We start from the raw sequence: 190,312 nt of genomic DNA, 5'->3' as shown, positions 1-190,312 counted from the left end.
CCGCTCCCGGTCCGCCGTGGCTGTGCACAGGGTCTCGCCCTCGCACGGAGTGACCGTGGCCAGGCGGTACGCGCCCTCGGCGCTGCCCCCGCCGGCGGCGCACCGCAGATGCCGCTCGGCGTCCCGCTCGTCGCCGTCCCGCAGCCGGGCGATCCCGGCCTGGAGCGCGGCCTCGGTGTGACCGCCCGCCGCGGCCCGCTCGTACCACTGGAGGGCGGCGACCTCGTCGTCCCGGCCGGCGTACAGGATGCCGAGGTTGAAGGCTGCGTCCACGCTGCCCGCCTCGGCGGCCTTGGAGAACCACGGCTCGGCGCCCGCCGCGTCGCCGCCCTGGAGGAGCAGCACGGCCAGCGCGTTCGCCGCCTCGCGGTGGCCCGCGTACGCGGCACGCCGGTACCACTGGTCGGCCTGCACGGTGCGGCCCTGCTCGGCGCAGAGCAGGCCGAGGTTGTACGCGCCGTTGATGTCGCCCGCGTCCATGGCCGCGCGGTACCAGCGCTCGGCGGTCTGGGTCTCGCCACGCTGGGCGTGCAGGGCGCCGAGCGCGTTGGCAGCGTTGCCATCGCCCTCCTGGGCGGCGCGCAGCCACCAGACCCCTGCACTCTCCTCGTCACCGGCGTCGCGCAGCAGGAAGCCGAGCGCGCAGGCGGCCCGGGGCTCGCCGTCCTTCGCGGAGTTCAGGTACCAGCGGCCGGCCTCCTTGAGCTCGCCGCGCTTCTCCAGGATCGCGCCGAGGTGCAGGGCGGCCCGGCGGTGTCCGCGCGCGGCGGCCTGCCGGTACCACTGCTCGGCCTCCGCGGCCGCGGGCAGCTTCCTGCGGGCGCCGGTCGCGGTCGCGCCGCCCGGGGCGCCGCTCTCGTCGTCGGCGGGCGTGGGCGCACCACGGAGCGCTCCCTCGGGGCGCTCGTGCGCGGCGCGCCGGTCGAGGGTGCGGGCCAGCCGGTAGGCGGCCTCGCGGTGGCCGTGCTCGGCGGCGGCGCGCATCCAGCGCTCGGCGCCGACGTCGCTGCGGTGTTCGAGGAGGTCGGCGAGCGCGTACGCGCCGAGGGCGTGGCCCTGTTCGGCGGACTGCCGCAGCCAGTACTCGGCGGCGGGCTCGTCGCCGCGCTCGCGGTGGTGGCGGCCGAGGGCGTGCGCGGCGGGGGCGGATCCGGCGACGGCGGCGATGCGCCACCAGCCGGCGGCCTCGTCCGCGTATCCGCGCTGGTGCAGCAGGACACCGAGGTTGTTGGCGGCGGCGCGGTCGCCCGCGGCGGTGGCAGCGCGCAGCTGGGGCTCGGCTCCGTCGAGGTCACCGCGGCGCAGCAGCATGGCTCCGAGGACACTCATCGCCTCGACGTCGCCGGACTCGGCGGCCGGCCGATGACGTGCTTCCTCGGCGGCCGCCCCGGGTTCCTCCCGGTCGGCCGGCTGCACAAACCGCCCTGTCTCCAACAGAGTTGCCTTGTCCCCCATAACGTCCATCGTCGCACCACCTGCAACCTGGGTACACCTGGTATACCGCAGCCAGTGAGGTCACTTCAGCGTTTTGTCGACATGCCCACAGAGAGATAAGTGAAACACGAAAACCTCAACTACCCCCGGGAGAGGCACGCTTCGCACGGACGGACGGTTCCCGCGCACACGACGAAGGCCCGGATCCTGAAAGATCAGGATCCGGGCCTTCGTCTTCAGTAGCGGGGACAGGATTTGAACCTGCGACCTCTGGGTTATGAGCCCAGCGAGCTACCGAGCTGCTCCACCCCGCGCCGTTGTGTTCAAACCGTACCACGGCGCGAGGGGGGTCTTCGCTCAGCTGCTCGAGCCCCCACTGTTCTTGCTGGTGTCCTTGTCGGCGCTCTGATCAGCGCTCTTGTCGCTGGACTTGTCGGCGCCCTTGCCGTCGCCGGCCGCCTTGTCGGCCGCGGACTGCGCCTTGTCGGCGCGCTTGAGGGCATCCTCCAGCTTGTCCTGCGCGTCGGCGTAGGCGTGCAGGTCGCCCTTCTTCATTGCGGCCTGGCCCTCCTCGAAGGCCTTCTCCGCGTCCGCGAGGGCTTCCTTGACCGTGGAGTTCTCCGGTGGCTTCGTCGTGTCGCCACCGGGCTTCTCCGGCTCGGCCGGCTGCGCGCCGTCCACGCCGAACGCCTGGTTCAGCGCGTCCCCGAGATTGTCGGCGAATCCGGTTCTGTCGCCGTAGGAGACCGCGACCTTGCGCAGCAGCGGGTACTCCGCGTTGCGGCCCTGTGCGTAGATCGGTTCGACGTAGAGGAAGCCCTTGTCGAGTGGCACCGTCAGCAGATTGCCGTACAGGACCGTCGAGTCGGCGCCCTTCATGTCGCGGACGAAGTTCGCCACGGACGACAGGGAGTTGAGCTTGTTCTGCACCTGTTCCGGGCCGTACACCTTGTCCTCGGTGACCCGCAGCAGTCTTATCGTGCCGTAGTCCTTGCTGGTGGCATCGGCGTCGACCGCCATGAACGCACGCAGGTTGGGGCGCCCGCTCGGGGTGAACGTCGTCGTCAGCGAGAACTGCTGGTCGTTCTGGCCCGGCATCTTCATGGACAGGTAGTACGGCGGGACCGCGCTGTTGTCCTTCTTCGTCGGGTCGTTCGGGACCTGCCACGCGTCGGACGCGTTGTAGAACTGGTCGGAGTCCGTGACGTGGTACAGGGACAGCAGCTCGCGCTGCACCTTGAACATGTCCTGCGGATACCGCAGATGGTCCTTGAGCTCCTGCGGGATCGCGCTCTTGGGCTCGACCGTGCCGGGGAACGCCTTCTTCCAGGTCTTGAGGACCGGGTCCTTGTCGTCCCACGTGTACAGCTTCACCGTGCCGTCATAGGCGTCGACGGTGGCCTTCACCGAGTTGCGGATGTAGTTGACCTGGTTCTGCTGGGCCACCACCGCGCGCTGGTTGTCGCCCTCGTTGAGAGAGTCGGCCGTCGTGTCACCGAGCGTCGTACGGGACGCGTACGGGTATCCGTTCGACGTCGTGTACGCGTCGACGACCCACTGGATCTTGCCCTTGACGACCGCCGGGTACGCGTCGCCGTCGATGGTCAGCCAGGGGGCGACCGCCTCGACGCGCTCCTTGGGCGTGCGGTTGTACAGGATCTTCGAGCCGTCGCCAATGGCTCCCGAGTACAAGATCTGCGGCTCACTGAAGGAAACCGCGTACGCGGCGCGGTTGATCGGGTTGGAGAGGCTGACGCCGCCCTCGCCGCTGTAGCTCGTGGTCTTCTGGGTGCCGTCGTCCTGCTCGTAGTCGAGCTCCTTCTGGGGCCCGCCGACGATCGAGTACTGGCGGGTCTTCTCGCCGTAGTAGATCCGCTGCTGGTACGAACCCAGGGTCCCGCCGGCGGGCAGGCCCGACTCGGTGAACAGGGGTGCGCCCGGGGAGTCCGGGTCGGTCTGCGTACCCTTGGCCGCGACCGCTCCGAAGCCGTGCGTGTAGGTGAAGTGGTCGTTGATCCAGTTCCGCTTCTCGACGCCCGCGAGGTTGAGCTCGCGCAGGCCGATGACGGTGTCCTGGCCCTTGTAGCGGTCGACATCGAGGGTCTTCGGGAACTGGTAGTACTTCCGCTCCTGCTCCAGCTGCTGGAACGTCGGCGAGACCACGTTCGGATCGTTGACCCGGTAGCTGGCCGCCGAGTCGGCGTCCGTGCGCTGCTGCTTGGAGTCCTTGACCGTGCCCTTGCCGGTGTAGTCCACCGGGGACACCCCGGCGATCCCGTACGCCTTGCGGGTCGCCTCGATGTTCTTCTCGATGTACGGGGCTTCCTTGGACTGTTCGTTCGGCTGGACCTGGAACTTCTGGACGATGGCCGGGTACAGGCCGCCGATCAGGATCGCGGAGAGCACCATCAGGCCGAAGCCGATGACGGGCAGCTGCCAGGTACGCCGCCACAGCGTCGCGAAGAACAGCACGGCACAGATCGCGGCGATGCAGAACAGGATGGTCTTGGCCGGCAGATACGCGTTCGCGTCGACGTACCGCAGGCCCGTCCAGTTGTCCGTCGCCTTGAAGTCGCTGGACTTCACCGCGAGCCCGTACCGGTCGAGCCAGTACGCGACCGCCTTGAGGGTCACGAACACGCCGAGCAGCACGGAGAGATGACCGGTGGCCGCGGCGGTGGCGCGCGCGCCCGGGCTGGTGATCCGCAGCCCGCCGTACAGATAGTGGGTCAGCGCGGCCGCGATCAGGGAGAGGATCGTCGCCGCGAAGCCGAAGCCGAGCAGGAACCGGTACCACGGCAGGTCGAACGCGTAGAAGGCCACGTCGAGGTGGAACTGGGGGTCCTTCTGGTGGAAGGGCACGCCGTTCACCCACATCAGCCACGTGCGCCACTGAGTGGCGGCTGAGGCACCCGCGATGAGGCCGACCAGGGCCGTGATGCCGAGCAGCAGCCACTTCTTGTAGGGCGCGATGCTCATGCGGTACCGGTCGAGGCTCTGCTGCTCCATCGACATGGCGCTCAGCGGGGGCCGCAGCCGGTGCGCGAGCCAGACGTTCAGTCCGACGGCGATCGCCATCAGCAGTCCGAAGACGAAGAACAGCCCGATCTTCGTCCACAGGGTGGTCGTGAAAACGGACGAGTAGTTGACCGATCGGTACCAGAGCCAGTCGGTCCAGAACCCTGCGAACATGACGAACGCCATGCCCAGTGCGGCAAGGACGCCGAGCGTCATGAGCAGGGAACGGACGCGCCGGGACGGTCGGCCCACTCTCATCCGTGGCCCCGTCGGGCCTCCGCCGCGGTCCGGCATCTGGAAAGCCAAGGTGCGCACCTCGAAAAGTTCGAAATCGATCGGTCAGGCCCAGGTGATCGAGGACCCATCACCTATGCAACTTACTCACGCTTTACTCAGTTCCCGGTTCCGGGTACTAACGAGGCAGGATTGTGACCATGTCCAACACTCCCATGGCAGCCAGCCCCCTCACCCGGGCCGTACTCGAGATCGACGAGTACGCCTCCGGCCTCGGCTGGGACCAGCCCGCCCGCCTCTTCGCCCTCGTCGACACCGCCCGCCTGCGGGCCCAGGAACCCGGCCTCGCGGCCCAGCTCGGCCTGGACGGCGAGGAGGAGGCCGCGGCCTTCACCCCGATCGAGCAGGACGAGGTGCCCGCCGACAAGGCGCTCGACGAGTTCCTCGGCACCATCGCCTGGCCCGACGCGGTCGTCGGCTGCGCCCTGACGGTGGAGCGGCTGATGCTGCCGCCGTCCGCGGAGGCCTCCGTTCCGGAGGGGCTCGGTGAGGCGCAGCTCGCCGACTGGGTGGCGAAGCACCCGGGCCGTCAGGAGGTCCGGATGACGGTCGCCGTACTGCGTGACGGTGCGCGCGAGTCGGCGCTGCGCCTGCGCGAGAAGGACTCCCCCAACGAGGTCCTCACCGGCTCGGACCTGGTCCCGGGCCTGGCCGAGGCACTCGCGGCGACGTTCGCCGAGTAGCACCCGCACCGCAACGAGAGGGGGCGCCGCACAGTGTGCGGCGCCCCCTTCATGAACCTCGTGTCACCCCTTGACCGTGCACTTCGGCAGGTCGGTGGTGTTGCCCGAGCGGATGTCCTTGAGGGCGTTCATCGCGTCGTCGATGGTGTTGACCTTGACGAGGGTGAGTCCGCCCGGAACGTCCTTGGCCGCCTCGGCGCAGTTGTCCTTGGGGGTGAGGAAGTAGCGCGCGCCCTTACCGCGGGCGCCGACGGTCTTCATCTGGATGCCGCCGATCGGGCCGACCTTGCCGTCGTCGTCGATGGTGCCCGTGCCGGCCACGAACCTGCCGCCGGTGAGGTCCTCGGGCGTCAGCTTGTCGACGATGCCGAGCGCGAACATCAGTCCGGCGCTGGGGCCGCCGACGTCGGCGAGCTTGATGTCGATGGCGAACGGGAACGTGTGATCGGTTCCGGCCTGGATGCCGACGATCGCGCGGCCGTCCTTGGCCTTCTCCGTGGTGACCGTGACGTTCTGCGTGCGGGTGGGCTGCTTGCCCTCCTTCTCGGCGGCGGCCGCGTCCTTGACGGGCACGATCGTGAAGGAGACGTCCTCGCCCGGCTTGTGCTTGGTGACCAGCTTCGCGACGTCGGCCGGCTTCGCGACCTTGGTGCCGTCGACGGCCTTGATCACGTCACCGGCGTGCAGCCGCCCCTCGGAGGGGCTGCCCTTGATGACCGACTGGACGATCACCCAGGACTTCACGGGGATCTTCAGCTCGTCCAGGGCGGCGACCTTGGCGCTCTCCTGGGACTGGCTGAACTCCTCGGCGTTCTCCTGCGAGGACTGCTGCTCGGTCTTGCCGTCGGGGTAGAGCGTGGCGTGCGGCACGACGATGCTGTCGTGCGCGAGCCAGCCGTAGACCGCCGAGACGAGGTTCATGTTGTAGTCGGCGCTCGTGACCCGGACCGTCGTCATGTTGAGGTGCCCGGTCGTCGGGTACGTCTTCCGGCCGGAGATCTGGAGCACCGGCTCGCCGTCGTGGTCCCCGAGTGTGTTGACCGTCGGTCCCGGTGTCATCTCCGCGTACGGAACTTTGATGAGCACTCCCGCGCAGAGCAGCGCGATCAGCATCAGGGTCGAGGCGAGCATCGTCGCGGTGCGGCGTGGCATGGAACGACAGTACGGGACCGGTCTGTCAGTGCACCGCTGGGGCGTCCGTCCGGGACTCGACCGGGGGCAGCGCGTCCGCCTCGGGGTCGAGGGGGTCCGCCTCCGTGCCGGTGTGCGACCGCTCCATGGCCTCGCGGAAGCGGACGTACCCGTTGAGCTCCGACACGTCACCGGTCCTGCGGTTCCGTGCGGCCCAGCTGCCCCACAAACCGGCGCCGACCGCTGCGAAAAGCGGAATGAGCAGCCACAAGAGCGCCGCCATGCCGGACCTCCGACCCCGTGAGCCACTACAACTGACTGATCAGCAGATTAACCATCCGCTGGGTCAACGCTCGCCGCAGGGGTGCGGTTACGCAACCGGAACCGCCCGTGTGGCCGAAGGCGACGATCGTGGCCTGGCTCCGGGAGGGTCAGCAGGCGCCGACCCACTCCTCGGTGCCGTCCGAGAACTTCTGGTGCTTCCAGATGGGCACCTCGTGCTTGAGGTCGTCGATCAGCTTGCGGCAGGCCTCGAAGGCCTCTCCGCGGTGCGGGCAGGACACGGCGACGACGACCGCGATGTCGCCGACCGCCAGATCGCCCACTCGGTGGACGGCCGCGAGGGCGCGCACCGGGAACTGGGCGACTACCTTCTCGGCGACGGTCCGCATCTCGACCTCGGCGGAGGGGTGGCACGAGTACCCGAGCGCGTCGACGTCGGCGCCACCGTCGTGATTGCGCACCGTCCCCACGAACAGCGCGGTGCCGCCCGCCGCGTCCTCTCCGACGGCCCGGAACACCTCGTCCACGGACAAGGGCGTGTCTCGGATCGCGATGAGCCGGATGGGGGCGTGCGCCGGCTGCTCTCCGGGGTGGTCGTTCGTGGTGCGTGCCATGAGGTCATCGTGCCGTACGCGGCCACCGGCACGGAATAGCGCTTTCCACCGGCACGCGCGCGTAGTGGGTTGGAGCCTCCTACAGGGCGAGCCGGTCCGGGCGCCGCTGGGGCGGGCTGTCAGATCCTGCGCCTGGCCTTGCGGGCCCGGCGCACGACGGCGGCCGCGCCGAGCAGGGCGACGGTGGCTCCGGCCGCTCCGGCCGCGGTCGCGTCCTTGCGTCCGAGGCGGCGGCCCGCGACGGTGTGCCGTCCCGAGACCTCCTCGAGGAGTTCGGCGAGGACCTCCTCATTGGTCCACTGCGGGCGCCATCCGGCGTCGTGCAGCCGGCTCACGCTGACCACCCACGGGTACATCGTGTACGCGAGGTCGCCGGCGGGGGACGGCGTGAGCCCGATCCGGTGAAGCCGGGCCGCGGCGCCCAGGGCGACCGCGGAGGGCAGCTCCATGCGGCGGATCCCGCTGAGCTCCTCGACCTCCTCCTGCTCCAGCCAGCCGTCGCAGCCGACGGCGAGTTCCCCTTCGACCTTCTCCAGGACGGCGTATTCCAGGGCGCTGCACAGGTCCTCGACGTGGCAGAACTGCCAGGCGGGCCGGGATCCCGCCACGACGAGGAGCCGCGGCGACTCGAAGTACCTGGTCAGGGCGGTGTCGGTGCCGCCGACGAGGGTGGCGGGGCGGACCACGGTCACGTTGAGTCCGGGGTGGGCGCGCGGCGCGCGGCGGGCGAGCCGCTCGACCTCCAGGAGGTCGCCGACGCCGGTGGCCTCCGCGGTCGCGCGCAGTTCGGCGTCCTCGGACAGGGGCAGCTCGTTGTCCTCCAGCGCTCCGTAGACCATCGCCGAGGTGCACAGGACGACACGGTGGACTCCGGCGGCGGCCGCGGCGGTGAGCACCGTCTGGGTGCCGCGCACGTTGTACGCCGTACGGGCGGCGGGGTCGGTCTCCAGGTCGAGGTCGAGCGCGAGGTGCACGACGACGTCCGCACCGCGCAGCTTCTCGGCGATCGCCGGGTCGCGCACGTCCAGGATGTGCCAGGTCGCGGACGCGCACTCACCGCGCCGCTCGTCGATGGCCAGGACCTGCTTGATCTCGTCGGATGCGGCGAGTCGCTCGGTAAGGAGCGCGCCGACGCCTGAGGCGGCACCGGTGACCGCGACGACGGGGCCGCGCGCTCCGGAACTGGTCGAAGGGTTTCGCGCTGCGCGAACCTGTGGATCTGGGGAACTCACCGGGCGTCTCCAGCGGTTGTATTCAGTACGTACGTGTAAGACGCGTACGTACCAGGAGGCATCCATCCTGCCGCAGGCCGTGAGTCGGCGGAGCACCGAGGCCCGATCGCGTCACGGTGTCTACGCTGGGTGTGTAGTCGGGCAAACGCCGCCGGGACAGAACCGGTGGCCTTACCAGCCGAGGAACCCCGTGAGTGACACCCCATTCGGATTCGGCCTTCCGCCGGAGGAGCCGGACGACGGCGACGAGGGCAAGAAGAAGGATCAGCAGGGCGGTGGCGGTCAGGGACCTGCCAACCCCTTCGGTTTCGGAGGAATGCCCGGCATGGGCGGCGGGGACAACCCCTTCGCCGCGATGTTCGGTTCCCTGAACCCCAATGACCTGGGGGCCGCCTTCCAGCAGCTCGGCCAGATGCTCTCGTACGAGGGCGGCCCGGTGAACTGGGAGATGGCCAAGGACATCGCCCGTCAGACGGTCTCCCAGGGCACCGCCGACGGCACCAAGGACGCGAGTGTCGGCCCCGCCGAGCGCTCGCAGGTCGAGGAGGCCGTGCGCCTGGCCGACCTGTGGCTCGACGACGCGACGTCGCTGCCGTCGGGTGCCGGGTCCGCGGTGGCGTGGAGCCGCGCCGAGTGGGTCGAGGCGACCCTCCCGGTGTGGAAGGAACTCGTCGACCCGGTCGCCGAGCGTGTCGGCCTGGCCATGGGCGATGTCCTTCCCGAGGAGATGCAGGCCATGGCGGGCCCGCTCATCGGGATGATGCGCTCCATGGGCGGCGCCATGTTCGGCTCGCAGATCGGGCAGGCCGTGGGCGTCCTCGCGGGCGAGGTCGTCGGCTCGACCGACATCGGTCTGCCGCTCGGCCCCGCCGGCAAGGCGGCGCTCCTGCCGGTGAACATCGAGGCGTTCGGCAAGGACCTCGGCATCCCCAAGGAGGAGGTGCGGCTCTACCTGGCGCTGCGCGAGGCCGCCCACCAGCGGCTCTTCTCGCATGTGCCGTGGCTGCGCTCGCACCTGTTCGGCGCGGTCGAGGGATACGCGCGCGGCATCAAGGTCGACACGGCGAAGCTGGAGGACGCGGTCGGCCAGCTCGATCCGCAGAACCCGGAGCAGCTGCAGGAGGCGCTTCAGCAGGGCATGTTCCAGCCGGAGGACACTCCGGAGCAGAAGGCCGCCCTGGCCCGCCTGGAGACCGCTCTCGCGCTCGTCGAGGGCTGGGTCGACGCCGTGGTCCACGCGGCCGCGAAGCCGCGCCTGTCGTCGGCCGACGCGCTCCGTGAGACGCTGCGCCGCCGCCGGGCGACCGGTGGCCCCGCCGAGCAGACGTTCGCCACGCTGATCGGTCTGGAGCTGCGCCCGCGCCGCCTGCGGGACGCCTCGCGACTGTGGGCCTCGCTGACGGACGCGCGCGGTGTGGACGGGCGCGACGGCCTGTGGGCGCACCCGGACATGCTGCCGACGGCGTCGGACCTGGACGACCCGGACGGCTTCGTGCACCGCGAGCAGCTGGACTTCTCCGAGATCGACAAGATGCTCGGCGAGGCGGCGAGCGGCGGCCTGGACAAGCCGAACCTCTCCAAGGAGGGCGACTCCAAGGGCGACGGTCCCGCGGACAGCTCCAAGAACGACTCCGACGGCTCCAAGGACGACGAGGGCAAGTGACGCTGCACGACGACGCGGTCCTCGTACTGAAGGCCTACGAGGGCCAGGCCGAGCTGCGCCAGGCGTACCTGGATCACCTGTCCGCCCATCCCGAGGACGGCATGTGGAAGGCCTGCACGGACGGTCATCTGACGGCGAGCGCGCTGGTCATCGACCCGTCCCACGGGCGGGTGCTGCTCACGCTGCACAAGAAGCTCCAGATGTGGCTGCAGATGGGCGGCCACTGCGAGCCGGGTGACCTGACGCTCGCGGAAGCCGCGCTGCGGGAGGCGACCGAGGAGTCCGGCATCCCCGGCTTGACGCTCCTGCCGGGCGGCCCCGTGCGGCTCGACCGGCATCCGATCCCGGGACCGTGCACGCGGCATCTCGACACGCAGTACGCGGCTGTCGCTCCCGCCGACGCGGTGGCCGCCATCAGCGACGAGTCGCTCGACCTGCGCTGGTTCCCGTACGACGAGGTCGCGGGCGTGGCGGACGACTCCGTCGTGCGCCTGGTGGAGGCGACGCGCGCCCGACTGTGAGCGGGCATGTGTAAGGGGCGGCCACCGTGGTGGCCGCCCCTTACACATGCCACGTGGCACATGGTCACTCAGGACACATGATCGCCCTTCGGGTCAGCTCCAGACGTTGCCCTGGTTCTGGCCACGGGCGCCCTGCTGGCCCATGCCGTACTGGGCGCCGAGGCCCTGGCCGATCACCGCGTTCTGCGGGGGCAGCAGCTCGCTGGGCTGCACGAGGGCGTAGCCCTGGCCCATGAAGCTGAGCTCCCAGCCCTCCCCCGTGTTGCCGCGGCGCCGCCACACTCCGGAGGAGTGCGTCTGGGCCTGCATCTGCACGCGCAGGCCGTTGGACCAGGCGACGATCGCGTCCGCGTCGGCGTTGACGTACCGGTCCGGGGTGACCTGGAGCATCAGCGGCTGCCCCGACGTCATCAGGGCGACCTTGCCGCGCCCGGTGATGTTGAGCTGGTACTTGCCGGAGCCGGAGATGCCGTACTGGCTGTCGACGGCGACGACCTGGTAGCTGAGCGAGGAGTCGAGCGCGAGGACATAGCTGCTGTCCACGGTCAGACCGTCCTGCTCGACCTCCACCACGTGGATGAACTGGGCGAGGTTGGCGAGGTAGACGGTGCCCTGCCCGTGGCAGCGCATCAGGTCGAGGCCCTCACCGGTGTTGGCGCGGGCGCGCCTCTGACCGGAGGTCTGGATCTCGCCGTCGAACTCGACAAGGCCCTGGTAGGCGACCATGGCGCCCTTGCGGGCGAGGATGTCGTCGTGGCCTTCCAGCGTGACCCGCAGCAGCTGCGGGTTCTGGACGGTGTAGCGCTCCTGGGTCTGCTGCTCGGAGTGCGCGAAAAGCGGGCTCTGCATGGTGTTCCGTTCCCCCTCAGCCCCGGACTCGGAGGCGGTCGGTGCTGTCCTCACTGGGCTGTACGACGACAATGCCTTCCCCGGAGAAGCCCATCTGGTAGGCCTCACCGCTGCCGCGCCCGATGAGCGAGCCGGCCTTGAAGCTGCGCTTGCCCTTCACCTTGAGGTTCGGGGACCAGGCGATCAACGCGTCCGGGTCGACGTACGTCTCGTCCTCGCCGCGGCCGCAGTCGACGACGATGGGGGTGCCCCGGGACGTGAGGGCGACATAGCCCTGCCCGGAGATCTTGATGTTCCACAGGCCCTGTCCGGCGAACTTGGCGAGGCCCTTGACGCGCTCGACGCCCCACTGGAGGTGCGCGTCGAAGGCGAGCAGGTTCGTGCCGTTCACCGAGATCGAGTCGCCACCGAGGTTGATGACGACAATCTCGGCGCCGTAGTCGGCGAGGTAGAGGATGCCGTCTCCGGTGGCCTTCATCAGGGGCGCGCCCTCGCCGGTCATCCAGTCGCGGGCGATCTGGCGGACGGCGGGCGGGTTGGGCTCGTACTGGACGAACCCTTCGTAGGCGACCATCGAGCCCACGCGCGCGAGGAGGTCGTTGCCGGTCTGCATGGCGACCTTGAGCATGTTGGCGCCGTGGTTCTCCATGCGGGCGGCTACCGGGGTCGGGGCGTAACCCGCGAGCGGCTGGTTCATGACGGGCTCCCTCAGACCTCGAACGGCTGGACGACGATGAAGTTCCCTGGCGCACCCCGGAACTGGAGGTTCACGCTCTCCCCGCTGTGTCCCGGGTAGGCGTTGTAGCGCATGCGCACCTGGCTGGACACGATCGCCTGCGCGGCGGCCGACCAGGCGACGACCGCGTTGCAGTCGGCGAACGTCGTCGGCGTCACGGGCAGCACGACGGGCGTGCCGTGCGTCTTGACGACGACCGTGCCCGTGCCCTGGAACTGCATGACGAACAGGGCGCCGCCGGGAATGCCGTGCCCCTCGATCCTGCGCACCTCGTGCTGGAGGCTCTCGTCGAACGCCAGAACGTTCTCCGCGGATACGCAGATCGCGTCGCCCTGGAGCTCGATGGGGTGCAGATGCGTGGCCTCCTCCGCGAGGAAGACCTGGCCGCGGCCGGTGCAGCGCATCAGCTGCATCTCCTGGCCGGTCGCGTTGCCCACGATCCGGCCGGCGAAGCCCGCGCCCTTGTAGCCGAACTCCACCTTGCCCTGGTAGAGCACCATGCTGCCCTGCCGGGCGAGCACCGGCTGGTCGCCGCCGGCGCCGAGATCGACGCGGATCAGCTTCTTGTTCTGCAGGGTCCACCGCTGACCGGTGGGCGCCTCGCGGAACGCCGAAAGCGCGGCGGACACACCGGCGGCGCCTCCGCCCTGCGGCACACCCTGAGGTGCCCCGTACGGCGACGGGGCACCCTGCTGACCGGGGAACTGACCGGGCGGCTGCTGCCCGTAACCGGGAGGCGGAGTCGGCTGTCCGTACCCCGGGGGCGGGGTCGGCGCCTGGGGCTGCTGCCCGTAGCCGGGAGGCGCGGTCGGCTGCCCGTAGCCCGGGGGCGGGGGCGCGGTCTGACCGGGCACATGTCCGATGGGCGGCGCGTGCGGGGTGGGCGCGGCCGGCGGCTGCATGGCGCCGGGCGGCGTGGCCAGCGGTGCGACGATCGTCGGCGCCGCGTGCACCGACGGCGGGGCCGGGGCGGGCGGCGGCGTGGCTGCCTGCGGCGGCGCGTAGCCCTGCTGGGCGGGCTGCGGGGCCGGGGCGGGCGCGGGCGTTGCGGGTGCGGGCGCGCCGAACGCGGGTGGCGCCGTGGCCTGCCCGGGCGGCGCGAACGACGGTGCACCGGTCTGCTGCTGGGGCGGCGCGGCGGCGGGCTCCTCGTCGGCGACCTCACCGCCGAAGTTCTTCAGCAGCGCGTCGAGTCCGCCGTCGAACCCCTGCCCGACGGCCGCGAACCGCCAGACGTCCTTCAGGTAGAAGTCGCCCAGCATCACGGCACGTTCGGTCGAGAACTCCGTGCCGTTGAACGAATAGCGGGCGACCTCCTCGCCGCCCGCGACGATCCGTACGTATCCGGGGGCGATCTGCGACATCTGCCCGGCGCCGTCGATCGTCGCGGTGAACGACAACTTCTGGATGTTCGCCGGGATCCGGTCGAGGGTGACGCGGAAGGACTCGCTGTCGCCGGCCTGCGCACCGAGAAGCTGAATCGACTCCTCGGGCGATTTCGGCTGATTGAAGAAGACGAAATACCGGTCGTCCGAGAGCCGTTCGTCGGCGTCAAGACCGAAGCAGCTGATGTCGAAGGTCAGCCCGGGACCCGTGATCTGCACGCCTACGTACAGATCGGTGCCCGCGGTGAGGTCACTGATCTTGGCCTTGTGGCCGCGTTGGAATTCCCTGGCCATGCGTAACGACCGTCCCCCATCCCGAAGGTGAATACGTCGCGTCAGGCTAACCGCAATCACTGACAGCGGCGGCAGCCGGTACAGCCCTGGTACACAACGGGCACGCGGCGGGCGGAATCGGCGAAGGGTCGACGGACAGTCAGACCTGGGCGCCGAAAGGTCATAGGGGGTGACTCCTCGGTCAGTCACTCCAAGGCGGTCGCTCAGGGGAGGCCACTCGTGGGCGGTCACTCCCGGGTGCTCACTCCTCGCGAGCGGCCGGCAGATGCGGCAGCCGGTCGGCCGCGACAACACCCTCGAGATAGCCCCGCGCCCGCTCCGTGCGCGGATACGCCTCAAGGAGACGCCAGAACCGCGGCCCGTGCCCCGGCACCAGCAGATGCGCCAACTCGTGTACGAGTACGTAGTCGACCACGTACTCCGGCATCCCCTGCAGCCGGTGCGACAGCCGGATGCTGCCCTCGGACGGCGTGCACGACCCCCAGCGCGTGTTCTGATTCGTCACCCAGCGCACGGACGTGGGGCGGGCCCGGCCATCGAAGCACTGCTCGGACAGCCGCTCCGCCCGCTCGGCGAGCTCCGCGTCCCCCAGGACCCGTTTGCTCTCCTGCGCGGCCAGCTTGTCGAGCATGACGTTGACCCAGCGCTTCTCCTCGGCCTCCGACATACGGGCCGGAATGAGGACGACGGTCCGGTCACCTTCGCGATACGCGGAGACCGTTCGGCGCCGCCGGGCGCTTCTGCGGACCTCTACCGCGCTCGCCCTCGGGCCGCTCGGCGGCGGGCTGGTCGTGCTGCGCTGCGTGTTCGTGGCGCGGTGCAGTGGGTCGGCGGGCACGCCCCGACGTTACCCGCTGCACATGGGGGAAGTCCCGCCTCCGGGACTCTTCGGTGCGGCCCCGCACCCCTCCCGCGCGATTTATACGACTAATACCCACCCCCTGTGGATAACTTTTCACACGGATTCCCCCCGCCGTGCATCCTGGCAATCGACCGACGAGCCACCCGAATTCCGGCCCGCGGTCACGTCACCGACGCCACCGACTTCGCCAACGTCATCAACTTGATCGCCAACTTGCCAGCTTGATCACCAGAGCGAGAGCACAAGCATCACGGGGGAACAGATGGGCACTTCACCGCCGACAGACATGCATCCGATCCTGAAACCTGCGCTGCGACGCGGCTGGCGCGACCTCAATACCGTCCAGTTCGGCGTGGCAGCCGCCCACGCCGTCGTACTCGGCCCGGTCGACACCGCGACCGGCACCTTCCTCACCCTCCTCGACGGAACCCGCGGCGTGGCCCTGCTGCGCGACGAAGGCCGCCGGATGGGACTGCCCGACGGCCATGTCGACGCCCTGCTCCACCGGCTGACGAGGGCCGGACTCCTCGACGACGCCACCGGCGGAGGCCCGGCCTTCGACGCGCTCCGCAAGCGCCAAGCAGTCCTCGACCGACTCCGCCCCGACCTGGCAGCCCTCACGATCCTCTCCCCTGAACCAGCCGCAGGGGCAAGGAAATTGGCGGCCCGCCGCAGCATGCGCGTCCAGGTCCGGGGAACCGGCCGCGTCGGCACGGTCATCGCGTCCGTCCTGTCCGCCGCAGGCGTCGGCCACGTCGATGTGCGCGACGGAGGCATTGTCGAACCGTGGGACGTGGCCCCGGGCGGACTCCCCGTCGAATCCGTCGGAGAACGCCGAGACACGGCCGCGTATCGAGCCGCACGCAAGGCCGCACCCGATCGCCCACCCCGCCCCGACCGCCGCTCCGGCCCACCTCAATCCCAAGCCCAGCCCCAAGCCCCGTCAGAGGTCCAAGCCCCGCCCTCAGCCGAGGAACCTGCCCTCTCCCTCGTGATCATCGCCCCACGCGACGGCCTGTCCCCCCACACCCCCGACCCTCTGGCCGCCGAAGAACTCATCGCCTCGGGCACGCCCCACCTCTACGCCGGAGTGGTCGAGGCCACCGGAGTCGTCGGCCCCCTGGTGCTGCCCGGCGGCACCGCCTGCGCCGGCTGCCTGTCGCTGGACCGCACCGACCGCGACCCCACCTGGCCCCGACTGCTCGCTCAATGGCGTTCCGGACGTCAACTCCAGGTACCCGCATGCGACCTGGCTCTCGCCACGGCCGTCGCCGGACTCACGGCAGCACACGCGCTGGCCTTCCTCGACGGCGAACTGCCGTCCAGCACCGGCGCCCGCTGGGAGGCATCGGCTCCGGGACTCGACTGGCACGCCCGCCCGGTATGGGCACATCCGGACTGCTCATGCGGAGCAGGTCAGAGAAGTAAGGGGGAGCAGACCTCCGAGGGCGGAGAGCAGCACGACACAATGGCCAGGTAACCGCCACTGGCGGCACGGCAGGCTGGGACTTGGAGGGGCGCATGTCTGATCTTCCCCGGAAGGCGGTAACCCGTACTGCCAAACTGGCCGCGCTGCCACTCGGCTTCGCCGGGCGCGCGACCTGGGGCCTCGGCAAACGCATCGGCGGGAAGTCGGCCGAGATCGTCGGGCGGGAACTGCAACAGCGCACGGCGGACCAGCTCTTCAAGGTTCTCGGTGAGCTCAAAGGCGGAGCCATGAAGTTCGGGCAGGCCATGTCCGTCTTCGAATCCGCCCTCCCCGAGGAGGTCGCAGGCCCGTACCGCGCCGCTCTGACCAAACTCCAGGAAGCGGCGCCCCCAATGCCCACCAGGACGGTCCACGCCGTCCTCGCGGAACGGCTCGGCGACGAATGGCGGGAAAACTTCCTGGAGTTCGAGGACAAGCCCGCGGCAGCAGCATCGATAGGGCAGGTCCACCGCGCCATCTGGCACGACGGCCGCGAGGTCGCCGTCAAGGTGCAGTACCCGGGAGCCGGCGAGGCCCTGCTTTCCGACCTGAACCAACTCGGCCGCTTCGCCCGCCTCCTCGGCCCCCTGATCCCCGGCATGGACATCAAGCCGCTCATCACGGAACTGCGCGACCGGGTGTCCGAGGAACTCGACTACGGGCTGGAGGCACAGGCCCAGCGGGCTTGCGCCGAAGAGTTCGCCGACGATCCCGATGTGCACGTACCCGACGTGGTGCACCAGTGCGACCAGGTCCTCATCACCGAATGGATAGACGGAACACCGCTCTCCGAGGTGATCATCGACGGCACCGACGAACAACGGAACCGGGCAGGACAGCTTCTCGCCCGCTTCCTGTTCTCCGGCCCGTCCCGCACCAGCCTGCTCCACGCCGATCCGCACCCTGGAAACTTCAGGCTGCTGCCCGACGAAAAGAACGACTGGCGACTCGGAGTCCTCGACTTCGGCACCGTGGACCGGCTCCCCGGCGGCCTCCCCGAAACCATCGGCACCTCACTGCGCATGACCCTGGCGGGCAACGCGGAAGCTGTCTACGAACTGCTACGCACAGAGGGTTTCGTCAAGGAGACGATCGACCTCGAACCCGACGCGGTGCTCGAGTACCTGTTGCCGATCATCGAGCCGGCCCTGGTCGACGAGTTCACCTTCACGCGCGGCTGGATGCGCAGCCAGGCCGCACGCATCGCCGATCTGCGCTCCCCCGCCCACCAGCTCGGCAAGCAACTGAACCTGCCGCCCTCCTACCTCCTGATACATCGCGTGACCCTCAGCACCATCGGAGTCCTGTGCCAACTCGGCGCGACGGTACGGCTACGGGACGAACTCGAGAGGTGGCTACCGGGATTCCTGGCGGAGGACGAGGAACCGGTTGACGACGCGGCAGGCGGAGCGGTCGTGGGCCCGGCCGTCGGCGCGGTCGAGGGCTCGGCCGTCGGCGCGGTCGAGGGCTCGGCCGTCGGCGCGGTCGAGGACATAAGTGCCGAAGCAGCGGCGAGCGCGGGGACAAGCGAGGGCGTCTCGGCTGCTGAGGCGTGATCAAAAACTGGGGGCGGGGGGGAGGGGGCGGGGGGAGGGAAGCCCCCAAGGAATGTTCCGCCGAAGCTCACCACCACTCCGAGTCCAGCCGCCCCTCAATAGCCCTCAGGTTCTCCCGGGCGCAACGGTCGCAGTAATGCCGGCCGGTCCCGTTCTCCACTGAGTAGGTCCAGGTCGGCGGGGCGCCCTGGGCGGTGGTGCCGCAGAGGGCGCACACGATGGTGCCGGGTTCGGGCTCGGGTCGCTGCGCTGAGTCGCCGTCGGGAAGAGACGTCACGTGGTGACGATAGCTCCGTCTTCCGAGGCTGTGGGGCAACGCACCGCGGGGGCCGGTCCGTTGTGGATCGGCCCCCGCGGGGTGGGTCACTGCATGACCGCCATGGCGAGCGCGCGGCGGGCGCGCAGTGATGCGCGCTCGGCGCGGCGCTGCATCCGGCGGGCCGTTGCCAGGCGCAGTGCGCGGCGTTCGGCCTCGGTGGAGCGCAGCCGCTCGTGCATATGCGCACGAGCCAGCGCTTCTGGGATGAGTTGCATCTCTCGGGTCCTGTTCTGGCGCGAGTCGTTCGCGTCGGTGGTGGTGAAGTCTGGGGTCGCAGAGCCGGTGGGCTCGCTGGTGGACGGCTTCATCGGGGCCTGCTTCTGGGGGTCGTGCGTCAGGGGGCGGTCGATCGTTCCTCGTGCGTTCATGCCGCGACCGGGTTCTTGCGCGGGCGGCCACGCGGCCGCTTCCGGGCTACGACGACGCCCTGGACGAACAGCTCGCCGCCCCAGACGCCCCAGGGCTCGCGCCGCTCCTTGGCGCCGGCGAGGCAGGCCTCGACGAGCGGGCAGGTGCGGCAGAGGGACTTGGCGTACTCGACGTCCGCCGGCGACTCCGCGAAGAAGACCTCGGGGTCGTAGGCACGGCAGGGGACGGGTACGCCGAGGCTCTCGATGGCGTCGTCGAGCGCGGTGAGCGCAGTCAGGGGGTTCAAGGTGGGGTCCTCCGTGAGACCGGGCGGGGGGAGAGTGTCTGAAGGCGGTACTGACGGGGCGTGCGCTTCGAGTTGCACGGTGTTGTCTTCCTCGTCTGGTCGTTCCGGCCTGTGGGCCGGGTGGCGGTGGTACCGGGTCTTTTCTTGTTCCCGAGGCCCCTTCGTTCTGTTGTCCCGTGCGGGCAAAACAGAAGGGCCGCGGATCCCGGGTGGGGTTCCGCGGCCCTGAAGGCGCCGGCCTGATCGAGGATCAGGCTGGATCACTCCAGGGTTCGAGCCCACGGAAGGCCCACATCGTGTGGTGGTGCGTCGTCTGCTTCCGGGATCCGGCACCGGCCGCCGCAAAGGCATAGGCCTGGGCCTGTGCCGTTGCTACTGCTTCCGGTGCCTTGGTCGGTCGCTCATTGCTCTCGCGGACGGGAAGGTCGGCGAGAGACAGGAAGGACTCCGGACGGGCGGCGGGAATGCCGGACGCACCGGTGCCCAGGTTCGAGAAACCGAGCAGGCAGGAAGCGACGACCGAGCGATCGGTCATTTTGGCGGTGCTGATGAAGCTGGCGTTGATGCTGATCACTGGAATTCGCCTCCTCTCGGCGTCTCTGGGACCGGGGTGAACCGGTCCGACGGCTTTAGTACAGCACGGAACCAGGGCCTCGGAGAAGAGGCGCTGTTCCCGTGCTTAAGAACCTATGGGGATTGCTGGGGCATGCGCAAACTATTTTTTCGACGAGTTTGCATCAGTCGTCCTCGTCGACTCCTCCAACGCCCTCATCCGGGGCCCCACCTGCGCAGATGGTGAGCACGTCGGTGCCGAACCGGTTGAGCTTGCGCATGCCGACGCCGGGGATGCGGGCGAGTTGGGCCGCGTCTTCGGGCATGGCTTCGGCGATGGCGATGAGGGTCTTGTCGGTGAAGACGCAGAAGGCGGGCTGTCCGAGCTGTTGTGCCTGGTCGGCGCGCCAGTCGCGGAGTCGCTCGTGGAGGCCCTCGTCCATGTCGGAGGGGCAGTCCTCGCAGCGCATGAGTTTCATCTCGCCGGCGTCGGTGAGGGTGCGTCCGCAGACGTGGCAGCGGGCGACGGTTCGGGCGGTGCGGCGTCGGACGGGTCCGGTGGTGGTGCGGGGCGTCGATGGTGTGCCGTGTTCGATGCCGCCTTGTCCGGTGCTGGTGTTGCGGGCCGCGGCTCCTGAGGTGCCTGGCCGGATGCCGTCGAGGAAGCGGCTGGGGCGGCGGTTGGGGCGGCCGCCGGGTGAGCGGGAAAGGGCCCAGGACAGGCTGAGGTGGTGGCGGGCCCGGGTGACGCCGACGTAGAGGAGGCGTCGTTCTTCCTCGATTTGTTCGTCGGTCTTGGCGTAGGTGATCGGCATCATGCCTTCGGCGAGGCCGACGAGGAAGACGGCGTCCCATTCGAGGCCCTTGGCGGCGTGCAGGGAGGCGAGGGTGATGCCTTCGACGGTGGGTGCGTGTTGGGCCGCGGCGCGTTCGTCGAGTTCGGTGACGAGGTCGGTGAGGGTGGCGGTGGGTTTGGCGCGGGCGAAGTCTTCGGCGAGGCGTACGAGGGCGGCGAGGGATTCCCAGCGTTCGCGGACGGCTCCGGAGCCGTCGGGGGGTTGGCTGGTCCAGCCTTCGCCGGAGAGGACGGCTCGGACCTGGGAGGGCAGGTCGACGGCGTCGTCGAGGAGGGAGTCGTTGTTTCCGAAGCGGGCGGCGCTGCGGAGGGCGTGGCCTGCTTTGCGTACTTCCGCGCGCTCGAAGAAGCGTTCTGCGCCGCGTAGCTGGTAGGGGATGCCTGCGTCGGCGAGGGCTTGCTCGTAGATCTCGGACTGTCCGTTGGTGCGGAAGAGGATGGCGATTTCGCCGGCGGAGACGCCGTTGTCGATGAGGGTGCGGATGCGGCGGGCGGTGCCTTCGGCTTCGGTGGGTTCGTCGGCGTAGTCGGTGTAGGCGGGTTCTGGTCCTCGGTCCCGTTGGGAGATGAGGTCGAGGCGGTGTTCGGCGGCTCGGCCTTTGGCGTGGGAGAGGAGGGTGTTGGCGAGGTGGACGACCTGGGGGGTGGAGCGGTAGTCGCGCACGAGTTTGACGACGGTGGCGCTGGGGTGGCGGGTGCGGAAGTTGAGCAGGTGGTCGGGGGTGGCGCCGGTGAAGGAGTAGATGGTCTGGCTGGCGTCGCCGACGACGCAGAGGTTGTCGCGGTCGCCGAGCCAGAGGTCGAGGAGTCGCTGCTGGAGGGGGCTGACGTCCTGGTATTCGTCGACTACGAAGTGCTGGTACTGGGAGCGGACCTGTTCTGCGATGTCGTGGCGGTCCTGGAGGATGCCGACGGTGAGCAGGAGGACGTCCTCGAAGTCGATGAGGGTGCGGTCGCGCTTGAGCGTTTCGTAGGTGGCGTAGATCTGGGCGGTCTCTGCGTTGTTGCGGGGGGTGAGGCGTCCGGTTTTGGCGGCTGCTGCGGCGTAGTCGGCGGGGACGGTCTGGGTGACTTTCGACCATTCGATTTCGGCCGTGACGTCGCGGAGCTCGCCGCGCTCGAGGCGGATGCGGCAGGCGGCGGCCGCGTCGGCGACGAGCTGGATCTTGCGGTCGACGATGCGGGGGAGTTCGCCACCGACTGCTTTGGGCCAGAAGAACTGGAGCTGGCGCAGGGCGGCGGCGTGGAAGGTGCGGGCCTGGACTCCGCCGGCGCCGAGGTGGCGGAGTCGGCCGCGCATTTCGCCTGCTGCGCGGTTGGTGAAGGTGACGGCGAGGATGCTGTTGGGCTGGAGGATGCCCGAGCGGACTCCGTAGGCGATGCGGTGGGTGATGGCGCGGGTCTTGCCTGTGCCCGCGCCGGCGAGGACGCACACCGGTCCGTGCAGGGCGGTGGCGACGGCGCGCTGTTCGGGGTCGAGCCCGTCGAGCACCGCGTCGGCCGTGTCCGGAACCTGCGGGAAGAGGGTGGAGTGCGTTGCTGCTGTCACCCCGCCATGCTGCCAGGTCGGTGGGGGCGGGTGCGTCGCGTTGTCCACAGGGGGCGGGTGCAGTCGTATTAATGCGGCGCGTGTCACGTCTGCGGGTGTGGTGGACGTCATGCGTGGGCGGTGGTGGGTGCTCGGGCGGGGGCGGGAATGGTGGCCGGGTCACGTACGTTCGACTCATTGCGAACAAGCATTCCGAGCCGTGAAGGAGCATGAGGAACATGCCGGGGACTGTGACGATGTACAGCACGACGTGGTGCGGCTACTGCCGTCGGCTGAAGGGCCAGATGGACCGCGAGGGCATCGAGTACAACGAGGTCAACATCGAGCAGGACCCGGATTCTGCGGCGTTCGTCGAGAAGGCGAACGGCGGAAACCAGACGGTTCCGACCGTTCAGGTCGTTCCCGCGAATGGTGGGGTCGAGGTCATCATGACGAACCCGAGCCTTGCCCAGGTCAAGCAGGCGCTGGGCGGCGCCGCCTGATCGCTCCGTCCGTACAGACTGGCCCCTGCTTCGGCGGGGGCCTTCTGCATTTCGTGGTCACTTTCCCTTTGGCCTGTCCCGGTCGGAGTCCGCGTCCAGGGGGTAGCCGATCTTGGTCGCCTCTTTGGCGACGGTGGTCATGGATGCCTCGGGATTCAAGCGGAGGGTCAAGGCCCGGTTCAAGGGTCGGTGGGCGTACACGTGGCGTACTACGTCGATGTCGACCGCGGTCTCGTAGTAGTCCTCGGCGAATGCTTGGAATGCGGCCGGGGTCGCGTCGGTGAGCAGGCGGAACATCCATCCGGAGCCGTCGGGGTCCGGGTGGTTGTCGGGGTATTCGATGTCGCCCGTGCGCCACTGTTCATCGTCGGTCTCGCGCCATAGGCATGCCGTCACCCTGGGCATGTCTTCGTCGGTGAACGCCGGTTCGTCGACGTAGGCGCGGAACGGGGCGGGGACCGGGTCCACCACGCCTGGCCAGGGCAGATCGTCGGCGTAGGGGCTCATTGGCGATTCGTGGTCGAAGGCCAGGATGTACGCGCCCGCGGGGGCGAAGACGATGTCGAGTTCGTCTCCGGAGCCGTTTCTCATCGAAGCGATCTGGTCTGTGTCCGACCAGGTGCGGCTGTACGAGTAGTACCGCTCGCCGTCCGGGTTCAGTACCGCTTCCAGCATCGCCATCGAGCGGCACAGGTCCCGCAGGGTTGGGATGTCGGGAAGGCCGCGAGCTACGTCGTGAACGGTCATGCGGCCCATCCAAGCGGATGCCCTGTCGGGTGCGGCCTGATCCGACCTGACCGGTTGGGTCCCGGGTCAGGTCGGATCAGATCAGATCCAGGCTGGGCTTATACGGCGTCGCCGGGCTTGGGGAGGGGCTTGCCGTACCAGAGTTCGATGAGGCGGGCCGCGATCGAGATCCCGTAGGGGGGCATGACCTCTCCGGACTCGAACGCGGCGCGCAGGTCTTCGCGGGAGAACCAGCGGGCCTCGTGGATCTCTTCGCCGTCGACGTTGATCTCGGACGAGGTGGCGCGGGCCATGAAGCCGAGCATGAGGCTGGAGGGGAACGGCCAGGGCTGGCTGGCGACGTACTCGACGTCGGGTCCGACGACGACTCCGGCTTCCTCGAAGACCTCGCGGCGTACGGACTGCTCGATGGACTCTCCGGGCTCGACGAAGCCGGCGAGGGTGGAGAAGCGGCCTTCGGGCCAGTGGACCTGGCGGCCGAGGAGTGCGCGGTCCTCGTCGTCCGTGACGAGCATGATCACTGCGGGGTCGGTGCGGGGGTAGTGCTCGGCCCCGCAGGCCTGGCAGCGGCGGATGTGGCCCGCGGCGGCGATGACGGTGCGTTCGCCGCAGCGGGAGCAGAAGCGGTGCAGTCGCTGCCAGTTCTCGAGGGCGACGGCGTGCACCATGAGGCCGGCGTCCCGGGGGGACAGGAGGAGTCCGGCTTCGCGCAGGCCGGCGGCGCGCGCGGACTGGTCGATGCGGCCGGGGAGGGTGTCCTTCTGGAGGGCGAAGTAGCTGACGCCGTCGTCGTCGGTGCCCAGGAAGTAGCGGTGGGCTTCGGTGAGGGGTGCTTCGAAGGACGGGGTCATGACCAGTTCGGTGGCGCCGTCCGGCGTCTCGTCGATCAGCACCTGTCCACCGGAGACCACGAAGACGCGGGTGGTGGGGTGGCTCCAGGCTGCGGCGAGCCAGGCCTCGTCGAGGCGGTGGTGGGCGGCGCGGTCGATGCCGCTGGGCGCGGAGAGTGAGAGCGGACGGTCGGCTGTGCGGTCGGTCCAGGTGGTCACGGGTGCTTCCAACTCCCCCGATGGAATGGGTGTTTCGGCGGGACGGTTCGGCTGGGCGGGTGCGGGGTGCGGCGGGCGGGGTGGCTCAGTGTGCATCGCGCCAGTTCTCCGCGAGGTCGCCCCAGAGGTGGGCGGCTGTTTCGACGCCCTTTTTGAGGAGGTCGAGTTCGACTTTCTCGTTGGGTGCGTGCCAGCCGTCGGAGGGGACGGAGATGCCGAGGAAGAGGACGGGTGCGTCGAGGACGTCCTGGAGGTCGGCGGCGGGGCCGGAGCCTCCTTCGCGCGTGAAGCGGATCTTCTGGTCGAAGGCGAGGTTCATGGCGCGGACGACGGACTGGAGCGCGGGGTGGTCGAGGGGGGTGAGGCAGGGGCGGGTGGCGGCGCCGAAGGTGACGGTGTGGCGGATTCCGGCGGGGAGCTGTTGGGCGACCCAGTCGGTGATGGCCTTTTCGACGTGGTCGGGGTCCTGTCCGGCGACGAGGCGGAAGGACAGCTTCAGCGTGGCTGAGGAGGGGACGATGGTTTTGCCGCCGGGGCCTTGGTAGCCGCCGCCGATGCCGTTGACCTCGGCGGTGGGGCGGGCCCAGATCCGTTCGAGGGTGGTGTGGCCGGCCTCGCCGTGGGTGGCGTGCGACTTGGCGGTGCGCAGCCATTGGGCTTCGTCGAAGGGGAGCTCGGCGAAGAGTTCCCGTTCGCGGTCGGTGAGGGGGGTGATGCCGTCGTAGAAGCCGGGGACGGCCACGCGCGCGTGGTCGTCGTGGAGGGCCGCGACGAGGCGGGCGGCGGCGGTGGCGGGGTTGGGTACGGCGCCGCCGAAGGATCCGGAGTGGATGTCCTGGTCGGGGCCGTGGAGTTCGATCTCGCAGTCGGCGAGGCCGCGCATTCCGGTGCAGACGGTGGGGGTGTCCTCGGACCACATGCCGGTGTCGGAGACGATCACGGCGTCTGCGGTGAGGCGGTCCCTGTGCTGCTCGACGAGGGCGCGGAAGTGGGGGGACCCGGATTCCTCTTCGCCCTCCACGAGGAGCTTGAGGTGGACGGCGGGGGTGGTGCGGCCGGTGGCGGCGAGGTGGGCGCGGACGCCGAGTGTGTGGAAGAACACCTGTCCCTTGTCGTCGGCTGCTCCGCGCGCGTGGAGGCGGTTTCCGATGACGACGGGTTCGAAGGGGTCTGTGTTCCAGCCGTCCTCGCGGGCCGCGGGCTGGACGTCGTGGTGCCCGTAGACGAGGACGGTGGGGGCGTGCGGGTCGTCGCAGGGCCAGTCGGCGAAGACGGCGGGCGCGCCGGGTGTCTCCCAGACCTCGGTGGTCGGGAATCCGGTCTCCCGGAGTTTCACGGCGAGCCAGTCGGCGCTGCGGCGTACGTCGGGTGCGTGGTCGGGCTGGGCCGACACGGACGGGATACGGAGCCACTCGGCGAGGTCCTGGAGGAACGCGTCGTGGTGGGTATCGATGTACGCACGGACGGCGCTGACGGCGTTGTCAACGGGCTTGCTCATGGTCCCGAGCCTATCCGTCCGCCGGGGTGTGCTCGTGCGGTGGTTCGGGTGCTGTCCGGTCGCGGGGGCCGGGGGTGGGGTCTTCGAGGAGGAGGCGTTCCATTTCGGCGCGTCCGGGGAGGTCGCGGGGGGTGACGGTCTCGCCGTCGCGTACGTAGACGAAGGTCGCCTTGACGGCCTCGGGCGGGAGGCCGTGCTGCTCGGCCCAGGCGAGCCGGTAGACGGCGAGCTGGAGGGGGTCGGCGGTGCGGCCGCGAGTGGTCTTCCAGTCGACGATCTCGTACGTGGTGTCGTCGCCGTCGCCTTCTTTGTAGACGGCGTCGATGCGGCCGCGGATGACGCGGCCGGCGATGGCGAGCTGGAAGGGCGTCTCGACGCGGTGGGGGGTGCGGTGGGCGTAGGGCGTGCGGTCGAAGGCTTCCTTGAGGGTGTCGAGGTCGTGTTCGTCGGCGATGTCGGCCTCGCTGCCGGGGAGCTCTTCGGGGTCGAGCATGGGCAGGCGGAGCTCTTCGAAGCGGGATTCGACCCAGGCGTGGAAGCGGGTGCCGCGGCGGGCGGCGGGCTGGGGCGGGCGGGGCATGGGGCGGGCCAGATCCTGGGCGAAGCCGTCGGGATCGGCGGCCAGGCGCAGGAGCTGGGAGGCGGTGAGGGTGGTGGGGAGGGGGACGTCGCGGACGGCCTGGCGGGAGCGCAGGAGTTCGCCGGTGAGGGCGTCGAGGTCGCGGTCCCAGGAGGCGAGTGTGCGGGTCTCCTCCGCAGTGAGCGGGGGGCGCTCCGGGGGCGCGGTCTTTGTGGGCGCCGGGTCGGGGTGGGGGCGGGGGTCGGCGTCCTGGGGCGGGGTGGGGTGCGGGATGGCACCCAGGGGGTGCGCGTCGTCGGGCGCGTGCGGGGCGCCGTACACGGGCGCGGGCGTGGGGCGGGCGTCGTCCGGGCGAGGGTGCGCGTCGTTGTGCGGGGCGTCGGCCGCGGGCTGCTCGTGCGCGGGGGTGCCGGTCGGGTGCGGAAGCGTGGGGCGCTCGTGCGGCAACGCGTCCCAGTCGTCCCACTCGTCCCAGTCGGGTCCGGGACCGTCCTCCGGCGAGCTGAAGAAATCGCCCTCTTCATTAAGAGGCGCGTCTTCGTAGAAGGGCTCGTCTTCGTGGAGCGCCTCTTCGTCCGGCGGGGCCGGCCAGTCCGGGTCGGTGTACGTGGCCGGGTGGGCCATCTCGTGGGAGTGGTCGTCGGCCGGGGTTTCGAGGTGGGCAAGGACCGTGGCCGCGGCCGCGCGGCGGCGCGCCATGGCCTCGTCGTCGAGCGGGAGCGGCCAGGCGTGTTCGGCGGCTGCCTCCTGGAGCGCGGGGTTCTCCTCGTCCTCTGCCGGTTCGTCGGCCCAGGCCTCGATCTCCCCGTGTCCGGCGGCGCAGTGGTCGTACAGCGCCTGGAGGAAGTCGGAGGGGCCGCGGGGGCGCTTCTGGGCGGGGCCCCACCAGTGGCCGGAGCCGAGGAGGAGGGTGCGGGGGCGGGTGTAGGTGACGTAGCCGAGGCGGAGTTCCTCGGTGCGCTGGTGTTCCTTCATCTCTTCGTGGAAGGCCTTCATGCCCTTGGAGTCCCACGCTTCGATGTCGGGCAGTGTGGCGGCGTCGCCGCGCAGTTCGTGCGGAAGGACCTTGCTCTGGGCGGTCCATTTCTCGCGGCCCTGGGCACTGGGGAACGTCCCGGTGACGAGGCCGGGGACGGCGACGACGTCCCATTCCAGGCCCTTGGACTTGTGGGCGGTGAGCACCTTCACGGTGTTCTCGCCGCCGGGCAGCGCGTTGTCGAGGCCCTTTTCGTACTGGGCGGCGGTGCGCAGGAAGCCGAGGAAGGCGAGGAGGGTCGCGGAGCTGTCGTTCGCGGCGAACGAGGCGGCGATGTCGAGGAAGTTGGACAGGGTCTCGCGGCGGCGGGCAGCCAGGGCGTGTGGTGAGGCGGCGAGTTCGACTTCGAGGCCGGTGACGGCGAGGACTCGGTGGAGTACGTCCATCAGCGGGTCGGCGAGTGAGCGGCGCAGGTCGCGCAGCTCGGTGGCGAGGCGCGCGAAGCGTACGCGGGCCTGCGGTGAGAAGGGCAGCTTGTCGTCGCCCGGTTCGTCGAGGGGCGTCTCGAGGAATGTGTCGAGGGCGTCGGCGAGCGATATCACTTCGGAGGGGTCGACCCCCTCGACGGCTTCGGCGAGACGGCGGTCGGGGTCGTCGTCGGGGCCCCCGCGCGCGTGGGCGACGAGGAGGCGGGCGCGGCGGCCGAGGAGGGCGAGGTCTCGGGGGCCGATGCGCCAGCGGGGGCCGGTCAGGAGGCGGACCAGCGAGGCGTTGGCGCCGGGGTCCTGGAGGACTTCGCAGACGGCGACGAGGTCGGCGACCTCGGGGAGGTGGAGGAGGCCGGAGAGGCCGACGACCTCCACGGGGATGTCGCGTGCGACGAGGGCGCCCTGGATGGCGGCGAAGTCGGTCGCGGTGCGGCACAGGACGGCGATCTCGCCGGGGGCGGTGCCGGTGCGTACGAGGTGGGCGAGGGAGTCGCCGAGCCAGTCGATCTCCTCGGCATGGGTGCGCAGGAGGGCGCAGCGGACGATGCCGTCGCGCTCGGCGCCGGGGGCCGGGCGCAGGGCTTCCACGCCCGCGTGGAGTGCGCGCAGGGGCTGGGCGAGACCGTTGGCGAGGTCGAGGAGGCGGCCGCCGCTGCGGCGGTTCTCGCTGAGGGAGAGGCGGGTGGCGGGGCGGCCGTCGGCGTGGGCGAAGTGTTCGGGGAAGTCGTCGAGGTTGGCGACGGAGGCGCCGCGCCAGCCGTAGATCGCCTGGCAGGGGTCGCCGACGGCGGTCACGGGGTGGCCGGTGCCCGCCCCGAAGAGGCCGGCCAGGAGGATCCGCTGGGCGACGGAGGTGTCCTGGTACTCGTCGAGGAGGACGACGCGGAACTCGTCGCGGAGGATGGCGCCGACCTCGGGGCGGGTGCGGGCGAGGGTGGCGGAGAGGGCGATCTGGTCGCCGAAGTCGAGGAGGTCGCGGGCGCGCTTGGCTTCGCGGTACCGGGTGACGAGGCCGGTGAGGTCGAGGCGGGCGGCGGCGGCCTCGGGGACCTTGCGCAGGTCGGCGTTGGTGAGTTTGCGGCCTTCGAGTGCGTGCAGCAGGCGGGTGTCGTAGGCGCGGAGTTCGTCGGGGTGGACGAGGTGTTCGGCGAGCTCGCCGTCGAGGGTGAGGAGGTCGCTGACGAGGTCGGCGAAGGAGCGGGTGAGGGCCGGGTAGGGGCCGGGGGCCTCGCGCAGGACGCGGGCGGCGAGCTGGAAGCGGGTGGCGTCGGCGAGGAGGCGCGCGGTGGGTTCGAGGCCGATGCGCAGGCCGTGGTCGGTGAGGAGGCGGCCGGCGAAGGCGTGGTACGTGGAGATCACGGGCTCGCCCGGGGGGTTGTCCGGGTCGATGGCGTCGGGGTCGGTGACGCCTGCCTTGATCAGTGCCTTGCGGACGCGCTCAGCGAGTTCGCCGGCGGCCTTGTTGGTGAAGGTGAGGCCGAGGACCTGCTCCGGGGCGACCTGTCCGGTGCCGACGAGCCATACGACGCGGGCGGCCATGACCGTCGTCTTGCCGGATCCGGCTCCGGCCACGATCACCTGCGGGGCGGGCGGCGCGGTGATGCAGGCCGTCTGCTCCGGGGTGAACGGGATCCCGAGGAGCTCCTTGAGCTGCTCGGGATCGGTGAGGCGTGTGGTCACCTCATCGAGGCTAACCGGGCCCACTGACAGCGCCGGACCGTTCCGGCGGAGGCGCACGTCACTCGACGACGTGTTTGCCCTCGGGGCGGGCGCTGCACGAGGCGCGGAACGCGCAGTGGGTGCAGTGCTGTCCGGTGGTGGGGGTGAAGCGTTCGTCGAGGACCTTGCCGGCGGCGGTCGCGAGGAGGTCGCCGACCCACTCCCCCTCGCCTCCGTCCGCGGCGTCCCCCAAGGGGTGCTGCGACTGCACCTTGGGGAGGGCGTCACCGCCGTCCTTCTTGGCGGCGCCCTGGCGCAGCTGGACGAGTTCGGCGCCGCCGGGTTCGGGGCGTTCGCCGTCGAAGGGTTCGTCGACGGCGCCCTCGCGGACGGCGAGCTGGTAGACGGCGAGCTGGGGGTGGCGGGCGACGTCGGCGGCTGAGGGCGCCTGCTTGCCGGTCTTGAAGTCGACTACGTAGGCGCGGCCTTCGGTGTCGCGTTCGACGCGGTCCATGGAACCGCGGATGCGTACTTCGTAGGAGCCCGCTTCGAGGGTGACGTCGAAGGCGTGTTCGCTGGCGACGGGGGTGCGCACGGTGCTGGAGTCGACGTGCCAGCGGAGGAAGCGTTCGAGCGCCACGCGCGCGTGCTCCTTCTCCTGGACGGACTTCCAGGGGGCGTCGAAGGCGAGGGCGTCCCAGACGGAGTCGAGGCGTTCCATGAGGACGGCGAGGTCGGCGGGGGTGCGTCCGGAGGCGACCTCGTCGGCGAGGACGTGGACGACGTTGCCGAAGCCCTGGGCGGCGGTGGCGGGGGCGTCGGCCTTGACCTCTCGGCCGAGGAACCACTGCAGGGAGCAGGTGTTCGCGAGCTGGTCGAGGGCGCTTCCGGAGAGCACGACGGGCTGGTCGCGGTCGCGCAGGGGGATCCTGCTCTCGGTGGGGTCGTCCATGCCCCACCAGCGGTAGGGGTGCGCGGAGGGTACGAGGGGGCGGCCGTCGTCGTCGGTGAGGGCGGCGAGGCGGGCGAGGCGGCGGGCGGCGGCGTCGCGCAGCGTGGCGGAGACGCGGGGATCGACGGTGGTGGCGCGCAGCTCGGCGACGAGCGCGGCGACGGACAGGGGGCGGCGGGGGCGGCCGGTGACGTCCTGGGGGTCGACGCCGAGTTCGGTGAGGAAGCGGGACGGCTGGTCGCCGTCGTCGGCGGGTGCCTTGACCGCGGTGACGACGAGGCGTTCACGCGCGCGCGTGGTGGCTACGTAGAACAGGCGGCGTTCTTCGGAGAGGAGCGCTCCGGGGGTGAGGGGTTCGGCGAGGCCGTCGCGTCCGATGCGGTCGGCTTCGAGGAGGGAGCCGCGGCGGCGCAGGTCGGGCCACAGGCCTTCCTGTACGCCGGCGACGACGACGAGGCGCCATTCGAGGCCCTTGGAGCGGTGGGCGGTCATGAGGCGTACGGCGTCGGGGCGTACGGCGCGTCCGGCGAGGGTGTCGGCGGCGATGTCCTGGGCCTCGACCTCTTCGAGGAAGTTGAGGGCGCCGCGGCCTCCGGTGCGCTCCTCGGCACGGGACGCGGTCGCGAAGAGGGCGCATACGGCGTCGAGGTCGCGGTCCGCGTTGCGCCCTGCGGCGCCGCCGCGGCGGGCCGCGCGTTCCAGGCGCTGGGGCCATGAGGTGCCGTTCCACAGCTGCCAGAGGGCTTCTTCGGCGGTGCCTCCGGAGGTGAGGGTGTCGCGGGCCGCGCGCAGCAGGGCACCCAGGCGCTGGGCGCCGCGGGCGTGGGCGGGGTCGTGGGCGGCGAGGCGTTCGGGCTGGGCGAGGGCGCGGGCGAGGAGTTCGTCGGAGGGGGGCGGTACGTGGTTGCCGGCGGCGCGTTCCTCCTCGCGCAGGGCGCGGCCGAGGCGGCGCAGGTCGGCGGCGTCCATGCCGGCGAGGGGTGAGGCGAGGAGGGTGAGGGCGGTCTCGGTGTCGAGCCAGACGGGCGGTTCCTGGTCCTGGTCCCCGTCGGGTTCGGGGATGTCCTGCGCGACGCCGAGGGCGACGGCCCTGAGCGCGGTCAGCAGGGGCGTGACGGCCGGTTCGTGGCGCAGCGGCAGGTCGTCGCCGTCGATGTCGAGGGGGACGCCCGCTGCGGTGAGGGTGCGGCGGATCGCAGGGATGGAGCGGGTGCCGGCGCGGACGAGGACGGCCATGTCGCCCCAGGGGATGCCGTCTTCGAGGTGGCCGCGGCGCAGGATGTCCGCGATGTTGTCGAGTTCGGTGCCGGAGGTCGGGTACGTGCAGACCTCGACGCGGCCGCCGTCCCGCGCGGGGGTCAGCTCTCGGTGGGCGCGGACCTTGTCGGCGGGCAGGCGGGTCAGGGGCATGCGCCGGGTGATGCGGCGGGTGGCGTCCAGGAGGTGTGCTCCGGAGCGGCGGGACGTCGTGAGGACCTCTACGGGGGCGGGGCTTTTGTCGGCGCGGGGGAACTGGTCGGGGAATTCGAGGATGCCGTTCACGTCGGCGCCGCGGAACGTGTAGATCGACTGGTCGGGGTCTCCGAAGGCGAGCAGGGTGCGGCCGTGGCCGGCGAGGGCGTGCAGCAGCCGGACCTGGGCCGGGTCGGTGTCCTGGTACTCGTCGACGAACACGGCGTCGTAGCGGGTGGCGAGTTCGTCGGCGACGGGGGTGCGGTGGGCGAGGAGGACCGCGCGGTGGACGAGTTCGGCGTAGTCGAGGACGCCGTGCAGGTCGAGGACGTCGAGGTATTCGGCGAGGAAGGTGGCGGCGGCTTTCCAGTCGGGGCGGCCGATGCGGCGGGCGAAGGCGTCGAGTGCGGCCGGTCCGAGGCCCAGTTCGCGGCTGCGGGCGAGGACGGCGCGGACCTCGTCGGCGAAGCCGCGGGTGGTCAGGCAGGCCCGCAGTTCGTCGGGCCAGCGGACGTGGGCGAGGCCGGCCTGCTCCAGGTCGATCTGGCCGGCGAGCAGTTCGCGTACGGCGACGTCCTGTTCGGGTCCGGACAGCAGGCGCAGGGGTTCCTCGAACAGGCCGGCGTCCTGGTGGGCGCGGACGAGGGCGTAGCAGAACGAGTGGAACGTGGTGGCCTGTGGTGCGTGGGCGGCGCCTATGCGCAGGGCCATGCGGTCGCGCAGTTCGACGGCTGCCTTGCGGCTGAAGGTGAGGACCAGGATGCGCTCGGGGTCGGTGCCTTTGGCGATGCGTGCGGCGACGGCCTCGACGAGCGTGGTCGTCTTGCCCGTGCCCGGTCCCGCGAGGACGAGCAGCGGGCCGTGCGGGTGGTCAACCACCGCGCGCTGGCGTGCGTCCAGACGAGGGGGGTCCACCTGGGCCGGCGGGGTACGCACCAGTCGGTACGCGCCGGGGATCCCCTGTCGTACCTGGCGGTGCGACAGGTTCCGGGTGGAGGAAGAGGAGCTCACGTGGATCGCTGGTCCTGGTGGGTGTGCTGGGGGAACTGGGAGGCAGCCGGCCGTCCGAGCGGGGCGGTGGCTGCGGGGTGAGGGAGGTGCGCGCCGTCGACGCTACGCCGTCGAGTGTGGCGGAAGCCGGGCTTCCGCCGGGTCCCCCGGGTCCCGTGCGGCACGGATGTGCCGCGATTCACGAACGTACGCGGTGGTGGCGAAGTGCCCCTCTCGCCCCGTTTCCCTCGTACGGGCCGCAGACCGTTCGAACGGGGGCGCGATGGCGGAAGCTGTCAGGTGTGAGATTCCGCGCGTTCTTCGCCGTCCCATCGCGCGCGCCTCATGTCGAGGCGCGGGACGTGCCCCTCGGACGTACGGGAGGCTTCGCGCAGGGGGGTGCTCTCCCCGCGGTAGTGCGCCATGGCGTCCAGTTCGTGGCCGGGCAGCAGCACGCCGTCGGAGCGCACCACGCGCCACCACGGAACGGCTCCTCCGTAGAGGGCCATCACGCGGCCGACCTGGCGGGGGCCGCCCTCACCGAGCCATTCGGCGACATCCCCGTAGGTCATGACCCGCCCGGGCGGGATCAGCTCCGCGACCTCGAGCACCCGCTCCGCGTACTCCGGCAGCTCTCCCGCCGCACCGCTCTCCTCGCTCATCCGACCCATCCTGCCGCACCCCACCGACACTGTGACGGCCCGGTCACGGGGCGTGGAGAGGCGTATGAAGAAGCACGAATCCACGGTTGCGGGATACTTTGCTCCCCCGCATTGCACCCTGATGCCCTCCTGTGTCAGTGGGACGTGCCACCATCGTGCGGGCGGTGACCGGTGATACGAGATCAAGAAGAAACGACGGAGCAGCAGGGCGTGCATCCCGATAAGGCGGAGGGCACCTCTGGGGCTTCGGCGCGCCCGGACGGCGAAGAGGCCGACCACTCCCCCCTGACCGAGCGCCGTGGCCACCGGGCCGCGGCGCCACGGGCGGACGTGCCCGCGAAGACCGCGGAGGCCGGGCCCGGGCGGACCGAGGCCCCTCTGGTCGACCCGGAGTGCATCGACGCCGACGCGCACGCCGAGCGGGTCGACGGCGACGAACCCCTCCTCCCCGCGCGCGTGCACCGCCCCTCCGACCTGATGCGGCTCCTGGTGGGCGTGCTCGCGATCGCCGTGCTGCTGTCGATCGCCGCGTTCGCCCACGGCACGACGTCAGGTCTTCAGCAGGACATCAGCAAGGGCACGGGCGCCGCTCCCGACCTCATGATCAAGTTCGCGGGGCTCGCGTCGAGCATCGCGATCCTTCTCGTACCGGTCGCCTTCGCGATCGAGCGGCTGATCAAACGCGACGGGCTGCGGATCGCCGACGGTGTACTCGCGGCCGTCCTCGCCCACGGGGTGACGCTGGCGACGGACCTGTGGGTCGCCCAGGGCGCCCCGTCGTCGATCCAGGACGCGCTCACCCGCCCGTCGCCGGGCGACATCCACGCGCTGACAGATCCGGTGCACGGCTATCTCGCGCCCGTCATCGCCTATATGACGGCTGTGGGGATGTCCCGCAGACCACGCTGGCGCGTGGTGCTGTGGGTGGTGCTGCTGCTCGACGCGTTCGCGATGCTGGTCACCGGCTACACGACACCGTTCTCGATCATCCTGACGGTCCTGATCGGCTGGACGGTCGCCTACGGCACGCTCTACGCGGTCGGTTCGCCGAATGTGCGTCCCACCGGTCAGACGCTCCTCGCGGGCCTGCGGCACGTCGGCTTCCACCCTGTCAGCGCGGCCCGCGAAGAGGCCCACGAGAGCACCACGGAGAACGGCGACAGAGGGCGGCGCTACTTCGTCACCCTGGAGGACGGCCCTCCGCTCGACGTCACCATCGTCGACCGTGAGCAGCAGGCCCAGGGCTTCTTCTACCGCGTGTGGCGCCAGCTGACGCTGCGGGGCATCACCACGGGGCGCAGTCTCCAGTCCCTGCGCCAGGCGCTGGAGCAGGAGGCACTTCTCGCGTACGCGGCGATCGCGGCCGGGGCCAACGCCCCGAAGCTGATCGCGACGTCCGAGCTCGGCCCCGACGCGGTGATGCTCGTGTACGAGCACACGGGCGGCCGTTCGCTGGACTCGGTGCCGGACGAGGAAATCACCGACGCGCTGCTGCGCGACACCTGGCACCAGGTGCAGGCGCTCCAGTCGCGGCGTATCGCCCATCGGCGGCTCACCGGCGACGCGATTCTGGTGGATCGTTCCGGCACGGTGATCCTCACGGATCTGCGCGGCGGCGAGATCGCGTCCGGCGACCTGATCCTGCGCATGGACATCGCACAGCTCCTGGCCACGCTCGGCCTGCGCGTGGGCGCCGAGCGGGCCGTGGCGTCCGCCGTGGGAGTGCTCGGCCCCGACGCGATCGCCGACTGTCTGCCGCTGCTCCAGCCCATCGCCCTGAGCCGCAATACGCGCTCGACGCTGCGCAGGCTCGGCAGGGAGCGTTCCGAACGCGAGCGCGAGGCCGTGCTCGAGGCTTCGCGCAGGGCGAAGCAGGCCCGCCTGGACGAGGCCACCCAGGCTGCGGCCTCCCTTGCCGGGGCCTCTCCGGCCGAGAAATCAACGCCTACGGAGACGATCGCCGAGCAGGCGGCACCCCCGACGGCCAAGACCTCCGCGAAGGCAGAACGGCAGACAGAGAAAGCCGAGCGGCAGGCCGAGAAGAAGGCCATCGACGAGGCCCTGGACGAGGCGCGCGAGGAGGATCTGCTCACCCAGATCCGCCACCAGGTGCTCCGCATCCGGCCGCAGGCACCCGTCGAACCGGCCCGCCTGGAGCGCGTCAAACCGCGCACCCTCGTGAGCTTCATCGCGGGCGCCATCGGCGCGTACTTCCTCCTGTCGCAGCTGACGCACATCGAGTTCGGCACGCTGTTCCGAGAGGCCCAGTGGGGCTGGGTCGCCGCCGCCGTCCTGTTCTCGGCGCTGAGCTACTTCGCCGCCGCGATGAGCCTGCTCGGGTTCGTCCCGGAGCGCGTCCCCTTCATGCGGACCGTCGCGGCGCAGGTCGCCGGCTCGTTCGTGAAGATCGTGGCACCGGCCGCCGTCGGCGGTGTCGCGCTCAACACCCGCTTCCTGCAACGCTCGGGCGTGCGCCCCGGGCTCGCGGTGGCCAGCGTCGGCGCCTCCCAGCTCTTCGGTCTGGGCGCCCACATCATGATGCTGCTGACCTTCGGCTATCTGACCGGCACGGAGAAGACCCCGTCCCTGTCGCCGTCCCGGACGGTCATCGCGGGTCTGCTGACCGTCGCGGTCCTCGTGCTCGTGGTGACGTCGATCCCCTTCCTGCGGAAGTTCGTCGTCACGCGCGTACGGTCCCTGTTCGCCGGCGTCGTACCGCGCATGCTGGACGTGCTCCAGCGGCCGCAGAAGCTGCTCACCGGCATCGGCGGCATGCTCCTCCTGACGGCCTGCTTCGTGATGTGCCTGGACGCGTCGATCCGTGCCTTCGGGGACGAGACGACGACGCTCAGCCTGGCCAGTGTCGCGGTCGTGTTCCTCGCCGGCAACGCGCTCGGCTCCGCCGCGCCGACACCGGGCGGTGTGGGCGCCGTCGAGGCGACCCTGACGGTCGGACTCATCGCGGTCGGCCTGCCCAAGGAGGTCGCGGCCCCGGCCGTGCTGCTCTACCGGCTCATGACGCTGTGGCTGCCGGTCCTGCCGGGCTGGCTCTTCTTCAACCACCTCTCCCGGAAGGGCTCCCTGTAGGGACGCGTTTGCGGGGAGGGGCCCCGTAGGGGCGTTACCCGAGCGGGCTCCCCGTAGAGGCACGTCCCGCCCCGTCGCCGTCGTCGTCGCTCACCCGCACGGCCCCCGCCCCGAGCGCCCCGTGGGCCGTCGCCGCAGGATGGGTTCATGCCCAATCCGTTCCGGCCGCGTGCCGCTGCCATGGCCGCCACCGCCGTCCTCCTGGCCTCCGCCCTCGCGGCGTGCGGCAGCGACACGAATGACGTGGACCTGAGGTCCCAGTCCCTCAGCTGGAAGGACTGCCCCGCGCCCTCGGAGTCGGAGGGTGGCGGCCCCGCGCCCTCCCCGCTGCCCGGCGGCGCCACCTGGCAGTGCGCCACCATGAAGACGCCCCTCGACTGGGACAAGCCCGAGGGCGACACCATCGGCCTCGCGCTCATCCGCGCCAAGTCCTCCGGCGCCAAGGACAAGCGCATCGGATCACTCATCTTCAACTTCGGCGGCCCCGGCGGCTCCGGGGTCACCACGCTGCCCGCGTTCGGCAGCGAGTACACGAAGCTGCGCACCCGCTACGACCTGGTGAGCTTCGACCCGCGCGGCGTCGGCCGCAGCGACGGTGTGAAGTGCGAGAACGACGAGCAGCTCGACAAGTACTTCCAGCAGGACGCCATCCCCGACAACACCGCCCAGACGAAGAAGCTCGTCAGCAACGTCACCCAGTTCAACGACGCCTGCGAGAGGAACTCCGGGCAGGTCATCCCGCACGTCGCCACGACCGGCGCCGCCCGCGACATGGACCTGATGCGACAGGTGCTCGGCGACGACAAGCTGCACTACTTCGGGATCTCCTACGGCACCGAACTGGGCGGCGTGTACGCCCACTTGTTCCCGGAGAACGTGGGCCGTGCCGTCTTCGACGGTGTCGTCGACCCCACCCAGAACTCCGAGGAGAGCTCGCTCGGCCAGGCCAAGGGCTTCCAGCTCGCCCTCGACAACTACGCGAAGGACTGCACCTCCAAGGTCGAGGACTGCCCGGTCGGCGACACCCCCGCGGAGGTCAAGGCCAAGATCGCGAAGCTGCTCAAGGACCTGGACTCCAAGCCGATCCCGGGGGTCTTCCCGCGCGAGCTGACGCAGACCGCCGCGACGAACGGCATCGCGCAGTCGCTGTACTCCAAGGACTTCTGGGAGTACCTCACCGAGGGCCTCGCCCAGGCCTACGAAGGTGACGGCAAGATCCTCATGCTGCTTTCGGACTCCATGAACGGCCGCAACGAGGACGGCAAGTACAGCAACCTCCAGGCCGCCAACGTCGCCGTCAACTGCGCCGACGACAAGCCCCGTTACACACCGGCTTACGTCCGGTCGAAGCTCCCCGAGTTCCGGGCCGCCTCGCCCCTGTTCGGCGACTTTCTCGCGTGGGGCATGCTCAGCTGCACGGACTGGGCGGTCGCCGGCGCCGCGGACCACCCCGACGTGAGCGCGGCCGGCTCGGCGCCGATCGTCGTCGTCGGCAACACGGGCGACCCCGCCACCCCGTACGAAGGTGCGAAGAAGATGGTCGGCGCGCTCGGCGATGGTGTCGGGGTGCAGGTCACATACGAAGGCCAGGGGCACGGCGCGTACGACAGCGGGAACAAGTGTGTGCGGGGTGCCGTGGACAGTTATCTGCTGAACGGGACGGTGCCGAAGGCGGGCACGGTCTGCAAGTAGCCGTGGGGGTACGGGTGTTCGGCTTGCGCGCTCGGTTGCCGGAGGCGCTCTGCCGCCGGTGATTGTCAGTGGCGCTGCCTAGGATGGTCTGACTGTCTTCGGACCGAGGGCAGGCGAGGGGGATCGCCAGGGGGAGGTGCCTGTGTCGCGTCATGTTCGTTCGTTCGCGCTGCTGGCCGCGGGGCTGCTGGTGGCGGGGGCCGCCGCGGGCTGCGGCGGGCCGGGAGACAAGGCCGGGCACGGCGAGGGGAAGGGGCAAACACAGCCACCGCGTTCGTCGCCGCCCTCACCGTCGTCACCGCCACGCTCGGGCAAGGCCGTCCCGGGCACGCTGCCCCGGCTGCCCGCCGCGCTCACCTCGCAGCGGCTCGACTGGGGCCGCTGCAAGGCCACCGACGACGGCCCCGCACCCGGCTCCGACTGGCAGTGCGCGACGCTGAAGGCGCCGCTCGACTACGCGAAGCCGGACGGGGAGACCATCGGCGTCGCCCTCATCCGCGCCAGGTCCACGAGCGGGAGCGGGCGTTCCGGTTCGCTCCTGTTCAACTTCGGCGGGCCGGGCGGCTCGGGGGTCTCGATGCTGCCCGCCTTCGCACCCGACTATGCGAAGCTGCGCGAGCGCTACGACCTGGTGAGCTTCGACCCGCGCGGTGTCGGCGCGAGTGAGGGGGTGCGTTGCCGCGACGACAAGGCGATCCGGACCGCCGAGTCCGTCGACCTCACGCCGGACTCCCCCGCCGAGGAGCGGGCGTACTTCCACGACGCCGCCGACTTCGGCGCGGGCTGCGCGCGACAGGCCGGCAAGCTGCTCGGGCACGTGTCGACGGACGAGACGGCCCGCGACATGGACCTGGCGCGCCAGGCGCTCGGCGACGACAAGCTGCACTACATGGGCGTCTCGTACGGGACCCAACTGGGCGGTGTGTACGCGCACTTGTTCCCCGGCAAGGTGGGCCGGCTCGTCCTGGACGCCGTGGTCGACCCGGCCGCGGACACCGTGGGCCACGCCGAGAACCAGACGAGGGGCTTCCAGCGGGCCCTCGACAACTACCTCAAGTCCACCGGCCAGGACCCCGATCAGGGCTCCCGGAAGATCGCCGCGCTGCTGAAGCGGGTCGACGCGAAGCCGCTGCCGGCCTCGGGAAGCCGCGTGCTCAACCAGTCGCTCGCCACGATCGGCATCACCGTCACCCTGTACAGCAAGAACAGTTGGCCCGCGCTGACGCGCGGCCTGGAGGCGGCCGAGCAGGGGGACGGGACGGCGCTGCTCGCGCTGGCCGACGCGTACAACGAGCGGAGTCCCTCCGGGCATTACAGCTCGCAGAGCCATTCGCAGCGGGCGATCTCCTGCCTCGACGACAAGGAACGGCCGACGCCGAAGGAGGCGCGCAAGCGCCTCGCGTCGTTCCGCGGGATCTCGCCCGTCTTCGGGGAGTTCATGGCCTGGGACACGGCGGGCTGGTGCCACGACTGGCCGGTGCCGGGCCAGTACGAGACGCCCGAGGTGAGCGCGCCGGGCGCCGCCCCGATCCTCGTCGTGGGGAACACGGGCGACCCGGCGACCCCGTACGAGGGCGCCCGCAGGATGGCGGACGAGCTCGGCAAGGGCGTCGGCGTCGAGCTCACCTGGAAGGGCGAGGGGCACGGCGCGTACGGCAGCGGGTCGGGCTGTGTCGACTCGACGGTGAACGGCTATCTCCTGGAGGGCCGAATACCGCGCGACGGGAAGGTCTGCTCCTGAGGCGGACGACGCGGACGTCCACGCGTCGCCCTATGACGAACGGGCCCCGCACGCGAGGTGCGGGACCCGTTCGGAAAAGCTGCCCCCTGACCGGCGGCGTCGGCCGCGCAGGCCGGCGGGCGGTCTAGTAGACCGGCTTCTCGGGCTCGATCTGGTTGACCCAGCCGATCACGCCGCCGCCGACGTGCACGGCGTCCGCGAAGCCCGCGGACTTCAGAACGGCGAGGACTTCCGCACTGCGGACACCCGTCTTGCAATGCAAGACGATCTTCTTGTCCTGCGGGAGGCTCTCCAGGGCGGTGCCCATGAGGAACTCGTTCTTCGGGATCAGCCGGGCGCCGGGGATCGAGACGATCTCGTACTCGTTCGGCTCGCGGACGTCGATGATCTCGATGTTCTCGCCGTCGTCGATCCACTCCTTGAGCTGCTTGGGAGTGATCGTCGAGCCGGCCGCCGCCTCCTGGGCCTCCTCGGACACGACGCCGCAGAAGGCCTCGTAGTCGATGAGCTCGGTGACGGTGGCGTTCGGGCCGCAGACCGCGCAGTCGGGGTCCTTGCGGACCTTGACCTGGCGGTACTGCATCTCCAGGGCGTCGTAGATCATCAGGCGGCCGACGAGCGGCTCGCCGACACCCGCGAGGACCTTGATCGCCTCGGTGACCTGGATGGAGCCGATGGACGCGCACAGCACACCCAGGACGCCGCCCTCGGCGCAGGAGGGGACCATGCCGGGGGGCGGGGGCTCCGGGTAGAGGCAGCGGTAGCACGGGCCGTGCTCGGACCAGAAGACCGAGGCCTGGCCGTCGAAGCGGTAGATCGAGCCCCACACGTACGGCTTGTTGAGCAGCACGCACGCGTCGTTGACCAGGTAGCGGGTCGCGAAGTTGTCCGTGCCGTCGACGATCAGGTCGTACTGGCTGAAGATGTCCATCACGTTCTCGGCCTCGAGCCGCTCTTCGTGGAGGATCACGTTCACGTACGGGTTGATGCCGAGGACGGAGTCCTTGGCGGACTCGGCCTTGGAGCGGCCGATGTCGGCCTGGCTGTGGATGATCTGGCGCTGCAGGTTCGACTCGTCGACCTCGTCGAACTCCACGATGCCGAGCGTGCCCACACCGGCCGCGGCCAGGTACATGAGCGCCGGCGAACCGAGGCCGCCGGCGCCCACGGCGAGCACCTTGGCGTTCTTCAGCCGCTTCTGCCCGTCCATCCCGACATCGGGGATGATCAGGTGGCGGGAGTACCTGCGGACCTCGTCTACGGTGAGCTCAGCAGCTGGCTCTACCAGGGGTGGCAGCGACACGGGGGCTCCGTTGATCGTCATTTCCGAACAGTGGTGATTCCGTCAACACTGCCACGCCCCTCTTCATTCCGAGACACCCGTTCCGACCCGCGAGACGATGTCGTCCCAGTACCCGGGCATGGCCTCCCAGGGGTCGGCGGTGCCGCCGCGGTCCGTGCGGTCGGTGAAGTAGATCGTCCCGGCGCCCTGCCAGCGGGCGATGCGCAGCGCCTCGTCGAGGTGCCCGCGGGGCACGCCGTGCACGAAGTGACAGAAGCGCTCGGGCGGGTAGTCGGCCGTCCACTCGGCGACCTGGGACCAGCGGTAGTCGCTCCACGGCCCGGAGAAGGTCACCAACTGATCAGCGGTCTCGGCGTAGCCCGGATACGGGTGCGTGCCGTGCCCGAGGACGATGTGGGCGTCCTCACACAGGGCGCGCAGCGTGGTGACGATGCGGCGGACCTCGGGGACGGCGGCCCGCTCGGTCGGGCAGCGGTCGAGGGAGAACCCGTCGACGCGGTACCAGTCGAGATAGCGGTGGGCGTCGGAGACGACCTCGCCGAACGAGCGGGCGCCGTAGGTGAGATCGAGGTGCCCGAGGACCCTTACGTCGCGGTTGCGCAGCCTGCCCGCGGCTTCGAGGCAGTGCGGGTCGGGGCGGGCCCCGGGGCCGTCCGCGACGTTCAGGACGACCCAGTGCAAGGGAGCGCCGGGACGGGTGAGTTCGGCCCATTCGACGGGCGCCATGAGGGGGTGTGCGTAGCCGGGGATGCCGAAGCCGAGCCGTATGTCGGTGCTCGCGGTCCCGGGGGCGGTAGGGGTCAGATACGGCATGCCGCTTCCATCCAGATGTCGGCGAGTGATTCCTCGAGGTTGATGCGGGGGCGCCAGCCGAGCCGGTCGCGTGCGGTGCGCACGTCGGCCTGCTGCCAACTGCCGCACCCGTCCGGGTACGGGTGCGCGGCGGGTGCCACGTGGTCGGGGTCGGAGCGGGGGTGGCCGAGCGTCGGGCGGACGGGGCCGCCGGGTGAGTCGAGCTCGTGGAGCGCGCCGCCGAAGCCGGCGACGCGGGCGAGTACGGACGCCGCGTCCCGCAGCCGGACGGCGCGGCCCGAGCCGATGTTGATGACGCCCTGCGCGGCGGAGAGCGAGGCCGCGTGGACGGCGCGGGCCACGTCGCGTACGTCGATGAAGTCGCGCTGCGCGCCGAGTCCGCCGAGCTTGAGTTCGCCGTCGCCGGACTGCATGGCGCGGCGCATGGCCTCGGCGAGACGGCCGAGGGGCGAGCCGGCGGGGGTGCCGGGCCCGGCCGGGGAGAACACGCGCAGGACGACGGCGTCAAGACCGGAGCCGAGGACGAGTTCCGTCGCGGCGAGCTTGCTCACGCCGTACGGTCCGCCGGGCCGCGGCACGGCGTCCTCGGCGGTGGAGGAGCCGGGCTGCGAGGGCCCGTACTCGGCGCCGCAGCCGATCTGGACGAGGCGGGCGCCGCAGCCGCTGCGCCGCAGGGCCTCGCAGACGGTGGCGACGGCGACGGTGTTGTGGCGGGTGAGGTCGCGGGCGCCGCCGCGGGTGGCTCCCGCGCAGTTGATGACGACTCCGGGGTGGACCGCGTCGAGGAAGCGGGTCAGTGCGCCCGGGCTTCCGGTGGCGAGGTCGAACCGTACGTCCGCGTCGTCCCCCCGGCCGAGCGCGGTGAGCTGCACGGCGGGGTCGGCGAGCAGGCGGTCGGCGACGAAGCGGCCGAGGTATCCGTTGGCTCCGAGCAGCAGCACCCTCATCGGGCGGCTCCCCGGGTGAGCTCTCCGAGTTCTCCGGGAAGTCCTGGACGCCCGGGATATCCGGATGGTTCGGGGCCTCCGGGGGGAGGGGTGGTCATCTCGCGTTCTCCTTAGGGGTGTTGCCGTGGGTCTTCGGAAGGCCCGCGGTGTCGGCCCCGCGGGAGGGGAGCGGCCGGCCGGCCGCTTCGTGTGGTCGTACGGCGTCGGGCGCGGTCACGGGGTGGCGTCCGTGGGCGCGTGGGCGGAGGCCCGGGTGAGGGTGCGGGCCGCGTGGACGAGGAGGGTGAGCGCGGCTGCGCCACAGGCCAGGGCGGGTACGGTGGCGGGCCCCCAGGCGTCGACGGCCGTCTCTACGGGCACGGCGAGGAAGCCGCAGCCGGGAAGGCGTCCTGCGAACACGGTGGAGACGGCGAGCGCCTCGGCCGCGGCGGCCGTGCCGAGGACGACGGCGGGGGCGTGGGTGCGGCCGTGCGCCGTGAGCAGGCGGGCGAGCAGCAGGAGCGCGCCGAGCGTTCCGGCGCCGGCGTATGCGGCGTCCTGGCCGAGTACGGCGGCGGTCACCCCGATGAGGGCGCACAGCGCGCACAGGAAGAGCGCAAAGACGGCGAGGAGAAGGGGGCGCACGGAGGCGGCGAACTCGTCGAGGCCCCGACTGGAGGCGAGCCTGCGCCGGGCGACCGCGCCGAAGAGCTGGGCGCACCAGGCGCCGGGCGCGACGGCGAAGGCCAGGGCGAGGAGGGGGGCGGTGGCGGGGGCCCAGGCCTCGTCGGGGCCGCCCGCGACAGCAGCGGTCAGGAGTCCGTCGCCGAGGAGGGCATAGGCGAGGAGCCAACAGGTCCAGGCGCGGGTGGCGGGCACGGTGTGGGCGGTGGCGCGCAGCGGGCCCCGGCTCAGGGCGGCGCGGAGTGCGGCGGAGACGGCGAGCACGCCGCCGGCCCCGACCGCGAGCCGCATCCGTCCGTCGGTGAAGTCGAGTCCTACGAGAGTGAGGGCGCTCAGCGCGCCGGGCAGCAGCGCGAGGGCGGCCCAGACGGGGCGCCGGCCGCGAGGTGTGTCGGATGCGGCGTGCTGGGTCTCCGGTTCGATGTCGCTGTCGCGGGGCATGCGCGCGTACATCTCTTCGGCGAGCGCGAAGACGTCGCGGTGCCGGAAGCGGGCAGCGGTCCGGTCGGTGACGCCGTGGGCTTCCAGACCGGCCGCGATCTCCAGTGGGTCGACGGCACGTTCGCAGAGCTCGCGGTGCCGGTGCATCAGGGCTTTCACGGGGTCCACGCCGGTACGGCGTCGGCTGCCGCCGGTGGCCTCGTCGGCCTTGAGAAGGCTGCCGGGGTGCGCGGCGCCGGCCGTGGCCTCATCGACCTCGGGAAGGCCGCCGGAATGGGCAGTGCCAGCCGTCGCCTCATCGACCTCGGGAAGGCCGCCGGAATGGGCAGTGCCAGCCGTGGCCTCATCGGCCTCGGGAAGGCTGCCAGGGTGGGCGGTGCAGGCAGGAGGGGAGGCCGGCGCCGGGGGTGTATCGGGGAGCGGGCTGCCCGTTGGCGCGGATGCGGATGCGGCGTCGGCACGCCAGGCCGCGGGTTCGTTCAGTAAGGCTTCGTCGGCAGCCGCGGAGTCGAGCCCCCGGGCCAGAAACCCCGGCCCAGCCTCCGGCTCCGGCCCCGCACGCCGCTCCGATTCCGGCTCACCATCCGGCCCCGCAACCGGCTCAGCACCCGACCCCGACCCAACACCCAACCCCGCCTCAGGCCCCCGAGCCAGCCCCGACTCAGCGCCGACCCCAGGCCCAGCCTCCCCCAACGCCTCCTGCGACCCCGTCCCCCACGCGTCCGCGCCACCCGGCACCTGCGGCGCGTCCAAGCCCGCGCCCACGACCGTCTCGCCCAACTCCCGCCTGCTCACGCGTCCCCCTCCCCACCGGGAAACGCCCCGGCCAACTGCCCGTGCTCGCCGGCCGGCCGCTCCCCGCCACCGCCCGAACCAACAGCTCCGCCCGAGCAGGTGCCCTCACCCGGACCAACGCCGCCGCCCAGACCGCCAGCCCCGCCCGAGCCGACGGCCTCCCCCTCCGCCCAGCTAGGCGCACCCCCAGAGGCGGCCCTCCCCGCCAGCCACGTCCCGAAGCCCCCGCCCGACTCGCTCGTCGGTGCGGTCCAGCGGCCCGGTACATGGGCCTCCGGAGGGTTGGCGAAGGGCAGGGGTTCGCCCGCGTCGTTCACGGCTTCGCGGCGCACGGGGCAGTGGGAAACGATCTCCAGGTAAATGCCGTGAAATGCCGTGATGTTCTGCTCGACGGTGAAGAGTTCGAGCGCTCGTGCCCGCGCGGCCGCCCCGAGGCGCTCGCGGCGCCCCGGGTCCCGCAGCAGCGATACACACGCCTCGGCGAGCGCCCGCGGGTTGCGCGGCGGGACCACCAGGCCGGTGCCGCCGATGACCTCGACTACGGCGCCCGCGTCGGTCGAGACCGTGGCGCGTCCGCAGAACATCGCCTCGACGAGGCTGATCGGGAACCCCTCGACGATGCTCGACAGGACGACGACGCTCCCGGCGGCGTACGCGTCCGCGAGGTCGGGTGTCTCGGGCCCGCCGATCTCCTCGAAGGAGACGGGGTTGTCGCCCATCGCGTGGGCGCCCTCCGCCTCGTCGGGGAAGAGCTGGGCGGCGAGGGCCTTGCAGTGGGCGAGGTAGGCGGCGGCCTCGGGCCCTTCGGCGGGCGCTCCGACGAGGCGCAGGCGGGCCTTGGGCTCGTCCTTGCGGATCTCCGCGAAGGCGTGGAGGAGGGAGATCAGGTCCTTGGAGGGTTCGATGCGGCCGACCCAGACGAGCGTGCCGGGCTCCCCCGGCTCCTCGCGCTCGCCGATCTCGGCGAAGCGGGAGGCCTCCATGCCGGGGTGGACGGTGCGCAGTTTCGCGCGGTCGGCGCCGCACCGCTCCTGCCAGCGCCGGGCGTGCGTGTTGCCGGGGGTGATGATCGCGGCCTGCCGGTAGGTCTCGGCGGCGAGGCGACCGTGGAAGGCGGCGAGCATCGCCCGTACGGGGGCGCTCAGTTCGGCGTCGCCGGCCGCGATGTAGTGGGCCCGCAGCTGTACGCCGTACTCCGTGACGAGGAGGGGGACGCCGGAGAAGTGGTGGGCGACGAGTCCGGGCAGGGCGGCGGGGCCGCCGGAGGTGGCGTGGCACAGGTCGACCGAGGCGAGGCCGTCGTCGCCGTACCAGTCGAGGGAGAGCGGGCGCAGGGCGCGTTCGATGTGTCCGGCGACGGCGAGGAGGTCGGGGACGCGGGTGGCGCGGACCGCGCGCAGGGCGCCCGGTGCGCGGCAGGCGCGCTCCAGCGTGCGCACGGCGGTTTCGGAGCGCAGGGCGCCGACGAGTCCGCCTTCGTCGCGGGCGAGTTCGGCGAGCTTGTACAGCGCGTTGCCGAAACGGTCCGCCTCGGCGCTGGAGGAGTCGGCGGGCACGCCCGCGAGGCCGGCGGTCTCGGGGGAAGCGCCCGCGCAGACGGCCGCCGCCAGCTCCGCGTACGCGTCGGCGAAGCGCCGCCTGGTGCGGCGCCCGTAGCCGATGCCGTCGTCGTCGGCGGCCCACACCGGAGCGGTGCGCACCCGGCTGACCTGCGGCGGCAGTTCGATCCAGCCGCGGTCCTCCTGGTCCTGGCTACGGCTGAGCGCGTAGAGGTCGAACTCGTGCTGCTCGAGCCCGCGCACGAGGCGGTCGCACCAGAGTCTGGCGTCACCGCTCACATACGGATAGCCACCCTCCGTAAGCAGTCCGATGCGCACGAGTACACCCCCGATCTCCCGTCTGGGGAGCCGCCGTTGGTCCGGTGGCTCAGCGGGAAGAACGTATGCGGACATGCCGGTGGCGTGATGGACGGTTGTCCATCACGCCACCAAAAGGGGTGAACGGCCGTAACTTTCCCGTGCGGGTAGCGTTCTGTCGCGCTACACGCTCATTCGGTCACGGAGTGTCATGCTGCGGCCAGCTCCCTGCGAGCGGTGCGCCGCCGCGCGGCGGCGGCCGGATCGAGCGCCGGCACGGCGGCGAGCAGCTGCCGGGTGTACGGGTCCTGCGGTGCGCCGTAGACCTCGTCCACGGCGCCGTACTCGACGACGCGTCCCTTGCGCATGACCGCGACCCGGTCGCTGACCTGGCGGACGACGGCGAGGTCGTGGGCGATGAAGACGAGGGCGAGTCCCAGCTCGTCCTGGAGTTCCCGCAGCAGGCCGGTGACCTGGGCCTGGGTCGTGACGTCGAGGGCGGAGACGGCTTCGTCGCACACGATGATGCGCGGTTCGGCGGCGAGCGCGCGGGCGATCCCGACGCGCTGGCGCTGGCCGCCACTGAACTCGTGCGGATAGCGCCCGTAGTGCGCCGGGTCGAGCCCGACGCGTTCCAGGAGCTCCTCGACCCGGTCACGCACCTCCTTGTCGCCGCGCGCCCGCAGCGGGTCGGCGACGGACTCCCCCACACTGCGGCGGGGGTTGAGGGAGGAGACGGGGTCCTGGAACACCATCTGCACGCCGGTGTCGGAGCGCGCCCCTGAAAGGAGCACCTGCCCGGACGTCGGTTCGAGGAGTCCGACGAGCATTCGCCCGAGCGTGGTCTTGCCACTGCCGCTCTCGCCCACGATTCCGACGGTCTCGCCCCGGCGCACGGTCAGGGAGACCCCGTCGACGGCGGCGAAGGCGCGCTTGCCGCGCCCGAACTCCCGTCGCAGGTCGACCGCTTCGAGCAGGACGTCGCCCGTCGTGTCCGGGCGCTGCGGGCGTGCCGCGTCGACGCGGGGCACAGCCCCGAGCAGTTCCTTCGTGTACGCGGCGGAGGGCGCGCCGAGTACGTCGGCGACGGCTCCGCGTTCGACCGCGCGGCCGTGCCGCATCACCAGGACGTCGTCGACGCTCTCGGCGGCGACGCCCACGTCGTGGGTGACGAGGATGAGGCCCATGCCGGTCTCCTGGCGCAGTCCGTGCAGCAGGTCGAGGATCTGCGCCTGGACGGTGACGTCGAGGGCGGTCGTCGGTTCGTCGGCGACGAGGAGGGCGGGTTCGCAGGCCAGGGCCATGGCGATCAGGGCGCGCTGGCGCATGCCGCCGCTGAACTCGTGGGGGCGTGAGCGCGCGCGGCGGGCGGCGTCGGGGATGCCGACCCGGTCGAGCACTTCCACGGCACGCGCGCGTGCGGCGCGCCGGGACGCCTTGGAGTGCACGCGGTACACCTCGGCGATCTGGTCGCCGACGGCGTAGTACGGGTCGAGGGAGGACAGCGGGTCCTGGAAGACCATCGCGGCCGTCCCGCCCCGCAGCCGCCGCAGCGTCTCGTCGTCGGCTTCCTGTACGTCGGTGCCGGCGACGCGCACGGACCCGGTGACGCGCGCGCCGGTCCCCCGGTGGAGGCCGAGGAGCGCGGAGGCGACGGTGCTCTTGCCGGATCCGGACTCGCCGACGACGCCGAGCGCCGCGCCCTCCTCCAGGCGGAAGGAGAGCGCGTCGACGGCCCGCAGGTCCCCGAACTCGACGGTGAGGGCGTCCACTTCGACGAGGCTCATGACAGGACCACCCGTCGGTCGGCCACCGCGTACAGGACGTCCGCGACGGCATTGGCGAGTACGACGAAGAAGCCGGTGACGAGGACCATGCCGACGACGACCGGCAGGTCGACGACGTTGACGGCGTGCACGAGTTCGCGGCCGAGTCCGGGGATGCCGAACAGGGTCTCGCTGAGCACGGCGCCGCCGAACATCGAGCCGAAGTCGTTGGCGTTCAGGGCGATGACAGGGGCGACGGCACCGCGCAGGGCGTGCCGTCCGATGATGGAGCGTTCGCCGACCCCGTAGGCGCGGAAGGTGCGCACGTGGTCCTCGGCGAGGGTCTCCAGCATGGAGGCGCGGGTGAGGCGCGCGTATTTGGCGGCCTCGATGAGGGCGAGCGACAGCCAGGGCAGGAGCAGGTTCCACGCCCACTGCTCGGGGTTGTCGGTGAAGGGCACGTACTGCGGGAAGGGCAGCCACTGGAGCTGTCCGCAGACGACGATCATCAGCAGCAGGCCGATGACGAAGACGGGCGTGGCCGTGCCGGCGAGGGTGATGCCGGTGAGGATCCGCTCCGTGGGGCGCCCGCGCCGCCAGGCGGACAGCACGCCGGTGCCGACGCCGAGGATCAGCCACAGCACCATGGCACCGAGCGCGAGCGAGGCGGTGGCGGGCAGCTTGGTGAGGATCAGCTGCGTGACCTGCTGGTCGGTCTGGTACGAGAAGCCGAGGCAGGGGGCGTCGCAGTGCTGGACGGCGGTGCCGGTGGAGAAGTCCTGTCCTACGAAGATGCCCTGGAGGAAGTGCCAGTAGCGCAGGTACAGAGGGTCGTCGAGCCTCAACTGGTCGGCGACCTGCTGCACTTGGGCGGGCGAGCAGCGGGGGCCGCAGCTGATCTGGGCGACGTTGCCGGGGGCCGCGTAGAAGACGACGTAGATGATCACGGAGATGGCGAGCAGGGTGACGGCGGCGCCGATCACCCTGCGCAGCAGGAAGCCGGTCATGCGCCGGCCTCCCGCTTGCGGCCCGTGCCGATGCGCAGGCGGGACGCGGCGCGCGGGTCGAGCGCGGTGCGCACGCCGTCGCCGAGGACGGTGAGCGCGAGCACGGTGACGAAGAGCGCGCCGGCGGGCAGCAGCAGGTACTGCGGTGCGGCTTGGTACCAGACGTCGGCGGCGGTGAGCATCTGTCCCCAGGAGGGTGTGGGCGGTTTGACGCCGACGCCGAGGAACGAGAGGGCCGCCTCGACGGTGACGTTCGTCGGGACGAGCAGGGACGCGTATGTGATGACGGGGGCGGCGAGCGACGGGAGGAGTTCGCGACGGGCGATCTGCCATGTCGGCCAGCCGCTGAGCCGGGCCGCGGCCACGAAGTCGCGTTCCTTGAGGGTGATGGTCTGGGCGCGCACGATTTTGGCGGTGCCGCCCCAGGCCACGAGCCCGATCACCAGGGCGACGAGGACGGGCCGGGGGAAGCCGCTCGGCACGATCGCCATGAGGGCGAGCGCGAGGATCATCAGGGGCAGCGCGACGATGACGTCGGTGGCGCGGCTGAGGATCTGGTCGACCCAGCGGTTGCCGAGTCCGGCCGCGATGCCGACGGTGACGCCGATGAACACCTGCACGACGGTGGCGGCGAGCGCGACGCCGAGGGAGACCCGGGCCCCGTAGACGAGGCGTGTGAACAGGTCGCGTCCGGTCTGCGGTTCGACGCCGAGCCAGTGCTCGCCGCCGGCCCCGCCGAACGCGCCGACGGGCACGCCGCCGCGCGCGGAGTCGATGAGGTGGGGGTGGTACGTGTTCGGGTCCTGGCCCTCGATCAGCGCGAGGAGCGGGGCCCCGAGCGCGATCAGGACGAGCAGGGCGACGACGGCCGCCGCGACGAGGGCGGCGCGCTGCGTGCGCAGACGCCGCCAGAACTGACGGGCTCCGGAGACGGGGGCGGACGCCGTCAAGACGCCCGCCCCTGCGGTCTCCGAGGCCACAAGTGCCTCGGTCATCGCGTCACTTCACCGAGACCTGCGAGATGTCGAGCACGCCGGTCCAGTCGCTGATGACGATGTTCTTGACGTCCGGTCCGTACAGGCGCTTGTACACGGGGTGGAACAGCGGCACGGTCAGTGCCTGCTCCCCGATCTTCTTGTCCAGCGCACCCCAGCGCTTGGCGGCAGCGTCAAGATCGGTCAACTTGTTGATCGAGTCGATCTCGTCATTGACCGACTTGTCATTGAGGAAGCCGGTGTTGAAGTTCGCGCCGTCCTTGACGATCTGCCGGCCGTCGAAGATCGGGGCGAGGAAGGGGCCGCCGGAGGGCCAGTCGGCACCCCAGTGCGCGAGGAAGAAGCCGGGCTCCTTCTTGGCGCTGTGGATCGTGTCGGAGTAGTCGTTCGCCTCCAGGCCCTGGAGCTTGACGGTGATGCCGGCCTTCTTCAGGGCGTCCTGGAGGGCGGTGGCGATCTCCGGGCTGGTCTCGAAGTCCTTGTCGTTGGAGTGCGTGAGGGTGACGGTCAGGCCGTTCTTGTAACCGGCGTCCTTGAGCAGCTCCTTGGCCTTCTGCGCGTTGCCCGAGGCGCCGGCCGGGAAGTGGTCGTACGCCGTGTAACCGAAGGACTTCTGGTTCGGCAGGTACGTCGTCGCGGGCTCGGCGAGCGAGGAGCCGCCGGCCGCGTTGATCACCGAGGAGCGGTCGACGGCGGTGGCGATGGCCTGGCGCACCTTCGGGTTGTCGAACGGCTTCACCTTGGGGTTGAAGGCGATGTAGTTCGTGTAGCCGAAGTGGCCGGTGCCGACGCGGGCGGCGAGCTTCTTGTCGCCGCTGACCTTGGCGAGTTCGGCGGGGCCGAGGTTGGTGTCGGTGGTGACGGCGGCGGCGTCGGCGCCCTGACCTGCGGAGAGTCGCTGGTTGATGACGGACGTGTCGAGGCCGGAGCGGACGTCGATCCGGTCCGGGTAGGCCTTGCGCTCCTCGTCGGTTGTCGCGGACCAGTGCGTGTTGCGCTCCAGGACGATCCGCTCGCCGTCGTTCTCGTTCTTGACGACCTTGTACGGGCCGGACGAGACGGGGTGCTCCTCATACTTCGTGCCGGTGTCCTTGGCCTGGGGCACGGGCGTGAACTGCGTCTGCGTGGCCAGGTAGGGGAACTCGCCCTCGGGCTTGTTCAGGTGGAAGACGATGGTCCGCGCGTCCGGGGTCTCGATCGAGTCGAGGCCCTTCTTGTCCTTGTAGGGGCCCTGGTAGCCGGCGCCGCCGATCAGCCAGTCCCTCAAGTACGGTGCCCCGCCGGAGAGTTCGGCGGCGAACGACCGCTCGATGCCGTACTTGATGTCGGCGGACGTGATGGGCGAGCCGTCCTCGTAGGCGACGCCCTTCTTCAGGGTGTACGTCCACACGGTCGCGTTCTTGCTGGGCTTGCCCAGGTCGGTGGCGAGGTCGGGTACGACCTTCGCGCCCGCTGCGCCGTCCTCGCGGTTGCGGGTGGTCAGCGTGCGGAAGACGAGCGAGGGGACGTTGCCGCCGCCGGAGGTGTAGAGCCGCGCCGGGTCGAAGTCGGACTGCGGGTTGGAGTTGAGGACGGTGAGGGTGCCGCCCTTCTGCGGCTTGGCGTCGGGACTCCCCCCTGCGTCGCTGTCCTTGGGCCCCGCGCAGGCGGCGGCGCCCGCGGCGAGGACCACGCTGACGGATGCGGCGGCCACGCGGCGCGCTATGACGGACGGTTGACGCATCGGAAATCGACCCCTTGGGGAATGTGCGCTGCACCGGGCAGCAGAGAGCAGGCAGGGAAATGCGCAGAACTCGCCCGAGGCACGTCGACAGCCGGAAACCGCGAAACCGGAAACCCTGAGAAGAAATAGGGGTGGATACCGGAAAGGGGATATTAAATGCGACGCAGCACGCCAGGGGCGGGCGTCAGCAACAGTGCACGTCGGCGACGCACAGCCCGGTCACGCCGATGAGCGTGAGCTCAATGGCGGTGCGCGAGGGTGCGTGGCGGTGCGACATGCGGAGAAATATGAACGAACTTTCGCCTGATGTCAACGCGACCCCGCCCCTGCGGCTCAACTCTTGGGAAAGGCCCAGGGGTTGGGCTTGCAGGTGATTCCGTCGAAGGTCAGGAACTTGGTCTGCTGCTGCATGACGGGCGCGAGCGCGCCGTTCTTCGTGCAGGTCACGTGGTTGAACCCGAGCCGGTGCCCGACCTCGTGGTTGATGAGCATCTGCCGGTACAGATGGATCTTGTTCCCGTATGTCGTCGATCCCTGCGCCCATCGATAGGCGTTGATCATGACGCGGTCGGTGGCGGCGGAATCGCAGGACACATTGTCCTCGGTCGTGTCGAGCCCGGATTTCTCGCACCAGACGCCGGTGGTCCCCGGGCTGGCGAGCGTGATCACGAAGTCGGGCTTTCCGGAGGAGATCCGCTCGAAGGTCCTGCCGCCGTCATGGGCCCAACTGCGGTCGTCGTTCAGGGTCTTCTGCACGGCCTGCGCGAAAAGCCCGCCGTCGAGCCCGAGCCCGTTCTCGACGTCGATCCGGTACCGGAACTTCTGCCCCTTGCCCGGCGCCTTGTCGAATCCGGGCACCGCCGTGAACTTCCCGGAACCCTTGAGCTTGGCGGACAGGGGATACGTCTTGCCCATCTTCTGGTCGTACGTCAGCGGGATGACGGGCCGCGCCTTGCCCCCAGGGGTGGCCCGGTCGTCCGAACGCGACGCCGACCCCTTCGTCGACCGCTTGTCGGGCCCGCCCGCGGGCTGCGCCTGGGCGTGGGCCTTGTCGTCGCGCCCCTGGGCGACATGTCCGGCGACGACGACGGCGAGCACCGTGGTCACGGCGGCGGCCGCGATGCCGGTGTACGTACGGCCCTTGCGCCGTTTGTCACCCGGCTCCTCGTCCTCGGCAGACCCGGCGGCGGCCTCGTCGGGTTCGCCGCCCTTCGCGTCCCAGTCGGTGACGTCGGCGTACGGGTCGGAGGGGTGCCGGGGCTGCGGGGTCCGCGGCGGCTGGGCGAACGCGTCTACGTAGTCCTGCCGCGGCCTGCTGCGCGGCGCCGGCACGACCGGCGCGGCCGCGTACCCGACGCCCATCCGGGTCTCGCCCCGGGCACCTCCCTCGAACTGCTCAGGATGCCCACCCCGCACATGCGGAACGCCGTGCGCGGGCGTGCCCTGCGGAAATCCATGGGACGGCGTCACACGGGGCGACCCTTGAGCCGGAGTCCCCTGCGCCGGGAAACCGTGCGGCGGGGTCGCCTGCGGAAAGCCATGTGCGGGGGTCGCCTCTGAGAATCCACGCGACGTGGGCCCCTGCGGTGGAGCCGCCTGCTGGAAGCCGCGCGGCGGGGTCGCCTGCGGGAAACCGTGCGGCGGAGTCGCCTGGGGAAAACCGTGCGCGGGCGTCGCCTCGGAGAACCCGCGCGGCGGTCCGGCGTTCGGCGGTGCGCCGCGGTACGGGGCCGGCCCCGGCTGGGCCTGCCCGCGCGGGGCGCCCTGCTGCGCCTGGGGTCCCGGCGTGGTGGGGCGTGGGACATCGGGGGCGCCGCGTCGGCGACGGCCGCGGCCTGCCGCGACCGCCTCCGCGTCGTCCAAGGGTGCGGGCGCCGGTGCCGGTGCCGGCCCCCGGCGGCTATGCCGTCCCACTCGCCGCCTCAGCTCCCCGCCCGCTCGTCCTGTCGCCTTCGGTCAGTTCCCCCGCATCCGCGAGGAGTTCACGCATCGCCGTGGCGACCGTCTCCGGATACTCCATCATCGCCACGTGCCCCGCGTCCGGCAGAGTCAGGAGCCGCGAGGAACGGAACGTCCGCGCGGCCCGCGCCGCCATCCGGTAGGACACGAGCTGGTCGCGTCCACCGTAGACGAGGAGCGTGGGCGCGAGGACACGTTCGGCCTGACGCCAGAGCCCATGCTGCCCGCCCAAGGTGTACGCGTTCACAACGCCACGCGCCGAACGGGCCATCGCGTCCCAGAAATAAGGCAGTTGAAGCCGTCGCTCCATCTCCTCGACGGCGGCCCGGTACCCCTCGGGATTGACCCGGCCGGGATCCCCGTAACAGAGCGCCGTGACGCCGCTCACCCGCTGTTCGGCGGTCCAGTCCCTGGTGAGCCGGGTGAAGAGCGAGGCCACGCCCGGTACGGCGAGCAGTGCGGTCGGTACCGCCGTGCGCTGCACGCGGATCTCGGGCAGTGCGGGCGAAACGAGCGTGAGGGTGCGCACCAGGTCGGGCCGTACGGCCGCGACCCGGGTCGTGATCGCCCCGCCGAGGGAGTTGCCGACGAGGTGGACGGGTCCGCGGCCCGCCGCGTCGAGGTGGCGGATGACGGCGCGGGCGTGCCCGGTCACCGAGTAGTCGCCGTCGTCCGGCGGCGGTGAGTCGCCGAAGCCGGGCAGGTCGAGCGCCTCGCCGTCGACGACGTCCTCCAGGAGCGGCATGAGGGCCGACCAGTTCTGGGAGGAACCGCCGAGGCCGTGCACGTACAGCGCGGGCGGCAGCCCTGCGCGGGTGCCGGGGCGGGAGCGGATGGTGAGCGTGAGCCCCGGAAGGCCGACCGAGCCGAGCCGCTCGCCCTCCGCGACCCTGACGGTGGCCGGCTTGGGCCCCACGGCCGCGACAGCGGCGGGCACGCGCGGCGACTCGGTCGAAGACATGCGGGATATGTTACGAGACGATCACGCACTGGATCGTGTGTTCGCCGTCACAGATCGCATCGCGCCCCGTTCTGGTGTCTCCTACGCTCGGATCTGGGCACCCGCCCACATGAGGACGCACAAGGACACATGAGGGAAGGGAGCCGCCATGACGGTCGACCCATCCGATCCCGACACATTCGAGGCTCAGGAGGATGACGCGGAGTTCGGCGTCGAGGCCCCCGAGGCGGACGCGGCCGAGCAGCTCACGGAGCTCGCTCCGCACCGGGACGACCCTCCGGCGGACGCGGACCCGGACGCCGCGAACGAGGCGGACCGTGCCGAACAGGCCCGCGTGGTGGAGCTGGACGAGGACGACTATCGGTGACCTGCCCGTATTTGCCCGCATGCGGACGGTTTTCATAGCTGTCCGGTCCGTGAAATTGTGCGTCCGCACCGCGCACACCACGGTTACCGAAAAGTACGATGGCGAAGCGGCGCACACCGCACACGGACAATCTTGGGAGGCGGCGTGACAGCCATCGAGCAGACAGAGGCAGCGCGCCCTCGGGGCACGCGCCTGCCGCGCCGTGCCCGACGCAACCAGCTCCTGGGCGCGGCCCAGGAGGTATTCGTCGCACAGGGCTACCACGCCGCGGCCATGGACGACATCGCGGAGCGCGCGGGCGTCAGCAAGCCGGTGCTCTACCAGCACTTCCCCGGCAAGCTCGATCTCTACCTGGCCCTGCTCGACCAGCACTGCGAGGCGCTCCTGCTGGCCGTGCGCACGGCACTGGCCTCCACGTCCGACAACAAGCAGCGGGTCGCGGCCACGATGGACGCGTACTTCGCCTACGTGGAGGACGAGGGCGGCGCGTTCCGACTGGTCTTCGAGTCGGACCTGACGAACGAGCCCGCGGTGCGCGAGCGCGTGGACCGCGTCAGCCTGCAGTGCGCGGAGGCGATCTCCGACGTCATCGCCGAGGACACCGGCCTGTCCAAGGACGAGTCGATGCTGCTCGCCGTCGGCCTGGGCGGCGTATCGCAGGTCGTGGCGCGCTACTGGCTCTCCAGCAAGTCGACGATGCCGCGCGACAAGGCCGTGCAGCTCCTGACGTCCCTGGCCTGGCGGGGCATCGCCGGCTTCCCGCTGCACGGCACCGACCACCACTGACGAGGCGCGGCGGACGGCGCACGGCGTTGACGGTCTTGTTCGCTCCTGGCGTGCAGCGTGGACGTCGGGTACGTCCCCTCACCGGGCTAATGTGTGGTGGGTACGGCGCGGTCGTCCGCGCACATCACGGATCGTCGGAGGGACAAGGCCGTGGAGGTCAAGATCGGCGTGCAGCACACGCCCCGCGAGATCGTTCTGGAGAGCGGCCAGACCGCCGAGGAAGTCGAGAGCGCGGTGTCCGAGGCACTGTCCGGCAAGGCGCAGCTGCTGACTCTGGTGGATGAGCACGGCCGCAAGGTCCTGGTGCCGGCCGAGCGCCTGGCGTACGTGGAGATCGGTGAGCCGGCGGTGCGCAAGGTGGGCTTCGGCCCGGTGTAACCACACGTACGGCGGCACGAAAGACATACGGGAAGGGCCCGGTGACAACAGCCACCGGGCCCTTCCCGTGCCTGTCCGCGACGTCCCGGCCTTCACAGCGCGAGCACAGCGGACCCATACGGGGAGGATTGCATTCCGCGGCCTGGGGGTACACCGGTCAAGACCGATTTGCACCACGGCCAACGCGGGAGGGACCCCACACAATGCTTCTGGAAGCGCTCGGCTCCGCCCTGCTCGGCTTCGGCCTCGGCTGGGCCGCGACTGTCCGCCTGCCCCGCCGGCTCCCGCCCCGGGCGCTCGTACTGCCGACGGGAATCGCGGGCGCGCTCTTCGGGGCATTTCTGACCCACACGGCGCTCGGCTCCGGTCACGCCCTCGCCACCCTCGTCGGAGCGGTCGTCGTGGGCGTGGCGCTCCTGTCGCTGCTGCTCCGCCCCTCTGCCCCAGTCCGCCGGTCGGCGCCGGCCTAGGCCGTGACCGACCGGCGGTGAGGCGGCCTCAGGCCGCGAGCCCCAGCGCGGCCATCCGCTTGGTGTGCGCCTCCGTGATCCGCGAGAACATCCGGCCGACCTCCGCGAGGTCGAAACCGTCGGCCACGCCGCCGACGAGCATCGTCGACAGGGCGTCCCGGTCGGCGACGACCCGCTGCGACTGCGAGAGCGCCTCACCCATCAGGCGTCGCGCCCACAGCGCGAGCCGCCCGCCCACGCGCGGCTCGGCCTCGATCGCGGCCCGTACCTTCTCCACGGCGAAGCTGGCGTGCCCCGTGTCGTCGAGAACGGCGAGGACGAGGGAGCGGGTGTCCGAGTCGAGGCGCGCGGCGACCTCGCGGTAGAAGTCACTGGCGATCGAGTCGCCGACGTACGCCTTGACCAGGCCTTCCAGCCAGTCCGACGGCGCGGTCTGCTTGTGGAAGCCGTCGAGCGCGGCGACGAAGGGCTCCATTGCCTCGGTCGGCGCGACGCCGATCGCCGAGAGCCGGTCGTGAAGCTGCTCGAAGTGGTGGAATTCGGCGGACGCCATTTTCGCGAGTTCGGCCTTGTCGCCGAGCGTCGGCGCCAGCTTCGCGTCCTCGGCGAGCCGCTCGAAGGCGGCCAGCTCTCCGTACGCGAGTGCGCCGAGCAGATCCACGACCGCTGCGCGGTAATGGGGGTCGACGGATGCCTTCGCCCAGTCCTGGGCGGCGATTCCGGTGGGTTCGTCGGCTGCGGCGGCAGTGTCGGGCGTCTCCATGAAGCGCACAATAGCCCGCCGGCCGCCGCACGGAAGTCCCTGGTCAATGACTGTGACGACGACTACGTGACCAATTCGGCCATCGCACATGCGCGATTCCGGGGTATGGTGGTAAAGAGCCCGCCGGGTACGAGCAACACTTTTAGGTGTCTGTTTTTACGCGTTTCGACGGGCTTCATGAATGAGGATGCCCGGTCGGTGGCCCGATCGGCTCCGACCCGACAGCCCTCCGGGCGGTACGTCACACGACGTACGGCATGAGGAGGGACCCTCAGCGGCACGAGCGCTCGAGCGTCGGCAGTGGTCCCGCGTCACCCGGCCCGCCCGCCTCTCGCTGGCGACCGGCGATCAATCGGCACGGTCACGACCCCCGCGTTCGCCTCGCACCGCGTCTCACAGAAGAGGCAACACCCTGACTACGCAGCAGCTTTCCACGTTCCGAGAGCTCGGGATCCTTCCCGAGACCGCCGAAGCCCTCGAGGCCGTCGGCATCATCAACCCCTTCCCCATCCAGGAGATGACGCTCCCCGTAGCGCTCTCCGGCACCGACGTCATCGGCCAGGCCAAGACCGGCACCGGCAAGACGCTCGGCTTCGGGCTTCCGCTCCTCGAGCGCGTCACCGTGCCCGCGGACGTCGAGGCGGGCCGGGCGCAGCCCGAGCAGCTGACCGACGCCCCGCAGGCACTCGTCGTCGTCCCCACCCGTGAGCTGTGCCAGCAGGTCACGAACGACCTGCTGACCGCCGGCAAGGTGCGCAATGTGCGCGTCCTCGCCATATACGGCGGCCGCGCCTACGAGCCGCAGGTCGAGGCCCTCAAGAAGGGCATCGACGTCGTCGTCGGCACCCCGGGCCGTCTCCTGGACCTCGCGGGCCAGAAGAAGCTCAACCTGAAGCACATCAAGTCCCTCGTCCTCGACGAGGCCGACGAGATGCTCGACCTGGGCTTCCTGCCCGACGTCGAGAAGATCATCAACATGCTTCCGGCGAAGCGCCAGACCATGCTGTTCTCCGCGACGATGCCCGGCGCCGTCATCGGCCTGGCCCGTCGCTACATGTCGCAGCCGACGCACATCCGCGCCACGTCGCCCGACGGCGAGGGCGCGACGGTCGCGAACACCTCGCAGCACGTCTACCGCGCGCACAACATGGACAAGCCGGAGATGGTCGCGCGCATCCTGCAGGCCGACGGCCGCGGGCTCGCGATGATCTTCTGCCGTACGAAGCGGACCGCCGCGGACATCGCCGACCAGCTGCAGAAGCGCGGCTTCGCGTCCGGCGCCGTCCACGGTGACCTCGGCCAGGGCGCGCGTGAGCAGGCCCTGCGGGCGTTCCGCAACGGCAAGGTGGACGTGCTCGTCTGCACCGACGTCGCCGCTCGCGGCATCGACGTCGAGGGTGTGACGCACGTCATCAACTACCAGTCCCCCGAGGACGAGAAGACGTACCTGCACCGCATCGGCCGTACGGGCCGCGCGGGCGCCAAGGGCATCGCGATCACGCTGGTCGACTGGGACGACATCCCGCGCTGGCAGCTGATCAACAAGGCGCTGGACCTGAAGTTCCCCGACCCGGTCGAGACGTACTCGTCGTCTCCGCACCTGTACGAGGAGCTGAACATCCCGGCCGGCACGAAGGGCGTGCTGCCGCGCGCCGAGCGCACCCGGGCCGGCCTTGCCGCCGAAGAGGTCGAGGACCTCGGCGAGACCGGTGGCCGTGGCGGGCGCGGCGGCCGTGGTGGCCGCACGGCCGCTCCGGCTCCCGTCGAGGAGCGCGAGCGCGAGCCGCGTCCGGCGCGTACGACGCCGCGTCGCCGTCGCCGTATCCGCAACGGCGAGCCGGTGGCCGCCCCGACGGCGAACGAGCCGAAGACGGCTCCGGCCGAGGCTGTCGCGGCCTCCGAGGCCGTGGACGCCACGGTGGTGGAGCCGCGTACGCCGCGTCGTCGCCGTCGCACCCGTACGGGCGCCGCGCCGGAGGCCGTCGTCGAGACCGCCGCCGTCGTGACGGCCGAGGCTGTCGCCGACACGGTCGAGGCGCCCGAGGCCGTGGAGACCAAGCCGAAGCGCACCCGCAAGGCCGCCGTCCCCAAGGCGGCCGCCTCCGAGGAGGCCGCCGAGACCGTCGAGGCGACGGTCCCGAGGCCGCGCCGCCGCACCCGCAAGGCCGCGGAGGCCGTCGTCGACACGGTCGAGGCCGTCGAGTCGGTCGAGGCTCCTGCGGAGACCAAGCCCAAGCGCACCCGCAAGGCGGCGCCCAAGGCCGAGGCCGTGGCGGACACCGTCGAGGCGACGGAGGTCGCCGAGGCCAAGCCGAAGCGCACCCGCAAGACCGCCGCCCCGAAGGCCACCGCCGACGCGGTCGTCGCCGAGGAGGCCGAGACCAAGCCGCGCCGCCGCACCCGCAAGACCGCGGAGGCTGTCGCCGACACGGTCGAGGCGGTCGAGGCTCCTGCGGAGACCAAGCCCAAGCGCACCCGTAAGGCCGCCGCCCCCAAGGCGACCGTCGACGCGGCTGCCGAGGTCACGGAGACGAAGCCGAAGCGCACGCGCAAGGCCGCGGCCCCCAAGGCCACCGCCGACGCGTCCGCCGAGGAGGCGCCCGCCAAGCCCCGCCGCCGCACCCGCAAGACCGCGGAGCCGACGGAGAGCTGAGCAGGACCACGTAGCAAGCCGATGGCCCGGCACCCGCGAAAGCGGGGCCGGGCCATCGGCGTTCACGGTCACGGAGGTCGCGGAGAGCCCCGCCCCGTCCCCGAATGACCCGCGGCGGCGCTGCGGTTAGCCTCGTCGCATGAGTCGGCCTCCCGTTTTCGTCCCGCCGCCCGGCGCCGTCGCCCACGTTCTTCGGACCGAGCGCGGCGACTTCGCCGCCATCAGTGCCGGTCCGCAGGACGCCGGGCACACCGGCACCGCCCTCCTGCTGCCCGGGTTCACCGGCAGCAAGGAGGACTTCATCGCCCTGCACGTGCCACTCGCCGCCGCCGGGTACCGCACGGTCGCCGTGGACGGGCGCGGGCAGTACGAGTCGACGGGTCCCCTCGACGACGAATCCCCTTACGCGCAGCGGGAGTTGGCCCGCGACGTGCTCGCGCAGGCGGCCGTCGTGGACGACGGGACGCCGCTGCATCTGGTGGGGCACTCGCTCGGCGGGCAGATCGCCCGGGCCGCCGTGCTGATCGACGCGACGCCGTTCGCCTCGCTCACCCTCATGTCCTCGGGCCCGGCCCAGATCTCGCCGTCGCAGCAGGAGCGGGTCAAGCTGCTGCGGGACGCACTCGCGGTGCTCGACATGGCGCAGGTCTGGGACGCGATACAGGCGCTCGACGCACCGGAGGAGACGGATGCCCCCGGAGCGGGCGCGGACGACGCCGCCGCCCTGCGGCACCGCTGGCTGCTCAACAGTCCGGCGCAGCTCATCGCGACCGGCCGCCAGCTGTGCACGGAACCCGACCTGGTCGACGAGCTGGCGGCCGTCCGGCTGCCCAGGCACGTGCTGTCGGGCGAGCGCGACGACACCTGGCCGGTGCAGCTCCTCGACTCGATGGCCGTACGCCTCTCGGCCCGCAGGACCGTCATCGCGGGCGCGGAGCACTCCCCGAACACGGACCGCCCCCAGGAGACCGCGACGGCCCTGGCGGAGTTCTGGGATCTGCACCCGCCCGTGGTCTAGCCGGAGGGCGCCGTACTAGTACTGCGCCTGGAGATGGCTCCAGAAGCCGTCCCGCAGGGCGCGCCGCAGATCGGACTGCCCCCGCAGCGAGTACTGCAGCAGCGCCTCCGCCTCGACCAGCAACTCCTGGTCGACGGGCCCGGGCAGATACGGGTGCCCCGGCAGCAGCTCCACCAGTGACTCCCTGCCGCGCGCGGCGAGCCACTTCGCGGCGATCTGCGCGCCGACGAAGCGCACGTCCTCCCGCGAGGGGCGGGGCGTGCCCGCGTTCTCGTACGTCGCCGTGGCGGTGCGCCGGGACACGTACGGCTTGAAGAACGCCAGGTCGAACGTGCGCTGACTGTCGACCTCCCACCGGAGCGGGTCCGCCTGGTTGGCGCCCTCGGGCGCCTCGATGCCCCACAGGTGGACGCGTGCGCCGTAGCCCTGTGCGGCCTCGACCGCAGAGACGAGGTCCTCGTCCCCGCCGATCAGCGCGGCGTCGCTGATGGCGCGGTGCCGGGCGAGCGACTCGAGGTCCGTGCGGATCAGGGAGTCGACGCCCTTCTGCTGGTTGTGGGCGTTGAGGTTGCCGAGCCTGACCTTGACGTCGGGCAGCTCGGCGATCGACTGCTGTTCGTTCGTGTGGATACGTCGCCGGGCGCCGTCGTACCAGTAGACGCGCAGCAGCCGGCTGTCCGCGAAGATCGTGCGGGCCTTGTCGATGAGGGCGTCGACGATGCCTTCGGCGTCGAGGTCGAAGGCTCTGCGGTCCTCGGTCCCGGTGACGAGGCGGCCGGCGGCGGCGTAGAGGTATCCGGCGTCCACGAAGATCGCGTGGGTGGACGGGGTCTTGGCCACTTCGGCGAGCATGCGCTTGAGCAGCTCGTTCGTACGGTCGAGCTCCACGCGGATGGCCGTCAGGTCGTCGTTCATATGCGGCCCATTGTCCCGGCCGTCACACTGCGAACACAACCGGTCCCACTACCCGTGGGTAATTAGCCTCGCGAAAAATTTCCTTAGCGTAGGGAATGTTTGCTGGGGGCAACTCGTTGATCTCTTCAGAAGGCGCGGCACTGAAGCCGCGCAATCCACTCTTAACGGTCAGGCAACCGCCTGGCCGTTCGACGGGGCAAGACTGTTGCTCCGTACCAGTAGTTCTCCTCCAGGAGGATGACCAGACGAAGGGAGAAGCGGGTATGCGCTTCGAAATCATGCGACTCGACGATGTCGACGGAACCGCCGTGGACAGCACCGTCGTGGACGCCGCCTCCGTCAACCGGATCGTTCAGCAGGCGGCCGCCATAGGGCAGCGCCTCTACATCCGCCCGGCCGAGTCGCCGGCCTCGTAACGCGACGACGACTCCTGATACACCGTACGTAATCGAATAACACGCTTCAGAGCCCCCGTACGAGATCCGTACGGGGGCTTTTTTGCGTGCGCGGGGCGGGGGCTCGGCGCCAGGGGGCTCGGTGTCAGGAGCCCTGGATCACCTGGGTCACGCCGTTGATGATCTGCTGCACGGCGATCGCGGAGAGCATCATGCCCGCGAGGCGCGTCACCAGGACCACGCCGCCGTCCTTGATGACGCGGATGATCAGCAGCGAGTAGCGCATCACGAACCACAGCACGACATGGATGGCGACGATCGCGGCCCACACCGACACCTGCGTCGCGGCGCTGTCCGCCTTCTGCACGGCGAGGATGACGGACACGATCGCGCCGGGGCCCGCGAGCAGCGGCATGCCGAGCGGCACGAGCGCGACGTTCACGTCCTTGGTCTGCTTCGGTTCGTCAGTCTTGCCGGTGAGCAGGTCGAGCGCGATGAGGAGCAGCAGCAGGCCGCCCGCGATCATGAGCGCGGGGACGGAGACATGCAGGTAGTCGAGGATCTGGTGGCCCAGGAGCCCGAACACCGCGATGACGCCGAAGGCGACACAGACGGCCTGGAAGGCCATCCGCTTCTGCACCTTGGCGGGCCGGCCCGCGGTGAGCGCGAGGAAGATCGGGGTGATCCCAGGGGGGTCCATAATCACGAATAGCGTGAGAAAAAGGGATCCGAAAACAGCGACATCGAACACGGTGTGGCCTTGCGAGTGGGGTCCGCGGGATCAGCCGGGACGCGTTGTGCGTGGGGGTGCGGTGCGTGAGCCCGCACCGGGACATGAGAGGAGCGGCCCGCCGGATCGCGGCAGGTCGCGGGTTACGCGGTGGTTCCGCCCGCCCCCGGCACGGGAAACGCCCCGGTCGCCCGGCGCGTGATCTCCCCGTACACCTCGGGGTCGGTGGTGAACTCGCCGAGTACGCACGTCTTCCGGCTGCCGTGGTAGTCGGAGGAGCCCGTGGCCAGGAGGCCGAGGTCGGCGGCGAGGCCGCGCAGGCGGGCCCGCGTGGCCGGTTCGTGGTCCATGTGGTCGGTCTCGATGCCGTCGAGTCCGGCCGCGGCCAGGTCCGCCATCGCCGACTCGGGCACGACCTGCCCGCGCTTGACGGCCGCCGGGTGTGCGAACACGGTGACCCCGCCCGCCGCCTTGACCAGGCGGATCGCGTCGAAGGGGTCGAGTTCGTGCTTGCCGACGTATGCGCGGCCGCCGTCGGCGAGCCAGTCGGGCGTGAAGGCGTCGGAGACGGATCCGACGACGCCGAGTTCGACGAGGGCCTCCGCGACGTGCGGGCGGCCGACGGACCCTTCGCCGGCGATGCGGGCGACCTGTTCCCAGCTCACGGGCACGCCGAGGTCCTGGAGCTTGGTGACCATGCCCTGCGCGCGCGGCACCCGGTCGTCCCGTACGAGCTCGCGCTCGCGCAGCAGCTCGGGCTCGTCGGGGTCGAAGAGGTAGGCCAGCATGTGCAGGCCCACGCCGTCGAGGCGGCAGGAGAGTTCGGCGCCGGTGACGAGCGTGAGTCCGGCCGGCAGCGCGGCGACGGCCTCCGCGTAACCGCGGCTCGTGTCGTGGTCGGTGAGCGCGACGACGTCCAGACCGGCGGCCCCCGCGTTGCGGACCAGCTCGGCCGGGGTGTCCGTGCCGTCGGAGGCGGTGGAGTGGGTGTGCAGATCGATGCGCACGCGCGTACTCCAGGCTCTGAACGGACGGAAGGGGACGCTCAAGGATAACGGGGATCCGGAGCACTCCCGTCACCGTCGCCTCCCGGTATGACCCCTTACGTGAGGATGCGTGGCGACAGCGCGCCGCAGGGCACCAGGTCGACCTCGGCGCCCACGTCGCGCAGGTCGGTCAGGACCAGCTCGTCGTACATCAGGAGCCCGGTCTGCTCGGGCCACACGATCGCCCACACCCACAGCCCGCACGCCTCGCCCGCGAAGACCGCACGGTCGTCGGGCGCGCCCGAGACGTGCCACATCGGGGTCGGGCGTCCGGCGGCGAGGACCTTGGCCTCGGGCGGCTTCTCGACCGTCATGTACGGGCCGGGGTCGGGGCCGTCGACGCCCGCGTACCGGGCGCCGAGGCCGACGCCGAGTTCCTCCGCGACGAGCAGCATCTCCCCCACGCCGCCGAGCGGTCCGGGGCCCGAGCACGCCACCGCGGTCGCCCTGCCGCCCGTGCGGTCGTCGCCCGCGCTGACCACCCCGGTGAAGAGCCACCCGACGGGCAGCGGCCACGGCATCCACACCGGCACCTGGGCGCGGTGCGCCACGACGGTGAGCGCCTCGACGCTGGGCGGGATCACGGGCTGCAGCGGATGCACCGCCCCGTGCACGTCGCACTGCCAGGAGTCGGAGAAGAGGCCGGGAGCCCTGACCCGGCCACCACACTTCGGGCAACTGGGTTCGCCCCTCATAAGGCCCAACGGTCCTCCCCGACTCCCACTCCGTCAAGGACGATCACCCTTCCGGGGGCGGGACCTCACAGCACTTCCCCGGAAAAATTGGATGCAGTCTGCAGTAGTCAGCTGGGCCAATTCATTGCGTGTGTACGCCCACGCTCTCCGTGCGAACTTCCCGCGCCGGTCACTGGTCGAGCGGCACGGACTTGCGCAGCGGATCCCGCAGGTCCGTTCCGCTGTTCAGCCACTTCTCCTCGAGGGCGGCAGCGCCGTGCACCCGCTTCCACGCCGCCTCGTTCTGCGTCATCGGCAGCAGCGGCAGGAACCGTACGGGATCCAGCGGATCGTCCAGTTCCAGGTCCTCCACGAGGCCCCCGGACCCCGCGACGAGCACCGACGTGAACGGGGCGCCGGGCCACAGGGGTTCACCCACGTCGAGCGAGGCGCCCGCGGCCACGACGACACCCTCGACCTGCGGCGACGCGGCGAGTACGGCGAGCGGGCGCAGCACCTTGTCGGTGTCGGCGCGGCCGGTGCGCACCGACAGCACGAGCTCCGCGCGCGGGCCCTTGAGCGGGTCGGCGAGCGCGGACGTCGGGTCGGCCATGGGGGCGGCCGACATACCGAGCGTGGCGTAGCGCACGAGGCCGGTGTCCGCCGCGTCCGTGAAGCGCAGCACCTCGATGCGGTCGGTGCCGAGGAACGTGACCGCGGCGCGCGCGTCCGGTTCACCGAGAGCCGTACGGAGTCGGGCCTCGACCAGAGCAAGAACATCTCCCATGTCGCGAGCATAGAACTCGTATCCAATGGGTAGAGGCTGGGCTCGCTTCTTCAGTCGGCTGATAGTCTTGGCCGCTGGTAGGGGCAGCACGCCAAGCGTTGCTTTCAAGCCCCTGACCTATATGCGTCCCCTGCGAGGGATGAGACGTCGTCCCTCACGGGGGACCGGCTGGAGGAGGTGGGGCTGCAATGGACCGAAGTCGACCGTGCAGTACCACCCGCTCTTCCGGCCACTGAGCCGCATTTTCCCGGCTTTCCGCGCACGCTCCAGTCTGTCTGCGCACCACGGAAGAGCACTTCGTTTCCGCCTGATCTGAATCAGTAGCGAAGCCGCCACCGCGCCGGTCGCGGTGCTCCCCGCTTTGTGGACGTGCACACAGGATCCGTAGTCAGGACGTCCTCATTCCGGTTAGCGCCGACCCGTATGGCCACCGGCGGCTCCCGCCCGCGAAGGAGCCTGCCCATGTCGATGATCCGTGATCTGCGTGCCGCTGTCCGCCCCGCGCCGCGCGAGACCGGCAGCACGTCAGCCCCGTACGACACCACCCGCGACCCGTCGACGTCCACGGCCGTCGTCGACTGCGCCGTCTACCGCGACGGCGCCCGCGTCCACGACAACGACTGCCTGACGCCCGCCGGCGCGATCCGCAAGGCGCGCCGCGAGGGCGGCTTCGCCTGGATCGGGCTGCACGAGCCGACCGAGTCCGAATTCGCCGGTATCGCGGCCGAGTTCGGGCTCCACCCGCTCGCCGTCGAGGACGCCGTCCACGCCCACCAGCGCCCCAAGCTGGAGCGCTACGACGACACCCTGTTCACCGTCTTCAAGACCATCCACTACGTCGAGCACGCCGAACTCACCGCGACCAGCGAGGTCGTGGAGACCGGCGAGGTGATGTGCTTCACCGGGCGGGACTTCTTCATCACCGTCCGGCACGGCGGCCAGGGCTCGCTGCGGGCGCTGCGGCACCGTCTCCAGGACGACCCCGAGCTGCTCGCCAAGGGGCCGTCCGCCGTCCTGCACGCCATCGCGGACCACGTCGTCGACGGCTATCTCGCCGTCGCCGACGCGATGCAGGACGACATCGACGAGGTCGAGACGGACGTCTTCTCGCAGACGGGCAAGGGCGCTCCGCGCGGCACCGACGCGGGGCGGATCTACCAGCTCAAGCGCGAAGTCCTGGAGTTCAAGCGGGCGGTGGCGCCGCTCCAGCGGCCCATGCAGCTGCTGAGTGAGCGGCCGATGCGGCTCGTCGACCCGGACATCCAGAAGTACTTCCGTGACGTCGCCGACCACCTCGCGCGCGTGCAGGAGCAGGTCGTCGGCTTCGACGAACTGCTCAACTCCATCCTCCAGGCCAACCTCGCGCAGGCGTCCGTCGCGCAGAACGAGGACATGCGCAAGATCACGTCCTGGGCGGCGATCATCGCCGTACCGACGATGGTCTGTGGCGTCTACGGGATGAACTTCGAGCACATGCCGGAGCTCCACTGGCGGTTCGGCTACCCGCTCGTCCTCGGTGTCACGGTCGGCGCCTGTTTCGCAATCCACCGCATCCTGAAGCGGAACGGGTGGCTCTGAATCGCACGGATAGGCTGACGCCCATGACGGATCAGGCCAGCCCCTCTCCCGACCACCACCCCTCGACGGGCCGCTCCGCGGCGGCCCTGTCGATGGACCGGGCCCTCGTCGAGGAAGCCACCAAGAAGTCCGGCCTCGTCTGGGTACGAGGCACCTCCGGCCCCGAGCGCGCCCTGTGGCACGTATGGCACGAGGGCGCGGCGAACCTGGTCGGCGACGGGCCCGGCGAGCAGCCCCTGCCCGGCCTCAGCGACGGCGGGGCGGCGACCGTCACCGTGCGCAGCAAGGACAAGGGCGGGCGCCTCGTGAGCTGGACGGCCGGCGTCGTCGAGCTCGCCCCGCACTCCGAGGGCTGGGAGGCGGCTGTCGCCGAGCTGAAGGGCAAGCGCCTGAACGCGCCGGACGGCGAGGCGATGCCGGAGCGCTGGGCACGCGAGTGCCGGGTGCTCCGCCTGGAGCCGACGGGGTCCACGGTCCCGCCGTCGTCCGACGCGCTGGCCGCCGCACCGCTCGCCACCACGGCAACCACCCGCCACGAGGCCCCCGCGGCACTCCCCCACCTCCTGCTCCGCCGCAAGCGGCGCGGGAAGTAGGGGCCTTTTCGCGAGGGCCTCAGGACGTCGGGAGCTGGGCCCCGTAGTCCACCATCTCGCCCTTGCCCGGCTCGCGGAGCGTGAAGTCCTTGCCCCAGTCGGTGAGTTGGAGCGTGCCGGCGCCGCCCGCCCGCTCCAGGCGCAGCGGGTACGGGGTGCCCTCAAGGGAGACGTCGAGCGTGCCGCCTGCGCCCTTGTCGCCGGTGAGTTCGACCGTGCGTACGCCGCCCGCCGAACCCCGGTCGCCCTTCTCCACCTTGCCGTGCAGGGTGAGCAGTCCGTCCAGGAGCGCGCCCTTGACGGTGAAGCCGCTCAGGCGTTTGTAGGCCGGGTCGCCCTGCGGGACCTTGACGTACTTGCCGTCGAGCTTGTCCGCGGCGGCCGTGTCCCCCTGCGCCGTGCCGCCCGAACCCTTGCTGCCCTGGTGCGTCCAGAAGTCCGCGTCGGCCTTGAGGAACAGGTGCTCCTTGACCCGCAGCAGCTGGAAGGTCCGGCCGGCCGTCGTGACGGATCCCGTGCCACCCTCGTCCTTGAGCCGCATGTCGATCTTGTACGAGTGTCCGCTGCTGACGACCGTGCCGGACAGGTGCACGGCCCCGGCACCCTGCGCGGCCTTGACGGTGCGGCTCTGGATCTTCGGGGCGGTCAGTTTGGCGACGCCGTTCGTGCCCGCGTCCGGATCCTCGCTGCTGCACGCCGCGAGCCCGAGGCACATCACTCCCACCAGAAAAATCCCATGGGAACGGCGGGCCAGGGGAAGTACGGTCACGGCTCGCGCTACCTCTCGTACGACGTCTTGCTCGGCGGCAGAACGGCAGCGTACCCGTGTCACCTGCGGTGAACGGAGCCAGTCCGTCCGGACGCAGCGCAAAGGCGCACGGGACCGGGACGGGCTAGCCTGAAACACACCTTCAGGACAAATGCGGATGCAAAGGAGGCGCGGCGCATGGCGGCAGGCGCGCCCCGGATCTTCGTCTCGCATCTCTCCGGCATCGCCGTCTTCGACCCCAACGGCGACATGGTGGGGCGCGTCCGCGATCTCGTCGCCATGCTGCGTGTCGGCCGCCGCCCGCCCCGGCTGCTCGGGCTCGTCGTGGAGCTCTCCACGCGGCGCCGCATCTTCCTGCCGATGACCCGCGTGACCGGCATCGAGTCCGGCCAGGTCATCACCACCGGCGTACTGAACGTGCGGCGCTTCGAGCAGCGGCCCACCGAGCGGCTCGTCCTCGGCGAGATGCTCGACCGGCGGGTGCGGCTCGTCGAGTCCGGTGAGGAGGTGACGGTCCTTGACGTCTCCATCCAGCAGTTGCCGGCGCGCAGGGACTGGGAGATCGACCGGGTCTTCGTACGGAAGGGCAAGAGCGGCGGCGCGTTCCGCCGCGCCAAGGGCGAGACGCTCACCGTCGAGTGGTCGGCCGTCGACGGGTTCTCGCTGGAGGAACACGGGCAGGGCGCCGAGAACCTCCTTGCCACGTTCGAGCAGCTTCGCCCGGCCGACCTCGCCAACGTCCTGCACCACCTCTCACCCAAGCGCCGTGCCGAGGTCGCGTCGGCCCTCACGAACGAGCGCCTCGCGGACGTCCTCGAGGAGCTGCCCGAGGACGACCAGATCGAGATCCTCGGCAAGCTCAAGGAGGAGCGCGCCGCCGACGTCCTGGAGGAGATGGACCCGGACGACGCGGCCGACCTGCTCCGCGAGCTGCCCGAGGACGACAAGGAGCGGCTGCTCGCGCTGATGCAGCCCTCTGACGCGGCCGACGTGCGGCGCCTGATGGCGTACGAGGAAAGGACGGCGGGCGGTCTGATGACGACCGAGCCGATCGTGCTGCGGCCCGACGCGACCGTCGCCGACGCGCTGGCCCGGGTCCGCAACCCCGACCTCTCCCCCGCGCTCGCCGCGCAGGTGTACGTCTGCCGGCCGCCGGACGAGACGCCCACCGGCAAGTACCTCGGCACGGTGCACTTCCAGCGGCTGCTGCGCGATCCCCCGTACACGCTGGTCTCGTCGATGCTCGACGAGGCCCTCCAGGCCCTCGCGCCGTCCGCCGCGCTCCCGGTCGTCGCCGGGTTCTTCGCGACCTACGACATGGTGGCGGCGCCCGTCGTCGACGAGAGCGGTTCGCTGCTCGGCGCGGTCACTGTGGACGACGTCCTCGACCACATGCTGCCGGAGGACTGGCGTGAGCAGGAGTTCCACCTGGCCGACGGGGAGGTGAGCCATGGCGCCGGCTGAGCGCGAGCGGGACGGCCGTCCCGAAGCCGCGCGGGCGCCGCGCTTCCGGCTCGACCTGCCGCGCCCCCCGCGCCGCAAGTTGCTGCCCGACTACGACCCGGAGGCCTTCGGACGCCTCTCGGAGCGGATCGCGCGCTTCCTGGGGACGGGCCGGTTCATCGTCTGGATGACGGTGATCATCATCGCGTGGGTCGTGTGGAACGTCTCGGCGCCGGGCAATCTGCGCTTCGACCAGTACCCGTTCATCTTCCTGACCCTGATGCTCTCGCTCCAGGCCTCGTACGCCGCTCCGCTCATCCTGCTCGCGCAGAACCGGCAGGACGACCGTGACAAGGTCAACCTCGAACAGGACCGCAAGCAGAACGAGCGGTCCATCGCCGACACCGAGTACCTCAGCCGCGAGGTCGCCGCCCTGCGCATGGGCCTCGGCGAAGTCGCCACCCGCGACTGGATCCGCTCCGAACTCCAGGACCTGCTCAAGGAGCTGGAGGACCAGCGCGTCACCTTCCCGGCGGGCTCTTCTTCCGACGCGAGTCACCGACGTGACGTAGACGACCGCTGACAGGGCTTTCCGGACAAGGGTTACCGCGCCGTACTATCGGCGTATGGCTACGGAAGACGCGGTGCGTGAAGCACTGGCGACGGTGAACGACCCCGAGATCCAGCGACCCATCACCGAGCTGGGGATGGTCAAATCTGTGGAGATCGACGCGGATGGCGCGGTCGCGGTCACCGTGTACCTCACTGTCTCCGGCTGTCCCATGCGCGAGACCATCACGAAGAACGTGACCGACGCGGTCGCGGCCGTCGAGGGCGTCACGCGCGTCGACGTCACGCTGGACGTGATGGGCGACGAGCAGCGAAAGGAGCTCGCCACCGCGCTGCGCGGCGGCACGGCCGAGCGTGAGGTGCCCTTCGCCAAGCCCGGCTCGCTGACCCGTGTGTACGCGGTGGCGTCCGGCAAGGGCGGCGTCGGCAAGTCCTCGGTGACGGTGAACCTCGCGGCCGCGATGGCCGCCGACGGCCTGAAGGTCGGCGTCGTGGACGCCGACATCTACGGCCACAGCGTGCCGCGCATGCTGGGCGCCGAGGGCCGTCCCACCCAGGTCGAGAACATGATCATGCCGCCGTCGGCGAACGGCGTGAAGGTCATCTCGATCGGCATGTTCACGCCGGGCAACGCGCCGGTCGTGTGGCGCGGCCCGATGCTGCACCGCGCACTCCAGCAGTTCCTCGCCGACGTCTTCTGGGGCGACCTGGACGTCCTGCTCCTCGACCTGCCGCCGGGCACGGGCGACATCGCGATCTCCGTCGCGCAGCTCGTCCCGAACGCGGAGATCCTCGTCGTCACGACGCCCCAGCAGGCGGCGGCCGAGGTCGCCGAGCGCGCCGGCTCCATCGCGGTCCAGACCCACCAGAAGATCGTCGGCGTCGTCGAGAACATGGCGGGGCTGCCGTGCCCGCACTGCGGCGAGATGGTCGACGTGTTCGGCACGGGCGGCGGCGAGCGCGTCGCCGAGGGCCTCACGCGGACGACCGGGGCGAACGTCCCGGTGCTCGGCTCCATCCCGATCGACGTCCGGCTGCGCGAGGGCGGCGACGAGGGCAAGCCGGTGGTCCTCACCGACCCCGACTCCCCCGCGGGCTCGGCCCTGCGTGCCATCGCCGGCAAGCTGGGCGGCCGCGCGCGCGGCCTGTCGGGCATGTCGCTGGGAATCACCCCGCGCAACAAGTTCTGACCCGCTGGGCTCAAGCCGATGGGGCACGGTCATCGCGACCGTGCCCCATCGGCGTACTCGGAGCCCCTACGCCTCGTAGGCGCCGATGTCCTTGATCATCGAGAATCCGAGGCCGTACGCGCTCATGCCGCGCCCGTACGCCCCCAGGTGCACGCCCTCCTGCGTCGACCCGGCGAGGACCCAGCCGAACTCCGACTCCCGGTAGTGGAACGGCATCGGGACGCCGTCCACCGGCAGGGACAGCGTCGTCCAGTCCGCGCTCTCGAGGTCGTCCGCGAGGGTCCACGCCGTCTCGGTCTGCTGGTCCAGCCAGTCGTCGCGCAGGGTGTGGTCCATCTGCCCCGGCCACGTGACGTTGAGCAGGCCGACTCCCGCGAGCCAGGCCGCCGAGGAGACCGAGGTCGCCTCAAGGACACCCGTACCGTCGGCGCTGCGCCGCACGGGGCTGGCCGCCACGGTCACCACGACCGCGAACCGCTCCTTGGCGTCTCTTCCTGCCGGTCCTTCGCTCCGCACGGTGGGCTCGTCGCCGTGCCCGATGGCACCGTGCTCAACGGCGCCCTCCGCCGAGGTGCCGACCTGCATCAGCCACCGCGATCCCGTGAACGCCTCGTCGAGGCCGTACCACGGGAAGGGCGCCAGCAGGTAGCCGTCGACCGTGCGCCGGGCCGTCAGGACCTCGGGGGCCCCTTCCGCCGCGGGCGCCTGCGCGCCTACCCGACTCGTCGTCTCCATGTACCCGGCCGCCTCCTCGCTCAGTCGGACCGCGGCGGCCCACCCCCCTCGGGCGTCCTCGCCACCGATCCGCGCAACAACAAGGCAGGATGCCACACCCGGGCAGGGCACCCCGGGTTCCGACAGGTACGCGGGGCGGGTCGCCGGGGCGTCCGGGCGGGCCGCCGGGGCGCTGGGCGGCGAGTCGCGACGCCGTCAGATTACGCAGGCGTCAGGTCGCGTCGGCGTCGTACGGCGGGTGGTCGTCCGCCGCCGGCTTCTCCGGCTTCTTCTGCATGTCGATCTTGGCGGGAGCCGAACCGGACGACGCGGCAGCGGCCCCGGAGCCGGACGAGGACTCGTCCGCGCTCTGCACGGCCTCCGTGACCTCGGCCATCTCCTTCTTCAGGTCGAAGCCGTTACGGATCTCTTTCAGCCCGAGCTCGTCGTTGTCCAGCTGCTTGCGGAGGAACGTCTTCGGGTTGAGGTCCTCGAACTCGAAGTCCTTGAACTCCGGGCCCAGTTCCTCACGGATGTCCCGCTTGGCGCTGTCCGAGAACTCGCGGATCTTACGGATCGTGCGCGTCACGTCCTGAATGACCTTCGGCAGCTTGTCCGGGCCGAAGACGAGCACAGCAAGAACGACGAGCGTCAGCAGCTCGAGTGGGCCTATGTCGTTGAACACCTTGCGCTCCTAGCGTGTCCTCAGGCCCGCAGCAGGTCTCCGTGGCAGGTCTTCCGGGTTCCGGACCGGGTCCACGGTACCCGGCGTTGCTGTCCGTCCGGTAGCCACTGGGCTACGTCTGGGCTCAGCCGTCGCACAAGCGCTTGCGGCCGGCGCTCCGGCAGGGAGGCGACATGGCCCCGACGAGGCCCCGGGATCGGCCTCGACCTGGCCCCGGCTCGGCCCCGCCGGAGGTCGGGGCGGGGCCATGGCGGAGCGCCTGCCGAGCGCCGCCAGTCGCCCGTCAGCTGCCGTCCGCGGAGCCGAGGACGAGGGTCACCTCGCGCTCCTTGCCGTCCCGTTCCACGGTCAGGGCCAGGCGGTCCTCGGGACGGTGAGAACGGATCTTGACGATGAGTTCCTGGGCGGAGTGGACAGGCGCCCCGTCCACCGCGGTGACGACGTCGCCGCCCTTGATCCCGGCCTTGGCGCCGGGGCCGCCCGGATTCACCGGCGAGCCGCCGTTGTTGCCCTTCGTGGCGACACGGGCTCCGTCACCCGAGTAGTCCATGTCGAGCGTGACGCCGATCACAGGGTGGGTCGCACGGCCCGTGTTGATCAGCTCCTCGGCGACGCGCTTGCCCTGGTTGATGGGGATGGCGAAGCCGAGGCCGATCGAGCCGGACTGACCGCCCTCCAGGTCCGAGCCGCTGTCGGCGGAGCGGATGGCGCTGTTGATGCCGATGACGCGGCCCTGCGAATCGACCAGCGGGCCACCCGAGTTGCCCGGGTTTATGGGTGCGTCGGTCTGCAGCGCGTCGACGTAGCTGATGTCGCTGCCGTCGCCCTTCTCGCCGCCGGCCGTGATGGGCCGCTCCTTGGCGCTGATGATCCCGGAGGTCACCGTGTTGGCCAGGTCGAAGGGGGCGCCTATGGCCACGACGGGGTCGCCGACCTGGACGTTCTCCGAGTTGCCGAGGGCGAGGGGCTTGAGCCCGCGCACGCCGGTGACCTTGACGACGGCGAGGTCGTAGCCGGAGTCGTGGCCGATCACCTCGGCCTTGGCGGTCTCGCCTCCGCTGAAGGTGACCGATATGTCACCGCTGCTGCCGGCCGGTTCGACGACGTGGTTGTTGGTGAGGATGTGGCCCTGGGCGTCGAGGACGAAACCGGTGCCGGTGCCCTGGGTGTCGGCACCGCTGACGTGGATCGTGACGACGCCCGGCAGGGCGCGGGCCGCGATTCCGGCGATGCTGTCGGGGTCGCGCTTCGCGGACTCGGCGTCGGTCTGCGGCAGTTCCACGTCGGCGGACGAGCCGTCGCGCTCCAGATACGTGCCGACGAGGCCACCGATCCCGCCCGCGACGAGCGCGACCACGGCGGTCCAGACGACCAGCAGCCGCCGCCCCCGCTTGGTCCCCCGCCGCCGCCCGTCCACGGGCGCGGGCGTTTTCCAGGGGTCATACCGCTGCCAGGGCCCTCCGGGCGGGGGCGGGTTGATCCCGGGTCCGCCGGGGACCGTACCGGGCCCCTCCGGGCCTCCTGCGAGCGGCGGTGCCCCGTGGTGCGCCTGCTGTTCGACAGGTACCGGTGCGTGATCCGCCGGGTGCGGGCCGGGCTGAGCGGCTGCGGCAGGGTGCGGGGCGTACGGGGCGGCGTGGGGTATCGGTCCGCCCGCGTACGGCGGCGGTGTGCCGTGCTCCGGCGGCGCGGGCGTGCCGTGGGCAGGGGACGGCATGGCCGTGCCCTGCGCGGGCGTGGCGGCGGCCGGGTGCTGCACCGGCGGCGCAGGCGCCCAGGGCCCGGGCTCACCGTAAGGCGGTGTGCCGTAGGGATCCGGCGCGTGCAGAGGACGTGGCCGCGCCTGCGGCACGGCACTCTGATCAACCGTCACGAGTTCACCGGGCACCCCAGCAGGTCCCTCGGCCACAACCGCATCAGCGACCGGAATGGGATCACTGGGATCTTCAGCAGCCGGGACCTCGGCAACGGCACCGCGGTGACCGGAACCCTCATCAGTACCGGCACGAGTGCCCGCAACCGACGCCCTGTCACCCGAAGCTTCACCGCTCCCGCCGAGCGCATCTGCGGTACCGGCTCCCGACGGGGACTCGGCCTCGGCCCCGGCATCCCCCGAGCCCACCGCAGGCATCGCCGCCGGCTGGGCCAGCTCGAAGTCCCCGTCATCGCGCGGAGCGCCCCCGTTGGGCCGGGGGCGGCTCCACCACTTCGCCTTTGTGGGCTTCCCCTCGTCCATCTTCCGCCGCTCTCCCCACACCTGGCCCGCGGCAACGACCCACGGGCAGCCACACGGCGATCGCCCCAGTCGGACCGCCTGTCGGCGCCGCGCTCCGGGATCGCCCGGCGGGCGCGGCCGCTCACCATGGATTCAACCAGGTTCGCGGACCGGCGCGCAGAGGGCAGGTTCAGCAGAGAGCAGGGTCAGCGGGCGGAGGCTGTGGGCGTGCCGGAGGGCGACGCCGCGGGGGCCGCCGCGAGGCTGGACCCGGGGCCGGTCTCCGGGCTCGACCCGGGGCTTTCGAATGCGGGGACGGATGTGGAGGGACGTATCAGGGGAGACAGCGTCGTGGTCCCGCTGAGGAGCGGGGCCGCGAGCGGGTAGACGGCGCTCTGCGCGCCCGGCTGCGTGGCCATGCCGGACAGCAGGGGTGCGCCCGACTCCGTGGCGGCGACCGGTGCGTTCAGCGCGCCGCCCGCCCGCTGTCCGAGCATCGGCGACATGCTCCGGCGGCGCTGTGATTCGGCCGCCGTGGCGACGCCGGCGCTCTGGGAGCGCAGTGGCGTCGCGTTGCTGCCCGAACCGCCGCCACGGACGTCACCGCCCGTGTCGGCGGGAACGCCGGTGGAGACGCCGCCGAGCGCGATCGCGGCGAGCGACACGGCACCGGCAGCGGCGAACGCGAAGCGGCGCCCGCGGGTGGCCGCGCGGTCGGCGTCACCGCGGCCGACCTCATGGATGCGGAAGCCGCGCTCCGCGGCGGGGGCGCTGGCGAGCAGTGCGTTGTGGCGGCCGGTCGGGGCGTAGCCGAAGGGGTCGGGGTCTACTCCGAAGACTCCGTTCCCGAAGCCTCTGCCGCCGAGTCCTTCCCCGCCGAACGGGGTGCCGCCGCCGTGTGAGTCGTCACCTCCCCCGGGGAGCCCCTGGAGGCGGGCCAGGAAACTCTCTGTGGGGGGCGGCGGTGCCGCCTCGGCGAAGACACTCTTCAGTCGCCGCTGTGCGTCGGCCTCGGCCTTGCACTTCGGACAGGTGGCCAGATGGGCGAGTCCCCGCTCGCGGGCGTCATGGCCCAGCTCGCCATCGACAAGGGCGGCGAGCCGGTCTCCGAGATGCTGCTCGGAGAGCTGCCGCTCGGCGGGGTCCGGACGTGATCCACTCACGCGGTCGTGCCCCCTCCTCCAAGCGCGGGAACGCCCGTGGCCGCGAGCGAGCGACGCTCGGCGCGTGCCTCGGGCGACCGGTGCTGCAGGGCCTTGCGCAGCTGCGAGCGGCCGCGGTGGATCCGGCTGCGGACCGTGCCGAGCTTGACGCCCAGGGTCGCGGCGATCTCCTCGTACGAGAGGCCTTCGATGTCGCACAGGACGACGGCCGCACGGAATTCGGGCGCGAGGGTGTCCAGCGCCTGCTGGACGTCCGCGTCGAAGTGCGTGTCGTGGAAGACCTGCTGCGGCGACGGCTCGCGGCTCGGCAGGCGCTCGGCCGCGTCGTCCCCGAGGGCGTCGAAGCGGATGCGCTGCTTGCGGCGCACCATGTCGAGGAAGAGGTTCGTGGTGATGCGGTGCAGCCAGCCCTCGAAGGTGCCGGGCGTGTACGTCGACAGCGAGCGGAAGACGCGGACGAAGACTTCCTGTGTGAGGTCCTCGGCGTCGTGCTGGTTACCCGTCAGACGGTAGGCGAGGCGGTAGACCCGGCCGCTGTGCGTGCTGACGATCTCCTCCCAGGTCGGGGGAGTCCACGCCTGCGATTCCGCATCAGCTGCGAAGGTCGCGGTCTGCGCGGGACGGGCGGCGTTGGAACGGTCAGCGGTGTTGGTCACGGATTTCGGCTCACCCGCCGACCTGAGAAAGCGCCGCAGCACTCCTCCCCGATCCACAGGCGCAGCCGCACCTCCCCTGTCAGCTCTGGTGGTGTCCAGTGGAGCCCCTACCATAGCCACCTCGCCCGTTAGCTCCGGATAAGCGTTTTTACTGAGATTTGCCTGAGGACGCCGGGCGCTTCGCCTGCGCTGTTTGGTCTGTCGGTCCACCGGCCACCCCGCGCTCTTTCCCACGCCGTTCTCTCCTGTCCTCTTAAACGCCCGGTCCCATCTGCGAGTTCCCGCCACCAACGGATACAGTCACGCGCAGGCAACCACGGGGACAGGAGAGGGCCATTACCGGCAACCGGCAGACGAGCTGGGCGTTCGCCGACGCCTTTGTCGCCGAGGACGACGCGCTGCGCTGGGCCCGGGACCGGGCCCGTGAGGCCGGCACCCGCCCGGTGTCCCCCGGCGCGGGCGCCGCGCTGCGGATGCTCGCTGCCACCGTGGGCGCCAAGGCGGTGGCCGAGATCGGCACGGGGACCGGGGTGTCCGGAATCCATCTGCTGCACGGCATGCGGCCCGACGGCGTCCTGACCACGGTGGATCCGGAGCCGGAGCGGCAGCAGTTTGCCCGGGAGGCGTTCCGCGCCGCCGGATTCGCGAGCAATCGGGCGCGTTTCATCCCCGGACGGGCCCTCGACGTGCTGCCGCGGCTCGCTGACAGCGGCTACGACCTCGTCTTCTGCGACGGCGACCGCACCGAGTGCCTCGACTACCTCGCTGAATCGTTGCGCCTGCTGCGTCCCGGCGGGCTCGTCTGTTTCGAAGGCGTCTTCGCCGACGGCCGGACGGTCGATTCCGGTCCCCAGCCGGTGGAGGTCCTGCGGATGCGGGAGCTGCTGCGGGCGGTGCGTGAGGCGCAGGATCTGGTGCCTTCGCTACTCCCGGTCGGCGACGGGCTGCTCTGCGCCGTCAAGCGCTGACGCCGCGTCCCCAGCCCCGTAAATGATCTTCCATACATGCTCTGACCTGTGGATACACGACTGCCCCGGCACCGCTTGCGGTACCGGGGCAGTCGACAGGTATGGTCGCTTCCGCGTTAGCCGACGACCTTCTTGAGGGCATCGCCGAGTGCATCGGCCTCGTCCGGAGTCAGCTCGACGACAAGCCGACCGCCGCCTTCGAGCGGAACGCGCATGACGATGCCCCGCCCCTCCTTGGTCACCTCGAGCGGGCCGTCGCCCGTCCGCGGCTTCATGGCCGCCATGCTCGTTCCCCTTCCTGAAACCAGCTCATCGCAGCCGACAACCCAGGTGTCACCGGCATCGAACACATTGCTTCTTGGCCATTATCCCGCATCGCGGGACCCGATGACCAACTTCGGTCTGCATCGCTTGCACAACGCGCTTGAGCAAAACCACTCAATTCGGCGCTGTGACTGCGATACTGCGCGTCCTTCACGACTCCGCCGAGACTTTTTTCTTTGACGCAGGTCACATGCGCGGGCTCCGCCGCACACCGTGATCTCCGTCATGCTGAGCACTGACGACGACCGAGCGGCACCAGTTGGAGGGTTCCATGGCCGACAGCGTTCTCTACGAGGTGAGCGACGGGCTCGCGACCATCACGCTCAACCGCCCCGAGGCGATGAACGCGATGAACACCGAGTCCAAGGTCGCCTTCCGGGACGCGGCGCAGGCAGCCGCGGCGGACGGTGCGGTACGGGCCGTGCTGCTCACCGCCGCGGGCGACCGCGCGTTCTGTGTGGGCCAGGACCTCAAAGAGCACGTGGGCTCCCTGATGGCCGACCGCGAGGCGGGCACGGGCCGCACGATGAACACCGTGCGCGAGCACTACAACCCGATCCTGCGGGCCCTGACGCAGATGCCGAAGCCCGTAGTGGCCGCGGTCAACGGTGTTGCCGCGGGGGCCGGTTTCGGCTTCGCGCTCGCCGCCGACTACCGGATCGTCTCGGACACGGCTGCCTTCAACACGTCCTTCGCGGGCGTCGCCCTGACCGCGGACTCGGGGGTGTCCTGGACGCTGCCGCGCGTCGTGGGCCCCGGGCGCGCCGCCGACCTGCTGCTGTTCCCGCGCTCGGTGAAGGCGCAGGAGGCGTACGAGCTCGGGATCGCGAACCGGGTCGTGCCCGCGGGCGAACTGGCCGAGGAGGCGCGGAAGCTGGCGCGTTCGCTGGCAGAGGGGCCGACGCTGGCGTACGCGGCGCTGAAGGAGTCCCTCGCCTTCGCGGCGGGTCACACCCTGGACGAGTCCCTCGACAAGGAGGACGAACTCCAGTCGAGGGCGGGCGCGTCGGAGGACCACGCCATCGCGGTCCAGGCGTTCATCGCCAAGGAGAAGCCCAAGTACCTGGGCCGGTAGGACGCATGCGTGGCCCGTGGCGTGTGTGAGGTCCGTCCTCAGCGCTTGCGGGCCATGCAGTCCACCAAGTGGTCGTCGACCAGGCCGCAGGCCTGCATGAGCGCGTACGCCGTCGTCGGGCCGACGAAGCGCAGGCCGCGCTTCTTGAGCGCCTTGGACAGGGCCGTCGACTCGTCCGTGATCGCGGGTACGTCTCCGATGACGCGCGGCGCCGGGCGGGCGGCCGGGTCCGGGGCGTGCGACCAGATGAGGGTGTCGAGCTCGCCCTCGGGCCAGTCTGCGAGCACGCGCGCGTTGGCCAGCGTCGCGTCGATCTTGGCGCGGTTGCGGATGATGCCCTCGTCGGCGAGGAGCCGCTCGCGGTCGGTGTCCGTGAACGCGGCCACGTCGGAGATCTTGAACCCGGCGAACGCGGCGCGGAAACCCTCGCGGCGGCGCAGGATCGTGATCCAGGACAGGCCGGACTGGAACGCCTCCAGGGAGACCCGCTCGAACAGCGCGTCGTCGCCGTGGACGGGGCGGCCCCACTCCTCGTCGTGATACTTCACGTAGTCCTCGGTGGACAGGCCCCACGGGCAGCGCAGCGCCCCGTCCGGGCCCGGTACGGCGCCGCCGGCGCTCTCGTCGCTCACTGGTGGCCCTCTCCGGGGTGCCGGCCGAAACCGGGTCCCTGGGGTCGCATCTGGGCCCGCGCGCCCGACAGCGCGATCTCGAGGTCGGAGATCCGCTGGTCCCGCTCGGCGAGCTCGGCGCCGAGCCGCCCGAGGGCGTCGTCCACCTCTGCCATGCGGTACCCGCGCAGCGCGACGGGCAGGCGCAGGGCCTCCACGTCGGCACGGCCGACGGGCCGGTCGTGGGGCAGCGGGTCGGTGAACTGCTCGGGCGGCGCCTCCGGGAGCGCCCCGCTCTCGCCGCCGCCGAGCACGGCGAGCGTCACCGCGCCGACGACCACGACGAGCGCGACGACCAGAAACAAGAACATGACCATCTTCGCTGTCCCCTGGCTCGAAGCCTGGATCCGGTCCCGATCCCGGTCCGGAAACTGTCAGGGTCCGATCGTGCCATGAGGGTGTGACAGTTAAGGTCGCAGGCGACCGGTCGACAGGTTTCACAGCAGCCACAAGGAGAGTCACAGGGGATGCTCAGGCTTGGCCCGCGCGAGTTCGGCGCACACGAGCCGGTGATCATGGCGATCGTGAACCGGACCCCTGACTCGTTCTACGACCAGGGTTCGACGTTCCACGACGAGCCCGCTCTCACCCGGGTCGAACAGGCCGTGGCGGAGGGCGCCGCGATCATCGACATCGGCGGGGTCAAGGCGGGCCCCGGCGACGAGGTGAGCGCGCAGGAGGAGGCCCGCCGCACGGTCGGCTTCGTGGCCGAGGTGCGCCGCCGCTTCCCGGACGTCGTCATCAGCGTCGACACCTGGCGGCACGACGTGGGCGAGGCGGTCTGCGAGGCCGGCGCCGATGTCCTGAACGACGCGTGGGGCGGCGTCGACCCCAAGCTGGCGGAGGTCGCGGCGCGTTACGGGAAGGGCCTGGTCTGCACGCACGCGGGCGGCGCCGAACCGCGTACGCGCCCGCACCGTGTCGCGTACGACGACGTGATGGCGGACATCCTTGACGTGACCGTGGGGCTCGCCGAGCGGGCCGTCGCGCTGGGGGTGCCGCGCGAGTCTGTGCTCATCGACCCGGGGCACGACTTCGGCAAGAACACCCGGCACAGCCTGGAGGCGACGCGCAGGCTGGGCGAGATGGTGGAGACGGGCTGGCCGGTCCTGGTGTCGCTGTCGAACAAGGACTTCGTCGGCGAGACGCTCGACCGGCCGGTCAAGGAGCGGGTGATCGGGACGCTGGCCACGACGGCGGTGTCGGCGTGGCTGGGCGCGCAGGTGTACCGGGTCCACGAGGTGGCCGAGACCAGGCAGGTGCTCGACATGGTCGCCACCATCGCCGGCCACCGGCCCCCGGCGGTCGCCCGCCGAGGGCTCGCCTAGGCGCCCGCTCTCAGGCGCCTACTTGCCGACTTCCTTGGTCACGAGGGCGATCGCCTCGTCCACGTCGTCCGTGACGTGGAACAGCAGCAGGTCGGCCTCGGAGGCCTTGCCCTGGGCGATGACGGTGTTCTTCAGCCAGTCGACGAGGCCGCTCCAGTACTGCGTCCCGAACAGGACGATCGGGAAGCGCGTGACCTTCGTGGTCTGGACGAGGGTGAGCGCCTCGAACAGCTCGTCCAGGGTGCCGAGGCCGCCCGGCAGGACCACGAAGCCCTGCGCGTACTTCACGAACATCGTCTTGCGGACGAAGAAGTAGCGGAAGTTCAGGCCGAGGTCGACGTACTGGTTGAGGCCCTGTTCGAAGGGCAGCTCGATGCCGAGGCCCACGGAGATGCCCTTGGCCTCGACGGCGCCCTGGTTCGCGGCCTGCATCGCGCCGGGCCCGCCGCCCGTGATGACCGCGAACCCTGCCTCGACGAGCGCTCTGCCGATGGCGACTCCGGCCGCGTACTCCGGCGAGTCCTGCTGCGTGCGGGCCGAGCCGAACACGCTGATGGCGGGCGGGAGTTCGGCGAGCGTGCCGAAGCCTTCGATGAACTCCGACTGGATGCGCAGGACCCGCCAGGGATCGGTGTGCACCCACTCGGAGGGTCCTTCGGAGTCGAGGAGGCGCTGATCGGTGGTGCTCGACTGGACCTGGTCGTGGCGACGGATCACCGGGCCGAGCCGCTGCTCCTTGGGACGCTTCCTGCCCTCGGGGTTGCTCATTCGCTGCTCCCTCCACTGCGTACGTGCAGCAAGGGTAGGTCTACGCGGGTTACGTGCGGGGGACCCCGGAGTGTCAGGCCGTGAGCCAGGAGCGCAGGCGCTCCTCGGCGGCGAGGATCTTGCGGGTGTCCACGCGCTCGTCCCTCTTGTGGGCGAAGATCGGATCGCCGGGGCCGTAGTTCACGGCGGGGACGCCGAGCGCGCTGAACCGGGAGACGTCCGTCCAGCCGAACTTGGGGCGGGCCTTGCCGCCGACGGCCGCCATGAACGCGGCGGCGGCCGGGTGGTCGAGGCCGGGGCGCGCGCCGCCGGTGTGGTCGTCGACCACGTAGTCGTCGATGTCGCAGCCGGCGAAGAAGTCCCGGACGAAGGCCTCGGCCTCCTCGGCGCTGCGGTCGGGCGCGTAACGGAAGTTGACGGTGACCGAGCAGGCGTCGGGGATGACGTTCGTGGCGACGCCGCCCTCGATGCGCACGGCGTTGAGGCCCTCGTGGAACTGGAGGCCGTCGACCACGGGCTTGCGGGGCTCGTACGCGGCGAGGCGTTCGAGGATGGGGGCGGCCTTGTGGACGGCGTTGGACCCCATCCAAGCGCGCGCGGAGTGCGCCCGCTCCCCCTTGGTCGTCAGGATGACGCGCAGGGTGCCCTGGCAGCCGCCCTCGACCTCGCCGTCGGTGCCCTCCAGGAGGATCGCGAAGTCACCCTCCAGCCAGTCGGGGTGGGCCTCGGCCACATGCCCCAGACCGTTGAGGTGTGCGGCGACCTCTTCGTTGTCGTAGAAGACGAACGTGAGGTCGCGGTTGGGCTCGGTGACGGTCTGCGCGATGCGCAGCTGGACCGCGACGCCCGACTTCATGTCGCTGGTGCCGCAGCCCCACAGGATGCCGTCCTCGTCGAGGCGCGAGGGGACGTTGTCCGCGATCGGGACCGTGTCGATGTGCCCGGCGAGGATGACCCGCTCGCCGCGCCCCAGGTTCGTCCGCGCGACGATGTTGTTGCCGTACCGGTCGACCGTGAGGTGCGGCAGGGCGCGCAGGGCCGTCTCGATGGCGTCGGCGAGGGGCTTCTCCTGCCCGCTCGGCGACGCGAAGTCGACCAGCTGGGCGGTGAGCAGCGCGGCGTCCCGCGTGAGGTCAAGGGCGGTGAGGTCCATGGTGTCGACCCTAATGCCCGGCGGCCGAGGGCCCTGTCGGTGGCCTCCAGTACCTTTGACGCGTGCCTGAGCCCCCCACCCTCGTCCGGCGCGGCCGTCTCCTCCGTATCGGGGCGGCCGTCGTGGTGCTGCTCGCTGTCGCCGCGTATCTGATCGTCCAGTACGTCTCGGGTGGCAGACCGGCCCCGCGCTGCACGGTCGTCTCGGGGAACGGCGACGGCGCGTCCTACGAGTTCACCTCCGAGCAGGCGGTGAACGCGGCGACGATCTCGGCCGTCGGCACCTCGCGCGGTATGCCCGAGCGCGCCGTCACGATCGCGCTCGCGACCGCGCTCCAGGAGTCGGGCCTGCGGAACATCCACCACGGCGACCGCGATTCGCTGGGCCTGTTCCAGCAGCGCCCGTCGGAGGGCTGGGGCACGCAGGCGCAGATCATGGACCCGGTGTACGCGGCGGGGCGGTTCTACGAGCACCTGGACAAGATCCCGGGCTATTCGCGGCTGCCGCTGACGGTCGCGGCGCAGCGGGTGCAGCGCAGCGGCTATCCGCAGGCGTACGCGAAGCACGAGCCGGACGCCACGCTGCTCGCCGCGGCGCTGACGGGCCGGGCGGGTGCGTCGCTGACCTGCGAGGGGCGGCCGAGCGGCACGGAGGTCAGGAAGCCGGGCGAGCCGGCGAAGGTGCGGGCGGCACTGATGCGTGACTTCGGGCGCGAGGTGTCGCCGGCGGCCGGCGCGAGCGGACACGACGTGACCGTCCCGGTGCCCGCCACGGTGGACTCGGCCGAGGGCGGGGAGCGGCAGCGCGGCTGGGAACTGGCGCACTGGGCGGTGGCCAACTCCTCGGCGCTGCGCATCGAGCGGGTGTCCTACGCGGGCCGCGACTGGATCGCGGGCGACGCCGGCGGCAAGTGGAGCGGGGCGGCGGCGCAGGCCGCGGCGGGGGCCGGGAAGGGCCTCGGAGAGGTCCGGATCGTCACCGCGCAGTAGTGCGGTTGATAGCTCGATCGGGCGATGTACGTCAGCTGCGGACGACACCCCTCGCGGTTCTTCGCAGGACCCGTGGGCATATGCGGAAATCCCTTGCGGACAAAGGGGCGTAGGCGTTTTACGCCCTCGCGGCACGCGTGGCGTTTGCCCGTTTTTCGCCGCAGATGATAATGCGACACATTGCCAACTCTTTACGTTGCGCGAGCGAAACCTTCGCGACCTTCGAGCGGTAGTCACTGCGTCCGAGCGCCGGGCACCCGACGCCGGACACCACCGTTCTCTCCCGTCTAAGGAGCATCAATGTCCCTCCCCCTGACCCGCCGGATCGCCCGTGCCGCGCTGCTGATCGCAGCGGGAGCGGCTCCCGTGGTCGGAGCGGCCGGATCCGCGAGCGCCGTAGACCTCCCGGCCACCCCGAACGTGGGCAGCCTCACCGCGCTCGACGGCGCGAACGTCGGCAACACCGTCGACGGCGCCGCCCAGAACGTCAGCGGCCTCGCGGGCGACACGGCCGGCAAGGCCGTGAAGAAGGCCGTGCCGACCGCCGGCAAGGCCGTGGGCCGGAGCGCCAAGACGGCCACCCCCGCCGCCCAGAAGGCGGCCGGTGACGTCGCGGGCAGCGCCGGTGACGTGGTCGGCCAGACCGCGGGCACGGCCACCGACGGCGGCCTCCCGACCGACGCGCTCGGCAGCGGCCTGCCCACCGGCGCGCTCCCCGCCACGGGCAAGCTGCCGACGCAGGGCCTGCCGCTCGGCTGAGCATCCGGCACCCAGTGAAAGGGGGCGGGGAGCCTGTGACGACAGGCTCCCCGCCCCCTCCGCTGTGCCGTGAGCTCCGGCTCAAGCGCCCTGGCTCAGGCGCCCTGGCTCAGGCGCTGGACCGCCGCGGTCACGCGCTCGTCGCTCGCCGTCAGCGCCACGCGGACGAAGCGGTCGCCCGCGGGCCCGTAGAAGTCGCCGGGCGCGACCAGGATCCCGAGCTCCGCCAGGTGCGCCACGGTGTCCCAGCAGGACTCGTCGCGCGTCGCCCACAGGTAGAGGCTCGCCTCGCTGTGCTCGATGCGGAAGCCGTGCTTGACCAGAGCCTCGCGCAGGGCCGTGCGGCGGGCGGCGTAGCGCCCGCGCTGTTCCTGCACGTGCTCGTCGTCGCCGAGGGCCGCGACGACGGCCGCCTGCGTCGGGGCGGACGTCATCATGCCGCCGTGCTTGCGGATCTCGAGCAGGTCGCCGAGAACGGCGGCGTCACCGGCCAGGAAGGCGGCCCGGTAGCCCGCGAGGTTCGACCGCTTCGAGAGCGAGTGGACCGACACGATCCCCTCGTACGAGCCGCCGCAGACGTCCGGGTGCAGGACCGAGACCGGGTCCGCCTCCCAGCCGAGCTCGATGTAGCACTCGTCGGAGAAGACGAGGATGCCGTGCTCGCGCGCCCAGGCGACGATCCGGGTCAGCTCGTCCTTGGACAGGACGCGGCCGGTCGGGTTCGAGGGCGAGTTCAGCCACAGGAGCTTGATCCCCGTCGGGTCGAGCTCTGTCGGGTCGTCGTACGAGACGTGGTCCGCGCGGGCCAGGCGGGCGCCGACCTCGTACGTCGGGTAGGCCAGGCGCGGGTAGGCGACCTTGTCTCCGGGGCCGAGGCCCAGCTGCGTCGGGAGCCAGGCCACGAGCTCCTTGGAGCCGACGATCGGCAGGACGTTGCGGTGGGTGAACCCACGCGCGCCGAGGCGCCGCTCGCTCCAGCCCACGAGCGCGTCCCGCAGCTGGGGCGTGCCCCACACCGTGGGATAGCCGGGCGAGTCCGCGGCCGCGATCAGCGCTTTCCGGATCAGCTCGGGCACCGGGTCGACCGGCGTGCCGACGGAGAGGTCGACGATCCCGCCCTCATGGGCGGCGGCCGTCTTCTTGTACGGCTCGAGCTTGTCCCAGGGGAACGTGGGAAGGCGGTCGGAGACTGCGGACACCTGACTCACTTCTTTCGTACGTGTCTCTCGTACGTGCATGCGTACTTGGGTAAACGCCTCGGTCCCGTACGGCGGGTGTGCCGTACGGGACCGGGGCGGTGCGATATGCGGCCGCTTACTGGTTCTGCGGCGGAAGCGCGGCGATGAAGGCGTGGTCGCGCTCGATCAAGCCGAGCTTGCTGGCGCCGCCGGGCGAACCGAGCTCGTCGAAGAACTCGACGTTCGCCTTGTAGTAGTCCTTCCACTCTTCGGGAGTGTCGTCCTCGTAGAAGATCGCCTCGACCGGGCAGACCGGCTCACAGGCTCCACAGTCGACGCATTCGTCCGGGTGGATGTACAAGGACCGGGAGCCCTCGTAGATGCAGTCGACCGGGCACTCCTCGATGCACGCCTTGTCCTTCACGTCGACACAAGGCTGCGCGATGACGTAGGTCACGCTGTCGTTCCTCCTCGGTAGGGCGCGGCGGGCCGATCTGCGGCTCGTCCGCGTGGCGCGCGGGAGCGCGGCGTCGTCGATGCCCGCACCTAGTATCTCCGTTCCTGGGCATGATCCGAACAGGAGGGGTGGAACGAGCTGTGGAATTCACTGCGGGCGGACGGCTCGAGCTTCGCTTGACGGCCTCTGACGTGGGAAAACGTGTCTCTGTGCGACGGCTGACCGAGGTCGGCTCGCCGGGTGCGAAGTTCACCGACACGGTCGGAGTTCTCACATCGTGGAACGACGGTGTGCTGCTCATCACAAAACGGGGCGGAGAGCAGGTCCACATTCCGGAATCGTCCCTGGTCGCGGGCAAGGTCGTGCCGTCCGCGCCCGCCCGGCGCCGCGGGCCCGCCGCGTCGTACGAGGAGCTGGCGCGGGCTGCCGCGCGCGCGTGGCAGCCGGTGGAGAGCGAGCGGCTCGGCGGCTGGGAGCTGCGGGCCGCCGGCGGGTTCACGCGGCGGGCCAACTCGGTGCTGCCGCTGGGCGATCCGGGGCTCCCCCTCGACGAGGCGCTCACACGCGTCCGCGCCTGGTACGAGCGGCGCGGGCTGCCCGCGTACATCCAGACCGCGACCGGCGCCGAGGGCACGCAGGAGCTGCTGTGCGCGGAGCTGGAGGCGCGGGGGTGGGTGCGTGAGGTGAGCGCGGAGATGTGGGTCGGCGGGCTCGCGCCGGTGGCGGACGGCGTGGACCTCGGCGACCGGGTCGGGCTGACGCGGGAGCCGGGCGAGGCATGGCTCGGCCGGTATCAGCGCAAGGGCGCGAGCGAGGTGGCCCTGAAAGTACTGACCACCGGGCCTTCGGTGTGGTTCGCGACCGTTCCGGGAGGCGGCGGGGAGCCCGACGCGATCGGGCGGTGCGTCGTGGACGGGCGGTGGGCCGGTTTCGCGGCGGTCGAGGTGGCTCCGTCGCGGCGGCGCGAGGGCCTGGCGTCGGCCGTGATGACGGCGCTCGCGCGCCGCGCGCTGGAGGAGGGCGCGTCGGCGGCCTGGCTCCAGGTGGAGGCGGACAATGAGGGGGCCCGGGCGCTGTACGGGCGGCTCGGCTTCGCCGCGCACCACGCGTACCACCACTACCGTGCCCCGGAACCGGACCGGGACCCGGATTCGGCCGGACACTGAGCGAGGCACGTATGTCCCCCCACATCTCCCCCCGCTCCGAGGAGCTGCGTCGGCGGTTCGCCGAGGAGGCGCGGGCGGAGCGGCCCGATCTGTCTCAGCTGTGCCTGCTGGTGGCCGCCGAGGCGGACGGCTCGCTCGACGAGGCCGGGATGGACGCCGTCCAGATGGACCTCGACCGCCTCGCCGGGCAGGTGCCGTTCCGTCCCGGCGGACCGCGGGCGTGGGCGACGGCGCTGGCCGAGCTGCTGGGGTCCCGCTGCGGTTTCCGTGGCACGCCGGGCGACTACGAGCGGCTGGAGTCCTCGCTCCTGCACGAGGTGGTGCGGCGCAGGCGGGGGCTGCCGATCCTGTTGTCGGTGGTGTGGATGGAAGTCGCGCGGCGGGCCGGGGCGCCGGTGTACGGGGTGGCGCTGCCGGGGCACTTCGTGGTCGGGTTCGGACCCGCGCAGGATCAGGTGCTCGCCGATCCGTTCGACGGCGGCCAGGTGCTGACCGGGGCGGACGCGGAGCTGCTCGTGGCCGGCGCGACGGGGGCGCCGCTGAACGCGTCGATGCTGCAACCGGCCGATCCGCTGGACGTCGTGCTGCGGATCCTGAACAACATCCGCGCGTGGGCGGCGACGCGGCCGGAGCGTTCCGACGTGGCGATGTGGGCGGTCGAGCTGTCGCTGCTGCTGCCCACGCACCCCGCCCGGCTGCGCTACGAGCGGGCCCAACTCCTCGTCCGCAGCGGGGACTTCCTCGCGGGGGCGGCGGAGCTGGACGCGTACGCGGAGGTGGTGGGCGCCGTGGACGCCCCGGCCGCCGAGACCGTACGCGCGCAGGCGCGGGCGGCCCGGGCGATGCTGAACTGACCGGCTACAGCCACCCCTTCTCGCGGGCGATCCGTACCGCCTCCGCCCTGTTGCGCACGGCGAGCTTCTGGATGGCCGTCGAGAGGTAGTTGCGGACCGTGCCCTGGGACAGGTGCAGGGCCGCCGCCAGCTCGGCGTTGGTCGAGCCGTCGGCCGCCGCGCGCAGGATCTCGCGTTCGCGGTCGGTCAGCGGGTTGGCGCCCTCGGCGAGCGCGGCGGCCGCGAGGGTGGGGTCGATGACGCGCTCACCGGCGAGCACTTTGCGTACGGCGTCGGCGAGTTGGGCCGCGGGGGCGTCCTTGACGAGGAACGCGTGGGCGCCGGACTCCATCGCCGTACGGAGATAGCCGGGGCGGCCGAACGTGGTGAGGACGACCACCTTGAGGGCGGGCAGGTGCTCGCTGAGCTGGGCGGCGGCCTCGATGCCGGTCATGCCGGGCATCTCGATGTCCAGGAGCGCCACGTCCGGGCCGTGGGCGCGGGCCGCCTCGAGGACCTCGTCGCCGCGCGCCACCTGGGCGACGACCTCGATGTCGGGTTCGAGGCCGAGGAGCGCCGCGAGGGCCTCCCGCACCATCGACTGGTCCTCCGCGAGCAGGACCTTGATCTGAGCGCTCATGCGCCGGATCCTACGGAGCCCACCGGCACCCGGGCCACCAGCAGGAACCCGCGGTCCCGCCCGGGCCCGGCATCCAGGGTGCCGCCGACGCCCTCGACGCGTTCGCGCAGGCCCGTCAGGCCGTTGCCCGGAACAAGGCTGCCGCCCGCCGCGGCGCCGGCCCCGTCGTCCTCCACGGTCAGCTCCATGACGGGGCCGCCGAGGGTCTGGCGGAGGGCGATGCCGACCGTGCAGCGGTGGGCGCCGCTGTGCCGTACGGCGTTGGTGACGGCCTCGCGCAGGGTCCAGGCGAGGGCGGCCTCCTGTTCGGCGGGCAGGTCGTCGGGGGCGTCCGCAGGGACGTCGGCCTCGATGCCTGCGGCGGCCAACGCGGCGCGTGCGCCGGCCAGTTCGGTGCTTAGGCGGGGGCGGCGGTAGCCGGTGACGGCCTCCCGGACGTCGACGAGTGCCTGGCGGCTGACCTGCTCGATGTCGGCGACCTCCTTGCCCGCCTTCTCGGGGTGGTCGGGGAGCATGCGGCCGGCGAGCTCGCTCTTGAGCGTGATCAGGGAGAGCGAGTGGCCGAGAAGGTCGTGCAGGTCGCGGGCGAGGCGCAGCCGCTCCTCGTTGGCCGCGAGCTGGGCGACGGTGGCGCGCGCCCGGCGCAGTTCGACGGTCGTGCGCACGAGTTGCCGTACGCCCGTCATCGCGAAGCCGCCGAGGAGGGCGGGCACGACGAGGCCGAGGTCCCAGCCTCGGCCGAGCGGGATCCCGAGGAGGACCATCGCGGCCGTGACCGCGACGATCGACCAGCGGGCGTACCGCATGGGCAGCACCGCCCCGCACGACACGGAGACGTACACGAACAGGACGAGCCAGGGGGCGCCGAGCGTGAGGGACATGACGACGGCGACCGCGGCGAGCGCCCCGAGGATCGCGGCCAGCCGCCCCCGGCCCATGGCGCGGGCGGTGTGGCGGAAGACGAGGGCCAGGTAGACGCCGACGAAGGCGACCAGGCCGAGCCAGCCGAGCGCGGTGGCCCAGGCCGTGTGGCCGCCGTCGACGAGGTCGTCGATCGGATCCGCCATGAAGACCAGCCAGATGCCGATCCACAGCAGCTTGCGCAGGGCCTCACGGCGGTTGCGGGGCGACTGCCCCATGCCGGTGAGCCTGATCTCGTCCGGCGTCTTGGCGTTCACGCCTTCAGGGTGTCCTTCCGGTACAGCCAGGCCGCGCCGCCTGCGAAGACCAGGAAGTACGCGACGATCAGCGTGACGTCCTTGGCGTGCGGGGCGTTGCCCAGCTCGATGGCCTGGCCGAGGGCAGCGTACGCGTGTGTGGGCAGCCACGACGCGATGTCGCTGAGCCACTGCGGGAAGCCGGTCGAGGGGAACCAGAGGCCGCCCAGGATCGACAGGCCGAAGTACACGATCATCGTGATGGGGCGGACGGCGTCGCCGGTCGCGAGGTAGCCGATGGCGACGCCGAGCGCGGCGAAGCAGAGGCTGCCGGCCCAGATCGCGACGACGAGGGCGAGCCACTGCCAGGCGTCGAGGCGTACGCCCTTGGTGACCGCGGCGACGACGAAGACGACGACGATGGACGGCAGGCTGACCACGGCCGCGCTGGCGGTCTTGGCGAGGACGTAGCCGCGCCCGGGGAGCGTCGTCAGGCGCAGCTGGCGCACCCAGCCGCTCTCGCGCTCCTTGGCGATGCGCTCGCTGTTGCCCATGAGGACGGCGGTCAGGGCACCGAAGGACGCCATCGACACCATCATGAACGCGGCGAGGTTCAGGCCGGTGCCGTCGACCATGGTCGAGCTGTCGGAGCTGCCCGCGATGAGCAGGAACAGGACCGACGGGTAGACGACGGAGAAGAACAGGAACTTCTTGTTGCGCAGCGCCCGGGTGATCTCGAGCTTGATCAGGCTGTTCATGACGTCCTGGCCTCCTCGGCCGTGGTGATGGCTACGAAGGCCTGCTCCAGGCCGAGGCCCGCGACCTCCAGGTTGCGCGGGTAGACGCCGAGTCCGTACAGGGCGTGCACGGTGGCGTCGGCGTCGCTCGACTGGAGGCGGACGGTGCGGCCCGACACGTCGAAGGTGGTGAGGAACGGCAGGGCGCGCAGGGCCGGTTCGTCGATGTCGCCCTCCAGGTCGAAGGCGACCTTGCGGGCGCCCGCCTTGGCCTTGATCTCGGCGGCGGTGCCGTCGGCGAGGAGGCGGCCGCGGTGCAGGACGAGGACGCGGTCGGCGATCGCGTCGGCCTCCTCCAGGTAGTGCGTGGCGAAGAGGACCGTGCGGCCCTGGTCGGCCTGTTCGCGCATCGTGGCCCAGAACGCCTGGCGGGCCGAGACGTCCATGCCGGTGGTCGGCTCGTCGAGCACGATGAGGTCGTTGGCGCCCGCGGTGGCGAGGGCGAAGCGGACGCGCTGCTCCTGACCTCCGGAGAGCTTGTTGACCTTGCGGTCGGCGATCTGCGTGATACCCGCCCGGGACAGCACCTCACCCGGCTTGAACGGCTTGGGGTGCAGGGCGCAGGCGAGCTTCACGAGCTCGGCCACGGTGACCTCGTCCATGAGGCCGCCGCTCTGCAGCATGGCGCCGACGCGGCCCTGGACTATCGCGTCCCGGGGGCTGGTGCCGAAGACGCGGACGGTACCGGTGTCCGCCGGGCGCAGCCCGAGGAGGAGGTCGAGGGTGGTGGACTTGCCCGCGCCGTTCGGGCCGAGAAGGGCGACGGTCTCGCCCGGGTGCAGTTCGAGGGTGAGCCCGTCCACGGCCCTGACGTCCCCGTAGCTCTTGCTCACCTGCTCGAAGCCGACCACCTCGGTGGCCTGTGCTGTCGTTGTCATGGCATCCATGCTGACGGGTGGCGGCGGGTGCCCGGCAGTGTCGGCAGGCCGGTGTCCGGGATGACAGATGTCATGTCCGCGGGCGGCAGCACAGCGGGCGGGCCCCCATGAAGGGGACCCGCCCGGTATGTGACGTACGTGCCGGCTAGCCCGGGTTGGTCTCGATGGTCCCGGTGCGCTCGGCGGGCGTCTTGCCCTTGAGCGCCTGCCGCATTGCGGCAGCCACGTCGTTCGGGTTCACCGGCGTCTTCTTGCCGGTGCCGCGCGTGATGAGGATGCCGTCGAACGTGTTGCCGTACAGCTTCTTCAGGGCCGGCAGGTCGTAGACGTCGACGAGCTTGCCGTTGACCGCCTTGACGCCGAGGATCTGCGGCAGCGACTTGGCGGGGCCGAACGGGATCTGCGCGTTGCCCGCCTTGATGACGACGTTCGCGGACATGGCGGGCTGCGCGAACTCCTTCATCATCCGGTCGACCTCGGCGTTCGAGACGGTGGGCCTGCGGGTCGTCGTCGCCATCGGCACGGCCCGCGCGGCGCCCGTCTCCACGTGCGCGCGGTACGCCTCCTCGACGGACGAGGAGGAACGGGCGACGTCGATGCCCTTGCCCGTCTTTCCGTACACGGCGATGGCCTTGCCCGGGACGAACCTGATCGTGCCGTCGCCCGTGGAGGCGTCGCCTGCGGCCCGTTCGAGGGCGGCCCGGAGCTTCTCCTCGTCCACGGGCATGACCGGCTCGACGACGCGTTCGTTGCCGAACAGCGAGCCGATCACGGAGACCGGGTTGTAGTCGCTGCCCGCGGCCGCCGCCACCGTCGCCGTGCTGTCCAGGCTCAGGCCCGCCTGGTCCGGCCTGAGCGGCACGGACCTGCCGTCGACCGACAGCTGGAGCGGGTCGGTGGTGCGCTTGCCGAAGGCGGTGTCGAGCTTGGCCGCGGCCTCGTCACGCGTGCCGCCGCCGATGTCGACGCCGAGCACGGTGGTGCCCTTGGGCACGTCCGAGTGACTCATCAGCAGTCCGGCGCCGTACGCGACACCGACCAGGCCCACGACACCCGCGCCCACGAGGACGAGCTTGTTGCGGCCCTTCTTCTTGCGGGGCGCGGCCGGGGCGCTCTGGCCGACGGGGTCGGGGAGCTTCGGCGGGGTGTGCGGCAGCGGGCCTTCGGGGCGCGGGCCGGGCGCGAACGGCGCGTTCGGTCCGCCGAGGCCCGGCCGGACGACCGGGATGCCGCTGGTCAGCGTCTCACCGGAGACATGGCCGCCCGGGCCCGGCTCGGGCGCGGGCTTCTGCGGCGTCAGGATCGCGGTGTCGTCGCTCATCTGCGGCGGCCGCTGACCGCCGGGAGGGCCGCCGGCGGGTCCGCCGAGGGGGCCGCCCACAGGGCCGCCCATAGGACCTCCGGGAGGGCCGCCGACAGGTCCGCCGGGGCGTGCCATCGGGTTGTCGCCGCCGGGGCGCGCCATGGGGCTGTTGCCGCCGACGGGTCCCGTGGTCGGTCCCGCGGGGCCGCGCGGGGGGACGCCGGGGCCGGTGCCGTCGGCGTTCCCGGCGAAGTAGGGCAGGTCTCCGCGGTGCGGGTCGCCGGAGCTCCCGGGCTGCGGCGGACGGCCGTGCGGCGCGGCGGCGCCGCCCGACTGGCCGGGCACCGTACCGGAGTTGCCCGGAGCGGGAGCGTCGGCGGAGCCGCCCCGCTGAGGCGGGCCCGACTTGCGCGGCGCGAACCAGTCGCTCGTCTTCTCCTCCGCGGCCGGTGCGCCCTGGCCGTCACCCGAAGGAGCCGTCCGGGGAGCAGGAGGGGCCGGGGTCTCGGGTGCCGGGACCGGCGCGGCGGCCGGGTCCGGGGTGGCGGGTCCCGCGTCCACGTCGCTCATGGGCGTGCGCATCACTACGGGGGGGATGGGGCGCGATCCGGGGATGTTGATCCGGATCCGCGTCGTCAGCGTGGTCTCCGTCTTGCGTTCCTCGGGGACCGGCCGGCCCTCGGCGGGCTGCCCGGCATCGCCGGGCGCACCGTCGCCGGACCCGGCGCCCTGGGCGGGGGTGCCGTACGGAGGCGTCCCCGAGGGGTACGCGGCACCGCCGCGCCCCTGGGGCCCGGAGGACGAACTGTCAGTTTCACGGCTCAAAGCAGGTTCTCCCGGTTGGCTCCGCCGCCCGTCTCGACCTCACGCGGGCTGCTCGGCGGCGCGCACCACCATACTGGCCGCGGCCGGAACGCATCCGGTGACCGCCGACGAAATCCGTACGGGGCACGGGCCGAAGTGGTACGTCACTTCCCAAGTCGGGCGGCGGGTCGGGGTGGTTGCCGCGGCAGACCAAGGGTGGCGCACATCACAGCGACGGCCATCCCGCCGAGAAGGAACAGATAGGAGGCGGTTCCCGCGCCGAAGAGGAAGTCGCCCTCGGGCCTGGTCGACGTGAGCAGGATGACCGTGACGGCCCAGCCCACGGCGGGCGCGACGGCCCCGCCCCGGGTGCCCGTCGCCCGCGCCCCGCCGAGGAACGCGCCGGCCGCGCCGAGCAGCGCGAGGAGCAACCCGCCCGGAAACAGGCCGCCTTGGACCAGGGAACCCGCCACCCCGACAAGTGCGCCGAGCACGAGGAGCCCCGCCAGCACGGCGATGCGCCCGGCGTCGGGGCCGGTCCCCACCGGCTGGACCGCCGGGCCGGCCGGGGGCTTCGCGGCGCCGCTCGACGCCGCCGCCCGCCCGGACTTGGCCGGGTTGCCCGACTTTCCTGCGCCACTCATCACGCCACCACTCCCGCGAACAGGTCCGTCTCGTGAGGCGCCGCCGCCTCGCCCCGCGCCAGCTCGTAATACTCCACGTCGAAGACCGGCTGGGCGAGCCCGTTCGACAGGGCGAAGACCGGCTCGCCGCCGGGTGCGATCTCGACCTGGGTGGCGTGGGCGCGCATCGCGGCGGTCTTGGCCGCGGCGAAGGCCCTGCCGTCGATCTCGGCGGTGACCCGCTCGTCGTCGACGACGCCCGGTACGTCGCCGATCTCGGCCGCGGTCCCGTACGGGGTCGAGCCGAGGACACCGGCCAGCCAGCGGAAGCGCTCCTCGACCACGGAGCGGGGCACGCGGTTCCAGTAGATCTTCGAGACGGCGTGGGTGTCGCCGAGGTCCCGGCGGAACGCGGGCTCGGCCGCGAGCTCGGCGGCGCGCATGGCGACGCGATGGGCCTTGATGTGGTCGGGATGGCCGTAGCCGCCGTCCGGGTCGTAGGTGACCAGGACCTGGGGGCGGACCTCGCGGATCACCTCGACGAGATGGGCTGCGGCCTCGTCCAGGTCTGCGGCCCAGAAGGCGCCGGGCCGGTCGTTCTGCTCGGCGCCCGTCATCCCGGAGTCGCGGAAGCGTCCGGGGCCGCCGAGGAAGCGGTGATCGGTGACCCCGAGCTCCTTCATGGCGGCGGTGAGCTCGCCGATGCGGTGCGGGCCGAGGATGTCCTCGCGGTCCGGGGCGAGGTGCGCGAGAACGTCCGGGATGACCTCGCCCTCCTCGCCGAGAGTGCAGGTCACCAGGGTGACGTGGGCACCGTCGGCCGCGTACTTGGCCATGGTGGCGCCATTGTTGATCGACTCGTCGTCGGGGTGCGCGTGCACGAGGAGCAGACGCCGGTCGGGCAGTTCCGTCATGCGCCCCAGCCTAGGACGTCATGACTGGCCCTAGAACTTGATCCCGCCGATCATGCCCGCGACGTTCGTCGTGAGCTCGCTGATGGTGGGGGCGATGGAGGAGCTGGCGAGGTAGAACCCGAGCAGGACGCAGACGATCGCGTGTCCGGCCTTCAGACCCGACTTCCTGATCAGAATGAAGACGATGATCGCGAACAGCACCACTGCCGAAATCGAGAGTGCCACAGCGGTCCACCTCCCTTGACCCGAGTCCAACTGCCGTACGCCACGCGGGAACCGAGCGGTTCCTTACCCACGCAGCGCTATGGATCATAACTATCCGTCCCGCCGCATGAGTCGGTGCATGGCAGCAAGGGGGGCGCACGGCGGCACGGCCCCATAGGGTCGGGGGATGACCACCGAGCCTCTCTCCTTTCCGCGCCAGCACGCCCGCACCCAGCGCTTCACGCTCGGCGCACCACGGGCGTTCACGGTGGCGCCCGACGGCGAGCGCGTCGCCTTCCTGCGGTCCGGATCCGGTACCGATCGGGCGAACGCCCTGTGGGTCCTCGATGTGACGTCCGGCGAGGAGCGGATCGCCGCCGATCCCCGGGCCCTTCTGGGCGGTGCCGCGGAGGATCTGTCGGACGAGGAGCGCGCACGGCGCGAGCGCAGCCGCGAGGGCGCCGCGGGCATCGTCGCCTATGCGACGGACGCGGCCGTGGAGCTGGCCGCGTTCGCGCTGTCCGGCCGGCTGTTCACGGCGGAGCTGCGTGCGGGCACGACCCGCGAACTCCGCGTCCCCGGACCGCTGATCGACCCCCGCCCGTCTCCGGACGGCCGCCATGTCGCGTACGTGTCCGGGGGCGCCCTGCGCGTCGTCGGCGCCGACGGCGAGGGCGACCGGGCCCTCGCCGCTCCGGGCGAGGACGAGGCGTCGACCGTCACGTACGGGCTCGCGGAGTTCATCGCGGCCGAGGAGATGGGGCGCTCGCGGGGCTTTTGGTGGTCGCCCGAATCGGACCGGCTGCTGGTGGCCCGGGCGGACGACGCGGCGGTGCGGCGCTGGTGGATCGCGGATCCGGCGCACCCGGACCGCAAGCCTGCCCGCAACGCGTACCCGGCGGCGGGCACGCCCAACGCGGAGGTGCGGCTCTTCGTCATCGGTCTGGACGGGGAGCGCACGGAGGTGTCGTGGGACCGGGCGAGGTACCCGTATCTGGCGCGGGTGCACTGGTCGGCCGACGGGGCGCCGCTGATCCTCGTACAGGCCCGTGACCAGCTCAGTGAGCTGTATCTCGCGGTGAACGTCGGCGACGGTTCGACGCGGATGGTGCACGCGGACGAGGACGGGCAGTGGCTGGAGCTGTTCCCCGGTGTGCCGTCGTGGTCGCCGAGCGGGCAGCTCGTGCGGATCGCGGACGAGGGCGGGGCGCGGGTCCTCGCGGTCGGTGAACGGCCGCTGACCGGGCCGCAGTTGCATGTGCGGGCGGTCCTGGACGTGGGCGAGAGCGACGTGCTGATCTCGGCGTCCGCCGGCTCGGCGGCGGCGGTCCGGGAGACGGGCGAGGTGCATGTGTACCGGGTCAACGAGCTGGGCGTGGAGCGCGTCTCGGACGAGCCGGGCGTGCACTCCGCGGTGCGCGCGGGCGGCGTGACCGTCCTGGCGTCGGCGCACACCGACGAGCCGGGCACGCGGGTGCGGGTGATGCGGGACGGCAAGCAGATCGCGACGGTCGCCTCGCACGCCGAGCGCCCCTCACTGAGCCCCCGCCTGACGCTCACAGAGGCGGCCGGCATCCCGTGCGCCGTCCTGCTCCCGTCCTCGTACGAGCAGGGCGACGGGCCGCTGCCGGTGCTGCTCGACCCGTACGGCGGCCCGCACGGGCAGCGGGTGCTCGCCGCGCACAATCCGCATCTGACGTCGCAGTGGTTCGCCGACCAGGGCTTCGCGGTGGTCGTCGCGGACGGCCGCGGCACCCCCGGCCACTCCCCCGCCCGGGAGAAGGCGGTCCGCGACGACCTCACGATCACGCTCGACGACCAGATCACGGCGCTGCACGCGCTGGCCGACGCCTTCCCGCTCGACCTGAACCGGGTGGCGATCCGCGGCTGGTCGTACGGCGGCTATCTGGCGGGGCTCGCGGTCCTGCGCCGCCCCGACGTCTTCCACGCGGGCATCGCGGGCGCCCCGGTCACGGACTGGCGGCTCTACGACACCCACTACACGGAGCGCTACCTGGGCGACCCGAAGGCCGCGCCGCAGGTGTACGAGAAGAACTCGCTGGTCACCGACGGCGGTCTGGCCGAGGCGGCGGAGCAGCACCGGCCGCTGATGATCGTGCACGGCCTGGCCGACGACAACGTCGTGGTGGCGCACAGTCTGCGCCTTTCGTCGGCACTCCTCGCCGCGGGCCGGCCGCACGAGGTGCTGCCGCTGTCGGGCGTGACGCACATGACGCCGCAGGAGCAGGTCGCGGAGAATCTGCTGCTGCTCCAGGTGGACTTCCTGAAGCGCTCGCTGGGACTGGCCTAGAAAGGCGACCGGCCGGAGCGACATGGCGCGCTCCGGCCGGTCCACGGCACCCGCACGGCCGTACGCTGTTCAGCCTGACGCGTTCGTATATCGGTGCCGCGACGGTCAAGTTGCCTGCGTGTTAACGAAGTTGATGTGCATTTGTCATGACACGTACGCCTACTCGCTGGGGACGACGCGCTTCTCCTCGGCGAAGTGGCAGGCCGAGTCGTGCTTCGCCGGTGACTCCCCGATGCGGAACACGGCGGGCACCGCGAGCGCCGGAACCTCCAGTTCGCACCGCTCCTGCGCCTTCCAGCAGCGGGTGCGGAAGCGGCAGCCCGAGGGCACGTTGGCCGGGGACGGCACGTCACCGGTGAGGATGATCCGCTCGCGGTGCTCGCGCGCCTCCGGGTCGGGGACGGGCACGGCGGACAGGAGCGCCTGGGTGTAGGGGTGCGTGGGGTGTTCGTAGATCTGCTCGTCGGTGCCGGTCTCGACGATCCGCCCGAGGTACATGACGCCGACCCGGTCGGAGATGTGGCGGACGATCGACAGGTCGTGGGCGATGAAGACGTAGGAGAGGTCGAACTCGTTCTGGAGGCTGTCGAGCAGGTTGATGACCTGCGCCTGCACGGAGACATCGAGTGCGGAGACCGGCTCGTCGGCGACGATGATCTCGGGACGCAGGGCGAGGCCGCGCGCGATGCCGATGCGCTGGCGCTGGCCGCCGGAGAACTGGTGCGGGTACCGGTTGATGTACTCCGGGTTGAGCCCGACCACGTCCAGGAGGTCCTGCACCTTGCGGCGCCGGTCGCCCTTGGGAGCGACCTCGGGGTGGATCTCGTACGGCTCCCCGATGATGTCGCCGACCGTCATGCGCGGGTTGAGGGACGTGTACGGGTCCTGGAACACCATCTGGATGTTGCGGCGTACGGCCTTCAGGGCGCGCCCGGACAGCTTGGTGATGTCCTCGCCCCTGTACTTGATCTGCCCGGCGGTCGGCCGCTCCAGGTTGACCAGCATCCTGGCGACGGTCGACTTGCCGCAGCCGGACTCGCCGACGATGCCGAGGGTCTCGCCCTCGCCGAGCACGAAGTCGACGCCGTCGACGGCCTTGACCGCGCCGACCTGCTTCTTGAACAGGATCCCCTGGGTGAGCGGATAGTGCTTGACCAGGCCGCTGACCTCCAGGATCGGCTCACGGGCCGGCACGGGGGCGGCGGCGTGCGCCTCTTTCGCCAGGTCAGCCATCGAGCGTCTCCTTCCAGAAGTAGCAGGCGCTCCGGCGCGTCGGGCTCACCTCGAAGAGCGGGGGAACGTCCGCGCGGCACACGTCCTGGGCCATCGGGCAGCGCGGGTTGAAGGCGCAGCCGGGCGGGATGTGCATCAGGTTGGGCGGCAGGCCCTTGATCGCGTACAGCTCCTGGCCCTTCTGGTCCAGGCGCGGGATCGATTCGAGCAGGCCCTTGGTGTACGGGTGGGCGGGCGCCTTGTAGATCTCGTGCACGGGCGCCGTCTCGACGATGCGGCCCGCGTACATGACGGCGATCTTGTCGGCTACGTCGGCGACCACGCCCAGGTCGTGGGTGATGAGGATGAGCCCCATGCTGAGTTCGCGCTGGAGCTCGGCGAGCAGCTCCATGACCTGGGCCTGCACGGTGACGTCGAGGGCGGTGGTGGGCTCGTCGGCGATGATCAGGTCCGGTTCCAGCGCGAGCGCCATCGCGATCATGATGCGCTGGCGCATGCCGCCGCTGAACTGGTGCGGGTACTGGCCGACCCGCTCCTTGGCCGCCGGGATCCTGACCCGGTCCATCAGCTCGACGGCCTTGATCTTGGCGTCCTTGCGGGACATGCCCTTGTGGACGGTGAACAGCTCGCCGATCTGCGCGCCCACGGACAGGACGGGGTTGAGGGAGCTGAGCGCGTCCTGGAAGATCATCGCCATCTTCGCGCCGCGGACCTTGCGCCGCTCGTCCTCCTTGAGCTTGAGGAGGTCGGAGCCCTGGAAGAGGATCTCACCGCCGGTGATCTTCCCGGGCGGCATGTCGAGGATGCCCATGATCGCCTGCGCGGTCACGGACTTGCCGGACCCGGATTCGCCGAGCACGGCGAGGGTCTCACCGGCCTCGACGGTGTAGTTGACCCCGTTGACGGCCTTGGCGACGCCTTCGCGCGTACGGAACTCCACCTGCAGATCGCGCACTTCGAGCAGCATGGGCGCCTACCTCAGCTTGGGGTCGAGGGCGTCGCGCACCGCGTCGCCGAGCATGATGAACGCGAGCACGGTGATCGCGAGCGCGCCGGCGGGCCAGAGCAGCATGTGCGGGGCGTTGCGGATGTACTGCGACGCCGACGAGATGTCGATGCCCCAGCTCACGGTGGGCGGCTTCAGACCGACGCCGAGGTACGAGAGCGTGGCCTCGAGGGAGATGTACGTGCCGAGCGCGATGGTCGCGACGACGATGACCGGCGCGATCGCGTTGGGCAGGATGTGCCGCAGCATCATCCGGGAGTTGGAGGCGCCGAGCGCCCGCGCCGCCTGCACGTAGTCGTTCTGCTTCGCCGTGATGACGGAGCCGCGGGCGATGCGGGAGAGCTGCGGCCAGCCGAGCAGCACCATGAACCCGATGACCGGCCAGACGGTGGAGCTGGTGACCACGGACAGGAGCACCAGGCCGCCGAGGACGACCGGGATCGCGAAGAAGACGTCGGTGATGCGGGACAGGATCGCGTCCCACCCCCCGCCGAAGAACCCGGCGAGCCCGCCGAGAACGCTGCCCAGCAGGGCGACGCCGACGGTGGCGCAGACGCCGACGGTGACCGAGGTGCGGGCGCCGTACACGGTGCGCGTGTAGACGTCGCAGCCCTGGCCGTTGAAGCCGAAGGGGTGGCCGGGCTGGGAGCCCTCCTGCGCCTTGGCGAGGTCGCAGGAGAGCGGGTTGCCGGAGGCGATCAGCGAGGGCCAGATCGAAATGATCACGAGGAAGACGATGATCAGGCCCGAGATGATGAAGATCGGGTTGCGGCGCAGATCGCGCCAGGCGTCCGACCAGAGGCTTCTCGGCTTGCCTTCGGGGCCGCCCGGAGCCCGTCCGCCGGAGGCGGCTGACGGTTGCTGCTCCAAGGTCGTCCCCTCGCTCGTGGCGAGGTCCATGGCGCCGCCCGCGCCCGTGGCGGCGATGGCCCCTCCGTCCTCCGGGACGCGGCCCCCGCCGGACAAGTAGGGCTCCGGCGGCTCGGGTTCAGGCATAGCGGATCCTCGGGTCGAGTACGGCGTACAGAAGGTCGACGATCAGGTTGGCCGCCAGGAAGACGAGGACGAGTACGGTCACGAAGCCGACGACGGTCTGGGTGTTCTGCCGGAGGATGCCCTGGTAGAGCTGGTAGCCGACGCCGTGGATGTTGAAGATCCGCTCCGTGACGATGGCGCCGCCCATCAGGGCGCCGATGTCGGTGCCGATGAAGGTGACGACCGGGATCAGCGAGTTGCGCAGCAGGTGCCGGACGATGACGCGGCGGCGCGGGAGGCCCTTGGCGATGGCCGTACGGACGTAGTCGGCGCGGCGGTTCTCGGCGATCGAGGTCCTGGTGAGCCGGGTGACGTAGGCGAGGGAGACCGAGGCGAGCACGAGGCCGGGGACGATGAGTTCGGAGAACGTCGCCTCGGTGGACACCGCGGGTTTGATGATCCCCCACTCGACGCCGAGCAGAAGCTGGAGGAGCAGGCCGGTGACGAAGGTCGGGACGGAGATGACGACCAGGGTGAGCAGCAGCACGGTGGTGTCGACGGGACGGCCGCGGCGCAGCCCTGTGACGACGCCGAGCGTGATGCCGATGACGATCTCGAAGAGGATCGCCACGACGGTCAGGCGGATCGTCACGGGGAAGGCGGCCGCCATCAGTTCGGTGACCTTCTGGCCGTTGAACGCGGTGCCGAAGTCGCCGGTGAAGACGTTCCCCATGTACGTCAGGTATTGCTGCCAGACGGGCTTGTCGAGGCCGAACTCCTTCTCGAGCTGAGCGGCCGTGGCGGGATCGCACTGCTTGTCGCCGCAGAGTCCCGCGATGGGGTCGCCCATCACGTTGACCATCAGGAAGATGAGCAGCGTCGCGCCGAAGAAGACCGGGATCATCTGCAGCAGACGCCTGATCACATAACGTCCCATACGGGGCTCCGGAATCGGGGGGAGCGGCCGCCCGTCAGTCCCCGGGCCGCCGCTCCCCGGGCGTCATTTGACCTTGATCTCGTTGTAGACCGGAACGCTGAACGGGTTGAGGGCGACGTTGGAGACCTTGTCGGAGTAGCCGGCACTGCCGTTCTGGTACCAGAGTGGGATGGCCGCCATGTTGTCCCTGACGACGCCTTCGGCCTGCTGGAAGATCTTGACGGCCTTGGCGCGGTCGGACTCGGCGTTGGCCTGGTCGACGAGCTTGTCGAACTCCTTGTTGGACCATTTGCCGTCGTTGGACGAGGCGTTGGTGTAGTACAGCGGCTGCAGGAAGTTCTGGATGAGCGGGTAGTCCATCTGCCAGCCGGCGCGGAACGGGCCCGTCATCTTCTTCTGCGTGATCTTGTTGCGGAAGTCGGCGAAGGTGCCGGTGGGCAGGCCGACGCAGGCATTGTCGTTCCCCAGGGCGTTGTTGATGCTGTTGCAGACGGCGTCGACCCACTCCTTGTGGCTGCCGGTGTCGGCGTTGTAGCCGATCTTCACCTGGCCGCCGGGGATGCCGCCGCCCTCCTGGACCAGCTTCTTGGCCTCGGTGGGGTTGTAGTCGCACCCGTCGCCGCACAGCCCGTCCTGGAAGCCGCCGTCCTTGCCGAGGACCGGCGAGGTCCAGTCCGTGGCCGGGGTTCGGGTCTTCTGGAAGATCGTCTCGGTGATCTGCTTGCGGTTGATCGCCATCGACAGGCCCTTGCGGACCTTGTCGCTGTCCGCCTTGTTCCACGCGGGATCGTAGAACGGGAAGGCGAGCGTCTGGATGATGCCGGCGGGGGAGTTGATGTACCGGCCGCCGAGGTCGGCCTCGACGTTCTTGAGCTGCGAGGCCGGGACGTCGTCGACGAGGTCGAGGTTGCCGGCCGTCAGGTCGGTGTACGCCGTGTTGTTGTCGGTGTAGACCTTCAGGTCCACGCCACCGTTCTGCGCCTTGTCGGTGCCCGGGTAGGCGTCCCACTTGCGCAGGGACATCTGGGAGCCCTTGGTGTAGCTGTCGATCGTGTACGGGCCGTTGCCGACCGGCTTGCTCACCCACGCGTCGTGGTCGTCGAAGAAGGCCTTGGGGAGCGGGGCGAAGGCCGCGTAGCCGAGGGTGTCGGGCCACAGCGAGAACTTCTGGCTGAGCTTGACCGAGAAGGTGAGGGGACCGGTGACCTTGAGCCCGGACAGACTGGTGGCGCTGGGGGTGCCGGAGTCGGGGTGGACCTTGTCGTAGCCGTCGATCTGGCCGAAGAAGTAGGCGTTCTTCTGGTTGTTCTTCAGGTCCGCGCCGTAGTTCCAGGCGTCCACGAAGGACTTCGCGGTGACCTTCTCGCCGTTGGAGAACGTCCAGCCGTCCTTGACCGTGATCTTGAAGTTGACCGAGTCCGTCGTCTCGATCTTGTCTGCGAGCATGTCCTCGGCAGCGCCGGTCTTCGGGTTGTACCGCTTCAGGCCACGGAAGACCATGTCCAGGACCTTGCCGCCCTGTACCTCGTTCGTGTTCGCGGGTTCCAGCGGGTTCTGCGGGTCACCCCAGGACGAACGGACGATCCCTGAGCCGTCGCCACCACTGCCGCCGCTGTCGCTCCCACCACCACAGGCCGTCGCCGCGAGAGCGACGGCCACCGCGCATACGGCCCACTTGGCGTGCGTGGCTCCACGCATGGAGTGCCTCCTCGGAGTGCTTCTGGGTCCGCGCCTGACGGCACTTAGGCCCAAATATCACCCCCGAAGAGACATAACGCACTTTCAGTCCGCCCGTACGAGCCCCAGTTCGCACGGGTGGGTCAGCAGGTTGCCGATCAGCCCCTCCCGGTCGCCCTCCTTGTAAACACGGGCCACCCCGGTCAGCCGCCCCTCGTCCAGCCGCAGTTCCAGACCGAGCACCGGACCGCTGACCCTCGCGTCGGCGGTGGGGAGTTGTACGGGGAAGGAGCCGCGCAGGGCGAGGGTGGCCGTGGCGTCGACGGAGGCGGTGGCGCTCTCGTCGCCGGTGGCGAGTTCGGCCCGGGCGCCCGGCAGGATCCGCAGCCGCAGCGGGACCTCGCCCTCCGGCGTCGAGGCGTGGCCCGCCCACTCCCCCTCCTGCAGGGTCAGCGGGCGCGCGGGCACGGAGAACACCGGTGAGATCAGTTCGGGCCTGAACCCGGGCACCAGCTCGCCCAGGACGTGGGCGACGACCGCGTCACGGGCCGCCTTCGCCGTCGTGTTCGTCAGGACCGCCACCGACAGGCCCGGTTCCGGCGCCGACACCGCCATCACGGCCACGCCGCCCATGCCTCCGCCGTGGCTCACCAGGAGCGGCCCCTCGCCGCGCGAGACGCACCAGCCGAGGCCGTACCCGAGGTGCTCGCCGATCGGGACGGCGTCGAGGACCGCGGCGGCCGTCTCCGGCTTCAGGAGCCGCGGCCAGGACTGGGCGAAGAGGGCGAGCTGAGATGCCGTCGCCCAGCCGAGCGTGGCGCCGGGATGGCTGGTGCGCAGGCCCTGGGGATAGGGGCGCCCGTCGGGGGTGTAGCGGGTCGCGGCGCCCGGGCAGTGCGTGGCGATGCGGAAGCCGTCGAGCCCGAGCGGCCCGAGGACCCGCTCCCGGGCGTACGTGGCGAGGTCCTGTCCGGTGGCGTCCTCCAGGTGCCGGCCGAGGAGCCGGTAACCGAGGTTCGCGTACTCGAAGCCGGAGCCGGGCGCGCGCTGGAGCCGTGTGTACGGCTCCGCGTCGATGGCCGGCTCGCCCTCCTCGCCGTAGTGGAAGTCGTAGTGCGCGCCGAGCCCGCCCCGGTGCCGCAGGAGCTGACGCGGGGTCGCGCCGAGGGGTCCCGGCGCGTCCAGGTCGAGCACCCCCTCGTCGGCCGCGACGCAGACCGCCGCGGCCGTGACCGGCTTGGTGACGGAGGCGAGGGCGTACGGGGTGCGGACGGTGGCGGGGATCCGCGCGCCGGTGTCGGCGAGCCCGTACGCCTCGGCGCGGATCACCTCGCCCCGCACGGCGACCGCGACCGAGACGGACGGGCATCCGTACCCCGCCATCGCCTCCGCGCACCGCACCTCAAGGTCGTCCAGCATGTGTGGCCCCTCTCGCTCGCCCGCTCGTTCCTGGATCATCGCCCACACCAGGACCGTCATGACCACCCGCCCGGATACGCCGACGGCCCGTCACCGGCGTGTCACCGGTGGCGGGCCGTGGTCGGCCGGAGCGCGGACGGTCAGGCGTCCTGGCCGGACGCGTCCTCGAGGGCCGCAAGTGCCGGGTCAAGAACGATGTCCTCGCCGCGGTCCTCGGTGGTCGGCTCCTCCGGGAAGTGGCAGGCCGTCAGGTGACCCTCGCGGTTGCCGGAGATCTGGACGAGCGGGGGCTCCTCCGTGGCGCACTTGTCCTGCGCCTTCCAGCAGCGGGTGCGGAAGCGGCAGCCCGACGGCGGGAAGATCGGCGAGGGGACGTCGCCCTGCAGACGGATGCGCTCGCGGTCCTCGGCACCCTCGAGCTCCACCTCCGGCACGGCCGAGAGCAGCGCGTGCGTATAGGGGTGGCGCGGCCCGTTGTAGATCGAGTCGCGGTCGCCGATCTCGACGATCTTGCCGAGGTACATGACCGCGACGCGCTGCGAGAAGTGCCGCACGATCGCCAGGTCATGGGCGATGAACAGGAACGCGATCCCGAGCTCGTCCTGGACCTTCTTGAGCAGGTTGACGACCTGCGCCTGGATCGACACGTCGAGCGCGGAGACCGGCTCGTCCGCGATGATCAGCTTCGGGTTCAGGGCGAGGGCGCGGGCGACGCCGATGCGCTGGCGCTGACCGCCGGAGAACTCGTGCGGGAAGCGGTTGTAGTGCTCCGGGTTGAGGCCCACGGTCTCCAGGAGTTCACGGGCGCGCTTCTCACGGCCGCCGGGCGGCTCGATCCCGTTGACCTCCATCGGCGACTTGATGATCGTGCCGACCGTCTGCCGCGGGTTCAGCGACGAGTACGGGTCCTGGAAGATCATCTGGATCTCGGAGCGCACCGGCGCGAGCTGCTTACGGCTCGCCTTGGTGATGTCCTGACCCTGGTACGTGATCCTGCCGCCGGTGGGCTCCATCAGCCGCGTGATCAGCCGGCCGGTGGTCGACTTGCCACAGCCGGACTCGCCCACGAGGCCGACGCTCTCGCCCGCGTGCACGCTGAGGTCCACGCCGTCGACGGCCTGGACGGCGCCGACCCTGCGCTTGATGGGAAAGCCGCCGTAGATCGGGAAGTGCTTGGTCAGGCCCTCGACGTGGAGCAGCGCCTCGCCGGTCCCTGCGGGCTCTTCGCCAGGTCCCTGCTGCTTGGGAAGGGTGACGTTGTCAGTCATGTCGTGTACTTCCTAGCCGAGCCGGGGCTTGATCCGGTCGATGAAGATGGTCTGCCGCTGCTCCGAGGTGAGGTGGCAGGCGGCGGCACGGCCGTCCGCGAGCAGCGGACGCTCGGTGGTGCAACGGCCGCCGGACACCTGGTCGGGGAAGCCGCACCGCGGATGGAAACGGCAGCCCGTCGGCGGGTTGAGCAGGGAGGGCGGGGCGCCCGGGATCGGTGTGAGCGCCTCGTTGATGTCGCCGCCGAGGCGGGGCATCGACGAGAGCAGACCCCAGGTGTACGGGTGCTGCGGCGTGCGCAGCACTTCGCTCACCGAACCGCGCTCCACGGCCCGGCCCGCGTACATCACGAGCAGGTCGTCGGCCATCTTGGAGATGACGCCGAGGTCGTGCGTGATGAAGACGATGGCGGAGCCGAACTCCTGCTGGAGGTCCTTGAGCAGGTCCAGGATCTGCGCCTGCACCGTCACGTCGAGCGCGGTGGTCGGCTCGTCGGCGATCAGCAGGTCGGGGTCGCAGACCAGGGCCATGGCGATCATCGCGCGCTGGCGCATGCCGCCGGAGAACTGGTGCGGGTAGTCGTCGACGCGCTGCTTCGGCTGCGGGATGCCGACCTTCTCGAGCATGTCGATGGCGCGGATCCTGGCGTCCTTCTTGGAAGCACCGGTGTGCTTCATGAAGGGCTCCATGATCTGGCGGCCCACCGTGTAGTACGGCGACATCGCGGTGAGCGGGTCCTGGAAGATCATCGCGGCCTTGTTGCCGCGGACCTTCTCCAGTTCCCTCTCGGTCGCGGTGACGAGCTCCTGGCCGTCCAGGATGATCTCGCCCTCCACGGTGGTGGACTTCTTGTTGTGCAGCCCGAGGACCGTCAGGTTGGTGACGGACTTGCCCGAGCCGGACTCGCCGACGATGCCGAGCGTCTTGCCCCGCTCCAGGTCGAAGGAGAGCCCGTCGACCGCCTTGACGATGCCGTCCTCGGTGGAGAACTGCACCCTGAGGTCACGGACCGAGAGGAAAGCCTCCGAACCGGTCGGGGCCGGGCTGTCCTCGGTCTTGGTCACAGTGGTCACGGTCGTTCTCCTAGGCGAGGCGCACGCGCGGGTCGATGTATGCGTATGCGATGTCCACGATGATGTTCAGGATCAGGATGAAGAAGGCCCCTACCAGCATCGCGCCCATGGTCAGCGGGAGGTCCTTGTCGGTGGACGACTCCACCGCAAGCCGGCCGAGGCCGGGAAGGTCGAAGGTGTACTCGGTGACCACCGCGCCGGCGAGCAGGCCGGAGAGGTCGATGCCGAGGATGGTGACGATGGGGATGAGCGATCCGCGCCAGGCGTAGCGGAAGAAGACGTACTTGCCGCCCATGCCCTTGGCCTTGGCCGTGCGGACGTGCTCTTCCTGGAGCTGCTCGATCATCGTGGAGCGCGCCATACGCGTGTACTGCGCGGTGAAGATCGTCGCCATCACGACCCAGGGGATGAGCAGACCCAGGAACCACTTGGTGGGACTGTCGAAGAACGGGACGTACTTCGGGTTGTCCATCCAGCCGGTGCTGTACACGAACAGGCCGAGGACGATCGGGCCCAGCAGATAGATCTGGAAGGAGCTGAGCACGATCGAGGCGCCGGAGACGAGCCGGTCGAGCACGGTGCCGCGCTTCCACGCGGCCAGCAGACCGGTGCCGAGGCCCACCACGAGGAAGACGACCAGACCGCCAATGGTCAGCGAGAGGGTCAGCGGGAAGCGGTCGACGATCGAGTCCCACACGAAGTCATTGGACTTGAAGGACATGCCCAGGCACGGAGCCGGGCAGTGGCCGACCGGGAAGTCGCGCCCCATCACGATGCCCCGCATGAACTCCCAGAACTGCGCGGCGATGGACTTGTCGAGGCCCAGGTTCTCGCGGATGACCGCGATGTTCTGCGGCGAGCAGTTCTTGCCGCAGGCGAGCTCGGCGAAGTCCTGAGGAACCGTATAGAACAGGAAGAACGTGAACGCCGCGATCAGAATCATGATCACGACCGCACCGGTCAACCGGCGGAAAAGAAACTGAAGCATGGCGGTCGGCTGCTCTCTTCGGAGGCGGTGGCAATGAGGGAGTCTGCAGGCCGTGGGGGTGCGCTCCGCCTGGCGCGCACCCCCACGGGTCAGCCGTGGTCGGCTACTACTTCACGAACAGGTCGTTGATGTCGACGTAGCTCGACTCGGTGCTGTACTTCGCACCGCCGATGCCGGAACCGAAGAGCTGGATCGACTTGGAGTAGTACACCGGAGCAGCCGGGTCGATCTCCTCGACGATGCGCTTGTGCAGCTCGGCCCACTTGGCCTTGGCCGCTGCCGGGTCCAGCTTCAGGGCCTCCTTGATGCCGGCGTCGACCTGCGGGTCCGCGATGTGGGAGTAGTTCGACCCACCGTCCTGGACCGTGGAACCGTCGTAGACCGGGGTGACGACCGTGCCCTCGGACGGCCAGTCCTGGCCCCAGCCGGTCATGTAGAGGTCGTACGGGTTCTTCAGCTTGCCGACCTGCTCGTAGAAGCTGGCCCGGTCGATCTCCTTGGCCTGAACGTCGAAGCCGAGCTTGGTCAGGGTGTCCTTGATGATGACCATCTGGGCCTGGCCGCGCGGGGTGTTCGAGTAGGCGTAGGTGAGCTTGGTGCCCTTCTTGACACCGGCTTCCTTGATCAGCTTCTGGGCCATCGGCAGGTCGCCGTTGGGCTTCTTGAGCTTGCCGAACGGGTCGAACTTCGGGTCGAAGTTCGGCAGGGTCGGGGCGAACAGGCCGCCCGCGATCTCGCCGCCGTACTTGCCGCCGTCCGCCTGGACCATCCGCTGGCTCGGGATGGCGTAGGTGATGGCGTCGCGGACCTTCTTGTCCTTCATCCGGTCCAGGTTGTAGGTCATCTGCCACACGTAGGGCTGGTAGCCCTTGATCGTGCGCTTGTTGACCTTCGGGTCGGTGACGACGTCCTGGAGCTGGGCCGGGTCGACGATGTCGGTGAACTGGATCGCCGTCTTGGCCTCGCCCTGGTCGGCGATCAGACGCTTGGTCTGGCTGTCCTGGGCGACCGTCAGCTCGAAGTTGTAGCCGTCGACGTACTGGTGGCGCACCGAGTCCGTCTTCGGGTCCCAGTTGGTGTTCTTCACCAGCGTGAGGGACTTGCCCGCCTTGTAGTCGGCGAGCTTGTACGGGCCGAGCGAGGCGGGGGCCTTGTCGTACTTCTCCTTGGTGTCCCGCTTCTCGGGGACGATGCCGTAACCGGCCATGGCGAGCGCCTGCGGCAGGTCGGGGCGGGCCGTGTCGAAGTGGAAGACCACGGTCTTGTCGTCCGGGGTCGACAGGACGGAGTCCGGCAGGTGCTTGCCCTTGAACGGACCGTCCGGCAGCTTCTTGCGGTAGTCCTGGCCGGAGAGCCAGGTCTGGACGTACGTCGGGCCGTCGAAGATGAACTTCGCGTACTGGCGCTCGATGGTGTGACGGACGTCCTTGGACGTGATGACGTTGCCCTGGTCGTCCTTGATGCCGTCCTTGAGCGTGTACGTCCAGGTCTTACCACCGTCGGACGACTTACCGGAGTCGGTGGCGACGTCACCGACGACGGTCAGGTTGCCCTTGGCGTCCTCCTGGAAGTTCGTCAGACCACGGGTGATCAGGTTGCCGAACTGACCGGCGTCCGAGACGTAGGTCTGCCCCGGGTCCATGTGGGTCAGGTCGGACTGCGCGTAAACGGTGATCTTGCCACCGTTCTTCGCGCCGGGGATGGCCTCCGCCGGGCCGTTGGAGGCGGCGGCGTCACCGTACGCGACGGGCTTGGACTGACTCGACGCGTCCTTCTGGTTCTTCGAGTCGTCCTTGGCCTTGCCTTTGCTGTCGCTGGAGCATCCCGTCAGGGCGAGGGAGCCAGCCGCGATGGCGATGACTATGGCGCGTGTGGTGCGCGCGTTGAGAGACTTCATGATGCTCTATGCACCTACCTGTCTTGTTATCCACGTGTGCTGCCGGAAGGCTCCGGTTGCCCGGATCTGGGGTAGCAGCCACCCCCCACCAATGGACGTCAGCGTCCGGACTTGGGGTCGAAAGCGTCCCGGACGGAGTCACCGAGAAGGTTGAACGCCAGGACGAAAATCACGAGCGCAGCACCCGGGAACAGGAGGTAGTACGGGTCCTGTTCATAAATGGCGGAGCCCGTCCTGAACATGCGGCCCCAGTCAGGAGTGGGCTCGACGAAGCCGACGCCCACGAAGGACAGGAACGCGATGTTCAGGATGTTGCTGGGCAGCATGTACGTGGTCTGCACCAGGATCGGGGTGACGATGTTCGGCAGGACTTCCTTGCGGATGATCCGTGCCGGAGAGGCGCCGGAGACCTTGGCCGCCTCGACGAACTCCCGCTCGCGCAGGGAGAGTACGGAGCTTCGGACCAGTCGGGCCAGACCCATCCAGCCGAGGAACCAGGTCACGAGAATGATCGCGGTAACACGCAGGTAGGTCGGCGTCTCATCGCGCGGCGACACGAACAGGGCCGTGACGACCGGCATGAAGGCGATGAAGAACAGCTGCGACGGGAACCCGAGGAAGAAGTCGGTGACCCGGCCGAGCCAGTAGTCGACCTTGCCGCCGAAGTAGCCGCCGATCATGCCGATGATCACGCCGGTCACGACGCTCAGGATGGTGATGGCCACCGCCACGTACAGCGAGGTCCGCATGCCGTACAGGAGCTGAGTGAAGACATCCCGGCCGAGCTTGGGCTCGACACCGAACCAGAAGTCCCCCGACATGCCTCCGAACGGAGCGGAGGGCATCCCGAAGTCGTCGAGGATGTACGGGAAGTCCGGCTCGGCCGGGTACAGCGTGTACGGGTCCTTGCCGTAGATCTTCGAGATCACTGGCGCGAGTGCCGCGACCAGGAAGAAGAAGATCACTACGGCTGCGGAGACCATGCCCGTGCGGTCGCGCTTGAAGCGCATCCACATGAGCTGACCGGGCGAGCGCCCCTCGAGCTTCTTGGGCTCCTCCGCGCCGTTCGGTTTCGTCGCGCCGGGATCGTCGTCCAAGACGACGGCGACCTTGGCGTCGCCGGCCTCAACTGGACTCGTCATGATTCGTCCGTTTCACAGGTTTCAGCAGCCAGTCGGCAACGCCGGCCGGCAGGTGTCGGATCAGTGTCTGGATCTGGCTCGGAGAGGGAGTACCGCCGCACATCCCTGGCAGAGTTAACGCACCGCCCGGGCCTGTCCGAATGCACCAACACACCACGCCTGAGGCGGAGTTGGGGCGACGGTAAGCACCGGCGGCACGCCGGAGTGCAGCGGGACCTAACGGCCCGTGCGGCTCCCTGCGGGGTCAACCGCGCACAGGGAACTGGATCCGACCACGCTCACCCTCGGGGACTTCGTGACCCAATAGGCGCTTGTGGCACCAAACATGGGCTACCTCCTCTTGAGACCGCTCGTTAATTACGAGGAGAGATGCCCTTCACCAGGTCGACACCCCTGACGACACGCGAACGACATCTCACACTGCTCGAAGAGTCCGCACTCCCCACAGTGCGTGACCCATTGACCCGAGCTCTACGCGCTCAACTATCTGGCATGAGAATCGGGCCGACCACAGTGTTTTGGTCTCGGTTCGATCACACCTGAAGCGTACTTAGCCCAAAATCCGGACAAACTGATCCTAGATAGATCCCTGCGAAACGGACTCGTTACACATCTATCGGTCAATGGAGTCCGGATTCCGGACAGTCGCCTCTGGAAAACGAGTTGCACATCACGAGCCGTTGCGCAGGGCTGTGGGAAGACTCTCGGCGGGCGAATCAACGCGCGTGGATCGCGCGGGATGGCGTCCAGGATGCCACGAGGGTAGTGAAGTACCACCTGGTGCGGGCGATGATCCTGTAAAAACTCCTGCACGGACCTCGCGGCGCAGGAGAGACGACAAAGGCCCGGGCCCCCCGAAGGGGACCCGGGCCCGACTGTCTCGGGATCAGGCGTTCTTGGCCTTCGAGGCCGCGCGGCCGCGCAGCTTCTGGTCCAGGACGACCTTGCGGATACGGACCGTCTCCGGGGTCACCTCGATGCACTCGTCGTCGCGGCAGAACTCCAGGGACTGCTCGAGCGAGAGCTTGCGGGCGGGCACCACGTTCTCCGTGGTGTCCGCGGAAGCCGCACGCATGTTGGTGAGCTTCTTCTCCTTGGTGATGTTCACGTCCATGTCGTCGGCGCGCGAGTTCTCGCCGATGATCATGCCCTCGTAGACCTCGGTGCCGGCCTCGGTGAAGATGACACCGCGCTCCTGGAGGTTGACCATCGCGAACGGCGTCACCGTGCCGGAACGGTCCGCGACGAGCGAGCCGTTGTGACGGGTGCGCAGGTCGCCGAACCACGGCTCGTGACCCTCGAAGATCGAGTGCGCGATACCGGTGCCGCGGGTCTGCGTCAGGAACTCCGTACGGAAGCCGATGAGGCCACGCGACGGGACGATCCACTCCATGCGGACCCAGCCCGAACCGTGGTTCGTCATGGTCTCCATGCGGCCCTTGCGGGTCGCCATGAGCTGCGTGATGGCGCCGAGGTGCTCCTCGGGCGAGTCGATCGTCATGCGCTCGATCGGCTCGTGCGTCTTGCCGTTGACCTGCTTGGTGACGACCTCGGGCTTGCCGACGGTCAGCTCGAAGCCCTCGCGGCGCATCTGCTCGACCAGGATGGCGAGCGCGAGCTCACCACGGCCCTGGACCTCCCAGGCGTCGGGGCGCTCGGTGTCCAGGACACGGAGCGAGACGTTACCGACCAGCTCGCGGTCGAGTCGGTCCTTGATCTGGCGGGCCGTGACCTTGTGGCCCTTGCCGCCCTTGCCGACCAGCGGCGAGGTGTTCGCGCCGATGGTCATCGAGATGGCCGGCTCGTCGACCGTGATGAGCGGCAGCGCGATCGGGTTCTCGGTGTCGGCCAGGGTCTCGCCGATCATGATGTCCGGGATACCGGCGATGGCGCAGATGTCGCCCGGGCCCGCCATCTCGGCCGGCTTGCGGGTGAGCGCCTCGGTCATGAGGAGCTCGGTGATGCGGACGTTGGACATCGTGCCGTCGCGCTTGATCCACGTGACGGTCTGGCCCTTGCGCAGCTCGCCCTGCTCTACGCGGCAGAGCGCGATACGGCCGAGGAAGTTGTCGGCGTCGAGGTTCGTGACGTGCGCCTGCAGGGGGGCGGCCTCGTCGAACTCGGGGGCCGGGACGTGCGCCAGGATCGTGTTGAAGAACGGCTCGAGGTTCTCGCTGTCCTGCGGGACGGTGCCGTCCTCGGGCTTGGTCAGCGAGGCGACGCCGTCACGGGCGCAGGCGTAGACGATCGGGAACTCGATCTGGTCCTCGTCCGCGTCCAGGTCCAGGAACAGGTCGTACGTCTCGTCGACGACCTCGGCGATCCGGGAGTCGGGGCGGTCCGTCTTGTTGATGCACAGGATGACCGGCATCTTGGCCGAGAGCGCCTTGCGCAGCACGAAGCGGGTCTGCGGCAGCGGGCCCTCGGAGGCGTCGACGAGCAGCACGACCGCGTCGACCATCGACAGGCCGCGCTCGACCTCACCACCGAAGTCGGCGTGGCCGGGGGTGTCGATGATGTTGATCGTGATGGCGTCGCCGCCGTCCTTCGGGTGGTACTTGACCGCCGTGTTCTTGGCCAGGATCGTGATGCCCTTCTCACGCTCCAGGTCGTTCGAGTCCATCATGCGGTCGTCGAGCGACTCGGCGGCGTGCGCCGCGAAGGCGCCTGCCTGCTTGAGCATGGCGTCGACCAGCGTGGTCTTGCCGTGGTCGACGTGGGCGACGATGGCGACGTTACGGATGTCGTGGCGCGTGGCCATATTGCGGCGTACTCCCGGAGTGAGTGGACGGCTGCGCGTACGTCTCTTCGTACGCGCGCCCTGCCGGGCTGGACACGCCACGGCCTCACCCCATCGTACGTGGCTTCGGCCGGGTAGGCCTTCTGGGGCTCTGGGGTCAGGGATGCACAGTGAGTGAACGTCGCGGAGAGGCGTGGGGGACGCCCCGGAGAAAGCGCAGGTCAGCGGTGATACGAACCTTGCCCGCCGGAGGGACCGGCGGGCAAGGGACTTGAGCGAGATCTGAGCTGAGCGATCTTCGGGACTCTCCCCCAGGGGCGCTTCGGCGCACTCAGGGTGCGATGTGCGTCACTTCTTCTCGGACGGACTCGCGGACGGCTTCTCGGACGACTCCTCGGAAGATTTCCCGGCCGGGTTCGCTGCCGGGCTCGCCGAGCCGGAGACGTTCGGCCGGGCACCCGGCCGCGCGCCCGGCTTCAGGAAGCCGATGTCCTCGTAGTTCGGCTCCTGGAAGCCGAAGGCCCCCGCGTTGACGACAGTGCGACGGGCGGCCACCAGCTCCGGACGCTGATAGAGAGGAATCGATCCTGCAGCGGCCCAGATACGGGCGTCGGCCTGCTTGACCAGGGAGCGCTCCTCCCCCTCGTCGAGCTCACCGATCGCCTGGTCGAAGAGCTGGTCGATGTGGTCCGTGCCGACCCGGGTGTAGTTCTGCTCGACGGTCAGCGAGCCGTCCGCGGCGGGCACCGGCTTGGCGTAGATCGGGCGGGCGTCGGTGGCCGGGAAGGCCGAGGCGGGCCACGAGTAGAGCGCCAGGTCGTACTGCCCGGACGCGATGTGGTCCTTGAAGTAGCTGGCGTCGGCGACCTTCGACGTCTCGGTGCGGATGCCGATCTTCTGCAGCATCTGCGAGATCCGGTCGGCGACCGCGCGCAGCGAGTCCGAGCCGGGGCCCGACGGGAGCACGAAGCGCAGGATCAGCGGCTTGCCGTCCTTGGCGAGCGGTCCGGCGGGGGCACCGGCGGGTGCGGCCGTCCCCTTCGGGGCGTACGCGCCCGGGGCGCCGCCCTGGGCGGCCTCCTTCGCGTACTGATCGGCGTGCTTCTTCTCCTTGTCGGCCTCGCGCAGCTTCTGCGCGTCGGCCTGGTGCAGGAGCGCGGCGTGCTGGTAGGCGGCGGTGCGCTCGGGGGCGAAGAAGGGGGTCTGCCGGTCGCCCGGCTTCTGGTCGCTCTCGCCGCCGATGTACGTGCCGTCGTCGGAGTCCTCGGAGGCGGCCCCCTTCTTGTCCTCCGTGCCCTTCTTGTCCTTGGCGCCCTCCTTGTCGCTGTCGGACTCACTGCCCGCCGTCTTCGGCTTGGTCTTCCCGGCCTCGTCCTTCAGGGGGCCGCCCGGCACCCAGCCCGCGTCCGTGAGCAGCGCCCTGGCCTCGTTGGTGTCCTGGCTGCCGAGGGCACCACTGCTGTCGGCGTACGCCTGCTGCCCGGCGAGGGCGAGATGGCTGCCGACCGTGTGCACGGGCAGGCCGAGCGGCTTGAGGACGACCTCGGCGAGCTTCTTGCGGTCGATGGCGCGGGCCACGGCGCGGCGCACGCGCTCGTCGGCCAGCGGACCCTCGGCGCCGTTCAGCGCGAGCTGAGTGAAGGCGGGTTCGAGGGACTTGCGCACGACGTAACCGTCCAGGCGCGACTGCTCCCTCTCGTACTTCGCGACGGCCGCACGGGTCTTCTCGCGGGCGTCGAGTTCCTTGTCGGCCGCCTTCTCGTCGCCGCCGTGCGCGACGGCCCAGGACCGCATCGACTCGCCGGGCGTGAGCGCGGCGCCGGGGCCGTGGGCGAGCGGGCCCGAGCTGCCCTTGTCACGGCCGGCGAGGGAGATGCGGGACGCGTCCTCCGGGTCGACGGCGGCGAGGTCGACCTTCCCCGCGACGAGTGCGTCGGCGCGCTCCGCGCGCGGCACGGTCCGCAGGACCATCTGGTCGAGCTTGGCCTGGCGGCCCCACCAGTGCGGGTTGCGCACCAGCGTGACGTCCTTGGCGTCGCGGTCGACCTCCTTGAGCGCGAAGGGGCCCGCGGTGACCTTGAGCTCGCGCCGGGATCCCTCGTTGAAGGCGTCCGGGGTCCCCATGACGTCCTTGGGGTACAGCGGCGAGAACAGTGAGCGCCAGTCCGCGTACGGCTTCGCGAAGGTGACCCGCACCTCCAGGTTGTTCTTGCCGCGCTCGATCTTCTCGATGCGGTCGTAGCCCGCGTTGTGGGCCGTCCAGTACGCGGAGTCCTTGCCGGACAGGGCGCGCCACTGGGCGGCGAAGTCGGCGGCTCCGATCTCGCGGCCGTCGCTCCACACCGCCTGCTGGTTGATCTTGTACAGGACGACCTGCTTGGGCTCGCGCTCGATGACCTCGGCCTTCTCCAGGAAGTCCGGGTCTCGCACCGCCCTGCCCTGGTTGTCGAGCCGGAACATGGAGGGCAGCACGGCGCCGACGACACGGGTCGTCCCCGCGTCGGCGTCCGCCTGGTAGGAGTTGAGGGTCCCCGGCAGAGCATCGACCGCCCAGCGCAGGGTGCCGCCGTCGGCGACGTCGCCGCGGGACGCGGGCGCGATGTCCTGGGCGGCGGCCTGACTGCTGGTCTCTTCTTCGTCATCGCCCGAGCTGCAGCCGGCCAGGGCCGACACCGCGAGCGCCCCCGACACGAGGAACGCGGCCGAGCGCAGGACGGGACGCCGCGCGGGACGCCTGGCGAGGCGCGATGTGGCGCCGTCATGGGACATCACGGGAACCTCCGGGGCTAGCCCGGCCGCCCGCTTACCAGGACCGGGCCGGGTTTGATCACGTTTGGCCGTATATGGAGCTGATCACATCTATGGCCCCACTGAAGAGGACGGGTCGAGCAGGCAGGAGGCGACACGACCATGTGGGCCCGGAACCCCACTCGTGCGGCCCAATTTGGCGCCTGGGGTGCGCTGAGGCTGCCTTGCGGGCGGTGCAGGTGGCCGTCGGCCGGTCGCGCAGTTCCCCGCGCCCCTCAGAGAGCGCAGCTGCCGACATACCAGGACCCCGCCACCCCAGAGAGCGCAAAACAGGGGCGCACGCCCATGCGCGCTTCAGGAATCCGCGCAGATCCCTTCACAAGGCGTGATGTGACGCGCGACACTCGCAGGCGCATGAGCATCTCCGCCGCACCAGCGGAATCGAGGGCAAGTCATGTCCCTGAACGACGACTTGGCGGCAGCCGAGCGCTGCCTCGACGAGCTGTGCCGGACCGTGGGGCGCCTGGAGCGGCAGCTCGACGGCGGCCTCGACGTACGGCGCGTACGCACCGACGCCGACCATCTGCGCGAGAGCGTCGCCCTGCTGCGGGCGACCGCGGCATCCCCGCCGCCACCGCGCCGGCCCGAACTCGTGCCCGTCCCCGACACCCCGTACGACAGCTCGCTCTGGACCGACTCGGACGACGAAGGACTCGGCGCCCGGGACCGGCACGCCCCCTGACCCTCTGAGCGGAGGCTTCGTTGGCCACCGGCACGGAACCCCATCCCCGACCGGACGCGCACGGCGTCCGGGACAGGACGCGCGCCGCGATCGCGTCCGGGCACCTGCGCACCGACCGCTGGTGGCTGGCGCCCGCCAGTACCGCCGCGGGGCTGCTCGCCTTCATCGTCTACTCGACGTGGCGGGCCTTCGCGAACACGGACTACTACCACGCGCCGTACGTCTCGCCGTTCTACTCCCCCTGCATCGCGGAGAACTGCAAGCCGATGCACGCGGGCCCCAACTGGGAGATTTTCGGCGGCTGGTGGGGCCTGTCCCCCGCGCTGCTCATCCTGATCTTCCCGCTCGGCTTCCGGCTGACCTGCTACTACTACCGGAAGGCCTACTACCGCGGGTTCTGGGCGTCACCTCCCGCCTGCGCGGTCGCCGAGCCGCACAAGAAGTACACGGGCGAGACCCGCTTCCCGCTGATCCTGCAGAACATCCACCGCTACTTCTTCTACGCGGCGATCCTCGTGGCGGGAATCCTGACGTACGACACCGTGCTCTCGTTCCGCAACGAGAAGTACGAGTGGGGCCACATGGGTCTCGGCACGCTCGTCTTCCTGCTGAACATCACGCTGATCTGGGCGTACACCCTGTCCTGCCACTCGTGCCGGCACATCGTCGGCGGCAAGCTCAAGCACTTCTCCAAGCACCCGGTGCGCTACCGGATGTGGCAGTGGGTCGGGAAGCTGAATGACCGTCACATGCTGCTCGCCTGGGCATCGTTGATCAGCGTCGCGCTCGCCGACTTCTACGTGTTCCTGCTGTCGTCCGGCGCCTTCGACGATCCGCGCTTCTTCTAGATGGGGTGGCACTTCTGATGTCTCAAGTGGAGCGGCAGCAGTGGGACGTTGTCGTGGTGGGGGCGGGCGGTGCGGGCCTGCGCGCGGCAATCGAGGCGCGCGAGCGCGGCGCGCGTACGGCCGTGATCTGCAAGTCCCTCTTCGGCAAGGCGCACACCGTGATGGCCGAGGGCGGCATCGCCGCGGCCATGGGAAATGTGAACTCCGGCGACAACTGGCAGGTCCACTTCCGGGACACGCTGCGCGGCGGCAAGTTCCTCAACCAGTGGCGGATGGCCGAGCTGCACGCGCGCGAAGCACCCGACCGGGTCTGGGAGTTGGAGACCTGGGGCGCCCTGTTCGACCGGACGGCGGACGGCCGGATCTCGCAGCGCAACTTCGGCGGGCACGAGTACCCGCGCCTCGCGCACGTCGGTGACCGCACGGGCCTGGAGCTGATCCGCACGCTCCAGCAGAAGATCGTGGCGCTGCAGCAGGAGGACTTCAAGGAGTTCGGCGACTACGAGGCGCGCCTCAAGGTCTTCCAGGAGTGCACGGTCACCCGCGTACTCAAGGATGTGTCCGACAGCGGCTCCGCCGCGGGCGAGCGCGTTTCCGGCGCGTTCTGCTACGAGCGCGAGAGCGGCCGCTTCTTCGTCCTGGAGGCGCCGAGCGTGGTGCTGGCGACGGGCGGCATCGGCAAGTCCTTCAAGGTGACGTCGAACTCGTGGGAGTACACGGGCGACGGCCACGCACTCGCGCTGCTCGCCGGGGCGCCGCTGCTGAACATGGAGTTCGTGCAGTTCCATCCGACGGGCATGGTCTGGCCGCCGTCGGTGAAGGGCATCCTCGTCACGGAGTCGGTGCGCGGCGACGGCGGCGTCCTGCGCAACTCCGAGGGCAAGCGGTTCATGTTCGACTACGTCCCCGACGTCTTCAAGGAGAAGTACGCCGAGTCGGAGGACGAGGGCGACCGCTGGTACGACGACCCGGATCACAACCGGCGCCCGCCCGAGCTGCTCCCCCGCGACGAGGTGGCGCGCGCCATCAACTCCGAGGTGAAGGCGGGCCGGGGCTCCCCGCACGGCGGCGTCTTCCTCGACGTCTCCACGCGCATGCCGGCCGAGCGCATCCGGCGCCGGCTGCCGTCGATGTACCACCAGTTCAAGGAGCTGGCGGACGTCGACATCACAGCCGAGCCGATGGAGGTCGGCCCGACCTGCCACTACGTGATGGGCGGCATCGCCGTCGACTCGGACACGGCAGCGGCCCGGGGCGTGCCCGGCCTGTTCGCGGCCGGCGAGGTGGCCGGCGGCATGCACGGCTCGAACCGCCTGGGCGGCAACTCGCTCTCCGACCTCCTCGTCTTCGGCCGCCGCGCCGGACTGCACGCGGCCGAGTACGCGGCCGGGCTCGACGAGCGGCCCGCCATCGACGCGGTTCAGGTCGACACGGCGGCGGCGGAGGCGCTGCGCCCGTTCTCCGCGGAGGGTCCCGCGGACGGGGGCGTCGCCGAGAACCCGTACACGCTCCACCAGGAGCTCCAGAAGGCGATGAACGATCTGGTCGGCATCATCCGCCGCGAGGAGGAGATGGCCGAGGCGCTCGACCGGCTCGCCGGGCTGCGGCTGCGGGCGCGACGGGCCGGGGTGGAGGGGCACCGTCAGTTCAACCCCGGCTGGCACCTCGCGCTCGACCTGCGCAACATGCTGCTCGTCAGCGAGTGCATCGCGCGCGCCGCCCTGGAGCGCACGGAGTCGCGCGGCGGCCACACCCGTGAGGACCACCCGACGATGGACCGCGACTGGCGGCGCACCAACCTGCTGTGCCGGCTCGTCGATCCGACCGGCGGCCTCGCGGCCACGGATCCGGTCCGCGGTCAGATCGACCTCGTGCGCGACACCACCGAGCCCATCCGCCCGGACCTGCTCGCCCTCTTCGAGAAGGAAGAGCTGGTCAAGTACCTCGCCGAAGAGGAGCTGTACGAGTGAGTTCGTACGATGCGCGTTTCAGGGTCTGGCGCGGGGACGCCGAGGGCGGTGGCCTGACGGACTTCTCCGTCGAGGTGAACGACGGCGAGGTCGTCCTCGACATCATCCACAGGATCCAGGCGACCCAGGCGTCCGACCTCGCGGTCCGCTGGAACTGCAAGGCGGGCAAGTGTGGTTCGTGCTCGGCGGAGATCAACGGCCGGCCCCGCCTGATGTGCATGACCCGCATGTCGGTCTTCGACCGCGAGGACGTCATCACGGTGACGCCCCTGCGCGCCTTCCCTGTGGTCCGCGACCTCGTCACGGATGTCGGCTTCAACTACGCGAAGGCCCGTGAGATCCCGGCCTTCGTCCCGCCGGCCGGGGTCGGCCCGGGCGAGTACCGCATGCAGCAGGCGGACGTGGACCGCTCGCAGGAGTTCCGTAAGTGCATCGAGTGCTTCCTGTGCCAGGACACGTGCCACGCGGTGCGCGACCACGAGGAGAACAAGGCGGCGTTCGCGGGCCCGCGCTTCCTGATGCGGGTCGCGGAGCTGGACATGCACCCTCTCGACGCGGCGTCGGACTCCGGCCTCGACCGCAAGCGCACGGCCCAGGAGGACCACGGCCTCGGCTACTGCAACATCACGAAGTGCTGCACGGAGGTCTGCCCGGAGGGCATCCACATCACGGACAACGCCCTGATCCCCTTGAAGGAGCGTGCGGTCGACCGTAAATACGACCCGGTGGTCTGGCTGGGGAACAAGATCCGACGGAGGTCGTCCTGAGGCTGCGCCAGGGCGAGCCGACCCGGCGCATCAGCGCGGCGGCGTCCCCCGCCACGAGCGGCCGCAGCCGCTCCGGCGTGACGCGTCCTGCGGACGGTCCGGCGCTCACGCTCAGGGTGAACTCCGCGTCGCCGTCCAGGACGTGGACCGTCGCCGTCCGGCCATGGACGACCGTGTACGCCCGGTCGCCCAGGCCCTTCGCCGTACGCACCTCGGCGCGGCCCGGGATCCGCTCGGCGGCCGTCGTGCGCGCCGCGTCGAACTCCGCGCCGGGGTCGGTCCGCTTGTGCAGGACCACGGACGCCGAGAGCGTGGCGGCTCGCGCCGTGCCCTCCTTCCGCTCGAGGTCCCCCGAGCAGTCCGCCGTGTCCACCGCCTCGCTGCTGCTCCGCGTGGACTCCCAGCGGGATCCTCGGTCGAAGACCGTGGCGAGGTGGGGCATCGCGAGAAGGGAGCAGAGGCGGTCACTCACTCGGTAGCCCCTGAGGTCGGGGCCCTGCGCGCCGAACGCGTACAGGCCGGCGCCCCAGACGGCGGACGCGGCGAGCGCGCCGACGAGCAGCGCGCCGAGAGGGCGCTGTCCCCTGCGCCGCTGGGGACGGTCGAGGGGATCGGGCCGGACCGGGGAGCCGGCGGGTCCGGACACCACAAGCTCCGGCTCGCTGATCGCGCCGCCCGCTGCCCAGGGTCCGTTCTCCATGCCGGAAACCTACGTTGAGCAGCGGTTTTGCCGGAAGGGCCGGCGATAACAATGCGGATTCGCCACAACCGGAGCGGGCCGATCCCGGTCGCGGTACCCCAGATCCGGTCATACGCTCCCAACTGTGACGCCGCCTCCGAGTCGCCCCCGTCCGGTACGGATAGCCGCGCGGTCGGCCGTGGCCGCCGTGCTCGCGCTCTGCTGGGCGCTGCTGCCCGCCACGGCCTCCCGCGCCGACGACCCCATCACCCTGTCGAGAGCCGGCCAGATCACCGACAAGGTGGACGCCCTCCGAGACCGTGAGCCCGATGTCGCCTCGGCCCTCGACTCGCTCGACAGCAAGCGCAACACCCAGCTCTTCGTGGTCTACGTACGCGACTTCTCCGGCCGCTCCGCCCAGGACTGGGCCGACGACACGGCCTCCAAGAACGGCCTCGGCCTCAACGACGTACTGCTCGCCGTGGCCACGCACGACCGGCAGTACGCCTACTCCGTCGACCAGGACTCCCAGCTCACCGACGCGCAGCTCAAGGACGTCGCGCAGACCGCGATCGAACCGGCGCTGCGCAGGAACGACTGGGCCGGCGCCGCGATCGGCGCGGCGGGCGGCATCTCCGCCACCCTCGGGGGCAGCCCCGTCCCCACCCCGGCGATCACCCCGGGACCGGCCGACCCCGGCGGCTCGGACACGGATCCCAGCGCGGCCGATCTCGCCCTGCCCCTCATCGTGGTCGGCGGCGCGGGCGCCGTCGCGGCGTTCGCGTACACCCGACGCAAGAGGCGTACGAGTACCCGCACCACCCCCGGCGGCGGCTGGGGCGGCAGGGGCACGGGACCGCAGGTCACGCCGCTGCCCGAGCTGGACAAGCAGGCCAGGCGGATGCTGGTGGAGAGCGACGACTCGATCCGCACCAGTACGGAGGAACTCGGCTTCGCCACCGCACAGTTCGGCGAGGAGGCCGTCAAGCCGTTCACCGAGGCGGTGGCGTACGCGCAGTCGGAGCTGACGGCGGCCTTCCGGCTGCGCCAGCAGCTCGACGACGCGTACCCCGAGGACGACGCGACGAAGCGGCAGATGCTGGACGAGATCGTCAACCGCTGCACCGAGGCGGGGCGCAGGCTCGACGCCGAGGCCGCGGACTTCGACCGGCTGCGGGCCCTGGAGCGCACCGCCCCCGAGGCCCTCGCGCACGCGGAGCTCGCCTCCCGCGACCTGGCCACCCGCACCACGACGGCCGAGGAGACGCTGACGGCGCTCGGCGCCCGCTACGCGCCGTCAGCGCTGCTTCCCGTAGCGGGCCACATCGAGCAGGCCAAGGACCGGCTGCTGTTCGCCACGACGAACCTCGAACAGGCGCGCAGTGGCGTCGACGCGGGCGACAACGGCAGGGCCGCGGTGTTCCTGCGGGCCGCCGAGTCGGCCGTCGACCAGGCGGGCACCTTTGTGGACGCGATCGACCGGCTCGGCCATGAGCTGGCCGAGGCCGCCGAGAAACTGCCGGCCGCGCTCACCGAGTCCGACTCCGACCTGGCGGACGCCCACGGACTGCTCGAAGGGACGACCGAGGGCGCGTCCACGGCCGATCTGCGCGGGCGCATCGCGCGCGTGCAGACCGTCACCGCGGGCGTGCGCAAGGAGATGGCCGCCGGCCCCTACGACCCGATCGACGCGTTGCGCCGCGTGGAGGAGGCCGACTCGGCGCTCGACGCGTCCCTCGACGAGGCGCGCGAACGCGAGTCGGGCACGGCCCGCGCGCGCTCCCTGCTCGACCAGGCGGAACTCACGGCCCGCAGCAGCGTCGGCGCCGCGTCGGACTTCATCACCACGCACCGCGGGGCGGTCGGCAGCGAGGCCCGTACGCGCCTGGCGGAGGCGCAGCGGCACCTGGAGTACGTACGGACGACGGCGGAGGCGGATCCCACGGCCGCCCTGGCCGGTGCCCAGCGGGCCGACGCGCTCGCCCGGCAGGCGCAGCAGCTCGCCGAGCACGATGTGCGGTCCTTCGGGAATCCGTACGGGGGCGGCGGGGGCGGCGGGCGCAGTGGCGGGGGCATGGGAGGCGCGGTGCTCGGCGGGATCATCCTCGGCGAGCTCCTGGGCGGCGGGCGCGGCGGCGGGTTCGGCGGGGGCGGCGGCTTCGGGGGCGGGTTCGGTGGCGGCGGTCCGGGGAGTTTCGGCGGGGGCGGGACCCGTGGCCGGAGGGGCGGCGGCGGACGGTTCTGACCCGGCGGCATTCACCCAGTTCCCACGTAACTCCCTTGTACAAGGAGCACTCTCATGACCAAGCAGACCGTTCTCGGCCGCGTCACCCAGCTCGCGAAGGCGAACATCAACGCCCTTCTGGACGGCGCCGAGGACCCGGAGAAGATGCTCGACCAGCTGATCCGCGACTACTCGAACAACATCGCCGAGGCCGAGCAGGCCGTGGCGGCGACCATCGGCAATCTGCGGATGATGGAGCAGGATCACAAGGAGGACGTCGAGGCGGCCGACGAGTGGGGCGGCAAGGCGCTCGCCGCGAGCAGGAAGGCCGACGAGCTGCGGACCGCGGGCAGCGCGGCGGAGGCCGACAAGTTCGACAGCCTCGCCAAGGTGGCGCTCGGGCGGCAGCTGAGCTCCGAGAAGGAGGCGAAGGACTCCGAGCCGACGATCGCCGCACAGAGCGAGGTCGTCGGAAAGCTGAAGTCCGGCCTCGACCAGATGAAGACGAAGCTGGCCGAACTCCAGTCGAAGCGCGATCAGTTGGTGGCGCGCTCGAAGACTGCGCAGGCCCAGAACCAGATGATGGACGCCGCCAAGAACATCAACGTCCTCGACCCGACGAGCGAGCTGAGCCGCTTCGAGGAGAAGGTGCGCCGCGAGGAGGCCAAGGCGCTGGGCAAGCAGGAGCTCGCCGACTCGTCGCTCGACGCGCAGTTCGAGCAGCTGGACGGCCTGGGCGACACGGCCGAGATCGAGGCGCGCCTGGCGGCGCTCAAGACGTCCGCGTAGAGGCGGGAGGCGGCGCCCCGGTCAGTACAGGCTGAGCAGCGCCTCCGTCGGGTCCACGGCCGCCGAGTCGCCGTCCGGCAGCGGGAGTTCGAACCAGACGGTCTTGCCGCGCGGCGTCCTGCGCGAGCCCCAGGACGCGCTGAGCAGGCCGACGAGCTGAAGCCCGCGGCCGCCCTCGTCCGTGTCGCGTGCGCGGCGGCGGCGCGGCTGGACGAGGCCCGCGTCCCACACTTCGCACACGAGGGTGCGGTCGAGCAGGAGGCGCAGCCTGATGTCGCCCTCGCCGTACCGCAGAGCATTGGTGACCAGCTCGCTGACCAGGAGTTCCGTCGTGTCGACGAGCGGCTCCAGGTCCCATTCGGTGAGCTTGGCGCGGGTGAACTCGCGGGCGCGGCCCACCGAGCGCGGCTCGCGCGGCAGCGTCCAGTCGCCGACGGCGTCGGCCGGCAGGCCCTGCACGCGGGCCATGAGCAGCGCGATGTCGTCCTCGCCGTGGTGCGTGTCGAGCGTGGCCAGCACGTGGTCGCAGACGTCTTCGAGCGCGGGCGAGGGATCGTCCAGGGCGCTGCGGAACGCGGAGAGGCCCTCGTCGAGGGGATGGTCGCGGGACTCCACGAGGCCGTCGGTGTAGAGGGCGAGGAGTGAGCCCTCGGGCAGCTCGACCTCGACCTCCTCGAAGGGTTCCCCGCCGACGCCGAGCGGCATCCCCGGGGGTACGTCGAGCATGAGCGCGCCATCGCCTGGCTCGACCAGGACGGGCGGCAGATGGCCCGCGTTGGCGAAGGTGCAGCGCCGCGTCACGGCGTCGTAGACCGCGTACACGCAGGTGGCGAGGTAGACCTCGGAGAGGTCGGCGTCGCCGGTCCTGCGGGCGGCGCGGGTGGCCTGCTGGACGCCGCCGCGGGGGCCGAGGGCCGGCGACGACGGGCTGCCGGGCGCGCCGAGGCCACGGGCGATCTCGTCGAGCGCGGAGAGCACCTCGGCGGGTTCGAGGTCGAGGAGGGCCAGGGTCCGTACGGCGGTGCGCAGTTCGCCCATGGCGACGGCGGCGCGCAGGCCGCGGCCCATGACGTCGCCGACGACGAGCGCGGTTCTGTGCCCCGGCAGCTCGATGACGTCGAACCAGTCGCCGCCGACCTCGGTGGCCGCGTTGCCCGGCAGGTAGCGGCAGGCGATGTCGAGGCCGGACGCCTCGGGGTCGTCCGGCGGGAGCAGCGACCGCTGGAGTATCAGGGCGCGCTCGTGCTCACGCCGGTAGAGGCGGGCGTTGTCGATGCAGACGGCGGCGCGGGCGGCGAGTTCGACGGCGAGGGCGCGGTCGCGGTCGTTGAAGGGCTCGCTGCCCTTCGTACGGGCGAAGCGCGCGAGGCCGACGACGGTGTCATGGGCAACCATCGGCACGGCCAGCGTGGACTGGACGAGGCCGCCGGACGCGGCGGGGACGAACTGGGGGCGGGCGGTGCGCAGGGCGTCCGCGCAGGGCGAGTTGAAGGAGTAGCGGTGGACGGCCCCGACCTCGACGACCCCGTCACCGCCGGACGCTTCGAGGTACGGCACGTCGGCGACGGCGCTCGCGGCGGCGACCCTGCGCAGCTCGGCGCTGCCGTCGGCGAGGCTGCGACTGTTGAGCGCCGACTCGTCGCCCGCGAGGAGGCCCTGGTAGAGGTCGACGGACGCGAGGTCGCAGAAGCCGGGGACGACGACGTCGAGGAGCTCGCGGGCGGTGGTCTCCAGGTCGAGCGAGTTGCCTATACGGGCGCCCGCCTCGTTGAGGAGGGCAAGGTTGCGGCGGGCGTGGGCCGCCTCGCGGGCGGCGGCGTGACGCCGGGTGACGTCGGTGGCGAGCCCGGCGACGCCGATGGGCCGGCCGCTGCCGCTGTGCACGCGGTAGAGGTTGATCGACCAGTGGCGACGCTCGGCGGAGTCGGGCGCGGGCCCGACGAGCTGCATGTCGGTGACGGAATCGCCGGTCTCCAGGACGCGGCGCAGCGCGGCCTGCACGCGGTCGGCCTCGCCGCGGGGCAGATAGTCGTGGACGGTGCGGCCGCGGTGGTCGTCGGCCCGGCCGCCGAAGACGGCGGCGAAGGGCCGGTTGGTCCGCTGCACCTTCAGGTCGGTACCGAACAGCAGGAAGCCGAAGGGAGATTGGCCGAAAATGGCCTGCGACGCGGCGAGGTCCGTCTCGATACGGCGCAGGGCTCGGACATCGACGACGATGCAGACGGCGGCGCGCTCGCCGGACTCCGTCTCGGTCGGCATCACATAGACCTCGGCGATCCCCTCCGTATACGGCTCGGGGGGCCGACCGGGGCTGTGCTGATCAGGGACGTGCGGATCGCGCTCGTCGGACTCGGTGCCGCCCGGGTCCGACGCCCGGCCCCTCGGCATCCGGAAGGGGACGACGCCGGTCCACTCGCGGCCGTCGAGGATCTCCACCATCTTGCGGTGGCCGCGCTCGCGCAGTTCCGTGGAGACGAAGGCCTCGATGGGGTCCTTGCCCACGGCTTCCTGTGCACAGACACCGAAGAGCTGTGCCGCGCGCCGGCTCCACTGGTCGATCAGGCCGTCGGGGCCGATGGAGAAGGAGGCCACCTTGATGTAGTCGTACATGGAGCCGGGCGGACTGGTCTGCCATGTCTCGGCCCGGGGCGGGCCTGCCGCATCGCGCGCGGCCGTCCCGCCCGAGGTGTCCTCGGACGACGTGGCCTTCGCTGGTATCTCGCTCACGCGAACCGTCCCCTCCAGCTCACCGCGTCCGGCACCGGTCACCGGGGCGGCTGCCCGCAGTATCCAGCACTACGGAGCCGCGCAACACGGTGTTCACGATCACACCACGGTCCCGACGCTTTTTGGCCCGTCCCCGCATAACAGGACGACAACCAGATCCGCGACTGTTCCGTGCCTTTTCCTGGCCGGCCTCTTCGCCGGTCGGCATGCTCCCTGTCTCCTAACCAGGGAGGGTTCCTCTTAACCGGCGCGACGCCATCGGTTCCGGCCGCAGGGTCCAGCCGCTGTTTCCGGCCGCCCGTCAGTGCCGGCCGGGCAGCGACAGTTCGAACCACACCGTCTTGCCCGTGTCACCGGGCCGCGTCCCCCACCGCCGCGCGGACCCCGCGACCAGCTGGAGCCCCCGTCCGCTCTCCTCGTCCGGTCCCGCGACCCGCTCCAGCGGCGGATCCGGAAGACGATCGGAGACCTCCACCCGCAGGGTGTGGGCCGGCTCCGCCGACCGCAGGAGACGTACGCCGATGGGGCCGGAAGCGTGCCGGAGAGCGTTGGTCACCAGCTCACTGACGAGCAGTTCGGTGACATCGCCGAGCGAATCGAGATCCCAGACGCCGAGCTGGCCGCGGACCGCGGCACGAGCGGAACGGACTGCGCCCGGCTCCTCGGGGAAGACCCACTCGGCGCACTCCCCGTCGGTGTCGATCACGCCGATCACTTCCCAGGCAGCAGTAGAACCCCGTCCACCCCTTCGGATCACATCCGATTTCATAGGGTTAATCGGCATATACCCGGGCGGGCGTAGGAGCTACCGTCTCACGCGAACACTCCGCGAACGGAGCACGCGGGGCGCCCGACCAGCGGCACGACGGGTGACACGACCCGCAGCACGGCGGGCCCCGCGGACAGGTCCCCCGGCGTACGGATCACGGCTGCCGCGCCGCGAGCACCGCCTTCACCGCCGGCACGTCCTGGTCGAGCCAGTCCACGGACCAGATCTCGTCGGGCCCGAGCCAGCGCAGTTCGTCGTGGTCCTCCAGGGGGCGCGGCCGGCCGGACAGCGGGCGCGCGGTCCATACCCGCAGCACGTATCCGGGCTTCAGGGGCCACTCCCCCGGGACGCGTGCCACGAGCTCGGCACCGATCCCGAGCTCCTCGCGCAGTTCCCGTACGAGCGCCTGCTTCGGGTCCTCGCCGGGTTCGACCTTGCCGCCGGGGAGTTCCCAGCGGCCCGCCAGTTCGGGGGGCGCACTGCGTCGTGCGGCGAGCAGGCGGCCGCTGTCGTGGAGGGCCGCCGCGACGACGACGGTCGGTTCAGTCATGTGCCGGAGCCTACGGCCGCGGACGGGAACGTCAGCGCGCGGTGCCGTTCTGCGCCTGGCCGAGGCGCTCGACCCAGTAGAGCTGCTTGTGGCCGCGGTCATCGAGACTGTCGGCGATCTGCTGGGCTTCCGCCCTGGTCGCGTACCTGCCGACGCGATAGCGGTTGCCGTTGTCGTCCTGGCGTATGACGAGCCACACAAGCGTGGTCGTGCCCTCGTTCATCTCGCCCCTCCACTCCCCGACCCCGGCTCGCACAGCGCCCCGCTTTCTGAGGAAACCCCACTCCGCATATGCCCGAGCGTACGCCTGACCTTCACGCAGCGGATACGCATTGGCACAAAGAGATACGCAACCAGCCAATCCGCAGGGGGCGCACTCCGAAGAGTGCGCCCCCTGGACGTTCCGTGGCTTCCCCGCTCCGGGCGTCAGCCCGTACGCACCGTCGGCATCGGCATGAGCACCGGCCCCGCTTGCGGCTCCTTGCGGCAGACGTCGCCGCACTCCGCGTCGAGCGAGCAGCACAGCGAGCAGATCGGGCCCGACCGGACGGGGCAGTCCGCGATGTCGGGGAGTTCGTACGCCGTCTCGCAGACACTGCACGTGTGGGTCGCAGTGATGTCGGCGATCTCGACATCGGGGCCGTTCACGGGGTTGGGCCTGGCCAGGTAGTACTTGCCCTTGGTGGCCCAGGCGATCAACGGGCAGAGCGTCAGGGCGAGTCCGGCCGCGATGAACGTCGAGAAGGCCTCCGCGTACGCACCGAACACCCCGAAGAACGCGACGATCGAGACCGTCGACGCGATCACCATGGCGCCGAAGCCGGCCGGGTTCACGGCGTACAGATAAGCCCGCTTGAACTCGATGTACTTGGGGCTCCAGCCGACCCGCTTGTTGATGACGAGGTCGGCGGCGACGGCCGCGATCCAGGCGATACCCACGTTCGAGTAGAAGCCGAGCAGCTTGTTCAGGGCCGCGAACATGTTCATCTCCATCAGCGTCAGCGCGATGGCGAGGTTGAGGAAGATGTACCAGACGCGGCCCGGGTGCCGGTGGGTGATGCGGGAGAAGAAGTTCGACCAGGACAGCGAGCCGCTGTAGGCGTTGGTCACGTTGATCTTGATCTGGGAGACGACCACGAAGAGCGCGGCGGCGGGCAGGGCGACCGAGCCGAGCCACGGCTTGAGGGCCTCGACCTGCGGCGCGATGGGTTCCAGCGCGTGGGTCTTGCCGACTGCCTCGAGGGCTACGAAGGCGAGGAGCGCGCCGCCGAGTTGCTTCGCGGCACCGATGATCACCCAGCCGGGTCCGGCCGCGAGAACGGCCAGATTCCATCGCTTCCGGTTCTGCTCGGTCTTCGCCGGCATGAATCGCAGATAGTCGGCCTGCTCGCCGATCTGCGCGATGAGGGAGAGCGCGACGCCGGTGCCGAGGCCGAAGCCGAGCCAGGAGAACCCGCTGCCCGCGCCCTCCGTGCCGCCGAAGTGGGTGAAGTCGCCGAAGGAGCCCGGCGAGTGGAAGGCCAGGATCACGAAGGGCAGGACGAGGCCGATGAGCCAGACCGGCTGCGTCCACGCCTGCACCTTGGCGAGCGCGCCCATGCCGCGGAAGACGATCGGGATGACGATGAGCGTGGTCAGCAAGTAGCCGACGGGCAGCGGCAGTCCGACGACCTCGTGCATGGCCTGCGCCATGATCGAGCCTTCGAGCGCGAAGAAGATGAAGGTGAACGAGGCGTAGATGAGGGACGTGAGCGTCGAGCCGAAGTAGCCGAAGCCCGCGCCCCGGGTGATGAGGTCCATGTCCAGGCCGTACTTGGCGCAGGCACGGGCGATGGGGATGCCGGTCAGGAAGATGATCGTCGCCGCGCACAGGATCGAGGCGAGCCCGCTCGTGAAGCCGTACGTGAAGACGATGGAGGCGCCGATCGCGAAGTCGGCGAGATAGGCGATGCCGCCGAGCGCGGTGGACGCGACCATGGTCGGTGACCAGCGCCGGTAGGAGTGGGGCGCGTAGCGCAGCGAGAAGTCCTCGCGGCTCTCGTCCGCGGCGAGCTTGGCGTAGCTGCGCCGCGGCGCGGCTGCCTCCGTGTCACGGGTGACCGTGTCCGTCATGAGGGTTCCTGTCGTCCGGCCGATTGCGGGTACGGACGGAAGTTAGGAGCCGTGCATGACAGTGCGGGGCGGCCGGTGATTGCCCCGGCGTTACGGGAGGCGGCCGCGCGTTAAGTCGTGGTCACACCCTGCGGACAGGGCGTTCGCGTATCGGTCACTTCACGGGCAGGTGGTATGCGATCCGGTACCGGTCGGCGGGGACGACGACGTCCGCCGTCTCGACCGGTCTGCCCGATGCGAAGTACGTGCGCTGGATGACGAGGACGACATGGCCGGGCACTCCGCCGAGCGCCATGAGCTCCTCGGCGAGGCCGGGGCGGGCGCCGACCTCCTCCGTCACGTTGTCCACGATCACGTCGATGGCGGACATGCGCTCGACGACGCCGCAGCCGCCGAGGGGGCCTTCCTCGGGGAGCATCACGGGGGTGCGCCCGGTGACCGCCAGGGGCTCCCAGGAGGTGGAGAGCATCATGACCTCTCCCGCGTCCCGGTAGACGTACTTCGTGCACATCACCCGGTCTCCGGCGCGGACGCCGAGGCGCTCGGCGATGGCGCTGCTCGCCTCGGCCTGCTCGCTGCGGGACTCCCAGGTGCCGCGCGCCGTCTCGTCGGCCTGCTCCTGCTTGAAGGGGGTGGAGCCGCTGATCGGCCGGTATCCGGAGCGGGCGACGCGGCGCGGGACCGGCGTCTCGCGCACATACGTGCCCGAGCCCGAACGTCCCTCGACGAGCCCTTCGGCCATCAGCACCTTGCGGGCTTCGAGGGCGACGGTGTCCGAGACGCCGTACTCCTCGCGGATCCTGGCCTGTGAGGGGAGGCGGGTGTGCGGTGGCAGCGATCCATTGACGATCTTCTTGCGAAGATCACCCGCGACGCGCAGATACGCCGGCTGCTCACCGAATGTCACTGGCTGCACTCCCTAAGACCCGTGGCGACCCATCGGATTGACAGACAGCAACAGCGTCGCAACCCTGGGTTGTACGCCGCAAGCGAAGGCCAAAGAATCACTCGAAGTGATGACATGCTCGGCCGCAGGCCTTTACGCAGGCAGTTTCTCCGGGTAAGGGAACCCTTACGCCCTGCGTCGAGCAACCGTCGACCGGCCGTCGACCTTCCGTCGAGGCAAAACGCGGCATGCGACACCCCCGCCATCCGTGGGACCTCCATCGCGGGTTGCCCGACTCCCGTCCGCAACCGCCCGCATCGTCGGATGCGTGACCCGATCCCGCCGATCCCCCGCCCGCCTCACCGTCCTCCTCGCGCTCGCGGTGCTCGGCGCCTCACCGGGCGCGGCCCTGGCGACGCCCGGCCCCGGCCCGGCACCCGCCGCACCCCCCATGCCTACGGGCTCCCCCTCCGAGGCCTCCGAAGCCTGCACCGGCGACCCCGCCTGGGCCCCGGCCACCACCCGCATCGACCCCGCGAACACCTATCACGCGTACACCGGCAACGGATATCTCGGCGTGCGTGTCCCGCCGTCCGGCGCGGGCTACGCCGAGCCCGGCGACAAGACCGGCTGGCCGCTCTACACGCCGCGCTACGACGGGGCGTTCACCACCGGGCTCTACGCGCGCGGGCCCGAGAACACGGCGCACCGCGAGGCCGTCGCCGCCCTGCCGAACTGGACCGCGCTCGACCTGACGGTGGGCGACGAGACGTACGGCCCGACGAGCCGGATCTCGCACTACCGGCAGGCCCTCAGCCTGCGCTGCGGATTCGTCCGTACGTCGCTGACCTGGACGCACAAGGACGGCCGGCGTACCGATCTGACGTACGACGTGCTGACCGACCGCTCCCACGCGCACACCGGAGCGGTGCGGCTGCGCGTCACGCCGCACTGGAGCGGTGAGGCGACCGTCACCGACCGGATCGACGGGCGGGGCGCGCGCCGGATCGCGCCCACCGGCGGCGGCCCCGCGGGCAAGCGCACGATGGCGGTGGGCTTCCGCACGGACGGCACCCGCCAGGACGGCGTCGTCGCCTCCACCCTGCGCGCCCCCGGCCGCACCCACACGGCGGGCCACACCGACACGTTGACGAACCAGCAGTCCGCCACGTTCTCCGTCGACACCGGCCGCACCTACACCGTCACCAAGTACGTCGGCGTGGACACGGCGCTCACCTCTCGCACCCCGCACGGCGCGGCCGTCGGCGCCTCCCAACAGGCGGCCGCAGCCGGATGGGACGAGCTGTTCCGCGAACACATCGCGGCCTGGGGGAAGTTGTGGACGTCGGACATCGAGGTGCCGGACCGGCCCGAGATCCAGCAGCAGGTGCGGGCCGCGCGGTACGGACTCCTCACGGCGGTGCGCGCCGGCGGCCGCGACAGCATCGCGCCCTCCGGGCTCACCAGCGACGCCTACGCGGGCATGATCTTCTGGGACGCCGAGACGTGGATGTTCCCCGCGCTGCTCTCGGACCGGCCCGACCTGGCGCGCCCCGTCCTCGAATACCGCTACCGCACGCGCGAGGCGGCCGCCGACAACGCCCGCAAGACGTCGGTCAAGGGCCTCATGTACCCGTGGACCAGCGCGAGCCGCGGCGCCCTGTGGACGGAGTGCCAGAGCTGGTACCCGCCGCACTGCGTCACCCAGAACCACCTCCAGGGCGACATCGCGCTCGCCGCCTGGCAGTACTACCTGGCGACGGGCGACCGCGCCTGGCTGCGCTCGCACGGCTGGCCGCTCCTCAAGGGCCTTGCGGAGTACTGGACTTCACGCGTCACGAAGAACGCCGACGGCTCGTACTCCATCAAGGACGTCGCGGGCCCGGACGAGTACAGCAACGGCGTCGACGACGGGGTCTACACGAACGCCGTCGCGGCCACGGCCCTGCGCTCCGCCGCCCGCGCCGCCCGGCTCGTGGGCGCCGCGCCCTCGGCCGCGTGGGCGACCATCGCCGGCGGGCTCCGCATCCCGTACGACCCGAAGCGCAAGATCTTCCTCCAGTACGAGGGCTACAACGGCTCGACGATCAAGCAGGCCGACGCGGTCCTGCTGCTGTACCCGCTGGACTGGAAGCCGATGCCGAAGGGCGCGGCGGCGGCGACCCTCGACCACTACGTCGCGCACACCGACCCGGACGGGCCCGCGATGACGGACTCCGTGCACGCGGTGGCCGCCGCGTCGATCGGGGAGCCGGGCTGTGCCACGTACACGTTCCTGCGGCGCGCCTCGAAGCCGTTCTTCCGTGAGCCGTTCGGGCTGTTCTCGGAGGCGCGCGGCACGAAGGCGGGGTCCAGTGACCCCCTCGCGGGCACGCCCGCGCAGGACTTCCTGACCGGGAAGGGCGGCTTCCTCCAGGTGTTCACGCACGGCCTGACCGGCCTGCGCCTCGAGGAGGACGCCCTGCGCCTGGACCCGTCGCTGCCGCCGCAGCTCGGCCGGGGCGTGACGCTGCGCGGGCTGGCCTGGCGCGGACGGACGTACGACATCGCGATCGGGCCGGAGCGTACGACGGTCAGGCTGACCGCGGGCGAGCCGTTCCCCGTCGTCACGCCCACCGGACGCGCCACGGTCGATCGCGGCGGGCTCGTCCTGCGCACCCGGCGCCCCGACCTCGAACCCACCTCCGACCTGGCCCGCTGCCGCACCGCGACGGCGACGTCCGAGGAGCCGGGCCTGTACGCGGAGGCGGCGGTGGACGGCAACCCGGTCACCGCCTGGCAGCCGGCGACCGCGCACGCCGCCCTCACGGTCGACCTCGGCCGGACGGGGAAGGTCTCCGGCGTCGACGTGACGGGCACGCGCGCGTACGCGGTGACGACGTCGGTCGACGGAGCGGCGTGGCGGGCCTTCACGCCGGGGCGGACGGCGCGGTTCGTACGGGTCACCGAGGATGGCGAAAAGCCCGAACCCGTGAAGGAGTTGAGGGTGAGGTAGGGCCCTGCCGCCGACCGGCAGGGCCCCAGGCCGCCGGGCGCCGTGTGCGGCCCCACACCGCGCAACGGCACCCGGCGGCCGGTCAGTTGACCTCGGCCGGCACAGCGGCCAGGGAGCGGGACCGCACCACGAGTTGGGCGACCGCCGTCACCACCAGGTTCGGGGCGAGCGCGATGAGCCCGGTGTCGACCGTGCCGACGTCCACGCCCCCGAAGGTGAGCCAGATCAGGACGCCGACGCCGGTCAGGATGCCGAGCAGTGCGGGCACGGCATCCAGACGCACCTTCTTCGCCAGCCCCATGACGATCGCCGGGGCGAGCTGGGTGAGGCCTCCGTAGGTGAGCAGCAGCAGGTCGGACAGGAGTCCGGGCCTGGTCAGGCCGAGCACCAGGGCGAGCGCGGCGGCCGCGACCACGCAGAGGTGGTTGGTGCGCAGCTGCGTACGTTCGTTGCGCGCGCTCAGCAGATTGCGGGACAGCAGGCTGGAGATGCCCACGACGATGGCCGCCGAGGGCACCATGGCGGCCGAGGCCGCGGCGACCGCGACGACGCCGACGAGCCAGCCGGGCAGGGTCTGGCCGGCGAGGGTGAGCGCGACTGAGTTCGCGGGCGATCCCGGCTTCACGAGCAGGATTCCGGCGAAGCCGACGATCACCGGGATACCGAGGGCTATCTGGTAGAGCGGCAGCCAGACCGCGTTCTTGCGCAGGGCACGCCCGCTGCCGGCGGCGAGGACCGGCGGCCACAGATGGGCCATGGTGCCGAGTCCGCCGCCGATGCCGGAGATGATGACGGCCGTGACGAAGAAGGTGGCGTCATAGCCTTCCTGATTGAGCGTCAAGAGCTGCGGGTGGCTGTCCCGTACGGTCTCGAAGAGGCCGCCGATGCCCCCCTTCACGGAGACCGTGACGCCGATGAACAGCACCACGAGCCCGACGATCATCAGGGCGTCCTTGAGGTAGGCGACGCGGGCGATGCCGCGGATGCCGGACCACAGGACGAAGCCGACGGTGAGGACGGTCGCCAGAACCATGCTGAGGTTGCCGCCCGTGCGGCTGCCGGTGGCAAGCTGGACGATCATGCCGAGCCCGGTGATCTGGAGCTGGAGGTACGGCAGCAGGAAGACCGCTCCGACGACGGCGACGACCTTGCCGAGCAGAGGGCTGCGGTAGCGGTCGGTGAAGAAGTCCGCCTGCGTCAAGTAGCCGCCCCTGCGCCCGAGTTCACGCATGCGGGGCGCGGTGAAGTACTGGAGGACGAAGTTGATCGCGAGGTAGCACAGGGCGAAGGCCGCGGCGACACCCCCGCCGAAGGCGATGCCCGCGAGGCCGAGGAAGCTGAAGGTGGTGAAGGCCTCGCCCGCCTGGAGGAACCAGGTGGTGAAGGTGGAGAACTTGCGTTTCCCCACGGTCCATTCGCCTAGTTCCCCGCTGCGCGGTCTGCGCCCGCTCACGCCGACGACGGCGATGGAGACCATGCCGATGAGAGTGATGGCCATGGTGGTGTTCATGCGGCGGCCTCCTCGGCCTCATCGCGGTCGGCGCGTTCGTCGTCGGTGTGCGCGAAGTGCTCGACGAGGGCGAGCGAGGCCGTCGTACCGGCCGTCCACAGCAGACACCAGGCGAGGACGGACGGAATGCCGAACCAGAGGTACGGGCCATTGACGAAGGGCAGGAACGGCGTGCCGAGGAAAGCCAGTACGGGCACGAAGGCCCAGATCACGTGCGGTTTTCTCATCAGGGCTCCATACGGCTGCGGAAGGTACGGCTACGGGAGGGAGGGCCGGCGGCGTCCGTGTCCGGTGGCGGCCTCGTAGGCGGCGCCGACCTCGAGGACGGTCCGCTCGGCGCGGGGCGGGCCGACGATCTGAACGCCGACGGGGAGCCCGGCAGCCGAGAAGCCGGCCGGTACGGAGAGGGCGGGTGCGCCCAGGACCGAGATGAAGTACGCCGAGCGCATCCAGTCGAGATAGGTGTGCTGCGACTGCCCGTCGATGACGGTCGGGTACTCCGCCTCGACGTCGAAGGGGGTGACCTGGCTGACGGGCGCGACCAGGACGTCGTAGCGCTCGAAGAAGCCGACGACCGCGAGGTGGATGCGGGCGTGCTCGGCGGTGGCGCGGGCGAGGTCGGCGCCGGTCAGGCGCCGCCCCTCCTCGATGTTCCAGACGAGGCTGTCCTTGAGGGAGGCGCGGTCGCTGTCGAGGAGCGCGCCGAGGCCCTGGTTGAACTCCTGGGCCCGCAGCGTGCGGAAGACGTCCTCGGCGCCGTCCAGGTCGGGGCAGTCCTCGACGACGACGCAGCCGAGGTCCTCGAAGACCTTGGCCTGCCGCTCGAAGACGTCGCGCACGTCGCGGTCGACGGCGACCCGCCCGCCGAGGTCGGGCGCGAACGCCACGCGCAGCCCGGCCGCGTCCCGCCCGAGCGGCGCGCGGAAGGCGGCGCCCGGCCCCTCCAGGGAGATCGGGACGCGCGGGTCGGGCCCCGCCATGACGGACAGCAGCAGCGCGGTGTCGGCGACGGTGCGCCCCATGGGCCCGGCGACGGCGAGGGTCTCCCACAGGTTGCCGGCCGGGTGCGAGGGGACGCGGCCGGGGGTGGGGCGCAGGCCGACGACGTTGCAGAACGACGCCGGGTTGCGCAGGGAGCCGCCCATGTCGCTGCCGTCGGCCAGCGCCTGGAACCCGGCGGCCAGCGCGGCCGCGGCCCCGCCACTGCTGCCGCCCGCCGACCTCTTCGTGTCGTACGGGTTCCTGGTCGCGCCGAACACGGGGTTGAACGTGTGCGAACCGGCCGCGAACTCAGGGACGTTGGTCTTCCCGATGCGGATGGCGCCCGCGTCCTGGATGCGCCGCACGAGCAGCTCGTCCTCGTCGGGAACGTGGTCGGCGAAGAGGGGCGAGCCGTGCGTGGTGCGCATGCCGCGGGTGAGGTGGGTGTCCTTGAACGCGATGGGCAGGCCGTGCAGCGGCCCGAGCTCCTCGCCGCGCGCCTGACGCTCGTCGGCGGCGGCGGCCGCGGCGAGAGCGCCCTCGGGGTCGAGGGTGACGATCGCGTTGACGGCGGGGTTGAGGCGTTCGATGCGGTCGAGGTGGGCCCGGACGACCTCACGGGCCGACAGCTCACCACGACGGACACGCGCCGCGAGGTCGACGGCGTCGAGGGCGCAGAGTTCGTCCGGGACGGGAGCGGAGTCGGCAGGGCCGGTGGAAGCGGGCATGGCAGTCCTAGGGCAGCGGGCGCGGGGGACGTCGCCGTGCTGGGCCGGACAGGTCCGGGGCAGCGGCGCGCGTGGTGCACCACACTGAAGCCACTGACCGTTTCAGTCAATACCTAAGACTCAATGCACTTTTAAGACGCCACTCCTTCATCCGTGAATATTTTGGTCGCGTTATGGACGTCAACTGGACGTCGGGAACTCCACGCCACTGCGCTTGAACGCGTCGACCACCAGATGCGACTGCACGGCCTCCACATGCCGCACCCAGGGCGAGGCGGTCAGGAACTCGTACAGCGCGGCCTTCGACGGCTGCGTCACGTCGACCAGGAGCTGATGCTCACCCATGACCACGGCCGCGTACCGCACGAGCGGCGACTCCACGAGCAGCCGCCCCACCTTCTCGACCTCGTCGGGGCGGGTCCTGATCCACAGGAGCGCCTCGACCGGGAGGCCGAGCAGCGCGGGCTCGACGGCGGCCCGGATGCTCACGTGCCCGTCGCGGGTGAGCGTCTCGACGCGGCGGCGGGCGGTCGCCACGGAGACCCCGGCGACGGCGGCCAGGTCCTCGTGCGTACGCCGCCCGTCCTCGGCGAGCGCCCCCAGGATCGCGTGCTCCTCGGGCCCGACCTCGACCTCCGGGAGCCCGATCTCGTCGACGATGCCCGACGGCCCGCCGAGCGCCTCGATCTCCCCGGCGCCGAGAATCCCCGGCGACCACTCGTGCACGGTCCTGAAGTACCGCAGCACCGGCGACACGCTCTGCGAGACGAGACCCGGCAGCGCGGGCACCTCGTCGAGCATCAGCGGCCCCAACTGCCCCTGAGGGAACTGAAGTTCGGCCACGCAGTCGACGGGTCCGGCGAGTGCGTACGAGAAGATGCAGTCAGCGCGCCGGGCCGCCGCCACGGCCGCGTCGCGTACCGACCCCGGCCGGCATGTCATCCGCAGAATCACGGTCTCGCCCCGCACGACGAGCCCTCGCACGGCCACGTCCCCGCTCTCCAGCAACCGCAGCCCCCGCCGCGCCACCTTCCGCTCGGGTTCCCCGATCGCGGCCGCGATCCGCCGCCACGACGCCCGCCCATCGATCTGAAGCGCGGCAACGATGCGCCGGTCGAGGGGGTCCAGGGGGGCGGGGGCGTTCGCGGCTGCGGTCGGGGTGGCCGGTACTGGGTGCGTCACAGGACTGACCATAACGAGCGGGGGTGGTGGGGTGGGCCGGGGCCGTGTGGCGAACCGGAACCGGGCCTCGCCCTTACGCCCCCATGGCGAGCCGAGCCTGCTCGTCCTCCACGATCCGGCGGGCCAGCGACGTATCGGAGACGTCCACGGCGTCGGGGGTCGCCTCGGCCATCGCGCTGCGGCGCGCGTAGGCGTCGAAGAGCCGGGACTTGTTCTCAAGGAGCTTCACCATGCGCTCGTCCACGCCCCCCGTGGTGAGCAGCCGGTGGACCTGGACCGAGCGCACCTGCCCCATGCGATGGGCGCGCGCCACGGCCTGGTGCTCGACGGTCGGCTTGACCTGGGGCTCGCAGATGATCACGACGGTCGCGGCCTGCATGTTGAGCCCCACGCCCCCGGCCTCGATCTGCGCGAGGAGCACCGCGTGACCGGACACGGCGGCGAACTCGTCGACGAGCTGCTGCCTGCGCGCGGGCGGCACGCTCCCCGAGATCGGGCCGAACAGGGCGGCGCCGTCGAGCGCGTCCTTCACCACGGCGAGAACGTCACGGAAGGTGGAGAACACCACGACCTTCAGCCCGTTCTCCGCCGCGTCCTCGACGATCTCGCGCAGCCGGTTCAGTTTCGCCGACGACTCGGGCCGCGCGTAGGCCGCACGGCGCATCGCCATGAAGTTCCCGGCCCGGACCGCCTCCCGATAGGCCTCCTCGTCCGACGCGCTCAACTCCTCCCATTCGTCGGTGTGTTGGAGCGCCGGGAGTTCGGTCAGTACGTCCTGCTGGTTGCGGCGGAGATAGACGGGGGCGACGGCCTTGCGGAAGGCTTTCGAGCCGGCCACTGCGTCGCGGTCGCCGACGACGTCGGCCAGATCGGGCCGGAGGATCTGCACGAGGTTGCGGAACTCGGCGACGCGGTTCTCCATCGGCGTACCGCTCATGAAGAGCACGCGTTCGCAGCGCTCGGCCCACTCGGCGACGGTGCGGGAGCGGCGGGTCTGCGGGTTCTTCACGTAGTGCGCCTCGTCCACGACCAGCATGCCGAGCTCGCCGCCGCCGGGGACGGGGAAGCGGCGCAGCGCGTCGAAGGTGGTCACACCGACTCCGCCGCGGCCCTTCCAGTCGGCGTACGCGTCCTGCCGGTCGGGGCCGTGCAGGGGCAGGACGCGCAGCTTGCTGCGGGACTCGATCTCGCGCGTCCAGTTGATCAGTACGCTCGCCGGGCAGACGACCATGAAGTGGCTCCTGCCCTCGGCGGCGAGATGTGCCAGGGCGGCGATGGCCTGGATGGTCTTGCCGAGCCCCATCTCGTCGCCGAGGATCACCTTGCGCTGGGCGAGGGCGAACCGGGCGCCGAAGGCCTGGTAACCGCGCAGCGACACCCGGCGCCGCGTGTCGTCGAGCGCCTGCCCGCGGACCCGTTCGGCGACCTCGTCGGGCAGGAACCCTTCGGAGGCGGCCGTGTCGGGGGCGCGCCCCGAGATCTCGGCGAGCAGGCTGTAGTACTCGGCGGACCGCAGTTCGAAGTCGACCCAGGCGGCCACGTCGTCCGAGGAACCGCGCAACAGGTCCACCGACGCCTGGGCGAGCAGCTCCGGGTGCCCGGCGCGCACCGCCTCCTCGGTCAGCTCGCGGATCTCCGCAACAGCCTCAAGTGCCTGCGCCCGCTTGGCCTTCCCGACCAGCAGCATCCGAAGCCGCCCGGCGGCCGGACGAGCGTCGGCCAGCAACGGACCGAGCCGCTCGGCAAGAGCCGCTGCGGTCTCGACGGCACGCCGTGCCTCGGGCCCCGCCTCCACCAGAACATGCAGGGCGGTGACGAGTGCGGTGGTACGCGGCTCGGGCCGGTCCACATCGATGTGGACGGCGACGGTCTCCCGGACGGCATCGGAAATCTGCCGAGCGGCAGCGACCAACTGATTGGCGGTCTGCTCCCCCACGCCAGGGATCTGCCGCAACCGATAGGTCCCGGCCTCAAGAACCTGAAGAACGGAGGACAGCCCGCTCCTCTCCACCTCCCCGAGCCTCAACCGCCCCTCGGTGACGTCCTTGAGCCGAGCAACAGAAATAGCCCCCAGGGCCTGCGCGGCCTCGGCCTCATGAATCGGCTGCAAGGCGCCCCTGACGGCCTCAACGGCCCGTGCATGATCCCCGACAACCCCCCGCGCGGCCCCCTCCAGCCACACGCCCCCACCCACAACCCCCCGCTCCCGCCGCCCCATCCCAGCCCTTTCTCGCTCCCGTCCCGGCATCCTGCCACCGCCGCCCCACGGACAACGCCCGCCCGAACAACGAACCAGGGCCCACCCCCGAAGAGGCGGACCCTGGATGACGTGCGAGTGAGGCGGATCAGACGTTGAAGCGGAATCCGTAGTGCAGGGCTCCCACCTGCGGGAACACGATTTTTCCAGAGGTCATCCCAGCACCATCCCAGCACGCAAGCTTCATCCCAGCACCATGCAGTTCAGACGCCCCCACCCGTGAAGCGCACCTGCTCGGACAACACAACAGCCGCAGATTCGAGGTCTGCGAGTCTGATCGACAGTGTCGCCTCGGCCAGTCGGGCGGGAAGCGCATCCCCGAATTTCAGACCCCGCACAGCTTTCTCATCGATATCAGGCAAGGCCAGGTTCTCCGTCACGTCCTGGCGGGCCAGCTTCCAGTCCGTCGGGGTGAGGTCGTCCCGTAGACGTACCCAGTGATCGTTGAGTCGCTGTCCCGGCACCGCGGCACCGCCAAGGGTGGCTGCCAGAGTGGCATTGGCCCGATGCCCGGCCCACGTCCACCATCGAAGTTGGTCCGGCCTTCCCCTTTCCCGCACGATCAGAGTGCCTCCTGGATGCACTCGCTCCATGAAGTACTCCCGAGCTTCGCCCAGGCACCCATGTGCTCTCCGGGTCAGATGCACCGGTGGGTCAGCGCCGAGGAGTACGTCACGCACCGCGCGGACAAGCCGGAAGGACGCGCCCTGGCCGAAACCGGCCCCGCTCCATTTGGCCTTGCCGCCTCCGTCGGCCGGTTCGACGAAGCACCGTTTCCGTTTCCAGTCGATGTAGGTGACCTGCCAGTTCCGGCCGGCAAGCAGAAGCCGACGGGGACCGGCGATGTGCTCGGTGAGCAGGCTGGGGTCTGTCCGGCCGATCTCGGTCCGGCCCTGCAGGACGGTGAACTGCGGCGGTGCGGTGAACACCGCGGTGAGATTCATGAAGTGCCGGTGGCCGAAGCGGCGTTCGGCCTCCGGACCGATGAAGAGCAACCCGTCGTCTTGATCGAGGTATCCCTCTGTCACCAGGTGTTTGACGATCGGCTGCGCGGACGGGCCGAACGGCCCGAGGCCGTTCCACCCTTCATGCCACAGATTGCTTCCGACGCCGCCCTCTTGGAGACAGAGGGCGAGCAACTGCTGAGCCACGATGTGCCGCGGCTCGGGAGGTGCGACCACTGGCTCGACCCACCCTCTCGACCACTGCAACAGGAGCCCTGCCGCACTCAGCAGGCCCGTGCGGTCGAGAGCGAGGAAGAGACAGTTCCGTGAGGTCCCGGGGCGGCGTCCGGTACGGCCGATCCGCTGCAGGAAGGAGGCGACCGATGCCGGTGCGTCGATCTGGACGACCCGGTCCAGGTCACCGACATCGATGCCGAGTTCGAGCGTGCTGGTCGACACGATCACGCAGTCCCGCGCTTCGGCGAAAGCCGCTTCCGCCCGCCTGCGCTCGTCGAGCGAGAGCGATGCGTGAGAGAGGAACGTGACGACCCCTCGGGCCCGTAGCGCTGATCCCAGTTCTTCGACCAGTCGCCGTGACTCGCAGAAGACCAGGCGCTTCTCACCGCGGTGCAAGGTGCTGATGACGGTTGCCGCGTTCTCGAGCGATCCCACGTAGTCGAGCTGAATGTCCCCGGACGGTACGGAGACAGGGGGCGCACCACTCGCTGCGTCCCGCGGCGCGTCCAGGTGAGGGGCGACGACTTGTGCGGGGCGCGTGCCCGCTCCCGAGCCCTGGAGCCAAGTGAGAAGTTCGCCGGGATTGCCGACCGTCGCCGAGAGTCCGACGCGCTGAAGTGGACGCCCCACCACCCGTTGCAGTCGCTCCAGTACGGCCAGCAGGTGCCAGCCCCGGTCGTCGCTGGCGAAGGCGTGCACCTCGTCGACGACTACCGCCCTGAGCCCCGAGAAGAACGACGCATGATCGACATTGACGCTCACCAGCATCGCTTCCAGCGACTCGGGGGTGGTGAGCAGGACGTCCGGACGGTCCGCCAGGATGCGCTTGCGGTTACCGGAGGTGGTGTCGCCGTGCCAGAGTGCGGCGCCGCGTCCGAGCCAGGAGGCGTACGTCTCGACCCTGGGCAGCAGGTTGTTGAGCAGCGCCTTGAGGGGGCAGAGGTACAGCACCGACGTGCCGGACCACCGGGCGCGGTGCATGCGCGACAGCAGCGGGAAGCACGCCGCTTCCGTTTTCCCGCCTGCGGTCGGGGCGAGGAGGAGGGCGTCCTCGCCTGCGGACAGCGGCTCGACCGCCGCTTCCTGGAGTGGGCGCAGTCCCTTCCAGCCAAGGGTGTTGACGATGTGGTGGACGAGCGCGGGTTCCAACTCATCGACCGCGCTCACGGCAGTTCCAGCGCGATGTCGTCGGCATCCCCTGCCGCGGCGTTTCGCTCGACACCGGTGAGTTCGGCCTCCGCGATCGTGAGTGCATAGTGCTCGCGCGGGTTGAAGTCCTCGAACTCGTCGACCCTGTCGAGGACATCGGCAACGAGCTTGCGCAGAAAAACACGTGGTGCGATGCCGACTTTCCCGCCGAGTCCGCCGGTGACAGCTGTGGCCAGCTCGTCGACGTAACGGTCGTCGACGCGGGCTGCGACCCGGTCTGGATGGGCCGCGGCTCCCTGATAGAGGTCGCGGACGTTCCGGCCGAGTTCTCCGAGCCTGGGCAGGTCGAAGCCCGGCAGGCGCAGTTGCACCGCGCGCGGTGAGTCGAAGCGCGGATCCGTGGTGAAGTCGGTGGCCAGGCGCTGGGCCAGCGGGGGGAGCCGCTGCGCGCCCTGCTGGCCGTCGTAGAAGGCAGGGGTGCCTGTGATGACGAGGAAGAGCCCGGGGAACCGGCCCGCGTCGATCTCGTCGAGGAGTTGCCGTAGTGCGTTGAGGCCCTTCTCCCGGACATCGCCGCGAACCCGCTGCAGCGTCTCGATCTCGTCGAGTACGAGGAGAAGACCGGGATGGCCGCAGTCCCGCAACACAGTGAGCAGGCCCTGGAGAAAGCCCAGGGCGGCGAAGTGGTCGAGGTCTCCGCGCACTCCCGCCGAGCGGCGTGCCGATGCCGCGACGGACTTCTGTCCGCCGAGCCAGGCGATCAGCGCTTCCGCGGTGGCCGCGTCCCCCTCCGCGACCGCTCCTCGGTAGCCGCGCAGGGCCGCGGCGAACGCGGGGGTGGTGCGCGCCACATCAGCGAGCCGTCGCTCCATCAGCGCGGTCACGGCCTCGGAGAGCGCCGCCTCGTCCTCCTCGTCGAGGTCCCCGCCGTCGAGGACTTCCTCCTCCAGCGTGTAGAACCAGGAGTCGATCACCGCCCGCAGCGCACTGGGTTGGTGCGTGGCCGTCGCCAGGCGTTCGGTGAGCCTTCGGTAGACGGTCTCCAGGCGGTGCAGGGGCGTTTCCGTCTCGGAGATCTGCACTTCCGCGGTGGCCAGGCCGGCCCGCTTGGCGCGCTCGGTCAGCCAGCGTGCGAAGAACGTCTTGCCGGACCCGTAGTCGCCACGGATCGCGTGGAAGGCAGCGCCGCCGCGGGTCACGGTGGCGAGGTCGTCGTCGAGGGCGCTTTCGAACCGGCCGAGTCCCACGGCGAAAAGATCGAGACCGGCCTGCGGTACGGTGCCGCGTCGCAGCGCGTCGATGACCTCGCGCCGTCTGGCCACGCTCACCAGGGCGGACTGCGACATCTCGTTACTCCTTCGGCTTCGGCTGCTGCTGCTGCGGCTGCGGCTGCGGCTGCGGCTGCGGCTGCGGCTGCGGCTGCGGCAGGAACTGCTCGCGCAGCAGCGGAACATCGAGTTTCACCGCATGTCCCGCGTCGACGAACCCGAGGACGGGGTAACCCTCGACATTCAGCAGGCGCTGGACCGTTGCGACGAATCCCTCGATGTTGCGCCGGACACGTCCGGTCGCCGAGATGGCCGCGACGAGCGCCGCCGGGGACATGGTGCCGCCCGCGGCGACGAGAGCGTCGATGACCGCGGCGACGACCTTCGCCTCCGGCGCCTTGCGGACGTATTCTTTCTGCGCCGCGTAGACCTCGCTCGCCACCACCTCGCTGCCCAGGCCGCCGACGGTGGCTCGGAGCACGGCGGGAGAACTCTTGCGGGCCTCGGTGCCGGTCGCGTCCTGACGCGGCGCTGTCGGCGCTGTCGGCGGGGCGGCTCCCGCACGCCCGGCTGCGGGAAGGGCGGCCCTCGTGGACTCGTCCGCCGGCAGGGGCTCACTCCACCACGAGGGGGTCGACTGCTCCCGCGGGAGCCCGACCCAGCCCTTGGGTGTCTGCTCGGCGACAGCGACCAGGGTGAGGACCGGGACCGTCACCTCAGCGAGAGACGCGCCTCCGTGGTAGCCGGCCTTGCGTCCGGTGTACCGGATGTCCTCACGCCACGGCACGACAACGCTTCCGGCGCCTTCCAGGACCCTCTCTCCCCGGATCTCGATCTCTCCGTCCCGGGCCGGCCCGCCGGTACGCCAGCGTGGCGAGACGGCTCCGGACACGTGCGCCTCCGCACTCCCGCTCCGGCCGCCGCGTTCCAGGACGTGTCCGTGGTCGGCGACCAGCACGACCGGTCGCCCATAACTCCTGGCGGCTGAGAGCAGGTCCCGCAGGTGGGTGATGTCATCGAGGCCCCAGCTCGTGCCGCGCCCCTGTTGTCCCTTGTCGAGCGCGTCGTCGATGGTGTTCAGGACGACGCCGACGACCGCCTCGGAGGCGAGTGCCCCCATGAGCTCGTGGGAAAGAGCATGGCCCGTCTCGCCACCGATGTCCGCTTTGTGGAAAAGAGCGGCTTCCTTGTGGTGGCGTTTCCAGAAGGCGCTGAAGCCCGCGGCCTCCACGGACTGCCCTCCTTGTACGGCTTCTCCCGTGAGGAGCGAGGCGCGGCTCGTCCGGGTGACGGAGGGCAGCATGGATACCGCGGCCGTCCGGGCTGCCGACTGTCCGTCGGCCGGTCCCGGCACGACTTCCCGCCAGCCTTCGCGTTCGGCTTCCTCGCCGAGCTGTATGGCGACCGCGCAGCTCATCCCGTCGAGTACGACGACCAGGGGCGCTCCCGCACCGGCCAGTGGACGTACCGCCGTCTCCAGGACGTTCTCGATGACCAGGGCGTCGTGTGGCCGGCGCGCGGTGGCGTATGCGGACGACCAGGCAGCGAGATGGCGGGCGAACTGCTCGTCGAGGGCCTCTCTGCGCGCCCGGCCCCTCTCGTAAAGGCCCCGCAGTTCGCGACCTGTGGCCAGATCACCGCCCGGGTCCCCCGCCCACAGGAGGGTGAGCGCGCGATCGGCCCACCCCCAGTCGGTGATCTGGGAGCGGATGCCGCTCTCCACCGTGGGCACGGCCGGTTCGGGCTGTTCGAGCCAGCGGGCGATGCGCACCGCCATCTCGGCCATCTGCACCCGGTCCGGGTAGAGGGCGGCAAGGCCGTGTCCTGCCAGATCTGCGAGCGCGGTCTCTCCCGCCGTGGAGGAACGGCGTGCTTCGGCCACGGTCCGGCCGAGTTGCGCGGCGAAGCCGGTGGGCAGGAACCGGCTCCCGGTGAGGGTCTCGGCGAGACCCGCTGTCTCGGCCAGTTGGTCGGCACGGTCCAGTACGGCGAAAACCTGGCGTCGGGCAGCCGGGCTAGTCCTGGCTTGGGCGATCCAGCGGGTCAAGGTCCCTTCCACCGCGTCGGTGAAGGCACTGAGGGCAGCCCGGCGGGGCATGACCTGACCGAAGAGGCCGCCGATCGTGAGGGCGGTGTCGGGAGCCACCGCCGGGTCCCTCAGGACCGCCGCGAGGACGCCGAGCGCCATGGCGTCGTGGCCGAGTCCGGCTTCCGCGAGGGAGAGGAGCACCGGCGCCGCGTGGCCCGCGGCGTCGCCGAGCCACTTCTTCAGTTCGGCGCGTTCGGCGAGGGGGAGTTCGGCGAAGCGGAGTGGGCCCGCCGGCGTGCGCGACCAGGCGAGGAGGGTGTCGGTGTCGAGCGTGGGCGGCTGTGCCTGGGAACCGGTCGCGGATCCGCCCTCACCGGAGCCGGAGCCGAGGCCGAGCCGCTGCACGGCCAGCGCACGCAATGCGGTGTCGAGGGTGAGCAGCCCTCCGACCCGGGGCCAGCCGGCGTCAGAAGGTTCGGCGTCCAGGAGGGCTTCCAGGAGCCATTCCATGCCGTACATGCGGACGTCGAGGCCGGTGGCGCCGAATCGCTGGGTGACGACCTCCGCGTTCTCGACGGTGAGCGTGCGGCGGAGAATGGCCTGCCCGCGCAGGTCCCAGCCGAGCTGCTCGTCGTCGACTCCGGTGGTGACCACGAGGACGTCGCCCGGTCCGGCCGAATCCCGGTGATCGTGCCAGGCTGCCGTCACGCCGAGGACGGAGGACTCGTCGCGGACCTGCACGCGGCGGGGCTCGTTCTCGACGGCGGTGGTGAACCGGGTGGGCGCTCCGGGAAGGTAGCGGCCGTGGATCAGGACCAGGCTGCGTTCACGCAGGCTGTCCTTGTGCGCGGTCAGGAGCGCTTCGACGGTGCGGCGTCCGACCCGGGGCGCGGCGGGGGCCATCAGTCTCCGGTCCCTTCACTGTCGCTGCCCTCGGCGGCGACCGGCTTCCAGGTGACCTGGACCCGACGGTCGGGATGGGCGAGCAGGAACGTCCGAATCTCGTCCTCGATGCGCGTGACCGTGGCGGCCAGCGTCGCTTCGAGCCGCGTGGGTTCGACCACATGCACGGCGCGAGGAGCCTCCGGGCGGCCCGTGGGCTCGGGCGCGGTCCCGTGGCCCGTGCTATCGGTGGGCGGCGCCGTGGCGGGAGGTGCGGGGACGCTCGGATTCCCGTGCTCGGTGAGGCTGACGTCCTGGGCGGTGCGCTCCGAGGGCACCGCCGGTTCCACGGGCGTGACGGGCGGGGCTGCCTGAGCGAGCCGGGCCACCTCCCGCATCAGCGCCTTGGTGCTGTCCCGCAGCCCGTCCAGTACGGGAACGAGCGAGGACTCCTCCTCGTGCTCGTTGGCGGTCCGGGAGACCTGTTCGAGGAGCCGACCTGCGCGCTCCCCGACACTGTCGCCCCGGTTCGTGAGGGAGCGGACCGTGTCGAGGTCCTCCGTCCAGTCGGGCGAGCGCAGCGCGGTGAGCACTTCGGGGGCCTGTACGAGCGCTGCACCGATCTCTCCGTCCGTGACGTCATACGCGGCGGCGGCCAGCTCCCGCACCAGGGCAGCGGGGGAATCGGTGCGCAGCAGGCGCGCGACGAGATCGGCCGCGGCCTTCATGGACCTGATGCGCGGGGAGTCCGCGCCCCCCGGCCCTGCCAGGCCGAGGCGTGCCGCGTTGTCCTGCAGCAGGGTGCGGGCATCGCCGACCGCCCGCTGATTGTCCTCGGCGACCTTGCGGACCTGCTCCGCGAGACTCGCGACGTTACGGGCGAACAGCACGCGTGAGACGGTCTTGCCGAAGATCTTCCCCGCGCGTCCCAGGGCAGTGCTGAACTCCTCCTCGCTGGGGAGTTCCACCGCCCGGAGCCCGTACCCCTGCCCGATCCGTTCGAGGTCGGGGGCCTCGGTCAGCGGCGAGGTCTGGTAGACCCAGGTGCGGTCGTCGAGCAGGGCGTAGGTCGCGATGACCAGGTTGCTGACGTTGCGGTCGAGGCCGGTGTAGCCGAGCTCCTCGATCCAAGTACGGATGTCCTCCACCGACAGGTCGGGGCCGACGTCGGGATTCTCCGCGGCCTTCTTGTTGATCCGCAGCCGCCAGTCGTTGGTGACGTTGAGCGGTCCGTCGTGCACTTCGCCGAGCCCGAGGGCGTGGACGATCTTCCGTACGGTGGCCAGCTGATGCCCGTCGACGACGACGCGGCGGCCGCCGTCCGCCATGGCCCGGTTGATCCACGTCAGCGTGGTCTTCAGCTCGGCTTTGGTGATGGCCTTGCGGGTGAGGCGCGGATCGAAGTCCGGGTGCTTGGGATGGCGGGCCGCGAGGATGTCGTCCGCGACGAAGTACAGGTTCTCCTCGAAGCTGACCGCTGCCTCGGGGTTGGTGCGGGCGAAACCAGGCTGGAGGGTGAGCAGGTGCTTGCCTTCGGGGACCTCGGCTCCGGTGGTGCCGGGTTCGGCCCGGGCGATTCCGTACACCTGCTGGAGCGCCTCGATGAGCTGACCGGTGAGGTTGTCCCTGGACGCCTTGAGCTGGTTGCGGATCTGGGCGCGCTCCTCGGCGGGGCGCGTGGCCGTGTGCTCTTCGAGCCGGTCCCGCTCGAGCAGGTAGTTGATCTTCAGTAGGCGTCCGAGGTTGCGGCTCTTCTGCTCGGAGAGGAAGTCGGACAGCCAGACGACGGTGGGGTGGGTCTTTCCCGCCCGCTTCATCCGGTCGACCCGCTGCACGTCGTCCATCGGCGAGTGGTCGCCGTCGTCGAAGGGATAGTCGATGACGATCCTGAGGTCGCTGCCCAGCTGCGGCCTGAACTGCTCGTCGGGCAGATGGGGGTCACGCACATTGCCGAAGACGAACTCGGCGGTGCGCTTCGTCCCGCGCCAGACGACCTCCCGTACACAGACGAACGCCTGGGTGTCGGGGATTCCGAGCGCGGCCCACAGCTGGTCCTTGATCCACTGCCGCCGGTAGCCGGTCTGGTCCGCGACGCCCTGCACCTCTTCGAGGAGCGGTTCGACGTCGAGGTCCGACAGGTGCAGATGGAACATCGGGTCGGTGCTGTCGCCCTCGCTGCGCAGTTCCCCGTCGAAGCCCTCGGACTGCAGTTCCTGCAGCCGTTTGACCGCGACCGAGCCCGCGTCGCCGACCCGTGTCCGGATGGTGCCGTGGTTCAGGGCCGCGAGCTTGCCGCCGGTGAGCCGGGACAGGGCGGGAACGTGCGGGGCGAGGGCGGCGAGCAGCAGCGTCTTGATGAGCCGGTCGTCGGTCTGGAAACGCTTGTCGTCGGCCGATCCGTACTTCGTCAGAAGGTGGTCGCGTACCCGGTCGTGGAAGCGCCGGGCGGTCTCCGCCTCCGCCTTCAGCTTGGCCGTGAACGCCTCGCCGGTGCGCTGCGCGATGACGTCCCACAGGTCCCCTATCGGGATGAGTTCGCCCAGCTTGAGGTCGTCGAGACGGCGCCCGAGGAGTTCCTGTACGAGCTTGAGACCGGTCCGCTCCCGCTGCAGCGCCCCGGAGAGGTCGACCAGGACGTTGAGCAGGGCGGGAGACAGGGGGTAGAGCGTGCGGAAGTCGTCCCAGTTCGCCTCGGTACGGCCCTGCGCGTCGAGCAGGACCTGCCGCACCTCGTCCCTGGAGGACTCGACGAGCTTGAACGCGTCGTCGCGCGCCTGCTCCATCCCGGCCCGCGGGGCGAGGACCCGGTGCTTGATGATCTCGACGAGGTTGCTGTCCTCCAGCTCGACGACGTCGATCCGCCCCGCGAGGTAGTCGATCTGCTGCTCGAGGTTCTGCACCTCGGCGCCCGCGACGTCCGCACCGATCAACTGGGACAGGTCACGCTGGCGGGAGATGAACGACACGATCGGCACCGGGCGGCTCGGGTCGGCGGACTCGATCAGCTTGACCAGCCTCTGCACCTGGTCGCGTACGAAGTCCTGCTCCCCCATGTGCGCCTGGAGCCAGAGGATCAGCTCGTCGAGGAAGAGTACGACCCCGTCGTAGTGGAGAGACCTGGCGTGCTGGGAGATGACCTTCAGGCCGTTCTCCAGCGGGATGAAGGAGTCCTTGTCACCACGAGCCGCCTGGGCGTACGCAGCCATGGGGCCGCTGACCAGCGCTGACACCAACCGGTCGCGTTCCGGATCGCCGGCCTTCGCCTCGAAGGCCGCGTCCAGCTCGGCGGTGCTCCAGTCGAGCGGGACGGCGATGTCGCCCGTACCCGCGTCGATGACGGCCACATCGTCGGCGTCCTCGTCCGCCGCGGCGGCGGTCCGCTCAGTCGGCGCTCCGGCTCCGAGCCACTGCCGGAACTTGTCGTCATCGGCAAGGAAGTCGCGCTGGCGCTGCGCATCGGCGAGTAGTGCATCGGCCCGATAAACGGCAGGGGTCGGCGCTTCGGGGTGGAGCCGACGCACGGTGTGCACGTAGCCGCCGAGCAGCGCGGAGTCCAGGTCCGCGGAGCCGACCAGGTGGTAGGGCACCATCAGGAAGCGGCTGCTCGGCAGCCAGTCCTGGTGTTCGGCCATGGCCTCGGCGAGGCCGGTCTTGGCCTGGGCCGCCGGATGGTTGTTGAGCGCCGCGTGCAGCACGGTCAGGAAGTGGCTCTTACCCGCGCCGAAGGAACCGTGCAGATATGCGGCGTGCGAGTCTCCGGTCCGCACGGCGTCGGCGACCAGGCCGAGCGCTTTGCGGAACTGCTTCTGCAGCTGCTCGGTGACGACGTACTCGCCCACCCGCGCATCGGTCTCGTTGAAGCCCTGAGAGAGATCGACCTTGAAATTTCCGGCGTGGACGTCTTCCTTGACGGCGATGACGTCACGCAGGACGAGCTCTCTGGTCGACATCAGGCGATCATTCCCTCACTCGGCTGGACCCCGGCAACACCGGTGACACGCTGCTGCGGCGCGCCCCCTGCCAATCTTGCCAGGCCATACGTGTGCGGAACCGGCCCTTCGCACCCTTCACGCACCGGCCGATCACTGTCCGCGACCACTCAAGCCCCACAGGCCCCGCCACCTCACGCAGCGTCGCGTCCGGGGCCGAGGTCCGGCAGGCCGGCCATGGCCGAGTCGCGCCCTATCCAGCGTTCCGGCTCGCTGTTCCCCTGAATAGAGGGCTACGGGCGCCCTACGGGGGAGGACGGATGGGTACGTCATCACGGTGGCCGGGGCCGAGAGGCAACCCCGGTACGCCGGCCGGCGAGTGGAGCCGTGTCTCACAGCGGCTCTCCTCGTGGCGGTCCGGCCGCCTGGAGGACCTGGAGCCGATCGCCGAGGACTGCTTGGGTGTCCTGCATCGCACTCTGCGAGCGGACCCGTCCGCCTTCGGGCTGCGGGACACCGCCCGCGCGGCCGGTGAGCGGCTGACGACTGCCATGGACAGCCTGGCGGCGGGTCCGGGCACCATCTCCGCGGACGGTCCGCCTGATCCTCTCGGGGCTGATCCCCGTACGGACTTCGCTGCCCGGCTCGTCCGGGCGGTGGGCGGCGAAGGCGGCACGGTCGCCGACGCGGCCGTACGACGGGCTGCCGCGGCGACCGCGGACCGCATGGCCACACGGCACCCGGAGGTGCTCGCCGCGGACGGCAAGGGCTGGTCCGGTGACCTGCTCTGCCTCCTCTACCAGTGGTTCTTCGCGGATGTCGTGGCCGAGTTCCTGCGCGCCGTCGTCGCCGAAAAGATCAAACTCGTGGTTCCGGTACTCCCGTTGGCCGATCCTGAGGACCACATCGCGGACTGGGTCGCCGGGCAGGTGCTGCACCTGGTGCCGAACCCCTGCGAGGAGGCCGCGCGCCTGGTGGAGGCAGCGGAGAAGGCCGGGGACGTGGTCGCCGCCTTCGAGGACCCGACGGCCGACTCGCTCACGCAGGTCGCGCGGGGCCTCGTCCCCCGTGCGGTGGGCAGCGTGCTCGGCCTGCTCACCCCGTCCGGCGCCGCTTCGGACGAGAACCCCGGAGCACTGTCGAACGAGGGGACACCTGCCGCATGACCACGGACACCCCCGCCTTTCACTTCTGGCTCCCCGACCCGGGTGCCCCGGCGCCCGACCCTGGCTGGCAGCCGCTGAGCGACGCCCTGTACTGGGAGTCCCCGACCCGCGCGCCCGACCGTCGCCACCTCCTCGCTCCCGCCCCGGACTGGGCGGACGACCTCCAGCGGGTGGCCCGTGCCGTCTTCGCCGCGGACCGCTGCACCTCGCGGGAGGAGACCTTCGACCACTGGACCCGGCACATCCGCCTCTCCGTCCCGGTCACCGCTCCCGACGCGTGGACCCGCGCCCTCCCGCACCTCACCGCGCTGCTCGCCACGGTGACGGGCGACCGCTGGGAGGTCGAGTTCCGCCCTTACGACGCCGACGCGCGGCCCCGACGCCGCCCGCTGCCTTTCGACCCCGAGGGGTACGCCCGCGAGGTGGCCCTGTTCTCCGGCGGCCTCGACTCCCTCGGCTGGGCGGCCCAGCGCGCCACGGTGCACAGCCCGCACGCGCTGCTCCTGGTCACGTTCGAGGAGCGGAACTTCGAGTCGCTCCAGGACACCGTGTACGAAGCGGTGTTCCGGCGGCGTGAGCGCGACCTGCGCCGCCTGGAGCAGAGCCAGACGGTACGCAAGCCGAAGGGCGCCGCCTTCACGCTCGAACGCTCCACCCGCTCGCGCGGCCTGCTGTACGCCGCGACGGCAGTCCATGCGGCCGCGGCGGAGCGCGTTCCCGTCGTCCACGTACCCGAGAACGGGCAGCTCGCCCTCAACCCGCCTCTCTCCGCGGCCCGTTGGGGCGCCTGCTCCACCCGCTCGGTGCATCCGTGGACGCTGCACCACCTCAACCGGGTCATCGAGTTGATCGCGGACCGGCCGGAGCGGGTGGTCCAGGTCGTCAATCCCTTCGCGGCGCTCACGAAGGGCGAGGTGTGCGAAGCGGCCCGGGACGCAGGGCTGCCACGCGAGGTCGCGGAGGCCACGCTGAGCTGCGGCTCGTCTCCCATGCGGCAACCCGGGCGGTCGCGGTTGCGGCGCGTGCCGCACTGCGGCCTCTGCTTCCCTTGCCTGGTCCGCCGCTCGGGCCTGCTGCACGCATACGGCGGGGACCGCACCCCATACGCGGCCGACCCCTGGGATCCGTCCTTAGATACGGACCTCGCCCAGCACTGGCGGGCGCTCACGCGCTGGCTGGACACCCCGTGCACGGTGCTCGACCTGGTGGCCGACGTCCCGCTGCCGCCGGATGTCCGACCGGCGGAGCTCCTGGCCGTCGTGGAGAACGGGCGGGAGGAACTGCGGGCGTTCGTCGCCGAGGCACCTGCGGTACGGCGGACCGCCTGACGCGCCTTGCGGTTCACGACCCGGCCGGCTCGGTCTGCGCCCATACGGTCTTGCCCGGCCCGGTGCGGTCGTCGACACCCTAGCGGTGGGCGACGGCTTCGACGAGGGCGAGCCCCCGGCCGCCCTCGGCGTCCGGGTCGGCCATGCCGACGTCCGACGGGTCGGGCCGCCGCGAGTGGGTGTCGGACACCTCGATCCGTACGACGGCACTCTCGTGCTCGTACAGCACGCGCAGTGCGAAGTTCCGCCCCGGTACGCGTCCGTGGCGGGCGGCGTTGGCCGCGAGCTCGGCGACGAGCAGGGCGACGGTGTCGTGGAGCGGGGCGCCGGGCGGAACGCCCCAGTCGCCGAGCCGCCCCAGGGCGGACCGGCGCGCGAGGCTCGCGCCGAGCGGAGTCGCGGGGAACGCACGGGTGAACACACTTACGGTTACGGGCGGTTGGGCCTGCTGAGCTGTCATGGGCCCAGTCTTCCGGCGCCCCCACCCCAGGTGACAGGAACGCCACTGGTACAGATCCATCTGTATGGGTTCACGCTCTGGACTGGGCGGGTAACTCCCCGTAACTCTTGGTGAGTTGATCGAAGCGCGGGAGGCGGGCGGCGATGACGGCGGACCACGACGGTGACATGGCGGCGGGTAGTGAACCCGAACTGTCCGACAGCCTCCGAACGTTCGGGGCCGTCCTGAAGGCGCTGCGGGAGGCGGACGGACTCACCCAGGAGGAGTTCGCACCGCGGGTGCGGTACTCGGCGGCGTACATCGCGAAGATCGAACAGGGCAAGCGGTTCCCTCCGGAGAACCTCCCGGACCGGACTGCGGAGGTCTTGGGGCCGGTCGCGGGAAAAGTCCTCACGGCAGCAGCGAAGAGCCTGCGCAGGAAGGCCGGTCTGGCTTCCTGGTTCCTGCAGTGGGCGGGGATCGAGGAGGAGGCGACCACGCTGTACGCGTATGAGTGCCGGGGGGTTCCGGGGTTGTTGCAGCCGGAGGGGTATATCCGGGCGGTGTTCGAGCGCAACCTGCCGCCACTCACGGACGAGCAGATCGAGCGCCAGACGACGGCACGGCTGGAGCGCCAGACAGTGCTGTGCGCACACCCGAACACAGCGTTCAGCTTCATCATCGAGCAGTCGCTGTTGGAACGACAGTTGGGCGGCGCGGACGTCACAAGGGAGCTGATCGACCACCTGCTCTTCATCGGCCGTCGCACCAACGTCGAGATCCAGATCATGCCGCTTCGGCAAGAGGATCACGCCGGGTTCGAAGGGGAGATGTATCTGGCCGAAAGCCCTGGCAACCAGTGGTTCGGCTACACCGAGGGACATCGCTCCAGCGCCCTGATCACGGCCCCGGGCGACGTAAGCGTGCTCCTCCAGCGCTATGGCAAACTGCGTTCCCAGGCCCTGGATTGCCGGGCTACGGTGAGCCTGCTGGAACAGATGCGAGGAGCGCTATGAGTACGACGGAAGACCTGAGCTGGTTCAAGAGCAGCTACAGCGGCGGCGAAGGCGACAACTGCATCGAGATCGCCGTCCGCCCGGACGCGGTCAACGTCCGCGACTCCAAGGACACCGGCCGCCGGCCCTTCACCGTGACACCCGACGCCTGGTCAGCCTTCACCACATACGCGTCGGGATCCTGACGCCCGAGTCGGTAAGGCGGCAGGGGCTCTGCCGCCTCACCGACCTCCCGCTTCCCTACTCCTCGCCCAACTCGACCTGCTCGACGGGCTTCCTCTTCGGCGCGACAGCCTTTCGCCCACGCGGCTTCGTCACCGGCCGCCACGCCTCCAACTGCGCCTCACCGACACCGTGCCTGCGCAGTAGCGCCTCATAGTCCGCCTCAAGCACCTCGGCCGGCACCTCGTCGTCCCACTCAGCGTCCGGCTCCCCGTGCCACTGCTTCACCCACGGCATGACCTCCCGCAGCCCCGCGAGCAGCGGAACGATCCGCTCGGTGCTCCAGCCGTCCCTCTTGGTCCGCGCATCGATGAGCTGGGACAGCACCTGAGCCTGATCCTTGTGATCCCACCCGGCCCATCCGAGCATCAGCGTCGGGTCCCCGTCCGGGCTCGCATCGGGATACGAGATGAACCGTTCCTTGGGTACGTCGAGCTTTCCTCGGTTCGACCAGTACGACGTCCGCAGGAAGTCCGAAGTCTTGTACTTGCTCGGAGGATCGATATCGAGCCGCTCCCCCGCCCGGTCTTCCTCCCGCTGCTTCTCCCAGACCTCTTCCCACTGGGCACGGATGCGCAGCCCAGCGTCCTTGTATCGCAGGGCTGCCAGATATGGAACGTGCTCATCGGCGATGACCTCGGTCAGCACCTGGGCGAGAGGCAGATCCGGCATACCGAGGTGGTCGGAGGCGTAGAGCGCCGCAACGGACACGAAATCCGCATCCGAACTCAACTGGTCCGCAAGGTAGTTGACCGTCATCGAACGCGGCTGCTTCATCCCGTCCCGCAGCTCGTACCACAACTCATCGCTCTCGCACCGATCGAGCAGCCAGGCCCGCAGCGCACCCCTCTCCTTCTTCTCCCACGACACAGCGGACCAGCGCCGCTTGCACTCAGGCCGCTCGATCAGCCCGATGTCCTTGGGCCGCGAGGTGATGATGTCGATCCGCGCCTGAACGATCTTCCGGTACCACTCGGGCCAGTGCGGGGGAATCTCCGTTACGGGCGTGGAACCGTGACGCCGAAACCACTGCCCTACAGCCTCGTCCGTAGCAGCCCGGGGAGCGATCGCCAGCTCGAACGCCCTCTCGCCTAGGTCAACTTCAGGAAGATCAGGGATCGCTTCACCCACGGTCGTGCGCGCCAATTCAGCTCCACTGAGCAATCCGTATTGACCGTAAACTCGCCAGTCCAGCTCCTCCTGAAGAGCAATCATCTGCCGCCAGATACGAGCATGCTCAGACTCTGCCGCGTCGAGAAGCGTGCGGTCGGGTGTCACACGTGAGCAGATAGCAGGCGGCTCTTGGTCAGCAAGCTCGCGAGCCAGAGTGTCCATCTGGCGCCCCAGCTCAAGCGGAAGCTCCCCGGGTAGCGGAAATTCCTGCAGCTTCGTCCCGGTGAACTCGTAGAAGCTTTCCCACGCATACCTGCCGGTCGAGCGCTCGCCTCCCCGATTCCCCTTGTCCTGGCTGACCTGCTTCAACCAGAAGCAAGCCGTCGACGAATTGAGCACCCCCAACAACTCCAGGTGCGCATCCTCATCCGCCCCCTCACGCATCTGAATCAACGGCGCGTGACGGTTATAGACCTTCTTACCCCTACCCAGGACAAAGTGGTTATGAGTGGAAACACAAGCGAACGCAAGCGTGAGATCTGCGTAACGGTGACTGAAGAACATCGAGTACTCGAACCACTCAAGTTCCCGCTCAAGCTGAGTCTTCCCATAAGCCACACGCTCGCGAAGGATCAGGCGATTCGGCCAGGCCAGCTTGAGCACAGCATCATTGCTCCGCGCTCGGTCGGGCTTTTTCTCGTCGTATGGCCAAAGGATCTCGGTGGGCGAAACAATCCGCCAGTCCCGAGTGGTCTCCCCATCCACCATGGGACGCCTCATTGCATCGGGCACGCCAGCTCGCCTCAGTGCGCCTCGCCCCAAGACATATGCATCGTCCGCGCGCGTCACCGCACCGAAGCCGATCGAAGCCACACGCTCGCGCAGCACCGCCACGGCCTTGCTCTCAATCAGCTCCTGCAACGCGCCCGCTCCACCGCCGCTGACCGCCCAAGGGTGCGACGAAAACGTTCGTGCCACCTCGTTCTCCACGGACACCCAGTCCGACTCACTCCCAGGCCGACCCACCTGCTCCACAATCGCCTGCCATACGTACCCCTCCGCCTCCTTCCCCTTCGGCGGCTGCCCCGGCTCCCCCCGAACCCCCAACACCGCCCGAACAGTCCGCCCCGGACTAGGAATCCGGTTCCGCCCCACCAGAATCACCGTAGGCGTGCCATGTCCCGGGATGTACGCCCCCGACGTATCGATCACATGCGACAGCTCGGCCCGGTTCCGGAAGAAGACCTCGATGAGCTTCTTGCCGAACTCCCGCTTCATGAAGGAGTTCGCCGTGATCTGCCCGACGAACCCACCCCCGCCGAGCCGCCCGCCCGGCCCCCTGACCGCAAGGTCGAACAGTCGCGCCGCGAACGGTACGGACAGGGCATAAGTCCCCGCGCACACATCCTTGTACGCCGCCCGGTAGTTCTCGTTCTCCTGCTTGTCCTTCACCGTGATGTACGGCGGGTTCCCCACCACCACGTGATACGAGCCCCGCCCAAGCAGATCCGCCCGCTTCGCGTACTCCCACACGTCCTCCGTCGAGTACGCGTACGTCTCCCCGTCCCCGTCCTCGCCCTCGGTCCCCACGACCGCATCCGCGAACAACGTGTCCAGCTCAATCTCGGTCTGGATGCCGGTCGCACCCCGCCCGTGAAGGAGCGAGTCGCCGACCGCCACGTTGATCGGGAAGGGCCGCATCCTGTCGAGCCTGGTCTCGCCCGCCGCCTTCATCGCGGCGACGAGGAGCCGGAAGCGCGCGATGCTCGCTGCGAACGGGTTCTTGTCGCAGCCGTGGACGGATTCAAGGGAGCGCCGGACCAACGTCCAGTCGGCCGTGCCCGGTTCCGCGATGCGCCACTTGTCAAGGAGCCGGTGGAAGATGCCGAGCAGGAAGTGGCCCGACCCGCACGCCGGGTCGATCGTTCGCAGCCCGCGCAGCGGCTCGCCCTTCGGATCCAGGGGGTCTTCCCGTACCGCGTTGAGGCCGAACTCCTCGATCGCCGGTTCCAGGGTCAGGTCGAGGATGAACTCCTCGACGAATTCCGGGGTTTGGAGCAGGGCGTACGTCTTGCGGGCGTGCTCGCTCAGGTCCTGGTACAGGTCGCCGAGGAACCGGGTGTTCCACTCCGGGTCCGTGAAGTCGTAACGGATCTCGCCCGCCGCACCCCACCTGCGCCAGAAGGCGAGCAGCTTCGTCGCCGAGTCGTAGCCGGGGGTGATGCTCCACAGCGGGTTGTGGTTCTTGTCGAAGAGGCCGGCCGCAGCCGCGTTCGTACCAGCGAGGTGGTCGAAGGACTCGATCAGCCAGTCACGGTCGTTGAGTTGGGGGTGCTCGCGGAAGAACTGGTCGTGACGGGCCTCCGCCTCGGCGAGGCGCTCACCGGGGCCGGCGATGTAGGGCTCCTCGATCAGCCCGTTGTCCTCGCAGAAGCGGACGAAGACGCAGGCGAGGACCCAGGCCGCCGCGGCCTGCGTGACCCGCTCGTCACGCCACGCGGCGTAGGGGGCCGCGATCCGCTTCGCCTCCTTGGCCTGCCGGTACTCCTCCTCAAGGGGTGCCCGGAACTCGTCGACCGTCTCACTGCGGACACGCAGGTCGTCCTCCAGGTCGAGGACCAGCCGCTTGAGGTCCTTGACCAGGGCCTCCTTGTCCAGCCTCGCCGTACCCGCCGTCTCCACCGTCACGTCCGCTTCCATCTCGTTCCTACTCACCGCTGCACATCCTCTCCCGCCGCGCATCGGGCGGCCGGGCCCGTCAATCCTGCCAGCCCCTCCGGCGAGGCCGGGGTTCCCGTGTGCACAAAGCCCTCCCGCGCCCTCCGCCCCCACCACTAAAGTGATCGTCGTGACGGCAGCGCCCCCTACCTCGCCCCCGCCCGACTTCGCCAGAGCGAGCGTGCACCATTACCGGTCGGCCGTCCTCGCGACGGGCGCGCGGTGGCAGATATCGGCGGATCACCTGGCCGGCCTGGCCGCGGAATGCGCCATCAAGGCCATCCTGATCCGTTTCCTGGGCTCCGAGCTCAAGCCGAACGGCATGCCGCACCACCCGGAGATGAAGTTCGCGCATCCCACCCGGAGGCAGCGGAACTGGGACGGCCAGCACGGCCACCTTCCCGCGCTCTGGGAACAGCTCACCGCCGTGGCCCACCGCCGCAACGACACCGCCGCCGGCCTGCTGTTCTCCCAGCTCCTCTGGGAGAACCCGTTCGCGGACTGGAACGTGGGCGACCGGTACTGCGACGGCACCACACTCACCGAGGAGCTCGTCGACCGGCACCTCAAGGCGGCCCACGACCTCATCGCCGCCCACGAGCAGGCCCGCATCCTAGGAACCGGCACCTTCGTATGAGCACTCCTCCCCCGCCGTCCGTGCGATTCGACGCGGCCTGGAAGCAGGCGCTCGCCCACGCCGGTCAGGCCGCCCAGCGGTTCGGCATGGACGTCGTCGTCACCCGTGACCTTCTGGGACGTGCGTCGCTCCTCGTCGACGACCGCGCGAACCCGCTGGCGGCGGACGCCCCGGACGTGGTGTCCGCGAGAGACGGGTTCGCGGCCGCGACGCACCCCTTCACCGGCCTCGAACCCCTCGTCCTCGGCAGCCTCCTGTTCGCCCCCGACCTCTTCTTCGCCGGCGGAGACCGTACGGAGGTCAGCGCTTCCCACGGAAATGCCGGCAGCGTGCACGCTCTGGAGCGCACGGTGATAGGGGCCGACTGGACGAGTGCGCCCGTTCCCGCCCGTACGACGTCCGACGGCGACTGGGACCGCCGGGACCGGCGCGTCGCCATGTACGGGTTCAAGGGAGGCGTGGGCCGCTCGACGGCCACCGCGATGCTCGCCCGGTACCTGGCCGACCGCGGACGGTGCGTTCTCGTGGTCGACCTCGACCTGGAGTCGCCCGGGGTGTCGAACCTCCTGGAGAGTCCGAGCGGCATCCCCCGGCACGGCATCGTGGACCATCTGATCGAGGCAGCCGTCGGGCATGCCGAGGGACTCGAACTGGTCGCTCGCGGCACCGCTCTGCCCGTCCGGGGCGAGAGCAACGGCGAGGTGTGGTTCGCCCCTGCCGGAGGCACGCCCCGCGCGGGCGAGCGCAGCGACTACCTCGCCAAACTGAACCGCATCTACAGCGACCTGGCCCCGCTCACTCCCGGCGAAGGACCGCGCCCCTTCGCCACCCGGCTCGAGCAAGCCGTCAGCGCCTGCGAGGACCAGGTCGCGGAGCTCTCCCGGCGCCCCGACGTCGTCCTGCTCGACTGCCGTGCCGGCATGCACGACATCGCCGCCGTCACCCTGACCCACCTGAGCGGCCTGGCGCTGCTGTTCACCGTGGACAACCCTTCCACCTGGGAGGGGTACCGCATGCTGTTCGAGCAGTGGAGGCAACGGCAGGACCACGTCGGCGACCTGGTGGAACGCCTCAGAGTGGTCGCTGCCATGTTCAACTCCGCCGGGGACATCAACCGTCTGCTCGCCCTGCGGGAGCGGGCGTACAACCTCTTCGCAGACACTCTCTACGAGCCGGACAGCACGTACGTCTCGGCACCGGACGCGGAAGACGCACCGCACTCCCCCATCCCGATCCTTTTCGGCAACGACCTGATCGGACTCGACCCGCTGCGCAGCGGCGCCTGGCCCGAGCTGCCGATGGTCGAGGCCGTCTACCAGACCTTCACGACTACGGTGGAGCGGCTGCTGCCGTCACCGCACCCGGAGCCCTCATGACCCCCCTGACCGCCGACGAGTACCGCACCCTGATCGACAGGGCCCTGGAAGGCGCGGTCGACGCGAACACCACGGAACCGGACCTGCGGCGGCTGTTCACCCCGTCGAGCCACCGGCTCGCTCTCGCTCCCGACGTCACCGTGGTGAAGGGCGCACGCGGCACCGGCAAGACGTACTGGGCCAAGGCACTGACCGACCCCCGGCTGCGGGAGATCGCCGCGGCCTCGTATCTGATGCCCAGACTGCGCCGGGTCGAGATCGCCACCGGCTTCGCCGCGGACCGCACGGCCGACGCCGCGTACCCGACCAAGCGGGTCATCGCCCGGCTGATGCGTGATGACGAATTCGATCCGGTCGACTTCTGGTTCATGATCGTTCTGATGGCGCTCCAGGTGCCCGGGATCGCGGCCATCAGTGACTGGTCCGGCAGGATGGGCTGGGTACGGGACAATCCCGAAGCACTCGACGACGCTCTCCAGGAAGCGGACAGCGCGGCCCACGACGCGGGCACGACGCGGGTCCTGCTCTTCGACGCACTGGACCACCTGCACAGGGACAGGACGCAGGCGGACAGGCTCGTGTCCGGCCTGCTCGAGGTCGCACTCGAACTACGGCTCACCACATCCGCTCTGCGCGCGAAGATCTTCATCCGCCCGGACATGTACGACAGCGCGCCCAAGAAGTTCGCGGACGCCTCGAAACTCACCGCGAACACCGCCGAGCTCACCTGGCTCCGCGAGAACCTCTACGGACTCTTCTTCCACCAGCTGGGCAACTACGACGGTCCCGGAGCCGCGGAGTTCCGAGCCGCGACCGGCAGTTGGCGCGACGAGGGCGAGGGCAGGTTCATCGCGCCGACGGACGTCATCGCCGACCAGACACGGCAGGAAGCCGTATTCGGCGATATCGCCGGACCGTACATGGGCACCGACCGGCGCAAGGGCCTCACCTATACCTGGGTGCCCAATCACCTCCAGGACGGCAGAGAGGAGGTCAGCCCCCGTACCTGGCTGTACAGCCTCCGGGAGGCCGCCGTCGTCTCCGCCGAGCGTTATGCCGGACACGAGTACGCGCTCCACTACGACGCCATAAGAGCGAGCCTGCACGGGGCGTCCCGCATCCGTGTGGAGGAGCTCACCGAGGACATCGCGTGGGCGGTTGCCGCAGTCGGGAAACTCGAAGGGGGCGAAGTGCCGATGGAGCCCTCTGTCGTCATCGCCCACTGGAATCAGGGTGGGCTCAGCACGGCGCTGCGGGAACTGGCCGAGGACAGCGGCCAGGACGGTCAGGAGGATGACGGCGGCAGCGGGCCACGCAAACCCGATGACCTCTTCGCCGTCCTGGAGGAGCTCATCGACATCGGCGTCCTGACCCGACGGCTCACCACCGGGGCCATCGACCTGCCCGATGTGTACCGGCTGAACTTCAACATCGGGCGCAGGGGCGGGGTTTCCCGCAAGAAGTCCTGACCTCTACCACCCGTACCCCCCGTACCACCCGTCCGCTCGCAACGGGCACTCAGTCCCCGAGCCCCTTCACGAAGTCCGCGTCCAGGTGCTCCCGCTCCCCGTCGCCACCGATCACCTCGACCGTCCGCCCGTCCAGGCGCGGCTGCTGAGACCTTGTCTCGACCGGGCACAGCAGCCACAGGCCGTACGGGACGGTCTCCGGTCGGCGTGCCGCGTTCTGAAGACGGGTCAGGAAACCGTGGCCGCCCTCGTCCCAGTAGCGGGCGACCAGGCCGGCGTCGTAAAGGAAGAGGACCGTCCGAGGCGCGGCGGCCAGCTCAAGAAGCGCGTCCTCCATCCGCTGCCAGACGACGCGGGCGAAGGAGGCGAGGCCGGGCTTGATGCGGCCGGGCGCCGAACTGCTGTCGGCGCGCAGGAACTTCTGCCAGTCCTGGCCCTTCTCGTCCGCCAGCTCCCGCAGCGTGCGCAGGAACATCCCCGCCACATCGACCGGGACAACGCCTTCGGGCTCGAAACCCGCCGCCACCCGCTCCGCCGTCCCCACGAGCACGTCGCGCTTCACCGTCAAGGCGAGGAAGCCACCGCGCGCGGCCCGCTCGGTGAGCCGGGCACGCAGCGCCCCGTGCGGGTCCTCGCGGTCCGCGCGTGAGACCGGGCGGGGCGGAAGATAGCTGGTGTGGACGCCGGTTGAGGTGCGGGCGGCGGGCGGTGCGGTTCTGCGCGGGAAGAACGTCAGGGTCGTGTGGTCGTACCGCAGGTCGAAGCGGGCCGCCTCCAGCGCCTCCTCGAGTTCCACGTGGGTCGGCTCGCGGCCGCCTGCGAGGAGGTCCAGGTCAGGGAAGCGCGCCCGCAACCGGGCGACCAGGCCGGACACCACGATGCCCCGGTCGTGCCGGACCCCCGCTCCCGCCTGCGAGATGCGCAGTGCCCGCTCCAGACTCAGATCCTGCGGGTACAGCTCAAGGCGCGGCGTGACCGCGGTCCGGGTGGCGACCGCGGCGGCCAGTGCCACGAGGCGGGTGTCCGCGAGTGGGGCGAAGCCGTCGGGGACCGGTACGGCACGCAGGTCACGCAGGACCTCGGTGCGGCTGGGCAGTGGGTCACGCCGTGCGAGCTGATGCGCGCAGGCTCCCAACAGGGCGCTGTAGTCGGCCAGTTCACGAGGGCTGGGGTCTTCGGTCCCGGGCAGGGACTCGGCCGCGATGAGGATCGCTTCGCCACGCCGGTGCACTGCGAGCCGGGGCTCGTGCAATGCCGCGCCCTCGGTCCCCGCGCTGTCTCCCCCTCCCAGCACATCCGACGTCTCGGCCTCGACCGCGGCCCGGACCACGGCCAGAGATCTGGCCAGGATCCGCTCACCGGTGTCACTGCCCGCTCCGTGCCGGGCGCGCAGTTCGGCAGCGGCCTCCACAGCGGTCATGACCCGCCCGGCGGCAGTGACGATGTCGGCAAGCTCGGCCCGTACCGGTGAGAGCCAGGCCGCCTCGGCCCACTGCTTGATCTCTATCCGGTGGTGCCGGGAGACCGGCGGCTGCTTGATACCCAGGTGCTCGGCGATGCGCGCCTGGACGGGCCAGGCACCCAGCGGGGACAGCCCGCCCTCCTGCGGCGGAAGCCCGAGCGTGAGCCGGACCACGCCCGCACGGTGCGAACCCTTGCGGCCGGACTCGGGGGTGAGCAGGGCCGCCATCTCGTCTATCGACAGGATCCGTTCCACGGCCGAGCCGTCCGCCGTCGCGGCGTCCACCACCGCGCGTTCGACGGGCGGGGTCTGCGGGGAGCTCGGGTCGGCGGCCGGAAGGAGCGCCGCCGCCCATTGCTTGCGCCGCCGGTTCAGTTCCTTGCGCACCAGCGCACCTGCTCCGCGCGCCCTGGAGATGACGTACGGCTGAAGGGTCAGCAGATCACCGACCCGATAGGCATGCAGGTCGTTCGCGACGGACACCGCCCGAGGGGTGAGCCCCGCCGCCTCCAGGGGTGTCGTGGTATCGGCGGCTTCCGCTGCCCTGTCCCGGTCGCTTTCCGGGTCTTCGGAGGCTGTACCGACCGTGGTCGCAGTGGTGGTGGGGCCGGTGGAGTCCGCGGTACGAAACACCTGCCTCCACTCGTCACGCATCTGCGTGAGGGTTTCGAAGCGGTGCTCGGCGTCGCGATGCAGGGCTCGGCGGAAGAAGTGTGCGAGCCCTTCACTCAGCGCGGGCTCGAAGAGCTCGACCGCGATACGGAGGACTGCCCACTCGTTGGTGAGCGGATCGTTCTGTCCGTCGCCCCACGCCGGACGCTCGCCGCTGGCCATCTCGTGAAGCGTGACGGCCGCCGCGTACCGCTCGGCGTGATCGTCGTAGTGGGCACGGCGCATCGACCCGAGGAACGGGTCGAGATAGTTGCGGGTACCGGCCTTGACGTCCCGGTCGGATGCGTCGGTGAGTGAGAAGTCGAAGAGCTTGAGCTGCCAGGTGCGGTCCTTGCGGCGCTGGACACCGAAATTGTCCGGCTTGATGTCACGGTGGCGCACTCCATGACCGGCGAGCTGGTCAAGGGCGTGGAACAGGTCGTCCGAGAAACGTTCCAACTCGTGGAAGGTGAGCCTGCCCCGGCCCCTGAGCCGCTCACCGAGAGACTGCTCGCCCGCGTACTCCAGTTCCAGAACCGTGCGCCCGCCGATCTCCCGCAGACCCTCCCCCCGCAGCTGGACGATGGCTCCGCCACCGACTGTGCCGAGCACCCGCTCCTCGGCCCGCAGCCTGCCGGCCCGCTCCTCGTCGAGCGCCACCTTGAAGACATGCTCGTCGATCTGGACGTGTCCGTCCTCGTCCTCCGTCGCACGCTCCACCAGGAGTGCACGGGCCGTGGCCCCGGTGCCGAGGACCCGCCGCACCGACCATTCGGCGTCGAGTGACTGGCCGGGCAGCGCCTCCAACGGGTCGACACCGGTCGCGGCAGGGGAATCGGGCAGCACGCTGGCGCGTTCGGCCTCGTCGAGGAGGTCGAGGAATTCCTCTACCGAACCGAGGCGGTCATTGACATCGGTCCGGGTCGCCTGGAAGACGAGATCGTCCAGGGCATCGGGCAGCCCGTCCGCCACCGCGAAGAGCCGCAGGCCCGAGTCCGTGCGCAGACGGTCACTCAGCGCACTGCGCTGCGCTGCCGGCGGCAGCCCGGTCAGGATCAGATGCGCCACTGCTCCGAGCCCGAAGACGTCCAGGTCACCCGGGTCGGCGTAGGGCTGATCCGTCTCCGGGGCGAGGTACACGCGAGCCGCGTCCTCAATGAGCGCCGCGTCGAGGGCGGAACCACCGATGGAACGGAAAAAGGTGGCGTTGGAGTCGAAGTCCCGAGCCGCGGTCTGCCAGTCGGTGATCCGCAATTCAGGGTGGGACCCACCCTCTTTGAACGAGACGTATACCGAACGGGCCGCCAGAGCCCGGTGATACAGAGAACGGTTGTGTGCGTGGCGGACGGCCTCCGCGAGCTGCCGGACCAGGTCGAGGCGTGTCTCAGGAGTCAGCTTCCCGCCGTAGACATCCAGGTACTGGTCGAGTCGCAGATCCGTGTGGCGGTGGCGGAAGAGGATCGCCGACCCACCTTGATGCTCACGGAATTCGACCGCGTCGACGATCCCACGATGGTTGATGCCCTGGAGTACCTGATATTCGCGACGCGCGGCTCGTTCGGTGGCCTTACGGGCTGCTTCGGTCGCCATCTGGCTGACCAGATAGATACGGACCCGGCCCTCCCCCTGGACCATTCCGTCATCGCGGGACGCGAGCCGGTCCTCCCATGACGGCCCGGCATCCAGCGGATGAGGCTCCATCTTCCATGCGTCGCCGAACCGCAGATGGGCTGCGGACTGGTGAATACCCATGGTCTTCAGAAGCTGCGGGAGGGTATGGCGGGAGAACTCCGGAGTGATGCGTCCCTCAGGGCGGTCCGGTGGCAGCCCCAGGAAATCCTGCCAAATTCGCTTCAGTCCGCTCGCGCCGTCGTCACGTCCGTAGACCTTGATCCGCTGGACCTCGTCCAGGTGGCTGTCCAGATCCGGGGCAGAGAGAAAGACGGCGGGCTCGATACGCGGCACGACACGATCGCTGATGCCCAGCTTGCGGGCTGCCCACTGGAGCTGACTCTTCAGCTCCTTGGACTTCAAGTCGTTGAAGTGCAGCGGATTGGTGATCGTCCGCGTGCGGTCCTGACCGCGGAAATTCCAGGTGGAACCGCTGTTGCGGAGTTCACCGGGATGACTCTTGATCTCAACGAGAAAGAGCCCGGCCGGAACCGCGATCAGCAGATCGCATTCGTTGACGCGTCCGGATTGCGCAGTGAAGGAGAAGGTCGCCCAGGCGCGATAAGGCTCGGCATGGGGCATGAGCTGTCGCACATGATCCAGCGCCTCCTGCTCCCACGGGTACGGAGAGACCCTCTCCTGCGACCACTGCCGGGGCGGCCTCGCGGGGCCAGGCTTCGGCACCCCGGACACCGGGGTTCCTCCCACTGCGGTCACTGTCCCGTCCTCCCGCGTCGCCCACGTCAGCAGGGCCGCATCATGCCTGGTCGAGCCTATCGCGCCCGCCATATGAGGGAACCGGCGTTCGCCGATCCAGAACCAGAGCGCCTCGATCCGTCGCGGATCCATCGCGGATCCAGCAAACCAGCGGCACGCGTTGCCGAGTGCGGGTATGCCTCGCGGCCCTCAGCCGGAACCGTGATCGAATGCGCAGGACCTCGGGGGTCAGTCCGCTTCGTGCCCGTTCATCAGCGGCGCCCACCCTTGCGGCTCCGCTGCAAGGGCCCGGCGCCCGAGGCCGTCGAGGCGGGCGATCACTTCCGGGTGGGCCTGCTCAAGCAGGTCCGCGGCACGGCGGCAGGCCGCGACAAGGACAGGGACCGCGTCCGGGTCGAGGGTGAGGATAGGGCCGCAGTAGCGGTGATGGCCCTGGCGGGTGAGGACTTCGCAGAGCGTTTCGGTGATCCAGTCGGTCAGGGGGTCGGTGGCGGGGAGTGCGTCGAGGCGCTGCTTGTGGCGCAGGCGCATGGCGGCGAACGCCGGAGCATTGAACTCCCGGGCGTGTTCCTGAAGTTCACCTCGGGCCTCCAGCCAGTCGACACCGGGGTGCCGGCAGATCTTGATCGTCAGGGTGCGGCGTTCAGCCTCGGTCAGCCAGTGCTTGTCGGCAAGTTGACGGCCTACCCAATCCGGAATATCCGCATCGTCATCGGGCGGTGTGCGGTAGACGTTGCACCCCAGGTCGGCGGTGCGCAGGCGTAGGCGCGGCGGATCGTCCTGTGCGCCTTCCGCGATACAGACGCGGATGCGGTACGACTCACCGGGCGCAGGTGCGGCGGCGATGGCCTGCGCGGACGGGTCGGTCTCCACGACAACCGACAGGGCACTCTCCGGAGCCCCCACCAGTTCCGCGAGTTGGGCGGTGACGGAGCGAACGGCCTCGTCGAGGTCTCCGGACGTCTCGTGGGGTCCAAGACCGAAGCCTCCGCGGGGCGCGGTGGCGCAGCTGACGGTCCACCGGTCCTCGTGGAGGCTCGCTTCGAGGTAGTGGTGCAGGCGCTTGCCCGGATACGGGGTGGCGTTCATGGTCAGTACTCCCACAGGGTGCTGTGCCGGTGACGGGTCGGCGGATGGTCCAGGTCCTCCGCGGATACGAGGAGCCCTCCGGGACCGGCCGCGCGGAGCTGCTTGACGGCGGCCGTACGAAAGGCGCGCAGGCCGGCGCGGGCCGCAGCTTCCGGCTGGCGCCAGGCACTGACCCGTGCGCCGAGCGCGCGCGGATAGGTGTACGCCGCGAAGGACCGGACGAGCAGGGTGGGCACGGGGCGTCGCCCCATGCGGCGAGCCAGGGTCAACTCGGCAGCTGAAGAGCGAAGTTCCGTCAGCGAGTTGGATGCGTGAGGGCCACTGCGAATCGCCCACCAGGACACATTGCGTGAGCGGTCGTTACGGTGCGGTGGCGGAACGTGATGAACAGTTCGTGACATGGCAGACCTCGGCGGGCCCGCCGGACTCTCCGGCGTGGCCGACCTAGAAGTCGGCTGCGGTGAAACGTCCCTGGTACTTGGTGCGCATACCCGCGAGGCTGCCAGCACGCAGCCGCTGTCGTCCAGCGCATTTCACGAGAACAACGGACACGCCTTATGGATCCAGCCATAGGAAGCCACCGTGGAACGTGCGGATCCGACCATCAGCGCCACAGCGCGTCGAGAGGCAGCACGTGCAGCCGTTCCTCGTAGGTGTAGGACCGCTTCCCCAGATTGATCACCACTCCACCCGCGAAGTCCTCACCGAGCCGCTCCCTCAGCGCACGAAGTCCCGCGAAGTCTCCGTCCTTGACCGTGCCGGCCGCCTTGACCTCCACCCCCGCGACCATCCCGGCATCCGTCTCAAGGACCAGATCGACTTCCTGCTGATCCCTGGTCCGGAAGTGCGAGAAGGACACGGCCTGCTGTGACCAGCCCGACTGCTTGATCAGTTCGTTGACCGTGAAGGTCTCCACGAGATGGCCGAACTGGGTGAGGGCCGCCGGAGTGCGCGTCTGCAACTTCTGCCCAGTCACACCGAGCAGGAAGGCGGCGAGCCCGGTGTCGACGGCATGGACCTTCGGGGTCCGGGTGGCACGGTTGGTGACCGAGCGCCCGAACGCCTCAAGACGGTGGACCAGGAACACGGCCTCAAGAAGCCCGATGTAGTCACGCACCACGCTCACCTCCAGGCCGACCGCGTCGGCGACGTGGCTGATGTTGAGCACCTGTCCGGTCTGTCCGGCCAGTCGGCGCAGGATCTGGGGCAGCACCTGCCGCTGCCGGACCTTGCGGATCTCCAACACGTCCCGTTCGATGACGAGATGGACGAAGTCACGGAACCAGCGGTCCCGGGACCGGCCTGCCACTCGGGCAAGGGCGAGGGGGAATCCACCGGCCAGGACCATGTCCTCGTACTCCTGGCGCGAGGTGGGTGAGGGCTCCGCGGTCACCAGGGAACCCGGATCACTGACCAGCGCATCAAGCGCGGTCTCCCGACGGTCCCGGAGCTCTCCCTGGGAGAGTGGCCACATCGTCGTCACGTGGGCCCGGCCGGTGAGGGACTGGCTGGCGAGCGGCAGGGTGTCATAGCGGGTCGAGCCCGTCAGGACGTAACGCCCAGGCCGCAGGTCCCGGTTGAGCTCGGCCTTGATCGAGTCAAGGAGCGTCGGCACATGCTGAAACTCGTCGATGCACACCGGTGTGGGGCGGTCGGCGCTGACGAAGAGTTCAGGGTCCGTTGCCACCGCGTGCCGGGTGTCGACCTCGTCCAGATCCACGACGTCGACTCCATGGCCCGCAGCACAGGCCGCGAGGAGTGTGCTCTTGCCGACCGTGCGAGCCCCGGTGAGAACGATGACCGGTTCGTCCAGGAGCAGCTCCTTAAGTACCGCCTCAAGGTGGCGGGGAAAGCGGTGCGACGCGGCTGGGGTCGGCATGACGGGCCCTTGCTTCCGACGAACGAACCAGGCCCCCCATTACACCAAATCTGCCACCCACCCACAGACGATTCGCGGGTCAGGTTTACCAAATCTGCCGACTCATTTTCGAAAAACTTGCCGCCCGTGGAACAGCCACTCGCCATCTCTCACCACCTCACGCACCGACCGCTCGGCACGGTCTGGCCGCCCTTCCTCGCGCACTCCCCGTCGCCTGACACTGAACAGTGCGCAACCCGACACGGGCGTCCGCATCCCACCCAGCACGATCCCAGCACGGTACGGATGACCAGGGATGACGACAGGTGACGAGGGGTCAGCTATCCCAGCACCATCCCAGCACGGGAAAAACTAAGGGCCCGACTCCGAAAAGTCGGGCCCTCTCTGACCAGCATGTTTGCCAGATCAGCGACGTGGTGATAGTGCACCCGCTACACGTTGAAGCGGAACTCCACCACGTCCCCGTCCTGCATCACGTAATCCTTGCCCTCCATGCGGGCCTTGCCCTTGGCGCGGGCCTCCGCGACCGAGCCCGTTTCCATCAGGTCGTCGAAGGAGATGACCTCCGCCTTGATGAAGCCCTTCTGGAAGTCGGTGTGGATCACGCCGGCTGCCTCGGGGGCCGTGGCGCCCTTCTTGATGGTCCAGGCGCGCGTTTCCTTCGGTCCTGCCGTCAGGTACGTCTGGAGGCCGAGGGTGTCGAAGCCGACGCGGCCGAGCGTGGCCAGGCCGGGCTCTTCCTGGCCCATCGACTGGAGGAGTTCGAGCGCCTCGTCGTCGTCGAGCTCGATCAGCTCGGACTCGATCTTGGCGTTGAGGAAGATCGCCTCGGCGGGGGCGACCAGGGCGCGCTGCTCGTTCTTGAAGTCCTCGTCGACCAGCTCGTCCTCGTCCACGTTGAACACGTAGAGGAAGGGCTTGGTGGTGAGGAGGTGCAGCTCGTGGAGCAGGCGGCCCTTCTCCGTGCCGGCGGTGATGCCCGCGGCGAAGAGCGTCGTGCCGGACTCGAGGATCTTCTGCGCCTCCTCGACCGCGGCGAGCACCGCGACCTTCTCCTTCTGGAGGCGGGACTCCTTCTGGAGGCGCGGGACCTGCTTCTCGACGGACTGGAGGTCCGCGAGGATCAGCTCGGTGTTGATCGTCTCGATGTCGTCCTTGGGCGAGACCTTGCCGTCGACGTGCACGACGTTCTCGTCCTTGAAGGCGCGGATGACCTGGCAGATCGCGTCCGACTCGCGGATGTTCGCGAGGAACTTGTTGCCCAGGCCCTCACCCTCGGAGGCGCCGCGCACGATGCCCGCGATGTCGACGAAGTCGACCGTCGCCGGGAGGGTCTTCTGGGAGCTGAAGACCTCGGCGAGCTTGGCGAGGCGGGGGTCGGGGACACCGACCACGCCCACGTTCGGCTCGATCGTGGCGAACGGGTAGTTGGCCGCCAGCACGTCGTTCTTGGTCAGGGCGTTGAAAAGGGTCGACTTGCCGACATTCGGCAGGCCGACGATTCCGATCGTGAGCGACACGTTGCGACTTCCCGTACGTGAGGATGGAGGACCCCCAGTCTACGGCGTGCCGCGCCACCCCCCGGCGCCCTGTCGAACGCTTGGCCAAGGTCGGCGAAACCGCGTGTCCCGGAGCGGATTCCACACATAACCCGACCTAAGTTGGTGTGGTGGATCAACCCAGTCGCACTCCGCCGCGTGCCCCGCAGAACCGGACCCGCCGCACGCCCCCGCTCCCCCCGCAGGCGCAGGGCGGCAGCGACGGACGCAACGGGCCCTCCGGGTCCCGTTCCGGAACGGTGTACCGGGCGTCGGGCAAGGGCGGCGTCAAGGCGCCGCGCCCCGTGCCGCCGGTCGTCCTCGCGCTGCGCCGCTTCCCCGATCCGCGCCTCACCGGCCTGGGCAGCGGACTGTTCTGCGCGGCCGCGATGTTCGCACTCGCCTGCCTGGACGCACTGCTGTTCGGCGGCTCGATCGTCGTGTACGGGGTGCTGTTCCTGCTGGTGAGCGCGCTCACCGCGATGTGGGTGCGGCGCGCCGACCTGGTGGCCGCGCCCGTCGCCGTGCCGATCGGCTTCGCCGTCGGGATCCTGCCGGTGGCCGACGGCTCGGGCGGGTTCGGCGGACAGGTGATGGGGCTGGTGACGGCGCTGGCGATGCACGCGGGCTGGCTCTACGGCGGCACGCTCGTCGCCGGACTCGTCGTGACCGTGCGCGGCATCCGCCACATGGCCCGTCGCGCGGCCCGCCGCCGAGCCCTCGCCCAGGCCCGCGCCGGCTCCCCCGGCACGCCGGCACAACAGGTGACCTCGGCCCCGCGCCCCCGCCGGCGAACGGCCTGAGGCCAGAGGTCCCGCGCCCAACACCTCTGCCTCTGCCCTCTGCCCCCTGCCCCCTGGCACCTGGCACCTGGCACCTCTACTTCTGCTGCGCCGCCGCCATGGCCGCCCCCACGATCCCCGCATTGTTCTGCAGCTGCGCCGGGACGATTTCCGCCTTGATGCCCTTGATCAGGGGCAGGAATTTGTCGGCCTTGCGGCTGACGCCGCCGCCGATGATGAAGAGTTCGGGCGAGAACAGCATCTCGACGTGCGCCAGGTACTTCTGGACGCGGTGCGCCCAGTGCTCCCAGCTCAGGTCGTGGTCTTCCTTCGCCTTCGTCGAGGCGTGCTTCTCGGCGTCGTGGCCGTGCAGCTCCAGATGGCCGAGCTCGGTGTTCGGGACGAGCTGACCGTCGAAGAACAGGGCGCTGCCGATGCCGGTGCCGAAGGTGAGGAGCAGGACCACGCCCTTGCGACCGCGGCCCGCGCCGAAGTGCATCTCGGCGACGCCCGCCGCGTCCGCGTCGTTCAGGACCGTCACGGGGAGCCCGCCGAGCCGCTCGCCGAGGAGGGCGCGGGCGTCGACGTCGATCCACGACTTGTCGACATTGGCAGCCGTACGGATCGTGGCGCCGCCCGTGACGACGCCGGGGAATGTGATGCCGACCCGGTCGGGCCGGGTGCCGAAGTGCTCCACGACCTGTTTCACCCCGTCGGCCACGCCGTCGGGCGTGGCCGGGTGCGGGGTGAGGACCTTGAACCGCTCCTGTGCCAGGTCTCCACGGTCCAGGTCAACGGGTGCGCCCTTGATCCCTGATCCGCCGATGTCCACGCCGAAGATCTGCATGGACACCACGTTACGACGAGTGGCTGAACGTCACTTCTCGGAAGAGCCGTCTCCCGTGAGGGCGGCGGCCTCCGCGCGCAGGTCACGGCGGAGTTCCTTCGGCAGCGAGAAGGTGATGGACTCCTCGGCGGTCTTCACGGTCTCCACGTCGGCGTAACCTCGCTCGGCCAGCCACTCCAGTACGCCGTCCACCAGCACGTCTGGGACGGAGGCGCCGGAGGTGAGGCCGACCGTGGTGACGCCCTCGAGCCAGGACTCGTCGATCTCGGCGGCGAAGTCCACCAGGTGGGCGGCGGGCGCGCCGGCGTCCAGGGCGACCTCGACCATGCGGATCGAGTTCGAGGAGTTCTTGGAGCCGACGACGATGACGAGCTCGGCGTCCTCGGCCAGCTTCTTCACCGCGATCTGGCGGTTCTGCGTGGCGTAGCAGATGTCGTCGCTGGGCGGCGAGAGCAGGTTCGGGAACTTGGCCTTGAGGGCGTCGACCGTCTCCATGGTCTCGTCCACGGAGAGCGTGGTCTGGGAGAGCCAGACGACCTTCGACTCGTCCCGCACCTCCACGTTCGCCACATCCTCGGGGCCGTCGACCAGCGTGATGTGGTCGGGGGCCTCGCCCGAGGTGCCGATGACCTCTTCGTGTCCCTCGTGGCCGATCAGGAGGATGTCGTAGTCCTCATTCGCGAAGCGGACGGCTTCCTTGTGGACCTTGGTGACGAGCGGGCAGGTCGCGTCGATGGTGGCGAGCTTCCCGGCCGCGGCCTCGTCGTGGACGACGGGCGCGACGCCGTGCGCCGAGAACATCACGATGGAGCCCTCGGGGACCTCCTGGGTCTGCTCGACGAAGATGGCGCCCTTCCGCTCCAGGGTCTGCACGACGTACTTGTTGTGGACGATCTCGTGGCGGACATAGATCGGGGCCCCGTACTGCTCAAGGGCCTTCTCGACGGCGATCACGGCACGGTCCACACCGGCGCAGTAGCCCCGGGGGGCGGCGAGCAGGACGCGGCGGGGGCCAGTCGTAGCAGTCATGCCCACCATCGTAAGGCCGCGTCCAACAGGTCAAAGATCCACCGTTTGGCGAGACTGGAAGCCCGTGCGCGACAACGTGCGCGACAAAACGGAGGCCCGATGTCCGCCCACACCGCTCCACCAGCCGGGGAAGAGGGACAGCCGCCCGCGGGAGAGGACACGCTGCGGCGCAGCCTCGGCTTCCGGGACCTCGTCGTCTACGGGCTCCTGTTCATCGCCCCGATGGCCCCCGTAGGCGTCTTCGGCACCCTCGACGCCAAGTCGCACGGCGCTGTCGCACTGGTGTACGTCGTCGCGACCGTCGCGATGGCGTTCACCGCGTTCAGCTACGCGCAGATGGTGCGGGTCGCCCCGCAGGCCGGCTCGGTCTTCACCTACGCGCGCGTGGGGCTCGGTGAGGCGCCGGGGTTCATCGCCGGGTGGATGGCGATGCTCGACTACCTGCTCATCCCGGCGGTCGCCTATCTCTTCTCCGGGATCGCGATGAACGCGCTGGTGCCGTCGGTGTCGCGCTGGGTGTGGACGGCGCTGGCCGTGGTCATCACGACGCTCCTGAACCTGTGGGGCGTGCGGGCGGCGGCCCGGGCCGGCTTCGCGGTCCTGGCGATGGAGATCGTCGTGCTGCTCGTGTTCCTCGGGTCGGCGATCGTCGTACTCGTACGCGACGGGGCGGAGCGCGGCTGGCTGTCGCCGCTGACAGGGGACGGCTCGCAGGGCGCGTTCGCGCTGTCGGCGGTCGTCGGCGCGGTGTCCGTCGCCGTGCTCTCGTATCTGGGCTTCGACGCGATCGTGTCGTTCGCGGAGGAGGTAACGGGCGGCTCGGCGAAGGTGGCGCGGGCGGTGCTGTTCTGTCTGGCGCTCGCGGGTGTCCTGTTCATCGCGCAGACGTATCTCGTAGCGCTGCTCGAACCGGTGTCGTCGGCGGAGCTCGCCGCGGACCCGGCCAAGCAGGGGTCCGCGTTCTACGACGCGATCGACGTGTCGGTCGGCGGGTGGCTGCACGACCTGGTGGCGGTCAGCAAGGCGATCGGCGCGGCGTTCGCGGCACTGGCCGGGCAGGCGGCGGCCGGGCGGCTGCTGTTCGCGATGGCCCGCGACCGGCAGCTGCCGAAGGCGCTGTCGCGGACGGACTCCGGGGTGCCGCGGGTCGCGCTGCTGTGCGCGGCGGTGGTGACGCTGGTGGCGGCGGTCTGGGCGGCCCGCAGGGACGACGGCCTCGACCATCTGGTCTCGGTGGTCGACATCGGCGCTCTCACGGCGTTCGTGCTGCTGCACGCGAGCGTGGTGGGCTGGTTCGTGGTGCGGCGCGGCGCGGGGACGTTCAGCTGGTGGCGGCATCTGATCGTGCCGGTGCTCGGCGCGGCCGTCACGGTCGCTGTGATCGTGGAGGCCTCGGGCACGGCCCAGGTGGTGGGCGCGATCTGGCTGGCGGTGGGGCTCGTGGTGCTGGTGGCGCAGAGGGGGCGGCGGGGCGCGCGGGTGATCTGACGGGACGTCCGGCTGCGGTGCGTGTACGGGCGCCGGCCCCATGCCCGTACACCCGGGCTCCGCCGCCCCATCCCCGTACGCCCTCCGTATGCCCTCCCTACGTCCTCAGTACGTCCTTCGCGTCACGGAGCGTTGTCGGTGGGTGCGGCTACGCTCACCGGCATGGCTGTGAATACGTCCGCGGACGCCCCGCTGCCCGTCGGGGAGGTGTCGCGGCTCATCGGGCGGTGGATCGACCGGCTCGGTGCCGTGTGGGTCGAGGGACAGATCACCCAGCTGTCCCGGCGCCCCGGCGCCGGCGTCGTGTTCCTGACGCTGCGCGATCCGTCGCACGACATCTCCGTCGGCGTCACCTGCTACCGGCAGGTGTTCGACGCGGTCGCGGACGTCGTGACGGAGGGCGCGCGCGTCGTCGTCCAGGCGAAGCCGGAGTGGTACGCGCCGCGCGGCCAGCTGTCGCTGCGGGCCTCCGAGATCAGACCGGTGGGGGTCGGTGAACTGCTCGCCAGGCTGGAGCAGTTGAAGAAGTCCCTGGCCGGCGAGGGGCTCTTCGCCCCGGAGCGCAAGAAGCCGCTGCCGTTCCTGCCGCAGCTCATCGGGCTCGTGTGCGGGCGCGCGTCGGCCGCCGAGCGGGACGTCCTGGAGAACGCGCGGCACCGCTGGCCCGCCGTCCGCTTCGAGGTGCGCAATGTGCCGGTCCAGGGCGTGCACGCCGTGCCGCAGGTCGTGCAGGCGGTCAAGGAGCTGGACTCGCTCGACGACGTCGACGTGATCATCGTGGCGCGCGGCGGCGGCAGCGTGGAGGACCTCCTGCCGTTCTCGGACGAGCAGCTGGTCCGGGCGGTCGCCGCCTGCCGTACGCCGGTCGTCTCGGCGATCGGCCACGAGCCGGACAACCCGCTCCTCGACCACGTCGCGGACCTGCGCGCCTCCACACCGACCGACGCGGCGAAGAAGGTCGTGCCGGACGTCGGCGAGGAGTACGAGCGGGTGCAGTGGCTGCGGGACCGGGCGCGGCGCAGCGTCGAGTCGTTCGTGGACCGGGAGGAGCGCGGGCTCGGACAGGCCCTCGCCCGGCCGGTCATGGAGGACCCGCACCGCATGATCGAGGTGCGCGAGGAGCAGGTGACGGCGCTGGCCGAGCGTGGCCGGCGCACCCTCGGGCACCTCCTCGACCGCGCCGCGTCGGAGCTGTCGCACACACACGCGCGCGTGGTGGCCCTGTCCCCCGCCGCGACCCTCAAGCGGGGTTACGCGGTGCTGCAGAAGGCGGACGGGGACGTCGTGCGCGCCGCGGACGACGTGGCGGCGGACGAGGTGCTGCGGGCGCGGGTCGCCGAGGGCGAATTCACCGTACGGGTCGAGACCGGGAACCAGGAGAGCGCATGACCACGAAGACCGACGAGGCCGGGCTCGGCTACGAGCAGGCGCGGGACGAGCTGATCGAGGTCGTCCGGCGGCTGGAGGCGGGCGGCACGTCGCTGGAGGAGTCGCTCGCGCTGTGGGAGCGGGGCGAGGAGCTGGCGAAGGTGTGCCGGCGCTGGCTGGACGGTGCGCGGGCGCGCCTGGACGCGGCGCTGGCGGAGACCGGGCCGGACAGGGGCGCGGACGAGGAGGAGTGAGGGGCGGGGGCCTGCGGACGGCGAGCGGGACGAGACGCGGCGTCAGGGGTTTGTGAAGCGGGTCACGAGGTTCCAGTTTTGGTTGAATGTTAAACGGTGCTGACGTACTGTCGTGTGCATCGGCTGGTCCGTTCGCAGCGTCGCGACGGACCGGCCGCACCCCCAGCACGTACGTATCGAGAAGGTTGATCCATGTCTCTCGTTCTTGACCCCGCCGCCCAGGACCTGCTGTTCCGCGAGGCCCGCACCGCGAACACCTTCACCGATGAGCCGGTGACCGACGAGCAGGTCCAGGCGATCTACGACCTGGTCAAGTTCGGTCCGACGGCCTTCAACCAGTCGCCGCTGCGCATCACCCTGGTCCGCTCCCCCGAGGCCCGCGAGCGCCTCGTGCAGCACATGGCCGAGGGCAACCGCCCGAAGACCGCCTCCGCCCCGCTGGTCGCGATCCTCTCCGCGGACAACGAGTTCCACGAGGAGCTCCCGGCGCTCTTCCCGCACTTCCCGCAGGCCAAGGACGTCTTCTTCGCGGAGCGCCCCGCCCGTGAGGGTGCCGCCGCCCTGAACGCCACCCTGCAGGCCGCGTACTTCATCATCGGCGTCCGCGCCGCCGGCCTGGCCGCGGGCCCGATGACCGGCCTCGACTTCGCCGGTGTCCAGAAGGAGTTCCTGGACGACGACCACACCCCGCTGATGGTCATCAACATCGGCAAGCCGGGCGACGACGCCTGGTTCCCGCGCTCCCCGCGCCTGGAGCACGACCAGGTCATCACCACGATCTGAGTGCTCCCGCCGAGCACTCCCTCCGAGTGCTCCCGCACGCTTGACGAGAAAGGCCCCCCGGCAACAGCCGGGGGGCCTTTCCCATGCGCCGAAGTGCCTGAAATCCCCGAAATCCCACGCGCCGGGATCCCTGAATCACCTACTTCGTCCGCAGCGCCTCGGCCATCTTCGTCAGCTGTGCGAACGACGCCGTACCGGTCACGACGGTCGTCGACTTGTCGCCCTTGAGCACCAGGGCGTCGTACTGGTCACCCTTGTAGCGCCGCCAGGTCTCGCCGCCGATGCGCTGCGTCGCGCTGGTCTCGGTGGCGCCCTGGCTGGCCCGGTCGATGAAGGCCGACGCCTTCTCCGTGGACTGCTCGACGCCCACGTACTGGCCGTCGGCGTCGTGGAAGCCGAGGTGCCACGCGTCGAAGTTCGAGCCCTGGAACCGCACCGACGTCGGCTTCCAGGACTTCGCCAGCCCCTCGGGCGCCGCCACCGGGTACGCCGCGGCGCGCCGCGCCGTCAGCAGCTCCACGCGGTAGTCCACGCGCTTCACCGGCGGGGTGCCGGAGTCGTCGTGCGGGACGAACACGTAGATGCCTGCCGCCGCGAGCACGGTCGCGCCCATCGAGAGGACCAGACTTCCCACGGTCTTCTTGCCTTTGGTACCTGCCACTCCCCCATCGTCGCAGGTACGTGAGCGATCACCGCACGTGGGCCCGGTCTGCTCAAACGTGGGGCCCTCTGCTCATTTTGTCGGCCTGACGATAGAGTCTGGACATCACCCTCATCCGGCCGTCGTCGTATCAGAAAGGTGCGTCTCGATGACCGAGCATCACCAGTTGCCGTCCGAACTCGAAGTCCCCGCGGAGGCTCCCGACCGGAACCTCGCCCTGGAACTCGTCCGGGTCACCGAGGCCGCGGCCATGGCCGCGGGCCGCTGGGTCGGCCGCGGCGACAAGAACGGGGCGGACGGCGCCGCCGTGCGCGCCATGCGGACCCTCGTCTCCACCGTCTCGATGAACGGCGTCGTCGTCATCGGTGAGGGTGAGAAGGACGAAGCCCCGATGCTCTACAACGGGGAGCGCGTCGGCGACGGGACGAGCGCCGAGGTCGACATCGCCGTTGACCCGATCGACGGCACCACGCTCTGCGCCAAGGGCATGCCGAACGCCATCGCGGTCCTGGCCGCCGCCGACCGCGGCACCATGTTCGACCCGTCCGCCGTCTTCTACATGGACAAGCTGGTCGCGGGCCCCGAGGCCGCCGACTACGTGGACATCAACGCCCCGGTGGCGGTGAACATCCGCCGGATCGCCAAGGCCAAGCGCGCCGCTCCCGAGGACGTCACGGTCGTCATCCTGGACCGGCCGCGCCACGAGGGCATCATCAAGGAGGTCCGCGAGGCCGGCGCCCGGATCAAGCTGATCTCCGACGGCGATGTCGCGGGCTCCGTGCTCGCGGTGCGCGAGGACAGCGGCATCGACCTGCTTCTGGGCATCGGCGGCACCCCCGAGGGCATCATCTCGGCGTGTGCCATCAAGTGCCTCGGCGGTGTCATCCAGGGCAAGCTGTGGCCCAAGGACGACGCGGAGCGCCAGCGGGCGATCGACGCGGGCCACGACCTGGACCGGGTCCTGTCGACGAACGACCTGGTCTCCGGCGAGAACGTGTTCTTCGTCGCCACCGGCATCACGGACGGCGAGCTGCTGCGCGGTGTGCGCTACCGCGCCGAGAGCGCCACGACGTCCTCGCTGGTGATGCGCTCCAAGTCGGGCACGATCCGTCAGATCGACTCGCAGCACCGGCTGTCGAAGCTGCGCGCGTACAGCGCGATCGACTTCGACCGCGCCAAGTAGGTCACGCGAAGCAGGTTCTTTCCGCTACGCGTTCGGGGCGCCCCTTTGTGCGGAGGGGCGCCCCATTCGCGTATCGGGAGGGTGGTCAGCCAGCCGCGCGGATCTGGTCGACCGAGCTCGCCGCCTTCTGGAGCTCGACCTCGCGCCGGCGCCTGCGGGCGAGGACCACGCGGCGCTCGGCGGCGGTGAGGCCGCCCCACACCCCGTAGGGCTCGGGCTGAAGGAGCGCGTGCTCGCGGCACTCGACCATCACGGGGCAGCGGGCGCAGACGCGCTTGGCCGCCTCCTCGCGGGACAGGCGGGCCGCGGTCGGCTCCTTGGACGGGGCGAAGAAAAGGCCGGCTTCGTCGCGCCTGCACACGGCCTCCGTGTGCCACGGGGCGTCCTGGTCCCGATCTCGCACTGGCCCCCGCTGCGGGGGGACGGCGGCGACCTGCAGGGACTGATGCGGCGGATGCAGCACGGTCTACTCCTGACGACGGCTTCGCGAGCGAGCGACGATGCAGCAACCTCTACCCGCTGTGTGTGCGCCTATGCACTGAGTTCCGAAGGACGGGAGTTCCCCGGCCACCGGCCGCCGTGCTTCCGCCGCGCGTCCGCCGTCCAGCAGGCGGGTCAGCTGTCGAGGTGTTTGCGCATGCGGTCGTGCAGATCGCGCAGGCGCTTGCCGCGCTTGGGCTTGGCCTCGATGTTGCCGAGGACCGCGATGCCGTCGACGTACACGACGGGCGCGTCCGGGTCGGCCGAGTCGAGAGTGTGCACCTCGAAGTTGCCGAGGACGCCGCCGCCGCTGCCGCGCAGCGAGATGTTCTCCGGGACGCGGACCTCCACGTTCCCGAAGACGGAGACGGCCTTGATCACGACCTGCTGGTACTCGAAGATCGCCTCGCTGAGGTCGATCTCGATGTTGCCGAAGATGGCGTACGCGTGCGTCCTGCGGCCCACGCGCCAGCGGCCCTTGCGGGCCGAGGTGCTGAAGACGGCGACCAGGTTCTCGTCGGCGACCGCGGGGACAGCGCCCATGGCGGGGCGGTTCGGGGCCGGCGACGAGGTCGTGGGCCGGTGCTGCGTGTGGGCGCCGGGCAGGTCCCTGACGAGCGGCTCCAGCTCGGCGTGGGTCTTGGCGCGGTACACCCCGTCGATCCGCTCGGAGTGCTCCTCCGCGGTGAGCCGGCCCTCCGCGAGGGCCTCGCGGAGGATCTCCGCGGTGCGGTCGCGGTCGGCATCGGAGGCACGCAGATCGGTCTGCGGCGCGGGCTGCTCGGAGCGCTTCTCAAGGTCCACCCGCTCAGCGTACCCAAACGCGATAGATCGCGACTAGGGGGCGGCAGCGCGAACTGAGCCTTACCTCACAGGCTCGGCCGTGCCGTCAGGTTCTACGCTGGTTGGCGCTGCCAATGGATGCCAGCTGCCACCGGCCGAAAGAGGAATGGGCGAGATGCCTGAGTTCGCGTACACCGATCTGCTCCCCCAGGGCGAGGACACCACCCCGTACCGACTGGTGACCACGGAGGGCGTCTCCACCGCCGAGGGGCCGGACGGCCGTACGTTCCTGAAGGTCGAGCCGGAGGCGCTGCGCAAGCTCGCCGAAGAGGCGATCCACGACATCCAGCACTACCTGCGCCCGGCCCACCTCGCGCAGCTGCGCCGCATCATCGACGACCCGGAAGCGTCGGGCAACGACAAGTTCGTCGCCCTCGACCTGCTGAAGAACGCGAACATCGCGGCGGCCGGCGTGCTCCCGATGTGCCAGGACACCGGCACCGCGATCGTCATGGGCAAGCGCGGCCAGAACGTCCTCACGGAGGGCGGCGACGAGGCGGCCCTCTCCCGCGGGATCTACGACGCGTACAAGAACCTCAACCTGCGCTACTCGCAGATGGCCCCGCTGAACATGTGGGACGAGAAGAACACCGGCTCGAACCTGCCGGCGCAGATCGAGCTGTACGCGACCGACGGCGGCGCCTACAAGTTCCTGATCATGGCCAAGGGCGGCGGCTCGGCCAACAAGTCCTTCCTCTACCAGGAGACGAAGGCGGTCCTCAACGAGGGCTCGATGATGAAGTTCCTGGAGGAGAAGATCCGTTCGCTCGGCACGGCGGCCTGCCCGCCGTACCACCTGGCGATCGTCGTCGGCGGCACGTCCGCCGAGTACGCGCTGAAGACCGCGAAGTACGCCTCCGCGCACTACCTGGACGAGATCCCCGCCGAGGGCTCCGAGCTCGGCCACGGCTTCCGTGACAAGGAGCTGGAGGAGAAGGTCTTCGAGCTGACGCAGAAGATCGGCATCGGCGCGCAGTTCGGCGGCAAGTACTTCTGCCACGACGTGCGCGTGGTGCGCCTGCCGCGGCACGGCGCGTCCTGCCCGGTCGCGATCGCCGTCTCCTGCTCGGCCGACCGCCAGGCCGTCGCGAAGATCACCGCCGAGGGCGTCTTCCTGGAGCAGCTGGAGACGGACCCGGCGCGCTTCCTGCCGGAGACCACGGACGAGCATCTCGACGAGTCGGGTGACGTCGTGAAGATCGACCTGAACCAGCCGATGGACGACATCCTCGCCGCCCTGACGAAGCACCCGGTCAAGACCCGCCTCTCCCTGACCGGCCCCCTGGTCGTGGCCCGCGACATCGCGCACGCCAAGATCAAGGAGCGCCTGGACGCGGGCGAGGAGATGCCGCAGTACCTGAAGGACCACCCGGTGTACTACGCGGGCCCGGCGAAGACCCCGGAGGGCTACGCGTCCGGTTCCTTCGGCCCGACGACGGCCGGCCGCATGGACTCCTACGTGGAGCAGTTCCAGGCGGCGGGCGGCTCCAAGGTCATGCTGGCCAAGGGCAACCGCTCGCAGCAGGTCACCGACGCGTGTGACGCGCACGGCGGCTTCTACCTCGGCTCGATCGGCGGCCCTGCCGCCCGTCTCGCGCAGGACTGCATCAAGAAGGTCGAGGTCGTCGAGTACGAGGAGCTCGGCATGGAGGCGGTCTGGAAGATCGAGGTCGAGGACTTCCCGGCGTTCGTCGTCGTGGACGACAAGGGCAACGACTTCTTCAAGGACCCGGCCCCGGCCCCGACGTTCACCAGCATCCCGGTGCGCGGCCCCGGCCTCGCGTAACACCTGACGCACGGCAGAAGGGCCGCCCCGCCGACTTCACGGCGACGGGCGGCCCTTGTGCTGTCTGCCGGAAGGTCAGGCGAACCGCTGGCCCGCCGAGCCGTCGCAGTTCTGGAGCCGTACGTTGTCCTTCGCCGAGGCGAGGGTCAGGCACAGGCCCGTCGAGGCGGCCGGGCGCAGGGTGTCGCCCTGGCGGACGAACTGCTGGTTGGTGCCGCCGTGGCAGTTCCACAGGACGAGGGCCGTGCCCGCCCTGTAGGCGCTGTCGGGGACGTCCACACAGCGGTCCTGGGTGAGTTCGGAGTGCAGGGACCGGCCGGCCGTGTCGTACCACCAGCCCTGGTTACGGGTTCCCGAGCAGTCCCAGCCGATGACGGCCGTGTTGTTCGCGCTGCTCGCTCCCTTGGCGTCGGCGCACGTGCCGGTGCCCGCGTTCTTCAGTGGCCGGTAGGCGTCGTCCCAGCCGCCCTTGTAGAGCTTGGGGGTGCCGGTGCTGGCCGGATCGGCGCAACCTGCTTCCTGGTAGCCGGAGTTGTAGAGCTGGGTGAGGCAGGAGGCGAAGGCGCCGTGGCCGCGCACGTTCGGGTGGAAGGACTGGCGCACGGAGTTGGAGTCGGGCGGGAACGGGTTGGAGATGTCCACGTAGAGGCCGCGGGCCCAGGCGTCCTCCATGCAGACCTCGTGGCCCTGGAAGAGGCGGGAGTTGTCGAGGTAGACGGCGCCGGACTCCTGGGCGGCCTTGCGCATGCCGCGTTCGAAGGCGGGCACGGCGGCGTTTCGGCCCCAGGCGGCGTCGGAGTCGTAGCCGAGGCAGCCGCCGGGGAGCTTGCCGGGGAAGCCGGGGTTGTCGTGGATGTCGGGGCCGATGGGGCTGGGGTAGCCCATGACGACGATCTTGTAGTCGCTGTCGGCGTAGCCCGCGCCGCGCATCACGGTCTTCAGGTCGGCGACGGTCGACTCGACCTTGGGCACGAGCCCGTCGACCCTGGCCTGCCAGCCCGGCGCGTACTTGGGCTCGCACGCGCCCTGGAGCGTGAGGTAGCGGGTCACGCAGTCGGTCATGACGGGGCCGAACTGGAGGTCGTCGTTGGCGCCCGCGACGAGCACGATCATCTTGATCTTCGTATTGCGCGCCTTGACGGCGAGAGAGTCGCTCTGCACCAGCTCGTCGGCGTACTGCTTGCTGCCGCCGATGCGGATGTTGCCGGTGTACGCACCCGAGCAGGAGACGTTGTACGTCTCGTCGGCCGGGATCCCGGTGCGGTGGATGGCGGAGTCGGGCGAGCGGTGGCACCAGTTGTTCGGCCCGTTCGTGCCGGCCTCGTAGGTGCCGACGCCCTCCCCCGAGATCTCGCTGTCCCCGAGCGAGATGAGGGCGGTCCTGCGGTCGGCGAGGGGCCGTTCGGCCGGGTCCCCGTAGAGCTTGACGGCCTCGGCCGCGCGGATCTTCTCCAGGTCCGGCGGGAGCGGGCTGGTGGCCGCGGCGGCGGGTGCCGCGGACGCGGTCGGCGCGGTCAGGCCGACGAGTGCGGCGGCCGTCGCCGCGACAACGGCGACGGCGCATCTGATGCTGGGTCTGGTGCGGTGCAGGACGTTCATGACGCCTCCCCGATTTGGGTGTTACCCGAGGTATTTACTGGCGGGTAAGAGGCTTGGGAATAGCCAGAACAAGACAAGTGCTCACGTTTTACGGAGGGATGACGATGACGACGGCGATGAATGACGGCGGCGGCGACAGCGGCCGGTACCGGATCGAGCACGACTCCATGGGCGAGGTACGGGTCCCCGTGGACGCCAAATGGCGGGCCCAGACGCAGCGGGCCGTGGAGAACTTCCCCATCTCGGGCCAGCGCCTGGAGCGCGCCCACATCGAGGCGCTCGCCCGCATCAAGGCGGCCGCGGCCCATGTGAACGCCGAGCTCGGCGTCGTGGACAAGGACATCGCGCAGGCGATCGCGGAGTCGGCCGGCGAGGTCGCCGACGGGCGCTGGGACGACCAGTTCCCCGTGGACGTCTTCCAGACCGGCTCCGGCACGTCGTCCAACATGAACACCAACGAGGTCCTCGCGACCCTCGCGACGGAGCGCCTCGGCCGCGACGTCCACCCGAACGACCATGTGAACGCGTCCCAGTCCTCGAACGACGTCTTTCCGTCGTCGATCCACATCGCGGCCACCGCCGCCGTCACCCATGACCTGATCCCGGCGCTCGGCCATCTGCGGGCGGCCCTGGAGCGCAAGGCGGACGAGTTCGCCGACGTCGTGAAGTCGGGGCGTACGCACCTCATGGACGCGACGCCGGTGACCCTCGGGCAGGAGTTCGGCGGGTACGCGGCGCAGGTCGCGTACGGCGTCGAACGCCTTCAGGCCTCGCTGCCACGCCTGGCCGAACTGCCGCTCGGGGGAACGGCGGTGGGCACGGGGATCAACACGCCGCCCGGGTTCTCGGCCGCCGTCATCGCGGAGGTGGCGCGGACCACGGGCCTGCCGCTGACCGAGGCGCGCAACCACTTCGAGGCGCAGGGCGCGCGCGACGGCGTCGTGGAGACGAGCGGGCAGCTGCGGACCATCGCCGTCGGCCTGACGAAGATCGCCAACGATCTGCGCTGGATGGCGTCGGGACCCCGCACCGGACTGGCCGAGATCAGCCTGCCGGACCTCCAGCCGGGCTCGTCCATCATGCCGGGCAAGGTGAATCCGGTCATTCCCGAGGCGGTGCTCATGGTCGCCGCTCAGGTCACGGGGAACGACGCGACGGTCGCCGCCGCGGGCGCCGCGGGGAACTTCGAGCTCAACGTCATGCTGCCGGTCATCGCCAAGAACGTCCTGGAGTCGATCAGGCTGCTCGCCAACGTCGCGCGCCTGCTCGCCGACCGGACCGTGGACGGCATCACCGCGCACCGCGAGCGCGCCCGCGAGTACGCCGAGTCGTCACCGTCCGTGGTGACCCCGCTGAACAAGTACATCGGCTACGAGGAGGCCGCGAAGGTGGCCAAGAAGTCGCTGGCCGAGCGGAGGACGATCCGCGAGGTCGTCCTGGAGGGCGGCTACGTGGAGCGCGGCGACCTCACGGTCGAGCAGCTCGACGAGGCGCTGGATGTCCTGCGGATGACGCGCCCGTAACAGCGTTCGGCGACTGACCGAATTCGTGACGCGCACCGCGGCGTCATGTGTCGGGGGCACCTAATATCTGTCCATGACGGACCGGACGAGCATTCTGGCAGGTGAGACCGACGGCAGCGTTGGGCGCTGGGCGCCCGGCAGCCGGATTCTGTGGCGGTACCGGACGAACGGCGGGGACGGCTTCCACATCTGCCGCCCTGTCACGGTCGTCGAGGACAGCGCCGAGCTGCTCGCCGTGTGGCTGGCACCCGGCACCGAGTGTGTGAGACCGGTCCTGGCCGACGGCACACCGGTGCACGAGGAGCCCCTGGCCACCCGGTACACGAAGCCGCGCACCGTCCTGCGCGACCGGTGGTTCGGCACCGGCGTCCTGAAGCTGGCGCGGCCCGGCGAGCCCTGGTCGGTGTGGCTGTTCTGGGAGCCGGGCTGGCGGTTCAGGAACTGGTACGTGAACCTGGAGCAGCCGCGGGTGCGGTGGGCCGGCGGCGTGGACTCCGAGGACCACTTCCTCGACCTGTCGGTCTACGCGGACCGCACCTGGCGCTGGCACGACGAGGACGAGTTCGCGCAGGCGCAGATCGCGGGCCTGATGAGCGCGGCGCAGGCCGAATCCGTACGGAGAGCGGGACGCGCCGCGGTCGAGGTGATCGAGGGCTGGGGGCACCCGTTCCCCGACGGCTGGCAGCACTGGCGGCCCGATCCCGCGTGGCCGGTACCCGCGCTTCCGGGTGACTGGAACCGTACGCCCGCGCATGTGTCCTCATGAGACCCTTGATGCGCCCCCGTGGTTCAAACGTAGGATCGTCCTCCGGAAGTGCGCACAGGTACAACTCTTCGCGCTTGCAGCAGGTCTGACACGATGTCAACGAGGTCATCGAGGGGCGGCGGGACCGTGAGTCACGGCAGCGAGGGTTACGAGACGTACGGGAGCGGCCGCCGGACCCCGGCGCCGGACCGTACGGGCCAGGCCGAGGCCTTCGACGCGATCGGCGCCCGCTACGACGACGCCTTCCCGCACAAGGAAGGCCAGTTGGCCGCGGTGGACGCGCTGCTCGCAGGCCTCGCACCCGGCTCGCGCGTGCTCGAGGTCGGCTGCGGCACGGGAGTTCCGACGAGCCGTCAACTGGCCGACGCGGGGCACTCCGTGGTCGGCGTGGACCTGTCGGCCGGCATGCTGGAACTCGCCCGCAAGAACGTCCCCGAGGCCGAGTTCCACCAGCTGGACATCGCGTCACTGAGACCCGAACCCGGCCAGGAGCAGGGCGAGTTGGGCGAGTTCGACGCCGTCACCTGCTTCTTCACGCTGCTGATGCTGCCGCGCACCGAGATCCCTGCGGCGCTGCGGCTGCTGCGCTCGATGCTCCGGCCGGGCGGGCTGCTCGCCCTGTCGATGGTCGAGGCCGATCTGGACGACACAGAGATTCCGTTCCTGGGGCACACAATCCGGGTATCGGGTTTTCTGCGGGACGAGCTGCGCCAGGTCGTACGCGACGCGGGACTGGAGATCACCGGCGAGCACACGTACGCATACGCTCCGGCGAGCACCGATGTACCACCCGAACACCAGCTGTTCTTCAACTGCCGGCGTGCCGGGAAGTGAAGCGGCACGTCATCAGGCGCGCAGCCCAGGACGGACGGATTCGAAACGCGTGACGGAGCACCCCACCTCCCACGAGGGCCGCCGGCCGGCCGCCCGCCCCGCCGCCCCCGCGGACCCCCGCGGGGCCCTGAGGCGCGCCTCCGACGCGCTCCCCGCACAACAGGGGCGCCCCGGAGCGACCGCGTCCGCCGACGACGCCGATCCCGCGCGCCGAGGGCCCGCGTCGGGCGCCTCCGTACCGC

General features: G+C 70.5%; 155 protein-coding genes and 1 tRNA gene. 54 read left to right on the top strand and 102 right to left on the bottom strand.

The features are described from left to right. The 3 genes from CG723_RS30195 to CG723_RS30185 form a co-directional block, all read right to left on the bottom strand. Nucleotides 1–1,464 (bottom strand): tetratricopeptide repeat protein (locus CG723_RS30195; protein WP_100596699.1); only part of this gene is annotated, 1,464 nt, incomplete at its 3' end. A gap of 210 nt (nucleotides 1,465–1,674) precedes the next feature. Then, nucleotides 1,675–1,748, bottom strand: a tRNA-Met gene (locus CG723_RS30190). Nucleotides 1,749–1,791: 43 nt separating this feature from the next. Continuing rightward, a complete protein-coding gene (locus CG723_RS30185) occupies nucleotides 1,792–4,746 on the bottom strand; it encodes a UPF0182 family membrane protein (protein ID WP_100596686.1) in 2,955 nt (984 codons plus the stop codon). Between the two features lie 140 nt (nucleotides 4,747–4,886). Here CG723_RS30185 and CG723_RS30180 point away from each other — a divergent pair, with 140 nt between their 5' ends. Further along, a complete protein-coding gene (locus tag CG723_RS30180) occupies nucleotides 4,887–5,429 on the top strand; it encodes a PPA1309 family protein (protein WP_199841940.1) in 543 nt (180 codons plus the stop codon). A 63-nt stretch (nucleotides 5,430–5,492) separates the two neighbouring features. On the opposite strand, the gene CG723_RS30175 is transcribed toward CG723_RS30180, so the two are convergent. From CG723_RS30175 to CG723_RS30160, 4 genes are all read right to left on the bottom strand, one after another. Further along, a complete protein-coding gene (locus CG723_RS30175) occupies nucleotides 5,493–6,581 on the bottom strand; it encodes a YlbL family protein (protein WP_100596684.1) in 1,089 nt (362 codons plus the stop codon). A 25-nt stretch (nucleotides 6,582–6,606) separates the two neighbouring features. After that, nucleotides 6,607–6,843 carry a hypothetical protein gene (locus CG723_RS30170; protein WP_100596683.1) on the bottom strand — a complete coding sequence of 79 codons (237 nt, stop codon included), beginning with the start codon at nucleotides 6,841–6,843 and terminating at the stop codon, nucleotides 6,607–6,609. 148 nt (nucleotides 6,844–6,991) lie between these two features. Beyond that, entirely contained in the window at nucleotides 6,992–7,456 is a 465-nt protein-coding gene (locus CG723_RS30165; protein WP_100596682.1) for a molybdenum cofactor biosynthesis protein MoaE, read from the bottom strand. 119 nt (nucleotides 7,457–7,575) lie between these two features. Next, complete coding sequence (locus CG723_RS30160) at nucleotides 7,576–8,688, bottom strand: SDR family oxidoreductase (protein WP_100596681.1); 1,113 nt, start codon at nucleotides 8,686–8,688, stop codon at nucleotides 7,576–7,578. 190 nt (nucleotides 8,689–8,878) lie between these two features. Between CG723_RS30160 and CG723_RS30155 the strand changes: the two genes are divergently transcribed. After that, complete coding sequence (locus tag CG723_RS30155) at nucleotides 8,879–10,351, top strand: zinc-dependent metalloprotease (protein ID WP_100596680.1); 1,473 nt, start codon at nucleotides 8,879–8,881, stop codon at nucleotides 10,349–10,351. Continuing rightward, nucleotides 10,348–10,872 (top strand): NUDIX hydrolase, encoded by a 525-nt coding sequence (locus CG723_RS30150; RefSeq protein WP_100596679.1) that lies wholly within the window; start codon nucleotides 10,348–10,350, stop codon nucleotides 10,870–10,872. The genes CG723_RS30155 and CG723_RS30150 overlap by 4 nt, the downstream gene beginning before the upstream one ends. 93 nt (nucleotides 10,873–10,965) lie before the next feature. On the opposite strand, the gene CG723_RS30145 is transcribed toward CG723_RS30150, so the two are convergent. The 4 genes from CG723_RS30145 to CG723_RS30130 all read right to left on the bottom strand — a co-directional run bounded on the left by CG723_RS30145 (nucleotide 10,966) and on the right by CG723_RS30130 (nucleotide 14,974). Then, a complete protein-coding gene (locus CG723_RS30145; protein WP_100596678.1) occupies nucleotides 10,966–11,721 on the bottom strand; it encodes an AIM24 family protein in 756 nt (251 codons plus the stop codon). 16 nt (nucleotides 11,722–11,737) lie between these two features. After that, a complete protein-coding gene (locus CG723_RS30140) occupies nucleotides 11,738–12,418 on the bottom strand; it encodes an AIM24 family protein (protein WP_100596677.1) in 681 nt (226 codons plus the stop codon). 11 nt (nucleotides 12,419–12,429) lie between these two features. Beyond that, entirely contained in the window at nucleotides 12,430–14,136 is a 1,707-nt protein-coding gene (locus tag CG723_RS30135; protein ID WP_100596676.1) for a TerD family protein, read from the bottom strand. A gap of 241 nt (nucleotides 14,137–14,377) precedes the next feature. Then, nucleotides 14,378–14,974: a M48 metallopeptidase family protein gene (locus CG723_RS30130; RefSeq protein WP_100596675.1), complete on the bottom strand. Its 597-nt coding sequence runs from the start codon at nucleotides 14,972–14,974 to the stop codon at nucleotides 14,378–14,380. A gap of 310 nt (nucleotides 14,975–15,284) precedes the next feature. On the opposite strand from CG723_RS30130, the gene CG723_RS30125 reads away from it, so the two are divergent. Together CG723_RS30125 and CG723_RS30120 are read left to right on the top strand one after the other, a co-directional pair. Then, nucleotides 15,285–16,478: a ThiF family adenylyltransferase gene (locus tag CG723_RS30125; RefSeq protein WP_100596674.1), complete on the top strand. Its 1,194-nt coding sequence runs from the start codon at nucleotides 15,285–15,287 to the stop codon at nucleotides 16,476–16,478. A 41-nt stretch (nucleotides 16,479–16,519) separates the two neighbouring features. Beyond that, a complete protein-coding gene (locus CG723_RS30120) occupies nucleotides 16,520–18,022 on the top strand; it encodes an ABC1 kinase family protein (RefSeq protein ID WP_100596673.1) in 1,503 nt (500 codons plus the stop codon). A 67-nt stretch (nucleotides 18,023–18,089) separates the two neighbouring features. Here CG723_RS30120 and CG723_RS30115 read toward each other — a convergent pair whose 3' ends face one another. The 5 genes from CG723_RS30115 to CG723_RS30095 all read right to left on the bottom strand — a co-directional run bounded on the left by CG723_RS30115 (nucleotide 18,090) and on the right by CG723_RS30095 (nucleotide 22,064). Next, nucleotides 18,090–18,299 carry a hypothetical protein gene (locus CG723_RS30115; RefSeq protein WP_100596672.1) on the bottom strand — a complete coding sequence of 70 codons (210 nt, stop codon included), beginning with the start codon at nucleotides 18,297–18,299 and terminating at the stop codon, nucleotides 18,090–18,092. Nucleotides 18,300–18,385: 86 nt separating this feature from the next. Further along, the gene (locus tag CG723_RS30110) at nucleotides 18,386–18,709 is read right to left on the bottom strand and encodes a hypothetical protein (protein WP_100596671.1); all 324 of its coding nucleotides are present in this window, start codon (nucleotides 18,707–18,709) and stop codon (nucleotides 18,386–18,388) included. After that, nucleotides 18,706–19,074 (bottom strand): WhiB family transcriptional regulator, encoded by a 369-nt coding sequence (locus tag CG723_RS30105; protein WP_100596670.1) that lies wholly within the window; start codon nucleotides 19,072–19,074, stop codon nucleotides 18,706–18,708. The genes CG723_RS30110 and CG723_RS30105 overlap by 4 nt, the downstream gene beginning before the upstream one ends. 172 nt (nucleotides 19,075–19,246) lie before the next feature. After that, on the bottom strand, nucleotides 19,247–19,570 hold the full coding sequence (locus CG723_RS30100; RefSeq protein WP_100596669.1) for a hypothetical protein: 324 nt from the start codon (nucleotides 19,568–19,570) through the stop codon (nucleotides 19,247–19,249). A 163-nt stretch (nucleotides 19,571–19,733) separates the two neighbouring features. Beyond that, the gene (locus tag CG723_RS30095; protein WP_100596668.1) at nucleotides 19,734–22,064 is read right to left on the bottom strand and encodes an ATP-dependent DNA helicase UvrD2; all 2,331 of its coding nucleotides are present in this window, start codon (nucleotides 22,062–22,064) and stop codon (nucleotides 19,734–19,736) included. 107 nt (nucleotides 22,065–22,171) lie between these two features. On the opposite strand from CG723_RS30095, the gene CG723_RS30090 reads away from it, so the two are divergent. Continuing rightward, nucleotides 22,172–22,435, top strand: coding sequence for a mycoredoxin (locus CG723_RS30090; protein WP_100596667.1), 264 nt, complete (start codon nucleotides 22,172–22,174; stop codon nucleotides 22,433–22,435). Between the two features lie 57 nt (nucleotides 22,436–22,492). Here CG723_RS30090 and CG723_RS30085 read toward each other — a convergent pair whose 3' ends face one another. The 6 genes from CG723_RS30085 to CG723_RS30060 form a co-directional block, all read right to left on the bottom strand. Continuing rightward, nucleotides 22,493–23,182: a hypothetical protein gene (locus CG723_RS30085; RefSeq protein ID WP_100596666.1), complete on the bottom strand. Its 690-nt coding sequence runs from the start codon at nucleotides 23,180–23,182 to the stop codon at nucleotides 22,493–22,495. 98 nt (nucleotides 23,183–23,280) lie between these two features. Further along, nucleotides 23,281–24,231 carry an NAD(+) diphosphatase gene (gene nudC, locus CG723_RS30080; RefSeq protein WP_100596665.1) on the bottom strand — a complete coding sequence of 317 codons (951 nt, stop codon included), beginning with the start codon at nucleotides 24,229–24,231 and terminating at the stop codon, nucleotides 23,281–23,283. Nucleotides 24,232–24,316: 85 nt separating this feature from the next. After that, the gene (locus CG723_RS30075; protein ID WP_100596664.1) at nucleotides 24,317–25,729 is read right to left on the bottom strand and encodes a dipeptidase; all 1,413 of its coding nucleotides are present in this window, start codon (nucleotides 25,727–25,729) and stop codon (nucleotides 24,317–24,319) included. A 10-nt stretch (nucleotides 25,730–25,739) separates the two neighbouring features. Next, nucleotides 25,740–29,453, bottom strand: coding sequence for a UvrD-helicase domain-containing protein (locus CG723_RS30070; protein ID WP_100596663.1), 3,714 nt, complete (start codon nucleotides 29,451–29,453; stop codon nucleotides 25,740–25,742). A gap of 58 nt (nucleotides 29,454–29,511) precedes the next feature. Next, complete coding sequence (locus tag CG723_RS30065; protein WP_100596662.1) at nucleotides 29,512–32,847, bottom strand: ATP-dependent helicase; 3,336 nt, start codon at nucleotides 32,845–32,847, stop codon at nucleotides 29,512–29,514. 275 nt (nucleotides 32,848–33,122) lie between these two features. Further along, entirely contained in the window at nucleotides 33,123–33,497 is a 375-nt protein-coding gene (locus CG723_RS30060; RefSeq protein WP_100596661.1) for an MGMT family protein, read from the bottom strand. Between the two features lie 201 nt (nucleotides 33,498–33,698). Here CG723_RS30060 and CG723_RS30055 point away from each other — a divergent pair, with 201 nt between their 5' ends. From CG723_RS30055 to CG723_RS30045, 3 genes are all read left to right on the top strand, one after another. Beyond that, nucleotides 33,699–36,575 carry a lysylphosphatidylglycerol synthase domain-containing protein gene (locus tag CG723_RS30055; protein ID WP_442802606.1) on the top strand — a complete coding sequence of 959 codons (2,877 nt, stop codon included), beginning with the start codon at nucleotides 33,699–33,701 and terminating at the stop codon, nucleotides 36,573–36,575. 147 nt (nucleotides 36,576–36,722) lie between these two features. Next, the gene (locus CG723_RS30050; RefSeq protein ID WP_100596659.1) at nucleotides 36,723–38,267 is read left to right on the top strand and encodes an alpha/beta hydrolase; all 1,545 of its coding nucleotides are present in this window, start codon (nucleotides 36,723–36,725) and stop codon (nucleotides 38,265–38,267) included. A gap of 142 nt (nucleotides 38,268–38,409) precedes the next feature. After that, complete coding sequence (locus CG723_RS30045; protein ID WP_100596658.1) at nucleotides 38,410–40,008, top strand: alpha/beta hydrolase; 1,599 nt, start codon at nucleotides 38,410–38,412, stop codon at nucleotides 40,006–40,008. A gap of 124 nt (nucleotides 40,009–40,132) precedes the next feature. Here the strand turns inward: CG723_RS30045 and moeZ are convergent, their stop codons facing one another. The 12 genes from moeZ to CG723_RS29990 all read right to left on the bottom strand — a co-directional run bounded on the left by moeZ (nucleotide 40,133) and on the right by CG723_RS29990 (nucleotide 55,237). Next, nucleotides 40,133–41,311: an adenylyltransferase/sulfurtransferase MoeZ gene (gene moeZ / locus CG723_RS30040; protein WP_100596698.1), complete on the bottom strand. Its 1,179-nt coding sequence runs from the start codon at nucleotides 41,309–41,311 to the stop codon at nucleotides 40,133–40,135. A 63-nt stretch (nucleotides 41,312–41,374) separates the two neighbouring features. Further along, entirely contained in the window at nucleotides 41,375–42,124 is a 750-nt protein-coding gene (locus tag CG723_RS30035; RefSeq protein ID WP_100596657.1) for a spherulation-specific family 4 protein, read from the bottom strand. Then, nucleotides 42,112–43,071 carry an NAD-dependent epimerase/dehydratase family protein gene (locus tag CG723_RS30030; RefSeq protein WP_100596656.1) on the bottom strand — a complete coding sequence of 320 codons (960 nt, stop codon included), beginning with the start codon at nucleotides 43,069–43,071 and terminating at the stop codon, nucleotides 42,112–42,114. The genes CG723_RS30035 and CG723_RS30030 overlap by 13 nt, the downstream gene beginning before the upstream one ends. Nucleotides 43,072–43,284: 213 nt before the next feature. Next, nucleotides 43,285–44,343 carry a hypothetical protein gene (locus CG723_RS30025; protein ID WP_442802605.1) on the bottom strand — a complete coding sequence of 353 codons (1,059 nt, stop codon included), beginning with the start codon at nucleotides 44,341–44,343 and terminating at the stop codon, nucleotides 43,285–43,287. A gap of 623 nt (nucleotides 44,344–44,966) precedes the next feature. Beyond that, nucleotides 44,967–46,847 carry a DUF3492 domain-containing protein gene (locus tag CG723_RS30020; protein WP_100596655.1) on the bottom strand — a complete coding sequence of 627 codons (1,881 nt, stop codon included), beginning with the start codon at nucleotides 46,845–46,847 and terminating at the stop codon, nucleotides 44,967–44,969. 188 nt (nucleotides 46,848–47,035) lie between these two features. After that, nucleotides 47,036–48,613: a dipeptide ABC transporter ATP-binding protein gene (locus CG723_RS30015; RefSeq protein WP_100596654.1), complete on the bottom strand. Its 1,578-nt coding sequence runs from the start codon at nucleotides 48,611–48,613 to the stop codon at nucleotides 47,036–47,038. Further along, entirely contained in the window at nucleotides 48,610–49,599 is a 990-nt protein-coding gene (locus tag CG723_RS30010) for an ABC transporter permease (protein ID WP_100596653.1), read from the bottom strand. The genes CG723_RS30015 and CG723_RS30010 overlap by 4 nt, the downstream gene beginning before the upstream one ends. Further along, entirely contained in the window at nucleotides 49,596–50,594 is a 999-nt protein-coding gene (locus tag CG723_RS30005) for an ABC transporter permease (protein WP_100596652.1), read from the bottom strand. The genes CG723_RS30010 and CG723_RS30005 overlap by 4 nt, the downstream gene beginning before the upstream one ends. 4 nt (nucleotides 50,595–50,598) lie before the next feature. Next, nucleotides 50,599–52,317 (bottom strand): ABC transporter substrate-binding protein, encoded by a 1,719-nt coding sequence (locus CG723_RS30000; protein ID WP_100596651.1) that lies wholly within the window; start codon nucleotides 52,315–52,317, stop codon nucleotides 50,599–50,601. A 184-nt stretch (nucleotides 52,318–52,501) separates the two neighbouring features. After that, entirely contained in the window at nucleotides 52,502–52,594 is a 93-nt protein-coding gene (locus tag CG723_RS49010; RefSeq protein ID WP_324905233.1) for an Ms4533A family Cys-rich leader peptide, read from the bottom strand. Between the two features lie 56 nt (nucleotides 52,595–52,650). Then, nucleotides 52,651–54,231 (bottom strand): DUF3152 domain-containing protein, encoded by a 1,581-nt coding sequence (locus CG723_RS29995; RefSeq protein ID WP_442802604.1) that lies wholly within the window; start codon nucleotides 54,229–54,231, stop codon nucleotides 52,651–52,653. After that, nucleotides 54,218–55,237, bottom strand: a complete 1,020-nt coding sequence (locus tag CG723_RS29990; protein ID WP_100596649.1) for an alpha/beta hydrolase — start codon at nucleotides 55,235–55,237, stop codon at nucleotides 54,218–54,220. The genes CG723_RS29995 and CG723_RS29990 overlap by 14 nt, the downstream gene beginning before the upstream one ends. 148 nt (nucleotides 55,238–55,385) lie before the next feature. On the opposite strand from CG723_RS29990, the gene CG723_RS29985 reads away from it, so the two are divergent. The 4 genes from CG723_RS29985 (at nucleotide 55,386) to CG723_RS29970 (ending at nucleotide 57,238) form a co-directional block, all read left to right on the top strand. Beyond that, on the top strand, nucleotides 55,386–55,604 hold the full coding sequence (locus CG723_RS29985) for a hypothetical protein (RefSeq protein ID WP_100596648.1): 219 nt from the start codon (nucleotides 55,386–55,388) through the stop codon (nucleotides 55,602–55,604). A gap of 144 nt (nucleotides 55,605–55,748) precedes the next feature. Then, nucleotides 55,749–56,390, top strand: coding sequence for a TetR/AcrR family transcriptional regulator (locus CG723_RS29980; protein ID WP_100596647.1), 642 nt, complete (start codon nucleotides 55,749–55,751; stop codon nucleotides 56,388–56,390). Nucleotides 56,391–56,540: 150 nt separating this feature from the next. Beyond that, the gene (locus CG723_RS29975; protein ID WP_199841939.1) at nucleotides 56,541–56,768 is read left to right on the top strand and encodes a DUF3107 domain-containing protein; all 228 of its coding nucleotides are present in this window, start codon (nucleotides 56,541–56,543) and stop codon (nucleotides 56,766–56,768) included. 203 nt (nucleotides 56,769–56,971) lie between these two features. Continuing rightward, entirely contained in the window at nucleotides 56,972–57,238 is a 267-nt protein-coding gene (locus tag CG723_RS29970; protein ID WP_100596645.1) for a hypothetical protein, read from the top strand. A gap of 28 nt (nucleotides 57,239–57,266) precedes the next feature. On the opposite strand, the gene CG723_RS29965 is transcribed toward CG723_RS29970, so the two are convergent. Next, nucleotides 57,267–58,001 (bottom strand): ferritin-like fold-containing protein, encoded by a 735-nt coding sequence (locus tag CG723_RS29965; protein WP_100596696.1) that lies wholly within the window; start codon nucleotides 57,999–58,001, stop codon nucleotides 57,267–57,269. 517 nt (nucleotides 58,002–58,518) lie between these two features. Between CG723_RS29965 and CG723_RS29960 the strand changes: the two genes are divergently transcribed. Together CG723_RS29960 and CG723_RS29955 are read left to right on the top strand one after the other, a co-directional pair. Beyond that, nucleotides 58,519–60,654 carry a DEAD/DEAH box helicase gene (locus CG723_RS29960; RefSeq protein ID WP_199841938.1) on the top strand — a complete coding sequence of 712 codons (2,136 nt, stop codon included), beginning with the start codon at nucleotides 58,519–58,521 and terminating at the stop codon, nucleotides 60,652–60,654. 139 nt (nucleotides 60,655–60,793) lie between these two features. Then, a complete protein-coding gene (locus tag CG723_RS29955; protein ID WP_100596643.1) occupies nucleotides 60,794–61,672 on the top strand; it encodes an alpha/beta fold hydrolase in 879 nt (292 codons plus the stop codon). A 15-nt stretch (nucleotides 61,673–61,687) separates the two neighbouring features. Here the strand turns inward: CG723_RS29955 and CG723_RS29950 are convergent, their stop codons facing one another. After that, the gene (locus CG723_RS29950; protein WP_100596642.1) at nucleotides 61,688–62,587 is read right to left on the bottom strand and encodes an NYN domain-containing protein; all 900 of its coding nucleotides are present in this window, start codon (nucleotides 62,585–62,587) and stop codon (nucleotides 61,688–61,690) included. A gap of 263 nt (nucleotides 62,588–62,850) precedes the next feature. Between CG723_RS29950 and CG723_RS47025 the strand changes: the two genes are divergently transcribed. After that, nucleotides 62,851–63,003, top strand: a complete 153-nt coding sequence (locus tag CG723_RS47025) for a hypothetical protein (protein ID WP_165914635.1) — start codon at nucleotides 62,851–62,853, stop codon at nucleotides 63,001–63,003. A 124-nt stretch (nucleotides 63,004–63,127) separates the two neighbouring features. On the opposite strand, the gene CG723_RS29945 is transcribed toward CG723_RS47025, so the two are convergent. The 4 genes from CG723_RS29945 to CG723_RS29930 form a co-directional block, all read right to left on the bottom strand. After that, nucleotides 63,128–63,733 carry a MarC family protein gene (locus tag CG723_RS29945; protein WP_100596641.1) on the bottom strand — a complete coding sequence of 202 codons (606 nt, stop codon included), beginning with the start codon at nucleotides 63,731–63,733 and terminating at the stop codon, nucleotides 63,128–63,130. A 122-nt stretch (nucleotides 63,734–63,855) separates the two neighbouring features. Further along, nucleotides 63,856–64,719, bottom strand: a complete 864-nt coding sequence (locus CG723_RS29940) for a PHP domain-containing protein (RefSeq protein ID WP_100596640.1) — start codon at nucleotides 64,717–64,719, stop codon at nucleotides 63,856–63,858. A gap of 95 nt (nucleotides 64,720–64,814) precedes the next feature. After that, nucleotides 64,815–65,453 (bottom strand): DUF6758 family protein, encoded by a 639-nt coding sequence (locus tag CG723_RS29935; RefSeq protein WP_100596639.1) that lies wholly within the window; start codon nucleotides 65,451–65,453, stop codon nucleotides 64,815–64,817. Between the two features lie 169 nt (nucleotides 65,454–65,622). Next, the gene (locus CG723_RS29930; protein ID WP_100596638.1) at nucleotides 65,623–66,219 is read right to left on the bottom strand and encodes a suppressor of fused domain protein; all 597 of its coding nucleotides are present in this window, start codon (nucleotides 66,217–66,219) and stop codon (nucleotides 65,623–65,625) included. A 462-nt stretch (nucleotides 66,220–66,681) separates the two neighbouring features. On the opposite strand from CG723_RS29930, the gene CG723_RS29925 reads away from it, so the two are divergent. Further along, nucleotides 66,682–67,797, top strand: a complete 1,116-nt coding sequence (locus tag CG723_RS29925; protein WP_100596637.1) for a magnesium and cobalt transport protein CorA — start codon at nucleotides 66,682–66,684, stop codon at nucleotides 67,795–67,797. 92 nt (nucleotides 67,798–67,889) lie between these two features. Continuing rightward, complete coding sequence (locus tag CG723_RS29920) at nucleotides 67,890–68,390, top strand: hypothetical protein (protein WP_100596695.1); 501 nt, start codon at nucleotides 67,890–67,892, stop codon at nucleotides 68,388–68,390. 19 nt (nucleotides 68,391–68,409) lie between these two features. Here CG723_RS29920 and CG723_RS29915 read toward each other — a convergent pair whose 3' ends face one another. Continuing rightward, nucleotides 68,410–69,159, bottom strand: a complete 750-nt coding sequence (locus CG723_RS29915) for a hypothetical protein (RefSeq protein ID WP_398375694.1) — start codon at nucleotides 69,157–69,159, stop codon at nucleotides 68,410–68,412. Between the two features lie 177 nt (nucleotides 69,160–69,336). Between CG723_RS29915 and CG723_RS29910 the strand changes: the two genes are divergently transcribed. The 3 genes from CG723_RS29910 to CG723_RS29900 are packed head-to-tail and all read left to right on the top strand — an operon-like array spanning nucleotide 69,337 to nucleotide 72,362. After that, the gene (locus CG723_RS29910) at nucleotides 69,337–70,623 is read left to right on the top strand and encodes a magnesium transporter MgtE N-terminal domain-containing protein (RefSeq protein ID WP_100596636.1); all 1,287 of its coding nucleotides are present in this window, start codon (nucleotides 69,337–69,339) and stop codon (nucleotides 70,621–70,623) included. After that, nucleotides 70,610–71,185 carry a DUF1003 domain-containing protein gene (locus CG723_RS29905; RefSeq protein WP_100596635.1) on the top strand — a complete coding sequence of 192 codons (576 nt, stop codon included), beginning with the start codon at nucleotides 70,610–70,612 and terminating at the stop codon, nucleotides 71,183–71,185. Before CG723_RS29910 ends, CG723_RS29905 begins: the two co-directional genes overlap by 14 nt. A gap of 43 nt (nucleotides 71,186–71,228) precedes the next feature. Beyond that, nucleotides 71,229–72,362 (top strand): Mrp/NBP35 family ATP-binding protein, encoded by a 1,134-nt coding sequence (locus tag CG723_RS29900; RefSeq protein ID WP_100596634.1) that lies wholly within the window; start codon nucleotides 71,229–71,231, stop codon nucleotides 72,360–72,362. 66 nt (nucleotides 72,363–72,428) lie between these two features. Here the strand turns inward: CG723_RS29900 and CG723_RS29895 are convergent, their stop codons facing one another. The 5 genes from CG723_RS29895 to sigE all read right to left on the bottom strand — a co-directional run bounded on the left by CG723_RS29895 (nucleotide 72,429) and on the right by sigE (nucleotide 77,909). Next, the gene (locus CG723_RS29895; protein ID WP_100596633.1) at nucleotides 72,429–73,097 is read right to left on the bottom strand and encodes a hypothetical protein; all 669 of its coding nucleotides are present in this window, start codon (nucleotides 73,095–73,097) and stop codon (nucleotides 72,429–72,431) included. A 211-nt stretch (nucleotides 73,098–73,308) separates the two neighbouring features. Continuing rightward, nucleotides 73,309–73,761, bottom strand: coding sequence for a sec-independent translocase (locus CG723_RS29890; protein WP_100596632.1), 453 nt, complete (start codon nucleotides 73,759–73,761; stop codon nucleotides 73,309–73,311). Nucleotides 73,762–74,044: 283 nt separating this feature from the next. Next, the gene (locus CG723_RS29885) at nucleotides 74,045–75,997 is read right to left on the bottom strand and encodes a S1C family serine protease (protein WP_100596631.1); all 1,953 of its coding nucleotides are present in this window, start codon (nucleotides 75,995–75,997) and stop codon (nucleotides 74,045–74,047) included. 185 nt (nucleotides 75,998–76,182) lie between these two features. Then, nucleotides 76,183–77,139: a hypothetical protein gene (locus CG723_RS29880; protein WP_100596630.1), complete on the bottom strand. Its 957-nt coding sequence runs from the start codon at nucleotides 77,137–77,139 to the stop codon at nucleotides 76,183–76,185. Beyond that, nucleotides 77,136–77,909, bottom strand: coding sequence for an RNA polymerase sigma factor SigE (sigE, locus tag CG723_RS29875; protein ID WP_100596629.1), 774 nt, complete (start codon nucleotides 77,907–77,909; stop codon nucleotides 77,136–77,138). Before sigE ends, CG723_RS29880 begins: the two co-directional genes overlap by 4 nt. Before the next feature lie 155 nt (nucleotides 77,910–78,064). On the opposite strand from sigE, the gene CG723_RS29870 reads away from it, so the two are divergent. After that, the gene (locus CG723_RS29870; protein WP_100596628.1) at nucleotides 78,065–78,763 is read left to right on the top strand and encodes an O-methyltransferase; all 699 of its coding nucleotides are present in this window, start codon (nucleotides 78,065–78,067) and stop codon (nucleotides 78,761–78,763) included. 116 nt (nucleotides 78,764–78,879) lie between these two features. Here the strand turns inward: CG723_RS29870 and CG723_RS29865 are convergent, their stop codons facing one another. Continuing rightward, complete coding sequence (locus tag CG723_RS29865) at nucleotides 78,880–79,047, bottom strand: DUF3117 domain-containing protein (protein ID WP_003966491.1); 168 nt, start codon at nucleotides 79,045–79,047, stop codon at nucleotides 78,880–78,882. A gap of 311 nt (nucleotides 79,048–79,358) precedes the next feature. On the opposite strand from CG723_RS29865, the gene CG723_RS29860 reads away from it, so the two are divergent. Then, nucleotides 79,359–80,162, top strand: coding sequence for an enoyl-CoA hydratase/isomerase family protein (locus CG723_RS29860; protein WP_100596627.1), 804 nt, complete (start codon nucleotides 79,359–79,361; stop codon nucleotides 80,160–80,162). A gap of 38 nt (nucleotides 80,163–80,200) precedes the next feature. Here CG723_RS29860 and CG723_RS29855 read toward each other — a convergent pair whose 3' ends face one another. After that, entirely contained in the window at nucleotides 80,201–80,794 is a 594-nt protein-coding gene (locus CG723_RS29855) for a DNA-3-methyladenine glycosylase I (protein WP_100596626.1), read from the bottom strand. Next, a complete protein-coding gene (locus tag CG723_RS29850) occupies nucleotides 80,791–81,150 on the bottom strand; it encodes a DivIVA domain-containing protein (protein WP_100596625.1) in 360 nt (119 codons plus the stop codon). Before CG723_RS29850 ends, CG723_RS29855 begins: the two co-directional genes overlap by 4 nt. A 150-nt stretch (nucleotides 81,151–81,300) precedes the next feature. Between CG723_RS29850 and folP the strand changes: the two genes are divergently transcribed. Continuing rightward, the gene (gene folP, locus CG723_RS29845; protein WP_100596624.1) at nucleotides 81,301–82,161 is read left to right on the top strand and encodes a dihydropteroate synthase; all 861 of its coding nucleotides are present in this window, start codon (nucleotides 81,301–81,303) and stop codon (nucleotides 82,159–82,161) included. Nucleotides 82,162–82,179: 18 nt separating this feature from the next. Here the strand turns inward: folP and CG723_RS29840 are convergent, their stop codons facing one another. Together CG723_RS29840 and dapE are read right to left on the bottom strand one after the other, a co-directional pair. Next, nucleotides 82,180–82,929: a TIGR00730 family Rossman fold protein gene (locus CG723_RS29840; protein ID WP_100596623.1), complete on the bottom strand. Its 750-nt coding sequence runs from the start codon at nucleotides 82,927–82,929 to the stop codon at nucleotides 82,180–82,182. Between the two features lie 73 nt (nucleotides 82,930–83,002). After that, nucleotides 83,003–84,082 carry a succinyl-diaminopimelate desuccinylase gene (gene dapE, locus CG723_RS29835; protein ID WP_100596622.1) on the bottom strand — a complete coding sequence of 360 codons (1,080 nt, stop codon included), beginning with the start codon at nucleotides 84,080–84,082 and terminating at the stop codon, nucleotides 83,003–83,005. Nucleotides 84,083–84,144: 62 nt separating this feature from the next. On the opposite strand from dapE, the gene CG723_RS29830 reads away from it, so the two are divergent. Then, a complete protein-coding gene (locus tag CG723_RS29830; protein WP_100596621.1) occupies nucleotides 84,145–85,071 on the top strand; it encodes a heavy metal transporter in 927 nt (308 codons plus the stop codon). A 300-nt stretch (nucleotides 85,072–85,371) separates the two neighbouring features. After that, nucleotides 85,372–85,830 carry an ATP-binding protein gene (locus CG723_RS29825; protein ID WP_100596620.1) on the top strand — a complete coding sequence of 153 codons (459 nt, stop codon included), beginning with the start codon at nucleotides 85,372–85,374 and terminating at the stop codon, nucleotides 85,828–85,830. A gap of 95 nt (nucleotides 85,831–85,925) precedes the next feature. On the opposite strand, the gene CG723_RS29820 is transcribed toward CG723_RS29825, so the two are convergent. Both CG723_RS29820 and fdxA read right to left on the bottom strand, forming a co-directional pair. Next, nucleotides 85,926–87,029: a bifunctional succinyldiaminopimelate transaminase/glutamate-prephenate aminotransferase gene (locus CG723_RS29820; RefSeq protein ID WP_100596619.1), complete on the bottom strand. Its 1,104-nt coding sequence runs from the start codon at nucleotides 87,027–87,029 to the stop codon at nucleotides 85,926–85,928. A 115-nt stretch (nucleotides 87,030–87,144) separates the two neighbouring features. After that, the gene (gene fdxA / locus CG723_RS29815) at nucleotides 87,145–87,465 is read right to left on the bottom strand and encodes a ferredoxin (protein WP_030573070.1); all 321 of its coding nucleotides are present in this window, start codon (nucleotides 87,463–87,465) and stop codon (nucleotides 87,145–87,147) included. A 140-nt stretch (nucleotides 87,466–87,605) separates the two neighbouring features. Between fdxA and CG723_RS29810 the strand changes: the two genes are divergently transcribed. Beyond that, nucleotides 87,606–88,631, top strand: a complete 1,026-nt coding sequence (locus CG723_RS29810) for a GNAT family N-acetyltransferase (protein ID WP_100596618.1) — start codon at nucleotides 87,606–87,608, stop codon at nucleotides 88,629–88,631. A gap of 11 nt (nucleotides 88,632–88,642) precedes the next feature. Further along, nucleotides 88,643–89,485 (top strand): transglutaminase-like domain-containing protein, encoded by an 843-nt coding sequence (locus tag CG723_RS29805; protein ID WP_100596617.1) that lies wholly within the window; start codon nucleotides 88,643–88,645, stop codon nucleotides 89,483–89,485. 4 nt (nucleotides 89,486–89,489) lie between these two features. Here CG723_RS29805 and CG723_RS29800 read toward each other — a convergent pair whose 3' ends face one another. From CG723_RS29800 to CG723_RS29765, 8 genes are all read right to left on the bottom strand, one after another. Beyond that, entirely contained in the window at nucleotides 89,490–90,104 is a 615-nt protein-coding gene (locus CG723_RS29800) for a response regulator transcription factor (RefSeq protein WP_100596616.1), read from the bottom strand. Next, nucleotides 90,101–91,243: a sensor histidine kinase gene (locus CG723_RS29795; RefSeq protein ID WP_100596693.1), complete on the bottom strand. Its 1,143-nt coding sequence runs from the start codon at nucleotides 91,241–91,243 to the stop codon at nucleotides 90,101–90,103. The genes CG723_RS29800 and CG723_RS29795 overlap by 4 nt, the downstream gene beginning before the upstream one ends. 35 nt (nucleotides 91,244–91,278) lie before the next feature. Continuing rightward, nucleotides 91,279–92,019 carry an ABC transporter permease gene (locus CG723_RS29790; protein WP_100596615.1) on the bottom strand — a complete coding sequence of 247 codons (741 nt, stop codon included), beginning with the start codon at nucleotides 92,017–92,019 and terminating at the stop codon, nucleotides 91,279–91,281. Then, a complete protein-coding gene (locus CG723_RS29785) occupies nucleotides 92,016–92,936 on the bottom strand; it encodes an ABC transporter ATP-binding protein (protein ID WP_100596614.1) in 921 nt (306 codons plus the stop codon). Before CG723_RS29785 ends, CG723_RS29790 begins: the two co-directional genes overlap by 4 nt. 145 nt (nucleotides 92,937–93,081) lie before the next feature. Then, nucleotides 93,082–95,064 (bottom strand): hypothetical protein, encoded by a 1,983-nt coding sequence (locus tag CG723_RS29780; RefSeq protein ID WP_199841936.1) that lies wholly within the window; start codon nucleotides 95,062–95,064, stop codon nucleotides 93,082–93,084. Nucleotides 95,065–95,207: 143 nt separating this feature from the next. Next, nucleotides 95,208–95,687 carry a DUF6113 family protein gene (locus tag CG723_RS29775; RefSeq protein ID WP_234374589.1) on the bottom strand — a complete coding sequence of 160 codons (480 nt, stop codon included), beginning with the start codon at nucleotides 95,685–95,687 and terminating at the stop codon, nucleotides 95,208–95,210. Further along, on the bottom strand, nucleotides 95,687–96,580 hold the full coding sequence (mshB, locus tag CG723_RS29770) for an N-acetyl-1-D-myo-inositol-2-amino-2-deoxy-alpha-D-glucopyranoside deacetylase (protein ID WP_100596612.1): 894 nt from the start codon (nucleotides 96,578–96,580) through the stop codon (nucleotides 95,687–95,689). The genes CG723_RS29775 and mshB overlap by 1 nt, the downstream gene beginning before the upstream one ends. A 30-nt stretch (nucleotides 96,581–96,610) precedes the next feature. Continuing rightward, nucleotides 96,611–96,805, bottom strand: coding sequence for a hypothetical protein (locus CG723_RS29765; RefSeq protein ID WP_100596611.1), 195 nt, complete (start codon nucleotides 96,803–96,805; stop codon nucleotides 96,611–96,613). A gap of 166 nt (nucleotides 96,806–96,971) precedes the next feature. On the opposite strand from CG723_RS29765, the gene CG723_RS29760 reads away from it, so the two are divergent. Next, nucleotides 96,972–99,095: a S9 family peptidase gene (locus CG723_RS29760; protein WP_100596610.1), complete on the top strand. Its 2,124-nt coding sequence runs from the start codon at nucleotides 96,972–96,974 to the stop codon at nucleotides 99,093–99,095. A gap of 159 nt (nucleotides 99,096–99,254) precedes the next feature. Here the strand turns inward: CG723_RS29760 and CG723_RS29755 are convergent, their stop codons facing one another. From CG723_RS29755 to CG723_RS29695, 13 genes are all read right to left on the bottom strand, one after another. Continuing rightward, complete coding sequence (locus tag CG723_RS29755; RefSeq protein ID WP_100596609.1) at nucleotides 99,255–100,328, bottom strand: ABC transporter ATP-binding protein; 1,074 nt, start codon at nucleotides 100,326–100,328, stop codon at nucleotides 99,255–99,257. Then, nucleotides 100,321–101,295 carry an ABC transporter ATP-binding protein gene (locus tag CG723_RS29750; protein ID WP_100596608.1) on the bottom strand — a complete coding sequence of 325 codons (975 nt, stop codon included), beginning with the start codon at nucleotides 101,293–101,295 and terminating at the stop codon, nucleotides 100,321–100,323. Before CG723_RS29750 ends, CG723_RS29755 begins: the two co-directional genes overlap by 8 nt. A 6-nt stretch (nucleotides 101,296–101,301) precedes the next feature. Next, nucleotides 101,302–102,330, bottom strand: a complete 1,029-nt coding sequence (locus CG723_RS29745; RefSeq protein ID WP_100596607.1) for an ABC transporter permease — start codon at nucleotides 102,328–102,330, stop codon at nucleotides 101,302–101,304. Next, complete coding sequence (locus CG723_RS29740; protein ID WP_100596606.1) at nucleotides 102,323–103,246, bottom strand: ABC transporter permease; 924 nt, start codon at nucleotides 103,244–103,246, stop codon at nucleotides 102,323–102,325. Before CG723_RS29740 ends, CG723_RS29745 begins: the two co-directional genes overlap by 8 nt. Nucleotides 103,247–103,309: 63 nt before the next feature. Further along, entirely contained in the window at nucleotides 103,310–104,944 is a 1,635-nt protein-coding gene (locus tag CG723_RS29735; RefSeq protein ID WP_100596605.1) for a peptide ABC transporter substrate-binding protein, read from the bottom strand. 84 nt (nucleotides 104,945–105,028) lie between these two features. Beyond that, nucleotides 105,029–106,342 carry a serine hydrolase domain-containing protein gene (locus tag CG723_RS29730; protein WP_234374588.1) on the bottom strand — a complete coding sequence of 438 codons (1,314 nt, stop codon included), beginning with the start codon at nucleotides 106,340–106,342 and terminating at the stop codon, nucleotides 105,029–105,031. Nucleotides 106,343–106,482: 140 nt separating this feature from the next. Next, entirely contained in the window at nucleotides 106,483–107,610 is a 1,128-nt protein-coding gene (locus tag CG723_RS29725; protein WP_100596604.1) for an ABC transporter ATP-binding protein, read from the bottom strand. Between the two features lie 12 nt (nucleotides 107,611–107,622). Next, entirely contained in the window at nucleotides 107,623–108,684 is a 1,062-nt protein-coding gene (locus tag CG723_RS29720) for an ABC transporter ATP-binding protein (RefSeq protein ID WP_100596603.1), read from the bottom strand. 10 nt (nucleotides 108,685–108,694) lie between these two features. Further along, nucleotides 108,695–109,672 (bottom strand): ABC transporter permease, encoded by a 978-nt coding sequence (locus CG723_RS29715; protein WP_100596602.1) that lies wholly within the window; start codon nucleotides 109,670–109,672, stop codon nucleotides 108,695–108,697. Nucleotides 109,673–109,778: 106 nt separating this feature from the next. Next, nucleotides 109,779–111,569, bottom strand: a complete 1,791-nt coding sequence (locus tag CG723_RS29710) for an ABC transporter substrate-binding protein (RefSeq protein ID WP_100596601.1) — start codon at nucleotides 111,567–111,569, stop codon at nucleotides 109,779–109,781. Nucleotides 111,570–111,667: 98 nt separating this feature from the next. Beyond that, nucleotides 111,668–112,711: an ABC transporter permease gene (locus tag CG723_RS29705; protein WP_100596600.1), complete on the bottom strand. Its 1,044-nt coding sequence runs from the start codon at nucleotides 112,709–112,711 to the stop codon at nucleotides 111,668–111,670. An 886-nt stretch (nucleotides 112,712–113,597) separates the two neighbouring features. Then, nucleotides 113,598–115,472, bottom strand: coding sequence for a translational GTPase TypA (gene typA / locus CG723_RS29700; RefSeq protein ID WP_100596599.1), 1,875 nt, complete (start codon nucleotides 115,470–115,472; stop codon nucleotides 113,598–113,600). Between the two features lie 327 nt (nucleotides 115,473–115,799). Continuing rightward, nucleotides 115,800–118,220, bottom strand: a complete 2,421-nt coding sequence (locus CG723_RS29695) for an ABC transporter family substrate-binding protein (RefSeq protein ID WP_100596598.1) — start codon at nucleotides 118,218–118,220, stop codon at nucleotides 115,800–115,802. Between the two features lie 433 nt (nucleotides 118,221–118,653). Between CG723_RS29695 and CG723_RS29690 the strand changes: the two genes are divergently transcribed. The 6 genes from CG723_RS29690 (at nucleotide 118,654) to CG723_RS29660 (ending at nucleotide 126,218) form a co-directional block, all read left to right on the top strand. Beyond that, nucleotides 118,654–118,941 (top strand): hypothetical protein, encoded by a 288-nt coding sequence (locus CG723_RS29690; RefSeq protein WP_100596597.1) that lies wholly within the window; start codon nucleotides 118,654–118,656, stop codon nucleotides 118,939–118,941. 20 nt (nucleotides 118,942–118,961) lie between these two features. Then, nucleotides 118,962–119,789 (top strand): hypothetical protein, encoded by an 828-nt coding sequence (locus tag CG723_RS29685; protein ID WP_100596596.1) that lies wholly within the window; start codon nucleotides 118,962–118,964, stop codon nucleotides 119,787–119,789. A gap of 17 nt (nucleotides 119,790–119,806) precedes the next feature. Then, a complete protein-coding gene (locus CG723_RS29680; protein ID WP_100596595.1) occupies nucleotides 119,807–121,759 on the top strand; it encodes a fumarate reductase/succinate dehydrogenase flavoprotein subunit in 1,953 nt (650 codons plus the stop codon). Beyond that, nucleotides 121,756–122,526: a succinate dehydrogenase/fumarate reductase iron-sulfur subunit gene (locus CG723_RS29675; protein ID WP_100596594.1), complete on the top strand. Its 771-nt coding sequence runs from the start codon at nucleotides 121,756–121,758 to the stop codon at nucleotides 122,524–122,526. Before CG723_RS29680 ends, CG723_RS29675 begins: the two co-directional genes overlap by 4 nt. Before the next feature lie 824 nt (nucleotides 122,527–123,350). After that, on the top strand, nucleotides 123,351–125,450 hold the full coding sequence (locus CG723_RS29665) for a TPM domain-containing protein (protein ID WP_100596592.1): 2,100 nt from the start codon (nucleotides 123,351–123,353) through the stop codon (nucleotides 125,448–125,450). A gap of 54 nt (nucleotides 125,451–125,504) precedes the next feature. After that, nucleotides 125,505–126,218, top strand: a complete 714-nt coding sequence (locus CG723_RS29660) for a PspA/IM30 family protein (protein ID WP_100596591.1) — start codon at nucleotides 125,505–125,507, stop codon at nucleotides 126,216–126,218. 21 nt (nucleotides 126,219–126,239) lie between these two features. On the opposite strand, the gene CG723_RS29655 is transcribed toward CG723_RS29660, so the two are convergent. From CG723_RS29655 to CG723_RS29630, 6 genes are all read right to left on the bottom strand, one after another. Next, the gene (locus CG723_RS29655; RefSeq protein WP_100596590.1) at nucleotides 126,240–128,945 is read right to left on the bottom strand and encodes a SpoIIE family protein phosphatase; all 2,706 of its coding nucleotides are present in this window, start codon (nucleotides 128,943–128,945) and stop codon (nucleotides 126,240–126,242) included. Between the two features lie 301 nt (nucleotides 128,946–129,246). Continuing rightward, nucleotides 129,247–129,729, bottom strand: coding sequence for an ATP-binding protein (locus CG723_RS29650; protein WP_107489212.1), 483 nt, complete (start codon nucleotides 129,727–129,729; stop codon nucleotides 129,247–129,249). A 139-nt stretch (nucleotides 129,730–129,868) separates the two neighbouring features. Beyond that, nucleotides 129,869–130,264: a (deoxy)nucleoside triphosphate pyrophosphohydrolase gene (locus tag CG723_RS29645; RefSeq protein ID WP_100596588.1), complete on the bottom strand. Its 396-nt coding sequence runs from the start codon at nucleotides 130,262–130,264 to the stop codon at nucleotides 129,869–129,871. Between the two features lie 31 nt (nucleotides 130,265–130,295). Next, entirely contained in the window at nucleotides 130,296–130,487 is a 192-nt protein-coding gene (locus CG723_RS29640; protein WP_100596587.1) for an SPOR domain-containing protein, read from the bottom strand. Between the two features lie 203 nt (nucleotides 130,488–130,690). After that, complete coding sequence (locus CG723_RS29635) at nucleotides 130,691–132,376, bottom strand: purine-cytosine permease family protein (RefSeq protein WP_100596586.1); 1,686 nt, start codon at nucleotides 132,374–132,376, stop codon at nucleotides 130,691–130,693. Nucleotides 132,377–132,530: 154 nt separating this feature from the next. Beyond that, a complete protein-coding gene (locus CG723_RS29630; protein WP_100596585.1) occupies nucleotides 132,531–133,283 on the bottom strand; it encodes a GntR family transcriptional regulator in 753 nt (250 codons plus the stop codon). Nucleotides 133,284–133,590: 307 nt separating this feature from the next. On the opposite strand from CG723_RS29630, the gene CG723_RS29625 reads away from it, so the two are divergent. After that, entirely contained in the window at nucleotides 133,591–136,257 is a 2,667-nt protein-coding gene (locus CG723_RS29625) for a glycosyl hydrolase family 65 protein (RefSeq protein ID WP_100596584.1), read from the top strand. An 82-nt stretch (nucleotides 136,258–136,339) separates the two neighbouring features. Here the strand turns inward: CG723_RS29625 and CG723_RS29620 are convergent, their stop codons facing one another. From CG723_RS29620 to CG723_RS29580, 9 genes are all read right to left on the bottom strand, one after another. Next, nucleotides 136,340–137,767 carry a sodium:solute symporter family protein gene (locus CG723_RS29620; RefSeq protein WP_100596583.1) on the bottom strand — a complete coding sequence of 476 codons (1,428 nt, stop codon included), beginning with the start codon at nucleotides 137,765–137,767 and terminating at the stop codon, nucleotides 136,340–136,342. After that, the gene (locus CG723_RS29615; RefSeq protein ID WP_159032577.1) at nucleotides 137,764–137,994 is read right to left on the bottom strand and encodes a hypothetical protein; all 231 of its coding nucleotides are present in this window, start codon (nucleotides 137,992–137,994) and stop codon (nucleotides 137,764–137,766) included. Before CG723_RS29615 ends, CG723_RS29620 begins: the two co-directional genes overlap by 4 nt. Before the next feature lie 30 nt (nucleotides 137,995–138,024). Next, entirely contained in the window at nucleotides 138,025–139,476 is a 1,452-nt protein-coding gene (locus tag CG723_RS29610) for an amidase (RefSeq protein ID WP_100596581.1), read from the bottom strand. A 180-nt stretch (nucleotides 139,477–139,656) separates the two neighbouring features. Next, nucleotides 139,657–140,658: an Lrp/AsnC family transcriptional regulator gene (locus CG723_RS29605; RefSeq protein ID WP_234374587.1), complete on the bottom strand. Its 1,002-nt coding sequence runs from the start codon at nucleotides 140,656–140,658 to the stop codon at nucleotides 139,657–139,659. 73 nt (nucleotides 140,659–140,731) lie between these two features. After that, the gene (locus tag CG723_RS29600) at nucleotides 140,732–142,876 is read right to left on the bottom strand and encodes a DEAD/DEAH box helicase (protein WP_100596579.1); all 2,145 of its coding nucleotides are present in this window, start codon (nucleotides 142,874–142,876) and stop codon (nucleotides 140,732–140,734) included. A 242-nt stretch (nucleotides 142,877–143,118) separates the two neighbouring features. Beyond that, complete coding sequence (locus CG723_RS29595; RefSeq protein WP_100596578.1) at nucleotides 143,119–145,263, bottom strand: DEAD/DEAH box helicase; 2,145 nt, start codon at nucleotides 145,261–145,263, stop codon at nucleotides 143,119–143,121. Further along, nucleotides 145,260–146,591: a BREX system ATP-binding protein BrxD gene (brxD, locus tag CG723_RS29590; RefSeq protein ID WP_100596577.1), complete on the bottom strand. Its 1,332-nt coding sequence runs from the start codon at nucleotides 146,589–146,591 to the stop codon at nucleotides 145,260–145,262. Before brxD ends, CG723_RS29595 begins: the two co-directional genes overlap by 4 nt. 4 nt (nucleotides 146,592–146,595) lie before the next feature. Next, a complete protein-coding gene (pglZ, locus tag CG723_RS29585) occupies nucleotides 146,596–149,445 on the bottom strand; it encodes a BREX-2 system phosphatase PglZ (RefSeq protein WP_100596576.1) in 2,850 nt (949 codons plus the stop codon). Further along, entirely contained in the window at nucleotides 149,445–153,374 is a 3,930-nt protein-coding gene (locus tag CG723_RS29580; RefSeq protein WP_100596575.1) for a PglY protein, read from the bottom strand. The genes pglZ and CG723_RS29580 overlap by 1 nt, the downstream gene beginning before the upstream one ends. A 299-nt stretch (nucleotides 153,375–153,673) precedes the next feature. Here CG723_RS29580 and CG723_RS29575 point away from each other — a divergent pair, with 299 nt between their 5' ends. Both CG723_RS29575 and CG723_RS29570 read left to right on the top strand, forming a co-directional pair. Beyond that, a complete protein-coding gene (locus CG723_RS29575; RefSeq protein ID WP_100596574.1) occupies nucleotides 153,674–154,519 on the top strand; it encodes a hypothetical protein in 846 nt (281 codons plus the stop codon). Continuing rightward, nucleotides 154,516–155,847, top strand: a complete 1,332-nt coding sequence (locus CG723_RS29570) for a 7-cyano-7-deazaguanine synthase (RefSeq protein WP_100596573.1) — start codon at nucleotides 154,516–154,518, stop codon at nucleotides 155,845–155,847. Before CG723_RS29575 ends, CG723_RS29570 begins: the two co-directional genes overlap by 4 nt. A gap of 79 nt (nucleotides 155,848–155,926) precedes the next feature. Here the strand turns inward: CG723_RS29570 and CG723_RS29565 are convergent, their stop codons facing one another. Continuing rightward, the gene (locus tag CG723_RS29565) at nucleotides 155,927–156,307 is read right to left on the bottom strand and encodes an ATP-binding protein (protein WP_100596572.1); all 381 of its coding nucleotides are present in this window, start codon (nucleotides 156,305–156,307) and stop codon (nucleotides 155,927–155,929) included. A 143-nt stretch (nucleotides 156,308–156,450) separates the two neighbouring features. On the opposite strand from CG723_RS29565, the gene CG723_RS29560 reads away from it, so the two are divergent. Together CG723_RS29560 and CG723_RS29555 are read left to right on the top strand one after the other, a co-directional pair. Further along, nucleotides 156,451–157,302, top strand: coding sequence for a helix-turn-helix domain-containing protein (locus CG723_RS29560; protein ID WP_100596571.1), 852 nt, complete (start codon nucleotides 156,451–156,453; stop codon nucleotides 157,300–157,302). Further along, nucleotides 157,299–157,487, top strand: a complete 189-nt coding sequence (locus tag CG723_RS29555) for a DUF397 domain-containing protein (protein WP_100596570.1) — start codon at nucleotides 157,299–157,301, stop codon at nucleotides 157,485–157,487. The genes CG723_RS29560 and CG723_RS29555 overlap by 4 nt, the downstream gene beginning before the upstream one ends. Nucleotides 157,488–157,542: 55 nt before the next feature. Here CG723_RS29555 and pglX read toward each other — a convergent pair whose 3' ends face one another. Then, complete coding sequence (gene pglX, locus CG723_RS29550) at nucleotides 157,543–161,352, bottom strand: BREX-2 system adenine-specific DNA-methyltransferase PglX (RefSeq protein WP_324905155.1); 3,810 nt, start codon at nucleotides 161,350–161,352, stop codon at nucleotides 157,543–157,545. Nucleotides 161,353–161,485: 133 nt separating this feature from the next. Here pglX and CG723_RS29545 point away from each other — a divergent pair, with 133 nt between their 5' ends. The 3 genes from CG723_RS29545 to CG723_RS29535 are packed head-to-tail and all read left to right on the top strand — an operon-like array spanning nucleotide 161,486 to nucleotide 164,837. Beyond that, complete coding sequence (locus CG723_RS29545) at nucleotides 161,486–161,992, top strand: hypothetical protein (protein WP_159032576.1); 507 nt, start codon at nucleotides 161,486–161,488, stop codon at nucleotides 161,990–161,992. Then, complete coding sequence (locus CG723_RS29540; RefSeq protein ID WP_100596567.1) at nucleotides 161,989–163,368, top strand: ParA family protein; 1,380 nt, start codon at nucleotides 161,989–161,991, stop codon at nucleotides 163,366–163,368. Before CG723_RS29545 ends, CG723_RS29540 begins: the two co-directional genes overlap by 4 nt. Further along, a complete protein-coding gene (locus tag CG723_RS29535; protein ID WP_100596566.1) occupies nucleotides 163,365–164,837 on the top strand; it encodes an AAA family ATPase in 1,473 nt (490 codons plus the stop codon). Before CG723_RS29540 ends, CG723_RS29535 begins: the two co-directional genes overlap by 4 nt. A gap of 49 nt (nucleotides 164,838–164,886) precedes the next feature. Here CG723_RS29535 and pglW read toward each other — a convergent pair whose 3' ends face one another. From pglW to ychF, 5 genes are all read right to left on the bottom strand, one after another. Further along, on the bottom strand, nucleotides 164,887–169,305 hold the full coding sequence (gene pglW / locus CG723_RS29530) for a BREX system serine/threonine kinase PglW (RefSeq protein WP_199841941.1): 4,419 nt from the start codon (nucleotides 169,303–169,305) through the stop codon (nucleotides 164,887–164,889). A gap of 261 nt (nucleotides 169,306–169,566) precedes the next feature. Then, a complete protein-coding gene (locus CG723_RS29525; RefSeq protein WP_100596565.1) occupies nucleotides 169,567–170,427 on the bottom strand; it encodes a hypothetical protein in 861 nt (286 codons plus the stop codon). Between the two features lie 2 nt (nucleotides 170,428–170,429). Further along, nucleotides 170,430–170,678, bottom strand: a complete 249-nt coding sequence (locus CG723_RS47940; RefSeq protein WP_234374586.1) for a hypothetical protein — start codon at nucleotides 170,676–170,678, stop codon at nucleotides 170,430–170,432. Between the two features lie 353 nt (nucleotides 170,679–171,031). After that, entirely contained in the window at nucleotides 171,032–172,306 is a 1,275-nt protein-coding gene (locus tag CG723_RS29515) for an ATP-binding protein (protein WP_100596563.1), read from the bottom strand. Between the two features lie 431 nt (nucleotides 172,307–172,737). Then, nucleotides 172,738–173,826, bottom strand: coding sequence for a redox-regulated ATPase YchF (ychF, locus tag CG723_RS29510; protein WP_100596562.1), 1,089 nt, complete (start codon nucleotides 173,824–173,826; stop codon nucleotides 172,738–172,740). Between the two features lie 149 nt (nucleotides 173,827–173,975). Between ychF and CG723_RS29505 the strand changes: the two genes are divergently transcribed. Further along, the gene (locus CG723_RS29505; RefSeq protein ID WP_442802603.1) at nucleotides 173,976–174,647 is read left to right on the top strand and encodes a DUF6542 domain-containing protein; all 672 of its coding nucleotides are present in this window, start codon (nucleotides 173,976–173,978) and stop codon (nucleotides 174,645–174,647) included. A gap of 76 nt (nucleotides 174,648–174,723) precedes the next feature. Here CG723_RS29505 and ppgK read toward each other — a convergent pair whose 3' ends face one another. Further along, nucleotides 174,724–175,473: a polyphosphate--glucose phosphotransferase gene (ppgK, locus tag CG723_RS29500; RefSeq protein WP_100596560.1), complete on the bottom strand. Its 750-nt coding sequence runs from the start codon at nucleotides 175,471–175,473 to the stop codon at nucleotides 174,724–174,726. 30 nt (nucleotides 175,474–175,503) lie between these two features. After that, on the bottom strand, nucleotides 175,504–176,502 hold the full coding sequence (locus CG723_RS29495; RefSeq protein ID WP_100596689.1) for a 4-hydroxy-3-methylbut-2-enyl diphosphate reductase: 999 nt from the start codon (nucleotides 176,500–176,502) through the stop codon (nucleotides 175,504–175,506). 99 nt (nucleotides 176,503–176,601) lie between these two features. Between CG723_RS29495 and CG723_RS29490 the strand changes: the two genes are divergently transcribed. From CG723_RS29490 to CG723_RS29475, 4 genes are all read left to right on the top strand, one after another. Then, nucleotides 176,602–177,990, top strand: coding sequence for an APC family permease (locus CG723_RS29490; protein WP_100596559.1), 1,389 nt, complete (start codon nucleotides 176,602–176,604; stop codon nucleotides 177,988–177,990). A 162-nt stretch (nucleotides 177,991–178,152) separates the two neighbouring features. Continuing rightward, entirely contained in the window at nucleotides 178,153–179,379 is a 1,227-nt protein-coding gene (gene xseA, locus CG723_RS29485) for an exodeoxyribonuclease VII large subunit (RefSeq protein ID WP_100596558.1), read from the top strand. Further along, on the top strand, nucleotides 179,376–179,612 hold the full coding sequence (locus CG723_RS29480) for an exodeoxyribonuclease VII small subunit (RefSeq protein WP_100596557.1): 237 nt from the start codon (nucleotides 179,376–179,378) through the stop codon (nucleotides 179,610–179,612). Before xseA ends, CG723_RS29480 begins: the two co-directional genes overlap by 4 nt. Nucleotides 179,613–179,804: 192 nt before the next feature. Then, entirely contained in the window at nucleotides 179,805–180,395 is a 591-nt protein-coding gene (locus CG723_RS29475) for a malonic semialdehyde reductase (protein ID WP_100596556.1), read from the top strand. Between the two features lie 139 nt (nucleotides 180,396–180,534). Here CG723_RS29475 and CG723_RS29470 read toward each other — a convergent pair whose 3' ends face one another. Then, nucleotides 180,535–181,056, bottom strand: a complete 522-nt coding sequence (locus CG723_RS29470) for a DUF4245 domain-containing protein (protein ID WP_100596555.1) — start codon at nucleotides 181,054–181,056, stop codon at nucleotides 180,535–180,537. Nucleotides 181,057–181,204: 148 nt separating this feature from the next. On the opposite strand from CG723_RS29470, the gene glpX reads away from it, so the two are divergent. After that, entirely contained in the window at nucleotides 181,205–182,239 is a 1,035-nt protein-coding gene (glpX, locus tag CG723_RS29465; protein ID WP_100596554.1) for a class II fructose-bisphosphatase, read from the top strand. Between the two features lie 85 nt (nucleotides 182,240–182,324). Here glpX and CG723_RS29460 read toward each other — a convergent pair whose 3' ends face one another. Both CG723_RS29460 and CG723_RS29455 read right to left on the bottom strand, forming a co-directional pair. Continuing rightward, nucleotides 182,325–182,702 (bottom strand): WhiB family transcriptional regulator, encoded by a 378-nt coding sequence (locus tag CG723_RS29460; RefSeq protein WP_100596553.1) that lies wholly within the window; start codon nucleotides 182,700–182,702, stop codon nucleotides 182,325–182,327. Between the two features lie 152 nt (nucleotides 182,703–182,854). Continuing rightward, nucleotides 182,855–183,523, bottom strand: a complete 669-nt coding sequence (locus CG723_RS29455; RefSeq protein ID WP_100596552.1) for a DUF1707 SHOCT-like domain-containing protein — start codon at nucleotides 183,521–183,523, stop codon at nucleotides 182,855–182,857. Nucleotides 183,524–183,677: 154 nt separating this feature from the next. Between CG723_RS29455 and CG723_RS29450 the strand changes: the two genes are divergently transcribed. Further along, nucleotides 183,678–185,348, top strand: coding sequence for a fumarate hydratase (locus tag CG723_RS29450; RefSeq protein ID WP_199841935.1), 1,671 nt, complete (start codon nucleotides 183,678–183,680; stop codon nucleotides 185,346–185,348). Between the two features lie 75 nt (nucleotides 185,349–185,423). On the opposite strand, the gene CG723_RS29445 is transcribed toward CG723_RS29450, so the two are convergent. Further along, on the bottom strand, nucleotides 185,424–186,947 hold the full coding sequence (locus CG723_RS29445; RefSeq protein WP_199841934.1) for a ricin-type beta-trefoil lectin domain protein: 1,524 nt from the start codon (nucleotides 186,945–186,947) through the stop codon (nucleotides 185,424–185,426). Nucleotides 186,948–187,063: 116 nt separating this feature from the next. Here CG723_RS29445 and CG723_RS29440 point away from each other — a divergent pair, with 116 nt between their 5' ends. From CG723_RS29440 to CG723_RS47935, 4 genes are all read left to right on the top strand, one after another. Then, the gene (locus CG723_RS29440) at nucleotides 187,064–188,470 is read left to right on the top strand and encodes a class II fumarate hydratase (protein ID WP_100596687.1); all 1,407 of its coding nucleotides are present in this window, start codon (nucleotides 187,064–187,066) and stop codon (nucleotides 188,468–188,470) included. A gap of 73 nt (nucleotides 188,471–188,543) precedes the next feature. Further along, the gene (gene fomD, locus CG723_RS29435; RefSeq protein WP_100596550.1) at nucleotides 188,544–189,236 is read left to right on the top strand and encodes a cytidylyl-2-hydroxypropylphosphonate hydrolase; all 693 of its coding nucleotides are present in this window, start codon (nucleotides 188,544–188,546) and stop codon (nucleotides 189,234–189,236) included. A gap of 93 nt (nucleotides 189,237–189,329) precedes the next feature. Beyond that, complete coding sequence (locus CG723_RS29430; protein ID WP_100596549.1) at nucleotides 189,330–190,070, top strand: class I SAM-dependent DNA methyltransferase; 741 nt, start codon at nucleotides 189,330–189,332, stop codon at nucleotides 190,068–190,070. Nucleotides 190,071–190,119: 49 nt separating this feature from the next. After that, nucleotides 190,120–190,312: hypothetical protein (locus tag CG723_RS47935; RefSeq protein WP_234374585.1), on the top strand; the 193-nt coding region annotated here is incomplete at its 3' end.

Source organism: Streptomyces sp. CB01635 (genome assembly GCF_002803065.1).
In the GTDB taxonomy this organism is placed as follows: Bacteria; Actinomycetota; Actinomycetes; order Streptomycetales; family Streptomycetaceae; genus Streptomyces.
Note: the sequence above shows the minus strand (reverse complement) of the source record. Positions and strands in the feature narration are given on the sequence as shown.

Coding starts and splice junctions, on each gene's coding strand:
- CG723_RS30185 (WP_100596686.1), bottom strand. CDS start 4,746: ATGCCGGACCGCGGCGGAGGCCCGACGGGGCCACGGATGAGAGTGGGC.
- CG723_RS30180 (WP_199841940.1), top strand. CDS start 4,887: ATGTCCAACACTCCCATGGCAGCCAGCCCCCTCACCCGGGCCGTACTC.
- CG723_RS30175 (WP_100596684.1), bottom strand. CDS start 6,581: ATGCCACGCCGCACCGCGACGATGCTCGCCTCGACCCTGATGCTGATC.
- CG723_RS30170 (WP_100596683.1), bottom strand. CDS start 6,843: ATGGCGGCGCTCTTGTGGCTGCTCATTCCGCTTTTCGCAGCGGTCGGC.
- CG723_RS30165 (WP_100596682.1), bottom strand. CDS start 7,456: ATGGCACGCACCACGAACGACCACCCCGGAGAGCAGCCGGCGCACGCC.
- CG723_RS30145 (WP_100596678.1), bottom strand. CDS start 11,721: ATGCAGAGCCCGCTTTTCGCGCACTCCGAGCAGCAGACCCAGGAGCGC.
- CG723_RS30140 (WP_100596677.1), bottom strand. CDS start 12,418: ATGAACCAGCCGCTCGCGGGTTACGCCCCGACCCCGGTAGCCGCCCGC.
- CG723_RS30135 (WP_100596676.1), bottom strand. CDS start 14,136: ATGGCCAGGGAATTCCAACGCGGCCACAAGGCCAAGATCAGTGACCTC.
- CG723_RS30125 (WP_100596674.1), top strand. CDS start 15,285: ATGCATCCGATCCTGAAACCTGCGCTGCGACGCGGCTGGCGCGACCTC.
- CG723_RS30120 (WP_100596673.1), top strand. CDS start 16,520: ATGTCTGATCTTCCCCGGAAGGCGGTAACCCGTACTGCCAAACTGGCC.
- CG723_RS30110 (WP_100596671.1), bottom strand. CDS start 18,709: ATGAACGCACGAGGAACGATCGACCGCCCCCTGACGCACGACCCCCAG.
- CG723_RS30095 (WP_100596668.1), bottom strand. CDS start 22,064: ATGACGTCCACCACACCCGCAGACGTGACACGCGCCGCATTAATACGA.
- CG723_RS30090 (WP_100596667.1), top strand. CDS start 22,172: ATGCCGGGGACTGTGACGATGTACAGCACGACGTGGTGCGGCTACTGC.
- CG723_RS30085 (WP_100596666.1), bottom strand. CDS start 23,182: ATGACCGTTCACGACGTAGCTCGCGGCCTTCCCGACATCCCAACCCTG.
- CG723_RS30075 (WP_100596664.1), bottom strand. CDS start 25,729: ATGAGCAAGCCCGTTGACAACGCCGTCAGCGCCGTCCGTGCGTACATC.
- CG723_RS30060 (WP_100596661.1), bottom strand. CDS start 33,497: ATGGGTCGGATGAGCGAGGAGAGCGGTGCGGCGGGAGAGCTGCCGGAG.
- CG723_RS30050 (WP_100596659.1), top strand. CDS start 36,723: ATGCCCAATCCGTTCCGGCCGCGTGCCGCTGCCATGGCCGCCACCGCC.
- CG723_RS30035 (WP_100596657.1), bottom strand. CDS start 42,124: ATGCCGTATCTGACCCCTACCGCCCCCGGGACCGCGAGCACCGACATA.
- CG723_RS30030 (WP_100596656.1), bottom strand. CDS start 43,071: ATGAGGGTGCTGCTGCTCGGAGCCAACGGATACCTCGGCCGCTTCGTC.
- CG723_RS30015 (WP_100596654.1), bottom strand. CDS start 48,613: ATGAGCCTCGTCGAAGTGGACGCCCTCACCGTCGAGTTCGGGGACCTG.
- CG723_RS30010 (WP_100596653.1), bottom strand. CDS start 49,599: ATGACCGGCTTCCTGCTGCGCAGGGTGATCGGCGCCGCCGTCACCCTG.
- CG723_RS30005 (WP_100596652.1), bottom strand. CDS start 50,594: ATGACCGAGGCACTTGTGGCCTCGGAGACCGCAGGGGCGGGCGTCTTG.
- CG723_RS30000 (WP_100596651.1), bottom strand. CDS start 52,317: ATGCGTCAACCGTCCGTCATAGCGCGCCGCGTGGCCGCCGCATCCGTC.
- CG723_RS49010 (WP_324905233.1), bottom strand. CDS start 52,594: ATGTCGCACCGCCACGCACCCTCGCGCACCGCCATTGAGCTCACGCTC.
- CG723_RS29990 (WP_100596649.1), bottom strand. CDS start 55,237: ATGTCTTCGACCGAGTCGCCGCGCGTGCCCGCCGCTGTCGCGGCCGTG.
- CG723_RS29985 (WP_100596648.1), top strand. CDS start 55,386: ATGACGGTCGACCCATCCGATCCCGACACATTCGAGGCTCAGGAGGAT.
- CG723_RS29970 (WP_100596645.1), top strand. CDS start 56,972: ATGCTTCTGGAAGCGCTCGGCTCCGCCCTGCTCGGCTTCGGCCTCGGC.
- CG723_RS29965 (WP_100596696.1), bottom strand. CDS start 58,001: ATGGAGACGCCCGACACTGCCGCCGCAGCCGACGAACCCACCGGAATC.
- CG723_RS29960 (WP_199841938.1), top strand. CDS start 58,519: ATGACGCTCCCCGTAGCGCTCTCCGGCACCGACGTCATCGGCCAGGCC.
- CG723_RS29955 (WP_100596643.1), top strand. CDS start 60,794: ATGAGTCGGCCTCCCGTTTTCGTCCCGCCGCCCGGCGCCGTCGCCCAC.
- CG723_RS29950 (WP_100596642.1), bottom strand. CDS start 62,587: ATGAACGACGACCTGACGGCCATCCGCGTGGAGCTCGACCGTACGAAC.
- CG723_RS47025 (WP_165914635.1), top strand. CDS start 62,851: ATGCGCTTCGAAATCATGCGACTCGACGATGTCGACGGAACCGCCGTG.
- CG723_RS29935 (WP_100596639.1), bottom strand. CDS start 65,453: ATGAGGGGCGAACCCAGTTGCCCGAAGTGTGGTGGCCGGGTCAGGGCT.
- CG723_RS29930 (WP_100596638.1), bottom strand. CDS start 66,219: ATGGGAGATGTTCTTGCTCTGGTCGAGGCCCGACTCCGTACGGCTCTC.
- CG723_RS29925 (WP_100596637.1), top strand. CDS start 66,682: ATGTCGATGATCCGTGATCTGCGTGCCGCTGTCCGCCCCGCGCCGCGC.
- CG723_RS29920 (WP_100596695.1), top strand. CDS start 67,890: ATGGACCGGGCCCTCGTCGAGGAAGCCACCAAGAAGTCCGGCCTCGTC.
- CG723_RS29910 (WP_100596636.1), top strand. CDS start 69,337: ATGGCGGCAGGCGCGCCCCGGATCTTCGTCTCGCATCTCTCCGGCATC.
- CG723_RS29905 (WP_100596635.1), top strand. CDS start 70,610: ATGGCGCCGGCTGAGCGCGAGCGGGACGGCCGTCCCGAAGCCGCGCGG.
- CG723_RS29900 (WP_100596634.1), top strand. CDS start 71,229: ATGGCTACGGAAGACGCGGTGCGTGAAGCACTGGCGACGGTGAACGAC.
- CG723_RS29895 (WP_100596633.1), bottom strand. CDS start 73,097: ATGGAGACGACGAGTCGGGTAGGCGCGCAGGCGCCCGCGGCGGAAGGG.
- CG723_RS29885 (WP_100596631.1), bottom strand. CDS start 75,997: ATGGACGAGGGGAAGCCCACAAAGGCGAAGTGGTGGAGCCGCCCCCGG.
- sigE (WP_100596629.1), bottom strand. CDS start 77,909: ATGGTAGGGGCTCCACTGGACACCACCAGAGCTGACAGGGGAGGTGCG.
- CG723_RS29865 (WP_003966491.1), bottom strand. CDS start 79,047: ATGGCGGCCATGAAGCCGCGGACGGGCGACGGCCCGCTCGAGGTGACC.
- CG723_RS29860 (WP_100596627.1), top strand. CDS start 79,359: ATGGCCGACAGCGTTCTCTACGAGGTGAGCGACGGGCTCGCGACCATC.
- CG723_RS29850 (WP_100596625.1), bottom strand. CDS start 81,150: ATGGTCATGTTCTTGTTTCTGGTCGTCGCGCTCGTCGTGGTCGTCGGC.
- folP (WP_100596624.1), top strand. CDS start 81,301: ATGCTCAGGCTTGGCCCGCGCGAGTTCGGCGCACACGAGCCGGTGATC.
- CG723_RS29840 (WP_100596623.1), bottom strand. CDS start 82,929: ATGAGCAACCCCGAGGGCAGGAAGCGTCCCAAGGAGCAGCGGCTCGGC.
- dapE (WP_100596622.1), bottom strand. CDS start 84,082: ATGGACCTCACCGCCCTTGACCTCACGCGGGACGCCGCGCTGCTCACC.
- CG723_RS29825 (WP_100596620.1), top strand. CDS start 85,372: ATGTCCCTCCCCCTGACCCGCCGGATCGCCCGTGCCGCGCTGCTGATC.
- CG723_RS29805 (WP_100596617.1), top strand. CDS start 88,643: ATGTCCCCCCACATCTCCCCCCGCTCCGAGGAGCTGCGTCGGCGGTTC.
- CG723_RS29800 (WP_100596616.1), bottom strand. CDS start 90,104: ATGAGCGCTCAGATCAAGGTCCTGCTCGCGGAGGACCAGTCGATGGTG.
- CG723_RS29795 (WP_100596693.1), bottom strand. CDS start 91,243: ATGGGGCAGTCGCCCCGCAACCGCCGTGAGGCCCTGCGCAAGCTGCTG.
- CG723_RS29790 (WP_100596615.1), bottom strand. CDS start 92,019: ATGAACAGCCTGATCAAGCTCGAGATCACCCGGGCGCTGCGCAACAAG.
- CG723_RS29785 (WP_100596614.1), bottom strand. CDS start 92,936: ATGACAACGACAGCACAGGCCACCGAGGTGGTCGGCTTCGAGCAGGTG.
- CG723_RS29775 (WP_234374589.1), bottom strand. CDS start 95,687: ATGAGTGGCGCAGGAAAGTCGGGCAACCCGGCCAAGTCCGGGCGGGCG.
- mshB (WP_100596612.1), bottom strand. CDS start 96,580: ATGACGGAACTGCCCGACCGGCGTCTGCTCCTCGTGCACGCGCACCCC.
- CG723_RS29760 (WP_100596610.1), top strand. CDS start 96,972: ATGACCACCGAGCCTCTCTCCTTTCCGCGCCAGCACGCCCGCACCCAG.
- CG723_RS29755 (WP_100596609.1), bottom strand. CDS start 100,328: ATGGCTGACCTGGCGAAAGAGGCGCACGCCGCCGCCCCCGTGCCGGCC.
- CG723_RS29750 (WP_100596608.1), bottom strand. CDS start 101,295: ATGCTGCTCGAAGTGCGCGATCTGCAGGTGGAGTTCCGTACGCGCGAA.
- CG723_RS29745 (WP_100596607.1), bottom strand. CDS start 102,330: ATGCCTGAACCCGAGCCGCCGGAGCCCTACTTGTCCGGCGGGGGCCGC.
- CG723_RS29740 (WP_100596606.1), bottom strand. CDS start 103,246: ATGGGACGTTATGTGATCAGGCGTCTGCTGCAGATGATCCCGGTCTTC.
- CG723_RS29735 (WP_100596605.1), bottom strand. CDS start 104,944: ATGCGTGGAGCCACGCACGCCAAGTGGGCCGTATGCGCGGTGGCCGTC.
- CG723_RS29730 (WP_234374588.1), bottom strand. CDS start 106,342: ATGCTGGACGACCTTGAGGTGCGGTGCGCGGAGGCGATGGCGGGGTAC.
- CG723_RS29725 (WP_100596604.1), bottom strand. CDS start 107,610: ATGACTGACAACGTCACCCTTCCCAAGCAGCAGGGACCTGGCGAAGAG.
- CG723_RS29715 (WP_100596602.1), bottom strand. CDS start 109,672: ATGCTTCAGTTTCTTTTCCGCCGGTTGACCGGTGCGGTCGTGATCATG.
- CG723_RS29710 (WP_100596601.1), bottom strand. CDS start 111,569: ATGAAGTCTCTCAACGCGCGCACCACACGCGCCATAGTCATCGCCATC.
- CG723_RS29705 (WP_100596600.1), bottom strand. CDS start 112,711: ATGACGAGTCCAGTTGAGGCCGGCGACGCCAAGGTCGCCGTCGTCTTG.
- typA (WP_100596599.1), bottom strand. CDS start 115,472: ATGGCCACGCGCCACGACATCCGTAACGTCGCCATCGTCGCCCACGTC.
- CG723_RS29695 (WP_100596598.1), bottom strand. CDS start 118,220: ATGTCCCATGACGGCGCCACATCGCGCCTCGCCAGGCGTCCCGCGCGG.
- CG723_RS29690 (WP_100596597.1), top strand. CDS start 118,654: ATGTCCCTGAACGACGACTTGGCGGCAGCCGAGCGCTGCCTCGACGAG.
- CG723_RS29680 (WP_100596595.1), top strand. CDS start 119,807: ATGTCTCAAGTGGAGCGGCAGCAGTGGGACGTTGTCGTGGTGGGGGCG.
- CG723_RS29660 (WP_100596591.1), top strand. CDS start 125,505: ATGACCAAGCAGACCGTTCTCGGCCGCGTCACCCAGCTCGCGAAGGCG.
- CG723_RS29650 (WP_107489212.1), bottom strand. CDS start 129,729: ATGCCGATTAACCCTATGAAATCGGATGTGATCCGAAGGGGTGGACGG.
- CG723_RS29645 (WP_100596588.1), bottom strand. CDS start 130,264: ATGACTGAACCGACCGTCGTCGTCGCGGCGGCCCTCCACGACAGCGGC.
- CG723_RS29640 (WP_100596587.1), bottom strand. CDS start 130,487: ATGAACGAGGGCACGACCACGCTTGTGTGGCTCGTCATACGCCAGGAC.
- CG723_RS29635 (WP_100596586.1), bottom strand. CDS start 132,376: ATGACGGACACGGTCACCCGTGACACGGAGGCAGCCGCGCCGCGGCGC.
- CG723_RS29620 (WP_100596583.1), bottom strand. CDS start 137,767: ATGAACACCACCATGGCCATCACTCTCATCGGCATGGTCTCCATCGCC.
- CG723_RS29615 (WP_159032577.1), bottom strand. CDS start 137,994: ATGAGAAAACCGCACGTGATCTGGGCCTTCGTGCCCGTACTGGCTTTC.
- CG723_RS29610 (WP_100596581.1), bottom strand. CDS start 139,476: ATGCCCGCTTCCACCGGCCCTGCCGACTCCGCTCCCGTCCCGGACGAA.
- CG723_RS29600 (WP_100596579.1), bottom strand. CDS start 142,876: ATGGGGCGGCGGGAGCGGGGGGTTGTGGGTGGGGGCGTGTGGCTGGAG.
- brxD (WP_100596577.1), bottom strand. CDS start 146,591: ATGTCGCAGTCCGCCCTGGTGAGCGTGGCCAGACGGCGCGAGGTCATC.
- pglZ (WP_100596576.1), bottom strand. CDS start 149,445: ATGGCCCCCGCCGCGCCCCGGGTCGGACGCCGCACCGTCGAAGCGCTC.
- CG723_RS29580 (WP_100596575.1), bottom strand. CDS start 153,374: ATGTCGACCAGAGAGCTCGTCCTGCGTGACGTCATCGCCGTCAAGGAA.
- CG723_RS29575 (WP_100596574.1), top strand. CDS start 153,674: ATGGGTACGTCATCACGGTGGCCGGGGCCGAGAGGCAACCCCGGTACG.
- CG723_RS29570 (WP_100596573.1), top strand. CDS start 154,516: ATGACCACGGACACCCCCGCCTTTCACTTCTGGCTCCCCGACCCGGGT.
- CG723_RS29565 (WP_100596572.1), bottom strand. CDS start 156,307: ATGACAGCTCAGCAGGCCCAACCGCCCGTAACCGTAAGTGTGTTCACC.
- CG723_RS29560 (WP_100596571.1), top strand. CDS start 156,451: ATGACGGCGGACCACGACGGTGACATGGCGGCGGGTAGTGAACCCGAA.
- CG723_RS29555 (WP_100596570.1), top strand. CDS start 157,299: ATGAGTACGACGGAAGACCTGAGCTGGTTCAAGAGCAGCTACAGCGGC.
- CG723_RS29540 (WP_100596567.1), top strand. CDS start 161,989: ATGAGCACTCCTCCCCCGCCGTCCGTGCGATTCGACGCGGCCTGGAAG.
- CG723_RS29535 (WP_100596566.1), top strand. CDS start 163,365: ATGACCCCCCTGACCGCCGACGAGTACCGCACCCTGATCGACAGGGCC.
- CG723_RS29525 (WP_100596565.1), bottom strand. CDS start 170,427: ATGAACGCCACCCCGTATCCGGGCAAGCGCCTGCACCACTACCTCGAA.
- CG723_RS47940 (WP_234374586.1), bottom strand. CDS start 170,678: ATGGGGCGACGCCCCGTGCCCACCCTGCTCGTCCGGTCCTTCGCGGCG.
- CG723_RS29515 (WP_100596563.1), bottom strand. CDS start 172,306: ATGCCGACCCCAGCCGCGTCGCACCGCTTTCCCCGCCACCTTGAGGCG.
- ppgK (WP_100596560.1), bottom strand. CDS start 175,473: ATGCAGATCTTCGGCGTGGACATCGGCGGATCAGGGATCAAGGGCGCA.
- CG723_RS29495 (WP_100596689.1), bottom strand. CDS start 176,502: ATGACTGCTACGACTGGCCCCCGCCGCGTCCTGCTCGCCGCCCCCCGG.
- CG723_RS29490 (WP_100596559.1), top strand. CDS start 176,602: ATGTCCGCCCACACCGCTCCACCAGCCGGGGAAGAGGGACAGCCGCCC.
- xseA (WP_100596558.1), top strand. CDS start 178,153: ATGGCTGTGAATACGTCCGCGGACGCCCCGCTGCCCGTCGGGGAGGTG.
- CG723_RS29480 (WP_100596557.1), top strand. CDS start 179,376: ATGACCACGAAGACCGACGAGGCCGGGCTCGGCTACGAGCAGGCGCGG.
- CG723_RS29475 (WP_100596556.1), top strand. CDS start 179,805: ATGTCTCTCGTTCTTGACCCCGCCGCCCAGGACCTGCTGTTCCGCGAG.
- glpX (WP_100596554.1), top strand. CDS start 181,205: ATGACCGAGCATCACCAGTTGCCGTCCGAACTCGAAGTCCCCGCGGAG.
- CG723_RS29450 (WP_199841935.1), top strand. CDS start 183,678: ATGCCTGAGTTCGCGTACACCGATCTGCTCCCCCAGGGCGAGGACACC.
- CG723_RS29445 (WP_199841934.1), bottom strand. CDS start 186,947: ATGAACGTCCTGCACCGCACCAGACCCAGCATCAGATGCGCCGTCGCC.
- CG723_RS29440 (WP_100596687.1), top strand. CDS start 187,064: ATGAATGACGGCGGCGGCGACAGCGGCCGGTACCGGATCGAGCACGAC.
- fomD (WP_100596550.1), top strand. CDS start 188,544: ATGACGGACCGGACGAGCATTCTGGCAGGTGAGACCGACGGCAGCGTT.
- CG723_RS29430 (WP_100596549.1), top strand. CDS start 189,330: ATGTCAACGAGGTCATCGAGGGGCGGCGGGACCGTGAGTCACGGCAGC.